Genomic DNA, 230686 nt, shown 5'->3' with positions numbered 1-230686 from the left:
GCCGACCGGGTGAGGGGCGAGCGGCCCGCGGCTCACGCCGCGGGCCGTCGTCGTGTTCACGGTGACCTCAGCCCTTGACCGCGCCACTCGTCATACCGGCGACGATCTGCCGGTTGAAGAAGATGTACATGATGAGCGGCGGGATCGTGATGAGCAGGATGTTCATGAACAGCAGGTTCCACTGGTTGAGCGTCTGACTCTGGAAGTTGTAGAGCGTCAGCTGCACGGTCGCGTTCGCATCACCCGGCAGGAAGTACAGCGGCCCGGTGAAGTCGTTGAAGACCGCGACGGCCTGCACGACGATGACCGTCACGATGACGGGCTTGAGGAGCGGCAGCACGACGGTGAAGAACAGTCGCATGGGACCGGCGCCGTCGATGATCGCGGCCTCGTCGAGTTCGCGCGGGATCGTCGAGACGAACGCGCGGAACAGCAGGATGCAGAACGAGAGGCCGAACGTCGCCTCGATGAGGATCATGCCGGGCATCGTCTTGAAGATGCCGAGCGCCTGCATGACCCAGATCGTCGGCACGACCGCGGGCGGCACGATGAGACCCGCGAGCACGAAGAAGTTGATCCACGGGTTCCACTTCGAGGAGCGCCGCTGCAGCACGTAGCCGACCATCGCCGCGAAGATCACCATGATCGCGACGCTCGTCACGGTCAGCACCGTCGAGTTGACGAATGCGCGGAGCACCATGAAGTTGCGCGTCTCGATGACCGCCTGGAAGTTCTCGACGATGGCCCACTGTGCGGGGAGCGAGAACTCGAGGAGCGACGACTCCTGCGACGTCTTCGCCGCGGTGAGGAAGATGAAGGCGAAGGGCACGAGGAAGACGAAAATCGAGGCGATGACGGCGACGATGCCGAGCGCGTACTTGCGCATGAACTTCGCGAACGTCATCGGCTGCCGCGGCAGCTTGAGGGGCTTGAGGTCGGCGTGCTCCGCCGTCGTGATGGATCGCGTGACGCTCATGACTCGACCTGCCTGCGGTTGAGGAAGTAGGAGATGGGGACGATGATCGCGGTCACCACGAGGAACAGCACGACGTTGCCGGCGGTCGAGAGACCGTAGAAGCCGGCTTGGTACTGCTTGTAGATGACCGAGGCGATGACGTCGCTCGTGAAGCCCGGCCCGCCCTTCGTCATGGCCCAGATGAGCTCGAACGAGCGCAGACCGCCGATGAGCGAGAGCAGCACGACGGTCGCGGTCGCGGGGCGCACGAGGGGAAGCGTGATGTGCCAGAAGTTCTTCCATGCACCCGCGCCGTCGACCTTCGCCGCCTCGTAGTACTCCTGCGGGATCGCCGCGATTCCGGCGATGTAGATGAGCGTCGCGATGCCGACGCCCTTCCAGACATCCACGAGGGCGACCGAGAAGAGCGCCCATGCCGGGTCGGTGAGCCACCCGGGGCCCTGGATGCCGATGGTGGCGAGCGTCTGGTTGATGAGGCCGTCGAACGGGTCCATCAGCACCTTGAAGGTGATGCCGATGCCGATCGTCGAGACGAGCACGGGGAAGAAGATGACCGAGCGCAGGTACCCGCGGGCGGCGATCTGCGAGGTGAGCAGCACGCCGAGTCCGAGGCCGAGCACGACCTTCAGGGCCGACGTGATGAAGCCGTAGATGAAGGTGTTCGTGAAGCCCTGCACGAGCATCGGCTCGGAGAAGAAGGTGACGAAGTTGTCGAAGCCGATGAACTCGATGTCGAACAGCGACCACCGGGTGAGGCTGAAGTAGAACGACGCGAACGTCGGAACGGCGAAGAGGATGACGTAGAGCACGCCCGACGGAATGAAGAACCACGTCGGATAGATGCTCTTCATGGGCTTCCGCTGGGGCGGGGGAGCCTCTGCGACTCTCGGTGTTCTCGGCGCGGTCGTCGTCGTCATCGCATCTCCATTGATGTCGGGGGAGTGAGGGGGCCGGGCCGCGCCTGGCGGCGCCGACCCCCTCCGGGGTGAGCTGGGACTAGTGGCGGCCTACCAGCCGTCGAGCCCGAGCTGCTGAGCCTGCTTCTTGACGTCGTCGTCGTAGAGAGCTGCGCCGTCGGCCGCCGAGCGGATGCCCGAGCCGACCTCCACCGTGATGTTCTCGAGGTTCGGTCCCTTGATGGGGGAGAGGAACTCGAGGGCGGGGTTGGTGTTCCCCTCATCGAAGTAGACCTGCAGGTCCTGCACGAGCGCGGGCACGTCGTCGGGCAGCGAGCAGGCCGATGTCGCGAAGGGGCCGCTGACGGACAGGACGGAGGTCTGGATCTCGCATCCTTCTGCGGAGTTGGCGAATGCGATGAACTTCTTCGACGCTTCGAGCTCGGCACCCTCGGTGGTCTTCGGAATGTACATCGCGTTCGGGAGCCACACCGTGAGCTTCGTGTCTGCCGCGTCCTGTGCGGGGAAGGCGAATACGCCGACGTCGTCGACATTGTCCGCGTAGTTCTGCGCGATGGCGGAGACGGCTCCGGTCAGGATCGGGTATTGCGCACCTTCGCCGGTGGCGACCATTCGCACGCCGTCATCGTAGAGCGCCGAGGCGAAGTTCGGATTGAACCAGCCCGCCTTGCCGGCCTCTTCCTGGTTGTCGAACGCCTGGAGGCCCGGCTCGTCGGCGTACTTACGCTCGCCGGCCGTGTACTTCTCCGCCCAGTCCGGGTCTTGCGCGAGAACGTTCCCGAAATCGCCGAGCACGAAGAGCTGACTCGTCCAGGTGTCGCCGTACGTTTGGATGATGGCGGGGATGCCTGCCGCAGAGATCGCATCATTGTTCGCTGCGAATTCCGACCATGACGTCGGCACGCTGAGGCCCAGTTGCTCGTAGATGGGCTTGTTGTACAGCACGGCCCCGGCCTGCGATGTGCCGAACGGAGCGCCGTAGAGACCGTTCTCGGTGGATACGACGGTCTTCATGTCGTCGGTGAGGTCGGCGACCCATGCCTCGTCGGACAGATTCACGAGGTACTGATCGGGGTTCAGTGCTTGCAGCAGCGAACCCGAGTTGTAGTAGAAGACATCGTCCATCTCGTCGGTCGATAGTTTCGTCTTCATGAGGTTGTCGCCCTCGGTGCCGGCGGGTTGTGTCTCCAGGTTCACCGAGATGTCGGGGTTCTCGGCTTCGAACGCTGCGATGAGCGCCTCAGCCGAGGCGATGTTCTGATCCGAGTTCTGCGTCAGGAATGAGATCGTCGTGCCACCGTCTCCGCCGTCACCCGCGCTGCACGCAGCGAGGGGAAGAACGAGGGCGGCGGCACCGACGAGGGCGAAGACGCTCTTCTTCATCGAACTCCGAGAGTTCATACCTTTACCTCCTTGTAAAGCAGCGATCCGGCGTCATTGCCAGGGCTGTGCTGTGCGCCGTATTGAAACGGTTCAACATTCGTAAGGTACGACCGGCGGCGAATGCAGTCAATCGATAAATGTAACGATCGGGTAACGCGGTCGACCGGTTCTTCCCCCTTATCCGAGGCACGCAAGAGGGGCCCGGCGCGGCGGTTGACATTCGACCTTGAATCGTTTCAGGATTAAGCCGTGCGCAATGGTGCGCCACCGAAAGGACAGGCCATGACAGCCCTCCCGAACGCGTCCGAGCCCGACTCGTCGACGCGGATCATCTCGATCCGATCGCAGTTCGCGCCGGGCCAGCTCGGAGTCCCCCTCCTCGTTCCGCGCCTCTCGTGGCAGGTCGAGTCCGACCGCCCGGATGCCCGTCAGCACGCCTACCAGCTGGCCGAGCGCAGTTGTTCGGGCGACTGGGCCGTCGCCGAACCGGTCTCGAGCGCCGACCAGACCGGCATCCGCGGTGCGAGCGCCCTCGAGCCCCGCGAACGCCGCGAGTACGCCGTGCGCATCGACGCCGGTGCCGGATGGAGTGCGTGGAGCGAGCCCGTCGCGATCGAGGCCGGAATCCGAGGCAGCGACCTCGTGGCGTCGGTCATCGACATCCCGAGCGAGATCGCCGGGCCCAACCCGATCCTCCGCCGCGAGTTCACGATCGACGGCCCCGTCGGCGAGGCCCGCTTGCGCCTCAGCGCGCTCGGACTCGTCGACGCGCGGCTCAACGGTCATCCCGTCTCCGACGCCCTGCTCACGCCGGGCTGGACGAGCTACGACGGGCGCGTGCTCGTCGATACATACGATGTCTCGGGCCTGCTCCGCAGCGGCCCGAACGTGCTCGTGCTCGAGGTCAACGACGGCTGGTACCGCGGCCGCATGGGCTTCGCGTCGCGCACCGCGATCTACGGCGACCGCATCGGCGCCCTCGCCCAGCTCGAGATCGACGGCGACGTCGCCCTCGTGACCGACGACACGTGGCGCGGCGGCTTCGGCGCCGTGCAGACGGCGAGCATCTACGACGGCACGACGATCGACCTCCGCGCCGACGACCCCGCCGTGCACGACGCCGGCTTCGACGATTCGGGCTGGCAGCCGGCATCCGTCGTCCCCGTCGATCGCGCGATCTTCGCCCCCCGCGTCGCCCCGCCCGTGCGCGTCATCGAGCGCCGCCCGATGACGGTCGACGAGCAGAGCGACCGCGTCGTGCTCGACTCGGGCCAGAACGTCTCCGGCTGGGTGCGACTCGTCGTCGACGGCTCGGCGGGCGACACCGTGACCGTGCGCCACGCCGAGGTTCTCGAGCCCTCGGGCGCGCTCCACACGGCGGCCCTCCGCTCGGCCCGCGCGACCGACGTCTACACGCTCGCCCGCGACGGCGAGACGGTGCTCGAACCGACGTTCACGTTTCACGGCTTCCGATACGCCGACGTCGTGAGCGACGCGCGCGTCGTCTCGGCCGAGGCCGTCGCGATCTCGAGCGACCTCGCGCCGCGCGGCGAGTTCCGGTCGTCGCACGAGGCGCTCGACCGCTTCCACTCGAACGTCTTGTGGTCGCAGCGCGACAACTTCGTCTCGGTGCCGACCGATTGCCCGCAGCGCGACGAGCGGCTCGGCTGGACGGGCGACGCGCAGGCGTTCGCCGCGACCGCCAACACGCTCCTCGACACCGAGTCGTTCTGGCTCTCGTGGCTCGTCGACCTCGAACTCGACCAGACCGACGAGGGCGGGGTCGCGTCGGTCGTGCCCGACATCATCCGCCCCGAGGACATGCTCATGGGCGGCACTCCGACGAACCCCATGGGTCGCGCCGGCTGGGCCGACGCGGCGACGATCGTGCCTCTCGCCGTCTACGAGTCGTACGGCTCGACCGAGGCGCTCGAGCAGCAGCTCGGCAGCATGCGTCGCTGGGTCGAGCACCTGCGGAACCGCGCGGGCGACGGCGTCGTGCTGCCGACCGAGCCCTTCCAGTACGGCGACTGGCTCGACCCGGATGCCCCGGGCGAGCGCCCCTGGGAGGCCAAGGTCTCGAGCGACTACGTCGCGAACGCGTTCTACGCGCACTCGGCACGACTGCTCGCCCGCGCCGAGCGACTCGTCGGCGACGCCGACCGGGCGTCCGACGCCGATGCGCTCGCCGATCGCGTCGCCGCCGCGACCTGGACAGCGTGGGGCGACGAGGCGATCACGACGCAGACGGGTGCCGCGCTCGCCCTCGAGTTCGACCTCGCTCCGGCTGAGCGCCGCGCCGAGATCGCCGACGCGCTCGCCGCGAACGTGCGCGCCGAGAACGGCCGCATCGCGACGGGCTTCCTCGGCACGCCGCTCGTGCTCTTCGCGCTCTCGAACTCGGGCCACCTCGCCGAGGCGTACCTCATGCTGCTGCGGCGCGACGCCCCCTCGTGGCTCTACCAGGTCGACCGTGGAGCGACGACGGTGTGGGAGCGCTGGGACGCGATCCTGCCCGACGGCTCGATCCACGGCGGAGCGATGGATGCCGGTTCGGGCGACGGCGGCGGGGGAAGCATGCTCTCGTTCAACCACTACGCCTACGGCGCGATGATCGACTGGGTCTACCGCACGGTCGCGGGCCTCGCGCCCGACGCCGACGAACCCGGCTACCGACTCGTGCACGTCGCCCCGCGCCCGGCCACCGGTCTCGAGCACGCCGCCGCATCGATCGACACGCGTCTCGGTCGCCTCGCGATCGAGTGGACCGTCGAGAACGGCTCGCTCGTCATCGATCTCACCGTGCCCTTCGGCTCGCGCGCCGCCCTCGACCTTCCGGTCTCGCCCGAGTCGACCGTGACGATCGACGGCGCGACGGATGCCGCGGGCGAGGTCGGCCACGGCATCCACCAGATCGTCGTCACGGCGCCCGTCGTCGTCGAATCCTGATCCATCCCACCGATACCGACTCCAAGGAGCCCTTCTCTCGTGAGCCATGCATCGCCCCGCGTCATCCGCATCGACACCGATGCCCCCTACGGAAGCGACGTCGTCGCCTCGCCGACCCCGGTCCTCAGCTGGATCACCGAGGTCGAGACGCCGTCCTGGCGGCAGTCGAGCGCCGAGATCGTCGTCGAGCGTGAGAGCGGCGCCGAGGAGGCCCGCATCGACGGCGACGCCTCGGTGCGCGTCGCGTGGCCGTTCGCGCCCCTCGCCCCGCGCGAAGAGGTCGCGGTGCGCGTGCGCGTCTCGGGACTCGACGGTGTCGCGGGCGACTGGAGCGAACCGCGTGCACTGCGCGGCGGCTTCCTCGCCGAGGGCGAATGGATCGCGGCATCCATCGGCCTCGCCGAACCCGCCGCGGCCGCGCAGCCCGCGTACCTCCGCACCGAGTTCGAACTCGGCGATGGCGTGCGCCGGGCGACGCTCTACGCGACGGCGCTCGGTGTCTACCAGGTCGCCCTCAACGGTGACGACGTCGACGACCAGGTCATGAAGCCGGGCTGGACGCCGTACCAGTTCCGCCAGATCCACGAGACGACCGACGTCACCGACCTGCTCGTCGGCGGACGCAACGCGCTCGGCGTGCGACTCGCGGGCGGGTGGGCGACCGAGGAGTTCGGCTTCCGCGAGAACGCCCGCACGTTCTACGCCGAGCAGCCGTCGTTCGCCGCCCAGCTCGTCGTCGAGTACGCCGACGGGTCGAGCGAGACGATCGTGACGGGCACGGACTGGCGTGCGGCGACGGGGCCGCTCGTCTCGAGCAGCCTCTACCAGGGCGAGCACTACGACGCCCGCCTCGCGATCGACGGCTTCGCGCGCGTCGGCTTCGACGACTCGGGCTGGGCCCGGGCCGCGGCCGGCGATGCGATCGTCACGCCCGAAGCGCGCACCTCCCCGTTCGTGCGCCGCATCGAGGAGCGCCCCGTGGTCGAGGTCACGACGTCGCCGAGTGGCGCGACCCTGCTCGACTTCGGCCAGAACCTCGTCGGGTGGCTGCACCTCCGCGTCTCGGGCCCCGCGGGCACCGTCATCACGCTGCGTCACGCCGAAGTGCTCGAGCACGGCGAGCTCGGCACGCGCCCGCTGCGCGCCGCCGCGGCGACCGACTCGTACACGCTCGCGGGCGGCGGCGTCGAGGAGTGGGAGCCCGAGTTCACCTTCCACGGCTTCCGCTACGCCGAGATCTCGGGCTGGCCGGGTGAGTTCGACCCCGCGGATGTCACGGCGATCGTCATCCACAGCGACATGGAGCGCACGGGATGGTTCGAGACGAGCGACCCGCTCGTCTCGCAGCTGCACGAGAACGTCGTGTGGGGCCTTCGCGGCAACTTCCTGTACCTGCCGACCGACTGCCCGCAGCGCGACGAGCGCCTCGGGTGGACGGGCGACATCCAGGTCTTCGCGCCGACCGCGAGCTTCCTCTACGACGTGCGCGGCTTCCTCGACTCGTGGCTCGACGACCTCGCGCGCGAGCAGGAGAACGCCGACGGCATCGTGCCGTTCATCGTTCCGAACGTGCTCGGCCCGGCCCGGCCCGCCGCCGCGTGGGGCGACGCCGCGACCGTCGTGCCGTGGGTGCTCACCGAACGCTTCGGCGACGTCGACACGATCGCACGCCAGTACCCGAGCATGACGAGCTGGGCCGACGCGCTGCTCGACATCGCCGGCGAGCGGCGCCTCTGGGAGGGCCGCTTCCAGTTCGGCGACTGGCTCGACCCCGACGCGCCGCCCGAGCAGCCCGCCGATGCGAAGACCGATGCCGACATCGTCGCGACCGCACACCTCTTCCTCTCGACCGACCTCGTCGCCCGCGCGGCCGAACTGCTCGGCCACGAGGACGACGCGGTGACGTACCGGGCGCTCGCCGAGGAGGTGCGCCGCGCGTTCCTCGACGAGTACGTCACACCGTCGGGCCGCATGGTCTCCGACGCGCAGACGGCCTACGCGATGGCGATCCGCTTCGGCATCGCGCCCGTGGAGCAGCACGCCGCCCTCGGTGCGCGCCTCGCCGAGCTCACGCGACGCTCGGGCTACCGCATCTCGACGGGCTTCGTCGGCACGCCGATCATCCAGGACGCCCTCACCGAGACCGGCCACGTCGACACCGCGACGCGACTGCTGACCCAGACCGAGAACCCGTCGTGGCTCTACCCCGTCACGATGGGTGCGACGACGATCTGGGAGCGCTGGGACTCGATGCTGCCCGACGGCACCATCAACCCGGGTCAGATGACGTCGTTCAACCACTACGCGCTCGGGGCCGTCGCCGACTGGCTGCACCGCGTCGTCGCCGGTCTCGCCCCCGATGAAGCGGGCTACCGCGTCATCCGCATCGCCCCGACCCCGTTGCCGGGCTTCGACCACGCCGCCGCCGAGCACCACACGCCCTACGGCACCGCGCGCGTCGGGTGGCAGCGCGAGGGCGGACGCATCCGCATCGAGGCGATCGTGCCGCCGAACACGTCGGCTCGCGTCGTGCTGCCGGGCGGCGAGGAGCTCGAGGTGGGTTCGGGCGAGCACGAGTGGACGGTGGATGACACGGTCGTGACCGCGCCGCCGGCATCCGTCAGCCTGCAGTCGAGCCTCGCCCAGATCGTCGACGACCCCGCAGCCTACCGGGCGGTGCTCGACGTGCTCGAGGCCAGGAAGCCCGAGGCCGCCGAGGCGCTGCGGCTCCGCACACCGTGGCTGCCCGATCGCGAGCTCGGCGAGACGCTCTCGAACCGCACCGGCACCGACGTGCAGGAGGCGGTCGCCGACGCCCTCGCAGCCCTCGACGCCGAGCGGGGCGTCGCCCGATGAGCGCCGAGAACCGCCGTCGCGTCATCGTCAACACGGATGCCGCGAACGAGGCCGACGACCAGTTCGCGATCGTGCACGCCCTGCTGTCGCCGACGCTCGACGTGCGCGGCCTCATCGGAGCGCACTTCGGCGAGGGGCGGAGCGCTCAGAGCCAGAAGGACTCGCGCCTCGAGATCGACAAGCTCATCGACCTGCTCGGCGGGTCGGACGTCACGGTCGCCGACGGCGCGCCGCACGCGCTGCCCGACGAGACGATGCCCGTCGACTCGCCCGGCGCCCGCCTCATCATCGAGGAGGCCCACGCGACGCCCGACGTGCCGGCGGGATCCCGCACCGAGGAGCCGCTCTACATCGCGTTCCTCGGGCCGCTCACCGACATGGCGTCGGCGCTGCTCCTCGACCCGTCGATCGCGGATCGCAGCATCGTCGTCATCTGGATCGGCGGGCCCGCCTACGGCGACCTCGTGCACGTCGGCGCCTCGCCCGAGTACAACCTCGGCAACGACATCCATGCCGCGAACGTCGTCTTCGACTCGGGTGTCACCGTGTGGCAGGTGCCCGCCTCGATCTACCGGCTCGTCAACGTGTCGTACGCCGAGCTCGAGGCTCGCGTCGGCCCGCACGGCGCACTCGGCCGCTACCTCGTCGACCAGCTCATCGCGTGGAATGCGCGCTGGCATCCGCGCCCCATCGAGAGCCGCTCGCTCGGAGACTCACCCGCGATCGGACTCATGCTCGAGCCGTTCTCGGGAGTGTTCCGGCCGCAGACGCCCGTGCGATTCACCGCCGCGGGCGACTACGAGCCGTCGTCGAAGCCGCAGCGGATCTTCGTCTGCGAGCAGGTCGACACGCGGTTCCTGCTCGAAGACATGTTCGCGAAGATCGCGCGGGCGTCATGAAGCAGACGCGCTCGTGAACCGATGCCCTACACTCTCGCTCATGCCGCTAACGAGCAGGGGGTGCTGGGCATGGCGATGAGTGTGCGCGATGTCGCGTCGGCGGCCGGCGTTTCCGTGGGAACCGTTTCCAATGTGTTGAACAGACCCGAGAAGGTGTCGCCGACGACCGTCGCGCGAGTTCTCGCGGCGATCGAAGACCTCGGCTTCGTGCGCAACGACGCCGCGCGACAGCTGCGCGCCGGTCGCAGCCGGTCGATCGGGCTCGTCGTGCTCGACGTGCGCAACCCGTTCTTCACCGACGTCGCGCGCGGAGCCGAAGACCGCGCGGCCGAAGACAACCTCGCCGTGCTGCTCGGCAACAGCGACCAGAACTCGGTGCGCGAGCGCTCCTACCTCGATCACTTCGAGGAGCAGCGCGTGCGCGGCGTGCTCATCTCGCCGCTCGACGACGACCTCCCCGCGCTCGAACGCATCCGCTCCCGCGGCATCCCCGTCGTGCTCGTCGACCGCGAGGCCGGCGACCAGAGCTTCTCGTCGGTCTCGGTCGACGATGTCGTGGGCGGATACCTCGCCGCGAAGCACCTGCTCGACATCGGCCGGCGTCGCCTCGCGTTCGTCGGCGGGCCCGAGGCGATCCGGCAGGTGAGCGACCGGTACGAGGGTGCGGCGAAGGCCGTCGCCGAGGTGGAGGATGCCGCCCTCGAACGCATCGGCACCGACGCGCTCTCGGTGCTCGAGGGCCGCGCCGCGGGTGAGGCGATCATCGCGCGCGACCCCGCCGACCGACCGGATGCCGTGTTCGCCGCGAACGATCTGCTCGCGATGGGACTGCTGCAGGCGCTCACGATGATGCGCGACGTGCGCGTGCCGGGCGACATCGCCCTCATCGGGTACGACGACATCGACTTCGCGTCGGCGGCCGTGGTGCCGCTCTCGTCGATCCGTCAGCCCGCCGCGCTCATCGGGTACACCGCCGTGCAGTTGCTGCTCAAGGAGACCGAGGGCGAGTCGACCGAGCACGAGCACATCGTCTTCCAGCCCGAGCTCGTCATCCGAGCCTCCACCGCCGGCTGACCCCCGCCCGAGCGTACTTACACGTCTCGGCGTCACGACACGCTGGGTAAGTCCGCGATGACCAGCGTGTCGTGACGCCCAAACGAAACAGTCTCGGCGTCACGGATGTGCTCTTCGCGCGCCCTGAAGGGCACAAACGTGACGCCCAAACGAAACAGTCTCGGCGTCACGGATGTGCTGTTCGTGCGCCCTGAAGAGCACAAACGTGACGCCGAGACGGTGGGACGGGCGAGGAGATGACGGGGGCGGGCGCTTGTGGGGGCGGCGAGCGCGCGGGTAGGCTTTGCAATGAGATTCATAGCAGAATGGATATGCAATGTCGCATCGGGGAGACCAGGCACCCGCACACGTGACCCTTCCCGAAACCCGCATCCTCTTCGGCGCCGCGTACTACCCCGAATACGTCGGGTTCGATCGTCTCGAGCGTGACCTCGACCTCATGCGCGCGGCATCCGTCACCGTCATCCGCATGGGGGAGTCCGTCTGGTCGACGTGGGAGCCGCGCGACGGCGAGTTCGACCTCGAGTGGATCGGGCCCGCGCTCGATGCGGCCCACGCGCGCGGCATCCGCGTCATCCTCGGTACGCCGACCTACGCCATCCCGCCGTGGATGCAGCGCGCCCACCCCGAGTTCGCGGCCGAGCGGGCCGACGGTTCGCGCATCCCGTGGGGCGGGCGCCAAGAGATCGACCTCACGAATGACGAGTTCTTCGGGTACTGCGAGCGCGTCATCCGGGCGATCCTCGGGCGCTGGGCCGAGCACCCCGCGATCATCGGTTTCCAGGTCGACAACGAGCCGGGCCTGCACCTGCTGCACAACGACGCCGTCTTCGCCCGGTTCGTGCAGAGCCTGCGCGACGAGTTCGGCGACGTCGACGCGCTCAACGAGGCCTGGGGTCTCACGTACTGGTCGCATCGCCTCACCGATTTCGACGAGCTGTGGCGCCCCGCGGGCAACACGATCCCGCAGTACGACCTCGCGTGGCGTCGCTTCCAGGGCGCCGAGGTCGCGCGCTTCATCGGCCGTCAGGCCGCGATCGTACGCGAGTACGCGACGGGCGGCCGTTTCGTCACGACGTGCCTCGCCCTGACGCGCGTCGCGATGGACGAGGTGCGCGTCGCGAACGAGCTCGACGTCGCCTCGGTCAACCTCTACTACGGCACGCAGGACCACCTCGATGCGCGCCTCGACCTCGCGCCCGTCGCGACGTGGGTGACGACCGGGGTGTGGGGGCTCCTGCTCTCGGCCGATCGTTCGTACGCGGCATCCGGCGGGCGGCGCTTCCTCGTCGCCGAGACGAACGCGCAGTCGATCGGCGGCAGCGACCTCAACCTTCCGCCGTACCCCGGCCAGCTGCGTCAGGTCGCCCTCGCGCTCGTCGCGCGCGGCGCCGCGATGATCGAGTACTGGCACTGGAACACCCTCACGACCGGCACCGAGATGAACTGGGGCGGCGTGCTGCCGCACTCGGGCGAGCCGGGTCGCATCTATGACGAGGTCGCCGCCCTCGGCTCCGATCTCGACGCGCTCGGCCCGCTCACGGCGGGCTTCCGGCCCGATGCGGATGTCGGCTTCGTCGTCTCCGGCGACAGCCGATGGTTCATGGAGTTCGAGCCGCCCGTGCCCTCGCGAGTGCCCGGGCCGCGCGCCGACGCGTACGACCAGATCATCGCTCCCTTCTATCGCGGGCTCCTCGAAGCGGGCGCGCAAGTGCGCCTCGTGCACGACACCGATCTAGCCGGTTACACGCCCGATGCGCTCGTCGCCGCCTTCCCCGTGCTCGTCGCGGCAGGCCTCGGGGTCGCCGACGACGCGACGCTCGCGCTCCTCCGCGCCTACGCTGACGCGGGCGGGCACCTCGTGCTCGGCCCCCGCACGGCGACGGGCGACGAGCTCGGTCGCGCCCGTTCGGGTCGGCTGCCCGAACAGCTGACGGATGCCGCGGGCGTCGGTTACAGCGAGTGGTCGAACCTCGCCGGGCCGGTCGAGGTCACGGGTTCCGCGGCACTCGCCGTGTCGACGGGTGCGGCCGCGACGCTGTGGGCCGACGGGCTGGTTCCGGCTGATGACGACGAGGCGGCGGTTCTCGCCGGCTACCGTCATCCGTTCTTCGGGTCGTTCGCGGCGGTGACGACGCGCGCTTTCGGCGCCGGTCGGGTGAGCGTCGTCGGCACCGTGCCCGACCGGGTGTTCGCGCGCGATCTCGCGGAGGCGTTCGTGCCCGATCGCGTCGCCGCGGTCTGGCGCGTCGAGACTCCGGTCATGGTGACGTCGGGACGGAACGCGAGCGGCGCACGTCTGTGGTTCGTGCACAACTGGTCGGGCGAGGCGGTGCGCGTGATCGTGCCCGTCGACGTCGTCGACCTGCTCGGCGCACCGACGCCTGCGCACACCGAGATCACGATCGACGCGTGGGGCGCCCACGTCTACATCCAGCAGGACCCCCACGAGGAGGAACGATGACGACACCTATCGACCCGCGCACGCTCGGCGCGACCGGCATCGAGGTCAGCCCGCTCACACTCGGTACCTCGGGCCTCGGCCAGGGCACCGAGCCCGGAAGCGCCGAGGAGGCCGCGGCCGTCGAGCTCGCGACAGCGATGCTGAGCGGTCCGTACGCGGTCGTCGACACATCGAACATGTACTCCGAGGGTCGCAGCGAAGCGGTGCTCGGGCTCGCCCGGCGTGCGGTCGCCGACCCGCGCCCGATCGTCACGAAGACCGACCGTGACCCCGCGACGGGCGTCTTCGACCGTGACCGCGTGTGGCGTTCGTTCGAGGAGAGCACCGCACGTCTCGGCGTCGACCGCATCGGTCTGCTGCACCTGCACGACCCGTACACGATCACGTTCGAGGAGGCGATGGCCCCGGGTGGTGCCGTCGCCGGCATGCTCGAACTCAAGGAGCAGGGTCTCGTCGACGCGATCGGCATCGCGGCCGGTCGTGTGAGCGTCGTCTCGCGCTACGTCGCCTCGGGGCTCTTCGACGCCGTGCTCACCCACAACCGGTTCACGATCGTCGACCAGAGCGCACGGGCGCTGCTCGACGACGCGCGTGAGCGCGGCATGGGCACCTTCAACGCCGCGCCGTTCGGCGGCAGTCTGCTCGCACGCGGTTCGGCCTCGGGCGGAACCTACGCCTACACACCGTCGACCCCCGCGCTCATCGCGTGGGTCGAACGCGTCGAGGCATTGTGCGCGCGCCACGGCATCGACCTGCCGACCGCCGCACTGCACTTCTCGCTGCGCTCGCCGCTCATCGACTCGACCGTCGTCGGCATCTCGTCGACCGCGCGCATCGCCCAGCTCGAGGAACGCCGGGTCGCCGTCGTGCCCGAGACGTTCTGGAGCGACCTCGAGAACCTCGGCCCCGCGCCCTCCACCGTCGTCGACTGACAGGGAACACCGTGACGAACTACTGGGAATCCACCGCGCCCGGCGCCGGACGCCGCGCTCCGCGCGCCGACGCGCTCTCGAACGCACGCCGCCTCGACCTCGGCGGTACGTGGCGGTTCCGGCTCGCCCCGACCGCGGCGGGAGCGGGCGACGGCGCCGAGATCTCCTCGCCCGGTTTCGACGACTCCGCGTGGGACGCGCTGCGCGTTCCCGCGCACTGGGTGCTCGAAGACGTCACGCCGCTCGCGGGTGGCCCGGCCCGGTCGCTCCGCGGCAGCGACGAAGGCCCGCTCTACACGAACACCGCGCTGCCGATCCCGATCGATCCCCCGCGCGTGCCGACCGAGAACCCGACGGGCGACCACCGACTCGTCTTCGACGTGCCCGCCGACTTCGGCCCCGCGGTACTGCGTTTCCAGGGCGTCGACTCGGCCGCGAAGGTGTGGCTCAACGGCCGCGAGCTCGGTTACGCGACGGGCAGCCGCCTGCCGTTCGAGTTCGATGCCCCCGTCGTCGCCGGTGAGAACGTGCTGCTCGTGCGCGTGCACCGCTGGTCGAGCGGCACCTACGTCGAAGACCAGGACATGTGGTGGCTGCCCGGCATCTTCCGCGACGTCGAGCTGCTCGAGCGCCCGGCGGGCTCGATCGACGACCACCACGTCGTCGCCGACTACGACCACGTCACCGGCGAGGGCACTCTCACCGTGACCGCCGACGTCGCCGCGACCGTGCGTGTTCCCGAGCTCGGCATCGAGATGCCCGCGGGGTCGACGGCCGTCATCCCGGTCGAACCGTGGTCGGCCGAGCAGCCGCGTCTCTACCGGGGAACGCTCGAATCGGCGGGCGAGATCGTCGAGCTGTCGATCGGCTTCCGTACGGTCGCGATCGTCGACGGCGTGCTCACCGTCAACGGGCGGAAGGTGTTCTTCCGCGGCGTCAACCGGCACGAGCACGACCCCGACACGGGCCGCACTCTCAGCCGCGAGACGATGATCCGCGACATCCGCATGATGAAGCAGGCGAACGTCAACGCGGTGCGCACCAGTCACTACCCGCCGCACCCCGAGTTCCTGCGCCTCTGCGACGAGTACGGCCTGTGGGTCGTCGAAGAAGGCGACCTCGAGACGCACGGCTTCATCTACGCCGGGTGGGAGGGCAACCCGCCCGCGACGCCCGAGTGGAGCGACGCCCTGCTCGACCGCACGCGGCGCATGGTCGAACGCGACAAGAACCGGCCGAGCGTCGTCGTCTGGTCGCTCGCCAACGAGAGCTGGACGGGCGACGCGTTCGGCGAGCTCGAACGGTGGATCCGCGACCGCGACCCGTCGCGACCCATCCACTACGAGCGCGACCCGAGCTACAAGAACTCCGACTTCGCGTCGCTCATGTACCCGACGCAAGAATTGCTCGAGCAGATCGGGCAGCGCGACGATCCGCGCCCCGAGGGCGTGACGGATGACGAGGACGCACGTCGCCGCACCCTGCCGTTCCTCCTCTGCGAGTACGCGCACGCGATGGGCAATGGCCCGGGATCGCTCGCCGACTACCAGCGCATCCTCGAGCGCTACGACCGCTTCTGCGGTGCGTTCGTGTGGGAGTGGATCGACCACGGCTTCCGCGCGCACACCGACGACGGGCGCGAGTTCTTCATGCACGGCGGGGATGTCGCATACCGACCCAACGGCGGCCGCTATTGCCTCGACGGGCTCGTGTTCTCTGACCGCTCGCCCTCGCCCGGACTCGCTGAGTTGAAGAAGGCGCTGGAGCCCGTCTCGATCGTCGTGGGCGACGACATCGAGATCACGAACAAGCAGCACGTCGCGGGGCTTGAGGCCTTCGCGTTCGACTGGGTCGCCGAGGTGTCGGGGGAGGAAGTCGCGCGCGGTGTGCTCGACGTTCCTGCGGTCGCTGCGGGCGAGTCGGTGCGGGTCGCGGTGCCGGCGGTGTCGGTGCCGGCGGTTTCGGTGCCGGCGGTTTCCGGCGGAGTCGCCGGTTCAGCCGGCCTCGCCGTATCCGCCGGCGAGGTGTGGCTCACCGTCGTCGCGCGCCTCGCGGCCGAGACGTCGTGGGCGGATGCCGGCCACGAGGTCACGTTCGGGCAGGGCGTCATCGCGGGGTCGCGCGTCGCAGCGTCAGTGGCGCCGCGCATCGGCGCCGCGCGCTCGGGCGACCGCATCACACTCGGTGCCGCGGAGTTCGACGCCGAATCGGGTCGGCTCGTGAGCCTCGGCGGTGTCGCCGTCGACGGGCCCGAGGTCGACCTCTACCGGGCGCCGACCGAGAACGACCGCGGCCAGGGCTCGAACAACAACGTCGCCGCCGTCTGGCAGGCCGTCGGTCTCGAGCGCATGCAGCACCGCACCGACTCGGTCGAGTTCGGCGATTTCGGCGTGCGAGTGACCGGGCGATCGGCGCCCGCAACGCACCCGCACGGTGTGCGGTACACGTTCGACTGGAGCGCCTCGGCCGACGAGGTCTCGCTCACGACGACGGTCGAGTTCGTCGGACCGTGGACCGAGACGCCGTACATGCAGCGCGACATCCTGCCGCCGCGCATGGGCCTGCGCCTCGCCCTGCCGGGCGCGTACCGCGAGGTCGACTGGCTCGGCTTCGGGCCCGAGGAGTCGTACGTCGACTCGCGGGATGCCGCGCGCTTCGGCCGCTTCGCCGCGTCGATCGACGGCCTGCAGACGCCGTATCCGGTGCCGCAGGAGAACGGCAACCACGTCGGCACGCGCACACTCGCGCTCGCGGGCGACGGGCTGCCGACGCTCACGGTCGACGGCGACGAGTTCGACTTCACGGTGCGTCGGTGGACGTCGCAGGACCTCGAACGCGCGCGACGCCCCATCGACCTCCGCGACTCCGGACGCGTGTGGCTCAACCTCGACGCGCGTCAGCAGGGCCTCGGCTCGGCCTCGTGCGGCCCGGCCCTGCCCGACCGCTACCGCGTGCCCCGCGAGACCACGAGCTGGACGCTGCGCTTCCGAGTCTGACCCGCGTCTGACCCGCCTCTGCGGATGACGCGCGCCCGCGTCATCCGCCCCGCTCGCACGCGCTCGATGCCTCGCGTCCGGCGACGGATAAGGAGATCTCGGGCGGCACGCCGCTCGGCGACCCCCGACACGCCGGGGCGTGGCCGAGATCTCCTTATCCGCTGACGGTGGCAGGGGTGGGTGGGGCGTGAGGTGTGCACGGATGCTGCAGATCGGCCCGACACGCCGCGCGCGGGGCCTCGACACGCGAACGGATGACGGTTTCGCAGCATCCGTGTACGCGGCGTGATGGAAGATGAGGGTGGGCGTGCACGCGGGGTGAAGATGAATGAGGGCGTTCCGCGACGGATAAGGAGATCTCGGGCGGCACGCCGCTCGGCGGCCCCCAACACGCCGGGGCCTGGCCGAGATCTCCTTATCCGCTGACGGCGGCAGGGTTGGGTGGGGCGTGGGGTGTGCACGGATGCTGCAGATCGGCCCGACACGCCGCGCGTGGCGTCGCGACACGCGAGGGGATGACGATTTCGCAGCATCCGTGAGCGGAGCGTGCAGGCAGGCAGGCAGGGGGGATGACGGCCCGGGCGTCAGCCGAGAGCGTGGACGGTCTCGAAGAGGTCGACGGGGCCGACCTGTCCGCCCTTCAACACGATCTCGAGGCCGTCGATCGCGGGGTCGTCCGACGAGAGGGCGCACATCACGACGTTGCCGAATGGATTGGCGACGAGGCGCAGCGATTCCGCGCCGATCGCACGAACGAGGCGGCTCGACGTGTCTCCGCCGCACACGATGACGCGAGAGCTGAGCCCGTCGTGGGCGACTGCCGACACGATCTCGGTGAGCGACGCGGCGATCTCCTCGACGAGGGTGGCCCGATCGACGGCGACCGCATCGGCCGTCGAGACGACGACGCTGCGTCCCGCGGCGAGAGCCTCGCGCACGGCGGGCAGGATGACGGCGGCCGGCGACTCGGAACCCGGGACCGCGGCACCAGGAGCGCCCACACTCGAACCGAGCGGCAGCGACAGCACCTCCCAGCCCAACCCGCGCACGTGATCGATCTGCCGCGCGGTCTGGGGTGAACGACTGCCCGAGACGACGAGCACGGGGCCGCCGCCGGGGCGCACCTCGAGGGCGACCTCTCCGGCCCGACCTCCGAGCGCGCGGGCGAAGCCGGTGCTGAAGCCGCCGGAGCCGATCGCGAAGACGGGGCCCGATCCCGACAGTTCGAGCGACGCGCGAGCGACGAGCTCGAGATGAGCGTCGTCGAGGGCGTCGAGCACGACGGCCGCGGCCGAACGCTCGGTCATCGCGTGGGCCACGCCCGCGGCATCCGTGTACTCGGTGAGGTGCACCGCACCGACGGGCTGCGCGGTCTGCGCCGACAGGTGCCGCGCGAGGTCCGACTCGGTCATGGGCGTCGACGGGTGGTTCGCCATCGTCGGCTGGCGGTCGAGGCGGTGCACGGTGCCGCCCTCGGCGGCGAAGTGGTGGCCGAAGGCCGTGAAGCGTCCGAAGTCGGGTTGCGCGAACGCGACGGGCACGGTGGCGCGCGCGAACACGTCTCCGGCGATGTCGATGACGCGCCCCAGGCTGCCGACGGTCGGCGACGAGTCGGCCGTCGAGCACGCCTTGTACTGCACGACGGCGGGCCCGAGATCGCGCAGCGCCTCGAGCACGGGCCGTACCTCGGCGTCGAGGTCGTCGGGCGCGAGCGAGCGCGCGATTCCCGCGACCCCCACGGCGTCGACACCGGATGCCGCGTCGGCGAGCACCTCGGCAGGCGGAAGCGTCACGAACAGGCGACTGCTCCAGCCCGCGCGGGCGAATTGCAGCAGCACGTCGACGCTTCCCGTGAAGTCGTCGCCGTAGAACCCGACCCTGAGGTCGGGGACGTAAACGTCAGACACGCGCCGGTCCGAAGGTCTCGATCGCGCGGCGGAGCGCCGGTGAGCGGTCTTCGGCCGTCGCGAGCGAGTCGCCGGCCGCAGCCGATTCCCACGCGTCGCGCATGCTGCGAACTCCCGCGGCCGACCCGTCGGGGTGACCGTGGATGCCGCCGCCGGCGAGCACGAGCACGTCGGTCGTGTGGATCTCGTTGTACGTCGCGTGCGCGAGCCCCGCCCACTGGCCCGACGACAGCACGGGCACGGTCGTGCCGAGCCCGAGCAGCGGTTCACGCACGGCGGCGATCGAGTCGAGCACCTCGGCGTCGCTCTCGTAGAACTTGTTCGAGATGCCGTTGGTGTGGAGGTGGTCGACGCCCGACAGGCGGGCGAGCTTCTGCCACGCGCGGAACGTGAAGCCGACCTGCGACGAGCGACTGATCGCTCCGAACATCGCGCGGTGGCCGTGGATCGGCACGGTCGAGTGGCGGCGGAGGAACTCGACACCCGCGAGGCCGACCATGTTGATGCACGCCATGACGCACGTGCCTCCCGCACCGACGACGAGGTCGTGGTTGGCCTCGAGGCGGCCGATGTCGTCGGTGATGTTGAAAGCGTACATCGGCTTCCGGCCGGTCTTGTCGGCGTAGCGCTCGATGACGGGCATGACCGCGCGCACGCGTTCGGCGAGGGGCGCTCCGGGGCCGTTGGCCTGCAGCTCGTCATCCTTGATGAAGTCGATGCCGGCCTCGACGAGCTCGCCGACGAGCTCCGCGAGCTCTGCGGGCGAGAGTCCGATGCTCGGCTTGACGATCGTGCCGACCATGGCGCCCGTGGGCCGCGACATGAGGCGACGCGTGCCCTCGACGCCGAACGCGGGGCCGGGGTAGCGCTCGGCGAACTCGTACGGAAGGTCGAGGTCGACGAGCTTGACCGCCGCGAACTCCTTGAGTTCGAAGAGGTTGCCGGCGACGGCCGCGAGCAGGTTCGGCAGCGACGGCCCGAAGTTCGCGAGCGGGAAGCGCAGCATGATGCGCGCGCGCTTCAACAGCGCGGGGTCGCCGAGCGCACCGGGCAGCGGCGAGAGGCCCGACGGCGCGAGTTCCTCGATGCTCACGATGCGCGCCGCCGACCGCTCGCGCAGCTCGTCGGACTCGCGCGCGACGCGCACGAACGTGCCCGTCGACTGCTCGCCCGCGAGCACCTCGGCGGCGGCGTGGATGTCGAGTTGGCTCTCGACGATGTACGTCGCTGTGACGTAGGAGGGAGTCGTCATGTTCGTCACCAGACCACGGGAAGCCACACGGACATCTCCGAGGCTCCACGGTTGCCCCACGCGAAGTAGGGGATGAGTCGGATGGGGGTCGTCTGCACGGCAGCGTCGTCGATGTCGGAGTAGAGGTCGTCACCGGCATCCGGCAGCACGACCGCCTCGGCGTCGATCGCGACGAGGCGGCGGCCGCCCTGTTCGATGTCGACGGGCGAGAAGGCGGTGCCGCGGCGGAGCGCGATGTTCTCGAGGGCCGCACCCGGGGCGTCGTGGCTCTCGAGGGCGTAGACGAGGGGTCCGCGCTGCAGGGCGACCTGGTTCGTCACCTCTTCGGCGAGACGGTTCGCACGGAGCATCCGTACCGGCATCGGCAGGGTGAGGTTGAGGCGGTCGCCCGCGCTCCACTCCCGCTCGACCGACGTGTACGTGCCGGGCTCCGAGACCTCGACGGGCTCGCCGTTGACCGTGATGGTCGCGCCCGAGCTCCAGCCCGGGATGCGCAGACGGATCGCCGCGACGCCCGTCGCTTCGAGGACCTCGAACGCGATCGTCTCGTCCCACGGGTAGTCGGTCGTCTCGCGCACCCGGAGCGTTCGGCCTGCGCCGAGATCGACGGATGCCTCGGCGCTGCCGTACTGGTGCACCCAGAGCGTTCCCTCGGTGACGGCCATCGCGCGCTCGTGGAACTGCGCGAGCGTGCGCGCGACGTTCGGCGGGCAGCAGAAGACCGAGAGGTACTCGGTGCGGAGGCGCTCGTCGGAGGGCGGCGGAGCGGGCACGGGATCGAGGGCTGTCTCGCCCGGCATACGCAGGGGGTAGGGGAGGTCGCGCACCTGACGGAGCGGGTTCGTGTAGAAGTACGCGTCGCCGTCGAGGTCGATGCCCGACAGGAAGCTGTTGAACGCGATGCGCTCGATGACGTCGGCGTACTTCGCGTCGCCCGTGAGCGCGAGCATGCGCTCGCTCCAGAGGATCATGCCGATGTTCGCGCACGTCTCGTTGTGGGCGGTCGTGTTGGGCAGCTGGTACGCACGGCCGTAGGCCTGGTGCACGCGGCTGAGCTCGCCCTGCCAGGGGTATCCGTCGGGGGAGGCTCCGTCGTAGAGGGCGCCGCAGCCGCCCGTGAGGTAGAGCTTCGTGTCGACGACGTCGTCCCACAGGCCGCCGAGCACGGCACCGAGTTCGGCGTCGCCCGTCTCGGCGACGAGGTCGGCGAGGCCCGCGTAGAGGTAGTTGGCGCGCACGGCGTGGCCCGCGGCGACGCGCTGCTCGCGCACGGGGATGCGGTCCTGGTTGTCGTCTCCGCCGTCGAACTCGTCGCGCACCCGCAGGAACGCCTCCGAGAGACGCAGGTACGATTCGTTGCCGGTCGCGCGGTAGAGGTCGACGACGCCCATGTAGTGCGAGGGGCAGATGGCGCTCGCCGCGAGCTGCACGGGGTGGTCGTCGGCGAGGCCCTGCAGGAAGCCTGCGGCGCGCTCGGCGACGTCGAGCAGGTCGGTGCGGCCGGTCACGCGGAAGTGGCGCACACCGGCCGTGATGAGGTGGCCGAGGTTGTACGTCTCGAAGTTGAAGCGGTCCTGCAGCGGGTTCGCGGGGACGCCGTTGCGCGCGTCGATGAGCACGGCGGTGTGGAGGTAGCCGTCCTCGCGCTGGATGGAGGCGAGGAGCGCGATGATCTCGTCGATGCGGGCCTCGAGGGCCGCATCGGGCTGCGTCGCGAGCAGACTGATCGCGGCCTCGAGCCACTTGTACAGGTCGCCGTCGAGGAACGGCGGGCCTGCGTGCGTGCCCTCCTCCTCGCCTGCGGCGATGCGGAAGTTCCGCCATCCCGGGCTCACGGCGGGGTCGGCGAGCGACGCCCAGATGCTCGGAACGGTCGTCGCGCGGGTGCGCTCGAGGGTGTCGCCCCAGAAGCCTCCCGCCCAGCGCACCTCGGTGGCGCCGAGCGGCGCGAGACTCGCGTGCGGCCTCGCAGTCGTCGTGGTGGTCATCGATCGGGACTCCTTCCGGGAGTGGCGGTTCACCGGCCGCGCTGGGCCGGGAGTCGGGGGATCGCATCGAGACCGGGGCGCAGGTCGTCGGCGATGTGAATCTTGAAGGGAGGAGCGGATTCGATCGCGAGATCGGCGATGGGAGCGCTGAGGTGGCGGCCGAGTCGAGCGGCGAGAGCGGCCGCGTCGGCGACGGCTCCCGCGGTCACGACGACGTCGACGACCGCGGCCCAGAGCTCGGGGTCGTCGAGCACGTCGGCGATCGTCGCGGGCTCCGCGGGGGCGGAGGGGTCCGCGCTCACCCAGTCGTGCCGACCGTGGCCGACGTCGAAGCGACGGCCGTCGGGCAGGATGACGGTCGCGGCCGAGCCGACGGGAATCTCCGCGTGCACGCGCACACGCCCATCCTGCTCGCGGGCCCAGCCCGTGGCGATGAGGCCGCGCGGCCCGTCGAGGCGTGCCTCGGCGTGATCGAGGTGCGACGTGGGGCGGGGCTCGACGAGAACGCGCTCGTAACCGGCGTCCTCGATCGCGAGACCGGCGACGACGCGGTGCAGCCAGTCGGCGATCGCGCCGAAGGCGTAGTGGTTGAACGACGTCATCTGACCCGGGTTGATGGTGCCGTCGGGCAGCATCGAGTCCCAGCGCTCCCAGATCGTTGTCGCCCCCATGGTGACCGAGTAGAGCCACGACGGGTTCTCGGTCTGCAGCAGCAGGCGGTAGGCGACGTCGATGTGACCGGCGAGGGTGAGGGCGTCGGTGACGAGCGGTGTGCCGACGAATCCGGTCGAGACGCGGAAGTCGCGGGCCCGCACGAGGTCGGCGAGGCGGTCGCCGAGTGCGGCGCGCAGACCGTCATCCGTCGCGATGTCCCAGACGAGGGCGAGCGAATACGCGGCGACGGTGTCGGAGACCATGCGGCCCGAGGCCGTCACATACTCCGAGAGGAATGCGAGTCGGGTTCGCTCGGCGAGTTCGGCATATCGGGTGGCGGCATCGGTCTCGCCGATGAGCGCGGCCGACTGCGCGAGCACGTCGGCGGAGCGGAAGAAGCACGCGGTGGCGACGAGATCGGCGTCGGTCTTCGCGGCGAACGGATCGTTCGGCGGGGCGTCGGGGTCGAGCCAGTCGCCGAACTGGAAGCCGCCCGTCCAGAGTCCGGCCGGCGTCGTGTCGGCGGCGACGCGATCGACCCAGCCGCGCATGCTCGCGAACGCGCGGCGCAGCACCTCGGTGTCGCCGCTCGCCCGGTAGAGCGCCCACGGCACGAGCACGGCGGCATCGCCCCACGCGGCGGTCGGCGGCGACGGGTTCTTCAGTATGTCGGGCACGACCCACGGGACGGTGCCGTCATCGGCCTGCTCGGCGGCGAGGTCGTCGAGCCATCCCGAGAGGAACCCCGTGCTGTCGAAGAGGAAGGCCGCGGTCGGCGAGAAGACCTGCAGGTCGCCCGTCCAGCCGAGACGTTCGTCGCGCTGCGGGCAATCGGTGGGAACACCGACGAAGTTGCCGCGCATGCCCCACACCACGTTCTCGTGCAGCCGGTCGAGCAGCGGGTCTGACGATGAGAACCACCCGGTGCGGCGGAGCGCGGTGTGGATGACGACGGCACGGATGTCGGCGGCGGTGAGATCGGTGAGGCCCGTGATCTCGGCGTAGCGGAACCCGTGGAAGGTGAACTCGGGCTCGAGCACGTGCCGGCCGCCGTCGTCGGGAAGGACGAAACGATCGGTCGCGCGCGCCGTGCGGAGCGGCCGCACGCCGAGTTCGCCGTGCTCGATGACCTCGGCGTGCCGCAGCTCGATCTCTTCGCCGTGGGCCTCGGCGACCGTCAGACGGAGGCGACCCACGAGGTTCTGGCCGAAGTCGAGACGCGTGACGCCGGGGCGCGGATACGAGATCGAGACGGGGGCGAGCATCTCGGTGGCGCGGATGCCCGGCCCCTGCTGCGCGACGAGCGTGTCGAGGTCGAACGAGCTCGCGGCGACCGGGGCGCTCGGCTCGGCGACGTCGATCGTGAGATCCGTCGTCTGCCCGTCGAAGAGGTCGTCGGCGAGGATGGCGCTCGGCGCGCTCCGCCAGTCGTCGCCCGTCGCGATGATGTGGGTGCCCGTCGAGGTCTGCACCTCGAGCTGGGCGAGAAGCGAGCGGTCGTTCCCGTAGACGGCGCGGCGGCCCTCGTAGCCGACGCGACCGCGCCACCAGCCGTTGCCGAGCGTCGCGTCGATCGTGTTTCGGCCCGGGTGCACGAGATCGGTGACGTCGATGGTCTGGTAGGCGAGACGTTCCTCGTAGGCGGTCCAGCCGGGGGCGAGTTCGTCCTGATCGACGGGTGCGCCGTTGACGCGGGCCCGGTAGAGACCGTGCGCCGTGATGTAGAGGCGAGCGGCGAGCACCTCGCCGTCGACGTGGAACGTCGTGCCGAGGCGCGGTGCGCGCTCGTCGTCGGTCGCCGCGGCGATGCCCGTCGCGACCCAGTCCTCGGTGTTCAGGAGGCCGGCCTCGACGACCGCGGGCTCGCTCCACTCGCTCCACACGCCGCCGCCGCCGCTGACCGCGACGCGCAGCACGGCACGGTCGCGAGACGCGAGCGGAGTGGCCGGCCAGGGCACGAGCACCGATTCGGTCGAATCGATCGTGTACTCGTGACGCTCGCCCGCGGCATCCGTCAGTTCGATCCGATACGCGTGCTGCACCCACCCGGCCGGGGCTGCGGGAACGATCCACGACAGACGCGGGGCGGCCGTGCCGATGCCGACGGCGGGCGAGCCGAGGTGCTCGAAGCCCACGCGGTCCGGTGCGGCCGGTGCATTCATGCGCGTTCTCTCCTCGCTGCGTCTTCGTCGTCGGAACGAGTCCTCATGCTAAGCGGTCGGTGAGTAATCTCGCAACCTTGAATGAAGATTCAGTCATCGGGTGTCGCACCGAGCTCGATCTCTCAATCAGCGTCGCATTCTTGACCCGTTTTCGGGGTGCAGATGCGCGGAATTCCGGGCCAGAACGTCACGAGTGAATATAATTTCACTACTGACTGTTGACACACGAGCCCAGGATGCCTACTGTCACTCCAGTAGGTTCACCACCAAACGGTAGTCGTCAAGGAGGACGCCATGAATTCACGCCGAAGCCGCCGCACGTTGCTGGCCACCGGGATCGCCATCCTGAGTATCGGCTCGCTCGCTGCATGCGCCGGAGGCTCCGACGGAGGATCGGGTGGTGGCGAGGGTAAGGACCCCAAGGCGTTCACCGTTCTGCTTCCGAACGAGAACCCGACGCTCAAGGCTCAGCTCGACGCACTGGCCGAGAACCAGTGTGCCGCTGAGAACGAAGCCCTTCCCCTCGAGCACCAGTCGGTCGCGCAGGCCGACGTCGTGCAGAAGATGACCCTTCTCGCCAGCCAGGGTGCGCTCCCCGTGCACTTCGTCGCCGGCACCGCCCAGGTCCGCCCCGACGGCGACCTCGGCGCGAGCGGCCTCATCGTCGACTACAACGAGGTGCTCGAGCCCGCCGCTCTCGACAACATCCTCCCGGCCGCGAAGTCGACCGTCGAGAACGTCTACGGCGGCATGGTCTCGCTGCCCTACCAGTACAACGTCGAGGGCATCTGGTACAACAAGCAGATCTTTGCCGACAACGGCATCGAGGAGCCCCAGACCTGGGACGAGCTGATGGATGCCAGTGCCAAGCTGCAGGCCGCGGGCATCACCCCGATGGCTCAGCCCGGCGCCGCCGGCTGGCCCCTCACGCGCATCATGGGCATGTACATCCAGCGCAACGTCGGACCCGAGGCCATGCAGGCCATTCGCGACGGCGACGCGAAGCTCACCGACCCCGAGTACCTCGCCGGTGCGCAGGCGCTCGCCGACATGGCCTCGGCCGGATACTTCGGTGAGGGCTTCACGACCATGGAGCCGGATGCCTCGACGAACGCGTTCCTCACGGGAACGTCGGCCATGAAGTACGACGGCAGCTGGCTGCTCTCGAACATCAACGACGAGGGCCAGAACACGATCGGCACCGAGAACGTCGGCTTCATGCCGTTCCCCGCGGTGTCGGGCGGCAAGGGCTCGATCGACCAGTGGGCGGCCAACGCCGGAACCGCGACGGCCACCTCGGCCGAGCAGTTCGGCCCGCTCGTCTCCGACTGGCTCACCTGCATCTCCGAGAACTACGGCCAGCAGGCACTGCAGGACGCGGGTGTCATCTCGGGCTTCAAGGTCAACGGTGAGGTCACCGACGTGCCCGAGACGACCGCTCTCGTTCAGGACACGATCGCCAACATCGACGAGACAGTCCTCTGGTTCGAGGCGCTCTTCGACCCGAAGAGCAACTCGCTCGCGTCGACGAACGTTTCGCTCCTCGTCACCGGACAGATGAGCCCGGAGGATTACATGAAGGACCTCCAGGCCAGCATCGACGCCAACAAGTAGTGAACCCTCGCGGCCCGGTCTCCTGACGGAGGCCGGGCCGCGCCACGACGGAGAGAACCGACATGAAGTCAGTCTTCGGTGATCGCAAGACGATCATCATCCTCCTGGGGCCAGCGCTCCTCCTCTACGTACTCCTGAAGATCGTCCCCGTCGCGTGGTCGCTCGGGCTCTCGTTCTTCGAGGGCAACTCGCTGCGCGGCTTCGAGTTCGTCGGCGTCGACAACTTCGTGAAGTTCTTCAACGATGGAGCCGCCCTCCAGTCGGTCGGCGTGAGCGTCGTCTTCGCCGTCCTCGCGACGGCCGGCCAGGTCACCATCGGCTACCTGCTCGCACTCCTCTATGTCTTCGTGCTGCGTCGCGGCTCCGCATTCGTCCGCACCGCGGTGTTCTTCCCCATGGTGCTGCCGACGGTCGCCGTCGCACTCCTCTTCAAGAGCTTCGTCTCGGTCGGCGCCAATCAGGGCCCCGTCAACGACCTCATCAACTTCTTCGGATTCGACAGCGTCGAGTTCCTCGCCTCGGGCGCGGGCACCATGGCCGTCGCGCTCGTCATGACGTGGTGGGGCTCGATGGGCTTCTACGCCGTCCTGCTCTTCACCGGTCTCCTCGACATTCCCGAGGAGGTCATCGAGTCGGCCCGCCTCGACGGTGCCAACGGCCTCAAGCTCGTGCGCCACATCGTCATCCCGCTCTCGCTGCCGATCCTGCTCTCGTCGCTCATCTTCAGCTTCAACTCGACGCTCAAGGTGTTCGACAGCCTGCTCGCCCTGAACGGTGGCGGCCCCGGAACGCAGACCGCTCCGCTCACGCTGTACATGTACCGCACGGCGTTCGAGTACGCCGAGTACGGCTACGGTTCGACCATCGCCGTCATCCTCACGGTGCTGTGCCTCGTGTTCACTCTCGCGATCTTCCGATCGTCTCGAACGAAGGTGGAGGACTGACATGACCGCCCTCACGATCTCTCCGACCGCGACAGAGACGCCTCAGCCGCCGCGCCGCAACCGTCAGCCGATGGGCCGCCGCGTGATGCGCGCCGTCCGCCGTCTGCCCGTGTGGATCCTCGTCGCGCTCCTGCTCATCGTCGTGCTCTACCCGCAGCTGTGGATGGTGCTCGGCTCCTTCAAGACGCAGGCCGAGTTCCTCTCGAACCCGACGTGGGCGCTGCCCGAGGCGCTCAACTTCGACAACTACATCCAGGCGTTCACCCGCGGCAACGTCGCCGTGAACTACTGGAACAGCCTGCTCGTGACGATTCCGTCGGTCGCGGCGATCGTGCTGCTCGGCGTCGCCGCAGGTTACGCGCTCGAGGTCATGATCTGGAAGGGCCGCCACGGCGTGCTCCTCTTCATCCTCGCGGGCATCATGGTGCCCGGTCAGATGATCCTCGTGCCGCTCTTCACGGTCTACTTCCGCGCGAACCTCACCGACACCCTGTGGCCGCTCATCATCACGTACGTCGTCATGGGCATCCCCCTCACGACGTTCCTCATGGCCGCGTACTTCCGTGCGGTGCCGCGCGAGATGTTCGAGGCCGCGACGGTCGACGGCTCGGGACCGCTGCGCTCCTTCTTCATCATCGGCCTGCCCATGATGAAGAACGCGATCCTGACGGTCGGCCTCGTGCAGTTCTTCAGCGTCTGGAACGACCTGCTCATCGCCCTCACGTTTACGACACGGTCGGAGCTTGCGACGATCCAGGTCGGACTGCTGAGCTTGAGCGACGAGTATGGATCGACGCAGTACGGGCCGCTCTTCGCGGCGATCAGCATCAACATCATCGTGCTGCTCATCGTGTTCGTCTTCCTCAACAAGAAGATCATGGCCGGACTCGCCGCCGGCTCCGTGAAAGGCTAGGTGCCCCCATGACCGGCAGCCCCCGCGTCGCCCTCCTCCACACCGGAGCCGTCGTCATCGCCCCCGTGGGCGAGCTCGTCAAGCGCGACCTCCCGGATGTCACGGCGATCAACTACCTCGACGACCGCATCGTCGCCGACCTCTCCGACGCCGAGCGCGCCGAGTCGGTGCCCGAGCGCATCCTCGACCTCGCCCGGGCTGCGAAGGAGGCGGGTGCCTCGGCCCTCATGCTCACGTGCTCGTCGATCTCTGAGCTCGCGGCCCCCACGGCCGAGGCTGTCGGAATCCCCGTGCTGCGCATCGACGAGGCCATGGCCGACGAGGCCGTCGCGACGGGCCAGCGCATCACCGTGCTCGCGACCCTGCCGACGACGCTCCGACCGACGACGGGTCTCATCCGTGAGCGCGCCGCGCTCGCGGGTCGCTCGCCGGAGATCGAGGGCGTCGTCATCGAGGGTGCGTTCGCGGCCGTCGCCGGGGGAGACCGCCCCGAGCACGACCGTCTCGTCGCCGCCGCGATCGCCGAGGCCGCCGAGCGATCGGATGTCGTCGTGCTCGCTCAGGCCTCGATGGCGAGCGCTGCGACCGGTGACGCCGGCGTGCCCGTGCTCTCGAGCCTCGCCTCGGGCGTCGCCCGCCTGCGCGACCTCGTCGCCGCGCTGTAAGGCGCGCTCCGCGTCATCCGTTCGCGTCGGCGCGCGCCTCTGCGCCTGCGCCCTGCACGCGCCCGTCCGCGCCACTTCACGCGCCTGCCTATGCCTCCCTCCGGGCTTTGCGCCACCTCGGCATGGTTTGCGCCACATGAGCTGGCGCAAACGCGCACCAACTGGCGCAATCGCTGGTCGCGGCGCGCGTGTGAGCCAGCGCCGACGGATGACGCGAGCGCGCGTCAGACGAGCTGGCTCGTCCATGCCCTGACGACGGCGGCGAGAAGCGCGCGATCGTCAGGAGACAGCGCAGCCTCTCGATAGGTCAGGACGAGGCGGTTGTGTCCGGCCCACCGAGCGCCGGCGGGCAGCGCATCGACGACGATCGCAGGGTGCTCGGGCTTCGCCTTCGCGCCCGTGTGCAGCACGACCTGGATCGCGTCATCACGGCGCAGCTGCAGCGTCGCGAAGTCGTCGGTGAGCGCGTAGTTGGGTGAGTTCCACTTGACGCTCTCGGTGACGCCCGGAACCCCGCGCAGCACGGTGACGATGCTCGTGAGCGACTCCTCGAGCGGGTGAGCCCGTTCGGTGAGGAGTACGTCGACGGACGTCATCCCTCGAGCAGTGCCTCGGCCGTGCGCAGGTCGGTGACGAGCACGTTGACCCAGCCGCCCGTGACGGCGGCGCGCACGGTGCGGTGCTTCGAGGCTCCGCCCGCGACGCCGATGCGGCGGGGGATCGCGAGGAACTCGTCGACGGGGATCGAGATCGTGCGACTGTCGAGGTCGGCGGCGACGGAAGTGCCCGTGGCGTCGAAATAGTGGTGGCAGACGTTGCCGACGGCGCCGTCGGCGATGAGGCGCTCGCGGTCGGCGGCCGAGAATGCGTTGCCCGATCCGGCGAGGGCGTCCGACGGTTCGATCGTGCCGATGCCGACGAGCGCCATCGTGAGCTCCTGCCAGCGCCGCGTGACCTCGGTCATCGACGAGTCGCGGAGGAGCCCGTCACGCACCTGGCGGTCGGCGACGATGCCGGGCGCCTGCACGTAGACGGGTTCGGCGCCGAGCAGGCGTGCGAGGTCGCCGAGCAGGCGCTGTGCCTGGTTCTGCACCTCTTGCGCGCCGATGCCGCCGAGGAGCTGCACGACTTCGGTCGCGCCGCGCACCGAGAGGGGGCGGAGACGCTCGACCATCGCGAGGAGGGTCTGGCTCCACGACGAGATGCCGATGCGGTCGCTGCCCGAGAGCGAGGCCTCGACGTAGCTCGCGGCGCCCGCGCCGAGGGCCGACATCGTCTCTCGGTCATCCGCGTCGGTGTCGATGTCGACGACGACGGCTTCCATGAGGCCGAAGCGCTGCTCGAGCGCCTCTTCGAGGTCGGCGTAGACGCCGGGGGCGACGGTGACGGTCGTGCGCACGATTCCGAGAGCTGCGGCCCGCTTGAGCAACCGCGAGACCTTGGCCTGCGAGATGTTCAGGGCGACGGCGATCTCGGCCTGCCGGATGCCGCGTTCGTGGTACATGCGGGCGACTTTCGTCAGCAGCCGGACGTGTCCGTCGACGGGCGGGGCGAATCGTCCGTTGGGCACGAAGTTCTCCGATCGTTCAGGTACAGCGCTGGCCGAACGTTACCGCACGGCAGCGGGGCAAGAGGCGACATTGCTCGTCTTGACACCGGTTGAAGGCTACGCAAGAGTATGTACATTCGTCAATGCAAAAATATGCACGACGCGATGACGACGTCGTGAGCAAGGAATCATCGTGGATGCCGCCCCACTCGCCACCCGGTGCGCCCGATGAGCGTCGCGACCGCCTCGCGCGCGGGCGTCGCCCCGTCGGACACGGCGTTCGGCGACCGCCTCCGCACCGCGCTCGGCCCGCGAACGGATGACGCGGTGAGCGTCGACGCCTTCGACCGTATCGTCGCAGCCGTCGACGCCTCGCACTTCCTCTATACGCCGAACGCCGTCGTCACCGCCGCCTCGACCGAGGACGTCGTGTCGGTCTTCCGCCTCGCGCATGCCGAGGGGCGCCACGTCACCCTGCGCTCGGGAGGCACGAGCCTCTCAGGACAGGCCTCGGCCGACGACATCCTTCTCGACACCCGACGCGGATTCCGCGACATCGAACCGAACGCCGACGGCAGCGTCGTGCGCGTCGGGCCCGGCGCGACCGTTCGTGCTGTGAACGCCCGCCTCGCCCGGTACGGACGGAAGCTCGGCCCCGACCCCGCGAGCGAGAGCGCCGCGACGATCGGCGGCGTCATCGCCAACAACTCGAGCGGCATGGCGTGCGGCACGGTGCACAACAGCTATCAGACGCTCCGCTCGCTCACCGCGGTGCTGCCGAGCGGCACGGTCATCGATACGGGTCGCGCCGACGCCGATGAGCGCCTCGCCGTCGCCGAGCCCGAGCTCTACGCGGGGCTCCTCCTGCTGCGGCAGCGCATCCTCAGCGATCCGGCGCACGTCGCCGAGATCCGTCGCCAGTACCGCGGCAAGAACACCATGGGATACGGCCTCAACTCGTTCCTCGACTTCGAGACGCCCGTCGAGGTGCTCGCGCACCTGCTCGTCGGCAGTGAGGGCTCGCTCGGTTTCGTCGCCGGCGCCGAGTTCGACACCATCGTCGTCGCCCGGCGCGCGGCGACGGCGCTCGTGATCTTCCCCGATCTCGCCTCGGCCACCGGCATCCTGCCCCTGCTCGTCGAGACGGGAGCCGCGACCATCGAGCTGATGGATGCCGGTTCGCTGCGTGTCGTGCAGGCCGACCCCACGGCGGCGGGCGTCGTCGACGACCTCGTGATCGAGGATCACGCCGCGCTGCTCGTCGAGTACCAGAGCACGGATGACGAGGGGCTCGCCGCCCTCGTCGCGGCCGCGCAGGCCGCGCTCGCCGCGGCCGGTGCTCCCGCTTTCGAACCCACGACCGATGCCCGGGAGCGCGCGAAGCTGTGGCACGTGCGGAAGGGCCTCTACGCGGCGATCGCCGGCGCACGCCCCTCGGGCACGACGGCGCTGCTCGAAGACATCGCGGTGCCGGTCGAGAGTCTCGCCGAGGCGTGCGTCGCCCTGCAGCAGCTCTTCGACCGTCACGGATACGCCGACGCCGTGATCTTCGGGCACGCGAAGGACGGCAACATCCACTTCCTCCTCACGGAGGACTTCACGAGCCCCGGCGGCGTCGAGCGGCAGCGCGTCTTCACCGAAGACCTCGTCGACCTCGTGCTCTCGCGCGGCGGAACCCTCAAGGCCGAACACGGCACGGGCCGCATCATGGCGCCGTTCGTCGAGCGCCAGTTCGGTGCAGAACTCTACGGAGTGATGCGCGAGGTCAAGCGGTTGTGCGATCCCCGCGGCATCCTGAACCCGGGGGTGCTCATCGGCGACGACCCCGAGGCGCACCTCACGCACCTGAAGCTCACGCCCGCCGTCGAGTCGGAGGTCGACCGCTGCGTCGACTGCGGATACTGCGAACCGGTGTGCCCGAGCCGCGACGTGACGCTCACTCCGCGGCAACGCATCGCCGTGCGGCGCGCGCGGGCGGCCGCGCAGGCATCGGGTGATGCGCGGCTCGACGCCCACCTCGCGCGCGCCGAGGAGTACGCCTCGGTCGAGACGTGCGCCGTCGACGGCATGTGCCAGACGGCGTGCCCCGTGCTCATCAACACCGGCGACCTCGTGCGGCGACTGCGCGAGAACGAGCAGCCTGCGCTCGTGAAGGCCGGCGGAGCGATCGCGGCGAAGCAGTGGAAGACCGTGAGCCGGGGAGCGGCGACGGCGCTCACGATCGCGAAGGCTGCTCCGGCTCCGCTCGTGACGGCGGCGACGGATGTCGGTCGCGCGCTCCTCGGAAGCGACATCGTTCCCCGGTACGGCCGCGACCTTCCGCGTGGTGGGCCGAAGCGCGCGGTGCGGGGTGGCGTTGGCGCGGCTTCGGATCTCGAGTCGACCGACGACACGATCGTGCTCTTCGCGGCGTGCGTCGGATCGATGTTCGGCGCCGCGGGCGACGGCATCGGCGCGGCCGAGGCGTTCCGGCGTCTGTGCGAACGGGCCGGAGTGTCGATCGTGACGCCCGAGAACGCCGACGGGCTCTGCTGCGGAACGCCCTGGAAGTCGAAGGGCCTCGCGGGCGGCTACGCGACGATGGTCGAGCGCGTCGCCGCGAGTCTCGTCGCCGCGTCCGACCGCGGGCGGCTCACGATCGTCACCGACAACTCGTCGTGCACCGAGGGACTCGTGCTCGCGATCCGTCAGGCCAACCGCACGGGCGCCGACCCCGTCGACCTCCGCATCGAGGACTCGGTCGACTTCGCCGCGCGGCGCCTGCTGCCGGGCATCCAGGTCACCGACCGTCTGGGCTCGCTCGCGCTGCACCCCACGTGCGCGAGCACTCGCCTCGGCTCGAACGACAACCTGCGCGCGCTCGCCGACGCCGTCGCCGAGACCGTCGACGTGCCCGACGCGTGGGGATGCTGCGGGTTCGCGGGCGACCGCGGCATGCTGCACCCCGAGCTCACGGCGTCGGCGACGGCGCCCGAGGCGGCGGAACTCGCGGGCGGCGGGCACGATGCGCACGCGTCCTGCAATCGCACGTGCGAGATCGGCATGACGCGCGCCACGGGCTCCGAGTATCGACACGTGCTCGAGCTCCTCGAAGAACGCACTCGCTGAGACATCCCTCTTCCCCTCTTCCCCCCCCCCCCCCCGTCTCGGCGTCACGAACGTGCTCTTCGACCCTCCCGAACAGCACAACCGTGACGCCCAGACCTCGGGGTTTCGGCGTCACGACACGCTGGCCAAACGCGCGACAACCAGCGTGTCGTGACGCCGAGACGGAGAAGCAGAGGGTCAGCGGACGGCCACGGGGGCGTCGGAGATCGTGATGTGCACGCGCTCGCCGAACTCGAGGCGCTCCGACGCGGCGTGCTGCACGCGCACGAGCTCGCCGGCATCCGTCGTCACGAGGGTGCGGCGCACGCTCCCGAGGAACGTCGACTCCTGCACGAGCGCGGGGGTGCCGGATGACGCGAGCCGCACGTTCTCCGGCCGCACGAACACCTCGGCCGGCCCGTCGGCGTGCTCCCCGATGACGGCGACACGTGCGCCGAAGACATCCACGAACCCGCCCGACACGACCGCCGAGACGACGCTCGAGAGCCCGACGAACGCGGCGACGTTGGCGGTCGCCGGGCGCAGGTAGAGCTCCTCGGGCGTGCCGATCTGGTCGATGCGACCGGCATCCATCACGGCGATCCGGTCGGAGACGGCGAGGGCCTCCTCCTGGTCGTGCGTGACGAACACCGTCGTGATGCCGAGGCGCAGCTGCAGCCGGCGGATCTCGTCTCGCAGCTGAACGCGCACCTTCGCGTCGAGTGCCGAGAGCGGTTCGTCGAGCAGGAGCACGCGCGGCTCGGTGACGAGCGCGCGGGCGAGCGCGACGCGCTGCTGCTGCCCGCCCGAGAGCTCGTGCGGGTACCGCTCGGCGAGGTGATCGAGGCCGACGAGGGCGAGGGCGTCGTGCGCCCGGCTCGCCGCGAGGCGCTTGTCGGCGCCGCGTCGCCGCAGCCCGAACGCCGTGTTCGCCGCGACGCTCAGGTGCGGGAACAGCGAGTACGACTGGAACACCATGCCGAGGTCGCGCCGGTTGGTCGGAACGCGCGAGACGTCATCCCCGCCAATGCGGACGATGCCGCCGTTCGCGACCTCGAGGCCCGACAGCACCCGCAGCGCGGTCGTCTTGCCGCAACCCGACGGCCCGAGCAGCGAGACGAACTCGCCCGGTTCGATGTGCAGGTCGAGGCCGTGCAGCACGCGGTTCGAGCCGTAGTCCTTGACGACGTCCTCGAACGAGACGGCCGTGCCCGTGCCGCGCGCGGCGAGCAGGGAGTTGTCGGCGGTGGCAATGGTCATGAGCGGCCTTTCGAGGTGCGACGTGCAGCGCCCGCTCGCCCGATCACGACGAGCAGGACGAACGCGAAGGCGAGGGCGAGGAGCGAGAGGATGACGGAGGCGTACGGGTCCTGCTTGCCGACGACCACGAGAGCCGTCTGCAGGTTCTGCCTGTTGAGGAGCGACGCGATCGTGAACTCGCCGAGGACGACGGCGACCGAGATGAGGGATGCCGCGAGCAGGCCGGGTCGCAGGTTCGGCGCCAGCACGCGCCCGAGGATCGTCGGCCAGCCGGCGCCGAGCGTGCGGGCCGCTTCGGCGAGCGTCTTCATGTCGGTCGCATCGATCGACGCCTGGATCGCACGGTAGGCGAACGGCAGCACGGTGATGCCGTAGGCGAACGCGAGGGTCCAGATGCCCGTGCCGAACGTGCGGCCGATGACGAGGTAGATCGGCGCGAGCCCGACGACGAGCACGATCGCGGGGATCGAGATCGGCAGCAGCACGAGGAACTCGAAGATGCGGCGGAGCCCGGGGAAGCGCAGGCTGATGAGCACCATCGTCGGCGCGAGCAGGAACAGCACGATCGCGACGCTCACGAGGGCGAGCACGAGCGAGTTGCCGAGGCCCACCCAGATGGGTCGATACTTCGACTCGTTCGCCGGATCGAACAGGGCGAGCCAGTTGACGAGTGAGTGGCCGCCCGAGCCATCCCTCGTCGTGTACTCGATCATCGAGACGATCGGAACGAGGAAGAGGCCGATGAGCACGACCGCGACGACCCAGCGGGTCGCGCGGCTCGGGCCGATGCCGCGCGCGCTCATCGACGCCACCGCGCAGCCCGGCGCTCGACGAGGGCGTAGAGGCCCATCGTGATGGCCATGACGACGACCATGCCGAGGGCGAGCGCGCCGGCGAGGTTCTCGCGGCCGAGCATCGTCTCGCTCGTGAGCGCCGTGCGGATCTGCAGGGGCACGATCTGCGAGCCCTGGCTCGCGAGCGCCGCGGCCGTCGCGTACGACGAGAAGGCGTTGGCGAAGAGCAGCAGGAGGCTCGCGAGGAACGACGGGGCGAGCACGGGCATGCCGATGTGCAGCCAGAAGCCCGCGCGGGTGCCGCCGAGCGAGAGGTTCGCCTCGGCCCACTGCGGCTTGAGGGCGCTCATCGCCGGCAGGAAGGTGATGATCATGAGCGGCACCTGGAAATAGATGTAGGGCAGCACGAGACCGGGGAGTCCGTAGATCCAGGCGCCGTCGGCGAAGATGTCGATGCCGAACGTGTCGCGCAGCCACAGCGTCACGAGACCCTGCAGGCCGATCGTCGCGATGAACGCGAACGCGAGCATGACGCCGCCGAACTGGGCGAGCACGCCGCTCGCAGCCTCGACGAGACCGCGCGAGCGGCTGCCCTCGCCGAGACCGAGCATGGCGTAGCAGGCGAGAGCGCCGAGGATCGCGCCGATGACGGCCGTGAGGGCCGAGAGACCGATCGAGTTCGCGAACGTCGACACGATGACGGGGTCGCCGAGGGCGAGCACGTTGTCGAGCGTGAAGCCGTCGTCGCTCGCGAAGCCGCTGCCGACCGCGAAGATCGTCGGCAGCGCGAGGAAGAGGGCGAGGTAGAGGGCGAACGGCACGAGGCCGATCGCGGCGGGCACCCCGGCGTGGCCCGAGCGCCGGGACGAACGCGCGGTGGCGTCCGTCCCGGCATCCGTCGCCCCGGGCGGGGATTCGATCGGGGCGAGGATCGTCATGACTAGTTGACCGCTGCGGCCCAGTTCGCGCCGAGGAGCGTACCGGCATCCGTCGACTGAGCCTCGGTCGGGACGACCGTCTCGTCAGGGGCCTCGGGGAGAGCGTCGGCGAGCGCCTGGTCGATGGTTCCGGCGTCGATCATGGCCTCCATGCGCACGGGGCGGGCGCCGCCCTTGAGCCACAGGTTCTGCACGTCGTCGCTGTAGAGGAACTCCTGCCAGAGGCGCGCGGCCGCGGGGTGCGGGGCGTCCTTGTTGATGGCCTGGTTGTAGTAACCGGCGTAGCCGGTTCCATCGAGGATCACGACCTCCCACGCGGGGTTCGACGCGGTGTGGGCGGCGTTCAGGTAGTCCCAGTCGAAGACGACGGGGGTCTCGCCGCTCGTGACGGTCGCGGTGGTGACGTCGACCTTCAGCATGTTGCCGGCCTGGTTGAGCTTCTGGAAGAAGTCGATTCCGGGCTGGAAGTCGTCGAGGTCGCCGCCCGACTGCACGGTCGCGAGACCGACGGCGGCGAACGCCGCGCCCGCCTGCGTCGGGTCGCCGTTGATCGCAACGGCGCCCTTATAGTCGGCCCCGAGGAGGTCGTCGAGGGCGGTCGGGGCGTCGTACTTCGACGAGTCGTAGCCGATCGACATGTATCCGCCGTAGTCGCCGACGAAGAGGCCGTTCGACTCCTTGAGGGCGTCGGGGATGTCATCCCACGTCTCGACCTTGTAGGGAGCGAAGTAGTCGGTCGACTGCAGGGCGACGGTGAGGCCGAGGTCGAAGACGTCGGGGGCGGTGTCGAGGCCCGCGTTGGTCTTCGCGGCCTGAATCTCCTCGGCGCTCGACACGTCGGGCGACTGCTCGGTGATCGAGATCTCGGGGTAGCGCTCGGCGAACAGGTCGAGGATCTCGCCGTAGTTCGCCCAGTCGCGGGGGAGGGCGATGACGTTCAGTGCGCCTTCGGCCTTGGCCGCGGCCTCGAGGTCGGCGAACGTGCCGAAGTCGGCGATGCTCGTCGCGGTGGCGGCGTCGGTCGCGGGTGCGTCGCCGGCTTCGGCTTCGGTTCCGGCGCACGAGCTCAGAACGAGCGACGCGGCTGCGGCGAGTGCGAGCGCTGCGGATGCGCGCTTCACGATCGCGGTGCGGGGCATGGGGGGTCCTCTCTCGACGGCGCACGGCGGAGCGGATCGGTGACCCGCGCTGAGACCGCCCGTGGCCGGAGTCGACCGTAGGCGCGGGCCGTGAATCATCGGGCGCGCGTCGGTAAACACCGGGCGAACGCCGGGCGTCCGTGAGCCCCGCCTGCGTCATCCGCCCGCCCCGCGCGCCTCCCGCGCCCCCGGGGCCTTCCGTCTCGGCGTCACGAATGTGCTGCTCGGGCGCTCCGAACAGCACATCCGTGACGCCGAGACAGGTGGTTTCGGCGTCACGACACGCTGGCTATGCGCGCGATAACCAGCGTGTCGTGACGCCGAGACGAGAAGACCGTGACGACGAGACGAGACGAGAAGTAGGGAGAGACGCAGCGTCAGGGGCGGACGGGCGCGGGGTTCTCCGAGACGACGGCGATGGCGGATGTCGTGGAGGGCACGGGCGTCGACCGGATGACGGGCATGCTCGCCGTGAGCGTGTCGTTCGCGAGCACGCCGTCGTACGTGACGGCGAGCCGCCAGCGGTACTCGGGGTGACGCGCGACGCGGAGGCCGCGCGAGACGACGAGCCACGTGAGTCCGATCGCGAACGCGACGACCGAGGCGACGGCCGCGACTCCGAGCGCCCAGCGCGGGCCGGCCTCGTTCGCGACCCAGCCGACGATGGGCGCACCGATCGGGGCGCCGCCCATGAGGATCGCCATGTAGAGGGCCATGACGCGGCCGCGCACGGCGGGCTCGGTCGTCGTCTGCACGTATCCGTTGGCGGTGGTGAGCATCGTCACGGCGCCGAATCCGATGAAGATCGTCGACACGGCGAAGAGCCAGTAGGTCGGCATGAGCGCTGCGACGAGGGCAGCGAGCCCGAAGAACCCGGCCGCCGCGATGATGACGCGCATGCGCGCCCGTTCGCGCCGCGCCGCGAGCAGCGCTCCCGTGAGCGAGCCGATCGCGAGGATCGACGACAGTAAGCCGTACTCACCCGCGCCGCGGCCGAACTCGACCGCCATCGTCGACGAGAAGATCGGGAAGTTCATGCCGAACGCGCCGATGAGGAACACGATCACGAACACGACGACGAGGTCGGGGCGCCGGGCGACGTAGCGCACGCCGGCGACGAGCTGCCCGCGGGAGCGCGGGGCCCGCGGCATCCGTTGCAGCTGCGAGGTGCGCAGCATCAGCAGCGCGCCGATGACGGCGAGGAACGTCACGGCGTTGATGAGGAACACCCAGCCCGAACCGACGAGCACGATGAGGAATCCGGCGAACGCGGGGCCGATGAGGCGGGCGGCGTTGAAGGATGCCGAGTTGAGCGCGACGGCGTTCGACATGTTGCTCTCGGCGACGAGGTCGGAGACGAAGGTCTGACGTGCGGGGGCGTCGATCGCGTTGACGATTCCGAGGCCGAGCGCGAAGGCGTAGAGGTGCCAGAGCTCGGCGTGCCCGAGCACGAGCAGGAGCCCGAGGCCGACGGCGAGCACCATGAGGAGCGACTGCGTGACCATGAGGATCTTGCGGCGGTCGAAGCGGTCGGCGATGAGGCCCGTGATGGGTACGAGCAGCAGCTGCGGGCCGAACTGCAGGGCGACGGTGAAGCCCACGGCGACGGCGTCGTTCTCGGTGAGCTCGGTGAGCACGACCCAGTTCTGGGTGGTCGCCTGCATCCATGCGCCGATGTTCGACACGAGCGCGCCGATGAACCAGACGCGATAGTTGTAGCCCGCGAGCGAGCGGAACATGGCACTCATCGGGTGGCGATCACCGCCATGATCTCGGCGGCGCGCGCGAGCACGTCGCGCTCGTCGGCGCTCAGCGTCTCGAGTTCGGCCGAGAGCCAGGCATCCCGCTTCTTGACGGTGTCGCCGACGACGGCGGTGCCCGACTCGGTGATGGCGACCGAGATCTTGCGCTTGTCGACGGGATCGGTCTCGCGCGTGACGTAACCGGTCTCTTCGAGGCAGTTGACGGTGCGGTTCATCGACGGAGCCGAGACCTTCTCGCGCTCGGCGAGGGCGGTGAGGGTGTGAGGGCCGTGCACGTGCAGCGCGGCGAGCGCGCCGAACTGGGGGTCGCTCATCGTGTCGTCGCTCTTCTGCGCGCGCAGCCGCCGGGCCAGCCGGAAGGTCGCCATGCGCAAGGCCGAACTCTGCTCGCCGATCGTCTCGCTCATTTTGCTTAGCCTAGCAAATTAGCAACGCTAACTAAATGTCCGGCCCGGGCGGCTTGTGATTCGTTGATGTCGTCTTCGCGGCGCCAGAACGACATCAACCAGTCACAAATGGTTCGGTGAGGCCCCCGACGCGGGAGCGACGTACCCCCGAAACGTCGCCGCAACGTGCCCCGGACTAGGCTCACGTCATGGCAACGCTCTTCGACGGCTATGCGGCCGCTCGCACCACGCGCCGCACCACCACGCAGCCCTGGGACGAGATGTTCCCGGTGATCGCAGCGGCTCCGAGCGATGCGCCGCCCGCGGCATCCGTTCGCGGCGCCTACCGCGACATCCATCGCGCCCTCGCCCGGATGACGCAAGAGGAGCTGCGCGGACGCACCGACGCCCTCGCGAGCTCGTACCTCGCCCAGGGCGTGACGTTCGACTTCGCCGGCGAGGAGCGCCCCTTCCCGCTCGACGCGGTTCCGCGCGTCATCGAAGCGGATGACTGGCTGAACGTCGAAGCCGGCGTGAAGCAGCGCGTGAAGACGCTCGAACTCTTCCTCGCCGACGTCTACGGACCCCAGAACGCCGTGCGCGACGGCGTCATCCCCGCCGCCCTCATCTCGTCGTCGAGCCACTATCACCGCCAGGCGGCGGGCATCACGAGCGCGAACGGCGTGCGCATCCAGGTGTCGGGCATCGACCTCATCCGCGACGAGCGCGGAGCGTGGCGGGTGCTCGAAGACAACGTGCGCGTGCCGAGCGGGGTGAGCTACGTCGTCTCGAACCGCCGGGTCATGGCGCAGACGCTGCCCGAACTCTTCGTCTCGATGCGGGTGCGCCCCGTCGGCGACTACCCGCACAAGCTGCTGCGGGCCCTGCGCTCGAGCGCCCCCGAGGGCATCGACGACCCCACCGTCGTCGTGCTCACGCCCGGCGTGCACAACTCGGCCTACTTCGAGCACACGCTGCTCGCGCGCCTCATGGGCGTCGAGCTCGTCGAGGGTCGCGACCTGTTCTGCTCGGGCGGTCGCGTCTTCATGCGCACGACCGCCGGCCCGACCCGCGTCGACGTCATCTACCGCCGCGTCGACGACGAGTTCCTCGACCCGCAGCACTTCCGCCCCGACTCGGTGCTCGGCGCCCCCGGCCTCATGCTCGCCGCCCGCCTCGGACACGTCACGATCGCCAACGCCGTCGGCAACGGCGTCGCCGACGACAAGCTCGTCTACACGTACCTGCCCGACCTCATGCGCTACTACCTCGGCGAAGAGCCGATCCTGCCGAACGTCGACACCTGGCGACTCGAGGAGCCCGAGGCGCTCGCCGAAGTGCTCGACCGCCTCGACGAACTCGTCGTGAAGCCTGTCGACGGCTCGGGCGGCAAGGGACTCGTCGTCGGCCCCGACGCCTCGCGCGAGGAACTCGACGTGCTCCGTCGCCGCCTGCAGCACGACCCGCGCGGGTGGATCGCGCAGCCCGTCGTGCAGCTCTCGACCATCCCGACCCTCGTGGATGACGGCATGCGGCCGCGTCACGCCGACCTGCGCCCCTTCGCGGTGAACGACGGCGACGACGTCTGGGTGCTCCCCGGAGGGCTCACGCGCGTCGCGCTGCCCGAGGGCCAGCTCGTCGTCAACTCGAGCCAGGGCGGCGGATCGAAGGACACGTGGGTGCTCGGCACGACGACGGCGGTGACCGCGGCCCGCGACGTGAGCGGTCTCGTCGCCGATCAGGCCGCGGCCTCGGGCGAGGTGCCTGTGACGACGTCGGCGAACGCCATCATCTACGACACGAACTCGCTGCCCGCGTCATCCCCCCACGATCTCGATGCCGACGCCCGACAGCAGCAGCAAGAGCAGCAGCAGCAACAGACCCGCAGCACCGAGCTCGAAGGGGGCAGCGCATGCTGAGCCGCATCGCCGAATCGCTCTTCTGGATCGGCCGGTACGTCGAGCGGAGCGACGGCACCGCCCGCATCCTCGACGTGCACCTCCAGCTGCTGCTCGAAGACCCCTGGATCGACGAGGACTCGGCCTGCCGCTCGCTGCTCTCGGTCATGGGCTCCGAACTCAACGACGACGTGCAACTCACCCGCAGCGACGTCATCGACCTGCTCGCCGTCGACCGGCACCACGCGGCATCCATCGCCTACTCGATCGTGTCGGCACGTGAGAACGCCCGCCGAGCGCGCGAGATCATCTCGACCGAGCTGTGGGAGTGCCTGAACGCGACGAACGCCCGCATGCCGCGCCGCGTCGCCGCCGACAAGACCCACGAGTTCTTCCGCTGGGTGCGCGAGCGCTCGGCCCTCGCCGTGGGCGTCGTCGAGTCGGCGACGAGCCGCGACGAGGTCTGGCACTTCTTCTCGCTCGGCCGCGCGATCGAACGCGCCGACATGACCGCACGACTGCTCGCGACGCGCTCCCTCACCGAGGCGAGCGGTGCGAGCTGGACGACGATCCTCCGCAGCTGCGGCGCGTACGAGGCGTACCTCCGCACGTACCGCGGCCTGCCGTCGACGCAGAACGCCGCCGAGTTCCTCATCCTCGACCGACTGTTCCCGCGATCGATCCTCTACGCGGTCATGCGCGCCGAGGAGTGCCTGCGCGAGATCGATCCCCGCTCGGGGCGCGTCGGCGTCGGCGATCAGGCGCAGCGCCTGCTCGGGCAGATCCGCTCGGAGCTCGAGTTCCGGCCCATCGCCGAGCTCATCGACGACCTGCCCGCGCACATGGAGAGCGTGCAGGCGGTGACGAGCGCGGCGAGCAATGCGATCCGTCAGCGCTACTTCCCGACGAGCGCCGTGCCCGTGTGGATCGGAGAGAACTCGTGAGCCGCCTGCGCATCGTGCACCGCACGGGATTCAGCTACGCCGAACCGGCGACCGCGTCGTACAACGAGGCGCGCATGTCGCCGTACAGCCAGGACGAGCAGTTCGTGCTGTCGTCGAGCCTCGAGATCCACCCGACCGCGACGCAGCACTCGTACCTCGACTACTGGGGCACGCGCGTGTCGACGTTCGAGGTGCTCACCCCGCACCGCGAGCTCTCGGTCACGGCGACGAGCGTCGTCGAGGTGCGGCCCATTCCCCGTTCCATCGGCGACATCGAGTGGGACACCCTCGACGTCGTGCGCGAGAGCGCCACGATCTTCGTCGAGCAGGCCCGTCAGACGCGAGCCACCGACCCCGATGAAGACGTCGTGGCGCTCGCCCGCGACATCCGCTCACGCGGCGGCAGCGTCGCGGAGGTCGCCCTCGAGGTGTGCCGCACGATCGGCGAGGCGATGCAGTACGTGCCCGGATCGACGGGCGTGCACACGACGAGTCGCGAGGCGTGGGCCGAGAAGCGCGGCGTCTGCCAGGACATCGCGCACGTGTCGATCGGGGCGCTCCGTGCCATCGGAATCCCGGCGCGCTACGTCTCGGGCTACCTGCACCCGCGACCGTCGGCGGCGATCGGTGAGACCGTCACCGGCGAATCGCACGCGTGGGTGGAGTGGTTCTCGGGCGACTGGCGCGGTTACGACCCCACGAACCAGCAGGAGATCGGCGAGAACCACGTGCTCGTCGCCCGCGGCCGCGACTACTCCGACGTCTCACCGCTCCGCGGCGTGTACGCGGGCCAGAGCGGCTCGACCCTCTTCGTCACCGTCGAGATCACCCGCGAGGCCTGACGCTCTCACCTCCCCACTCTCTTTCCCTGTTCGCAATTCAGGTGCGCACAGGCGTGTCGCGCGTCGCGACTGCGCAGAGTGGGGCGCGACACGGTTGCCGACCTGAATTGCGCACGGCAGGAGCGGCGGGAAGCGGGAGGGACGCCGAGGGTAGAGGATGTCGGCATGCCGGTTTTCATCGATGACCACGGGGTCCGCATCCACTACATCGTTCGTGAGGCCGAGAACCCGCGCGCGATCGTGCAGCTCGTGCACGGTGTGGGCGAACACGTCGGCCGCTACGGCGCCCTGATCGATGCGCTCGTCGCCGACGGTTTCTCGGTGTGGGCCGACGACCACCGCGGTCACGGGCAGACGGGCTTCGAGCAGCACGGCGGCGACCTCACCAAGATGGGGCGGCCCGGGCCGGGCGGAATGCGCGCGGCGATCGACGCCGTCGACAGGTTCACGACCGTCATCCGCGACGAGAACCCCGACCTGCCGATCGTGCTCGTCGGGCACTCGTGGGGTTCGTTCATCGCGCAGATCCTGCTCAACCGTCATCCGCTCGCCTACTCGGCCGTCGTGCTGTCGGGCACCGCGTACCGGATGCCGGGCTCGCTCGACTCGGGCGACCTCAATCGCAAGTACAAGACGCTCGGAACGACGGGCGCGGAGTGGCTCTCGCGCGACCCGGCGGTCGCCGAGGCGTTCGTCGCCGACCCGTACACGACCCTCACGCCGCTCGCGAAGCTCTTCGGCATCGGGGGAGCGCTCGCCCTGCTCGGACGCCCCGCGCGCGACCTGCCCGACGTGCCCGTGCTCATCATGGTCGGCGACGACGACACGGTCGGCGGCGAGGCGTCGGCGCTCAAGCTCGTGCGCTCCTTCGAGTCGCGCTCGCACCTCACCGACGTCACGCTCATCGTCTACGCGGATGCCCGCCACGAGATCTTCAACGAGACGAACCAGGCCGAGGTGCGCGCCGATCTGCTCGCGTGGCTCGACGCGCGGGTGCCGTCGCGCGGCTGAGCCGTGCGTGCGCGGGGCCGCGCGCTGCCGCCTCCTCGCTCCCGCGCCCTCGTTCCCGCCCCCCCCCGGCCCCACGCGATGCGTCCGTAGGCTTTTCGGTCGAAAGTAGGCGCGAGCGGCCGGATTTTCCCTACACTCCGCTCGATCCCCTACCAACGGCGGCGGATGACGGGCGCGGGGCGGGCGGATGACGGGCGCGGGGCGGGCGGATGACGGGCGCGGGGCGGGCGGATGACGGGTGCGCGCGACATCCGCCCCACCCCGGGTGCGGCCGCCGTAGGCTGGATGCATGCACGGTGAATACAAGGTCCCGGGCGGCAAGCTCGTCGTCGTCGATGTCGACGTGGTCGACGGAGTGATCGCGAACGCGCGTGTCGCGGGCGACTTCTTCCTCGAACCCGACGAGGCGCTCGACGCGATCAACGGCGCGATCAACGGGCTGCCCGCGGCGACCGACGCGAAGACGATCTCGAAGGCCGTGACCGAGGCCCTTCCCGCCGGAACGGTGCTGCTCGGCTTCTCGGCCGACGCCGTCGCCGTGACCGTGCGCCGCGCGCTCACCGAGGCCCGCGGGTGGGATGACTTCGAGTGGGAGGTCATCCACGAGCCCGCCGAATCGCCCCTCATGCACCTCGCACTCGACGAGGTTCTCGCGACGCGTGTCGGCGAGGGCGCGCGGAAGCCCACGCTGCGCTTCTGGGAGTGGGCCGACTCGGCCGTCATCATCGGCAGCTTCCAGTCGATCAAGAACGAGGTCGACCCCGAGGGCGCCGCGAAGCACGGCTTCCAGGTCGTGCGCCGCATCTCGGGCGGCGGCGCGATGATGGTCGCGAAGGGCAGCGCCGTCACCTACTCGCTCTACGTTCCCGCCGAGCTCGTGCAGGGCCTGAGCTTCGCCGACTCGTACGCGTTCCTCGACGACTGGGTGCTGCAGGGCCTCCGCGCTCTTGGCATCGACGCGACGTACCAGCCGCTCAACGACATCGCGAGCCCGCAGGGCAAGATCGGCGGCGCCGCGCAGAAGCGCCTCGGCTCGGGCGGCGTGCTGCACCACGTCACGATGGCCTACGACATGGACAACCAGACGATGCTCGAGGTGCTGCGCATCGGCCGCGAGAAGCTCTCCGACAAGGGCATCGCGAGCGCGGCCAAGCGCGTCGACCCGCTGCGCTCGCAGACGGGCCTCAGCCGAGAGGCCATCATCGACAGCCTCGCCGCGACCTTCACCAAGCTCCACAACGCCACACCCGGCCGCGTCACCGACGAGGAGCGTGCCGCCGCCGAAGAGCTCATCGCGACGAAGTTCTCGACCCCCGAGTGGACGAACCGCGTTCCCTGACGCCGGCCCGGCCCCGGCCCCGTCGCCGAGTGTCGCCGTTTGTGTCGAGTCTCGCCACTAGACCGGCGACACTCGACACAAACGGCGACACTCGACGCAACGACGGCCGCGATGCGTTCGTATGACGCCGTCGGCCGACCCGTCTCGCCGCCCCGGTAGAATCTGCCGGGTGGACTGGTGGATCTGGCTCGGCATCGCCGCGATCGTCGTCGTGGCGATCGCGCTCGCGGTGAACCGCGGCTGGGTCGACTTCTCCGACAAGACCCGCCGAGGCGGAGGAGGCGGCGGCGCGCTCCTCATCGGCGATGAGGTCTTCGCGCCGCGCAAGCACGAGGCGCAGGTCGAGCTCGACCGGCAGACCCTGCTGCCCGCCCCGGCACCGCTCCCGGGCGACGGCGACAAAGGCATCGCCTTCGCCGACACGACGGATGTCTCGGACGACGCTCTTCCCGAGCCCGTCGCCGACCCCGTGAAGGTGCCGTCGATGCGACGTGTTCCCGTCGCCGCGCCTCGTGAGTCCGGTTCGACCCCGGCGGCCGCCCGCTTCGACGGACGCATCCGTCTCGATCTCGAGTGAGCGCGCCCGGCCGCGTCATCCATGCCGACAACCTGTCGGTGCTGCCGACCCTCGCCGACGGTTCGTTCACCATCGTCTACCTCGACCCACCGTTCAACACGGGCCGCCAGCAGGTGCGTGCGTCGAGCAAGAGCGTGCGCTCCGAGACGGGGCCGATCACCGGTTTCAAGGGGCAGCGCTACGAGCGCATCCGCGGTGATCTGCTGCGCTACGACGACCGCTTCGACGACTACTGGGGCTTCCTCGAGCCGCGACTCGTCGAGGCGTGGCGCCTGCTCGCCGACGACGGCACCCTGTACCTGCACCTCGACTACCGTGAGGCGCACTACGCGAAGGTGCTGCTCGACGCGCTCTTCGGACGGGAGTCGTTCCTCAACGAGATCATCTGGGCGTACGACTACGGAGCCCGCACGAAGAAGCGGTGGCCGACGAAGCACGACACGATCCTCGTGTACGTGAAGAACCCGACCGGCTACCACTTCGACTCGACGGCCGTCGACCGCGAGCCGTACATGGCGCCCGGACTCGTCACGCCCGAGAAGGCCGAACTCGGCAAACTGCCGACGGATGTCTGGTGGCACACGATCGTGTCGCCGACAGGCCGCGAGAAGACGGGGTACCCGACGCAGAAGCCCGAGGGGATCCTCCGGCGCATCATCCAGGCGTCGAGTCGCGAAGGTGATTGGGTGCTCGACTTCTTCGCGGGCTCCGGCACGACGGGTGCGGTCGCCGCGGCGCTCGGCCGCCGGTTCGTGCTCGTCGACCAGAACCCCGAGGCGATCGCGGTCATGAAGGCGCGGTTCGACGGCATCCCGGGCATCGAGTTCGAGGTTCCGGGTGTCGAGGTCGCGTCGCCCGCGTCATCCGTCGCCGCCCCCTCCATCGCCGAAAGGTCGATCGCTCGGGGTGTTTCGCGCGAAGACCCCGTCGAATCGACCGTTCGCGCTCTCTGACAGACTCGAATCATGCGATTCCGGATCTTCACCGAACCCCAGCAGGGCGCGAGCTACGACGATCAGGTCGTCGTCGCGCAGACGGCCGAACGCCTCGGCTTCGACGCGTTCTTCCGCTCCGACCACTTCCTCTCGATGGGCGAGGGCGACGGGCTGCCCGGCCCGACCGACTCGTGGGTCACGCTCGGCGCGATCGCGCGTGAGACGTCGACGATCCGCCTCGGCACGCTCGTGAGCTCGGCGACGTTCCGTCACCCGGGCCTGCTCGCGATCCAGGTCGCGCAGGTCGATGCGATGTCGGGCGGCCGTGCCGAACTCGGACTCGGCACGGGCTGGTTCGCCGAGGAGCACGCGGCGTACGGCATCCCGTTCCCCGAGAAGCGCTTCGGCATCCTCGAGGAGCAGCTCGAGGTCATCACCGGCCTCTGGTCGACGCCTGTCGGCGAGCGGTACTCGTTCGCGGGCGAGCACTACACGCTCGTCGACTCGCCGGCCCTGCCGAAGCCCGTGCAGTCGCCCGTGCCCGTCGTCGTCGGCGGTGGCGGACCGAAGCGCACGCCGCGCGTCGCCGCACGCTTCGCGAGCGAGTTCAACATCGGCTTCACGCTCGACCCGAAGCCCGCCTTCGATCGCGTGCGCGCCGCGTGCGACGAGATCGGTCGCGACCCCGAGTCGCTCCACTATTCGTCGGCCCTCACGACCGCGGTCGGGGCGGATGACGCGGAGTACGCCCGCCGCGTGCGAGCGATCGGCCGCGAGCCCGAGACGTTCCGCGAGAACTCGCTCGGCGGAACCCCGCAGCAGGTCATCGACACGATCGGGCGTCTCGCCGACGACGGTGTCGACACTCTGTACGTGCAGATCATGGACCTGCACGACCTCGACCACCTCGAGCTCATCGCCGCCGAGGTGCTCCCCGCCTTCGCGTAGCCCCCGCGCGCGTCATCCCGCCCCACCCCACCCCCACCCCACGGTCTCGGCGTCACGAATGTGCTGTTCGCGCGCGCCGAACAGCACCAACGTGACGCCGAGACTCCAGGGTTTCGGCGTCACGACACGCTGGCCACACCGGGTTGAGCCAGCGTGTCGTGACGCCGAGACGAGGGGGGTGAGGGGGTCAGAGCCACTTGCGGCGCTTGAAGACCGCGTAGAGGCCGACGCCCATGAGCACCATCGCGCCGATCGCGAGGGGGTAGCCGAACTCCCATGAGAGCTCGGGCATGTTCTCGAAGTTCATGCCGTAGATCGTGCCGACGAGCGTCGGGGCGAAGAGGATGGCCGCCCAGCTCGAGATCTTCTTGACCTCTTCGTTCTGGGCGAGCGCCGTCTCGGTCTGGCGCTGCGTCACGAGGGTCGAGTGCACGGTGAGCGCGTTCTCGAGGAGGGCGCGGAACGAGTCGACGCGCTCGCCGACTCGGATCGCGTGGTCGAGCACGTCGCGGAGAGACCGCCGCAGCTCGAGGTCGACGTCGTACTTCTCGAACCCGCTCTGCAGCGCCTCGAGCATCGTGCGCAGCGGATGCACCGCGCGCTGCAGGTTGATGACCTCGCGCGAGAGCTCGTAGATGCGGCGCGAGAGGTCGTCGCCCGCGTCGCCGAAGAGCTGGTCCTCGATCTCGTCGATGTCGTTCTCGATGCCCGCCGCGACGGGTGCGTACTCGTCGACGACCTCGTCGAGGATGGCGTAGAAGATCGCCTCCGGACCCTTCGCGAGCAGCTCGGGCGAGTCTTCGAGGCGGCGGCGCACTCGGGCCAGATCGGGCGACTCGGCGTGCCGGATGGTCACGACGAAGTCGGTGCCGATGAAGACGTGCACTTCGCCGAACTCGACGGTCTCGTCGGCGTCGAGGTAGCGGGCGGGGCGCAGCACGGCGAAGAGCGTGTCGCCGTAACGTTCGAGCTTCGAGCGCTGGTGTCCGGTGAGGGCGTCTTCGACAGCGAGCGGATGCAGGTCGAATTCGTCGGCGACGGCATGGATCTCGTCGGGCGACGGACGGTAGAGGCCGATCCAGGCGATTCCGCCGCAGGCCTGCATGACCTCGAAGGTCTCGTCGAGGCTCGTCGGGTCCTGGATGCGGGTGCCGGCGACGTACACGCCGATGTCGATGACGGGCATGGTTCACGCTCCTCGTTCGCGGCCGCGGCGTTCCGGGGCCGATCGATGCTACTCCGTCATCCGCTCGCCTCACCCACCCCACGTCTCGGCGTCACGAATGTGCTGCTCGCGCGCACCGAACAGCACAAACGTGACGCCGAGACGGAAGGGTTTCGGCGTCACGACACGCTGGCTAAACCTGTTTTAGCCAGCGTGTCGTGACGCCCAGACAGAAGAGAAGAGAGGGGGCCCGCGCGTGCGCACGGACCCCCTCGGGTGGAGCGGATGACTAGTTCGAACGCTGCAGCATCACGAAGCCGACCGGGTGACGGTCGCGAGCCGAGACGTAGACACGTCCCTTCTCGGAGTCGACCGAGACGCCGTAGACCTTGTTGCCGTTCGCGTGCGCCGAGAGACGCGTCACGAGCGAGAGGTCGGCGGTGTTCAGCACCGTCACGCCGCTCGCGTTGAACACCGTCGACGCGTGACCGATGTAGACGCGACCGGCGACGGGGTCGACCGCCACCGAGCGCATGTCGGGTGCCACGGCGGCGAGCGTGCGCACGAGTTCGAACGTCGTTCCGTCGTAGACCCGGAGGCCCTCGGTGCCCGCGCCGTTCTCGTTCGACACGTAGACGAGGTTCGCGACCGCGTCGTAGGCGATGCCGTGCGACGACCAGTTCTCGCCCGGCGTCTCGACGGTCGTGATGCGCTCACCCGTGACGGCATCCATCACGTCGAATCCGGTGCCGCGCACGGCTCCGAAGACGCGGTTGCCCGCGACATCGACATCCATGCCGCGCACGTTCGCCGGGAAGGCGAACGGGCCACGCACGAGCGACGAGTCGTCGAGGTTCAGCACGAACCACGACGCACCGTAGGCGACGTAGAGCTCGCGCTTCTCGGCATCGAGGGCGACATCGCGGAGCCCCTCGTCTGCCGCGTTCGGCACGGGCATGTCGATGACGCGCACGATCGTGTCGGTCGCCGGGTCCATCTCCCAGACGCGCGCGGGGCGCATCTCGTTGGCGACGAACACGTGGCCGGTCGCCGGGTCGACGACCGATCCGACGGGGCGGGCGTCGAGCTCTTCGACCGCGAGGGCCGAGGGGATGACGCTGAGGGGCGTCGCCGTGTAGTCGAGACCCATCGGAGGAGTGCCCGGGTCGGTCGGGTCCGTCGGGTCGGTCGGGTCCGTCGGGTCGGTCGGGTCCGTCGGGTCGGTCGGGTCCGTGGGGTCCGTGGGCTCCGTGGGGTCCGTCGGATCCGTCGGATCGACCGGCACGCCGGCGCCGACACGCGTCGACATCGTGACCGCAGCCGGGGCCTGGCCGTCGCCCGGAACATCCTGACGGAAGTTGCGGTTGGCGGCGAAGACGCGCTGGTTCTTCTCGTCGACGGTGATGCCGTAGAGGTTCTGTCCGTACTTCGGGTCGGGGAAGTCGCCCTTCATCTCACCGGTCGCGGCGTCGTGGACCGAGAAGCCCGCCGTCGCGACGCCCGTGTAGCCGACGTAGACGAGACCGTGGGTCGAGTCGAAGTCGAGCTGACGCGGGTTCGCTCGGGTCGGGATGGCCCACAGGCGTGAGAAACCGCTCGCTGCCGAGAACACCTCGACGTTCGTGACATCCGGAACATCGTTGAAGTGCGCGACTCCGACTCGGCCGTTGACCTCATCGGCGGCGACGTAGTACGCGCCGGCCGTGTTGTTGACGACACCGATCGACTCGCCCGTGACGGCGTCGAGCACCTCGACTCCTCGCGAGGGAACCGCGCCGTAGACGTACCCGAGCTTCGGGTCGACGTCGATCGAGCGGTTCGACTCGATGAAGGGGAACGGTCCGCGCACGATCTGGCCGAACGTGGCGTCCGCGATCGAGACGACGACCCAGTTGCGGTTCTGCTGGCCCACGTAGAGCAGCTCGCCGGCCTCGTCGATGCCGATGTCGCGGATGTTCTCCGGCAGGCTCGTCTCGCGCAGCACCGTGTCGGTGTCGGGGTCGATCTCGAAGATCTTCCGGCCGTTCTGGTCGCCGAGGTAGAGCAGGCCGCTCGTGTTGTCGAACGCGACGCCGGCGGGAAGCGCGGCGTTGCCCGGGTTGACCGAGTCGAGGTCGCCCGACGGGGTGTAGTCGAACGTCTCGGCACCCGGCTCGAGCACACGCTGCGACACGGTGACGGCCGAGGCCGCCTGACCGTCGCCCGGCACATCCTGACGGAAGTTGCGGTTCGCGCCGAAGACGCGCTGCTTCTCCTCGTCGACCGTGATGCCGTAGAGGTTCTGGCCGTACTTCGGGTCGGCGAAGTCGCCGAGCTCCTCACCGGTGCGCGAATCGTGCACCGAGAAGCCCGCCGTCTGGACGCCCGTGTAGCCGACGTAGACGAGACCGTTGGCGCCGTCGAAGTCGAGCTGACGCGGGTTCGCGCGGGTCGTGATCGCCCACGTCTGCGCGAAGCCGTTGTCGACGTCGAACGCCTGCACGTTGGTCTTGTCGGCGATGTCGTGGAAGTACGTCGTCGCGACGAGGCCGTTCTCGGGGTCGGCGGCGACGTAGTACGCGTCGGCCGTTCCGTTGATGACGCCGATCGATTCGCCGGTCTCGGCGTTCAGCACCTCGACACCGCGCGAGGGGACCGCGCCGTAGACGAAGCCGCGCTCGGGGTCGACGTCGATCGAGCGGTTCGACTCGATGAAGGGGAAGGGCCCCCGCACGATCTCACCGAACGACTCGTCGGCGATCGAGACGACCACCCAGTTGCGGTTCTGCTGGCCGACGTAGAGCAGCTCGCGCTCGTCGTCGATACCGAGGTCGCGGATGTTCTCGGGCAGGCTCATCTCGCGGAGCACGGTGTCGGTGTCGGGGTCGATCTCGAAGATCTTCCGGCCGTTCTGGTCGCCGAGGTAGAGCAGGTCGCGCGACTCCGAGAACGTCACGCCGGCGGGCAGCGCGGCGTTCGACGGGTTGACCGAGTCGAGTTCCTTGACGTGCTCGTAGGCGACGCTGCCGATCGGGTCGACGGGCGGCTCGGGCTCCTCCGGGCCGCCGGGCTCGCAGCCGAGGCAGGGGGACGGGGTGCCGGGGTCGATCTCCTGCGGCGCCTGGTCGTCGGTGACGGCCTTGCCCGCGTCGTTCTTGGTGATCGTGAATCCGTCGACGTAGACGCCGTCGGCACTGCGGGCTTCGAAGCGCAGCGTGTCGCCCGAGAGGTCGATGACCTGGTACATCTGCGTGCTCGTCACGAGGCGGCGCAGGTGCGCGTCGTTCTCGTTCCAGTGACGCGGGCCCGGCTGGTAGAACTTCGTGCCGACGCTCGAGCCCACGTAGACGGGGCCGTCGTAGTTGAGTTCGGGGTTCCACCATTCGGGGTTACCCGCCTCCGCGGCATCCGTGTTTCCTCGACCGTAGGCGTGGTCGTGACCCTGGAGAACGAGGTCGACGCCGTACTTCTCGAACACCGGCAGCCACGCGAGACGGATGCCGAGGTTGTTGCGGCCTTCGTCGAGCGAGAACACGGGGTGGTGGAAGAAGACGACCGTCCACTTCTGCGGGTTGTCGGCGAGCTGCTTCTCGAGCCACGCCGTCTGGACGCCGAGGGATGCCGGGTCGGACAGGTTGCTGTTGAGCGAGATGAAGCGCACGCCCTGGTAGTCGGTCGAGTACACCGTGCCCGCGAGGGCCGCGGCGATCTCGGCGGTCGCCGTCTGCCCGGCGACCGTCGACGGGTCGCCCGCGACGGGTCCGTTCGCCGGGAAGTCGAACTGGGTGCGCCAGTAGTCCGACAGGCCTGACTCGTACTCGTGGTTGCCGGGCGTCGCGAGGATGTTCTTCGTGCCGAGCACGTAGTCGCTCGCCGCGAACGCCTCGCCCCACTGCGCGTGCGAGTTGGCGTCGTCGATGAAGTCGCCGCCCTGCACGACGAGGTCGGCGTTCGGGCGGTCGTTGAACGCGGCGCGCATGACGCGCGAGCTGTCGGAGAGGATACCGTTCTGCACGTCACCGAGGTAGATGAACGAGAAGTCGCTCGCCCCGGCGGTCGCCGTCGTGAAGTGCTGCCACTCGCTGAAGTTCGTGCCGTCGCCGACGCGGTACTGGTAGGTCGTGTCGGCGGTGAGGCCGTCGAGCAGCACGGTGTGGAAGCGGGCGCCGTAGCCGAGGTCGGTCGAGACCGTGTCGGAGCTCTCGGCCGCGACGACCGTCGCAGCCGTGTACGGCGTCGCCGTCACGGTGCGGAACTGCGCCTGCGGGCTCGTGACCGACGCCGACGTCTGCCAGGTGATCTTCTGGCTCGTCGCGGGGGTGGATGTCGGTGTGAGCGCGATCCGTTCGGGGATGCGCGTCGGCGTCCACTGCTCTTCCGCCGAGGTCCCGGCAGCGAAGGCTGCGGGGGCTCCGGCGAGGGGGAGCAGCAGGCCGGCCGAGAGTGCCGCGACGGCACCCAGGGCGAGCGTTCGACCGGAGCGCCGGCCGAAGAACGTGCGGGTCATGGTGGGGGAGTCCTTCGTTCGAGAGGAGGAACGGTCGGTTCGGTGGATGCTCACGCGGATCCCTCCGCGCGATTCTGTGCGTCACCTTGCTCGGCGCGGTGGCGACGACGGGCGACGAGGAGGAGTCCGGCTCCCGCGGCGAGCACGAGCGAACCGCCCGTGATCCACGGCATCACGTCGGCACCAGTGGAGCTCAGTGCGCCGCCGTTCGTCGGGCTGAGGCCACCGGCGACCGGCGGGGTCGTCGGGTCGGTCGGCGCGGTCGTCGGCTCGGTGGGTGCGCCGGTCGGCTCCGTGGGCTGCCCGGTGGGCGGCGTCGCGGGGTCGGTGGGCTCGGGCGTGGGCTCTGTCGTCGGCGGCGTGGTCGGGCCGGGGGTCGGCTCGGTCGTCGGCGGGGTGGTGGGAGGCGTCGTCGGGGGCGTCGTCGGCGGGGTGGTCGGCGGCGTCGTGGGCGGCGTGGTCGGCGGAGTGGTCGGCTCGACCGGCTCGGCACCCGGCACGGTCGGGTCGGGCAGCGTCGGAGCGGCGACGCCCGAGCGTGCGGAACCCGGTCCCGACGAGCGCGGCTCGTCGGTGTCGGTCACGAGCTTCGTCGATGCGGCACGCGTCTCGGCGGGCGTCTTCGTGATCGTGAAGGCGTCCTGCAGGTCGCCCGCGACCGTCCACGACTCGACGTGCATCTCGTTGCCGACGACGTCGACGAGCTGGTAGAGCTGCGTATCACCGATCACCGAGCGCAGGTTCGCGCCGTTCTTCACCCAGTTGTTCGACTCGGGCGGGTCGACGACGTACATCTTCGGACCGCTCACCGAGACGAGGTAGACGGGGCCCGTCTGGCTCGTCGCGGCATCCGCTCCCTCGGGGAGGTTCTGCTCGTTGGCGAACAGGTTGCCGCGCCCGTAGGCGTGGTCATGGCCGTTCAGTACGAGGTCGACGTTGTACTGCTCGAGGAGGGGAAGCCACGCGTTACGCACGTGTGCGTTGTCGCGGCCCGACGTCACGGCGAAGACGGGGTGGTGGAACGTCACGACGGTCCACTGGTGCGGGTTCGACGCGAGCGTCTCTTCGAGCCACGCGGTCTGCTCGTCCATGAGGGCGCCGCTCGCTCGCATCGTGTTGAGCGAGATGAAGCGCACGCCCTGGTAATCGACGTAGTAGGTCGACTCGGTGAGCTCGGCGACGGCGGCGTCGCTCACGGGTCCGTTGTTCGGGAAGTCGAACTGGGCCGGCCAGTACTTCGAGAGACCGGGGCCCGGGTAGTACTCGTGGTTGCCGATCGTCGCGAGCTGGTTGATGCTCGTCTGCGAGTATCCGCCGGCGTAGTTCCACTCGCCCCATTCGGCGTCGGAGTTGTCGGTGTCGATGAGGTCGCCGAGGTGCACGACGAGGTCGGCGAAGGGCCGGGCCTCGGTCGCCGCACGGAACGCACGCGAGGCGTACGACTTGACGTCGTTCTGGGCGTCGCCCTGGATGATGAACGAGAAGTCGCTCGCACCCTCGGTCGCCGTCGCGAACTCGCTCCACGCGCCCCACGTCTCGCCGTCGCCGACGCGGTAGAGGTAACGCGAGTCGGGTGTCAGACCCGAGAGCGTCGTGGAGTGGTACTTGATCGGGTAGCCCAGATCGGTCGTGAACTCGTCGGTCGTCGCCGCGGCGATCGTCACGACATCCGTCGGCGTCGTGGGGCCGACCGAGGCGAGCTGCACCTGCGGAGCCGTCACCGCGGCCGACGTCCGCCAGCTGATCGCCTGCGTCGTCGCCGGGTCGCCCGACGGCGTGAGCGTGACGCGGTCGGGCATCGCGGTCGGCACGTGCACGAGCGCGGGGCTCACGGGCGGGGGTGCGAGGCCGCCGCCGTTGGCGACCGCGGCGATCGACCCGCCGAGGGCGAGGGTGCCCGCGACGACGAGCACGCCGCCCGCCCCCACGAGTCCCGCGGTCGATCGGCCCAGGCGAGAGCGCGTCGCGCCCCCGTCGGCCTCAGGACGTCGTCTGAACCAGCTCATCGATCACGTACTCCTCGTGTGTTTCCGGGCAGCACGAGACATCGCCGGGGTCGACGAGGGATGCTGCACGGATTCGGTGGGTGGTCGCGGCGCAGCAGGCGGCGCATCGAAGCGCTCGGCCCGCGGGCGACCTCTGTCAGTGAATCAGGCCGATGTGCGCGGATCGGCCGAGTTCGCCGAGAGTTCGCCCGCGCGCGTCATCCCTTCGCCGCCCGTTCACCACGCACCCTGACCCGCCCTCGGGGGCCTCCCGCCCCCGCCCCGGGCGTGTCTCGCCCCCTACTCGCGCGCGCCCCGGCGTCTCGGCGTCACGTTTGCGCTCTTCACCCCGCTCGAACAGCACAAACGTGACGCCGAAACCCTGGGTCTCGGCGTCACGACACGCTGGCTATGCGCGCGAATTCCAGCGTGTCGTGACGCCGAGACGGGAAGAGTGGGCGCGCGCGAGAGGCGGAGCGAGGCGGGCGGATGACGCGGGCGGGCGCAGCGCGCTCAGGCGGAGGCGCGCACGACGAGGTTCGTCGGCAGGAACGTCACCGATTCGACCGGGCGCCCCTCGATGAGGTCGACGAGCACGCGCGCCATGGTCGCACCCATCTCGATCGACGGCTGGTGCACCGTCGTGAGCGGCGGCGTCGCCGAGGCCGCATAGTTGTCGTCGTCGAAGCCCACGACGGCGACGTCACCGGGAATCGAGAGCCCCGCGGCGCGGATCGACGAGTACGCGCCGATCGCCATCTGGTCGTTCGCGACGAAGACGCCGTCGACGCCCTCGCCGCGTTCGAGCAGGCGTCGCATCGCCGAGGCGCCCGACGCGGGCGTGAAGTCGCCGACCTCGATGAGCGAGTCGTCGAGCCCGTGGCGTTCGAGCGCTCGGCGCCACCCCGCGAGCCGGTCGACGCCGGGCGGCATGTCCTGCGGGCCCGCGATCGTCGCGATGCGGCGCCGGCCGCGCTCGATGAGGTGCTCGACGGCGATCTCGGCGGCGTGCACGTTGTCGACGTCGACGAAGTGGTTCTCGGGGGCGTTGCCCTCGATCGGCCGGCCACCGAAGACGACGGGCAGCGAGTCGGTGAGCGACGCGTACGAGTGGTCGCCGGTGTGGTGCGAGACGACGAGCGCGCCGTCGACGTTGCCGCCGAGCAGGTAGCGCCGCGTCTTGCCGGGCTGCAGCTCCGACTCGATGAGCATCGTCAGGGTGTAGTCGGTCTCGCCGAGCGAGAGGGCGACGCCCTGCACGACCGACGCGAAGAACGGGTCGGCGAAGACGCGCGCGGCTGACTCGGGAACGACGAGGGCGACCGACTGGGTGCGGCGGCTCGCGAGCGATCGGGCCGCGCGGTTCGGCACGTACCCCATCGCCTCGATGGCCTCTTGCACGGCGTGCGCGACATCGGGGGTGACCTTCGGCGATCCGTTGACGACGCGCGAGACGGTCGCGCGCGACACCCCGGCGCGAGCCGCGACCATCTCGAGAGTGGGCACACCCGTCGGGGACTTCCGCACTGCGTCATCCCCTCTCGTCTGCCTACTTACATTAGCCCTGCGCCGCCCCTATGCCTCGACCTGCGAGAGCGTTGCGCGCGCGTCATCCGCGATCGCCTGTCGATCGGCTTCCTTCGACTGGCGGATGACGTCGGCGTACGCGAGCGCACTGGCCTTCGGGGTGCGCACGAAGGTGTCGTAGTCGACGTGCACGATACCGAATCGCTTCGCGTACCCCCAGGCCCACTCGAAGTTGTCGAGCAGCGACCAGACGAAGTACCCGCGCACATCGGCTCCCCCCTCGATCGCGCGAGCGACCGCACCGATGTGCGCGAGGATGTAGTCCCGTCGCTCCGGGTCGTCGACGGCCCCGTCGACTACGACGTCGCCGTCGTAGGCCGCGCCGTTCTCGGTGATGTAGAGCGGCGGGAGGTTCGGGTACTCGCGGCCGAGGCGCACGAGGAGCGTCTCGAGCCCGTCGGGGTTGACCTCCCAGTCCATCGCCGTGCGCGGCAGGCCGCGCGACGGGAACGAGACGTACTCGCTGCCCGGGAACGGCGAGCGGCCCGGCTTCGCGGTCGGCTTGAGCGAGGGGCGAGCGGATGCCGGTTGCGGATGACCCGACACATTGTCGTCGTGGTAGTGGTTGACGCCGAGGAAGTCGATCGGAGCGGAGATCGTCTCGAGGTCGCCCGGCTCGATGAGCTCGGCCAGACCGAAGTCGCGCACGTCGTCGAGCACATCGGCCGGGTACGACCCGAGCAGCAGCGGCTCGAGGAACATGCGGTTCCACAGGCCGTCGATGCGGCGCGCGGCCTCGAGGTCGACGGGGTCGGTCGGGTCGTTGGGCACGGCGTTCGTGAGGTTGAGCGTGATGCCGAGCTCGATCGGGCGGCTCGACGCGGCCGCGAGCTCACGGAGCCGGGTCGTCGCGAGACCGTGCGCGAGGTGCTGGTGGTGCACCGCGGCGAGGGCCGCTCGGGGGTCGGTGAGACCCGGGGCGTGCTCGCCGCCGGCGTAGCCGATGAGAGAGGAGCAGAGCGGTTCGTTGAACGTCGTCCAGTGCGAGACGCGGTCGCCGAGAGCCTCGTACGTCGCCTCGGCGTACTCGACGAAGCGGTGCGCGGTGTCGCGGTTCGTCCAGCCGCCCTTCTCCTGCAGGGCCTGCGGGAGGTCCCAGTGATAGAGCGTCAGCCACGGCAGGATGCCGGCGTCGAGCAGTTCGTCGACGAGTCGCGAGTAGAAGTCGAGACCCTTCGCGTTGACCGTGCGGCCGCCGGGAACGACGCGAGCCCAGCTCGTCGAGAAGCGGTACGAGTCGAGTCCGAGGCTCTTCATGAGCGCGACGTCCTCGGGCATGCGGTGGTAGTGGTCGACCGCGCGGTCGGGGGTGTCGCCTGCGGCTACGCTCCCGGGAACGCGCGCATAGGCATCCCAGATCGAGTCCTCCTTGCCGCCCTCGTGGGCCGCGCCTTCGATCTGAGCGGCCGCGGTGGCCGATCCCCAGAGGAATCCGGGGGGAAAAGTGTTCACCATCAGCCTTTCACTGCTCCTGCCATGATTCCCGAGATGAGCTGCTTGCCGGCGATGACGAACAGCACGAGCAGGGGAAGTGTCGCCAAGACCGCACCGGTGAGGACCACCGGGTAGTCGATGTAGTACCCCGACTGCAGCTGGCTGAGCGCCGTCTGCAGGGTCGGGTTGGTCGGGCCGAGCACGATGAGCGGCCACAGGTAGTCGGTCCACGCCATCATGAACGTGAAGAGGCCGAGGATCGCCATCGCGGGGCGGGCCGCGGGCAAGCCCACCGTGAGGAAGGTGCGGAACTGGTTCGCGCCGTCCATGCGCGCCGCCTCGATGAGCTCGTCGGGGATGACGTCGACGAGGTACTGGCGCATGAAGAAGACACCGAAGGCCGTGACGAGGGTCGGCACGATGACGGCGCCGAGGGTGCCCGTCCAGCCGAGTTCGCGCATGACCATGAAGAGCGGGATGATGCCGAGCTGCGTGGGGATCGCCATCGTCGCGATGACGAAGACCATGAGGCCGTCGCGACCCTTGAAGCGCAGCTTCGCGAAGGCGTAGCCGGCGAGGGTCGCGAACGTCACGACCGAGACCGTGATGACGCTCGAGACGATGAGCGAGTTCGCGAGGGCGAGCCAGAACGGGATGGCGTCGAGCACCTTCGCGGCGTTCGCGAAGAAGTTGCCGCCCGGGAGGAGGGGCAGCGTCTCGCCGCGTGTCGCGTTCGTGCCGCTGCCGACGACGACCGACCACCACAGCGGGTAGGCGCTGCCGATGACGAAGGCGGTGAGGAGGCCGTAGGTGAGGAAGCCTGGGCGGCTGCCGATGCCGGCGACGCCCATGGCGCCGCGGCGGCGCGGGGACTTCCGCTCCTCGGGGAGCACGTCGATGCGCTCGGCGGGAATCGGTTCGGGGGTCAGGGTGCTCATCGGTTCTCTCCTCGGGCACGGCGCCGGGCACGGTTGCTGGGTCTGCCCTCACCCGTCGCGATGCGCCGGGAGATGAGGAAGTTGACGAGGCCGAAGACCACGATGAGGAGGAAGAGGAGCCACGCGACGGCGGCCGCCTCACCGAAGTCGCGGCGGAAGAAGGCGAGCTCCCACATGAAGAGCACCGTCGTCTGGAACTGGCGGTCGCTGCCGCCGATGCCGCCCGCGGTCGACACGTCGAAGAGACGCGGCTCGGCGAAGATCTGCAGGCCGCCGATCGTCGACGTGATGATGACGAAGATGAGGGTCGGGCGGATCGACGGGATCGTGATCGAGAAGAAGCGGCGCACGGCGTTGGCGCCGTCGATGGCGGCCGACTCGTAGAGGTCGCGCGGCACCGACTGCATGGCGGCGAGCAGGATGAGGGCGTTGTATCCCGTCCAGCGGAAGTTCACCATCGTCGCGATGGCGACGTGGCTGAGGAACGTGTCGTGCTTCCACGCCTGGTCGGGGATGCCGATGAGGTTGAGCAGGTTGTTCGCGAGACCATCGGCCTCGTTGAAGATGCTCGAGAAGATGAGGGCGACGGCGACGGGGGTCACGACGAACGGCAGCAGAACGCTCATGCGCCAGAAGGTCTTGGCCCGCAGGCCCTGGTCGAGCAGGTACGCGATCACGATCGCGACGATGAGCTGGGGGATGGCCGACAGCAGGAAGATCGAGATCGTGTTGCCGATCGAGTTCCAGAACATGCTGTCGCCGAGGATCTTCGTGAAGTTCTCGATGCCGACGAAGTCGCCCTGGCCCTTGAGGAGGTCCCAGTCGTGCATCGACACGACGAGCGTGTACACGAGGGGGAAGAGGCCGATGAGGCCGAAGAGCAGGAAGAAGGGGGAGATGTAGAAGTACGGCGATGCCTTCACATCGAAGCGCGAGAGCCGCTGCCGGAAGTTCAGGCGAGAGGATGCCGCGGGGCGCGGCTTCTGCGCGGAGCCGTCGGTCGGCGCGTCGCGCTTCGGCGACGGCTGGAGTGTGGAGGTCATGGCGTTCCCTACGTGGGGGTGTGTTCAGGGGTGTCGACCGGCCGAGGAGCGCGGGGCTCCTCGGCCGGCCGACGGGTGATGCAGGGTGACTACTGCTTGACGAGCGAGTTCAGAAGCGAGATCGCTTCGTCCCAGGCCTGCTGCGTGGTGGCTTCGCCGCGGTCGAGCTTCTGGAGGGGCGGTCCGAAGACGTTCTCCTGGATGACCGAGTCGTCGGCGCCCTTGTACTGAGCCTTGATGCCGACGGCACGCTCGGCGAGGATGGCGCCGGTCGGAGCGTCGTTGAAGAACTCGTTCGGCGTGGCCTCGGCGGCGAGGGTCTCCTGCGCGTTGAGGGTGCTCGGGAAGTTACCGGCCGCAGCGGACTGCTTGACCTGCTGCTCGGGCTGCGTCAGCCAGTCGGCGAGCTTCGCCGCTGCTTCCTTGTGCTGCGACGTCTCGGGGATCGAGAGGAACGCTCCACCCCAGTTGGTCGGTCCGCCGGGGAAGACATCTGCGAAGTCCCAACCGTTGTCAGCGTCGCCGCCGCCGGCTTCGATCTGGCCCTTGGCCACACCGAGCATCCAGCCCGGGCAGACGAGCGTCGCGAAGGTGCCGTCGAGGAACGACTTTCCACCGTTCCAGTCCCAGGCCGTCTGAGCAGCCGAGAGGCCGTCGCCCACGGCCGAGCCGAGCAGCTCGAAGCGACCCTGCAGTTCGGTGTTGCCCTCGACGTTCAGCTCGCCGTCCGAGGTGTAGTACCCCTCGGGGAGCTGGTTGACCATAGCGTTCCAGACGAACCCGGAGTGGTCCATCCAGGCCTTGCCGGTGGCTGCCTGGTACTGGCGTCCGACATCGAAGTAGTTCTCCCAGTCGCCGTCGAGGAGGGTGGCGACCTCGTCGCGGTCGGTCGGCAGACCGGCAGCGGCGAACGCGTCGGCGTTGTAGCAGATGCCCGAGGGGCCGATGTCGGTGCCGTAGCCGATGACACGGCCCTCGGGGTCGGTGGCCTGGTCGTACTTCCATTCGACCCAGTCGCCCTTGCGATCGGCGATGCCGTACTCGGTGAGGTCGACGAACTGGTCGGAGACGTCCATGATGGCGCCGAGCCATCCTTCTTCGATGGCGACGATGTCGGAGAGACCCGAGCCGGCGGCGATCTTCGTGAACGCGTCGGTGCGGGCGTTTCCGCCGGTGTCGATGTTGGTCGCCTTGATGGTGACGCCCGGGTTGAGTTCCTCGTACTCCTTGTAGAGGTCGTCGTATCCGAACGTGCCGAAGGTGGTGACGGTCAGTGTCACGTCTTCCCCGGCCTCACCGGATGCGTCGTCGCCGCCTCCGGTCGAACAGCCCGATGCGAGTAGTGCGATGGATGCGGCGCCAGCGATCGCGGCGGCAACCGAGGTACGGCGTGAGAGTCTCACGGTCACTCCTTTGTGTGTACGAATGGGATTGCAGGGTTGCGTGAGAGCGCTCTCTTCACGGTGCGTGAGAGCGCTCTCACGATTCGCCACGATGCTAAGCACCCGACCTACGCCCTGTCAAGAGAGCGCTCTCACGATCTCGATTCGTTACCGTTCCGTGACACGTCGCCCCCGTCATCCCGGGCCGCGCGCCCCGCCCGCTCGCGTTCGTGAGACGCGCCTGGCCGTGTTCGTGAGGCTTAACCGCCCGTGTTCGTGGCAACCGCCCGCTGCGTCATCCCTCGCGTCATCCCTCGCCCACCCACCCCGGTCGAGAGGTCAATCTCTCGGGGTGCGGCGTGCCTCGCACCCCGAGAAATCGCCCACTCGGTGAGGGGGGGGCGGAAGCCCGCGGCATCCATCGCCACAGGCGCACGCCTCGAAAGGTCGATCTGTCGGGGTGTGGCGTGCCTTGCACCCCGAGAAATCGCCCATTCGGTGAGGGGGGCGGAAGCCCGCGGCATCCATCGCGACAGGGGCGGCCTCGAAAGGTCGATCTCTCGGGGTGCGGCGCGCCCCGCACCCCGTCGAATCGCCCACTCGACCCGGGCGAGGTGACCGCGGCATCGACGACGCGAGCGGATGACGGTGAGGGGCGGCGCTCAGGATGACGCGGGTAGGCTCGAACGGTGGCAGAAACTCGGGGTCGTCAGCGCGCTTCGCGCCGTGTGCGTCGCAATCGCACCATCGCCGTCGCATCCGTCCTCGTGATCGGCGGTCTCGTCGCGGGAGCACTCGCCCTCGGTGGCGGCGTCCTCGCCGGCACGCCGAAGGAGACACCGGCCGCGGCCCCGGAGACGCAGACCCCGACTCCTGACCCGACGCGCCCCGCCCCCGGAACGGCCGTCGACCCGGCCGCCGTCGACACCTTCGACCGCAACGCGCACTCGCTTGACGATCCGGCGAGCATCTGGGTCGTCGTGAACCGGGCGCGCAGCATGCCGTCCGACTACGTTCCGCCCGACCTCGTCGACGTGCCGATCGCGCACACCAACGTGCCCGTGCTCCGTCAGGAGGCGAGCGACGCCGTCGTCGCGATGGCGAACGCCGCACGCGATGAGGCCGGTCTCGAGCTCGCCTCGAACAGCGCGTATCGGAGCTACGACACGCAGGTCGGCCTCTACGGCGACGGCAGCGACCCGACGACCGCTCCTCCCGGCGCGAGCGAGCACCAGACGGGCTTCGCCATCGACATCGGAGCGGCCTCGGGCGAGTGCTCGCTCAACACGTGCATGGCAGATACCGCTGAGGGCATATGGCTGCGCGACAACGCGTGGCGCTTCGGATTCCTGCTGCGTTACCCCGCCGAAAAGGTCGACATCACGGGGTACCCGTTCGAGCCGTGGCACTTCCGTTACGTCGGCGTCGACCTCTCGACCGAGATGCACGACACCGGTTTCACGACGCTGGAAGAGTTCTTCGGGCTTCCCGCAGCACCGATGTAGCGGGTCGCAACGCCCCCTGAGGCGCCACGCAAAAACCGAGCGCTGACATGGTTTTCCCAGGCTTCGCCCGGGAAGCATACATGCGCATGTGATTGCGTAACGGGTCTTGTCCGACGACCTGAAATCCTCCCCGCGTGCGCAGACCTTCTCATCGACAGCCTTCCCGCCCCTTCGCAAAGACGCGCACCAACCCTCCCTCCGGCCGACGCCGTCGCGTCGCCGAACCGCTCAGCACCCGCCGCCGCTTCTCGGTGCACGCGGCTGCCGCGTCGACGTCGGTGCTCGCAATGGCGGCCGTCGTCGTCTTCGCCGGACTCGTCGCCCCCACCGGCCAGCCGGTCGAAGCCACGGCCGAGGCCGCGACGACGGATGACTCGACGATCGATGCCTCGGGCGTGACCGCCCCGTTCGAAGAGGCGAAGCCCGACGAGCCCCGCATCACGAGCGATCTCTCGGTCGCCGAGGCTCCCGTCACAGGTGGCACGGTCATCACCGTCGAGGGCACCGAACTGACATCCGTCGCCTCCGTGAGCATCGGCGGCCTCACTGCTCCGATCGTCGCCGCCACCGACGAGACGCTGAGCTTCGAGACGCCCGCCGTCTCGGCGGAATCCGTCGGGTCGCTCGCCGTGCAGTTCCTCGACGCATCGGGCGAGCCCGTGGTCGTCGGCCCCGCGACGAGCACCGCCTCGGTCGCCTCGGTCGGCGTCGCGCTCGACAATCCGGCGCCGCTCGCTCCGACGTCGAGCCCTGCGCCGCTCTCCCTATCGCTCACGCTGACCTACGTGCCCGACCCGCGGGTCGTCAGCCAGATGGACTACGTCATGGCGCACTGGAGCGACTACAACACGGCCGAGTTCACCGTCATCTCGGGCAACGACTGCATGAACTTCACGAGCCAGTCGCTGCTCGCCCGCGGCTGGGTCATGGACGCCGGCTGGTTCTACGACGCCTCGACGGGCGCGTACTCGCCGTCATGGGTGAGCTCGACGGCCTTCCGCGACTACCTCGCGACGCGCCCCGACCTCGGCGTCGAACTCGACGACTCGCAGCGCGACCTCGTCAAGGTCGGCGACATCGCCCAGTTCGACTGGGATTCCTCGGGCGACCGCGACCACACGGCGATCGTCAGCCGCGTCGAGCGCACCGAGTCGGGCACGCGCATCTGGGTCGCCGGTCACACGAAGGACTCGGACTACTGGGATGTCGACGAGGCCCTCACCACGGGCGGCGGCACCGTCCACTACTGGAGCCTCAACTAACCCCCGCGCCGGAGTACCGGTCGCGTACGTGAGTGCACTTCCTTCAGCACTCACGTGCGCGAGCGGCACTCCGGCGTTGACGACTCTCAGCCGCCGAGCGCGGCGTCGACGATCGCCTTCGCCTCGGCCTGAACCTCGCGGAGGTGGTCGGGGCCGCGGAACGACTCGGCATAGATCTTGTAGACGTCTTCGGTGCCGCTCGGGCGGGCGGCGAACCACGCGTCGGCCGTCTGCACCTTGACGCCGCCGAGGGCCGCGCCGTTGCCGGGCGCCTTCGAGAGCTTCGCGGTGATCGGTTCGCCCGCGAGTTCGGTCGCCGCGATCGCGTCGCCGTCGAGCTTGCCGAGGGCGGCCTTCTGCTCACGCGTGGCCGGGGCGTCGACGCGCTCGTACGCGGGGTCGCCGAACTCGGCGACGAGCTCGGCGTAGAGCTCCGACGGGGTCTTGCCGGTGACGGCGCGGATCTCGGCCGCGAGGAGGCACAGCAGGATGCCGTCCTTGTCGGTCGTCCACACTCCACCGTCGAAGCGCAGGAACGATGCGCCGGCGCTCTCTTCGCCGCCGAAGGCGACCGTGCCGTCGAGAAGGCCGGGCACGAACCACTTGAACCCCACGGGAACCTCGACGAGCTCGCGCCCGAGCGACGCCGCGACGCGGTCGATCATCGACGACGAGACGAGCGTCTTGCCGACGGCGGCGTCCGTGCGCCACTGGGGGCGGTGCGTGTAGAGGTACTGGATCGCGACGGCGAGGTAGTGGTTCGGGTTCATGAGCCCGGCGTCGGGGGTGACGATGCCGTGGCGGTCGGCGTCGGCGTCGTTGCCCGTGACGATGTCGTACTCGTGGCGGTGCTCGAGCACCGACGCCATGGCCGAGGGGCTCGACGGGTCCATGCGGATCTTCTCGTCCCAGTCGAGCGTCATGAAGCGCCAGGTCGGGTCGACGAGCGGGTTCACGACCGTCAGGTCGAGACCGTAGTGGTCGCGGATCGCGCCCCAGTACCCGACCGATGCGCCGCCGAGCGGGTCGGCTCCGATGCGGATGCCGCTCGTCTTGATGGCGTCGATGTCGATGATGTTCTCGAGGTCGCGCACGTACATGCCGCGATAGTCATACGTCTCGACGGCGCTCGCCTCGCGCACCTTCACGTCGATGAGTCCGCCCTCGATGAGCTCGTTCGCGCGCGCGGCGATCCAGCTCGTCGCATCGGTGTCGGCGGGGCCGCCGTGCGGCGGGTTGTACTTGAAGCCGCCGTCGGCGGGCGGGTTGTGCGACGGGGTGATGACGATGCCGTCGGCCTCGCCCTCGGCGCGGCGCTCGGGGTCGTTGTTCCACGTGAGGATCGCGTGCGAGAGGGCCGGCGTCGGCACGTAGTCGCCGAACTCGTCGACCAGCACGCGCACGTCGTTCGCGACGAGCACCTCGAGCGCGGTCGTGAGCGCGGGAGCCGAGAGCGCGTGGGTGTCGGCGCCGATGAAGAGCGGGCCGGTGATGCCCTGCGCGGTGCGGTACTCGACGATGGCCTGCGTGATCGCGAGGATGTGGTCTTCGTTGAACGCCGTCTTCAGCGACGAGCCGCGGTGACCCGACGTGCCGAAGGCCACGCGCTGACCGACGACCGAGGGGTCGGGCTTCAGCTCGTGATAGGCGTGGAGGAGGGCCTCGACGTCGATGAGATCGGATTCCTGGGCCGGTGTTCCCGCGCGTTCGCTCATGTGCCCAGTCTGACAGTCGTCGGGTGCCGACGGATAGGCTGAGCGCATGCAGACGGAGCCCGCCGCCGACCAGAACCGCGCGTATTCCTACCTCGGTCCGGCCGGAACGTTCACGGAGGCGGCCCTCAAGCAGGTCGCCGCCGCCGTCGGCCAGGAATGGCGGAGCGTCAACAACGTCGGCGAGGCCCTCGCGGATGTCACGAGCGGGCGTTCGACGGCAGCCATGATCGCCATCGAGAACTCGGTCGAGGGCGGTGTCTCGGCGACGCAGGACGCCCTCGCCACGGTCCCCGGCCTCCGCATCATCGGCGAGTACCTCGTCTCGGTGAACTTCGTGCTCGTCGCACGCCCGGGCACGACGCTCGCCGACGTCACGACGATCAACGCGCACCCCGTCGCGTACGCGCAGTGCCACACGTGGCTCGGCGAGAACCTCCCCGCGCACGCGCACCTCCCCGCGTCGAGCAACGTGCAGGCCGCGTCATCCCTTCTCGACGGCAGCATCGCCGACGCCGCCATCGCCCCGCCCGGCATCGTCGACCACTACGACGTCGAGGTGCTTGCGCGCGACATCGGCGACAACCGCAACGCCGTCACCCGCTTCGTGCTCGTGAGCAGCTCGCGTGTGCTCCCCGAACCGACGGGCGCCGACAAGACGAGCCTCATCATCGAGCTGCCGAGTGACGAGCCGGGTGCGCTCCTCGCGATGCTCGAGCAGTTCTCGACGCGCGGCGTGAACCTCAGCCTCATCGAGTCGCGCCCCATCGGCGACGCTCTCGGCCGCTACCGCTTCGTCGTCGACATCGACGGGCACATCCGCGACGAGCGGGTGGCCGACGCGCTGCTCGGCCTGCGGCGTTTCAGCCCCAACGTCATCTTCCTCGGCTCCTACCCGCGCGCCGATCTGCAGGCGGTCGAGTACCACGCGAAGTACGACGACGGCATCTTCATCGAGGCGCGCGACTGGCTGAGGGGTCTGCTCTCGGCGGAGCCCGAGGCATGATCGTCGACCCGCGCTTCGACCCCCGCTTCCAGCGCGGCGGCGAGAAGGCGGCGAAGGATGACGCTCGCGGGCCGATCGCCCGCGACCAGCGCGACGAGGCGCAAGCGAGCCCGGTGGGCCAGGAGCCCGGCACGGATGCACGCACGACGGCTCCTTCAGGCGACGACATCTGGAGCCGACCGCGCCGCGAGCGACTGAGACCGACGGAGCAGCGGCCCACGGAGCAGCGGCCGACGGCGCCGAGGCCGACCGAGCCGCGGCCCGAGGTGCTCGCCGTCCCGGGCGCCGTCGAGACGCGCGACGACGCCGGGCTCGAGTCGCTCTTCGGAGCAGCCGAATCGACCGAACCGCCTGCTGCACCGACCTCGCCCGAGTCCGAGCAGCGCGACGACCGCTGGCTGTGGGGCGCGATCGTCGGGTGCGTCGTTCTCATCGGCATCCTCATCGCCGCGTACTGGAGCTTCGTCCTCGACTCCACGACCGCCATGATGGGGTCGATGCTCCCCGAGCAGCAGATGCTGAACCAGCTCGTCACGAGCTTCGCACCCGCTGCCGTCCAGGCGCTCCTCATCGCCCTCGTCGCCCTGCTCGTGCTCGCGGCGTTGAGTCGCCCCCGGCGGGCCCGATGACGCGGCGCATCGTCATCCGGGTCGTGCTCGTCGTGCTCGCAGCGGCGGGTGCTGGGCTGATGTGGTGGTGCATCGACGACGTCTGGGGCCCGAGCGACCTCGGTATGGGCACGACGAGCATCAACTACTTCGGTCCGTCCGACCCCGACAGCGTCACGGTGGAGGCGCTCGCGCTCCGTTCCTCGCTCTTCGGCATGATCCTGCCCGGTGCCGCGACGCTCACCGCGGCGGCCCTCGTCGGCCTCGGTCTCTCGATCGTCATCCCGCGCTGGCGCGGAGAATCCCTTCCCGTTCGCTGAGCGGAACCGATTACGCTCGGGATACCTCACCCGCTCGACGGAACGGAGTACCGGATCGACGGCGACCCGGGCACCCGACATGAACGCACCTGCACCCTCCGACGGAGTCGATCCGCGCTTCGATCCGCGATTCCAGCGCGGGGGCAGCGGAGCCCCGCCGCCTCCGTCGCCCCACGTCTCCCTGCAGCGGCTCGACCGCACGGTGACGGATGACGCGAGCGAGCCGGTCACGCCGCCCGAGTCATCCCGGCGAGACGACCCGCCCACCCCCGAGACGCCTGCGCCTGAGGTGACCGCGCCCGAGGCATCCTCGCCGGGCGCCACCCGCCCCGACGTCCGCTGGCTCATCGGGGCCGCGCTCGCGTGCGCCCTCGCCATCGTCGGCGGCGCGTGGTGGATGTGGGAGCTCGTGAACTCCCGCACGCGCTACGTCGATTCGCCCGAGTCGTACGCCTGGCACGAGCTCGCCTCGCGCGTGTCATCCGCCTTCGTCGAAGCGGGGATCGTCGGCCTCATCGGGGTCGTCGTCGCGTGGGCGATCGTCGAGCGGAGGGTGCGCGCATGACCCGCCGCGACATCCCCCTCGTCGTGCTCGGCGCGCTCGTCGTGATCGGGGGTATCGGCCTGTGGTGGTCGGTCGGCGCGCTCGGCGACTCATCGCAAGCGGTCGCCGACGGCGACGGAGGTGAATCGCAGGCCGCGCGCTTCAACCGCTACCTCTGGCTGTACCAGGTCGCGACCCCGTCATTTGCGACGCTCGGTGCGCTCGCCCTCGTCGGCCTCGTGCTCGCCGTCGCGATCCCGGAGTGGTTGCGGGGGCGCGTGGCGACAGATCGTGACCCTCGATGACGAGAATCGACCGATCGACAGGGCATGACGACGTGGCGCCGTCGGCACCCGGCATCCGTTCGCCCCGGGTCGAGGGCGTCGCCTCCGAGCCGACGTGGCTGCGGGACTACTCCGCCGGGAGCGGCGGAGTCGACGGGGCCTCGGCGAGCCACTCGACGAGCCGCGTCACGAGCTCTCGCGTGAACGGCGCCTCGTACGCACCGACGTCGTGACCGAGCGCGTCGTATGCCGACCGCCGGCCGCCGCGGTCGACGATCCAACACACCGGGTGGACGGTGTCGTCGTGATCGTGCACGAGGAGCACCTCCGCGTCGTCCGCCACGCGCAGCCACGAGTAGGCCTCGTCGACGGTCTCGAGAGTGCCGAGGCCGGTTACGATCGGCGACGTCGACACCGAACGAAGGCCGAGCGGTCCCTGCGCGGGGTGCATCGACTCGCCGCGAACCCATCGCCCGCCCAGCCGCTGCTCCCACAGCTCGCCCGCCGGCAGCAGGGTCGCCGCGACGTGCAGGGCGAGGAGGGGCGTCGTGGTCGACGCGAGGATGGCGGCGAGGCGCTCGTCGTGCGGATGGGGTGCGGGGCCGCCGCCCGCGTTGACGAGGAGCACGTCGGCTTCGGGAAGGGCCGCGTTCAGGTCGTCGAGCGAGTCGACGACCGTGACGACGTGGCCGGCGTCGCGCAGGACGGCGGCCACGACAGCGCTCGTCTCGGCGAACGGATGCCACGGGTCGACGTAATCACCGCCGCCCGAGAAGACCAGGACCCGGCTCACGCGGGTGGAGCCGTCGACGCACGCAGGATGAGTCGCGGCTCGACCTGGATCTGCAGCGGCGGCTCGGCGCTCGGCTCGCGGATGAGGTCGATGAGCAACTGCGTCGCCAACGCGCCGACGCGGCGACGATCGGGAGCGACGGCCGAGATGGGAGGGTCGGCGTGAGCGGACACGTCGTCGTCGTACGCGATGATCGAGAGCCGTTCGGGCACGGTCAGTCCGCGCAGCCGCGCACTCTGCAGCAGGCCGAAGAGCGAGTTCTCGTCGCCGTGGCAGAACAGCGCCGTCGCGCCGACACGTTCGACGGCGTCGAGCACGACGTCGGCGCTTCCGCGATCCCAGGTGGGGCCCGCGCCGAGCTCGTCGGCGCCGAGGATGACGCTCTCGGTGTCGAACCCGAGACGGTCGATCGCGTCGCGCCAGCCGCGGCGGACGAACTCCGAGCTCTGCGACGTTCCGCGACTGACCATGACGAGGCGACGGTGGCCGAGCTCGTGGAGATGACGCAGTGCACCGAAGGCCCCGCGTTCGTGCGCCGAACGAACCGACGAGACGGTGCCGAAGCCTCCGCCGGGGCTCTCCCGCTCGACGAAGACGACGGGAACGCGGAGCCGTTCGATCGCCTCGAGGAGCCCGGGGACGACTTCGCGCTCCGAGACCGTCGGCACCCACAGAAGGCCATCGACGCCCGCCGCGACGAGCTCGTCGACGAGGCGGTACTCCTCATCGAGGTCGTACTCCGAGATGACGAGCTTCATCGAGCCGCCGTGGGCGAGGACGTCGTCGATGCCCTCGACGACGTAGCGGTAGTAGTACGAGGTCGGCATGACGACGCCGATCGTTCCCGCGAACTGATCGCGCGCACCGACGGTCGGCAGCGCGTGGTCGCCGCGCAGTACGGCTCCGCCGCGCACCTTGTCGAGGATCTGCTCGGAGACGAGGGCGTCGAGGTCTCGGCGGATCGTGACGTGCGAGACGCCGAGGTCGCCGACGAGGGTGGCGATGCGCACGGCGCCGTCTTGCTGAGCGCGGTCGAGAATCCGTGCACGACGCTCTGCTGCCAGCATGACGTCCCCTTCCTGCGACGGACTTCGGCCCCCGCCGAGCGGCGGTGCTCTCCTGATCTTATTGTCACCGAGCGATCAATCGCGAACACCTCGTGTTTCAGTCCTGTGCTAAACGATCGTTTTTGTGCCGATGCGGGCTGGCGGGGTCGGCGTCGACGACCTCTACCCGAACGGAGGGCGACGATGGGCCGACCACGGGGCTCAGGCGATGATGCCGAGCGATGCGCCATCGACGCGGTGGAGCGGTGGGCGGCCTGCGGCGAGGCGCTCGATCTCGTCGAGCGCCGAGTCGGCCAATCGGTACGTCTCGGTGTGCATCGCTCCCGCGATGTGCGGACTGAGCACGATGCCGGGCGTCGTGAAGAGCGGCGAGTCGGCCGGGAGGGGCTCGGGGTCGGTGACGTCGAGCACGGCACGCAGCGTTCCCGCCCGGCACCGCTCGATGAGCGCGCTCGTGTCGATGAGGCTGCCGCGCGCGGTGTTCACGATGACGGCGTCGCGCTTCAGCAGGTCCAGCCGGCGGGCGTCGATGAGGTTGCGTGTCTCGGGCAGTTCGGGAGCGTGGACCGAGACGATGTCGCTCGCGATCATGAGGTCGTCGAGCTCGACGAGGCGCGCACCGACGGCCGCCGCGCTCGCCGCGTCGACGTACGGGTCGGCGACGAGCACCTCGAGGTCGAAGGGTCGGAGCAGTTCGGCGACACGGCGACCGACGCGCGAGAGCCCGACGATGCCGACCGTGCCCCCGAAGTTCACGGCCGGCGGGATCGAGTTGCGCCACGATCCGCCGACCTCGCGGTGGCGCCGGTAGCCCTCGACGTACTGTGCGGTGCGTTTGCCTTCGAGGAGGATCGTCGCGAGTGTGAACTCGGCGACGGGGATGGCATTGGCGTCGGCCGCGCTCGTCACGATGATGTCGTGGTCCCAGAACGCCGCGGCGAGGTGGTTCTTGACCGAACCGCCCGTGTGCACGACGGCGCGCAGGCGCGGAGCCGCGGCGAGCACCGAGGCGTCGAGTGCGGGAGTTCCCCAGCCGGTGACGAGCACGTCTGCCTCGGCGAGGCGGAGCCGGGCCTCCGCGCTCTCGAGGTCGTCGAAGCGCAGGGATGCCGTCGGAGCGATGAGTCGAGCGAGTCGTTCTCGCCGTGCCGGGTCGAAGAGGTCGTCGAAGACCCACTCGGGCATCAGCAGCAGGGCGGACATCCGGGCATCGGTGACGCGGTCAGCGGCGACGTGTACAACCATGCGACAGATCTGACCACGAATCAGCCAAACGCACAAGATAGAAACCGAAAGTTAAAGAATTGATCGAAAATGCTTGCAATGTTCTGAACGCCTCCGCATACTGGGCGAGACGCACGAGGAGGTGCGACCGAGATTCGGTTCAGCCCTCCTCCGTCGTCATCGACGACCGCAGTCCGCGGTCGCGTTCGAACGGAGGAATCATGCACCAGCGCACCCGGCGTGCCCTCGCGGGACTCGTCATGGGCACCCTGATCGCAGGCACCGCAGCCTGCAGTGCGAGCGGCGGTGACGCCGAGGGGACCGGCGAGGCCGAGAACGTCACGATCACGATCATGGGCAAGCCCGCAGCAACCAACACCGCAGCCGTCGAACTCTTCGAGCGCCAGGTCGCGGCGTTCGAGGAGGCCAACCCCACCATCACGATCGAGGCGTCGGATGTGCCGTGGGATGCGAAGACCTTCGCGACCCGCCTCGCGGGAGGGAGCGCACCGACGCTGCTCCGTGTCCCGCTCACCGAGCCTCCCGCACTCATCGAACGCGGACAGGTCGCCGACATCACGGATGTCGCGAGCGAACTCGACAGCTTCGACGACCTGAACCCGCGCGTCATGCAGTTCCTCGAGCGGGACGGCGCCGTTTACGGCATCCCCGAGAAGAGCTACGCGTTCGGTCTCGTCTACAACCGCACCCTCTTCGAAGAGGCCGGCCTCGACCCCGACGCCCCGCCGCAGACGTGGGACGAGGTGCGTGAGTACGCCAAGCAGATCAGCGACGCCACCGGCAAGACCGGCTTCGGTGAGATCACCACCAACAACAGCGGTGGCTGGCACCTCACGGGCTACGACTACACCTTCGGCGGCCGCATCATCGAGCAGGAGTCGGACGGCACGTGGGTCGCGGCCTTCAACGACGATGCGTCGCGCGACGTCCTCGAACTGTGGAAGGCCATGCGCTGGGAGGACGACTCGCTCGGCGACAACGTGCTCGGCAAGCAGGAGGACCTCGTCGCCGAGTTCACCGCCGGCAACGTCGGCATGTGGGTGTCGGCTCCGCCGGACGTCTACCCGAACTACGTCGCTGCAGGCGGTGACCCCGCCGCCTTCGGCGCCGGACCGATGCCGCAGGGCGGAGCCGACGCGACGCTCGCCGGCGCAACCGTGCTCATGGTGAGCGCCCAGGCGACCGAGGCCGAGAAGGCCGCCGCCGTGAAGTGGATCGACTGGCGCGCGCTGCGCCCGAACTACGACCTCGAGGTCGCCGCGGAGACGGCCAAGGCCTCGGCGGCCGACGGGCTTCCCGTCGGAGTGCCCGTCGCGCCGATCTTCAGCGACGAGGCATACGCCGCCTACCGCGCGGCGATCGAGGAGTACGTCAACGTTCCGGTCGAGAACTTCGCTCCGTACGTCGAGTCGCTCACGGCGTTCGAGTACGTTCCCGAGCCGGAGGTCGCCTCGCAGGAGATCTACGCGGCGCTCGATCCGCTCGTGCAGGCGATCCTCACCGACCCGAACGCCGACATCGACGCGCTCCTCGACGACGCCGAGAGTCGGGTCAACACGATCCTCGCGCAGAACGCGTCATGACGATCGCCCCAGAACGCCTGCGCGGTTCGGCCCCCGAGGGTCGGGCCGCGCAGGCGGCGTCGCCGACACCGCGGCGTCGCCGGAACCACCGCGGACGGAACGCGGCCCTCGTCGGTTTCCTCTTCCTCCTGCCGTCGCTCCTCGTCTTCGGGTACTTCGCGTGGTGGCCGATCGCGCAGAGCATCGTGCTCGCCTTCCAGCAGACGAACCTCGTCGACCCCGCCGAGTGGGTCGGGCTCCGGAACTTCGAGATCCTGTTCGCCGATCCGCTGCTGGGGCGCGCAGCGCTCAACACCCTGTGGTTCACCGTGCTCTCGCTCGCGATCGGCCTCCCCGTGCCGCTCCTCTGCGCCGTCCTCATGTCGGAGCTGCGACGGGGCGGCACCCTCGCCCGCGTCCTCGCCTACCTGCCGGTCGTCGTGCCGCCCGTCGTGGCCGTGCTGCTCTGGAAGGTGTTCTTCAACCCGGGGGAGTCGGGCGTCGTCAACTCCCTTCTCGCCCTCGTCGGCCTCGGCCCGTTCCCGTGGCTGCAGTCGCCCGAGCTCGCGATGCCGAGCCTCGTGATCGTCGCGACGTGGTCGGGCGCCGGCACGGCGATCCTCATCTACCTCGCGGCACTCACCGGCGTGAGCACCGAGCTCTACGAAGCGGCCGAGCTCGACGGCGCCTCCGTCTGGCAGCGTGTGCTGCACATCACGCTTCCGCAGATGCGCGGCATCATCCTCGTGCTGCTCCTGCTGCAGATCATCGGAGCGATCCAGGTCTTCACCGAGCCGTACGTCATGACCGACGGCGGCCCCGCGAACGCGACGGTCACGATCCTCCTGATGATCTACCGCTACGCCTTCCTCTTCGGCAACTACGGCGTCGCCACCGCGCTGAGCGTGCTGCTCGCTCTCGTCCTCGTTCTCGTCTCCGCGCTGTATCTGCGGCTCACCCGATCCTGGAGTTCCCGATGACCGGCCCCGCCCTGCGCCCCGCCGCCGCGCGGCGCACTCCCGCCCCGCGTGAGCGCACGATCCTCTCGCCCTTCGACTGGCGCCGGCCCCGCATCTTCGTGGGATGGCGCGCGATGCACGTCGCCCTCTTCGTCGGACTCGTCGGATTCGGTGCGATCCCCATCGTCTGGATGGTGCGCGCGGCGATCTCGAGCACGACCGATCTCGTGCAGCGCCCACTCAGCCTCATCCCCGAGCCCGCCCGCTGGGAGAACATCCCGACGGCATGGAACCTCCTCGACATCGGCCACTACCTCGTGAACACCGTCGTGCTCGTGGGCGGATCGTGGATCGTGCAGCTCGTCGTGTCGGTGACGGCGGGGTTCGCCCTCGCCGTCATCCGTCCCTGGTACGGCCGATACGTCTACGGCGCCTTCCTCGTGACGCTCTTCGTGCCGGGCACGGTCACGCTCATCGCGCTGTACCTCACCGTGCTCGATATGCCGCTCCTCGGCATCAGCCTCGTCGACACCCCGTGGGCGGTGTGGCTGCCCGCCGGGGCGAGCGCCTTTACGATCCTGCTCGTCAAGCAGTTCTTCGAGGAGATACCGCGCGACCTGTTCGAGGCGGCGCAGCTCGACGGGGCCGGCTGGTTCTCGATCTTCTGGCGCATCGTGCTGCCGATGTCGAAGCCGATCCTCGCCGTGGTCTCGCTCTTGTCGATCATGGCGGCGTGGAAGGAATTCCTCTGGCCGCTCATCGTGCTCACCGACCCGACGACGCAGCCCCTCGCGGTCGCGCTCCCACGCCTCGCGCAGGCGACCGATCCCGCGTACCTCATCGCGGGAATGCTCATCGCGAGCATCCCGCCGATCCTCATCTTCCTCATCTTCCAGCGCTCGATCGTCAGCGGCATCGGCTTCACCGGCCTCAAGGGCTGAGCCGATCCGCTCGATGCACCCTCACCACAAGGAACACACGTGCCCGCACACCCTCCCGCCGACCTCGTCTGGCGCGACCTCAACGGCAACGGCCGACTCGACCCCTACGAAGACCCGCGACTGACAGCCGCCGAGCGGACGGCCGATCTGCTGGGCCGCCTGAGCCTCGACGAGAAGGTCGGTCTGCTCTTCCACACCGTCATCGAGGCGGGGCCCGGTGGCACCCTCCTCGAGACGCCGGGTGCGCTCAGCAAATCGCCGACGAGCACCGTCGTGCTCGGCAAACGGATGAATCACTTCAACGTTCATGCCCTCGGATCGCCGCGCGAGGCAGCGCGCTGGGCGAACGCTCTGCAACGTCTCGCCGCCGAGACGCCGCACGGCATCCCCGTGACGATCAGCACCGACCCGCGTCACGCGTTCGTCGAGAACGCCGGCACGTCGTTCACGGCGGGGTCGTTCTCGCAGTGGCCCGAGCCGCTCGGACTCGCCGCGCTCGACGACGAGACGATCGCCGAGTTCGCTGAGATCGCGCGCCGGGAGTACGTCGCCGTCGGCATCCGTGCCGCTCTGCACCCGCAGGTCGACCTCGCGACCGAGCCGCGGTGGGGCCGACAGCTGCACACCTTCGGTGCCGACCCCGGGCGCACATCGCGCGCACTCGCGGCGTACATCGGCGGTTTCCAGCAGGACGACCTCGGGCCGGGCTCCGTCGCGTGCGTCACCAAGCACTTCCCAGGCGGCGGCCCGCAGCAGGACGGCGAGGACGCGCATTTCCCGTACGGGCGCGAGCAGGTCTACCCGGGCGGGGCGTTCGACGCGCACCTCGAGCCGTTCCGCGTCGCGATCGCGAGCGGCACCGCGGGCATGATGCCGTACTACGGCATGCCCGTCGGGCTCGAGCGTCACGGCCGGCCGATCGAAGCCGTCGGCTTCGGATACAACCGTCAGATCGTCACCGAACTGCTCCGCGAGGAGCTCGGGTTCGACGGCATCGTCGTCACCGACTGGGAACTCGTCAACGACAACGTCGCACAGGGTCAGGTGCTGCCCGCGAAGGCATGGGGCGTCGAACACCTCTCGCCCGCCGACCGCCTCCTGACGATCCTCGACGCCGGATGCGACCAGCTCGGCGGCGAGGAGTGCGTCGAGCTCCTCATCGACCTCGTGCAGACGGGTCGGGTCTCCGAAGCGCGCATCGACGAGTCGGCGCGGCGCCTGCTCGACCTGAAGTTCCGGCTCGGTCTGTTCGACGACCCTTTCGTCGATGAGGACGCGGCCGAGGCGATCGTCGGAAGCGACGCGCACCGCGCGGCGGGGTTCCGCGCCCAGGCCGAGTCGATCGTCGTGCTGACCGACGACGCAGGCACGCTGCCGCTCGCGCCCGAGCCGGCTCGTCGCGTCTACGTCGAGGGGCTCTCCGCGGCCGCTGCCGCGCGTCTCGGCGTCGTCGTCGACACCCCAGAGCAGGCGGATGTCGCCGTCATCCGCCTCGCCGCCCCCTACGACCCTCGCGACGATCTGCTGTTCGAGTCGCTCTTCCACCAGGGGTCGCTCGAGTTCCGGCCGGGGCTCATCGCCCGTCTTGCGCGCATCGCCGAGCACGTGCCGGTCGTCGTCGACGTCATGCTCGAGCGCCCCGCGATCCTCACGCCCCTCGTCCCGCTCGCCGCCGTCGTCACGGGGTCGTTCGGGTCGAGCGACGAGGCGTACGTCGCAGCGATCAGCGGGGCGGTTCCGCCGCGCGGACGACTGCCGTTCGAGATTCCCCGCTCGATGGACGCCGTGCGCGCGTCGCGTGAGGACGTGCCGCACGACACCGTCGACCCGTTGTTCCCGTACCCCACGATCGGAGGGGCGACGCCGTGACCTCCCTGCACCGCACCCGCGATCGACTCGCGCGCTTCGTCGGCGAGAGCCTCGACGGCGCCGTCCGCGCGCGCACCGCTCCGCTCCGCATCGAGGCGTGGGAGGTGCCGGGCGAACCCGTGCCCTTCGCCTCGGCCATCACCCGTCCCTTCTCGCCGTTCGCGGTCGGCACGGAGTGGGGTCGGCCGTGGAGCACCCTCTGGCTGCATGTGCGCGGACGCGTTCCCGCGGACTGGGTGCGGACTGAGCGCCATCGCGCCGAGATCGTCGTCGACCTCGGGTTCGACGGTCTCGCTCCGGGATTCCAGGCCGAGGCCCTCGCCTTCCGACCCGACGGCACGATCATCAAGGCCATTTCGCCGCGGAACGCCTACCTCCCGGTCGAGGATGACGAGATCGACGTCTATCTCGAGCTCGCCGCGAACCCCGGCATCCACCCCGAATCGCACTGGGTGACGACGCCGCTCGGCGACCGGGCGACGGCGGGCGAGGCGCCGCTGTATCGCCTGCGCGAACTGCAGCTCGCCCTCGTCGACCGCGAGGTGTGGGCGCTCCAGCAGGACGTCGCCGTGCTCGCGGGCCTCGCCGACGAACTGCCCGCCGATCATCCGCGAACGGCCCAGCTCGCAGCGGCCCTCGACCGCATGCTCGACGCGGTCGACCCCGACGACGTCGCGGGTTCGGCGCTCACAGCGCGACGCTTGCTCGCGCCCGCGCTCGCCGCACCCGCCGCAGCGAGCGCGCACACCGTCATCGCGACGGGTCACGCGCACATCGACTCGGCGTGGCTCTGGCCCGTGCGCGAGACGGTGCGCAAGTGTGCGCGCACCTTCTCGAACGTCGTCGCCCTCATGGACGAGCACCCCGACTTCCGCTTCGCGTGCTCGTCGGCGCAGCAGCTCGCGTGGGTGAAGGAGAGCTACCCCGACCTGTTCGAGCGCATCCGCGAGAAGGTCGCATCGGGCCAGTTCGTACTCGTCGGCGGGCAGTGGGTCGAACCCGACACCAACATGCCGAGCGGTGAGGCTACGGCGCGGCAGCTCGTACTCGGCAAACGGTTCTTCCTCGAGCAGTTCGGGGTCGAGACGCGCGAGGTCTGGCTGCCTGACACGTTCGGCTACACGGCATCCCTCCCTCAGGTCATCCGGCTCTCGGGATCGGACTGGTTCATGACGCAGAAGATCTCGTGGAACCAGACGAACGCCATGCCGCACCATTCGTTCTGGTGGGAGGGCATCGACGGCACGCGGGTGTTCACGCACTTTCCGCCCATCGAGACGTACAACGCCGAGCTCTCGCCGGCCGAGCTCGCGCACGCACAGCGCACCTACCGTGACCACGACACGGGCACGGTGTCGCTCGCTCCCTTCGGCTGGGGCGACGGCGGCGGCGGACCGACGCGTGAGATGGTGGCCGCCGCGCATCGTCAGGCCGACCTCGACGGCTCGCCACGCATCGAGCTCGGCACACCCGCCGACTTCGCCCGCCGCGCGCGCGACGAGAACCCGGAACTGCCCGTGTGGTCGGGCGAGATGTACCTCGAACTGCACCGCGGCACACTCACGAGCCAGTTGCGCACGAAGCAGGGCAATCGTCGCAGCGAGCAGCTGCTGCACGAGGCCGAACTGTGGGCGGCGACGGCGGCGATCCGGGTGGGCACGCCGTATCCGGCCGACGCGCTCGAGCGAGTCTGGCAGCGGGTGTTGCTGCTGCAGTTCCACGACATCCTGCCGGGCAGCTCGATCGCGTGGGTGCATCGCGAGGCCGAGGAGGACCATGCGCGCCTCGCGCGGGAGCTCGAGGCGATCGTGCAGACGGCGCTCGCCGCACTGAGCGGCGAGGGTGACCTCGACCTCGTCGCGAACGCCGCCCCGCTCGCGCTCGCCGGCGTCGACGCGCTCGCCGTCGGGGTCGCGTCGCGCGATGCCGCTGCGGCGACGATCACCGAGACGGCCGACGGATGGCGGTTGCGGAACGGTGTGCTCGACGTGGGCGTCGACACCGCCGGCCTCATCGTCTCGCTGCGCGACGCGTCCGGTCGAGATGCTATCGCGCCGGGGGAGTCGGCCGGACTCCTGCGCCTCCACCGTGACCTCCCCGACAAGTGGGATGCCTGGGACATCGATCGGCACTACCGGGCCAACGGACTCGACCTGCGCGAAGCCGAGAGCATCGAGGCCGCGGTCGCCGACGGCGTCGCCACCGTGCGCGTTCATCGACGATTCGGCGCCTCGACCGTCATCCAGTCGCTCGCACTCCGCCCCGGTGCCGCGGCCGTCGACCTCACCGTCGAGGTCGACTGGCGCGAACGCCACCGCCTGCTCAAGCTGACGTTCCCGCTCGACGTGCACGCCGAGCGGTCGACGTCCGAGATCCAGTTCGGGCACGTCCATCGGCCGACGCACGTCAACACCTCGTGGGACGAGGCGCGCTTCGAGTTCACGGCTCAGCGCTGGATCCACGTCGGCGAGGAGGGGTACGGCGTCGCCGTCGCGAACGACTCGACGTACGGGCACTCGGTCACGCGCGAGACGCGCGCCGACGGCGGCACGACGACATGGCTCGGTCTCTCGGTGCTGCGGGCTCCGACCTTTCCCGACCCCGAGTCGGACCAGGGCGAGCACACGCTGCGATTCTCGATCCGCCCCGCGAGCACCCTCACGGATGCCGCCGAGGAGGGTCATCGGCTGAACGGCACCGTTCGATCCTGGCGCGGAGCGCGCGAGGTGGCGCCGATCATCCGGGTCTCCGACCCCGCCGTGCGCGTCGAGACGGTCAAGCTCGCCGAGGATCGCAGCGGTGATCTCGTCGTGCGGCTCTACGAGTCGAGCGGCGGGCGGCGACGGGTCGCCATCGAGGTCGATGCGGATGTCGCGGAGGCCACGATCGTCGACCTGCTCGAGCGACCCGTCGGAGAGGCGGCCGTGCCGGGCGACGCGAGCCGCGTCGAGCTCGAGCTGCGCGCCTTCGAGATCGTCACGCTGCGCTACCGGAGGTCGTGACGACAGGGGCAGGTGTCGATCCGAGCCCGAACTCCTACAATAGGTCCGACCTTTCGACCCAGGGAGCACCGATGACCCGCTCGACCGTTCCGCCCTTCGACCGTGCCTCGCTGGGTGCCCTGGGCCTCGGCGCAGCCCCTCTCGGCAACCTCTACCGCGCGATCGACGATGACTCGGCGCGCGCGGTCGTCGACGGCATGTGGGACGGGGGCGTGCGCTACTTCGACACCGCGCCGCACTACGGGCTCGGCCTCTCGGAGCGGCGCCTCGGCGCGGCCCTCGCCGAGCGGCCCCGCGACGAGTACGTGATCTCGACGAAGATCGGTCGCGTGCTCGAGCCGGTCGCGAACCCCGACGGCGCGCTCGACGACGGCTTCGTCGTGCCCGCCGATCGCGTCCGACGCTGGGACTTCTCCGCCGACGGTGTGCGCCGCAGCCTCGACGAGTCGCTCGAACGGCTCGGCCTCGACCGTGTCGACATCGTCTACGTGCACGACCCCGACGACCACCTCGAGCAGGCGATCGCCGAAGCCCTGCCGGCGCTCGTCGCCCTGCGCGACGAGGGAATCGTCGGAGCGATCGGCGTCGGAGCGAACTCCGCCGACGTCATCGCGCGCTTCATCGAGACGGGCGACCTCGACCTCGCGATGGTCGCCGGCCGTTACACGCTCCTCGAGCAGCCGGCCCTCGCCGACGTCTTCCCCGCGGCCGAGCGCCACGGTACGGGGGTCGTCGCCGTCGGCGTCTACAACTCCGGGCTTCTCGCGACGTCGACGCCGAGCGCCGACGCGCACTACAACTACGGGCCCGTGCCCGCCGACGTGCTCGCTCGCGCGCGTGAACTCGCCGCCGTCTGCGCCGCCCACGACGTCGAACTGCCCCATGCCGCGGTGCAGTTCGCGCTGCGTCATCCGCTCGTCGTCAACGCGACGGTCGGCGTCGGGAAGCCGCATCACGTCGCGTCGACGATCCGCTACGCGACCGCGGCCGTGCCGGACGCCCTGTGGGTCGACCTCGCCGATCGTGGACTCATCCCCGCGGGCCACTGATCCGACCTCTCGGGAAGCGTGAGTGCACGGATGCCTGGATTGACAGTCATCCGACCTCTCGCCTAGCCTCGCACTGACTCGATTAGTCGGATGAATCACGCTCGAAGGATGCGCCCATGACCACCATCACCTCCGTCGACGTCGTCGACGTCCGGTTCCCCACGTCGCTCACCGCCGACGGCTCCGACGCGATGAACAAGGACGGCGACTACTCCGCCGCCTACGTCATCCTGCGCACCGACGACCCCGAGCTCTCGGGGTACGGCTTCACCTTCACGATCGGTCGCGGCAACGACATCTGCGTGCTCGCCGCCGAACAGCGCGCGCTGCCGCTCATCGGCCGCGACGTCGCCGAGATCACGGGCGACCTCGGCGCGATCTACCGCGAACTCAAGAGCGACTCGCAACTGCGCTGGCTCGGCCCCGAGAAGGGCGTCGAACACCTCGCGATGGCCGCCGTCATGAACGCCGTGTGGGACATGGCCGCGCGCCGCGCGGGCAAGCCGCTGTGGCGCCTGCTCGCCGACATGACGCCCGAGCAGCTCGTCGACGTCGCCGACCTGCAGTACCTGACCGACGCCATCACGCGCGAGGAGGCGATCGGCATCCTCGCCGAGCTCGCGCCGACGCGTGCCGAGCGCATCGCCGAACTCGAGCAGACCGGCTACCCCTGCTACACGACGAGCGCGGGCTGGCTCGGTTACTCCGACGACAAGCTGCGCCGCCTCGCGCAGGAAGCCGTCGACGAGGGCTACCGCCACATCAAGCTCAAGGTCGGCGCGAACCTCGAGGAAGACATCCGACGTTGTCGCATCGCGCGCGAGGTCATCGGCCCCGACGCGAACCTCATGATCGACGCCAACCAGGTGTGGGACGTGCCCGAGGCGATCGAGTGGGTCACCGCCCTCGCCGAGTTCCGTCCGATGTGGATCGAGGAGCCGACGAGCCCCGACGACGTGCTCGGTCACGCCGCGATCCGGAAGGCCGTCGCGCCCATCGGCGTCGCGACAGGCGAGCACGGCATGAACCGCGTGCTCTTCAAGCAGATGTTCCAGGCCGGAGCCATCGACTTCTGCCAGCTCGACTCGGCACGCCTCGCGAGCATCAACGAGATCCTCTCGGTGTACCTCATGGCGAAGAAGTTCGGCGTGCCCGTGTGCCCGCACGCCGGCGGCGTGGGCCTCTGCGAACTCGTGCAGCACCTGTCGATCTTCGACTACGTCGCCGTGTCGGGGTCGCTCGAGAACCGCGTCACCGAGTTCGTCGACCACCTGCACGAGCACTTCGTCGACCCCTGCATCGTCGAGAACGGCGCCTACCGCGTGCCGAGCCTTCCCGGCTACTCTGCCGAGATGCACGAGTCGTCGCTCGCCGAGTTCGCGTTCCCCGAGGGTTCGTACTGGGCGGGCGCGCGGGTCTGACCGTGACTCTCATCGACGCCCACGTGCACGTGTGGGATCGGGCGGTGCTCCGCTACCCGTGGCTCGACGACGAACCCGAACTCGGCGTGCCGCGGCTGCCGGTCGACCTCGCCGCGGGAGCCACGCGGGCGACGGGCTTCGTCTTCGTGCAGGCCGACTGCGTGCCCGAGCAGGGGCTCGCCGAGGCGCGCTGGGTCGCGGGTCTCGACTGGCCGGCTCTCCGCGGCATCGTCGCGTTCGCGGCGCTCGAGCGGGGGGCGGATGTCGCGGGCGACCTCGACGCGCTCGCCGACGTTCCCGGTGTCGTGGGCGTCAGGCGGCTCCTGCAGGGCGAGCCGGTCGCCGCGTTCGATTCCGCCGAGTGGGATGCCGGTCTGCGCCTCGTCTCTCAGCGCGACCTCGTCTTCGACGCGTGCGTGCGGAACCCGCAGCTCGATGCCCTCGTGCGGCTCGCTCGCCGTCATCCCGACCTCTCGATCGTGCTCGACCACGCCGGAAAGCCGCCTCTCGCCGACGGAGCGCAGAGCGACGCCGGCCGGCGCTGGCGCGCGAACCTCGACGCGCTCGCCGTACTGCCGAACGTGAGCGTCAAGCTCTCGGGGCTGCCCGCCGAAGCGCCGCAGGCGTTCGAGGCGCACGAGTACAGCCCGTGGATCGACGCGGTGCTCACGGCATTCGGGCCGAGCCGCACGATGTTCGGCAGCGACTGGCCGGTCTCGGCGGTCGGGGCCGCAGGGCTCACGAGCGACGAGTGGGCCGCCGTCGCGCTCGACCCGCTCTCGCCGGGGGAGCGTGACGACATCGCGTTCCGCACCGCTCAGCGCGTATACCGACTCTCCGACGCGGCCCGCAACCCGACGCCGTAAACCGCCCGGTCGGTGCAGACTGGTCGAGAACGTGAGGAGAACGCCATGGCTCATGCCGTCGTCTACACCGAGTTCGGAGGGCCCGAGGTCCTCCAGCTCATCGAGTTCCCCGACCCCGTCGCGGGCAAGCGCGAGGTCGTCGTCGCCGTGCGCGCCGCGAGCGTCAACCCCATCGACTGGAAGCTGCGCTCCGCGATCCGCCCGTCGCCGCCCATCGAGGAGCCGCGCCGCGTCGGCTCCGACGCCGCCGGAGTCGTCGAATCGATCGGCAAGCGCGTCGAGGGCGTCTCGGTCGGCGATCACGTCATCATCACCGGTGCGAACGGCGCTTACGCGACTCACGTCGTGACGACGCCCGACAAGCTCACCCCGAAGCCGGCCGGCCTCGGCTGGGAACAGGCAGCCGCGATCGGCGTCGCGTGGGGCACCGCGTACCAGGCGCTCAAGTCGCTCGGCGTCGGCGAGGGCGACACGCTCCTGCTCCACGGCGGTGCCGGTGGCGTCGGCCAGGCCGCCATCCAGTTCGCGAAGCTCTGGGGAGCGAAGACGATCGCGACCGCGAGCGAGGCGAACCACGAGCGTCTTCGTGAACTCGGCGCCGTGCCCGTCGTCTACGGCGACGGGCTCACCGAGCGCGTCCGTGAGGCGGCGCCGCAGGGCGTGACCGTCGCTCTCGATGCCGCCGGCACCGACGAGGCGATCGAGTCGTCGCTCGAGCTCGTCGAGGACCGCAACCGCATCGGCACGATCGTGCAGGGTGCGCGCGCCGCCGACTGGGGCATTCGTGCGTGGTCGGGCGGAAGCCCCGAGCCGCTCACCGACGAAGAGCAGGCGTGGCGACACGAGGCTGTCGGAGTCACCGCCGAACTCGCCGCCGAGGGTCGCGTCGACATCGAGATCGCCGCGCGCTTCCTGCTCGATCAGGCCGCCGACGCGCAGTCACTCAGCCAGAACGGCCACGTCCGCGGAAAGATCGTCCTCGACATCTGAGCTCGCGCTTTCTGACCCCTACTCTCTCCGCATCTTCCGACCCACTCGCGCCTGCACCTCCCCGGCGGAGTGCCGGTATCGCGCGCGAGTGCCGTTCGCGTGGCACTCTCGCGCGCGAGCGGCACTCCTGCGAGGGGGGGAGGGGTGGGGGATGTCGCGCGCTCGCGTCATCCTTCCGGCGTTCGCACTTTGCTCATGCGTGCGCCCGCGTCATCCCCGCGGAGTCTTCGTCCCGGCGGAGTGCCGCTGTCGCGTGTGAGTGCCGTTCGCGTAGCACTCCCGCGCACGAACGGCACTCCTGCGGGTGGGGGAGGTGTGGGGGATGTCGCGCGCCCGCGTCATCCGCCCGGCGTTCGCACCTTATTCATGCGCGCGCCCGCGTCATCCCCGCGGAGTCTTCGTCCCGGCGGAGTGCCGCTGGCGCGCGTGAGTGCCGTTCGCGTGGCACTCTCGCGCGCGAGCGGTACTCCTGCGAGGGGAAAGAGGGGTGCGAGGAGGAAAGAGGGTGCGGGGTGCGAGGTGCGCGAGGAGAGGGGATGACGCACGCCCGCGTCATCCGTCGCCGGCGGACCTACGGGGAGGGGACGCGCACGACGAGACCGCCGGGGTCGACCTCGAAGACGGCGGTGGTGATCGCGCCGAAGTCGTCTCCGTCGATCTCGAACTGCTGCGGCTTGTCGATCTCGACGCTCACGCGGCGTCCGCGGAGGTAGATGACCTCGTTGCGCTTCTTGCCGCCCGTGAGTTCGACCCAGCGGCGACCGATCTCGCTCTTGCTCAGTTGGTTCTGCACGGCGACCCGTCGGAAGACGCGCAGCCAGCCGAAGGCTCCGCGGGGCTGCAGGATCGCGATGTCGAGGCGTTCGTCGTCGATCGACGCGTCGGGGATCAGCTCGATGTTGCCGGGCAGCAGGCCGAGGTTCGCGACGAGCACCGTCGATACGCGTGCCCGGCGTGACTGCTCGCTGTCGACGCGGTAGAAGACGCGGAACGGCTTCGATGCGGGAAGTACGCGCAGGCCGGCATCCACGTAGGCGAGCCAGCCGACGCGCTTCTTGAGGTCGGAATTCGTGTTGGAGATCATGTCGGCGTCGAAGCCGACTCCCGCCATGACGAGCGAGACGTGCTGCTCGGTCGCGCCGCCCTCGCGCGTGACCGCGACGGTGATGACGTCGATCGAGCGTTCGGAGTCGCTGAACGCGATGCGCAGCGCCGCCGTCTGGTCGTTGACGGGGATGCCGAGATTTCGCGCGAGCAGGTTGCCGGTTCCCTGGGGAACGAGTCCGAGAGGCATCCCGCTGTCGCGAAGTCCGGCGGCGACCGAGCGCACGGTGCCGTCGCCGCCCGCGGCGATGACGAGGTCGACTCCCGAGGTGAGGGCGTCGCGCGCCATCCCCTTGCCGGGGTCGTCGGCGGCGGTCTCGATCCAGACCGACTCAGCCCACCCGGCGCTCTTCTCGACGGCGGCGACCGCGGTGCGGAGCTCGGCGATGCCCTGCTTCGTCGGGTTGAAGATGATGGCGGCGCGCTTCCGGGCCGCGCCCGAAGCCGGTTCCCCCGGTGCCTCTGCTGCGCTCACGCTCTCACCGTAGTGGCTTTAAGTAGACTGACCGGGTGATCGATCCCGTACTCCTCCGCGATGATCCTGAGCGCGTCAAGCGTTCCCAAGAAGCGAGAGGGGAATCGACGGCTCTCGTCGACGAGGCTCTCGCCGCAGATGCAGCCAAGCGTCACGCGCTCGCGACGTTCGAGTCGCTGCGCGCCGAGCAGAACCTCTTCGGTAAGCGGGTCGCCCAAGCGGCGCCCGACGAGAAGAAGGCGCTCGTCGCCGAGGTGCAGCAGCTCGCCGCACGCGTGAAGGAGGCGAACCAGGCCGCCAACGAGGCCGGCGTCGCCTTCGACGAGATCGTGCGACGCATCGGCAACATCGTCGTTGACGGTGTTCCCGCGGGTGGCGAAGACGACTTCGTGACGCTCAAGGAGGTCGGCGGCATGCCGACGTTCGACTTCGAGCCGCGCGACCACCTCGAGATCGGCGAGCTCCTCGGAGCCATCGACATGGCGCGCGGCGCCAAGGTCTCGGGTGCCCGCTTCCACTACCTCGTCGGCATCGGCGCGCGCCTCGAGCTCGCGATCATGAACATGGGCCTCGACCGGGCGATCGCCGCCGGGTTCACCCCGCTCATCCCGCCGACGCTCGTGAAGCCCGAGATCATGCAGGGCACGGGCTTCCTCGGCGCGCACGCCGACGAGGTCTACTACCTGCCCGCCGATGAGCTCTACCTCACGGGCACGAGCGAGGTCGCGCTCGCCGGGTACCACTCCGACGAGATCCTCGACCTCTCGAAGGGCCCGCTGCGCTACGCCGGCTGGTCGACGTGCTACCGGCGAGAGGCCGGCAGCCACGGCAAGGACACCCGCGGAATCATCCGCGTGCACCAGTTCAACAAGCTCGAGATGTTCTCGATCGTCGCGGCCGACGAGGCCGAGGCCGAGCACGCCCGCCTGCTCGGCTGGCAGGAGGGCATGCTGCAAGACCTGGGTCTCAGCTACCGCGTCATCGACACGGCGGCCGGCGACCTCGGCTCGAGCGCCGCGCGCAAGTTCGACGTCGAGGCGTGGGTGCCGACGCAGGGCGCGTACCGCGAGCTCACGTCGACCTCGAACTGCACGACCTACCAGGCCCGTCGCCTCGAGATCCGTCACCGCGGTGAGGGCGGCAAGACCGCTCCCGTCGCGACCCTCAACGGAACCCTCGCGACGACGCGGTGGCTCGTCGCGATCCTCGAGACGCACCAGCAGGCCGACGGCTCGGTCGTCGTGCCCGAGGCGCTGCGCCCGTACCTCGGCGGCCTCGAGGTGCTCGAACCCCTGGGGCGCGAGGCGAACGGATGACGACGGCGGAGCGCCGCGCTGACAGGAAGCTCGTCGCTCTCGACATCGATGGAACCGTCATCCACGAAGACGAGACCCTGAGTCTCGCCGTCATCGATGCCGTGCAGCGCGTGCGCGACCTCGGCCACGAGGTGACGCTCGCGACGGGTCGCTCGTGGGAGACGACCCACCCCATCCTCGAGAAGCTCGAGATCGAGCCCCGCTACGTGGTGTGCGCCAACGGCGCCATGACCATGCGGCGCGCCGAGCCGGGCGAGGCCGACGATCACGGGTACGTGCGCGAGTACATCGAGACGTTCGACCCCGAGCCCGTGCTCGCCCGCATCCGCTCGTTCCTGCCCGAGGGCCGCTTCATGGTCGAGGACGCCTTCGGCTACCGCCTCTACACCGAGGGCATGCAGGACTGGAACCTGACGAACGCCCACCAGGTCGAGTTCGCCGAACTCTTCGGCGTCGAAGCGACACGTGTCGTCGTCGTCTCGCCCGACCACGAACTCGACGACTTCCTCGCGCTCGTCGACGAGATGGGCCTCCACCAGGTGAGCTACGCGATCGGGTGGACGGCGTGGCTCGACATCGCGCCCGAGGGCGTCAACAAGGCGACGGCCCTCGAGCGTGTGCGTTCGTGGCTCGGCATCGAGCTCGACCGCGTCGTCGCCGTCGGCGACGGCCGCAACGACATCGAGATGTTCACGTGGGCGCGCGCCGCCGGACGCCCCGTCGCCATGGGGCAGGCTCCCGCCGAGGTGAAGGATGCCGCGGGCGAGGCGACGGGAGATGTCGAGCACGACGGTCTCGTCACGGTGCTCGACTCGATCGACTGAGGCCTCACGCCTTCTTCTCCGCCCTCATCAGGTGCTCTCTCAGGGTGGTCTGTCAGTCTGGAATGACGCCTATCGGTAGAATCTTCCGGTGCGCGCACTCTTTCGTGCGTGCAAGGAGGGCTGTCCGAGCGGCCGATGGAGCTGGTCTTGAAAACCAGTGGGCAGAAATGTCTCGTGGGTTCGAATCCCACGCCCTCCGCACTGATTGACGTAGACCGAGAGGAATCGAGTGGCAGGCGACCTGCGTCACACCTCACGTCGAGCGGCGAAATCGCCCTCCATGGCGCGGCACGGCCGACTCGAGAAGTCGTCGCCCTGGCGCACCATCGCGAAGGTCGCCACGGCCGTCGTCGGTGTCATCGCTGTGAGCGGCGTCTCGATCGCGGCGTACGCGGTCTGGGACCTCTCGCAGACGATCAAGCCGTCGGTCACGCTCGGCAACGAGTCGGTGCTCGAGGGTCTGCCCGATGTCGGTGCGATCGATGGCGGAGTGAACCTCCTCGTCATCGGCAGCGACAGCCGCGAAGGCCAGGGCGACGGCTACGGCGAAGACGAAGAGGGCACTCTCAACGACGTGACGATGCTGCTGCACATCGCCGAGGACCACTCGCACGCGGCCGTCGTGAGCTTCCCCCGTGACATGTACGTCGACGTGCCCGAGTGCACCGACCCGCAGACGGGCGAGGAACTCTCGGCCTACAACGGCAAGATCAACTCGACCCTCGGTCGCGGCGGCATGGCGTGCGTCGTGAAGACCGTCGAAGACCTCACCGGCCTCACGATCCCGTTCGCGGGCGTGGTGCAGTTCAACGGTGTCGCGAACCTCGCGACGGCCGTCGGCGGCGTCGAGGTCTGTGTCGCCGAGCGCATCGAGGACGACCACACCGACACCTACCTCGACCCCGGAACGCATTCGCTCACGGGTCTGCAGGCCCTGCAGTTCCTGCGCACGCGTCACGGCGTCGGCGACGGCAGCGACCTCGGTCGCATCTCGAACCAGCAGGTCTACATGTCGTCGCTCGCGCGCACGCTGCAGAGCGACGGCACTCTCACCGACCCCGTCAAGCTCTTCGGCATCGCGAAGGTCGCGCTCGCGAACATGACGTTCTCCGACAGCCTCGGCAGCGTCGTGAACCTCGTCTCGATCGCGAAGGCCCTGAAAGACACCGACCTGAGCCAGATCGCGTTCGTGCAGTACCCGACCGCGTACTCGGGCGACGGCGTCGTTCCGGTCGAGTCGGCCCAGATCATCAACCTCGCGCTGCAAGAGGACCGCCCGGTCGTCTTCGACGCCGAGGCGCAGAACAACGTCTCGTTCGGAACCGTGCCCGACGCGAACCAGCCCGTTACCGAGGCCCCCGTCGAGCCCGAGGCTCCGGTCGACCCCGAGGCTCCCGTCGAGACCGAGGCCCCCGTCGACCCCGCTGCTCCGACCGTCGAGGCGCTGCCCTCCGACGTCTACGGCATGACCGCCGCCGAGTCGCGCTGCTCGTCGGGCCGCACGTTCGCCGACCAGTAGGTCGGTGGGCGGATGACGCGAGCTCGCGTCATCCCCGAATCGTGACTTCGGCGCGTGTGCGGTTATGATGACTGAGGCGATCGCGAGATTGCTTGGAGACGTCGCATAGTCCGGCCGAGTGCACCACCCTGCTAAGGTGGAGTCCCCGTAAGGGGACCAGGGGTTCAAATCCCCTCGTCTCCGCACTGAAACCCCCGCCCGAAGGCGGGGGTTTTCTCGTTCTGCGAAGCACTCATCCGCCGATCGCCCGAGGATGGTGCTCGGGTGAATTCGAGGGTGATCAATGCCTCGTGAGGCCCGTCTGCCACGAGAAATTGCCTCGGTTCTCGATATCGTTGCGCCGTCGACGGTGGCCGCTTCACCCGATTGCTCAGTTCAGACGCGTGCGGGCAAGCGGATGCTCGCGAGAGGAACCCCTATGCGGAATGTCTGGCGGGTCTTCACCCGAGACCTCAAGCGGCTCAGCACGGTGCCGCTCGCGTGGGTCATCATCGGCGGTGCGCTCATCACTCCGTCGCTCTACGCCTGGCTCAACATCGTGGCGTTCTGGAACCCGTTCGACAACACGAAGAACCTGCCGATCGCCGTCGTCAATCTCGACGAGGGCGCGTACTCGTCGCTGACCGGCGACCTCAACGTCGGTGATCAGCTCGTCGCCCAACTGAAGGACAACGACGACCTCGGCTGGCAGTTCCTGTCAGAGTCCGAGGCGATGGAGTCGCTGAAGAGCGGTAACAGCTACGCCGCATTCGTCGTACCCGCCTCGTTCAGCAGTGACCTCCTCAGCATTACCACGGGCGACTTCACGCAGCCGAAGCTCGAGTACTACGTCAACGAGAAGTTGAACGGTGTCGCGCCCGAGATCACCGACACCGGCGCGACGACGGTCCAGACGCAGATGATCGACGCCTTCACCGAGCAGGTCGCCTCCTCGGCGGTCGACGCGATCCGTCAGGGAAGCGAGACGGTCGAGGACGATCTGGCGCGCAGCCAGGCGCGCACGATCGGCCAGCTCGATCTCGCCGCCGAACGGGTCGCCGAGACACGGTCGTACCTCCTGACGCTGCAGACCGACATCGACTCGACGCGAGGCGGGCTGGCCTCGGCGCAGAACACCCTGCTCGACATGGAGACGGCGTTCGGCGATCTGAGCGTGGTGCTCGCCGAGGCGAGCGCCCTCGCCGATCGGGCACAGACGCAACTTCTCGACCTGACCGCCGCCGCGATGAGCGCGTCGGTCGACAGTGCGTCGCGCCTGTCGTCGGCGAGTGCCGCAGCGCAGACGGCGATCGGCAGCGTCGCGCAGGGGCTCGACCTGGCGAAGTCCCGCATCCAGACGCAGATCGCGTCGATCGACGACAGCACGGCCTCGATCGCGGGAGTGCGTTTGTTCCTCGAAGACCCGAACCTTCCCCTCGACCCCGCCGTGCGCGATTCCCTGCTCGCCGACCTCGACGTGGTCTCTGCACAACTCGATGGAGCCGTCGCCGCGCTCGACCTCGCCGATCAGGGTCTAAGTGACGGCGGGGCCGCACTCCAGGGTGCCGCCGACCGGGTGAACGCCGCGTTCCAGGAGGCCGCGAACGCCGTTCAGACGATGAATTCCGCCCTGACGACGCACGTGCCCGCGATGCAGCGCTCGATGGCCGAGCTGAACGCTGTGACGCGGTCGCTATCGGCCACCCTCGACACCCAGCGGGCGATCCTCACCGAGAGCCGGCAGCTCATCGGCGGGCTCGACGACCAGCTCGAGGCGACGTCGGCGGCACTCATCGTGCTGGACGGCGACCTCGGCGCGCTCCAGGGTGACATGGGCACCGCCATCACCGACCTGCGCGCATTGAGCGGCGCCGCGGCGTGGCAGCAACTCACCGAACTGACCTCACTCGACGCCGATCAGATCGCTCAGTTCATGTCGATGCCCGTGGTGGTGAAGCAGATCACCCTGTTCCCGACGAACTCCTACGGGTCTCTCATGGGGTCGCTGTTCATCAACCTCTCTCTGTGGATCGGCGCCTTCGTCTTGGTCGTCATCCTGAAGCTCGAGGTTGATAGGGAAGGAATTCCGAAGCTCACCGAACGGCAGGCCTACATGGGGCGCTGGCTGTTGTTCGCGACGATCGCGGTCATGCAGGCCATCGTCCTGAGCATCGGCAACCTCATCATCGGCGTGCAACACGTCAACGCCTTCGCGTTCGTCGTCACCCCGGTGTTGATCGGGCTCGCGTATCTCAGCATCATCTACGCGCTCTCTGTCACGTTCGGATACATCGGAAAGGGGCTCTGCGTCATCCTCGTCATCATGCAGATCCCGGGAGCATCGGGCATCTACCCGATCGAGCTGATGCCGCCGTTCTTCCAGACTCTCTACCCGTTCTTCCCGTTCACGTACGGCATCGATGCGATGCGCGAGGTCATCAGTGGCTTCGCCGGGTTCGCCTATTGGCGCTATCTCGGCGTGCTGCTGCTCTTCACCGGCCTCGCGTTCTTCCTCGGGCTCGTGCTGCGTAACGGCGTCTCGAATCTCACGAGGCTCTTCACCCAGCAGGTCGGCGCCACCGAGCTGTTCACCAATGAGGAAGTGACGCCGCCCGGTCGCGGATACCGCCTCAACCACCTGCTCGCCGCGCTGGCAAACCGGGCCAGCTACCAAGAGCGACTCTCGAGGCGGGTCCTCCCGTTCGCGCGCTCGTACCGCAAGGTGCGCGCGGCGATCATCGTCATCGGGGTGATCGGGATCGGCCTGCTGTTCACCCTCTCGGCGCTCGTGCCCGACATCAAGACCGCGCTCGTCGGCTGGTGGGTGCTCTGGTTGCTCATCGTGTTCGGAGCGCTCATCGCGCTCGAGTACATGCGGTACAGCCTGCGGTTGTCGACGGAGGTCGGCAACATGCCCGAGGCTGAGCTCCGGCGCGAACTGGCCGAGACGGAGGCGCAGCGATGAACGGCATCTGGCAGCTCTTCCGCGAAGACCTCCGCCGCGCCACACGGAACGTGATGTCGGTCATCGTCCTGTGCGGTCTCGTCATCATCCCGTCGGTCTTCACATGGTTCAACGTGATCGCCAGTTGGGAGCCCTTCGACAACACCAAGAACCTGAAGGTCGCCGTCGCGAGCATCGACGAGGGGTACACGAGCACGCTCGTCCCGCTGCACATCAACGTCGGCAGTATGGTCGAGTCGAATCTGCGGGCGAACGACCAGATGGACTGGATCATCACGTCGAAAGCGGATGCTGTCGCCGGCACCGAGTCGGGCGAGTACTACGCCGCGATGGTGCTGCCCGCCGACTTCAGCGAACGTATGCTCACGTTCTACGCAGCGGGCTCCCCGCAGACGCAGATCGATTACTACACCAACGACAAGTCGAACCCCCTCGCACCGCTCATCACGAGCGAGGGTGCCGACGACCTGTCGGCGAAGATCAACGCCGAATTCACCCAAGAGCTCGACACCGTCGCGCTCGCCATCCTGTCGTCGCTCGCCTCCTCTCTCGACGACCCGCAGTCGCAAGCGACGTTCCAGGCACTCGAGACGCAGATCGGGGCGATCAGCACGCAGCTGAGATCGGCGTCGGGCACCGCCGGCATCTTCTCGTCGCTCGTCGCGTCGTCGGTTCCCCTGGCCCAAGGCTCGCTCAACCTCCTCGGAGCTGTGGAGTCGGAGTTCACCTCGGCGACGGGCGCCATTCGGCAGGGCGTCGACGCCTCGGCTGGGGCGCGCCGCGCCATCAGCGATGCGACGGCGGCGCTCTCGAGCGCGTTCACGGCGACCGACGACCGCCTCGCGCGCGTGCAGGCCGACGTCGACACCCTGTTCGACCGGATGGGCGCAGAGACTGATTCCGCCGCCGCGGGGATCGACACGATCGCGGCGGATGTGGGAGCGCTGGCGGCCGAGGCCACACAGTTCCGTGACGCCTTCGCCGCGATCGAGCCCGACATCCCGGCCGAGTCGCAGCCTGAGTTCCGCGCGCTGCTCCGAGACCTCGACGTCACCGTCACCCGCATCGAGGGTGTCCAGTCGCGCTTGACGCAGGCCGCGATCGATGTTCGCGAGGGCAATGTGGCGGCGCAGTCGAGCCGCGCGGCACTCGATGGCGACGTCGAGCAGGCGCGGTCATCGCTCGCGCGCGCCGCGAACGTCTATACGGCCGACGTCTTGCCGCTCCTCGATGCGCTCGGCGCGACCCTCGCCGAGCTCGGCACCTCGTTCGGTTCGCTCTCGGGTGACCTCTCCTTCGTCGACGGTGTCGCGCAGGGCTCTGTCTCGATGCTCGAGCGGGCCGCCGTCGACACGGGTGCTCTCGCTGGGGTTCTCGCGACGTCGGCCGACGCGTTCGAAGTCGTCCATGACGACCTCGCGGCCGCCTTGGCGTCGGGTGACGTCGAGAAGCTCGCCCAGGTGATCGGGTCCGACCCAGCGACACTCGCCGCCGCCCTTGCGCAACCGATCGGTCTCGACCGTATCGCGGTCTACCCCGTCGTCAGCTTCGGAGCCGGTATGGCCCCGTTGTACACGGTGCTCTCGCTCTGGGTCGGTGCGCTGCTCCTCTCGGTGACGCTGCGTGTCGAGCCGCCGACCCGGGCGTACGACGGCGGCCCCGAGCTCACCCTGAACCAACAGTTCCTCGGCCGGTACGGTATCTTCGCGCTCATCGGCTTCCTGCAGAGCACCCTGGTGTTCCTCGGCAACATCCTGATCGTCGGGCTCGATCCGGTTCATCCGTTCTTGTTCATGCTCGTCGGCTGGTCGACCTCACTGGTGTTCACCTTCGTGATCTACACCCTCGTGGTGTCGTTCAGTGACGCGGGGAAGGCGCTCGCCGTCTTCCTGCTCGTCATTCAGGTGGCGGGCGCCGGCGGCGCATACCCGCTCGAACTGCTGCCGCAGTGGTTCCAGAACGCCAGCCCATTCCTGCCCGCGACCCATGCCATCGATGCGATTCGCGCCGCGCTGGCGGGCATATACCGGGCCGACTACTGGATCGCGCTCGGCTGGCTGTGGTTCTTGGTGCTTCCCGCGCTGCTGCTCGGGCTCGCGCTGCGCAAGCCCCTCATCGGTCTGAACAAGACGATGGAAGGCATGCTGCAGTCGACCAAGCTGATGTGACAGCGAACGGCGGGTATCCGATGGATCGGATACCCGCCGTCAGCGCTGCCGCGACTGCTACTTCTTCTTCGAGCCCACGAGCGACTGCACGGCCGTCGCGATGGCCTGGAACTCGTCCTTCTTCTTCGCGACGAACTCGAGCGCCTCGACGCCGGTCGCGAGCAGGTCGTCGATGGTCTCCCCGGCATCGGCGAACTTGTGGCTGACGTTGCCGGCCAGTCCGCCCTCGAGAGCGAGACGGCTGACGAGGTCGAGCTTCAGCACCTTCGAATCGTGGTTGAAGCTCATCTCGTCGAGGTCGACCCAGACGATTCCGGGGCGCGTGGTCGACTCGAAGACATAGCGCTTGTTGGTGAGGTCGAGCACGACCTGCCAGATCGTCTGCGAGGCGTCGGGCTTACCGGGCTCGGGCGTACGGAACGGCTGCGCCGCGTTGCGGATGATGCTGAACATCGCCGCGATCGCGTCGACCTGGGTCTTCGGCTGCACCTGGTGCTCGACGTAGAACGACGCGCGCGCGAAGCGGTCGCTGGCCAGGGTCGAGCCGGGCAGCGGCTTGTCGCCGCCGAGACCCTCGACCGTCTTGACGAGTTCGAGCTGCTTGTCGAACGTCGGGGAGTTCGTCATGACCTTGTAGTCGCGGCCGTGATAGACCTTCGGCTTGCCCTCGGTGTACTCGATGATCGCCGAGTCGCCCGAGGCATCGTTGATGGCCAGATGCAGTGTCGGCACCAGGTGCCCCGTCGGGTCGAAGAGCTGAGCGATCTCGACCTGGGTTTCGTTCGTCCATGCGACGGCCTCGTCGACCGTGCTGAAGTTGTCGAGGTAGTACTGCAGCCAGACGGCTTGGCTGAGCTGCGTGTCGGAGGGCGCCGGCTTGCCGTAGTCGGACTCGGCGAGCCAGAGGATGTGGCCGGCGAAGCCTGCCTCGTTGATGCCGTCGGTGGCGATCAGATCGAATGCCGTCGCGACGATGCTGCCGTAGGTCGACGTCCAGGTGAGGTTGCCGTCGACGCCGTCCGAGCGCTTCATGCCCCGCGGGTACTTCCACAGGTTCGTCAGGAGATCCATGTGGAAGTCCATATTGCGGCCGACGATGACCGATCCGTTGGCGTCAGGCCATACAACGCGTGTGCACATAGACGTCACGCATCCTTTCTTGGTTGTCGTGACGACGTCACCGAGGGTGCAGTCGATACAGATCGCAGGGCGCGCTTGGTGTCACGGGGACGATATGAATCACATTATGAAGCGCGGCGCAGGGCGTTCGAAAGGCGGCGAGGGGTGAACTGCGGATGACGGCGAGGGTGATTCTCGCGCGTGGTCAGCCCGCGCGGAATGGCGCGATGACGACGTCGATTCCGGCTGTACGGAACCGTTCGAGCTGTTCTTCGGTCGCTGACGAGTCAGTGACGAGGGTGTACGTCGCCAGCAACACATCGAGGGGCGCCGCGGACGCAGGGGAGCGCTTCGCGCGTTGACATATTCCCATCACGGGAATATAACTGGAGAAATGGCCTCCACGCTCACGCCCCCGTCGTTCTGGATCCTGACCGCGCTCGCGGGGCAGCGCCGGCACGGCTACGAGATCCTGCAAGAGACGGCGCAGTCGTCCGACGGGCGCGTGACGCTCAAGGTCACGACGCTCTACGCGGCGCTCGAGCGGCTCGAGCGCGAGGGGCTCATCGAGGCGGATGGCGACGAGATCGTCAACGGGCGGGCGCGCCGGTACTTCCGGTTGACGGATGACGGTTCGGCAGCTCTCGCCGCCGAGATCGCCGCGCTCGAAGAGCAGACCACGGTCGCGCGGGCACGCCTCTCGGCTGCGGGTCACGTCTTCGCCTCGCGTGCGGCGGTGTGGGCATGACGCGTGACGTCGAGGCGCGGTTCCGCGCCGTGCTGCGGTGGTACCCGCGCGCCTGGCGCGAGCAGAACGGTGAAGTGCTCGTCGCGACGATGCTCGACGCGGCCGAGGCCGAGGGGCGCACGGCGCCGAGCGCGAGCGACCATGGGAACGCCGCTCTTCACGGAACGGCTGCACGCATCGACCGTCGGCTCGCACTCGGGGCATCGATCGCGGCTCTCGTGCTCTCGGTCGTCGCGGGTGTGCTCTTCGTGTTCTTCGTGCCGGCGCCGGCGGGCCTCGACGGCGTGCTTCCCGCTCTGACGACGGCCGTGATTCCCGTGCTCGTCGCAGTCGGAGTCATCGCCCTGCTGCGTGAGCGAGGCACGTTCTCCGACGCGGGTGCCCTTCTCGCCATCGCGATCTCGGCGCTCGCGCTCATCGTCGGGGCGCTCTCCACACTCTCGTGGTCGCAGGGCTTCGATGCGGCCGATGCGGGAGTGCAACCGACCGCCTTCGCCGCCGCATGGATGCCGCTCGCCGCGACCGGTCTCGTGCTCGGAGGCGCCGCGGTTGCCGTGGTCGTCGACGCGCTGCTGCGTCGATCGGCACTCGCTCGGCCGGTGCGTCTGCTCATCGCGATCGTGTCGGGCGCGTGTGCCGCTCCGCTCATCGGCATCAGCCTGCTCACGCCCTATGCGGCGGCGCTCGCCGCCCTGGGGGTGCTCGTCGCCGCGAGTGTGCCGCGGCGGGAACCGGGCGCTCCCGTCGCTTCGCGCATCCCCGTGGCGCCCGGCCCGACGGCGGCGCCGCGCACCGTCATCCGCTCGCTGGCGATCGTCTCCGCCCTGATCGGTCTGAGCGGCATCGTTTACGCGTTCTCGGGTTCCACCTGGTCTCCGTGGGCGTCCGACGGCACCGTCGCCATGGCGCAGGGAATGATCCTGCTGTTCGTGTCGGGTGTGCCCCTGCTCGCGGCCATCGGGTTGCTCATGGTCGCCCGCGGCCGTGTGCGTGCGATCCACGTCTGGGGCCCGGTCGCGATGGCGACGGCCTCGCTCGCATTCATGATCGTCGCCTACACGCGGTCGCCGGTGTGGGCGGACATGATGCTCGCCCTGGTGATCTCGTCGGCGTTCGGCGGGGCGGCCATCGCATGGTGGATGATCCTGCGCGTGCACACGGCCGCCGTCCTTCTCGGCGGGCTCTCGGGACTCCTCTACGCCACGTTCTTCGGCATGCTCGTCGCGCCGATGCTCGCCTTCACGGTTCCCGTGCTCGCGATCCTCGTCGCGGTGCTCGGCGGGCGCCGACCTCGCGTGGTGCGCGAGATGCCGGTGCCCGTGACGGTGTGACCCGCGCGCCTCAGACGTCGAGGCGCCGGTCGCGCCAGTAGAACTCGCGGTCGTGCTCACCGATCTCGCGTACGACGCGGCAGGGGATGCCCACGGCGACGACGCCCGCGGGGATGTCTCGCGTGACGACGCTCCCGGCGCCGATGACCGAGTCGTCGCCGATGGTCACGCCCGGCATGATCTGCACGCCGCTGCCGACCCAGACGTTGCGTCCGATGTGCACGGGCAGGTTGAACTGGAGGCCGCGGGCGCGCAGCTCGGGCAGGATCGGGTGACCGGCCGTCGTGATGACGACGTTCGGCCCGAACATGACGTTGTCGCCGATGTGGATGTCGCCGTCGTCGACGAGGGTGAGGTTCGAGTTGGCGTACACGTTGCTGCCGACGTAGACGTGGCGCCCGCCCCAGTTCGCGTGCAGCGGGGGCTCGACGTAGCAGCCGTCGCCGATCTCCGCGAACATCTGGCGGAGGAGTTCGGCGCGCTCGGCCTGCTGCGACGGACGGCTCGCGTTGAAGTCGTAGAGCAGCTCGAGGGCTTCGGCCTGTTCGGCCATGATCCCGGCGTCGGACGGGTCGTAGACCTTGCCCGCGAGCATCCGTTCGTGATTGTCCATGCCTGAGCTCCTCGCGTCGGGTCCTGATGTGTACGGTTGTACATATCCAGTGTACGATCGTACACATGGTAACGGACTACTTCGCCGACGACCCTCGAACGAATCGCGAGCGCATGCTCGCGGGCGAGCTCTACATCGCCGACGATCCTGAGAGTGCGCGCGTCGCCCAGCGCGCCCTGCGGCTCACCGACGCTTACAATCGCGCGGTGATCGAGGGGGATGACACGGCGCGCACGCTTCTCGATGAGCTGCTCGGCTCTCTCAGCGCCGATGCATTCGTCAAGCCGCCGCTGTTCGTCGACTACGGCGAGAACATCCACATCGGCGCGCGCACGTTCGTGAACTACAACCTGACGGCGCTCGACGTCGCACGCATCGACATCGGCGAGGACTGCCAGATCGGTCCGAACGTGCAGCTCCTCACTCCTACGCATCCCGTCGAGCCAGGGCCGCGCCGCGACAAGCTCGAAGCGGCCCAGCCGATCTCGATCGGAAACAACGTCTGGCTCGGCGGCGGTGTCATCGTGTGCCCGGGCGTGAGCATCGGCGACGACAGCGTGATCGGTGCGGGCTCGATCGTCACCCGCGACATCCCTGCCGGCGTCGTCGCCGTGGGCAATCCCGCGCGAGTCGTCCGGCACATCCGATGACCGCCGAGGGGTCCACATCGGCGCGCCGAGCCGACCCGCATCGCCGAGACCGGATCGTCGACGCGTGCCTCGACGTCATCGCCGAGGTGGGCGTCGACGGCGCGTCGCACCGCCGTATCGCTGCGTCCGCCGACGTACCCCTGGGGTCGATGACCTATCACTTCGAGGGTATGAGTGAGCTGCTGCACGAGGCATTCAGTCGATTCGCCGACTCGATCGCAGACCGCACCGACCGGCGCATCGAAGCGGCGACGACGGCCGATGAGGCGCGTGACGCCGTGGTCGAGCTGATCACACGAGACATCTTCGCCAACCCGCGCGAGCTCGTGCTGACGCACGAGCTCTACACCCTCGCTGCGCGCGAGCCCGCGTATCGCGACATCACGCATGCGTGGATGCGGCGCAGCCGGACGACGCTCGAGGCCTGGTTCGATCCCGCGACGGCGAGGATGCTCGACGCGCTCATCGAGGGGCTCATCATCCATCGAGCGCTCGACAGCGAGGAGCCCGACGACGCGCTCGTGGGCGAGGCGGTGCGACGCATTCTCGGGTAGTCGGCCCTCGAGTTGGCTGATGCCGGCGACGAAGAGGCGCGTGCCCACTCCCCAGAACGCCCACCACGTACCGAACACGACGATCGGGTCGCCGCCGAAAGCGAGCAACTGCACGGTGCCCGATACGAGGGCGAGCACGATCATCTGAGCCACCACGAGAAGGGAGCGCACACAGGCAATGTCGCGCAACATCTCGGCAACCTCACGAGACGATCGCATGCCGGCACGCGCGCCGCGCGTCAAGGAGCAGCTGATCGCCCAGCGCTCGCGTAATCTGAACGCGATCGTTAGCGGAGCTGCGAACGACGAGAGACTCCGAAAGGGAGTGCGTATGCCGCTTTTCGAATTGGAGTCGTCGGCGCGCGGCCGGAGGCGTGTGTTCGCGCGGGCGCAGCTGCCCTTCTTCATCGGCAACGTCTTCGTCGCCCTCGTGGTCGCTCTCGCCGCGCCCGATTCGTTCGTCGACCCGTTCGTGCTCCTCGGCTTCGCCGTGATCACGGTCGCCACCGCTGCCGCGTGGTTCGTGCCGTGGGAACGGTTCGCGCCCGACTGGCTCATCCTCGTCGCGGTGGCCGACATCGTCGGCGTCGCGCTCATGCGCACGGAACTCCTCGCTGTGCTGCCGTCGGCGAGCATGCTCGCCATCTTCCCCATCCTGTGGCTCGCGTACGGGTTCCGGCGCTGGGCGATCGCCGTGGCCATCGCCGGTGCGCTCTTCATCACGTCGCTCGCCTTCGTGAGCCGGGGCAGCTGGCCGTCGTCGCTTCTCGACTGGGCGAACGTCATCACCTTGCCCGTCATCATCGTCGGCGTTGCGATCGTCGTGAACATCGCCGCCGCTCAGCTGCGCCGCAATCGTCAGCGTCTGATGGATTCGCTCGACGACCGATCGCGAGCACTGCGACAGTCCCAGGACGATGCTCTACTTCAGCGCGCGATCTTCGAGACCGTCAACGCAGGAGTCGCCTTCTACGGCGCAGACAATCGACCCGTGGTCGCGAACAAGCTGGCGCACGACCTGGTCGGTCTCGTGGGCTTCGAGCTCGACCGGCCTCCGTACGCGGGTGACGACGTACTGATGGCCGATCGCGAGACGCCCATTCCGCATGATGAGCAGATCATCCCCCGTTCGCTCCGCGGCGAGGAGATCCGCGATCACGTCGAATGGCTCGGTCCGGTCGATCGCCAGATCGCGATCATGGCGTCGTCGCGCCGAGTGCACCGCGACGACGGCGAACTGCTCGGCACGGTCATCGTGGCCTACGACATCACCGAGCTGGCCGATGCCATCGCGATTCGCGAGGAGTTCCTCTCGACCGTCTCCCACGAGCTGCGGACACCCCTCACCGGCATGGCGGGGTACCTCGAACTGCTCGAGGACTCGATCGACCCCGCCGATGCGGTGAGTGCAGCCCATCTCGGCGTGGTGAGCCGCGCGACCGATCGTCTCGTGGAGCGCGTCGACGAACTTCGAGCCGCGACGACCTCGACAGCTCCTCTCGACCTCTCACCCACGAGTATCGACAGCGTGCTCGATGAGGCCGTCGAGCGGTCGACCCGGGCCGCTGATGAACGCGAGCAGATCCTCGAGGTCGACCACGAGGGCGAGTCGGGTGTGCTCGTGCTCGCCGACGCCCCCAAGCTCGTGCGAGCCATCGATGAGGTCATCGACAACGCGATCAAGTTCAGCCCCCGCGGTTCGATGATCCGCGTCTCGCTCTCGGTGTCGGGGGCGGAGGTCTCGATCACGATCGCCGACGAGGGCCCGGGCATCTCCCGCGGCGAGATGACGCAGGTCTTCGATCGCTTCTATCGCACGGAGTACGCCCGGTCGCATGCGATCCAGGGCTTCGGTCTGGGGCTCGCGCTCGCCAAGGACGTCGTCTCGGCGCACGGGGGCAGGATCGCCATCGAGAGCGAGGAGCGAGTGGGCACGCGAGTGAGGGTGAGCCTGCGTTCTTATCAGTAGTAAGTTCGGGCCGATTCGTAGTATGTTGCGAGTAGCAACAATATGGTCGCCGCGGATGACGCGGGCGCACCGCACTCGATGAGGAGAACGATGAGCACCGCACCCATCTCGTGGATCGTCACGACGACCGACGCGGCCTGGCAGCAGCACGAGCCCGCCACGACGAGCCCGATCACGGGCATGCCCGACGTCTTCGTCGGCGTCGACGACCCGCGCCAGAGCATCGAGGGCTTCGGCGCCTCGTTCAACGAGCTCGGCTGGACGGCGCTCGAACTGCTCGACGACGACGCTCGCGAGGGCGTGCTGCGGAGCTTCTTCGAACCGGATGCCGGCCTCGACCTCACCCTCTGCCGCATGCCGCTCGGCGCCAACGACTTCTCGCGCGACTGGTACTCGTACGACGAGGTCGACGGCGACCTCGCGCTCGAGCACTTCTCGATCGACAACGACCGCGCGACGCTCATCCCGTTCATCCGTGCCGCGAAGCGGTACCAGCCGGAGCTCCGCCTGTGGGCCTCGCCGTGGAGCCCGCCGTCGTGGATGAAGACGAACGGCCACTACGCCGGGGCGCAGCCGCGCCTCGACCAGTCGGTCAAGAACGGGCTGCGCGACGATCAGGTCGGCCACGAGGGCACCGACATGTTCCGTCTCGACGACGACCACCTCGCGGCCTACGCCGCGTATTTCGGCCGCTTCATCGACGCCTACGCCGCCGAGGGCATCGAGATCGGCATGGTCATGCCGCAGAACGAGTTCAACTCGGCGCAGGTCTTCCCGAGCTGCACGTGGACCCCCGAGGGGCTCGCACGGTTCATCGGTCACCTCGCGCCGGAGATGGGGCGCCGCGACGTCGACGTCTTCCTCGGCACGCTCGAACGCCCGAACCCCGACCTCGTGCAGTTCGTCGTGAACGACCCCGTCGCCGGACCGGCCCTCTCGGGCGTCGGCGCGCAGTGGGCGGGTAAGGGCGCGCTCGCCGTCATCCACCACGACAACCCGGCCCTGCGGATCTACCAGACCGAGCAGGAGTGCGGCGACGGTCTGAACGACTGGCGGTACGCGCGTTACGCGTGGACGATCATGAAGCAGTTCTTCTCGAACGGCGCCTCGGCGTACATGTACTGGAACATGGCGCTGCTCGAGGGCGGCGTGAGCCGATGGGGCTGGGCGCAGAACTCGCTCGTCGTCGTCGACCCCGAGACGCGCACCGTGCGCTACACGCACGAGTACCACCTGCTGCGTCACGTCTCGGGCGCGGTCGCGGTGGGCGCGCGGGTGCTGCCGACCGTGAGCTACACGGGCTTCGAGAACCAGCTCGCGTTCGTGAACCCCGACGGCTCGATCGTGCTCGTCGCGCACAACGACCTCGGCCACGAGCAGTCCGTCTCATACCTGCTCGGCGACCGGTTCTTCGAGGCTGTGCTGCCGGCGGATTCGTTCAGCACGTTCGTGATCCCCGCGGTCTGACGCTCCTACACGCGCGCCCGCGTCGCCTCTTCGAGCGCCTCGAGCACATGTCGGTAGGGGCGGCCCGTCGCCTCGGTCATGCCGAGTTCGCACGTGCGGTTCGCCGAGAGGTGCAGGTCGTACTGCTCCGACACGACCTCGGTGGCCTCGCGCGCCGTCGCCGACGCCGTGAGCTCGGGGTGCAGCAGGCCACGATCGCCCGCGTAGGCGCAGCAGCCCCACTCATCGGGGATGTGCACCGACTCGGCGACCGCGGCGGCGATGTCGTCGATCGCCCCGTTGACGCCGAGCGCGGTCGTCGAGCACGTGCGGTGGACGACGGCGGATGACGCCCGCGACGTGACCTCGAGACGATCGAGCATGCGGTCGCGCACGAACTCGGTCGCGTCGACGAAGCGCAGCTCGGGGGCGAGGCCCGCGGCCGATGCGGCGATCGACTGCATCGTCTCGAGGCCTTCGGTGCACGAGGCGGCGTCGCAGACGATCGGCAGTCGCCCGCCGTCGCTCGCGGCGAGCAGGGCCGGAAGCACGCGATCGGTCATCGACCGGTAGCCGTCGAGGAAGCCCTTCGACTTCCACGGGGTTCCGCAGCAGAGCGAGCCGTGACCCTCGGGCACGACGAGCGAGACGCCCGCGCGCTCGGCGAGGCGGAGGAACGCGGCGGTCGCCCCGATTCCGCCCTCCTCGGGGCCGAACATCGTGCCGATGCACGCCGCGAAGAAGACCGCATCGGCCGTCGCCGGGTCGCCGCCCGGCTTCGGACGGGCATGGCCGCCGCCCGGCAGCACGTCGGTGTAGGCCGGCACGACGTCGGCGCCGAGCACGGCGCGACCCACGGTGGTCGCGGCGCGCACGAGGGGAGTGGGAACGGCCTTCGCGATGTCGAGGGCGACCGCACCGACGCGCGTCACGGGAGACCACGCCTTCGCGGCCGCGCCCCAGCCCGCGTTCAGCACGGGGTTGCGGTTCTCGGCGCGCAGCCGCCGCACGAGGTCGCCCGTGTTGATGTCGACGGGGCACGCGATCGCGCACATGCCGTCGACGGCGCACGTCTGCACGCCGTCGTAGTCGTAGTCGTCGCGCAGTTCGGCGGCGAGGGCACGTTCGCCCGCGGCATCCGCCATCGCCATGTCACGACGCAGGCCGATGCGCTGTCGCGGCGTCAGCGTGAGGTCCTTGCTCGGGCACGTTGGCTCGCAGTAGCCGCACTCGACGCAGCGGTCGACCTCGGCCTCGACGGTGGGCACGAGCTTGAGGTCGCTGAGGTAGGCGCGATCGTCGTCGGTGAGCACGACGCCGGGGTTCAGGATGCCGGTCGGATCGCACAGCCGCTTGACGGCCCGCATGATGTCGTACAGTTCGTCGCCGTACTGCCGACGCACGAACGAGGCCATGATGCGACCCGTGCCGTGCTCGGCTTTGAGCGACCCGCCGAGCCCCAGCACGAGGTCGACGAGGTCGGCGGTGAAGCGCTCGTAGCGCGCGAGGAGCGCCGGGTCCTCGAAGCGCTCGTTGAGCAGGAAGTGCACGTTGCCGTCCTTGGCGTGCCCGAAGATGACGGAGCCCTCGTAGCCGTGCTCGGCGAACAGCTCGATGAGGCGCTCGCACGCGGGCAGCAGCCGGTCGACGGGCACGACGATGTCTTCGAGCAGGGCGGTCGTGCCTGACGGGCGGGCTCCCGCGACGGCGGTGTAGAGCCCCTTCCGCACGTGCCAGAGCGCGGCGCGGCGATCGGCATCGGATGTCAGTTCGGGCGCACTCGCGAGCGGGAGCGCCGCGAACAGATCGTGCGTCGCCGCGATGCGCTCGGCGAGGGCGTCGGCGCTCGCCGCGTGGAACTCGACGAGGAGCGCGGCGTGGTCGGCGATCGTGATGTCGCGGATCTCGGTCGGCGCATCGGCGGCCGCTTGGGCGACTCGCAGCGACGCGGCATCCATGAGCTCGATCGTCGCGAGGCCGGCGTCGACGAGGGCCGGCAGCGCGCCCGTCGCGTCGGAGAGCGTCGGGAAGACGAGGAGTCCCGTCGCGACCGCGGGCAGCACCTCGACCGTGTCGAACGTCGCCTCGGCGACGAACGCGAGCGTGCCCTCGCTGCCGACGACGAGGTGGGTCAGGATGTCGAGGGGCTCGCTGAAGTCGAGCAGGGCGTTGATGCCGTAGCCCATCGTGTTCTTCATCGAGAACTGGCGCCGCACGACGTCGACCTGCGTCGGGTCGGCGAGGAGGCGCTCGCGGAGGGCGAGGAGCCCGTCGTGCAGGTCGGGCTCTGCCGCGGCAAATCGCTCGCGAGCATCGGGCTGAGCGGTGTCGATCACGGTTCCGCTCGGCAGCACGAGCACCATCGAGCGGATCGTGCGGTACGTGTTCTGCTCGATGCCGCACGCCATGCCGCTCGAGTTGTTCGCGACGACGCCGCCGATCGTGCACGCGATCTCGCTCGCCGGGTCGGGCCCGAGCTTCCGTCCGTGCCGACCGAGTCGCGCGTTGACCTGGCGCACCGTCGCGCCCGGCTGCACGCGCACCGTGCGCCCCTCGGGGCCGATGTCGATGCGGCGGAACGCGGAGCGGGTGTCGACGAGCACGCCGTCGGTGACGCCCTGGCCCGAGAGGCTCGTGCCGCCCGACCGGAACGTGATCGGCAGCCCCGCCTGCTGGGCGGCGGCGAAGACGCGTGCGACGCCCGCCGCGTCCTGCGGGGTGACGACGGCGCGCGGCACGAGCCGGTAGTGCGACGCATCGTGCGAGAGCGCGAACCGGTCGAGGGCGCGTGTCGAGACGCGCGTGGCCTCGCCGAGGATCGCGGCGTCGAGCACGGGCAGGGTGGCGGCCTCAGGCATGGTCTCCTCGGGGGCTGTCGGGTGAGCCGGTCGACGCGGGCGAGCCGGTCGACGCGGGCGAGCGGCGGATGACGGCGAAGAGCGCTCCGAGCACGGCGCAGCCGACACCCGCGAGGGCGAAGACGAGGGGAGCGCTCGGTGCCCCGCTCACGAACAGCGCACCGAGGGGGATGACGGCCCCGCCGACGGCACCGGCCGCGACGAGCACCCCGATGAGGCGCGACGCGTCGGCCGGGTCGGCGCGGTCGAGGGCCGACCCGATGAGCAGCGAGTACAGGGGAGCGATCGCGACGACGGCGACCATCGCGCCGGCGAGGGCCGCGAGCGGGGCATCGGTGCGGAGCAGCGCGGCGGCGACGAGGGCCAGGGCGGCGAGAGCAGCGAGAACCGCACCGAGCACCGTCGCGGTGACTCCGCGCGCGAGAGCGAGCCAGCCGAGCAACCGGCCGACCGTCATGAGAGACCAGAACACGGTCGTGCCGAGGGCCGCCGTGCTCGCGTCGAGCTCGAGGGCCTCGGCGGGGATCACGGCCGACCAGCCGGAGAAGATCGTCTCGACGCCCACCGTGACGACGAGGGCGACGCCGACGATCACGATCGTCGAGCGGTGACGCGGGGCCGGGCCGGACACGCGGCGACCGTCATCCGTCACGGGTGCGACCCGGGGCAGACCGATCGCGAGCAGCACCGCGGTGATCGCGTGCGCCGCACCGACGACGCCGAGGGCGACGGCGGGCGAGGCCGCGACGGCGAACGGCAGGGTCGCGGCGACGATGGCGACCGCAGCGGTGAGCGCGGCGAGCGGAGTCGTCGCCGACCCCGTCGCCTGCTGCTTCGCGGCGAGACTGCCCGCAGCCTCCGAGAGTCCGAAGCCGACGCCCGCGACGACGGCGAAGAGGATGACGAGGCCGGCGCTTCCCGCGAGCAGCACGCCCACGACGCCGACGGCCTGGGCGGCGCTGCCGAGCGCGAGCACGCGCGCCGTCGCGAACCGGGTGAGGAGCACGCGCGACGAGAGCACGCCGACGAGGAGCCCCGCGAAGAGCCCCGACGGCGCGATGGCGAGATCGGCGTCGAGCGCCGCGGCGAGGGCGGGAAGCGCTGAGGGGATGCTCGCGGCCGTCGCTCCGAGCCCCGCGAACGCCGCGAGCAGGAGCACCCCGGCGCGCCGGCTGCCCACCGCGGTGCCGGTCGTCATCGATCCTCGACGGCGGGTTTCAACCGGTAGGTCTCGCGGTAGTAGTCGCCGAGTTCGAGGTGCGATGCGGCGTCGTCGTCGATGACGAGCGTGACGTTCGGGTGCAGCTGCAGGGCGGAGGCCGGCCAACGGGCCGATACGGGGCCCTCGGCGGCCTGACGGATCGCCTCGGCCTTCGCCTCGCCGCGCGCGACGAGCACGAGGTGCTGCGCGTCGAGGATCGTTCCGATGCCCTGCGTGAGGCAGTGGGTCGGCACGTCGGCGACGTCGTCGAAGAAGCGCGCGTTCGCCTCGCGGGTCGCTCGCGTGAGGGTCTTGACCCGGGTGCGCGAGGCGAGGGATGACGACGGCTCGTTGAAGCCGATGTGCCCGTTCGCGCCGATGCCGAGGATCTGCACGTCGATGCCGCCCGCGTGACGGATCGCGGCCTCGTACTCGGCGCACGCGAGCTCGAGGTCGTCGGCCCGGCCGTCGGGGACGCGCACGAACGCGGGGTTCATGCCGAGCCGCTCGACGACCTCGCGGCGGATGACGGCGGCATAGCTCTCGGGGTGATCGGCGGGGATGCCCACGTACTCGTCGAGGGCGAACGCGCGCGTGCGCGAGAGGTCGAGGTCGCCCGCGGCGATCATCCGCTCGAGCGCCGCGTAGACGCCGAGGGGCGACGATCCCGTCGCGACGCCGAGCACGCCGGGGGAGGCGGCGCGCAGGTCGTCGGCGACGAGGCGAGCGGCCACGGCGTCGACGTCGTGGCTCGGAAGGATGATGAGCTCCATGTCGTCCTCTCGGGGTCAGACGGCGAGACCGGCGCCGGGGATCGCGGCGAGCAGCTCGCGCGTGTACTCGTCGCGGGGAGCATCGAAGATCTCGGCCGGGGTGCCGCTCTCGACGATGCGACCGGCGCGCATGACGTGCACGACGTGGGAGATCATCTTGACGACCGCGAGGTCGTGGCTGATGAAGAGGTAGCTGAGGCCGAGCTCGCGCTGCAGCTCGGCGAGCAGGTCGAGGATCTGCGCCTGCACGAGCACGTCGAGCGCCGAGACCGCTTCGTCGAGCACGACGAGATCGGGCGAGAGCGCGAGGGCACGGGCGATCGCGACGCGCTGACGCTGACCGCCCGAGAGCTCGTGCGGCAGACGGTCGGCGAGTTCCGCGGGCAGGGCGACGCGATCGAGCAGATCGAACATGCGGCGTCGGCGGTCGTCACGGCTGCCGACGCGGTGCACGCGCAGCGGCTCGACGATCGACTCCTCGACGGTGTAGCGCGGGTCGAGCGAGGCGAACGGGTTCTGGAACACCGGCTGCACGGTGCGACGGAAGGCGAGGAGCTCCCGGCCCTTCAGCGTCGCGACGTCCTTGCCCTGCATGACGACGCGCCCCTCGGACGGCGTCTCGAGGCCGAGCATGAGCTTGGCGGTCGTCGACTTGCCCGAGCCCGACTCGCCGACGACGGCGACGGTGCGGCCGCGGGGGATCGAGAACGACACGTCGCGCGCGGCCCAGAAATCGTCGCCGCCGCGCATGCGGTACTTCTTGCCGAGCCCCTCGAGGCGTGCGAGTTCCGCCGGCCCCTCGCCGGTGCCGGGCTCGATGCGCTCGGTGATCGTCGCCGTCGTGAGGCTCGGGGCCGCGGCGAGCAACTGCTTCGTGTACTCGTGCTGCGGCGCCGAGAGCAACTGCTGGGCGGGGCCCTGCTCGACGATGTCGCCGCGGAACATCACGACGACGCGGTCGGCGCGCTCGGCGGCGAGGGCGAGATCGTGGGTGATGAGCACGACGGCCGTGCCGAGTTCGGCTGTGAGCGTGTCGAGCTGATCGAGGATGCGGCGCTGCACCGTGACGTCGAGGGCACTCGTCGGTTCGTCGGCGATGAGCAGGGCGGGGCGGCACGCGAGACCCATCGCGATGAGGGCGCGCTGGCGCATTCCGCCCGAGAACTCGTGCGGGTACTGCTCGAAGCGACGCTCGGGCTCGGGGATGCCGACGAGTTCGAGCAGCTCGATGACCTGCTTGTGCGCGTCGGCTCCGCGCGCACGGCCGTGCACCTCGAGCGCCTCCTGGATCTGACGTCCGACGCGGTGCACGGGGTTGAGGTTCGACATCGGGTCCTGCGGCACGAAGCCGATGACCGACCCGCGCAGCTCGATCATCTGACGCTCGGTCGCGCGCACGAGATCGCGGCCGTCGAACTCGATCTCGCCGCCCGAGATGCGCCCGTTGGCGGCGAGCAGTCGGTTGATGCTCGACGCGATCGTCGACTTGCCCGATCCCGACTCGCCCACGATCGCGACGGTCTCGCCCGCCGCGACGTCGAACGACACGCCTTTCACCGCTTCGACGGGGCCGGAGCCCGTGTCGAACGTGACGCGGAGCTCGCGAACGCTGAGGAGAGGGGTGCTGGTCATGGGGTCATCTCCGAAGGGTCGACGGCCGCGCGGGTCGCGGCAGAGAGAAGGAGTTCGGTCGGTGCGAGTCGGTCGCGCGTCGGCGCCGATCGCCCGTGCAGTCGATTGGCGGCGAGGGCGAGAGCAAGAGGTTCGTACACTTCGTCCGCGGGAGCGAACGCGAGGGCGGTGCCCGTGAATCCGGGGTGCCCCCACAGGGTGCGCGTGGGGTGGATGACGCCCGCGGGGTAGTACCGGAAGCCGAGCGCCTGAGCCGGGTCGGCCGAGACGGCGAGGAACCGGTCGCGCGTCGCGCGGCTCCAGAGCCCGTGCTCGCCGGGATCGGCGGCGAGGGCGCGGCCGAGCGTGAGCATGTCGTCGACGGTCGCGAACCAGCCCGCGTGGCCGGCGGGTCCGCCGACGGCGTGGAACGCGTTGCCGTCGTTCACGGCGCCGCGCAGCGTCTCCGTGCGCCACGTGAATCCCTCGACGCCGAAGGGCACGGGGTAGGGCACCCCGTCCTCGACCATCGAGCGTTCGATCGCGTCGCCGTCGGCGCTCGCCGCAGCGTGGGCGGCCTCCGTCGTCGGGCCGGGTGTGACGCCCGTGAGCCCGAGCGGCCCCAGCACCTCGCGGCGCACGACGTCGGCGAAGGGGGCTCCGCCGGCCCGGGCGACAAGGGCGCCGAGCACGAGGAATCCGAGGTCGGAGTACACGCGAGCCGTATCGGCGGCGGCCTCGGATGCGCGCGCGAGCACGGCACCGATCGGGTCATCGGCCGCGGCCGGATCGAGGTAGAGCGGCCACCACGGCGCGAGTCCGCCGCGGTGCTCGAGGAGCTGACGCACCGTGCGGTCGGCGATCGGGCCGTCGCCGAGCAGCTCGCCGACTGTGGAGTCGAGCGAGATCGCCCCGGCGTCGACGAGGCGGAGGAGGGCGGTCGTCGTCAGGAGCTTGCTGACCGATGCGAGGTCGTGAACGGTCGCCCGCGTCATCCGCTCGCCCGTCGCGAGGTCGGCGCTGCCGACCGCCGCGGCTCCGATGGATTCGCCGATCGAGAGCGCGACGACCGCTCCGGGCGGCGGGTGCGGCGCGTCGATCGTCGTGAGCGCCGTCGCCGCGGCCGTCGCGCGTGCGTCGAGGTTCGTCATGCGGCGCTCCCGTCCGCGAGGGGTGCGGCGAGGCCGCGGATGCCGAGCCCGGCGCCCGTCGAGAGCACGATCGAGCCGCCGTCGTACCGGATGCCGCCGTCGACGGGGGAGGCGGCGACCCACGCTCCCGCGTCGAGGTCGTGCACGGCGTCCGCATCGAGTGCGGCTGCGACCGCGGCCGAGGTGCCGACGCCGACGGTCGACTCGAGCATGCTGCCGACGATGATGCCCATGCCCGCGGCGCGTGCCGCGCGAGCCAGGTCGAGTGCGGCCACGGGCCCGCCGCACTTGGCCAGTTTGATGTTCACGGCGTCGGCCGCGCGCCGCTCGACGATGTCGTGCAGATCACTCGTCGTCCACACCGATTCGTCGGCGAGGATCGGCGTCGAGACGGCGGACGTGACGAAGGCGAGGGCGGCGAGATCGCGTGCCGGGGTCGGCTGCTCGACGAACTCGAGGTCGACGCCGGCCTCCTCCCACGCGCGGATGACGCGGATCGCGTCGCTCGCCGTCCAGCCCTGGTTGGCGTCGACGCGCAGTCGCACGTCGGACCCGATCTCGCGGCGGACGGCGATGACCGCGTCGCGATCGGCATCGGCGTCGAGGCCGACCTTGATCTTGAGGGCGGGGAACGCGGCGCCCGCACGGGCGTCGGCGAGCAGCGACTCGACAGGGCCCGCGGCGAGTGTCAGGTCGGTCGAGATGCGAGTGGTTTCGGGTGCCGCACCGAGGAACCGGGCGAGCGTCGCTCCCGAGAGGCGAGCGGCGAGATCGACGACGGCCGATTCGACGGCCGAGCGTGCTGCCGCGTTGCCGACGACGGCGTCGATGATGCGTTCCGACGCGGCATCCGTGTCGAGCGGGTCGAGACCGAGCACGGCGTCGCCGAGCGGGCCGCGCACGACGGCGTCGACGCTCGCCGCGCTCTCGCCCGTCACGCGCCAGCTGGTCGGCGCCTCACCCCACCCCGTGACGCCGTCGGAATCGGTGACGGAGACGAGCACCGTGTCGAGCGTCGTCGCCCGCCGCCGAGCCGTCACGAACGGCCGCACGAGCGGGAGGCTCGTCCGGTGCACGGAGATCTCGGCGATGCGCGTCATCGGTCAGTCGACCACCCGGAGAGCCGTCGGCGCCGTGACGGGCGCCGGGAACGCGAGCGGGCGTGCGCCGGGCGTGATCGAGCCGAGCAGGCGCGAGCCGCGGGCACCCGTGGCCGTGGGGATCGAGGAGGGCACGCCGTGCACCGTCATCCAGCCGATGACGGCCATGAGCACGGCCTCTTTGTCGTCGCCGGGCAGGCCGAGGGCGTCGGTCGGGGCGAGGATCGCGCCGGTGAGTTCGGCGATGCCGCCGAGCAGCACGGGGTTGTGCGCCCCGCCGCCCGAGACGAAGATCTCGGTCACGCCGTCGGCCACGAGGGCATCGGCGACGGTGACGATCGTGAGTCGCGCGAGCGTCGCGAGGAGGTCGTTCGTCGCGATGTCCTCCCGGCCGCTGCGGCGCAGGGCGTCGTTCACGTAGTCGAGGTGGAAGAGCTCCTTGCCCGTGCTCTTCGGCGGAGCGACCCGGTAGTACGGCTCCTCGAGCAGCACGGCGAGCAGGGCCTCGTCGACCGTGCCGGCTGCGGCCAGGGCTCCGCCGTCGTCGTACCCCGCGGGGTGGGCCGACCGGTCGACGATCACGGCGTCGAGCAGGGCGTTCGCGGGACCGATGTCCCACGCGCGCACCGACTCGGGGTCGACGACGGTCGCGTTCGAGATGCCGCCGAGGTTGAGAGCGGCGGGGCGGCCGGGCCGCCCGGCGAGCAGCAGCGCGTCGATCGTCGACGCGAGCGGAGCACCGTGGCCGCCCGCGGCGATGTCGCGCGAGCGCACGTCGGAGACGACGGCGACGCCCGTGCGCTCGGCGATCCACGCGGGCTGTCCGAGCTGCAGCGTGCCGAGGGCGTGGTCGCCCTCGACCCAGTGGAACACCGTCTGGCCGTGCGAGACGATGAGGTCGACGGCTCCCGCCGCGTCGCACGCGGCCGCCGCGGCCTCGGCGAACGCCTGACCGATGAGGGTGTCGAGCGCGCAGACCTCGGCGAGGTCGACGGATGCCGGGGGCAGCGCCGCGATGATGCGGGAGCGGAGGCCCGGCTCGTAGGCGACCGCGTCGCGGTGGCGCAGTGCGAGTTCGAGAGTGCCGTCTCGCTCGACCAGGTCGACCACGGCGACGTCGATGCCGTCGTGCGAGGTGCCCGAGATCATGCCGAGGATTCTCATCGATTCGCCTCCAGAGCGATTCGGAGGCGGCCGCCCGCCTCGAGGAGTGCCGAATCGGCGCGGTCGGCGTCCATGCCGCGCGCGATCTTCAGCACCGCGCGCTTGACGATGTACCCCGACTCCTCGAGAGCCTCGCGCGCCGTGTCGACGTCGACACCGGTGATGCGGGCGACGATACCCGTCGCGCGCAGCTTGAGCTTGGCGTTCGAGGCCGTGACGTCGACCATGAGGTTTCCGTACGTCTTGCCGAGCTGGATCATGAGGATCGTCGAGAACATGTTGAGCACGAGCTTCTGAGCCGTGCCGGCCTTCAGCCGCGTCGACCCGCTCACGAGCTCGGGGCCGACGAGCACCTCGATGCCGTGCTCCGCCTCGGCGCTCAGCGCGGTGTCGGAGTTGCACGAGAGCCCGACGGTGAGGGCGCCGCGTTCGCGGGCACGGCGCACGGCCGCGACGACGAAGGGTGTGCGGCCGCTCGACGCGATGCCCACGACGGTGTCGAGGGGGCCGATCTGCGTCTCATCCATCGATGCGGCGCCGGCCTCCGCGTCATCCTCTGCGCCTTCGACCGCACCCGCGATCGCCTCGGGCCCGCCCGCGATGACCGCGAAGACGAGCTCGGGCGGCGTCGAGAACGTCGGCGGGCACTCGGAGGCGTCGAGCACGCCGATGCGCCCCGGCGTTCCCGCGCCGACGTAGACGAGCCGGCCGCCCTGCTGCATGCGTGCGGTCGCCGCTTCGAGCGCGGGCACGATCTGCGGCAAGGCCGAGCGCACCGCCGTCGGCACGACGTGGTCGTTGTCGTTCATGAGAGCGGCGAGCTCGGAGATCGACATGAGGTCGATCGCATCGAATCGCGGATCGACCGCTTCGGTCGTGAGGCCTTCGAGGCCGGTGCCTGTCGTCGTCATCGGCGTCCCCTTCTGGACGGGTCGAGCGCATCGCGCAAGCCGTCGCCGAGGAGGTTCAGGCCGATCACGAGCAGGATGAGGATGGTGCCGGGCGCGAACAGGGTCCACGGCGCGACGGTCACGAGGGTGCGGGCATCGAAGATCATCGAGCCGAGGGATGCCGCGGGCGGCGGTGTTCCGAGGCCGAGAAAGCTCAGCGACGCTTCGGTGAGCACGGCCCACGAGAGCGAGAGCGTGACCTGCACGATGATGATGCCGGTGATGTTCGGCAGGATGTGCCGCGCCATGATCGAACCCGCGCGCATGCCGGTCGCCTTCGCCGCGTTCACGTAGTCGATCTCGCGCAGCGAGAGCACGGGGCCGCGCGTCACACGCACGAAGATCGGCGTGTAAACGACGGCGATCGCGACGGCGATCGTGAACCAGTTGCGGGTGAAGACCGACGCGAGGGTCAGTGCGAGCAGCAGCGGCGGGAACGCGAACAGCACGTTGCTGAGTCCGCCGATGACACTGTCGGAGACGCCGCGCAGGTAGCCCGACGTGATGCCGCCGATCGTGCCGACGACCGCGGCGAACGTCACAGCGACGACGGCGACGAGCGCGGAGTTGCCGACGCCCGAGGCCGTGCGCGAGAAGATGTCGCGGCCGAACTGGTCGGTGCCGAACCAGTGCTCCATGCTCGGCGGCTGCAGTCGCGCCGCGGCGTTCTGCGCGGCCGGATCGTAGGGCAGCCAGCCGAGGAGCGAGAGGATCGCGAGTACCGCGAGGAGGCCGGTGATGATGAGCCCGGCGAGGCCGCTCGGGCTGCGGAGGAGGCCGCTCAGCGAGCGGTTCCGTCCCGCGCGGGGAAGTCGTCGTTCGGCGCCGTTCGGCGCGATGGTCTCGGTCATGATGCGCGCACCCGGGGGTCGATGACCCGATACAGCAGGTCGGTGAGGAGGTTGACGATGACGAAGAGGAGGGCGATCACGAGCACCGTGCTCTGCACGACCGCGAACTCCTTCTGGTTGATGCCGAGCAGCACCTGGCGGCCGATGCCGGGCAGCGAGAAGATCTGCTCGACGACCACGGCGCCGCCGAGGAGATAACCGAACTGCAGACCCGTCATGGTGACGATCGGCACGAGGGCGTTGCGCAGCACGTGATGGATCTGCAGGCGACGCGGGGGAACACCCTTCGCGCGAGCGGTGCGCACGAAGTCGAGCGAACGCACCTCGAGCACGGCCGTGCGGGTCGTCCGCATGATCGGCGCGGCGATGCCGAAGCCGAGCACGAGGGCCGGCATGAGCATCTGCTGGAGGTTCAGGAGCGGATCGTCGAAGAGCCGGGCGTAGCCGAGGCCGTTCGGGTTGAAGCCGAAGCTCGTCGCGGTGATGGCGAGGAGCGTCGTCGCAAGGAGGAAGGCGGGGATGCCGAGACCGGCGAGGCCGACGGCCTGGCCGAAGAAGTCACGGAAGCCGTTGGGGCGCGAGGCCGAGAGCATGCCGAGCGGCACGCCGATGATGAACGCGAGCACGATCGAGAGGAGCGCGAGCTCGAGGGTGACGGGCAGCGCCGCCGCCGTCATCTCGAGCACGCTCTGCTGCGCTCGCGCCGAGAAGCCGAGGTTTCCCGTGAGCAGGCTGCCGAGCCACGTGAAGAACTGCACGATGAGCGGCTGGTCGAGGCCGTAGTACGCCTCGAGGCTTGCGCGCTGCTCGGGGGAGAGCGCGGCGGCCTCGGTGCCGAACGCCGCCGTGATCTGGTCGCCGGGAATGGCGCGCAGCATGATGAAGACGGCGATGGCGACTCCGACGAGAGTCAGTATCGCGCCGCCGATCCGCCGCACGAGCGGATTCGCGAGCAGTTTTCGCATGGGTTCTCCAGGAGGGGGCGGTGGTGCGGGAGCGGACTCCCGCACCACCCGTGTCGAATCGCGGTCAGCCGGTGATGGTGGTGTCGCGCAGGTACTGCAGCGAACCGTTCGGCAGCGGCGTGAAGCCCTGCACGCTCGGCGCGGTCGCCGTGTAGTTGTAGCCCGTGAAGAGCCACACCCAGACGGCGTTGTCCTCGAGTTCCTTCGAGACATCCGCGTAGATCTGCTTGCGCTCGTCGAGGTCGTTGCTCGCCTTGCCCGCCGCGAAGAGGGCGTCGAGCGTGTCGGAGCTGTACCCGGCGACGGCGTTCAGATTGCCGGTGCTCGTGAAGTAGCGGCCGTACATGGCGTCGGGGTCGGGCTGTCCGCCGTTGAGGGCGAAGGCCGCGCCGAAGTCGCCGGCGACCCAGCGGTCGACGTAGGCGCCCGACTCGAGCACCTCGAGGTTCAGCGTGATGCCGATCTCGGCAAGCTGGGCCTGCACGTTCTCGGCCTCGGCGACGGCGGTCGAGTAGCCGTCCTGCATGACGATCGCGTCGATCGTGATGCCGTCGGCGTAGCCCGCGTCGGCGAGGTGCTTCTCGGCGGTCTCGATGTCGGCCTCGGGGCACGGGCGGGCGTCGGGGTCGGAGAGGAATGCGGGCGACGTGATCGGGCCGGTCACTTCGCCCTCGCCGAGAGCGGCGGTGTCGAGCACCTGCTGGCGGTCGATCGCGCACTGGATCGCGAGGCGCAGGTCGAGGTTGTCGAACGGGGCCTTCCGCGAGTTGAACTGCAGCGCGTGGTAGTTGAGCTGCGGGGTCTTCGCGACCTCCGCCGAGGCGCCGATCGTGTCGGCGACGAGGGCGTCGTCGAAGACGGCCATCTGCACGTTGCCCGACTGGAGAGCCGAGACGATCGCCGCCTCGTCGGGGATGACGCGGAACTCGATGCCGCCGAGGCCCGGGGTGTCGCCCCAGTAGTCGGTGTTCCGTACGAGCGAGATCGACTCGTTCGGCTTCCGCTCGTCGAGCATGTACGGGCCGGTGCCGTTGGGAGCCGTCTCGAGGGTCGCTGCGGTGTCGTCGGAGTCGAGGATCGCCATGGTGACGGGCGCGAGCTTCGACACGAGAGCGGCGTCGGGAGCCGAGAGGGTCAGCACGACGGTGCTCGCGTCGGGGGCCTCGATCGTGCTCACCGAGGCGAGGTTCGTGGCCGAGACGGCTGCCGTGTCGGGGTTCTTGATCGCGGTGAGCGAGGCGACGACGTCGGCCGAGTCGAAGGCGGCGCCGTTCGAGTAGGTGACGCCCTCGCGGAGCGTGAAGGTCACGGTGAGGCCGTCTTCCGATGTCTCCCACGACTCGGCGAGACCGGGCACGACCTCGAGGTTCTCGTCGAACTCGGTGAGCGTGCCGTAGATGTTCTGGAGCACGTTCGTCGCCTGGAACTGCGTCGTCGTCCACGGGTAGAGCGTGTTGGCGTCGGTCGTGACGCCGATCACGAGGGTGCCGTCGGCGTTCGGAGTGCCGCTCGGCGTGGCCGTCGACGTGCCGGTGCACCCGCTCACGAGGAGAGCGGTCGCGGTGGCGACTCCGAGGGCCGCGAGTCCGGCCTGCACGCGTCGTTTGCGTTGAGTCATGTTCATACCTTCCTTGGCGATGATGACCCTCTGCCGGGCCGGGGCTTGCGACTACCTTAGGTTATTTATTTCCCCGTTAAGGTTTCAAGTATGTAACTTCTATACCTCGCGGGTTCGAGGAAACATGTGTGGCCTAGGCTGCGAAGCACGTGAGGAGAGGAAGACCATGGCGTCGGACACGCGCAACGAACGCGATTCCCGGACGGTTCTCGTCGGCATCCGCTCGGCTCTACCGGGCCTGCGGCCCGCGGAACGGCGCATCGCGGAACTCATCCTCGACGACCCCGCCGGATTCGCCGCGCGGTCGATGGCCGAGATCTGCGACGCGGCGGGAACGTCGACGACGACCCTCGTGCGCTTCTACCAGCGCATCGGGTACACGCGCTTCCAGGATCTCCGCCTCGACCTCACGCGCGAATCGCTGCGTGAACGTCTCGAGAACGCCGACTTCCCCGACGAGGTGCGCGACATCGACCGCGACGACGACCTCGACGCCGTCATCGCGAAGGTCGCGCGCTCCGAGACGCTCTCGATCTCCGACACCGCCCAGGCTCTCGACACCGACGCGCTCCGCCGTGCCGTCGACCTCGTCGCGGGCTCGACACGCACCGACACCTTCGGAGTCGGCGCCGGCTCGATCGTCGCGCTCGACCTGCAGCGGAAGCTCAGCCGCATCGGCCGCGTCGCGCTCACGTGGCCCGACAGTCACGCGGCCTGGACAGCGGCCGCCGTCTTCACGCCCGGCACCGTCGCCATCGCGATCTCGCACTCGGGCGAGACGGCCGACACCGTCGAGTTCCTGCGCCTCGCGCAGGCCTCCGGCGCGAAGACGATCGCCATCACGAACCACGGCAGCTCGGCGCTCGTGCGGCACGCGGACGTCGTGCTGTTGACCGCGGCGCGCGAGACGCAGTTCCGCTCGGGCGCGCTCGGCAGTCGCATCGCGCAGCTCATGGTCGCCGACTGCCTCTTCATCGGTGTCGCCCAGTCGAACTACGACGCCGCCGTCGACGCCCTCAAGTCGACCTTCGACGCCGTGCAGCGCACCCGCACCGGGTGAGGCGTTACACGAGACCGAGCCGGCGGGCCTCGAGGATCGCGGCCGACGCTCTGTTGACGTCGAGCTTGCGATAGAGCGTGCGCTGATGCGACTTCACCGTATCCACGGACAGGTAGAGGCGTTCCGCGATCTCCGATCGACCGAGTCCCTCGGCGACGAGGGTGAGCACGTCGAGTTCCCTCGGCGTCAGGCGCGGCGTCGCGGACTCGAGTCGGTTCACCGGGTCGTCTGCGGTCGCGAGGCCGCTCGTTGTCATGAGGTCGGGGGCGAGCACGGTGAGCAGTGAATCGCTCACCGAGTCGCGGCGGCCTCGTCGGGCTGCCGCGGCGTCGGCGGCCGAGGGGACATCGCCCCGCGCGGAGTGCGCGACCGCGAGCACGGTCAGGCGCAGGTCCTCGGCTTCATCGAGCCCCCGGGTCTGCGACGCGAGCGAGCGCGCCGTGCGTATCGACTTGGCCGGCGTCGAGCTCGGGTGCAGTGCGTTCAGAAGCCTGACGAGCCAGAACCGCTGATCGATGCCGTCGAGTTCGGCGCGAACGAGGCCGGGCGTACCCGAGAGCAGGGCGTCGGTCGCCAGGATCATCCCGACGATGCTCCCCGCGTAGCCCGTACCCGGCGAGGTCGTGAGCCCCGTCGCGGCGAGCTGCTTCACGCGGGTTCGTCCCTCGACACGGTTGCCCATGCGAAGGGCGAGTCGATAGATGCCGTCGAGGTAGAACGGCCACATCTCACCCATCATCGACATCGGCAGCGTCGCGATGTCGTCGAAGGCCGAACGCGTGTCACCCTCCGGGGCGAGCAGGGCGAGCACCAGTCTCTCGTCCGCGTCGAGGTGCTCCTCGACCCAGCTGCGCGTGCGACTCTCGCGGGAAGCGTGCTCGAGGTGACGCCGCGCTGTGGCGTCGTCCCCGTACAGAGCGTGGATCATCGCGCTTCGCAGATGCGCGTCACGGCGGAAGAAACCCAAGGGGCCGGGTATCGGCCCGCTCGACGCCTTCTCGAAGAGGGTGAGCGCTTCGACGAATCGGCCGGCGAGCATCCCGCTGATCGCCGACTGGAGGAGGACGAACGCCCGCTGGCCTCGAGTGGGGTCGATGAGGCGCGGAACCGCCTCGGTCACGAGTCGGAGCCCGCGCATCATCTGGAACGCCGTGACCGGGTCGCCGGCGAGTCGCGCCTTGCCCGCCCTCACGAACGAGAAACCCTCCTTCGTGGGAACGTCGATTCCCGTCGACGGCGCCGAGGTGACATCGCTCGAATCGCCGAGTGCGGTGAAGCCGCGCATCATCAGGGCGATGATCGGGCTGAGGCGCACCGTGCTGCCCTGCAGTGAGCGCAGCATGATGTGGAACTCGTCCGACGGCATCCCGAACCACGTCTCGAGCGGGTAGTCGCTGATGAGGAGTGCGAGCTTGTCGAGCCGATCACGGCTCAGGGCATCCCGCGCCAGGGCGACAACGTCGACGCCTTCTTCCACAGCCGTGCACCATCCTCTACGCGACCGCCATCGCGCCGGGCGCTGCGATGGAGGTCCGCACCTCCTATCTTGGCCTGTCCTGCGAGCGCCCTGCTTGCTCAGGCCGGCTCAGACGACGAGGAACGCGCGTCGGCTCTGCCCGCGCGTGAAGCCCCAGCGCACGTAGGCGTCGAGGAGCTCCTCGCTCGCGGCGACCGTCGCGACGACCGACCCGGGCGGCAGGGAACGGATGACTCGGCGAGCGATCATCAGCGCCGAGAGGCGTGTGCCCGGAAGCTGTGCGAGGCCCGCGACCTGCCACAGCGGCCCTGTCCGCGGTGTCTCCGACCCGACGGGGAACGTGAACGCACTCGTCCGGCCGGTGAGCGTCACGATGCCGATGGCGAAGAACACCGAGACGACGGCGAAGACGCCGAGGAAGCCGAACACCGTGATCGACGACGCGGCGATGGCGAGCACGATGATGACGGCGTAGAGCGGGATCATGATCGCGAACGTCAGCGCGAAGTCGAGCACGAGGCGCCAGCGCGCGACGATGACCATGCCGGTGCGATCGTCGCTCAGATGGACCGTGCGCCGCAGGGCGTACGGCAGGAGCGTGAGCAGGGCGGTCGGCCAGGCGAGCACGGCGAGGGTGCGATTCTTCGCGAATGCCCGTGACATGACCCACGCCGCCCACGGAATATCGGTGAACTTCGCGCGCGTCATCCGTTTCAGGCTAACAAGCGGTTATTAATACAGCATTCCGTGTACTGTTGCGAGCATGACCGGAACGGCGACCCTCACCCACACGGCGGCTCTCGCGCGGTTGGGTTCTGCGCTCTCCGATGAGACGCGGGCGAGCATCCTCCTCGCGCTGCGCGACGCGCCCGCCACTCCGTCCGATCTCGCCGAGGCGCTCGGCGTCTCACGGCAGGTCATGTCGAACCAGCTCACGTGTCTGCGCGGGTGCGGCCTCGTCGAGGGCGTGAAGGACGGGCGCAACACCTGGTACCGCCTCGCCGACGCGGAGCTTGCCGACGCACTCGGCGATCTGCTGCGGCTCGTGCTCGTCGTCGACCCCGACTGCTGCTCGGGCGACGGATGCACGTGCGCATGAGCGTGGTCACGCCCGAGCGGCGGTCGGTGCTGCAGCGGCGCATCCGCTGGATCGTCGCGGCGACGATCGCCTACAACGTCGTCGAGGCGATCATCGCGCTCGCCGCGGGAACCGTGGCCTCGTCGGCCGCGCTCATCGGGTTCGGGCTCGACTCGATCGTCGAAGTGCTCTCGGCCGCTGCCGTCGCCTGGCAGTTCGCCGGTCGCGACCCGCAGCGGCGCGAGCGGGTCGCGCTGCGCGTCATCGCATTCTCGTTCTTCGGCCTCGCGGCGTTCGTGACGTTCGACGCCGTGCGTTCGCTGCTTGGCGTCTCACCGGCCGAGCACTCGGCCGTGGGCATCGTGCTCGCGGCGGTCAGTGTCGTCATCATGCCGGCGTTCTCGCTGTTCGAGCGCCGCACGGGTCAGGAGCTCGGCTCGGCCTCGGCCGTCGCCGACTCGAAGCAGACCCTCATCTGCTCGTACCTGTCCGCCGCCGTGCTGCTCGGACTCGTACTCAACAGCACGCTCGGCTGGGCGTGGGCCGACTCGGTCGCGGCGCTCGTGATCGCCGCCTTCGCCGTGCGCGAGGGCATCGAGGCGTGGCGAGGGGATGCCTGCAAGAAACCTCTCTCGTCGCTCACGACCGAGAACGCCGACACCTGCGCCTGCTGCTGAGGGCGGCAATAGCCTGGAGCGGTGACTGATTCCTCTACTCCTGAACACGGCATCCTCCGAGTGCACCGTATTCTCCGACCGGGCTTCGGCACGGAGACGGCGGTCTACGGAACCCTGCTCGTCAGCGGCCTCATCGCCGTGTCGTCCCTGCACGGCGAGAAGTCGGCCCGCGTTCTCATCACGATGGCCGTAACGGTCATCGTGTTCTGGGGCGCGCACGTCTTCGCGGGCACCGTTGCTCGACTCGGTGACCCCCAATCGGACATCCGGCAGATGCACATCGGACTCGCGCTGCGCGAGTCGCTCACGCACTCGCTCGGCATGTTGGGCTCCGCTGCGATTCCCGCGCTCGTGCTTCTCGCCGGTACCACCCGGATCATCCCGGACGATTCCGCCAACGAGGTTGCGCTCTGGTCGGGCGTCGTGATCCTCGCGATCCTCGGATACATCGCATTCCTGCGCCGAGGAAGCCCGATGATCGTGCGAATCGCCGGAGCGCTCGTCACTGCGTCGTTCGGCTTCGTCTTCGTCGTGCTCAAGGCGTGGGTGCACTGACCATCGGGGTGCTCGGCGGTGCGCGTCAGGCGGCGGAGGCGCATCGCCCGCCCGCGTCATCCCCCCTCGTGCCCTGCCCACTCCACGTCCCACGGATCTGTGTTGCCAGTAGTGGCGAGTTGCGCGGGCTTCACACTGGCCATGAGTGGCAACATGCGGAGATCGGACGGCCGGCCGGCCGGGAGGCGGAGCGGCCGCCGGGCGCAGAGTGGGTAGCGAACGTCGGTGGTCGCGACGATGATGTCGGCATGACTCGACCGCGCCCCATTCGCTACGACGGCGACACGTGGCTCGTCATGCGCAACGACCCCGTGCTGCCGAAGGCCATCATCCGTCGATTCCGCCAGAAGACCGGCGGTGACCTCTTCCACGTCGTGCGCTGGGCGCTCGATCCGGCCGAGCAGGTCATCATGGCGACCGCCACGAGCCTCGAGCGCGCCGACGAACTCGTTCTCTACGACCGCGTCGTGATGGGCCCGATGGGCGGCATCAACGGCCAGGGCGCGCAGCCCGGTTCGCCGCAGGGCGGTCAGCCGATACCGAGCAAGCGCCCCGCGACCGCACCGAAGAGCGCACGGGCACCGGGGGAGTCGTAGGCCGCCGCGTCGTGACCGAGCCCGACGTAGCCGACGTTCGCGGTGCCGAACCGGTGCACCCAGGCGAGCGGATGCGTCTCGCCCTCGTGCTCGTGCGTCGCGATGACATCTACGCCGGGCTGCAGTTCGAGCGCCGTGTAGCGCTCGTCAACGGTCTCGAACGACTCGCCGCCCGCCACGTCGATCGTGCACGTCGATTGCGGCGGGTGGAATGTCGTGCCGCGCACCCAGTGGCCGCCGAGCACGGTCGGCCAGACCGCCCACTGCGGGAACGCCGTCGCCGCCGAGTGCACGCCGAGCACGGCGCCTCCGCGTTCGAGGTGCGCAGCGAGACCCACGCGCGCGGCGAGAGTCGGCGCATCGTCATCCGAGTTGCCGATGTTCACGACGACGAGGTCGGCGGACTCGGTGTTGAGCCGCACGAAGGCCGCGTCGACGTCGTCGACGACGCTCACCTCGCCGAAGCCGGCGAGGGTCTCGGCGAGGCGCGCCGACGTCTCGGCGAACGGATGCCACGGGTCGGCGTACCGCCCGGAGCCAGAGATCACGACGAGGGAAGTCACGCCGCCAACCTACCGGAGCGATTCGCTAGGCTGGCAAACGATGTCCTGACGACGGAGGGGGAGGCCGCGTGGCTGAAGGTCGAAAGCCGAAACCGCCGACGCTGACCGACGTGGCGAAGCTCGCCGGGGTATCGATCCCCACGGCATCCCGCGCCCTCAACGGCGGGGTGCGCGGCTCGAACAGCGGCAGCGAAGAACTGCGTGAGCGCGTGCGCGACGCCGCCCGTCAGCTCGGCTACTCGGTGAGCCCCGCGGCGCAGGCCGTGAAGGGCGGCCGTGCCCGCACGCTCGCGCTCGTCGTGAGCGACATCGACGACTTCGGCTCGGCGACGATGATCGCCGGCGTCATGCACGCCGCTGAGAGCCGTGGCATCTCGGTCGCCGTCCGCGCGACCGGTGACGACGCCGAGCGCGAGCAGGGCCTTCTGCGGGCCCTCCGCGGTGAGCGGCACCGCGGCGTGATCTTCGCGACGAGCCGCACGACGGATGCCGCGCGCGAGCGTGCCATGGATGAGAGCCTTCGCGATCTGCATGACCAGGGCGCTCGGGTGGTCGTCATCGGCGATTCCGACCTGCCCTACCCGCGCGTCGTCGTCGACAACGAAGACGCCGCGTTCGCCCTCGCCCGAGGCCTCGTCGCGGCGGGTCACCGGTCGTTCTCGGTCGTCGCCGGACCCGACGATCAGATCACCTCGCGCGATCGCGTCGCCGGGTTCCTCCGCGGGCTCGCGGCCGACGGTATCGCCGCCGACTCGGTGCGCGTCGTGCACGCCGACTTCTCGCGCGACGGCGGGTACGAATCCGTCGCGCGCCTCGGCGAGACGCCCGAAGCGGTCGACGTCATCGCCGCGATGAGTGACGCGATGGCCGTCGGCGTCATCGCGGGCCTCCGTGATCGCGGGGTCGCCGCCGACGCGATGCCCGAGGTGAGCGGTTTCGACCACGTGCCGATGCTCGGCGATGTGCTGCCGTTCTTCTCGACCGTCGAGGTTCCCCTCGAGAAGTTCGGCGAGGCCGCGCTCTCGCTCATCTTCGATGCGGCAGCACCCGCCGCGACCGACGATCCGCCCGCCGTGCGCCTCCGCGCCCGCCCGATCGTGCGCGGCGTCGCCCTCGACCTCGACCTCGACTGATTCGCATCGTCGTGTCGGCACAGAGGCCGGTCACGACACAGACAGGGTATGGACCCCCGCCGCACGCTCATCGCCCTCGCGGTGTGCCTCGCACTCGCGGGGTGCTCCGGCCCGAGCGAACCGACCACGACCTCGTCGGAGTCGGCCGCGCCGGCGGCCGATGCGGCCGAGCGACTCTTCAGGCTGCACGTCGACCACGACCCGATCGCGTCGACGACCCAGCTCGCCGCACTCAGTGACATCGTCGTGCGGGGGACCGTCGCCGGCATCACCGACGGCGCCGTCGACGGCGGCCCGGATGACGCGTCCTTCGTCATCCCCATTTCCGTCGTCGAGATCGCGGTCGCCGAGACGATCAAGGGTGCGAGCTCGGGCACCGTCTACTTCGCGGACTTCGTCGGCCCCGAGATAATGCGCGATGCGCTGCCGATCGGCACGGATGTCGCCCTGTACGGGTACCTCTTCCTGGAGGAGACGCCCGACGGCGTCATCGCCCGCGCACATGCGAGCGCGGGGCGACCGCCCGGTGAACCGCTCTACCGCGAGGCTCACCCCCAGGGTTTCGTCATCGAGCTCGACGGCACCCTCGTGTGGCCGTTCACGAGCGTGACCGCGCGCGGCACTCTCGCCGACGCGCTGCCCGGCGGCCCGCTGACCGGCTCAGAGCGCTGACGGACGCCGCTCGGCCGCGGCCTGCGTGGCCCGATCATTTCCGCGCTTGACGATTGCCGGTCGCTGTGTTTGGATAACGTTATCCGGACGGAGGTCCGGACGCCGCGCAAGCGGGAGCACGCAGCGTCGCGACGGATGTCGGTGGCGCGAGACAAAGGGGTTCAGCATTACTGACACGGCTCTTCGCAGCGCGACCGACTCGGTGTCCGAGATCGGTCTCGACCTGCGCATCACCGATGCCGCCCCCGTCGCGATCACAGGGATCGACGGCAACGCATTCGTCGGAACCGGTGCCGCCCCGCTCATCGAGATCTTCGTCGCCGCCGAGCAGCGTGCACGCACGAGTCAGGGCTACTTCCGCTCCGCCGTCGGCGAGCGCCTGCGGTACGTCGAGCACTCCGTCGACGACGGTTCGATCCGCCTCGTCCAGCGCGACGACGTCTCGGGCCTCGAAGCCACGACCACCCTGATCCGCCCCGAGGCAACCCGCGCCGTCCGCGTCGAGACGACGATCACCAATACCGGTTCGACTTCCGTGGTCGTGACGGCCGTGTCATCCCTCGGCCTCGCGTTCGGCGAATCGGAGCACGATCTCGACGACGTGCTGCTCCTCTCGGGCGAGAGCGAGTGGCTCGGCGAAGGCCGATGGAGCGAGACCCCGCTCCGCGACGAACTGCCCTTCCTCGACCTGCCGGCGCACGCGCAGGACGGCCGCGGCCGCCTCGCCCGCACGAGCCACGGCGCCTGGTCGACGGGCGAGGTGCTGCCGACGGGTGTCGTCAGCCGCCCCGACGGCACCGCGCTCGCGTGGCAGATCGAGACGAGCGGACCGTGGCACTGGGAGATCACGCAGTCGCTGCGGAGCGGCGTGCTCACCCTCCTCGGCCCGACCGATCTCGAGCACCAGTTCGCCCACCGCCTCGAGGCCGGTGCCTCGTTCGACGCCGTACCGGTCGCGTTCGCCGCGTCGACCGAGGGTCGCGACGGCGCGCTCGGCGAACTGACCCGCTACCGGCGCACGCAGCGCCTCCGCCGCCCGGTGGATGCCGCATTGCCCGTCGTCTACAACGACTTCATGAATACGCTCATGGGGCAGCCGAGCACCGAGAAGCTCCTCCCGCTCATCGACGCCGCCGCCGACGCGGGGGCCGAGTACTTCTGCATCGATGCCGGCTGGTTCGCCGACCCGACGATCGGTGACTGGTGGACGACGGTCGGCGAGTGGCGCGAGGCGCCCGGCCGTTTCAGCTCGGGGCTCGCGGCCGTCATCGACCACATCCACGCGCGCGGCATGCGGAGCGGCCTGTGGCTCGAGCCCGAGGTCGTCGGTCACGACAGCCCCGTCGCCCGAACGCTGCCCGACGACGCGTTCTTCCACCGGTTCGGCGAGCGCGTGCGCGAAGACCGTCGCTACCACCTCGACTTCCGCCACCCGGCCGCCCGCGCCCACCTCGATGCGACGGTCGATCACCTCGTGGCCGACTTCGGCATCGGCTACTTGAAGCTCGACTACAACATCAATCCGGGCGCGGGAACCGACGTCGCCGCCGAGACGGCGGGAGACGGCCTGCTCGGCCACACCCGCGCGTTCCGCGACTGGCTCGTCGACGTGCAGCGTCGGCACCCCGAGCTCCTCATCGAGAACTGCAGCTCGGGCGCGATGCGCATGGACGGCTCGCTGCTCTCGGTGACGCACCTGCAGTCGACGAGCGACCAACAGAACTACCGCCTCTACCCGCCGATCGCGGCCTCGGCGCCGGCGTCGATCGCGCCCGAGCAGTGCGGCAACTGGGCGTACCCGTCGGTCGACATGACCGATGAGGAGACGGCGTTCTCGCTCGTCTCGGGCATCGTCGGGCGTCTCTACCTCGCGGGCTTCCTCCCGCAGCTGCGCGCCGCCCAGTCGGCGCTCGTCGACGAGGCGGTCACGGTGCACAAGGCGTGGCGCGAGCGCATCGCCGAGTCGATGCCGTTCTGGCCCCTCGGCCTGCCGGCGTGGACCGACGACGTCATCGCCCTCGGCCTGCGGAGCGGCGACGACACCCTCCTCGCGGTGTGGTCGCGCGGCGAGCTCGCCGACGAGCTCAGCATCCCGCTCGACGCGAGCGGGGTCGAGCAGCTCTACCCCGCGACGCCGACGGATGACTGGAGCATCGGCATCACGGCCGACCGGCTCATCGGCACGACGGCGCCGGGGGCGACGGCGCGCGTGTTCCGCGTCATCCCCGCCGCGGCGACCGCCGCCGCACCCGCCGCCGAAGCGACGGCGACCCCACCCACCGACTTCCCCACGGAAACCCCTGTCCACTCCGGGCTCTCGCCCCGTGTGGCACCCTGAAATCACCAAGAAGGAGCAAGAAATGAGTGCAACGAAGCGCTGGCTCGCGGGCAGCGTCGCCGCAATCGCCGCGGTCGGTCTCGCCGGCTGCTCGGCGGGCGACGGAGGTGGCGGAACGGCCGACGAGCCGACCGTCGTCGAGTTCTGGGGCTGGAACCAGGGGCAGGACCTCATGGTCGACGCCTTCAACGAGGCGAACGAGACCGTCCAGCTCACCTACACGCAGTTCCCTTCGCAGGCCGACCTGCTCACGGGCCTCTCGAACGCCGTCACAGCCGGCACCGACGTGCCGTGCCTCGTGCAGGCGCCCGGCAGCCCCGTGAGTCTGCTCTCGAAGGGACTCATCCAGCCGATCACCGAGCAGTTCGCCGGCAACGAGGACGCCTTCATCGAGACCGCCGTGACGAGCCAGTCGGCGAACGACGAGATCCTCGGCGTTCCGTTCAGCGGCGGCCCGGGCTTCGCCATGATCAACAAGGCCGTCTACGACGCCAACGGGCTCGAGGCGCCCACGACGTGGGACGAGCTCATCGAGACGGGCAAGACCCTGAAGGACCAGGGCGTCTCCGTGCTGAACTTCGCGGGAGAAGACCCGAGCACGCTCGTGAGCTTCTCGAACCAGGCCGGTGCGACGTGGTTCGAGATCGACGGCGACTCATGGGTCGTCGACATCGATAGCCCCGAGACGCAGAAGGCCGCCGATGTGCTGCAGCAGTTCATCGACAACGACCTCATCACGCACGAGACCTTCGCCGACATCCCCGCGATGTCGCAGACGTACGACGCCGGCAAGATGGTGACGATCCCGCTCACGACGTGGAACCTCGCCGCCTGGCAGGAGCGCCTGTCGACCTCGCTCGGCTCGTGGCAGACCATCGACCTGCCGCAGTTCGCCGACGCCGACGAGTTCGTCGTGCCCGGCTCCTTCGGCGGGTACAGCGTTCCCGAGGGCTGCGAGTCGGTCGACGCGGCCGTCGACGCCGCCGTCTTCCTCGCGACCGACCCGACCACGGTCGGTATCGCCGCGAGCCCGTCCGAGGGTGCGGGTAACTACCCCGCGATCCCGGATGCCGGCGAGTACGTCGACGGGCTGCTGCCCCCGACGCTCCTCGGCGACACCGTCGGTGAGACCCCCGCGGTCATCGAGCGCGCGGCGAACGCGGCTCGCGTGCAGTGGATCGACAGCCCCTCGGCGACGTACTTCGACGAGCTCGTCTCGCAGTGGGCGAAGGCCGTCAACAAGGAGATCACGCTCCGCGAAGCCGTGACGCACATGCAGGACTACGTGGTCTCCGACCTCGAAGCCCAGGGAATCGACGTCACGGAACGCTGAGTTTCGCGACACGAGTGAAGGATCGATCATGTCCACCGAGACACTGACGGCCCCGACGACGGGGCGGGCGGCTGAGCCCGCTCGCCCCGCCCGGCGGCCACGTCGACAGCCGAGCTGGCGACGACTGCAGGCACTGAAGGGTGCGGCCTTCACTCTTCCGTTCTTCGCGGGCTTCGCGCTCGTGACGATCATCCCGCTCCTCATCGCGCTCGTGCAGAGCGTGTTCCAGGAGCGGCGCACGGGCCTCGGGCTCGGCAAGGGCGAGATCGTCTTCGCCGGTTTCGACAACTACCTCCAGGGCCTCACGTCCGAGGTCTTCTGGATGGGCATGCTGCGCGTCGGCCTCTTCGGCGCCGTCGTCATCCCCCTCGGACTCGTCGTCTCGCTCAGCATGGCGCTGCTGCTCGACGCCGTCACGGGCAAGAAGGCGAAGTTCTTCCGCGTCGGATTCCTCGTGCCGTACATGGTGCCGGGCATCGTCGCGACGCTCATCTGGATCTACCTCTACAGCCCGAAGGTCGGCCCGCTCACGCCGTTCTTCGAGCAGTTCGGGCTCGACCTCAACTTCTTCGCGCCCGGATCGGTGTGGCCCTCGATGGGAAACATCATGGTGTGGGGCGGTATCGGCTTCAACATGCTGCTCATGTACGGCTCGCTCCGCGCCATCCCGGGCGAGATCTTCGACGCGGCCCGCGTCGACGGTGCGTCGGAGTGGCGCATCGCGTGGGCCATCAAGGTGCCGCACCTCCGCGGCATCATCGTGCTCACGACGATGCTCTCGATCATCGGGTCGCTGCAGATCTTCAACGAGCCGCAGCTGTTCCGTTCGGTCTCGCCGCAGACGGTCTCGGCCGACTGGGTTCCCGTGCAGATGATCTACAACCAGGCCTTCGTCGCGAACGACCCGTACTACGCGGCGGCTCTGTCCGTCATCCTCGCGGTCGTCGTCGGAATCGCCTCCGCCATCTTCTACAAGTTCACGAACAGGCCGGTGTCATGACAACCACAGGGATGCCCGTCGGCGAGGCGGTGCCCGCACCCGTCGTCGACGAGATCATGGGGCGCGAGTCGCGCGCCGAGCGCCGTCGCCAGCGCCGCCTCGAGGAGGATGCGCCCGTCGGCTACAAGAAGTCGAAGTGGTCGCAGATCCTCGTGCTCGTCGCCCTCGGCGCGATCGCGTTCTACTCGATCGCGCCGGTGTGGTGGCTCATCGTCTCGGCGACGAAGAGCGGCTCCGACCTCTACAACTCGAACGGCCTGTGGTTCTCGGAGTTCACGCTGTGGGACAACCTCGTGCAGCTCGCGACCTACAAGGACGGCATCTTCTTCCGCTGGCTCGGCAACTCGATCTTCTACGCGGGCACGACGGCGATCGTGACGACGTTCATCTCGATCGCGGCGGGCTACGGGCTCTCGAAGTTCGTCTTCCGCGGCCAGCGCCTCGGCATGGCGATCGTCATCGGCTCGTTCCTCGTGCCGGGCGCCCTGCTGACCGTGCCGCTCTACGTGCTGTTCGCGAACCTCGGCATCCTCAACACCCCGTGGGCCGTGCTGCTGCCCGGCTTCATCAGCGCCTTCAACGTGTATCTCGCGAAGGTCTACGTCGACGGAGCCGTGCCCGACGAACTGCTCGAGGCGTCGCGACTCGACGGCGCGGGCGAGCTCCGCATCTTCTTCTCGATCGTCATGCGCCTCATGGTGACGGGCGGGGCGACGATCTTCCTGCTCTCGTTCGTCGGCAGCTGGAACGGCTTCTTCCTGCCCCTCACGATGCTGCGCGGTCAGGACCAGTGGACCGTGAGCCTCGGTCTCTACTCGTGGCTGCAGACGCGCGCCGACCAGACCGTCGACCTCACGTCGCTCACCATCACGGGTGCGCTGCTCTCGACGATCCCGCTCGTGATCTTCATGGTCTCGATGTCGCGCTACTGGCGGACGGGCGTCACCCTGGGTGCCGTGAAATGACGGGCGTCATCCGCCCGGGCGAGGTCATCGTCGACGAGGCCGGCGCGATCGCCCAACTGCACGGCATCGGTGTGCAGCGGGTCGGCGACCGTTTCTACGCGTGGGGCGAGAACAAGGCGGCGGGCTCGACCTTCACGGCGGTCAGCTGCTACTCGTCGACCGACCTCGCGACGTGGCGGTTCGAGGGCGAGGCGCTCACCGCTGGGGAGGGCGACCTCGCCGCCGATCGCATCGTCGAGCGGCCGAAGGTGCTCGAGCACCCCGACGGACACTTCGTGATGTTCCTGCACATCGATTCGGCCGACTACGCCGACGCGCGTGTGGGCTTCGCGGTCGCCGATGCGCCCGCCGGGCCGTACCGCTACCTCGGCAGCGAACGCCCGCTCGGCAACCTCAGCCGCGACATCGGCGTCTACCAGGAGGACGGCGTCGGCTACCTCCTCTCGGAGGACCGCGTCAACGGCCTGCACCTCTACCGGCTCGCGCCCGACTACCTCTCGGTCGAGGCGATCGTCGCGACGACCCTGAAGGATGACGGTTCGCACGGCTACGAGTCGCCGACCCTCATCCGCGAGGGCGGCCTCTACTATCTGTTCGGCTCCGACCTCACCGGCTGGGCGATGAACGACAACATGGTCTCGACGGCGACGGATCTTGCCGGGCCGTGGTCGCCGTGGGCGGGCATCGCGCCCGCCGGGTCGGCGACCTTCGAGTCGCAGATGAGCGTCGTCGTGCCCGTCGACGGCGGCCACGTCTACATCGGCGACCGCTGGACCCCCGACGACCTCCGCACCTCGCCCGCCGTCTGGCTGCCGATCGAGATCGGCGACGGGGTCGCGACGCTGCGCTGGCGTGATGAGTGGACGATCGCCGATCTGCGGGGCGCGGCCGCGCCAGGGGATGACGCATGATGCGCGCCGCTCTCGCGATGGATGCTCATCTGCCCGAGCGCTTCTTCACACCGAACGCCCGGGCCGCGCTCGCCACGCAGCTCGAACTCGCCGGTGACGCTGCGCCGACGGTCGCCGCGGCTCTGCGTTCCGACCTCGAGGTGCTCATCACCGGCTGGGGGGTGCAGGCCCTCACCCGCGACGACCTCGATGCGATGCCGAAGCTCCGCGCGATCATCCACGCGGGCGGCGGCATCGGCTGGATCGACGGCGCGGCGTGGGAGCGCGGCATCCTCGTCGCGTCGGCCGCCGACGCCAACGCGATCCCCGTCGCCGAGTACACGTTCGCGATGATCCTCCTCGCCGCGAAGGACGTGCCGTGGGTGTCGCGCCGCTACGTGCAGGAGCAGAGTGACATCGATCGCGAGGCCGACTACCCGTCGATCGGCGCCTACGGCACGAGCGTCGGCATCGTCGGCGCGTCGCGCGTCGGCAGCCGCGTGCTCGCCTCGCTCGCGACGACGGCGTTCGAGACGAGCCTGTTCGACCCGTACTGCTCCGCCGAGCGCGCGGCCGAACTCGGTGCGCGGAAAGTCGACGACCTCGTCGAGGTCGCGTCCGCGAGCCGCATCCTCTCGGTGCATGCGCCGGCGACGGATGCCACGCAGGGCCTCATCTCGCGGGAGGTGCTCGCCGCGCTGCCCGACGGCGCGACGCTCATCAACACCGCGCGCGGGGCGCTCGTCGACCAGGATGCCCTCGTCGACGAGCTGCGCTCGGGGCGGCTGCGCGCGATCCTCGACGTCACGACTCCCGAGGTGCTGCACTCCGGTCATCCGCTCTACGAGCTGCCGAACGTCGTGATCACGCCGCACCTCTCGGGCTCGGCCGGCAACGAGCTGTTCCGCCTCGGTGACGCCGTCGCCGAGAACGTCGCCCGTCTCGCGGCGGGTCAGTCGCTCGTCGGCGCCGTGAGCGCTGCCGATCGCGCGCGTCAGGTGTGAGGCGCCGCCCGCGCCCTCAGTCGTGCGGGGTCTCGGTGAACTCGACGTCGCCGATGTCGGCCGTCCACGCGCCGTCGACCGTGTCGATCGCCGTCACGCCGATCATCGGCCCCGTGAAGCGCAGGCGCCCGCGGTAGTCGTCGGTGAAGCGGGCGAGGTCGATGGCGTCGCCGATCGGGGTGACGTGCCCGGCGTCCGCGGCGCACGCGAACCGCACGCCGTCCTCGTCGACGGTCGCGCGCAGTGTGACGTCTCCCGGCGGCAGCGCGACCGAGGCGAGGTCGACGGGTCGCTCGCCGTCATCCCGTGAGCGCAGCACGACGTGCCGCGCGCCCGACTCGTCGATCGTCACGAGCAGGGCGGCGTAGGTGCTCGTGTCGTACCAGACGACGAGGCCCGCGGCGTGCGCGATGTCGGTCGGGGCGGCGTCGAGCGTGACCGCGAGGGTCGTCGGCAGCTCGCGCACGCGCCGCGCGATAAGGCTCTGCTCGAAGCGCGAGTGCAGCGAGTCGCCGCCGCGGAGGCGCAGCCAGCCCGGCCGTGCGCCGAGGTCGGCCCACGAGCGATCGGCGGGCCGGCGCAGCGTGCTCCAGGGCCAGGCCGGGGTGCTGCCGCCGCCCCATCCCTCGGGCTCGGCCGCGCGCCCGTGGGGAGCGGGAAGGGAACCGGGAACGGTGAACCGTTCGGCGGGAAGCGTCGTGCCCGACGCGAGTCGCGGCCAGCCGTCATCCGTCAGCTCGACGTTCTCGGCGAACGTCTCGCGACCGAGCACTCCGTGGCGGTCGTCGCCCCGGCGCAGCACGCGACTACCGAGGTGCACGAGCACGCGCTCGCCGTCGTCGAGCGTGACGATCTCGCCGTGACCGGCCTTCTGCGCCCAGTGTTCGGGCGCCTCACGCGTGGTCAGGTAGCTGCCGATCGGGTCGCGTTCGTAGGGGCCGTCGATCGAGTGCGAGCGGAACATCGTGATGCCGTGCTCCCACCCCGTGCCTCCCTCGGCGACCGAGAGCCAGTACCAGCCGTCGCGGAACTCGAGGCCGGGGCCCTCGATGAGGGTGCCGGTCGAGAGGATGACGCGGGGAGTGTCACGGGGCGCGAGCGTCGCCGCGTCGAGCTCCTGCAGGGTGATGCCGCCGAACGAGGGGCGCTCGGGGGCGGCATCCCATTTCATGTTCAGGAGCCAGACGCGACCATCCTCGTGGAAGAGGGCGGGGTCGAACCCGGTCGAGGGCACGCGCGTCGGGCGTTCCCACGTCGCGCCGTCGTCGCTCGAACGCGAGATCGCCGTACGGATGTCCTTCTCGCCGCCGTCGTTCGTGTACACCGTGCTGAAGACGAGCCACACGCGATCGCCGTCGGTGCTGAGCGAGGGCGCCCAGATGCCGCACGAGTCGGCGACGCCGCGCAGGTCGACGAACTCGGCGGGGAAGGAGCCGGCGGGTTCCCACTCGACGAGGTTGTCGGAGCGGTGCAGCGGGATCGCCGGCATCCACTCGAACGAGCTGTTCGCGAGCAGGAAGCCGTCGCCGATCCGCACGACGGAGGCATCGGGCATGAACCCGCGGCGGACCGGATTCTGAACGTCGCGGGTCATGCGTCGAGCCTAGCGCCGGGGGATGGAAAACGCTATCCAGTCGGTCGCGCGCCGTTCACGATGACCGCGACCTGAACGCGACTGTTCGCGTCGAGCTTCGCCATGACGCGGCCGACGTGCGACTTGACCGTCGCGATCGTCAGGTAGAGGTCCGCGGCGATCTCGGCGTTCGACAGCCCGCGGGCCACGGCATCGGCGACCTCGCGTTCGCGAGCGGTGAGCGAGTCGAGGGCGCGCCGCTCGTCGTCGGACCGCGGGCGAGTCGAGTGCGCGGCGAGGCGGATGACGCGTTCGAGCACCGCGGGGGCGAGCGTCGGCGTGCCCGCGGCTGCCGCGCGCACCGCGGCGACGAGGTCGGTCGGGGCACTGTCCTTCAGGAGGTACCCGCGGGCTCCGGCCTGCAGGGCCCGCACCACGTCGTCGTCCGCGTCGAACGTCGTGAGCACGAGCACGGCGAGGTTCGGGCGGGCGGCGATCTCCCGCGCGGTCGCCGCGATGCCGTCGCAGCGCGGCATGCGGATGTCCATGAGCACGACGTCGGGTCGGCCGCGGGCGATGACGGCCTCGGCGTCCAGCCCGTCGACGGCTTCGCCGACCACCCGGATGCCGGGATCCGCGCCGAGCAGGAGCACGAGGCCCTTGCGGACGAGGGCGTCGTCGTCGACGATGACGACGCGGATCGGGGAGTCGTTCGCCTCGGTCATGATGTCGGCCACGGCAGTGTCACGGTGACGGTGTGCGCTCCGGCGTGCGTCTCGACCGATGCCGTCCCTCCGAGTGAACGCGCTCGTTCGTCGATCCCCACGAGACCGAAGCCGCCGCCCGATTCGTCGACCGTCGACCCGCCGGGGGCGAGGGTGTTCCGCACCACGATCGTCAGGGACTCGCCCGCCGTGCCGATGATGTCGACCGTGACGGGCTGGCCCGGCGCGTGCTTCCTCGCGTTCGTGAGGCACTCCTGCACGATCCGATAGGCGTGGCGGCCGACCGTCGCGGGGATCTCGAGCGTCTCGGCGGTGATGGTCAGGGTCGCGAGAGGCTCGGCGTGCACGAGGGAGGCGACGTCGTCGAGCGAGGGCTGCGGTGCGTTCGCCGGCGGATCGAAGGAGTCGCCGGGTGAACGCAGTACGCCGAGCACCTCGCGGAGGTCGCCGAGCGCGAGCCGCGTGGTGTCGTGCACGATGGCCACGGTGTCGGCGCGGTCGGCGGCATCGAGGTCGGTGCGATAGCGCAGCACGCCCGAGTGCATCGCGATGAGCGAGAGTCGGTGGCCGAGCACGTCGTGCATCTCGCGGGCGATGAGGGTGCGTTCGTGCTCGCGAGCGTGGGCGATACGCAGGTTCTGCTCCTCGACCACGAGGTTCGCGCGTTCCCGGAGCGAGGCGACGAGCTCGCGTCGATTGCCGATCGAGACGCCGATGGCGACTCCCGCGAAGACGAGCACCGCGCCGACGAGCAGCGCGAGCAGGGCGTCGCCCGGGCTCGACGGGCTGAGCATGAAGTGCAGGCCGAAGATCTCGACGAGGGTGAGGCTCGTGAGCCACGCCGCGACCGTCATCCCGATCTCGAACCAGCGGCGCCGCGTCGAGATCGAGACGAGCACGAGGAAGGCGGCGGGAGCGGCGAAGGCCGAGAACCCACCGGCGAGGCCGAGGATCACGGCGATCGGAAGCGGTGCGAGGCGCCGGAAAGGCAGGAGTGCGAGCGCCACGAGGCCCATCGCGACGTCGGCGACGAGGGTGCCGCCGAGACGTAGGTCGCTGTCATCCGCCCCCGCATCGATGCTCAGGCCGAAGCTCACGACGAGCAGCAGCGCGCCGAGGAGGAGAGAGGCGAGCAGGCGCCAGACCTCGCCCCACACGCGTTGTCCCACTCGGCGCGGAGGGTGAGCCGCGCCCGGCGGACGCGGCGGCGTCGGCGTCGCGCCGGTGTCACGGGTGTCGAGGAGTGCGCTCATGGTCTCAGCGTAAGGAGCAGCGGTGACCCTCCGCGTCAGCCGAAGGTCGAACATGTCGCCGCTCGGCTGCCTCGCCGCCGTGCCGTGTCAACCCTGGGATGCCGTCGGTGCGCGGTCGTAGACTCGGGGCCTGCACGGTGATCGTGCAGACCAGATACGCGCGGGCCGCGAGGCGCTGCGGGGCGGGAGTCCATCATGTGGCGCAATTCAGACAAGCGCACCGACGAAGCGATCGACAGGCGCCCCGAGCCGAAGCGCGTGGTCGTCTCGGGCGTCCAGCCGTTCCAGTTCGGACTCGTCGGCGCCCTCGGCGTCATGGTCGCCCTCCTCATCGGCAGTGTGCTCGGGCAGCTCTCGACCGTGCTCGTCTACATCGGCCTCGCGCTGTTCCTCTCGCTCGGGCTCGACCCGATCGTGTCGCTCATCGAGCGGAAGCTCCCGCGACCGGCCGCCATCGCGATCGTCGTCGGCGGCGTCATCCTCGCGTTTGCGGGCATCGTGCTCGCGATCGTCCCCGTGCTCGTCGAACAGGCCACGAACCTCATCACCGACCTGCCCGACATGGTCAAGGACGCGCAGGCGAGCCAGTGGTACCACGACCTCGAGGCGCAGTACGGCTCGACGATCCAGGACGCCTTCGGCAGTGTGCTGAGCTTCGTGCAAGACCCGGGCAACCTCGCGACGATCGGCGGCGGAGTCGTCGCGGTCGGCGCGGGAGTCGCCGGCGGGCTCACCGGTGTCACGATCGTGCTCATCCTGACGCTGTACTTCATGGCGTCGCTCAAGAACATCAAGCGCATGGCCGCCCGCTTTGTGCCCGCGTACCGTCGCCCGCGCTTCACCGAGCTCACCGACGACGTGTCGGGCGCCGTCGGCCGTTATGTGATCGGGCAGGTGGGTCTCGCGCTCATCAACGGCATCCTGAGCCTCATCTTCCTCTCGATCATCGGGGCGCCGCTCCCCGCCCTGCTCGCGCTCATCGCGTTCATTGGCTCGCTCATCCCGATGGTCGGAACCCTCATCGGCGCAATCATCAACACCCTCATCTGTCTGTTCGCGTCGCCGCTGACCGCTCTCGTCGCCGGTATCTACTACCTCGTGTACATGCAGGTCGAGGCGTACATCCTGAGCCCGCGCATCATGAACAAGGCCGTGGCCGTGCCGGGCGCGATCGTCGTCATCGCAGCCGTCGGCGGCGGAACGATCGGCGGAGTGCTCGGCGCCCTCGTCGCCATCCCGGTCGCCGCGTCGGCGATCATCATCATCCAGAAGGTCGTCTTCCCCGCGCAGGACCGCAAGGCCGTCCCGCCCGTGGGTGTGCACACCGGCGAGTAGGCGGCGGGCGTCGTCTCGAACGGATGACGCGGGTGTGCGGATGGCGCAGGTCTGCGGATGACGCGGGTCTGCGGATGACGCAGAAGAGCCGGACTCCCCGCGGGGTGTCCGGCTCTTCGCTCTGCGCGGTGTTATTGCTGCTGCTGGTGCTCGCGGTGGTGCTGGTCAGCTCTTCGCGCGCGCCGGGGTGCGGTTCTCGGCGCTGACCATCCAGGCGTACTGCTCGAGCTGTTCGATGACGGCGTGCAGGATGTCGGCGCTCGTCGGGTCCTCCTCGTCGACGGCGTCGTGCACGTCGCGGATCGTGCCGACCGTCGCTTCGAGGCGATCGGTGATGAGGTCGACGGTCTCGCTCGTGTCGATCTCGCCCTGCGGGTACTCCGACAGGGTCGTCGTCTCTGCGACGGTGTCGCTGCGCCCGTCGGGCACCGCGTGCAGGGCGCGCATGCGCTCGGCGACGGTGTCGCTGAACTCGCGCGTCGAGTCGATGATGTCGTCGAGCTGACGGTGCGTGTCGCGGAAGTTCGTGCCCACGACGTTCCAGTGCGCCTGCTTGCCCTGCATCTGCAGCTCGAGGAGGTCGACGAGCACCTTCTGGAGGTTGTCGGCGAGGCTCTTCGAGGCCGTGAAGCCGCGTTCGGCGTTCTGGCGCCGGGTCTCTTTCGCGCCCGTTCCGCCGCGGGCGTTCCTCTTCGTCGTCTCAGCCATGCTCACACCTTTCGTCGGTGGTTGTTCGGGGTTCGGATATCAGCGACGTTACGCTCGCGTGCGGCTTCGCCCTAGTGGGTTGTGCGCGGCGGGGGAGTGTGCTGGGTGATGGGTGTGCGCCTGCATCTGCGTGCTCTCTCGGGTGCATCTCTCATGAATTATCTTCGATATCCACATGTGGATAACTCGCTCAGTGTCGTACCTCTCTTCTACAATATGAGTATGGCCATCACCGCTCCCGCTGCCGCTCTCTGCGGCATTGACGAGGCGCTCACCGCGCTCGTCGCGGAGTGGGACGGTGCGCTCGTCGGGGTCGTGCGCGGTGCTGTCTCGGGTTCGGGCGCGGGCGCGGGCGCGGGTGCTGGTGCGGTGTCGATGGATGTGCGGTCGATGAGCGACGCCGGGCTGGTGCGGGTCAACGACGCGATCGCGTCAGCACGGCGCACCCTGGCGACGGTGCATGCACGGATCGCAGCCGAGCTCGCCGAACGCTCCACGACAGTGGGCGAGGAGAACATCGCGAAGACGCAGGGGTTCGCCTCGGTCGAACGGTTGATCGCGCACTCCACCGGCGACGGGTTCTCCGCCGCGAGTCGCCTCGTCTCCGTGGGGCGCGCGACCGCCCCCCGTGCCTCGTTCACCGGCGAAGTGTTGCCCGCCCGCTACCCGCACATCGCGGCCGCGCTCGACGCGGGCACGATCAGCATCGACGCGGCCGCCGCGATCACCAGCTTCCTCGACAGCGTCCGGGTGAAGGCCACCCCGAACGATCTCGACGACGCCGAACGATTCCTCATCGACCGCGCCCCGCACGTCGGCGTCGACGGCCTCACCCGCCTCACGAAACGACTCACCGCGCACCTCGACCCCGACGGAGTGAAACCCCGCGAAGACGAACTCCGCGCCGGCCGCAACCTCCACATCTGGGAAGACCACCGCGGCTATATCCGCATGAAAGGCGCCCTCGACCCCGCCACCGGCGCCCCGATCAAGATCGCCATCGACGCCCTCGTCACCGCCGAACTCCACCGCACCCGCGGCACCTGGACACCCACACCCGACCACACCACGCCCGACAGCACCACGCCCGACAGCACCACGCGCGGCACCGCCCGCCCCACACCCGACCCCGCGACTGCCGAGACCCGGTCGATCCCGCAACTCAACGCCGACGCCCTCGCCGACATCGCCCGCCTCGCCCTCGGCTCGGCCGACTCCCCGCCCGCACTCCGCACCACCACCGTCGTCGCCCGTATCCACCTCGACGACCTCCTCGAACGCGCCAGCGCCTCAGACTCCGGCGACGGTGCACACGCCGCCGCCGCCGCCGCCGCCTCCGGCACTGCCTCGACCTCCGGCACTGCCTCGAACTCCGGCACTGCCTCGAACTCCGGCACTGCCTCGAACTCGGGCACTGCCTCGAACTCGGGCACTGCCTCGAACTCGGGCACTGCCTCGAACTCGGGCACTGCCTCGAACTCGGGCACTGCCTCGAACTCGGGCACTGCCTCGAACTCGGGCACTGCCTCGAACTCCGCCTCTGGCTCCGCCTCTGGCTCTGGCTTCCGGTCCGGGTTTGAACGCACCAGCACGCCCACCGGGTGGGGCACGATCGACGGCATCGACCACCCCGTCAGCGCCGCCACGATCCGTCAACTCGCCGCGGCCGCGGGCGTCATCCCGATGATCCTCGGCGGCCCCAGCGAAGTCCTCGACCTCGGACGCACCACCCGACTCTTCACCACCGCACAAAAACTCGCCCTCACCGAACGCGACGGCGGCTGCGCCTTCCCCGGATGCACCCGACCACCCGGCTACACCCAAACACACCACATCCACTGGTGGAAACGCGACACCGGCCCCACCGACCTCACCAACGGCATCCTCCTCTGCGCCTTCCACCACCACCGCATCCACGACGACGGCTGGACCATCACCATCCACAACAACCACACCTGGTTCACCCCACCCCCACACATCGACCCCACCCAAACACCACGCCCCGGCAACACCAACCCCACACTCAACCCACCCACGCCCACGCCCGCACCCGCGCCTGCACCTAAACCCGCGCCCGCACCCGCACTCGCACTCGCACCCGCACCCGCGCCTGCACCCCCGCACGCGCCTGAACCCGCGCGCACACCCGAACCCGCGCCACCCCTCACGCCACCCCGCCCGTCCCGGCACGAATCACCACCACGACCAGTCGACGACACCCCGACACGCCCCCGGCACGGCACCGCTACGCGTCCACCGCAGGACACCCCGACGCGCACCCACAACGACACCGCAACGCACCCCTCGCAGCCACCGCACGACCCCGCGTCGCGCAACGGAAACGGCACGTCCGCCCGCCCACTCCGACCACCGCGTGACGCGCCACCGCCGCGGCCCGACTACGCGTCCGTCGGCTGATCGGGGCGACGAGGTGAGCGGCGCGGATGGCTGACACGGGGCTGGCGGCGCGGAAGTCAAGGCCCTCGTCCGATCCGACGCACGCGCCTAGCCTCAGGCTTATGACATCGATGACTCGACCTGTGAGTCTGGGTGCGACTCCGCGAGCGCTTCCCGCGCTCCCCACCGACCTTCCCCGCACCGAAATCGCCGACCTCCTGTCGTGGGCCGTCGACTACTCCCACCAAGCTGAACTCGACACCCACGCCGCACGCTGGGAGGCCCTCGCCACGGTCGCCGCGGCCGACGTCACCGCCGCCCGCGTGCTCGAACCGCACCTCGACGCGCTCGAGATCCTCCGGCAGGCGGGTGCACTCGCCGGCAACGACCCCAGCACCCACGCCCCCGCACTCGAAGCCCTCGAAGCGGTCGACGCCGACGAGACATCCTCCTGGGGGGTCTTCGCGGCCGAAGGCCCCGGACTCCGCGTCGTCGCATCCGACTCGGAAGAGGGCTGGACACTCTCCGGAGAGAAGCCCTGGTGCTCCCTCGCCCGTCGCCTGTCGCACGCTCTCGTCACGGCCCACACGTCCGACACCACACGCCGTCTCTTCGCGGTCAACCTCCGCGGCCCCGGAATCGCGGCGCATCACGGCCCGTGGGTCTCCCGCGGACTCACCGACGTCGTGAGCGCCCCCGTCACGTTCACGGCCGCCGCCGCGATCCCCATCGGCGACGACAGCTGGTACCTCGACCGCCCGGGCTTCGCGTGGGGCGGCATCGGCGTCGCCGCGTGCTGGTGGGGCGGAGCGATCGGCATCGCGCGCACCCTCGCCGACTCCTTCGACACCCGGGAACCCGACCAACTGGCTCTCGCCCACCTGGGCGCGATCGACGCCGCGCTCGACGGTGCGCGCACCTCGCTCGTCGCCGCAGCTCGCATCGCCGACGGTGAGGAGAGCACCGACATCCCGCCGTCGATCATCGCCCGCCGGGTGCGTGCGGTGACGGTGGATGCCGTCGAGCGAACGCTCCGCGGAGTCCGGCACGCCCTCGGCCCGGCGCCCCTCACGACCGATCGAGACTACGCGCGACGCGTCGCCGACCTCGAGATCTATGTGCGGCAGCACCACGCCGAACGTGATGACGCCGCACTCGGCCGGGCCGTCCACGAGCACGGCGTCGCTCCATGGTGAGCTTCGACCATCGAGACCCCGGCACCCGGGAAGACGAGTGGCGCCCGCTCCTGACATCCGTCGCCGTACTCGATGACGACCGGTTCGACGCGCTCGACCGTGTCGTCGTCGTCGCCGCCCACCCCGACGACGAGACGCTCGGGGTCGCCGGTCTCGTCGCGAAGCTCCACCGCGAGGGCGTGCACGTCGAAATCGTCGTCGCGACCGACGGCGAGCGGTCGCACCCCGAATCGCCGACGCGTTCGCCGCGCACCCTCGCCCTCGAGCGCCGCGTCGAGCTGCTCCGTGCGATCGACCGGGTCGCTCCCGGCGCCTCGGTCGAGTTCCTCGGCATCGCCGATGGTGGGCTGAGTGACGGGGCCGACGTGCTCCACCGCGCGCTGTCGACGCGACTCGACGGAGCGCGCCGCACGCTCGTGCTCGCACCGTGGCGGGGTGACGGTCACCGCGATCACCGCATCGCCGGTGAGGTCGCTGCCGCCGTCGCCGCCGAGCGCAGCGTGCTCTTCGCCGAGTACCCGATCTGGCTGTGGCACTGGGGGAGCGCCGCCGACGTGCCGTGGGCCGAGCTCCGCGCGATCCCCATCGCCGAGGCCGACCGCGAGGCGAAGGCCCGCGCGCTCGACGAGCACACGAGTCAGACCGCCCCGCTCTCTCCCGCCGCGGGCGACGAGGTCATGCTCCACGCGGGCATGCTCGAGCACTTCCGGCGTGACCACGAGTACATCGTCGTCGCCGAACGCGCGGCTCCCGCGAGCCTCGACCCCGAGTTCTTCGACCGGTTCTACGCGGGCAAGTCCGACCCGTGGGGCTTCGAGTCGCGCTGGTACGAGGAGCGCAAGCGCTCCATCACCCTCGCCGGCCTGCCGCGACGCACCTTCCGGTCGGCGCTCGAGATCGGCTGCTCCACGGGGGTGCTCACCGCGTCGCTCGCCGAACGCTGCGATCACCTGCTCGCCGTGGATGCCGCGTCGGCACCTCTCCGCGCAGCCGCTCGACGCTTCATCGGTCGAACCGATGTCGTTCTCGAGCAGCGCTCCCTCCCGGGCGACTGGCCCGAGGGGGAGTTCGACCTCATCGTGATCTCCGAGGTCGGCTACTACTGGGGCGACGACGATCTCGACCTCGCCATCGACCGGTCGATCGGCAGCCTCACCGACGACGGCATCCTCGTCGCCTGCCACTGGCGCCACCCCGTCGACGACTACCCGCGCTCGGGCGACGACGTGCACGCCCGCCTGCGCGATCGCGGCGATCTCGCGCTCCTCGCCGAACACCGCGAAGAGGACTTCCTGCTCGGCGTCTACTCGCACCCGGGTGCGCGCTCCGTCGCCCGCGAGACCGGGGTGATCCCGTGATCGTCGGCCGACAGCGCATCGCGACTCTCGCCATCGTCATCCCCGTCCACGACGAGGAGCAGCTGCTCGCGCGCTGCCTCACGGCGATGGATGACAGTGTGCGCCTTCTCGCCGCCCGACGCCCCGACATCGAGGTGCGCGTCGTCGTGGTGCTCGACGCGTGCTCCGACGGCTCGGCAGAGATCGCCGCGCGGTTCCCCGTGGCGGTCGAGACCATCGACGTCGCCCTCGTCGGGGCAGCTCGTGCTCACGGCGTCGGCATCGCACTCGCGGGCGCCGACCCCGCGACGACGTGGATCGCGAACACCGACGCCGATTCGGCCGTGCCCCTCGGCTGGGCGACGGTGCACGTCGACCTCGCCGAGCGCGGCGCCGACCTCGTGCTCGGCACGGTGCGTCCCGACTTCGCCGATCTCTCCGACGCTCAGATCGCCGACTGGATCGCCACCCATGAGCCGGGCGTTGCCTACGGGAACACCCACGGTGCGAACCTCGGCATGCGCGCCGATCGGTACCTCGCCGCGGGCGGGTTCGAGTCTGTCGCGGCGCACGAAGACGTCATCCTCGTCGATCACCTCCGCGAGGCCGGCGCGCGTACGGTCGCGACGGCGGACTGCGAGGTGCTCACGTCCGGGCGTGCGGAAGGCCGCGCACCCGAGGGGTACGCGGCCTTCCTCGCGGCGAACTACGGCTAGTAGGCGACGCCGAACTGCTCGCCGTGGTGCGTGGGGGTCTCGATCTCGTCGACGATCGCCGTCGCGAAGTCGACGCCCGAGACGGCCGATTCGCCGTTCGCGTCGAAGAGGGCGACCTCGCCGCCCGTGCGGTAGGTGCCGAGCTTCTCGCCCGGAGCGTACGAGCCGTAGTTGGCCGCGGGGCTCACGAAGAACCAGTCGAGGCCGTCGGGGGCGTCGGCGAGCAGCGTCTCGAGCACGCCCGTCATGACGCGAGCCTCGTGCGCGAACTGCGGCGGAAGGTCGTCACCCTCGGCGAAGCGCGGTGCGCCCTCGGCGGGGCGCAGGCCGCTGAAGCCGCCGACGACGCCGAGGCGTGCGCCCGATGCGGCCGCGAGTTCCGCGATGCGCGCGTAGATGCCCGCGAGCTCGTCCGCGAGTTCGCCGCGCGGGGCGAGGGCGAGGATGACGGTGTCGGCGCCCGCCACGGCACGCTGACGGTTCTCGTCGTCCTGCAGCGAGCCCGTCTCGTAGGTGACGCCGTCGATGGGCGCTTCGGGGGCGTTTCGGCTCCACGAGGTGACGTCGTGACCGCGCTGGGCGGCTTCTGCGACGATGTTCCCTCCGGTGTATCCGGTTCCTCCGATGACGACGACAGTGCTCATGGTGTTCCTCCCGATTCGACTGGTCCGATCTCGGACTGATCCGAGGTAACTGTAGGCACCGATGTCGCGAGCCGGGAAGTACGCACTTTTCGGTAAGTCCGTCACAATTCGGGTGTTCCGCACTCTGGCATTCTCCCGAAACATCCGCGAGAATACTGCGAGAGAGCGCTCTCAGCTGTTTGTCAGACACTCGCGTCATGATCGAGCGTCCTCCCCGTCTCTTTCTCTGGGTGCGAAGATCGCGCCCTGAATGCCGAGGAGCTCCATGTCCCGCACCCGTACGGACGCCGACATCCCACTGCAGTCCCGCACCGACGTCACAGCCACAGCCGCCCACGCCTCGGCCGCCCGGCTCGACATCACCGTGCGCCGGGCGCCCGCCATGCGGGCCACGCTGACGACCGGCATCCTCGTCGGAGCACTCTCGCTCGGCCTCTTCGCCCCGTCGCCGGCGTTCGCCGATGCGGACGGGGCGGGCGTCGGAAGCGCGCATCCTCGTGTCACGACCGCGCCCGCTGTCGTCCCCGCCGAACGGCACCGTGCCGACGGTCAGGGCACGCTCGTCATCCCGCCCGCCGACCGCCCCGCGCGCGTGCGTGTCGTGCCGACGCTCACGACCATCGCCGATGTGACGCCGTTCCTCGCCCCCGCTGGCATCCTCGCGCTCCTCTTCGCGGCCGGCGCGGTCATCGTCACCCGGGTGCCCGCCGGCGTCCCCACCTCAGCCCTCGGCTCGGTGGGCATGGGGCGCGGCACCGACGGCGGAGCGTGAACCGAGCCGGGGCACGACGAGCCACAGCACCGCGACGACCGCGAGTCCGACGCCCATCGCGGTGAAGCCCGCCGCGCGACCCGCGGTGAAGTCGAAGATGAGGCTCGTCACGCCCACCGCGAGGAACGCGACGACGACGAGGTCGGCGACGAGTAACCGGCTGCCGATGCGCACGATGTACTCCTTCCGCTGCCGCGCGAAGTAGGTGCGGTGGAGGCTCACGGGCGCGAGTCCGAGCGCCGTCGCGATGCCGGCGAGTGCGACGAGCACGAGGTAGAGCCCGAGCTGATACGCGTCGACCTCCTCGAACCGTGGCTGGAACGCGACGGCGAGCAGGAAGCCGACGATGATCTGCGTGCCGGTCTGAGCGACGCGCAGCTCCTGGAGGATCTCGTTCCAGTTGCGATCCGCCCGCTCGTTCGGGGTCTCGTCGCGCCCGTCGGCGGGCAGGGCGTCGGCGTCGGCGTGAGTCGGCATACCGCGATGGTAGTGATCGGCGCCGACCGCGCAACCCCCTTGATTTCGGGCCGACAGAGAGTTGAATGACAGGATGACGCGCCGAGACCGACCCCGCTCCACCCCCGCCCGCACGATCGGGCGTCTCTTCCTCGCGAGCGCACTCGTGTTCGCCGGGGTGAGCCATCTGTTCTGGGCGCGCGAGGAGTTCCGCGCGCAGGTGCCCGAGTGGGTGCCGATGGACCCGGATGGCGTCGTCGTCGCCTCGGGCGCCGTCGAGGTCGGCCTCGGAGCCGCGCTCGTCGTGCTGCCCAAGGAACGTCGTCGCATCGGTGCGATCGTCGCCGCGTTCTTCGTCGCCGTGTTCCCCGGCAACATCGCACAGTACGCCGACCGCCGTGATGCGTTCGGCCTCACGACCGACCGAGCCCGGCTCATCCGTCTCTTCTTCCAGCCCGCGCTCGTCGCGCTCGCGCTCTGGTCGACCCGCGAGCCTCGCGCGTAGGCCGCGCCCGCGTCATCCGTCAAGCCCCTGTCGTGCACGGGCGAGGCTTGACACCGTAGAAGCATGACCGACATGCAGCAGGACCCCCGTTCGAAGCACGACGACGGCGACTTCCCCGCGCAGGAGCAGTCGCAGCCGGGCCTCACCGGCGACATGACGCCGACGCCCAACCACGGCGAGTCGAGCTATCACGGCCACGGACGCCTCGTCGGGCGACGCGCGCTCATCACGGGCGGCGACTCCGGCATCGGCCGCGCCGTGGCGATCGCCTTCGCGCGCGAAGGCGCCGACGTCGCGATCTCCTACCTTCCCGAGGAGCAGGCCGACGCCCAGATGACGGCGGGCTTCGTGACGGATGCCGGTCGGAAGGCCGTGCTCCTTCCCGGTGACATCCAGGACGAGCAGTGGAACGAGCACCTCGTCGCCGAGACGATCGCGCAGCTCGGCGGGATCGACATCCTCGTGCCGAACGCGGCGTACCAGAAGGATCGTGACGGTGTCGAGACGATGACGACCGCCGAGTTCGATCGCGTCTTCCGCACCAACCTGTACTCGCCGTTCTGGCTCACGCGTGCGGCCGTGCCGCACCTCGCTCCGGGGTCGTCGATCATCGTGTCGGCGTCGATCCAGGGCTTCCAGCCGTCGCCCGCGCTGCTCGATTACGCGATGACGAAGGCCGCGCTCGTCGCTTTCACGAAGGCGCTCGCCGAGGAGCTCGGACCGAAGGGAATCCGCGTGAACGCCGTCGCGCCGGGGCCGATCTGGACGCCGCTCATCCCCGCGACCGGATGGGACGAGAAGGTGCAGAAGTTCGGGCAGGGCACCCCGCTCGGTCGTTCGGGTCAGCCCGCCGAACTCGGAGGCGCGTACGTGTACCTCGCGTCGGAGGATGCCTCGTACACGTCGGGCGCTGTGCTTCCGGTGACAGGTGGCAAAGGGCTGTAGAGGAGCGTTCGCCCCGACTCGCCGCGTGATGTGTCGTCCGTGCTCGATAGGGTCGAGCCGTGGAGCATCCCCCGGTCGTCGATCCCCGTCATCCGCTCATCGAGCGCGTGCGCGCGATCTGCTCCGCACTGCCGGAGTGCACCGAGGTCGGGGCGTGGGGGAGGCCCACGTTCCGCACGGGCGCGAAGGGCAAGATCTTCGTGCACGTCTCGTCGTCGATGGACGACCCGTTCTCGGTCGTCTTCACGACCGACCCCGACGAGCACCAGGCGCTCGCGCAGGACCCGCGTTTCTACGCACCGCCCTACTACGACAAGAACCACTGGCTCGGTATCGGGCTCGACGGCGTCGACTGGGACGAGCTCGCCGAACTCATCGAGACCTCGTATCGACAGGTCGCGCTCAAGCGCCAGATCCGTGCCCTCGACGAGCTGCGACCCGACCACGCGCGCTGAGCATCGCTCGAATTGGCAAGAGGCCCGAGTCTGGGTTAGAGTATCCGGGTTGCCCGCGTTCACTCGCAGGCAGTGAATTGCGCCCGTAGCTCAACGGATAGAGCATCTGACTACGGATCAGAAGGTTGGGGGTTCGAATCCCTCCGGGCGCACAGTGCTCACGCACTGATTACTGGTTGAGACAGTAAGAAAACGGCTCGCGACAGCGGGCCGTTTTTGTTTGCCCTCACGCACGTTCACGCACGAAGAACGGCGACGGCCACGCACCGAGCGCGAGCACCGCGACGACAGTCTGCGCGAAGCCCGCGGCGAAGAAGATGCCGTGCAGCGGCGCCCACTCGAGCATGATCGCGATCTCGACGAAGATCCACACCATGAGCACGAGACCGGCCGCCGCGTGCAGTCCCCACGCGAGGCGCAGCCGCCGGAACTGCGCGACGAGCGCGAGCGCCTGCGAACCGCCGACGACGACGCCGAGGATGACGCCCGGCACGACGTACGACGAGAAGACGCTGCCCTCGATCCACTCGGGCGGCAGGCCCATGCCGCCGCCGACCGTGAGCCCGGCCATGCCGACGAGGGCGCCGACGAGGGTGAACCCGGCGAGACCGGCGAGGATGACGCGCACGAGGCGCCGCGGACGCGAAGGGGCGGACATGCCCCGATGCTAGCGGCGCCCCGCGCGGCTCAGCACGCCTCGAGCTTCACCCACGGGCCCCATGCCGCGGCGTCCGGCGTCTGGTTGCGGGTCCCGGTCAGAAACGGCGTGCGTAGGGTGGACTGATGACGGAAGCGAATCGCACGGATTCCCGCCGCGTAGTCACAGTCGTCGCGACAGGGGTGATCGCCGCGGCCCTGGCGGTCGCGTTCGCGACGTTCTGGATCACGCAACTGCTGACCCTCGAGGGCAGCGACCGCTTCCTCATGCTCAACACGCTCGTCGCCTTCGTCGTGCTCGTGTGGATCTGGGTGGCGCTCGCGATCGTGTCGCTCGTCGTCGCGCGTCGGGTAGCGGGCCGTCCGCGTGCCATCCTCACGCCGGCCCTCGTCGCCCTCGGCGTCACGGCGCTCTGCATCGTGCTGTTCGTCGTGACGCTCTTCATCTGAGCCCGACGTCCCCTAGGCGTCGACGCTCAGCCTGCTCGGCACTCGCGACCCCGCCCGCCACACCGCGACGACCGCCCAGCCGAGGAGCACCGCCTCGAGCAGGGCTCGCAGCGTGAGGATGCCGACGACGAGCGGATCGGCGGCGAGCAGCCACGCATACGTGTACGGGTAGATCACCTGCGTCAGCACGGCGATCACGAGGGCGAGGATCGCCGGGAGCTCGAACCGACGCCGGTCGAGGCAGATGCCGAGGATGACGGGAACGGCGATCCACGAGACGAACTGGGGCGACCCGACCTTGTTGACGAGGATGAGCGCGACGACGAGCGCGAGCGCGAGCGGCGGCACGAGTCGTACGAACGTCGCGCCGCGGAGCGCGGCCCGCACACCGAGGGCGGCGATCACCGCGACGACGAGCGCGAGGAGCGGGGTGGCGACGGCGATCGCGGTTCCGACGCCCGGCCCCGTGACCTGGAAGGTCAGGATGTCGTGGTCGTAGTACGCGCTCGAACCCGTGTCGCCCGCGGCGATCCGCCAGAGCGTCGGCACCGCGAAGATCGACTCGACCTGGATGCCCCGCCCGGTCTGCTGCGTGATGAAGCCGAAGACGTTCCAGCCCGAGCCCGCGAAGAGGCTCACGACGATGAACGCGGCGCTCGTGATCGCGGCGGCGACGACGATACGCACTCGCCCGCGGCCGCCGATGACGAGGGTCGCGACGAGGGCGGCGGGCCAGACCTTGACCCACGCGGCGATCGTGAGGAGCACTCCCGCGAGGTGCGGTCGGCGTGCCGCCCACAGCAGACCCGCGATCGCGAGCGGCACCGTGATCGCGTCGATCCGACCGAGCGACACGGGGCCGAGCGCGAGCAGGAAGACGAGCCAGAAAGATGCCGCGATGGTGCGCGGTCGCGAGAGCGCACGGCGCCCGAGCAGCACGGCGAAGGCGCCGGCGTTCAGCAGTACGGCGATGCCGAGCCAGACGTACACGTAGAGATCGGTCCCGAGCAGGCCGGCGATGCCGATCGGTACGGCCGCGCCGATCGGGTAGACCCACGCGACGTCGATGCCCATGCGCAGCGTGCCGGCGGCGGCCTCTTCGGCCCACAATACGTACACGCCCTCGACGTCGCCGAGCTGCCAACCCGGTCCGTAGATGCCGACGACCGCGAGGATCGCGTGCGCGAGCACGAACCCGCTCCACAGCACGGTGCGTGCTCTCATCCGCGCGTAGCCCCTCCGCTCGACGATCCCCTTACGTTACGGGGTCGACGGGCCGAGAGAGGTCACCCGACACGCAGGAGTGTGCGCTGCCAGCCGCTCGAACCGTCGGGGGCGATCGGGGCGCGTTCCTCGATCTGCAGGTTGCCCTGCTTGTCGGTCGCGCGCACGGCGACGTAGTGGGTTCCCGCGGTGGCCTCCCAGTCGACGAACCACTGCACCCACGTGTCTTCGTTCACGGGCATCGAGAGCGTCGCAGGCTGCCATCCGCCCTCGTCGATGTTCACTTCGACCTTCTCGATGCCGATCGTCTGTGCCCACGCGACGCCCGCGATCTTCGTCGGACCCGCGGCGATCTGCTTGTCGACGCGGGGGGTGTCGATGCGCGACGACATCTTGATCGGAGCCTCCGCGGAGTATCCGCGGGGCGTCCAGTACGCTTCGTCCTTCTGGAACGTCGTGACGGTGATCTGCGTGAGCCACTTGGTCGCCGAGACGTAGCCGTAGAGGCCGGGCACGACCATGCGCACGGGGAATCCGTGCTCGAGGGGGAGGGGCTGGCCGTTCATCGCGACGGCGAGGATGGCGTCGACGCCGTCATCGGTCACGACCGACAGGGGAGTGCTCGCGGTGTAGCCGTCGATGCTGCGGGAGAGCGCCATGTCGGCGCCGTTCTTCGGGCCGGCGAGCGCGAGCACGTCGCGCAGCGGGACGCCGAGCCACTTCGCCGTGCCGACGAGTCCGCCGCCGACCTCGTTCGAGACGCACGTGAGGGTGATCGAGTACTCGTCGAGACCCATGTCGAGCAGGTCCTGGAAACTCAGCTCGACCTTCGTGTCGACCATCCCGTCGATCACGAGCCGCCACGTCGCGGGGTCGATCGACGGCACCGTGAGTGCGGTGTCGACGCGGTAGAAATCGGAGTTCTTCGTGTACAGCGGCGTGAGGCCGGGGATGTCGAGTTCGGCGCCCTCCGGCACGGTGACCGTCGAACGCGGAGCGGGGATCGTGAGTGCGTCACGGATGCTCGCGATCGACGACGTCGCCGCGGTGATCGCGCGTGAGCCCGCGCCGATGATGGCGGCTCCGGCGGCGACGACGCCCGACATGATGAGGAATCCGCGGCGGTCGACGTTCTTGAGGGGCGCACCCTCGGTCGGCTGTGCGGACGGTGCGGCGGGCGCGCCCGGTGCCGTGACCGAGACGGATGCCGGTCGCTCGATGTTCGCCCACACGCCGTCGCGCCACCGGCGCAGGCGACCGATGAGCAGACGCAGCGCGATGATGCCGACGATCGTTCCGACGATGCTCGGAACCGACGCGAGGGGCGACGCTCCGGCGCGAGTGACGACGGCGACGACCGCGAGGGCTCCCGCGACGCCGAAGAGGATGGCGCCGATCGGCGGGCGCACGAGTTCGATGACGCCGATCACGGCGGCGGCCACGACGACCGCGAGGCCGACCGAGCCGAGCAGCACGATCTTGTCGGCCTCGCCGAACAGCTCGATCGCGAGTTCCTTCGCCCACCGCGGCACGATGTCGATGACGAACGATCCCGCGGCGATGACGGGGCTCCCGTCGCGCGGGGCGACGAAGAGAGCGACGAGTTCGACGGCGGCGAGGAACGCCCCCGCTCCGACGATGCCGGTCAGGGCGCCGAAGGCCCAGAACCGTTTGCGCGGCTTCCGCGCCGCGACCATCTCCGCGCTCTTCGTCTTCATGTCGGTTCTCCCTCGGCCTGCTGTGGGCACAAGAGTGATTCGTCACCGACGATCAGTCGGATTGCCCCGGTATTCCGCATCTTCCGCCGGAGGCTGCTCTCCGCTACTCTCGGCTCTCGAGGGACGACCGCTCCCTGTTTCCAACGTCGGGGAGAAGTCGTACGTGGAGTCGTCATCGTGGGGAATCGCGCCTCGGCGCGCCGTTCGTTCATCGTTCGTCGGGGCCGTCGCCCTCGGCGCCGTCCTCTTCCTCGCGGGGCCGGTCTCACCGGCCGCCGCCGAGCTCGAACCGGATGACCGCGCGAGCCTGTCGGGAGTGGTCGAGCGTCTCGCCGGCACCCTCGAAGACCCGTCGACCGATGAGTTCGCCGCCTCCGAGGGACTGCCCGCCGACGGCATCCTGAGCCTCCAGGTCGACGACGCGGGCCGACTCGCCGTCTCGATCACGACCGACGGCGCCGATGTCGTCGCCGTCTCCGAGGCGGTCGCCGCCCTCGGTCTCGTCGTCGCCGTCGACCCTGAGCACGCGACCCTCACCGCCTTCGTCGCGCCGTCGGAGCTCGACGCCCTCTCCCGACTGGCGGGTGTGACGTCGGTCTCGCACGCACCGCAGGCCGGTTCGGGCTCGTTCGCCGCGGCGGCCGCCGACGACATTCTGCCGATCCCGACGGGCACGTGCCGATCGATCCCCGCCGACGCGGCGATCCCGCTCAACGTCGTGAAGGCCCGCTCCGACTTCGGCGTCGACGGCGGAGGCGTCACCGTCGGCATCATCTCGAACTCGTTCGCCCTCAAGGGCGGCCCCGAGGCGGGCAAGGCCGCGTGGGATGCAGATGTGCGGAACGGCCTGCTGCCCGGGCCGGGCAACCCGTGCGGCTACCTCGAGCCCGTCATCGTGCACGACCTCCCGACGACCGTGGCCGGTCAGGACGACGAGGGTCGCGGCATGGCGCAGCTCGTGCACGCGATGGCTCCCGGAGCGAAGCTCGCCTTCGCCACGGGCATCACCGACGAGACCGCCATGCGCGCGGCGATCGATCAGCTCATTGCCGATGGTGCCGACATCATCGTCGACGACGTGCTCTTCCCGACCGAGCCGTACTTCCAGGAGTCGCTCCTCACGCAGAAGATCGACCGTCTCGTCGACGCCGGTCTCGTCTATCTCACCGCCGCGGGCAACTTCAACCAGGTCGCCGAGGTCGACGGCGAGGTGCGCCCCATCGGCTCGTGGATGTCGGCGGAGTACCGGCCCATCGACTGCCCCGACGGCATCGCCGCCGCGAGCGGACTCGAGGGCGCCGTCGACTGCATGGACTTCGACCCGAGCGAGGCCGAGGCGTACTCGAATGCCTTCACGGTCATCGGCGTGCCGGACGGCGACGACCTGCAGGTCGAGGTCCTCGCGCAGTGGGCCCTGCCGTACGGCACGGAGTTCGGCGACTTCTCGCTCGTCGTCACCGACCCGGCGGGCACTCCCGTCGAGGTGAGCGAGCTGCAGCTCGGCTTCCCCGGCCTCGGGGTCGTCATCTCGGGGGCCTCGACGGAGCCCACGGCCTACGACTTCTTCATCGTGCGAGCGAAGGACCGCACCGACGCCCGGCCCGCCGTGCGCATCTCGTCGGTCGAGAACGGCCTGCCCGCCGTCTTCCACTCGCTCGAGTACGACACGACCCAGGGCGACGACGTCGTCGGCCCGACGGTCAACGGCCACAACGGCGCGCGCAAGGCGATCACGGTCGCCGCAGCGCCCTTCACCGAACCGACCGGCCTCGAGTACTTCAGCTCGCTCGGCCCGGTCTACACGGGTCTGCCGCCGATCGGCAGCGAGACGGTGCTGCCGTTCGCCGAGCTCGAGACCTACTCGAAGCCCGACATCCTCTCGCTCGACGGCGAGCGCAACTCGGTGCTGTCCGCGCCCCCTGGAAGCTCCGGCGGCGTGTACCAGTTCTTCGGTACGTCGGCCGCATCGCCCACCGCGGCGGGCGTCGTCGCGCTCGGACTCCAGGCGCACCCCGGCCTGACGCCCGACGAGGTCAAGGCTGCGCTCTTCGGCTCGGCGATCCCGCGCGGTGCGACCTACGTCGGGCACTCCGCTGAGAACACGACCGGTGCGGGTCTCATCGACGCGTACGGGTACCTCTCGCGCGTCGCCGAGCTCCCGGTTCCGCCCGAGCCGAACCCCGCGGCTCCCGCACAGTTGCCGTCGACGGGCATCGACCCGACGACTCCCGCGCTCGTCGGTCTCTTCGCGTTCCTCGCCGGTGCCGTGCTGCTGCGTCGACGGGTGATTCTCGGCCGCTGAGTGGTACCTCCCACTTCGGGGGCAATTCCTTTCCCCGGGCAAAAACCTGGGCTATGGTCGGCTTGGATCTTCGCTCCGGTGATCACCCGGAGCGGTCCGCGCTGGGCGACCGGCGAGGCTCCCCCCTCGCTTCGTCGGTTGCCCATCATCCTCTCGATCGGGCCGAGGAATCGCGGCCTCAGGCGATTCCGCGCGCCGCGAGCGCATCGGCGAGATCGTCGGCGTGCTGGGCCGACAGCACGAGCAGGGGCACGGCCGTCGTGCGCGCCGCCGGACGGATGCCGCGTGCGCGGTGAGCGTCGCCGACCCTCCGCGCGAAGTCGGCGATGAGGGGCACCGTGCCGAGGGCGATCGTGAGCATGAGCGCGAGGACGTCGGGGTCGATGAGACGTCGGAGAGGCCTCGCTGCGCGCACGATCGCGTCGAGCAGGTCGATCGTCGCGGTCGTCTCGGTGACGACCCCGGCGAGAAGGATGACGGCGAGCACGCGACCGGTGTTGGTGAGTGCGTCGACGGGCGGAAGGAAGAACAGCTGCGGGGCGAGCGTCAGCACGATCACCCAGCGATAGCCGACGAGCACCCGCCCGAGGTGACGCAGCCCGCGCCCGGCCGCCGCGAACGCGATGCAGACGCTGATACCCGCTGCGGCGAGCGTGCCGGGCTCGCGCGCGCCGAGAGTGACGACGAGCGCGACGATGGCGAAGCCGACGAGTTTCGTCGCGGCCGGCATCCGGTGCAGGACGCTCGACCCCGGTCGGTAGAGGGCGATCATCGGTGCTCCTCGTCGTAGCGCGCGACGACGTCGGCCGCCGGGCCGCGCGCGACGAGGCGGCCGCTCTCGAACCGGAGGGCGATGTCGCACTCGGCGGCGAGCCGGAGGTCGTGGGTGACGACGACGACCTGCTGGGGGAGGGCGCGGATGAGCTCGCGGATGCGACGCGCATTCACCGCGTCGAGCGAGGCGGTGGGCTCGTCGGCGACGATGAGTGCGGGCTCGGAGACGGTCACCGTCGCGAAGGCCAGCAGTTGCTTCTGGCCGCCCGAGAGGGAGCGCGTCGAGGCGTCGGCGAGACCCGCGAGACCGGTGCGCTCGAGCGCGTCATCCACGCGCTTCGCCGTCTCCGACGCCGTGAGGCGCAGTCGGCGGAGTGACAGGGCGACGTCCTCGCGCACCGTCGGCATGACGATCTGGGCGTCTGCGTTCGCGAAGACGAACCCGACGCGCTCCCGGACGAGGCGGCTCTGGCGCACGGGGTCGAGTCCGTGCACGCGCACCTCGCCCCGTGCCGGTCGCGTGAGCCCGTTGAGCAGCCGCGCGAAGCTCGACTTGCCCGACCCGTTCGACCCGATGACGGCGACGCGATGCTCGTCGAGGCTGAGCGTCGTCGTCTCGAGCGCCGTCCTGCCCTCGTAGTCGATGCTGACGTGGTCGAGCTCGATGGTGCGCGGCCGCACACCGGTCACCGGCGACGGCTCGCGCGCCACGGACCGAATGCTCGGGGGTAGGCGCGCCAGAGTCCTTGGGTGACGGCCGCAGCGACGACGACCTTGATGACGTCGCCCGGCAGGAAGGCCACGCTGCCGAGCGCGGCGGCCTCGAGGGGAGCGCCGGTCACAAGGGACTGGAAGGGGATGCCGACGGCGTAGATGACGAGGATGCCGCCGACGAAGCATCCGAGCAGGGTCGTGCCCCATCGCGGGCGATCCGCGCTCGAGCGCACGATGAGGCCGATGACGATGGCGCCGAGGATCCAGCCGATGAGATAGCCGACGGTCGGTCCGAAGAAGACGCCGAGTCCCCCTCGTCCGCCCGAGAGCAGAGGGAGCCCGGCTGCGACGAGCACCTGGAGCAAAACGACGGACGCCGCGCCCGCCCACGGCCCGAGCACCGCGCCCGCGAGCATGACGCCGAGGGTCTGCGCGGTGATCGGCACGGCTCCGCCGAAGACGGGGATGGCGCCGGGAAGGCCTAGCACGGCGATGAGTGCGGTGAAGACGGCGACGCGGGCGATGACGCGGCCGTCGATCGTGCGTGCGGGGGCTGTCGTGGTCACGAAGAGGTCCTTTCGGATCGGTGGCGATCACCGTAACCTGAACGGCGTTCACCTGAACAGCGTTCATGATACCGATACGATGGGCTCATGACGACACGACACAGTCGCGATGACGTCGTCGCGACGGCGCTCGACCTCCTCGACGAGCACGGACTTGCCGACCTCACGATGCGTCGCCTCGCGGCCGCGCTCGACGTGCAGGCGAGCGCGCTCTACTGGCACGTGCCGAACAAGCAGTCGCTGCTCGCGCTCGTCGCCGACCGCATCCTCGAGCGGGCGCGACCCGTCGAGCACGACCTCGACTGGCCGGAACGGGTGCGCGCCGAGTCCGGGGCTCTCCGTGATGCCCTCCTCGCCTACCGCGACGGGGCCGAGGTCGTCTCGAGCACGATCGCGCTCGGCCTCGGAGCGTCGGCGGCCTGGGTCCGACTGCTCGAGGCGACCGCGACGAGCGACGCGACCGTCGACGAACGCGAGCTCGCTGCATCGGTGCTGCTCGAGTTCATCGTGGGTCACGTCTTCCGCGAGCAGCAGCAGTCGCACGCCGACGCTCTCGGTGCGGCGGCACCCGATCGCGCGCTCGACCGAGACCCCGACGGAGGCCGTGTCTTCAGTTTCGGCGTCGACCTCATCGTCGACGGCTTCCGCGCGCGCGTCGGCGCTCGCGCCTGATCAGATCGCGCTGATCGTCCACTCTGCCGACGACTGTGCGCCCGGCTCGATGACGATCAGGTCGGTGCCCGAATTGAAGGCGTCGGGCGGGCACGTCATCGGCTCGACGGCGAGTCCGAGACGATCGAACTCGGGATCGGGCTGGTCGGCCGTGTGGATCTGCACCCAGGGCAGTTCACTGCCCCACGTCATCGACACACCCGTACCGGCATCCGTCACGACGCGCACCGTGGCGACGCCGTCGGCGTCCCGCGAGAGCCCCGTGAAGGCGTGGTCGATGAAGGTCGACTCGATCACGCGCGGGGCGCGGAAGTCGAAGACGCCGTCGCCCGAGACGGCGACGTCGGCGAGGCCGGTGGGCAGCAGGCGGTCATCCGTCACCTCGAGCACCTCGGCGGCGGGCAGCTCGAGGCTCCAGTCGCTCACCCGTCCGGGGCCGGCGACCAGGTAGGGGTGCGGCCCCGTGCCGTACGGAGCGGGGCGCGACCCCGTGTTCGTCGCGGTCACGCGCTGGTGGAGACCCGAGTCGTCGAGCCAGAAGTCGACGTCGATGAGCAGGCGGAACGGGAACCCGCTCCGGGCCTCGATCGTCGCCGACAACCGAACGGATGACGCGGTCTGCTGCGACACCGCGAAGTCGAGCCAGGCGCCGAAGCCGTGCAGCGCATTGCCGCGGCCGGGCTCCGACAGGTCGACCTGGAACTCCTCGCCGTCGAACGTGTAGCGGCCGTCGGCGATGCGGTTCGGCCACGGCACGAGCGTCGCTCCACGGAACGCGGGGCGCACCTCGTCGGCGTCGAAGGGTACGACGAGATCGCGACCCTCGAAGCGCAGGGAGCGGAGGCTCGCGCCGATGCTCGCGAGGGAAGCGGTGTACCCGCCGTGTTCGAGGTCGACGGTCTGGCCGCTCAGGGGAATGCTCATCCGACCATCTTCCCCTGTCGAAGCCGATGACCCTGGGATTGGCGGTACCCGACGAGCGTCGGAAATGAGACGATAGTCCAGAAGTATGCGCCTCCTTTTCTCCTCCTCGTCGAATGATCGAAGATGTCTCTCCCTCTGTCGGGCGGCATCGGTGTCACACGTGACCCCGTCAATCCCGCCCTCACGCACGGCTCGGTGTTCCGTCGCGCCGTGACATTGGCGGTCGCACTCGGCTTCGGCATCTCTCTCATCGGCCTCTCGCAGACGGTCATCGACGGCCCGTTCGCGCTTCTCGTCGCCGTCATCGGCTCGATCGTCGTGGCCGTCACCGGCACGGCGATCTCGTTCAGCCGCTCCTCCCTCGACTGGCTCGTGCACCGCGGCCTGCCCCAGCTCATCGTGAGCCCCCGGTCGCTCGCCTTCTTCAACGGATTGCTGTGGGCCGTGCTCGCGGCCGCCATCGTCTTCGGAGCCCGCGGCGCGTTCGTCGACGTGCCCGTGCCCGCCGTCATGCTCGCCCTCGTCGCCGGGGTCGCGCTCGGCGTGGGAACGATGCACCTGCACCGCGTCGCCCACGAACACGACGCCTACCGCACATTCAACCTCGTCGCGATGCTCCTCGCCTGCGGCTCGCTCGCCTCGATCGCCTTCACGAGCGACACGGCCTGGTACGCCGACGGCTTCAGTCAGCTCGGCACGGCGGGCGGATGGTCGGCCATCCCGTTCAACGCCGCCGTGACCGGCGCGGGCGTCGGCGTCATCCTCCTCAGCGGATCGTTCACGCGCATCCTCCGTACGGCGACGTTCCGCGCGCGCCGCGGAGGAGTCGCCACGCTCCGCGTCCTCATCGCCCTCATCGGCGTCTCTCTCATGGGTGTGGGAGCCTTCCCGGTCGACGCCGTCCCGATCGCGCACAACCTCTCGGCGTGCTCGGCCGCTCTCGCCTTCGCCGCAGCGGCCGTCATGATCCGCTTCCTCGTTCCCGGCCTTCCGCGCAGCATGGTCGCCCTGTCGGGAGCGTTCCTCGCGGCCGAGGTCGTCGCCGGCGTGCTCTACCAGGGCATGGGGATCCTGAGTCTCACGATCTTCGAGGTCGTCGCCTTCACGCTCGTCTTCGCGTGGCTCATCGCTCTCGTCGCCACGACGGCCGGTGTCGCGTCGCCCGTGATCGTTCCCGTCTCCGAACTCATCGCACCCGAGCGCCTCGAGTGGGCGCGACGTCCCGCCGCACGCATCGCGAGCGGCGACAGCGTGTGCGTTCCCGAGCGTCGCGTCGGCGTTCACACCGTCATCCGCCCGCCCAACCGCGTGCACATGCGGGTGCGCGCGTCGGCGGCACCCCCGCTCACGCTCGCGGCGTAGGGTCGGCGCATGAGCGAATCGACCGTCACCCTCAATCCGTCCGCTGCGCAGTACGAGATCCATGTCGACGGGGTCCTCGCCGGCATCGCCCGCATCCGCGAGAGCGACGACGAGGTCGTCTTCACGCACACCGAGGTGTTCGATGAGTTCGGCGGGCAGGGGCTCGCCCACGTGCTCGCGGCCGAGGCCCTCGCCGACGTCGCCCGGCGCGGCAAGACCGTCGTGCCGATCTGCCCGTTCATCGCGTCGTACCTCACGAAGCACCCCGAGGCGGCTCCCTCCGTGCGCTGGCCGAACGCCGCAGGCTGAGTCCCTCCTTCAGGGCACTTCACGGCGCGGTGTATCCCGTGTAGCCTGACGAGGCCGGGGAATCACCCGCCCCGACGCTTACCCGAAATCGTCGATCCTGCCGAATCCCCCCTCGGCGGTCGACGCCGTTGCCAACCCGAAAGGCAGAACGGCATGGAGCCCGAACTCCAGTCCTTCAGCGAACCCCTGCGGCGCCTCAGTGGCCGCGGGGTTACTCGTGTTCTTCCTCCCGCCGGAGCGGCCACGGTTTCCATACTCACCGGGCAATGTTCGGGTCGCTCGGTAGAGAGGGCTCCTGCGGGAGTACCGCGGCGGAGCGGGAGGTAGGGCTCTCGCTCCGCCGTCCCTCCACGGGACGGCGGGGTTCGCCGCGCGCCTCTACTCCGGGTCGACGGCGAGCCGCAGCTTGTCGCACAGCGCCGTGAGCGTCTCGAGCTCGTCGGTGTCGAGCGCCGCCATCTGACGGTTGATGCCGCCCATGTGCGCGACGGCGACGGCGCGGTAGACCTCGAAGCCGTGCGGCGTCATGCTGACGATCGTGCCGCGCCCGTCGGCGGGGTCGTCGCTCTTCTCGAGCAGACCGCGCGAGACGAGGCGGTCGACCATGCGGCTGACGCTCGGCTGCGTGAGCAGTACATGGCGGTTGAGGTCCTTGAGGCGGAGCCGGCGACCGGGCTCACGCGAGATGTTGAAGAGCACGTCGTACTCGTTGAGCGACATCGTGTCGGAGGGGAACTCGCTTCCGAGGGCTCGCATGACCGTGACCTGCGCCCGGAAGAGCGCTTCCCATGCCGCGACACTCAGTGCTCGATCAGTCACCGTCGTTCTCCTCTTCCCCCGTGTTCGACCAGAATACGGAAGATCGACGCGTCTTCTGAGCGGGGGCGAGGTGTGTGCGAGGGGCGCCCGTGCGTTAAACGGTCGAAGGCCGGTCGTAGAGGCTGACGACCGGCCTTCGCCCTTGCACCAAGAGTGTCCTGCAATCACATTCCGTACCAACCGCCACAGCAAACAGTTGGTACATAAGGAATATATAACGAAGAGATAACGAGCGCTAGTTACCAATCCGTTATTTTTCTGACGAGTTTCTGAGAGCGTGCATCACCCCCGTTCTCGGGGCAGGAGAAACCCCAGGATGACGCGGAAAAACCCTGTATTCACGCGGAAGTCGAGTAGTATTCATTTGAATTACTCAAAATAACTCGTAGGGTGGGATCATGCAGGCAGAACTCGAAGCGCAGCTGCGCGGCACCGGACTGCGGGTCACCGCGGGCCGTATCGCCGTGCTCGATGCGCTCGACACCCTGCCGCACACGGACGCCGAGAGGCTGTTCCGAATCGTGTCTCACTCGGTGCCGACGACGTCGGTGCAATCGATGCACAACATCCTCAGCGACTTGACGGCGGCCGGACTCGTCCGCCGCATCGAGCCCGCGGGGTCGGCGGCTCTCTACGAGCGCCGCATCGGCGACAACCACCACCACGTGGTGTGCTCCCGGTGCGGGGCCGTCGCCGATGTCGACTGTGCCGTCGGCGAGGCGCCCTGCCTCACGCCGTCGACGACGAGCGGGTTCGCGATTCAGACGGCCGAGGTCACTTTCTGGGGCATCTGCCCGGATTGCCAGACCGTCTCGGTGTGACCCATCGGGCCGCGACCCCCGTCACGGACCGATCCACGCCGAAGGAGCACGATGACCACGCCTCACACGAACACCCCTCCCACGACGACCCCTGCGACGACGACGCAGTCCGGTGCGCCCGTCGCGAGCGACGAGCACTCCCTCACGGTCGGCGCCGACGGCGCCACCGCGCTTCACGACCGCTACCTCGTCGAGAAGCTCGCGCAGTTCAACCGCGAGCGCATCCCCGAGCGCGTCGTGCACGCCAAGGGCGGCGGCGCATTCGGAACGTTCCGCGCCACCGCGGACGTCTCCGCGTACACGCGTGCGGCCGTCTTCCAGCCCGGTGCCGAGACCGAGACGCTGCTGCGCTTCTCGAGCGTCGCCGGTGAGCAGGGCTCGCCCGACACATGGCGCGACCCGCGCGGCTTCGCGCTCAAGTTCTACACGACCGAGGGCAACTACGACCTCGTCGGCAACAACACGCCCGTCTTCTTCATCCGCGACGGCATCAAGTTCCCCGACTTCATCCACTCGCAGAAGCGCCTCCCGGGCTCCGGCCTCCGCGACGCCGACATGCAGTGGGACTTCTGGACCCTCTCGCCCGAGTCGGCCCACCAGGTGACGTGGCTCATGGGCGACCGCGGCCTGCCGAAGTCGTGGCGCCACATGCAGGGCTACGGATCGCACACCTACCAGTGGATCAACGCCGAGGGCGAGCGTTTCTGGGTCAAGTACCACTTCGCGTCCCGCCAGGGCGTCGAGCGACTGGATGCCGCGGACGCCGAGCGCATCGCGGGCTCCGACGCCGACATGCACCGCCGCGACCTGCACGACGCGATCGAGCGCGGCGACTTCCCGACCTGGGACGTCTCGGTGCAGATCATGCCGTACGCCGAGGCGAAGGACTACCGCTTCAACCCGTTCGACCTCACCAAGGTGTGGCCGAAGGCCGACTACCCGCGTATCCCGCTCGGTGTGCTGACCCTCGACAAGAACCCCGAGAACTTCTTCGCGCAGATCGAACAGGCGACGTTCTCGCCGTCGAACACGGTTCCCGGCATCGACCTGAGCCCCGACAAGATGCTCATGGCCCGCGTCTTCTCGTACCCCGACGCGCACCGCTACCGCGTCGGCACGAACCACGCCGACCTGCCCGTGAACGCCCCGCACGCCGCACCTCGCAACGACTACACGCGTGACGGTTCGGCCCGGTACTCGTTCCCGCCGGCATCCGCCCCGAACTACGCGCCCAACTCGTTCGGCGGCCCCGCGGCCGACCCGGCCGCGGCGGGAGCCGGATCGTGGCAGAACGACGGCGAGCTCGTGCGCGTCGCGGCGACGCTGCACGCCGAGGACGACGACTTCGGTCAGGCCGGAACGCTCTACCGCGACGTCTACGACGAGGGCGAGAAGGCGCGCTTCACCGACACCCTCGTCGGCCAGGGCGAGTCGATCACGATCGACGAGATCCGCGAGCGGTTCTTCATCTACTGGACGAACGTCGACGCCGGCCTCGGCGCCACGCTCCGTGCGCGGGTGAACGCCGCGAGCTGAGTCTCGTGAGCTGAACGGCCCGGTGCCGGTGTGCATGCGCACCGCCGCCGGGCCGTTTCTGTGTGCCTCGAAACTTTCTGTGCGAGCCGTGCAAGACTCGCGACGGGTGCGACATAGACAGGGTGTGAGGATCGTGAGCACCGCAGCAGACACCGACGTGACCGAAGGGGTGGCGATGCCCGAGCCCGCCGACGCGACCGAGCCCGAGAACGCGACTGCCGCGCCGGCCACCGCGGAGGAGGTCGCGTGGTTCACCGCCGCGGTCCGTGAGCACTCGACCGCGCTCGTGCGCTACTTCGCCCGTCGCGGCCCGCGTCAGGACGCCGACGACCTCGCCGCCGAGGTCTTCGCGACGGCCTGGCGTCGACGTGCCGACGTGCCGCGTGAGGCCGTGCTCCCGTGGCTCTATCGCACGGCCGGCTTCACGCTCGCCAACCATCGCCGAAAGACCGTCGACCTCCCCGTCGACGAGGTGCCCGAGAAGGGCGCCGTGCGCGTCTCGGACGATCCCGAACTGAGCGCCCTCTTCGACGCCGAGCTGCGCGGTGCACTCGAGAGCGTGGGGGAGCGCGACCGCCAGATCCTGCTCCTGCACGCGTGGGAGGGCCTCGACGGGGAGGGCCTCGCCCACGTGCTCGGCATCTCCCGATCCGGCGCGGATGCGGCACTCTCGCGTGCACGCAAGCGCCTCCGCGAGGCGTGGGGCGAGCGCCTGTCGTTCTGACGGATGACGCCCTGAGCGTCTCGCTCGGTGCAAGTTTCCCGCCGGCCCGCACACATACAGAACAGAACAGCACTCTGCTCCGTGAGAGAAGATCACGGCGAGCAGCCCGAGAACAGCAAGGGTGATCGACATGAACGATGACAACGACCTCGACCCGGTAGCGCGTCTCCGCGCCGCCGACCCCGCCGCCGACGTGGAGCCGCGCGCCGGCTTCGCCGACGACGTCATCGCGCAGGCCACGGCCGAAGCAGCGGATGACACGGCTGGCGTCGCGGCTGCGGGCGCGACCGTCACGGACCTCGGTGCCGAACGCGCACGCCGTCGCCCGCGCTGGCTGCCGATCGCCGCCGTCGCCGCATCGATCGCGATCGTCGGTGGACTCGGCTACGGCGTCGGCGCCTCGACCGGTGGCACGACCGACCTCGCCGGTGGCGCGGGTGACCGCTCCGGAGCTGCTTCCGCGCCCATCACACTGCAGCCCGCAACGGGGGGCGGACCCGAGTCGGGGGCCGCGTCGCAGCTGTATGACAGTCGCCTCGCCATGCCCCAGGCGGCGGTTGGCTACCCCGACGTTCTCCTGCCGTGGGGTTCCGGCAGAACGGCGTTCACCGGCTCGGGCTTCTCTGACTCCGATGGTAAGGCGCTCGCCTTCGCATACGATTCGCGATCTGTGTCGAACGTCGAGACCATCGCCGCACTTGCAGCAGCATTCGGGGTCGAGGGTACGCCTGAGTTGATCGACGGCTCCTGGATCGTCGGACCTGTGGACGGTTCGGCCCCCCAGCTGTCGGTGAGCCTCTTCGACGGAACGGTGAGCTTTGGGTACTCCGATCTGGCCATCAACCCCGGTAAGTGCGGCGACGAAGCCGGCGTTGGTGTGCCGTGCGAGCCCGTCGGGCCGATTCCCGATGAGGACGCCGCGATCGATGCGCTTCGAAAAGTGATTGCCGATACCGGGCGCGACGCGTCGACTTTCGAGTTCACGTCGGAGACCTACGAGGGCGCTGTAACGCGCAGCGCGCAGGCGTGGCCCGTCGTCAATGGTCAACGACTCGCGCAGCCGTGGAACCTCGAACTGAGTGACGCCGGCATCGTCGGCGTCTCCGGATCACTTGCCCCCCTCGTCGAACTCGGAGACCTGCCCATCATCAGCGAGCAGGCAGCATTCGAGCGGCTCTCCGACCCGCGCTTCTCGGCGATCATGACGCCGTCCGCGGAGTCTCTCCGTGAGCAGTCCGCCGGTATGCAGACGATCGAGTGGGTTCCTCCGACCGAGGCCCCGGCGACGCCGACCTCGGACGTGAACATTTCATGGCCCGTGACGTCGGTTGATCTCGAGAGTGTACGTCTCGGCCTCACGACTCAGTGGCAGCCCGACGGCAGCGTCATCGTCATTCCTGCCTACGAGTTCACCGATGGCGCGGGCAGCACGTGGTCGATCATCGCTGTGGCCGACTCGAGGATCGACTTCTCGCCACTTCCCCGTGCCTGATACTGAGCTTTTCACGGCCTGAGAACAGAAAGGGTGATCGACATGAACGATGACAACGACCCCGACCCGGTAGCGCGCCTCAGCGCAGCCGACCCCGCTGCCGACGTCGAGCCGCGCAGCGGCTTCGCCAACGACGTCATCGCGCAGGCCACGGCCGAAGCGCTCGCTGGCCCGGCGGATGACATCGCGCCCGCAACTGATCTCGGCGCCGAGCGCGCTCGTCGTCGCCCGCGCTGGTTGCCGGTCGCTGCGGTCGCTGCGTCGATCGCGATCGTCGGCGGACTCGGCTACGGCATCGGCGCCTCGACGGGCGGATCGACCGACCTCGCCGACGGAGCTGCGCCCCCGATCTCGCTGCAGCCCGCCACGAGCGATCGGGTGGGCCCAAGTGGCGGAGTCGAGATGGGAGCTGCAACGCCGGGTATGCGCGTCGGCGGGTTCGCAGCCCCCGAGTCGACGGGCTCCATGGCTGACCGCACGATCGGGTGGGGCTTCGGCCGCAACAGCTTCAGCGCGTCGGGCCTGTCGACCTCCGACGGTTCGGCTCTCGCCTACACCTACGACCCCCGCTCGGTCTCCAACGCCGAGACCGTCGCCGCCCTCGCCGCGGCCCTCGGCGTCGAAGGCACGCCCGAACTGAAGGACGGCTCCTGGCTCGTCGGACCCCAAGACGGATCGGCTCCCCAACTCGGTGTGAGCCTCGACGGCACCCTGAGCTTCTGGTACTCCGACCCGCGGATCAACCCGTGGCAGTGCGTCGAGGGCACGGATGTCGCCGAGCCCTGCCAGCCCGTCGGCACCCTTCCCTCGGAGGACGCCGCGATCGACGCTCTTCGCTCGATCATCACGGCGAGCGGCCGTGATGCGTCGACCTTCGAGTTCACGTCGGAGACCTTCGAGGGTGCCGTCACGCGCTCGGCGCAGGCGTTCCCCGTCGTCGACGGTCAGCGACTCGACCAGTCGTGGTACCTCGAACTGAGCGATGCCGGCATCGTCAGCACCTCCGGAACGCTCGCGCCGATCGTCGAACTCGGCGAGTACTCGATCGTGAGCGAGCAGGAGGCGTTCGAGCGTCTCTCCGACCCGCGCTTCGGTGCACAGATGACGGCCATGCCCTTCGCGCTCCGCGAGCAGCCGGTCGACGGCACGGTGACCGAGTGGGTTCCGCCGACCGAGCCGCCGGCGACGCCGACCTCGGGCGTCTCGCTCTCGTGGCCGGTGAACGACGTCGAGATCGTCAGCGCCCGTCTCGGGCTCACGAGCCAGTGGCAGCCCGACGGAAGTGTGCTCGTCGTTCCCGCCTACGAGTTCACCGATGCCGACGGCGGCACCTGGTCGGTCATCGCTGTCGCCGACTCAGCGCTCGATTTCGCGACCGAGTAGCCGCGGACCACCCCTCACGCAGAAGCCCCGCCTCACCGGAATCCGGATGGAGGCGGGGCTTCTCGCGGTGACGCAGCGTCTTAGAAGACGTCCGGGCTCGGGGTCGATGCCTGGCGGATCGAGACGTCGGCGTGACGGTCGAAGCGGTAGCCGACGCCGCGCACCGTGCGCACGATGTCTTCGTAGTGGCCGAGCTTCGAACGCAGGCGACGGATGTGCACGTCGATGGTGCGCTCGCTCGGAACCTCGTCGTCGCCCTCGCCCCACAGGCCCGAGATGAGCTCGGCGCGGTCGATCGTGCGGCCCTCGCGCAGCACGAGGTACTGCAGCAGCTCGAACTCTTTGTAGGTGAGGCCCGCCGAGTCGCCGTCGAGCAGCACACGCTTGCGGGAGATGTCGATGATGACCCCGGCGGGGTGACGGTCGATGTCGCTGTCCTCCTCGACATCGCGGTGCTTGGCGAGAGCCGCCGGGTCCTGCAGGGCGAGGCGCACGACGTCGACGTCGCGGCCGCCCGCACCCTCGGGAGCGAGGGCGACGGCGGCGTAGGTCTCGGCGCTCGGGGCGATCTCGCCCGTGAGCTGGCGGAGCGCCTCGACGATGCGGTGCAGGCTCGTGCCGGCGGCAGCGGCCTTCGCCTCGTCGATTCCGACGTAGAGAACGAAGCCGCGAGCCTCGGTTCCCTCGGGCACGGCGCGGATGCGCGGTGCCGTGGGAGCGGCGGCGACGGGGCGGGGCGTGAGCGAGAGCTCGGCGCGAGGGGCGGGACGGGTGGGGAGCTGTGCGAGCGACATGATGAATCCTTCAGGGATGACGATGCGAGTCACCGGCGGACGACGGAAGGTCCGGAAACCGGTGGAAGAGATGTGGCCGGGCTGGCCGGTACGGGCTCGACGTGGATGTCGGCCGGGAGTCATGGCTCAATGCGCGGATCGCGCACGCCTACTCGACGGAGAGGTTCGAGTTAGCTGCACATTCGACAACACGCGGCAGCTCCACCGGGCATCATCATGCCGGTTGTCCTGAAGGCCTCGGGGGCGGTCAGGGAGCGCGTGTTCTCGGTCATGGGGTTAGTAAATCCGATGCCGTGAAGGTGTGTCAATTCATGACGCCACGATGACGCACTGTGACGGCGCACCATGTGCGACCCCCCGACCCGCCCTGATCGGGTCCACCCGGGATGATCACGATTTCTGCAGAACCTGCGAAATAGGCATCCGGAAAAAAATCTTCCGCGATCGAATCGTCGAAATCGGCGATTCAAGCGAAGAATCTTCGCCCTATACCGTCTGGCGCGCTCAGACCGTGCCGTAGAGGCGGTCGCCCGCGTCGCCGAGACCCGGCACGATGAAGCCGTGCTCGTTGAGGCGCTCGTCGACCGCTCCGAGCACGATCGTCACCTCGCGTCCGTGCAGCGCCTTCTCGACGGCCTCGAGGCCCTCGGGCGTCGCGAGGATGCAGACGGCAGTGACATCCGTCGCCCCGCGGTCGAGCAGGTAGTTGATCGCCGCGATGAGCGAGCCGCCCGTGGCGAGCATGGGGTCGAGCACGAAGCACTGGCGATCGGAGAGGTCGTCGGGCAGCCGCTCGGCGTAGGTCGTCGGCTCGAGCGTCTCTTCGTTGCGTGCCATGCCGAGGAAGCCGACCTCGGCGGTCGGGACGAGCTTCACCATTCCCTCGAGCATGCCGAGGCCCGCGCGCAGGATCGGAACGATGAGCGGCTTCGGGTCGGCGATGCGCACTCCCGTGGTCACGGCGACGGGGGTGCGGATCTCGAGGGGCTCGACGCGCACGTTGCGCGTGCCCTCGTAGGCGAGGAGCGTCATGAGCTCTTCGACGAGCTGACGGAAGATCGGAGACGGAGTGTTCTCGTCGCGGAGCACCGTGAGCTTGTGGGTGACGAGCGGGTGGTCGGCTACGTGTACTCGCATAGGCTCGAGTCTACGGTTCGGCGGCCCCGTGCCGATACGAGAAGCCCGTACCGATACGAGGAGGGAGGGCGAGATGCACTCTCGGCTCGCCCTCATGGCCGAAGCTATCGACGAGGCCCGGCTGGCTCTCGAGACCGGCGACGTTCCCGTGGGTGCGATCGTGACGGATGCCGCGGGCACGGTCATCGCACAGGCCCACAACGAACGCGAGGCGCAGGACGATCCGACGGCGCATGCCGAGGTGCTCGCGATCCGCCGCGCGGCCGAGGCGACAGGCGACTGGCACCTCACCGGATGCACTCTCATCGTCACCCTCGAACCCTGCGTCATGTGCGCCGGTGCCATCCTCGCCGCGCGCGTTCCCGTCGTCGTCTTCGGTGCGTGGGACGACAAGGCCGGAGCCGCGGGCTCGGTCTTCGACCTCCTGCGCGACCGCCGGCTCAACCATCGCGCCGAGGTCATCGGCGGTGTCGCCGAAGCGGAGTGCGCCGCGCTCCTCACCGATTTCTTCGAGGCCCGCCGGCCCTAGTCCCAACGGCCGATCTGCACGTCGAGTCCGATTCGCACTCAGAGACACGAGGAGCACCGCATGACCGACTACGAAGTGACCGACATCGGCGCGCTCGACGCGTGGCGCGACCACCACGGCGGGTTCGATCCCGCGCGCGCCCGTGACGGCCGTCGCGTCGTCGACCACGAACTGACGATGGACTACATCGGGATGACGGCCAACGCGCTCGAGCCGGGCGAGGAGGCGGGCTACTGGCATGCGCACTCGCGCGTCGAAGAGCTCTACGTCTTCCTCGGCGGTCACGGCCAGATGGGCCTCGACGACGATGTCGTCGACGTGCGCGCAGGAAGTGTCGTGCGGGTCGGCACCGGGGTGTGGCGCACGTGGAGGGCGATCCCGGCGAGCTCGGACGTGCCGGGAAGCACCGAGCAACTGCGGTGGCTCTGCATCCGAGCGGGTGGCGAACGCCTCCCCGCCCTTCCGGATGACAGCCAGCGCGCTCCCGAACGCCCGATGCCGTGGAGCGACGCGCCCTCGGCCTCTTAGTCGAGACCCTTGATGACGATCGCGTCGGTCGGCGGCGCGACGATGTTGGGGTCGACGTAGACATCCGGCTCGATGTAGATGACGCGAGCGGCGGGAACAGCCGCGCGGATGCGCGACTCGATCGCGTTCGTCTCGGCGGCGACCTCGAGCAGACGGTCGTTCGCGGGCATGCCGAGCTTCGCGGCGACGAGCAGTTCATCGGGGCCGAGGTAGAGCGTCTTCATGTGGATGATGCGCTCGACCTCGGGGCCGTCCATGATCGCCTTCTCGATGAGGACGAGGTCGGAGTCGTTCGCTCCCTCGCCGACGAGGAGGCTCTTGGTCTCGATGCCGAGCACGATCGCGACGACGATGAGGAGCGTTCCGATGAAGAGCGTGCCGATGGCGTCGAAGATTCCGTCGCCTGTGATGACGGTCAGCCCGACACCGATGAAGGCGAAGACGAGACCGAGGAGGGCCGCGACGTCCTCGAGCAGCACGACCGGCAGTTCGGGCGCCTTCGCGCGACGGATGAACTGCACCCACGACTGACCCGCGCGCACCTGGTTCGATTCCTTGACCGCGGTGCGGAGCGAGAACGACTCGAGGATGATCGCGATCGTGAGAACGAGCAGCGGGAGCCACCACACGTCGAGCGGGTGGGGGTGCTGCAGCTTCTCGATGCCCTCGTAGATCGAGAAGACACCACCGACCGAGAACAGGATGATGGCGACGACGAAGGCGTAGACGTAGCGCTCGCGGCCGTAACCGAACGGGTGCTCCTTGTCGGCCTTCTTACGCGCCTTGCGCCCGCCGAGAAGGAGGAGGAGCTGATTGCCGGCGTCCGCGACGGAGTGCACGCCCTCGGCGAGCATCGACGACGAACCCGAGAAGAACCACGCGATGAACTTCGTGATCGCGATGCCCGTGTTCGCGAGGAAGGCCGCGATGATGGCTTTGTTTCCGCCGGAAGCACTCATGGGCCAATCCTAGGATGGTCGCATGTCTTCTGAGTCGGATGTCACACTTCCCTCGATCGCATTCCTCGGCACGGGCTCGATGGCCCGCGCCGTGCTCTCCGGGCTGCTCGTGCCGGGGGTCACCGTCGAGGGCGGCATCCGCACGACGAACCGCAGCGCCGAGAAGGCGACGGAGCTCGCCGACCTGCCCGGAGTCACCGCTCTCGCGACCGAGACCGACCCCGACGCGAACCTCCGCGCCGTCGCGGACGCCGGCATCGTCGTCGTCGCCGTGAAGCCCGCGATGGTGCCCGACCTGCTCCGCGAGATCGCCCCTGCACTCGCGCCGGGAACCCTCGTGCTGAGCGTCGCCGCCGGTGTGACCGTCGCGACCTTCGAGTCGCTCCTTCCCGAGAACGTCTCGGTCATCCGCACGATGCCGAACACCCCGGCCGTCGTGGGCCGTGCCGTCACCGGCATCTCGGCCGGCACGCGCTCCAGCGACGCCGATCTCGCGCTCGCGACCGCACTCTTCGAGACCGTGGGCGACGTCCTCGTCGTGCCGGAGTCGCAGCTCGACGCGCTCTCGACGATCTCGGGCTCGGGCCCCGCCTACGTCTTCTTCCTCATCGAACAGCTCGAGGCCGCCGCCGTCGCGAAGGGCTTCACGGCCGAAGAGGCGGCGACCATGGTGCGGGGTACGTTCCGCGGGGCGAGCGAACTGCTCGCGGCATCCGAGGGCGTCGACCCCGCCGAACTGCGGCGGCGCGTGACGAGCCCCAAGGGCACGACCGAGCGTGCGATCGCGGTGCTCGCCGACGCGGGCCTCGAGGAGACGTTCACCCGGGCGACCGACGCGGCGCTCGCACGCGCGAAAGAGCTCGCCGCAGGGAGCTGATCCGCGGCGAGCCCTGGTATCGCGCCTGCTTACTTGAAGGCGTCCTTAACGTTCTCGCCCGCCTTCTTGACCGAGGCCTTCGTCTGGTCGGCCTGGCCCTCGGCTTCGAGCTTCTCGTTGCCGGTGACCTTGCCCGCGGCCTCCTTGGCCTTGCCGGTGAGGTCTTCGGCTGCGTTCTTGATCTTGTCTTCCGCGCTCATGGTTCTCTCCTTCTCTCGGCGACGGCGGGGCGGGTGCTCCGCCGGTTCAACGGGGGGTGCTTTTCACGCTACGCGCCGAGTTTGTGCATAACGTGAAAGCCCCCGGTTCTTTGCCGGGTGGGTGTGCTTACATGAGTGAGACGGATGCCGCGGCGCATTCGTCACGGAATTCCTCGAGATTCTCGACGAGAGGCGAGTGCATGGTCGGCGGCCACGATGCTTCGAGCGGCGAGAGCGCGCTCGACGCGGCGCCCGACGCGGTGCTCGCGCTCCGGTCGGCCGACGGCGACTCGACGGCCTTCGGCGTGCTCGTCCGACGGCACATCTCGGTCATGCGCGCCTACGCGTGGCGACTGACCGGTTCGCAGGCCGATGCGAGCGACGCCGTCCAAGAGGCGCTCATCACGATCTGGCGGAAGCTCCCCGAACTCGAGGACCCCGACCGCGTGCGCGGGTGGATGATGCGGATCGTGAGTTCGCGCTCGTTCGACCTCATCCGCGCTCGTCGACCGCACGACGACATCACCGATGTCGACCCCGCCGATCGCGACGACTCGGGCCCCGAGCGTCGCGCCGAATCGAGCTCCGCGATGCGCGCGCTCGCCGCGGCACTCCGCCAACTGCCCGAGACGCAGCGGCAGTGCTGGGTGCTGCGCGAGGTCGGGGGAGAGAGCTACGACGAGATCGCCGAGCACCTCGGCACGACGACGGCCGCCGTGCGCGGTGCCCTCGCCCGAGCCCGAGCGACTCTCGTGACGACCATGGAGGAGTGGCGATGAACGATCTGACGCCCATCGACCCGCCCGGCCCCGATGCCGATGACGAGAACGACGCGGTCGAGCGCATCTCCGAGTACCTCGAGGCGGGCCGCGTGCCCTACGACCCGTCGATCGAGGAGGACCCCGAGGCCCGGGCGATCCTGCGCTCGCTCATCCGTCTCCGCTCGCTGTCGGGCGAGCTGATCGAAGCGGATGCCGCGTCGCTGCCCGCTCCCGACGACTCCTGGCTCAAGGGGGTGCTCGGCGCCGTGACCCGTGAGGCGCGCTCCGGCCGAGACATCCCGTTCTCGTCGACCGAACCCGGTGACCGTTTCCTCATCACCGAGGGTGCCGTGCGCGGTCTCATCCGCGATGCCGGCGACAGCGTCGAGGGCGTGCTCGTCGGGCGCTGCTCGATCGAGGGCGACGTCACCGACCCGGGCGCCGAGGTCACGATCTCGCTCACGGCGACGGTGCTCTACGGCATCTCGATCACCGATTCCGCCGAGCACGTCCGCGCCGCCGTGCACTCGGCGCTCCTTCGTCACACCGAACTCACGGTCGTCTCGATCGACGTCGAGATCACCGATGTCTTCATCGCCCGAGCCCCGAAGGCCGACACCGAGGGAGCACCGTCATGAGCGACGTCCAGCCGATCGCCGCGAGTGTCGCCCAGGGAATCCGCTCGGTTCCCGGCGTCGTCGGCATCTACTCGCCTCGACCCGCCGTGCTCGAAGCGGCACGCACCGCCGCGGCGGCCGTCGCCGGCGCCGTGCTCGGAGTGCCCGAGCCGACCACGGAGGTCGTCGTCGACATCCGCGACGACGTCGCCGTCGTGCGCGTCGACATCGCGGCGGATGCCCGTCATCGCGCGGGCGAGATCGCTCGCGCCGTCGCCGCCGACGTGCGCTCACGGTTCGCGGCCGAGGCGCCGGGCCTGCCCGTCGAGGTGACGGTGCGCATCGCCTCGCTCGACAGCTGAGCCGCGCGTAGGGGAAGCGTGAGGATCACGCACGGAGCCGTAGGGAAACCGTAAGGACTCGCGTTCGGCGACCCCGCGCGGCGTTGGATCGGAACGTGCCCGTGACCGGGCATCCGTGCCCGATCGGGCACCGGCATCCGTCTGTGGGAGTCTTCCGTGCTCGACCTCGTCTGGGTTCTCGGCATCTTCGCCGTCTTCGCCGTCGTCGGCCTCGTCGTGCGAGGGGTGGAGAAGCTGTGATCTTCTTCGAACTCCTCGCCGCGGGCCTCGGCATCGCCGCTGTGGTGTACCTCGTGTGCGCCCTCGTCCGACCCGGGCGATTCTGATGGAGGTGCTCCTCGCGATCCTGCCCGTCGCGACACTCGTCCTCGTGCTCGCCCTCCTGCACCGCCCGCTCGGCGACTACATGGCGCGCGTCTTCACCGGGGCGAAGGACGCCCGCATCGAGCGTGTCGTCTACCGGCTCATCGGGGTCGATCCGCGTGCCGAGCAGTCGTGGGGCGCGTACGCCCGCGGCGTCATCGTCTTCTCGATCGTCGGCGTGCTCGCGCTCTACCTCCTGCAGCGCACGCAGCAGCTGCTGCCCGGTGCACTCGGGCTGCCTGCCGTACCCGAAGGCCTCGCGTTCAACACCGCGATCTCGTTCGTCACGAACACCAACTGGCAGTCGTACTCGCCCGAGCTCACGATGGGCTATACGGTGCAGCTCGCGGGGCTCGCCGTGCAGAACTTCCTCTCGGCCGCTGTCGGCATCGCCGTCGCGATCGCCCTCGTGCGTGGTCTCGCGGCCCGGCGCAGCGGCACGATCGGCAACGTCTGGGTCGACGTGTTCCGCGCGACCTTCCGGCTCCTCCTTCCGCTCTCCGTCATCGCCGCCGTCGTGCTGCTCGCCGGCGGTGTCATCCAGAACCTCACGGGATTCACCGAGGTCGGCACGATCGCGGGCGGAACCCAGAACGTGCCGGGCGGCCCCGTCGCCTCGCAAGAGGCGATCAAGCTCCTCGGCACCAACGGCGGCGGCTTCTTCAACGCGAACTCCGCGCACCCGTTCGAGAACCCGACGCCGTGGACCAACCTGTTCGAGATCGTGCTCATGCTCGCGATCCCGTTCTCGCTGCCGCGCACGTTCGGCCGCATGGTCGGCGACCCGAAGCAGGGAACCGCGATCCTCGCCGTCATGGCGACGCTCTTCGCGGTGTCGATGACCCTCCTCGGCATCCTCGAGTCGGCGGGGGCGGGAACCGCGCCCGCGCTCGCCGGGGGAGCGATGGAGGGCAAGGAGACCCGCTTCGGCATCCTCGGCTCGACGCTCTTCGGTACGACCTCGACCCTCACCTCGACGGGCGCCGTCAACTCGATGCACGACTCGTACACGTCGCTCGGCGGCATGCTGCCGATGATCAACATGATGCTCGGCGAGATCGCGCCGGGCGGTGTCGGCTCCGGTCTCTACGGCATGCTCGTGCTCGCCGTCATCGCGGTCTTCATCGCGGGTCTGCTCGTCGGTCGCACGCCCGAGTACCTCGGCAAGAAGATCGGGCCGCGCGAGATGACGCTCGCGAGCCTCTTCATCCTCGTGACCCCGACGCTCGTGCTCGCCGGTACAGCGCTGAGCTTCGCGATCCCGCCGCTCCGCGAGAACGTCGAGGCGGTGTCGATCTGGAACCCGGGCCTCCACGGCCTCTCGGAGGTGCTCTACGCGTTCACGTCGGCGGCCAACAACAACGGCTCGGCCTTCGCCGGTCTCACGGCGAACACCGACTGGTTGAACGCCGCGCTCGGCGTCGCCATGGCGCTCGGCCGCTTCGTGCCGATCGTGATCGTGCTCGCGCTCGCCGGTTCGTTCGCCGCCCAGGACACCGTGCCCGCGACATCCGGAACCCTGCCGACGCACCGACCGCTCTTCGTGGGTCTCCTGCTCGGCGTCACGGTGCTCGTCACCGCACTCACCTACTTCCCCGTTCTCGCGCTGGGTCCCCTGGCTGAAGGGCTGAACTGACCATGACCACCGTCCTCTCCGGATTCGCACGGGCGCTGCCCGGCGCACTCCGCAAACTCGATCCGCGACTCATGTGGCGGAACCCCGTGATGTTCCTCGTCGAGATCGGCGCCGTGCTCACGACGGCGATCGTGATCGCCGAGCCGTTCCTCGGCGTCGCCGAGTCGGGCGGAGCGTCCGTGCCCGCGTCGTTCACGTGGGGGATCGCGGTGTGGCTCTGGCTCACCGTGCTCTTCGCGAACCTCGCCGAGTCGGTCGCCGAGGGACGCGGCAAGGCGCAGGCCGACAGCCTGCGGAAGACGCGCACCTCGACGGTCGCGCATCGGGTCGCGTCGTACGACGCGGCGACGGATGCCGGTGCCGAGCGCACTCCGTCTCTCGACGTGTCTTCGGCCGATCTCGCCCTCGGCGACGTCGTGGTCGTCTCGGCGGGCGAGCTCGTACCGGGCGACGGCGACATCGTGTGGGGCATCGCCTCGGTCGACGAGTCGGCGATCACGGGCGAGTCGGCACCCGTCGTGCGCGAGTCGGGCGGCGACCGCTCGGCGGTGACGGGCGGCACTCGCGTGCTCTCCGACCGCATCGTCGTGCGCATCACCTCGAAGCCCGGCGAGACCTTCGTCGACCGCATGATCGCCCTCGTCGAGGGTGCGAGCCGTCAGAAGACGCCCAACGAGATCGCACTCAACATCCTGCTCGCGAGCCTGTCGATCGTGTTCGTCATGGTCGCGCTCACCCTCAACCCGATCGCGTCGTACGCCGCGAGCCCCGTCTCGGTACCCGTGCTCGTCGCGCTGCTCGTGTGCCTCATCCCGACGACGATCGGCGCGCTCCTCTCGGCGATCGGCATCGCCGGCATGGATCGCCTCGTGCAGCGGAACGTGCTCGCCCTCTCGGGTCGCGCCGTCGAGGCCGCGGGCGATGTCACGACCCTCCTGCTCGACAAGACGGGGACGATCACGTACGGCAACCGACGGGCGAGCGCGTTCGTGCCGCTCACGGGCGTCGGCGAGCACGAACTCGCCCGCGCGGCGTCACTGGCCTCGCTCGCCGACCCCACTCCCGAGGGCGTCTCGATCGTCGAGCTCGCCGCAGCCGCCGGCATCCGTTTCGGGCAGTCGCCCGCGGGCGACCCCGTGCCATTCACCGCGCAGACGCGCATGAGCGGCATCGACCTCGGCGACGGCGCCCGCGTGCGGAAGGGTGCGGGATCCGCGGTCGCCGCGTGGGTCGAGGAGGCCGGACGGATGCCGTCGACGCTCGTCGCCGAACTCGACGACCGCGTCGGTGAGATCTCGCAGTCGGGAGGCACGCCGCTCGTCGTCGCGGAGCGGACCGTCGACGGCACGGCGCGCGTACTCGGCGTCGTGCACCTGAAGGATGTCGTGAAGGACGGCCTCGCCGAGCGCTTCGGCGAACTCCGTTCGATGGGAATCCGCACGGTCATGATCACGGGCGACAACCCGCTGACCGCGCGGGCCATCGCGACCGAGGCGGGCGTCGACGACTATCTCGCCGAGGCGACGCCCGAGGACAAGCTCGCCTACATCCGCTCGGAGCAGGCGGGCGGGCGACTCGTCGCGATGACGGGCGACGGCACGAACGACGCCCCGGCGCTCGCGCAGGCCGACGTCGGCGTCGCGATGAACACGGGCACGTCGGCCGCGAAGGAGGCCGGCAACATGGTCGACCTCGACTCCGACCCGACGAAGCTCATCGACATCGTCGGCATCGGCAAGCAGCTGCTCATCACGCGCGGCGCGCTCACGACGTTCTCGATCGCCAATGACATCGCCAAGTACTTCGCGATCATCCCCGCGCTCTTCGCGGGCGTGCTGCCGGGGCTCGCGGTGCTCAACATCATGCAGTTGCACTCGCCCGCCTCAGCGATCCTCTCGGCGATCATCTTCAACGCGCTCGTCATCGTCGTGCTCATCCCGCTCGCGCTCCGCGGCGTGCGGTACCGGCCGGGCTCCGCATCCGCCCTGCTCGGGCGGAACCTCCTCGTCTACGGGCTCGGCGGCGTCATCGCCCCGTTCGTCGGGATCAAACTCATCGACCTCGTCGTGAGTCTGCTGCCCGGATTCTGACCCACCCTCCGACAGAAAGAAGAGCCACCATGGCCTCCCCTCGGCAGACCCTGCGCACCACCGGCGTCGCGATTCGACTGCTCCTCATCTCGACCCTCGTCCTCGGTGTCGGCTACACAGCCGTCATCCTCGGCGTCGGCCAGCTCGCGTTCCCCGCGGCGGCGAACGGATCGACGATCACGCAGGACGGAGAAGTGGTCGGTTCGGCCCTCATCGGTCAGTCGTTCACCGACGCCGACGGAGAGCCGCTGCCCGAGTACGTCCAGTCGCGCCCCTCGGCGGCCGGGGACGGCTACGACGCGGGTGCGTCGAGCGGCTCGAACCTCGGCCCCGAGAACGCCGACCTCATCGCGCTCATCGAGGAACGGCGCGCGAACGTCGCCGAGCTCGAGGGTGTCGACCCGACGACCGTGCCCGTCGGTGCGCTCACGGCCTCGGCGTCGGGTCTCGACCCGCACATCAGCCCCGAGTACGCGCTGCTGCAGGTGCCGCGCGTCGCCCGCGAGCGCGGTCTCGACGAGGCGGAGGTGCGTGAGCTCGTCGAGTCTATGATTCAGGGACGAGACCTCGGCTACCTCGGCGAGCCGACCGTGAACGTGCTCCGCCTGAACCTCGCGCTCGACGAGCGCTCACGCTGAGAGGAACGGACAGGGAGATGCGACGCGGTCGCTTGAGGGTGCTGCTGGGGGCCGCGCCCGGCGTGGGCAAGACCTATGCGATGCTCGCCGAGGCCCGCCGCTCGCTCGCCGAGGGCCGTGACGTCGTCGTCGCCGTCGTCGAGACCCACGGCCGGGTCGCGACCGCCGCCCTCCTCGACGGACTCGAGGTCGTGCCGCGTCGTCGCGCTGCGCACCGCGGCGTCGAGCTCGACGAGATGGACCTCGACGCCGTCATCCGCCGCGCCCCCGACGTCGCCCTCGTCGACGAGCTCGCCCACACGAACGCCCCGGGCGGCGCGCACGAGAAGCGGTGGCAGGACGTCGAGGCGCTGTTGGATGCCGGTATCGACGTCGTCTCGACCGTGAACATCCAACACATCGTGTCGCTCGGCGACGTCGTGCAGCAGATCACGGGAGCACCGCAGCGCGAGACCGTTCCCGACGCCGTGCTGCGCGCCGCCGACCAGATCGAGATCGTCGACCTCGCGCCCGAGGCGCTCCGCGATCGCCTCGCGAGCGGCCAGGTGTACCCCGCCGAGCGCATCGACGCGGCGCTTTCGAACTACTTCCGGCTCGGCAACCTCACCGCCCTCCGCGAGCTCGCGCTGCTGTGGCTCGCCGACGAGGTCGACAGCGCCCTGCAGTCCTATCGCAGTGCGCACGGCATCGAGTCGAAGTGGGAGGCGCGCGAGCGCGTCGTCGTCGCCCTCACGGGCGGCGCCGAGGGCGAGACGCTGCTACGCCGAGGTGCGCGGATCGCGGCGCGGTCGGCGGGCGGCGAACTGCTCGCCGTGCACGTGTCGACGCAGGACGGGCTGCGCGCCGCCGATCCGGGTGCCCTCGCCGAGCAGCGCCGCCTCGTCGAGTCGCTCGGCGGCAGTTACCACCAGGTCGTCGGCGACGACATCCCCGACGCCCTCATCAGCTTCGCGCGCGCCGCGAACGCGACCCAGCTCGTCGTCGGTGTGAGTCGTCGCGGGCGACTGGCCGCGGCGCTCACCGGCCCGGGGATCGGGGCGACCGTCATCCGCGAGGCCGGCGAGATCGACGTGCACATCGTCACCCACGCGCGCGTCGGCGGGCGCTTCGCTCTGCCCCGGCTGCGTGCCGGAGCGCTCACCGTGCGGCGTCGGGTCCTCGGCTTCGCGCTCGCTCTTCTCGGTGGGCCGCTTCTCACGGTGCTGCTCGTCGCGTTGCGGAGCGATGAGTCGATCACGAGCGATGTGCTCGCGTACCAGCTGCTCGTCATCCTCGTCGCGCTCGTCGGCGGCATCTGGCCGGCGCTCTTCGCCGCGGTGCTCTCGGGCATCACGCTCGACTACTTCTTCGTCGACCCGGTGCACACGATCACGGTCGACGAGCCCCTGCACCTCTTCGCCCTCGGGCTCTACGTCGCCAATGCCCTGCTCGTGAGTGCGATCGTCGACCGTGCCGCTCGCCGCGCCCGCGCCGCACAACGCGCCTCGGCCGAGTCGGAGCTGCTCGCGACGATCGCGGGAAGCGTGCTGCGCGGCGAGGGAGCCCTGCAGGCGATGATCGGTCGCACGCGCGAGGCGTTCTCTCTCGCCGGTGTGCGGCTCATCGCGAGCGGCGCCGTGCTCGCGACCGATGGCGAGCCCGCGGGTGCGCTCTCGACGATCGCCGTGGGCGACCGCGCCGTGCTCGAACTGTACGGGCGCGACCCCGCGGCGTCCGAGCGACGGCTGCTCACCGTCATCGCCGCCCAGATCGATGCGACGCTCGAGCACGGCGACCTCGCCGAGACCGCGAAGGAGGTCGGCCCGCTCGCCGCGACCGATCGCGTGCGCACGGCGCTGCTCTCGGCGGTCAGTCACGACCTGCGTCGCCCGCTCGCCTCGGCGACGGCCTCGGTGTCGGCGCTGCGTTCCTCGGCGGTCGTGCTCTCCGATGCCGACCGCGCCGAGCTCCTCGAGACCGCCGACGAGAGCCTCGACATCCTCGCGCGACTCGTGACCGACTTGCTCGACGTGAGCCGCGTGCAGGCCGGCGTGCTCGGCGTCGCGATCTCTCCGGTCGACGTCGACGACGTCATCCTCGCCGCTCTCGACGAACTCGGGATCGGCCCGGCCGACGTCGACCTCGATCTCGACCGTGAGTTGCCGCTCGTCGCCGCCGATGCCGTGCTCCTGCAGCGCGTGCTCGTCAACCTGCTGACGAATGCGGCGCGCTACGACCCGCCGGAGACGCGTGTGCGCCTCTCGACGAGCACGTTCGCCGACACCGTGCAGGTGCGCGTCACCGACCACGGCCCCGGCGTCGCGCCCGAGCGTCGCGACGAGATCTTCGTGCCGTTCCAGCGCCTCGGCGACACCGACAACCAGACCGGCCTCGGCCTTGGGCTCGCCCTCTCGAAGGGGTTCACCGAGGGAATGGGCGGCGTGCTCGACGGAGAGGACACCCCCGGCGGCGGGCTCACGATGGTCGTGACGCTGCCGGTCGCGGGTACCGTGTCGACGGGTTCGACGGGTTCGACCGAGAGGGATGACGCATGAAGATCCTCATCGCCGATGACGACACCCAGATGCTGCGGGCGCTCCGCGTGACCCTCGGCGCACGGGGATACGGCGTCGTCGTCGCGCACGATGGCCGCGCGGCCGTAAACCTCGCCGTCGAGGAGCGCCCCGACCTGTACCTGCTCGACCTCGGCATGCCCCACCTCGACGGCATCGAGGTCATCCACGCGCTCCGCGGGTGGACGAGCGCGCCCATCCTCGTCGTCTCGGGACGCACGGGATCATTCGACACCGTCGACGCGCTCGACGCGGGAGCCGACGACTACGTCACGAAGCCCTTCTCGATCGATGAGCTCCTCGCGCGCATCCGTGCGCTCGCCCGGCGCGTCGCTCCGCCCGAGTCCGACCCCGTCGTGACGTTCGCCGACGTCACGATCGACCTCGTCGCGAAGAGCGTCTCGCGCGGTGCGGGCGCCGGTGTGCACCAGGTGCGGCTCACGCCCACCGAGTGGCGCATCCTTGAGCTCCTCGTGCGGAACGAGGGGCGCCTCGTCACGCGGCAGACGCTGCTCACCGACATCTGGGGCCCGGCGCACGTGGCCGACAGCGGGTACGTACGCCTCTACATCGCGCAGCTCCGCAAGAAGCTCGAGCCCGACCCCGCGCACCCGCAGCACTTCCTCACCGAGGCCGGCATGGGCTACCGCTTCGTGCGCCCCTGACGCTGCGCGCCCCCGCGCCATCCCTCGCCCCTCACACCCCACCCCACGCACCTCCTCTCACCCGCAAGGAGTACCGTTCGCGCGCCGGAGTGCCGCGCGAGGCGCACTCCTACGCACGAGCTGCACTCCGCCGGGCGTGTGCGCCACGCGCGTCAGTTTCGGTACGAGTGACGAAGCGGATGACGGTGTGCCGTGTCATCCGCCATCCTGACCCCCACCCACTCGCGGGAGTGCCGTTCGCGCGCCGGAGTGCCGCGCGATACGCACTCCCACGCACGAGCGGCACTCCGCCGGGCGGGTGCGCCGCGCGGGGTGATTTCGACACGAGTGACGAACACGAATGGCGAAGCGGATGACGGTGCGCCGTGTCATCCGCCCCCCTGGCCCGCACCCACCCGCAGGAGTGCCGTTCGCGCACTGGAGTGCCGCGCGAGGCGCACTCCTACGCACGAGCTGCACTCCGCCGGGCGCGTGCGCTCCGCGGCCCGGGTGCGCCGCGCGCGGGCGACGCGCCCCTACTCGAGCGACGCGAAGCGCTCGATGTCGCCTTCCTTGCCGGTCACGATGATGAGGTCGTGGTTCGACACGACCGTCTTCTCGGTGGCGTAGGTGAAGTCCTTGCCGGGGCTCTTCACGCCGACGACGGTCACGTTGTACTTCGTGCGCACGCCCGACTCGGTGAGGTTCTTGCCGCGGATCGGCTTCGGCGGGTACATCTTCACGAGGGCGAAGTCGTCGTCGAACTCGATGAAGTCAATCATGCGCCCCGAGACGAGGTGCGCGACGCGCTCGCCGGCCTCGGCCTCGGGGTAGATGACGTGGTTCGCGCCGATGCGCTCGAGGATCTTGCCGTGCGACTGCGAGATGGCCTTCGCCCAGATCTGCGGGATCTTCAGGTCGACGAGGTTTGCGACGATGAGCACGCTCGCCTCGACCGACGAACCGACGGCGCACACGGCGATCGAGAAGTCCTGGGCACCGATCTGACGCAGCGCATCGATCGACTTCGCGTCGGCCTGCACGGCGTGCGTCACGCGCTCGGCCCACTTCTGCACGAGGGCGCCGCTCTCGTCGACGGCGAGCACCTCGCGGCCGAGACGATCGAGCTGGCCGGCGGTCGCCGCCCCGAACCGGCCGAGGCCGATGACGAGTACGGGCGCGTCGTGCTTGATGCGATCAACCAACGATGGGCCTCTCTTCCGGTCGCCGGAAGAGCTGCCTCTTCTGGCTCGCCGCGAGCGCTGCGGCGAGTGTCACTGTACCAACGCGCCCCATGAACATCGTCGCCGCCATGATGTAGACGCCGCTCGGCGGGAGGTCGGCCGTGAGTCCCGTCGTGAGACCGCACGTCGCGAATGCCGAGATGACGTCGAAGAGCACGTAGTCGAACGGCTCCTTCGTGATCTGCAGGATCGCGATCGAGGCGACCGCGACGATCGTGGCGCCCCACAGCACGACGCTGACGGCGAGGCGAAGGATGTCGCGGGGGATGCGACGCCCGAAGGCCTCCATCGCGGGCGCACCGCGCGCCTCGGCGAACGCCGCGAGGAAGAGCACAGCGAGCGTCGTGACCTTGATTCCACCGGCCGTCGAGGCCGAGCCGCCGCCGATGAACATGAGCATGCCGCTCACGAGCAGGCTCGAGCCGTTGAGGTCGGCCATGTCGATCGTCGCGAATCCGCCCGATCGCGTCATCGCCGACATGAAGAACGACTCGAAGATCGTGGGCCCGGCCTCGAGCTGTCCGTAGGTGCGTGGATTGTTGTACTCGAGCAGCAGGAACGCCGCGGCGCCGGCGACGAAGAGGATGACGGTCGTGACGAGTGTGAGCTTGACGTGCACCGACCACTTGCGCGGCTTCCGCCACGAGCGCGCGAGGGTGTAGATCACGGGGAAGCCGAGGCTGCCGAGGAAGACGCCCACCATGAGCAGCGAGAGGAACCAGAAGTCGTTCGCGAACTGCGCCGTGCCCTCGATGTTGGGACTGAAGCCCGTGTTCGTGAACGCCATCGCCGAGTAGTAGAAGCTGTGCCAGAGCGACGACCACCAGTCGAAGCCCGCGGCGAGCATGCTCGGGATCATGAGCACGGCGATGACGATCTCGATGATGAGGGCGCTCGCGGCGACGGTCACGAGCAGGCTGCCGACCTCGCCGAGGCGGACGGCCTGGCCTTCGTTGACCGGTCCGGCGTGGATGCGACCGGGGTTCGAGTCGCTCGCGGCGATGAGGCGGGCGCGGAGGCCGAGCTTCCGTGACACCGCGAGACCGAGGATCGACGCGATCGTGAGCACGCCGATGCCGCCGATGTTCACGCCGATGTAGACGAGCACGTTGCCGAACGCCGACCAGTGCGTCGCCATGTCGACGGTCGCGAGACCTGTCACGCAGATGACCGAGACGGCGGTGAAGAGGGCGTCGTGCAGCGGCGTCACGGAGCGGTCGGCCGTCGCGATCGGCAGGGAGAAGAGCAGCGTGAAGAGCAGGATGAGCCCGGCGAAGATGACGATCGCGAAGCGCGGGGGAGAGGTGCGAACGAAGGCGTCGAGACCGTCGCGGATCATGCCGAGGGCAGAGCGTGGTGCCGACGAGGAGTACCCCCGTGAGTCCGCCCGCATCCGAGCCCCCTTCCGACGCGTACCGGTTCAGCGCCCTGTCATGGTACTCCTCGCGCGGAATGACTAGCCTTGACCCTATGGCGGACATCTTCGACGTTGTGGCGGACACGACCAGACGTGACATCCTCGGCGTTCTCCTCGACCGTCACCAGGCGGCGACGGAGGGCGTCGGCGAGATCAGCGTGTCCGATATCGTCGCCACCCTGGGCCTCAGCCAGCCGACGGTGTCGAAGCATCTCAAGGTGCTGCGCGAGGCCGGGCTCGTGGGTGTGCGCGAAGAGGGTCAGCACCGCTACTACCACCTGGTGCAGCAGCCGCTCGAGGTCATCGAGGACTGGCTCATCCCGTTCCTCTCCGTCGACATCGCGGCCGATGCGGCAGCGCTCGTCGAGGCGGGCCTCGGTGCCGAGCAGCGCGCCTTCGCCGAGTCGATCGGCAAGACCTTCGCCGACACGGCGTACAAGGTCACGAGCGTCGTGAAGTCCGTCGGCCCGAAGAAGTAGCGGGGTTCAACCCGTCGCGCGGCAGGCGGTCGCGGAATCGGCTAGACTACCCCGAGGCATTTAGCCTCCGGCTCGCGATTCGCGCGACCATTCGACTTCACTGTGAGGTATACGTGGGTTCCGTCATCAAGAAGCGGCGCAAGCGCATGGCGAAGAAGAAGCACCGCAAGCTTCTTCGCAAGACGCGCCACCAGCGTCGCAACAAGAAGTAGACACTACTTCTGCAGTGAGCGTCCGGCCTCGGTCGGGCGCTCTTTTGCATGCCCGGGCGCGCACCTTCACCTCTGCGCCTGCACCCGCCGAGTGTCGCCGTTTGCGTCGAGAGTCGCCGGTAGAGGGGGCTGACTCGACGCAAACGGCGACACTCGACTAACCGCGCGCTGCCTAGGCTGGGGGGATGACCGCTCTCACCCTCATCGGCAAGCCCGGATGCCACCTGTGCGACGACGCACGGGAGGTCGTGAACCGCGTGCTCGTCGACTTCCCCGACGTGAGCGTCGACGAGGTGTCGATCCTCGACGACGACGTGCTCTTCGAGCGGCACGTCGAAGAGATCCCGGTCGTCCTCATCGACGGAGCCGTCCACACCTTCTGGCGCGTCGACGAGAACCGTCTGCGCGCGGCTCTGACGACCGCCTCGTGATCGCGACCCATTAACGAACGAGAGGCGAATGGATGCCGGCATCCATTCGCCTCTCGTCGAGAGCGGGTGACTACGCGGTGTGCGCGAGTGCCTTCGCCTTCAGCAGGTTGTACTCGTCCTGCGTGATCGTGCCGGAGTCGAGGAGGCCCTTGGCCTTCGCGATCTCGTCGGACGGGCTCGCGCTCGTGCCGGCGGCGTGGCGGATGTAGGCGGCCTGAGCCTCCTGCAGGTGCTGCGTGTCCTTCGCCTGGCGCTCGGCCATGCCGCGGCCGCGCGCGATGAGGTACACGAGCGCCGTGATGAACGGCATGAAGACCAGGAAGATGATCCAGACGGCCTTCCACCAACCGTTGAGCTTCGTGTCGCGGAAGAGGTCGCCGATGATCGCGAAGAGTGCGAAGAGGTAGGCGATGAAGACGAACGCCCACAGGAACCAGCCGATGATGTCCCAGAAGTTTGCCCAGAAGCCCATGATGAACCTTTCGATGATGAGGAGGTGCGCGGGAAACGGAACCGCCGCCCCCGTCCACCGCTGAACCTACCGCTGATCGCGCTCTCCGGTCTAGGTTGGGGGCAGCGACGCGCGCCTGCGCCCGCGAAAGGGGGGTCCCGTGTCGACTGCTCTGGATTCGTGGCGGCCGGGGGCCGCGCGATCGGCCATCGAGTCGTTCGTCGCCGCGGTGACGACGGGCCCGAATGCGGTTCCCGTCGCCGAGCGCGTCGCCGTCTTCGACAACGACGGCACGCTCTGGACCGAGAAGCCGATGCCGACCCAGCTGCACTTCATCGTCGAGCAGTGGGCGCGGATGGCTCGTGATGACGCCAGCCTCGCGGGGCAGCAGCCCTACAAGGCCGCGCTCACCGGTGATCTCTCGTGGCTCGGCCACGCCGTCGAGAAGCACTACGCGGGTGACGACTCCGATCTCCACCTCATGATCGGCGCGATCGTCGCCTCGACGGCCAACGAGTCGGTCGAGGACTACCAGGAGGCCGTCGAGCGTTTCTACGCCGAGGCGCACCACCCGACCCTCGGCCGCCCGTACAGCGAGGCCGTCTACCGTCCGATGGTCGAGCTCCTCCGCTACCTCGAGGAGCATGGCTTCTCGTGCTATATCGTCTCGGGCGGCGATCGCGACTTCATGCGGCCCATGACGGTCGGCAACTACGGCATCCCCTCCGAGCGCGTCATCGGATCGGCACTCGGCCTCGCCTACGACGCCGACACCAACGAGATCCGCTACGGCACGTCGTTCGACTTCATGGATGACGGTCCGATCAAGCCCGTGCGCATCTGGAGCCGCATCGGCCGGCGTCCCCTCCTCGCGGTCGGCAACTCGAACGGCGACCTCCCGATGCTCGCCTACGTGAAGAAGCACCCCGTGAGCCTCAGCCTCCTCGTGCACCACGACGACGACTCCGGGCGGGGCGATGCTCCCTACGACTCGGGCGCCGAGACGGCGCTCGCCGAAGCAGACGAGCGCGGCCTCGTCGTCGTGAGCGTCAAGCACGACTGGGCGAACGTCTTCCCCGAGGGCGCAGGGTTGAATCAGTAGTGCTCGCGGCCGATCTCGCTCACGTCGATCGGTTCGGTCGCGAGCAACGACGACTCCCAACGCGAACCGGTCGACGAGTCGAGCAGTGTCGTGATGTCGATCGGCACCGACAGGGTCGGGGCGGTGACGATTCCTGCGGGGTCCACGATGTTCATGTTGAGCCTCTCGATCGACGCGGCATGACGATGCCGTCATCAGGGTTGTTGCCACGAGAGGCCGAAATGTGACACCCCAGTTCGGGTGTCATCCGTGTGGATCGAGCTCGGGCCGCGTCGGATCGCGGCGCGAGATCAGGGCAGCAGGCGCGTCGGGCCGCGGAAGAGGTAGGTCACCTCGCGGATCGACGACTCGTGCAGCAGCAGCATGAGCACGCGCGCGAGGCCCATGCCGAAGCCGCCGTGCGGGGGCACGCCGTATCGGAAGAAGTCGAGGTAGAAGCCGAGCTCCTCCGGGTCCATGCCCTTCTCGCGAGCCTGCTCCTCGAGCACCTCGACGCGGTGCTCGCGCTGGGCGCCCGTCGAGATCTCGACGCCGTTGAAAAGGAGGTCGTACGAGTTCGTGAGGCCCGCATCGGCGTCATGACGCTTGTGGTAGAACGGGCGGATGCTCGACGCGTAGTCGGTGAGGAACACGAACTCGTGGCCGAACTCCTCGGCGACGTAGGCGGCGATCTGGCGCTCGCCCTCGGGGTCCATGTCGGCGTCGGCGCGGGGCACGACGTAGCCGCGGCTCGCGACGATCTCCTTCGCCTCGGCGAGGGGGATGCGCGGGAACGGGGTCGTCGGCACGGTGACCTCGACGCCGAAGTGCTCGCGGATCTCGTCGCCGTGCTTCTCCTTGACGGCGGTGAACCCGGCGACGAGGAGCTCCTCGTGCAGCTTCATGACATCTTCGTGCGAGTCGACCCAGCTGATCTCGGTGTCGACCGAGGTGAACTCGGTCGCGTGGCGCGACGTGAACGAGGGGTCGGCGCGGAATGCGGGGCCGACCTCGAAGACCTTGCCGAAGCCCGCAGGCTGGGCCATCTGCTTGAAGAACTGGGGGCTCTGGGCGAGGTACGCCTTGCCCTCGAAGTAGTCGACCTCGAAGAGTTCGGCGCGCGACTCGGAGGCGCTCGCCATGAGCTTCGGCGTCTGGATCTCGATGAAGTCGTTGTCGACCCAGTAGGAGCGGAGCGCGTGCAGGAAGGTCGTCTGGATGCGGAAGACGAGGCTCTGCTTCGGCTGGCGGAGGTCGAGGAAGCGCCAGTCCATGCGCTTGTCGGGGCTCGAGTCGGCCGCGATGGGGGTCTCGGGGTTCGCGGCGGCGACGACGTCGAGGCCGGCGATCTTGATCTCGATGCCGCCGAGCTTCACGCGCTCGTCGTGCTTGAGTTCGCCCGTCACAGTGATGAACGAGCCGTGCGCGAGCGCCGAGATGGCCTCGGTCGTCTCGAGACGTGCGGCGTCGCCCTCGGCGGACTCCTCGCCGAGTTCGCGGAGGGCCGGGTTCACGAGCTGAACGGCGCCCGATTCATCGCGGAGGATGACGAACTGCACCTTCTTCTGATCACGCACGGTCTCGACCCAGCCGGAGACGCTGACGGGGCCGTCGGGAAGGGCGGCGAGGTTCTTGACGAGTACGCGAGAGGTCACGGGAGAACATCCTACCGGCGCATCCTCGGCGAACTCGGAGGGAGGGCCTCCGTAGACTGGAGATCGTGTCGGCCCAGCTCCACCTCGTGCGCCACGGCGAGGTCTTCAATCCTCAGCGCGTGCTCTACGGCCGCCTGCCTGGATTCGGCCTCTCCGACCTCGGCCGCGAGATGGCCGCCGCCGCCGCGGACGATCTCGTCGCGCGCGGACGCACCGTCGCCGCCCTCTACTCGTCGCCCCTCGAGCGCACGCGGCAGTCGGCCGAGCCGATCTCTCGGGCGTTCGACCTCGAGCCCGTCATCGACGAGCGCCTCATTGAACCGACCAACCGCTTCGAGGGGTCGCGCCTCCGCGGTGCGGGCGGCGCGCTCCGCAACCCCGCCAACTGGCCCCTGCTCGTGAACCCGTGGCGCCCCAGCTGGGGCGAGCCCTTCACCTCGATCGCTCGCCGCATGATCGCTGCGATGACGGATGCCGCGAGCGCTTCCGACTCGGACGGCGATCTCGTCTTCGTGAGCCACCAGCTCCCGATCTGGATGGCGCACCGCTCGATCGTCGGAGCCCGTCTCGCCCACGATCCGCGCCAGCGCCGGTGTGCGCTCTCGAGCATCACGAGCTTCGAACTGCAGAACGGCCGCCTCCACGAAGTGGGCTACGCCGACCCCGCCGCGCGTCTCGGCGCCCAGGCGACCGATCTGGGAGCCGTGTGATGACCTCCGTCCGCCTGCGTACCGCCGCCGTGCTCGCCGCGGCCGCCCTCCTCCTCGTCGGGTGCACGAGCGATCCCCTCGCCGACGACTACCGCTCGGGCAGCGGCAAGGGCTACATCTCGGGCGACGGTTCGCTCACCGAGGTCGCGGCCGACGACCGGGGCGAACCCGTCGAGTTCGAGGGCACCGCGATCGACGGCTCGGCGATCAGCTCGGCCGACTACGCGGGCGAGGTGCTCGTCGTGAACTTCTGGTACGCCGAGTGCGCCCCGTGCCGCGCCGAGGCGGGCGATCTGCAGCAGCTCAACGAGACTTTCGAGGGCGAAGAGGCCCACCTGCTCGGCGTCAACGTCCGTAACCAGGCCGCGACAGCCGCGTCGTTCGAGAAGCAGTACGGCGTGACCTACCCCTCCGTGCTCGACATCAACGACGGCACCGTGCAGCTCGCGTTCGCCGGCGAGGTGCCGCCGAACGCCGTGCCGACGACGATCGTGCTCGACCGCGAGGGCCGCATCGCCGCGCGCATCCTCGGTCAGCTGCGCGATCCGAAGATCGTCGAGACGATCGTGGGCGACCTGCTCGTCGAGGCCGAGTGACGTGGGCGTCGGTGAAGTCCTCTACAGCGGTCAACTCCTCTTCGCCCTCCCTCTCGCGCTCCTCGCGGGACTCCTGTCCTTCCTCTCACCCTGCGTCCTCCCGCTCGTGCCGGGTTACCTCGGCTACGTCGGAGGGTTCGCCGAGGCATCCGACGACCCCGCGATCGAACGACGCAACCGTCGCCGCCTCCTTCTCGGCGTCTCCCTCTTCATCGCCGGCTTCACCGCGGTCTTCCTCGTCTACGCGACCCTCGCCGGGGGAGCGGGCTCGTGGCTCTCGGCCTACCAGGGTCCGATCACGCGCGTGCTCGGCGTCGTGCTCATCATCATGGGCTTCGTCTTCATCGGGCAGTTCACGTTCATGCAGCGCTCCTTCAAGCCGGCGTGGCGCCCCGCGACCGGGCTCGGCGGTGCACCCCTCCTCGGCATCGTGTTCGGCATCGGCTGGACCCCGTGCATCGGTCCCGCCCTCACGGCCGTGCTCTCGCTCAGCCTCAACTCGCAGTCGGTGTGGCGCGGCGCGCTCCTCGGCCTCGTGTACTGCATCGGTCTCGGCATCCCGTTCCTGCTCGTCGCCCTCGGCTTCGGCTGGGTCACGGGATCGCTCGCGTGGCTGCGCCGTCACATCCGCGTCATCAACATCATCGGCGGCGCGCTCCTCGTCGCAATCGGAGTCATCATGGTGAGTGGACTGTGGACGGCATGGATGAGCGAACTCCAGGGGGTGATGATCGGTTTTGGCACGATCCTCTGATCACGACCCGCTGCGGCCGTCCGACCACGTCGACGGCACGCCCGATGCACGGCCGTCCGAATCCTCCATCACGCAGCCGAAGCTCGGCTTCGTCGGCACCCTCCGATTCATCTGGCGCCAGCTCACGAGCATGCGCACGGCGCTCTTCCTGCTGCTGCTGCTCGCGATCGCGGCCGTGCCCGGCTCGCTCGTGCCGCAGCGCTCGAGCGACCCCAACGGCGTCGTGCAGTACTTCGACAACAACCCCGATCTCGCGCCGTTCCTCGACAGCATCCAGATGTTCGACGTCTACTCGTCGGTCTGGTTCTCGAGCATCTACCTTCTGCTCTTCGTGTCGCTCATCGGCTGCGTCATCCCGCGAACCAAGCACCACTACGACGCCCTGCGCGCGCGGCCTCCAAAGACGCCCGCCCGCCTCGGGCGGCTCGCCGGGTACACCGAACGTGTGGTGTCGGCGGATGACGCGAGGGGCGTCACCGCCGACGATGCCGTCGCCTCGGCGACGACGGCGCTCCGCGGGCTCGGCTACCGCGTCGAGCCGTACCCCGTCGTGCGCGGCGCCTCGGTCTCGGCCGAGCGCGGCTACCTGCGTGAGACCGGCAACCTCGTCTTCCACATCGCCCTCCTCGGCATCCTCGTGACCGTCGGCATCGGCGGCGGCTTCGGCTTCGCCGGGCAGCGCGTCGTCGTCGAGGGCCAGTCGTTCGTCAACACGCTCTCGGCCTACGACTCGTTCAACCCGGGCCGCTTCTTCCAGGACTCCGAGCTCGACCCGTACCGCCTCGAACTTGAGAAGCTCGACGTCGAGTACGAGCTCATGAACGCCGACGCCTACGGCCAGCCGATCGACTTCACGGCGAACGTCGTCATCGAGGCCCAGGGCGAAGACGCCGAGCAGGGCCGCGTCAAGGTCAACGACCCGCTCCGCGCCCACGGCACCGACATCTTCCTCCTCGGCAACGGCTACGCGCCGACCGTGACCGTCCGGAACCCCGAGGGAGAGGTCGTCTATTCCGACTCGATCCCGTTCCTGCCGCAGGACGCGAACCTCTACTCCATCGGCATCATCAAGGTTCCGGACGGCCTCGCCGAGCAGGTGGGCATGGTCGGCCTCTTCTACCCGACGCAAGCCGAGGGCACGTCGGGCGCGTACTTCTCGTCGTTCCCCGACCTGCTCTACCCGATGCTCACGATCAACGTCTACCAGGGCGATCTCGGCATCGACGGCGGTGAGCCGAAGTCGGTCTACACGCTTGACACCGACAGCCTCGAGCAGTTGAGCGGCCGCGGAACCGGCGTCGACTCGATCGAGCTGCAGCCGGGCGAGACCGCCGACCTGCCGAACGGACTCGGCACGATCACCTTCGAGGACGCCCGCGGCGACGCGGCCGTCGACAGCGACTACGAGGGCAGCGTCTCGCGCTTCGCCTCTCTCGACATCCACCATGACCCGACTCAGGGCTGGGTGCTCGCCTTCGCGATCCTCTGCATCGGCGGGCTCGCGACGTCGCTCTTCGTCCCGCGACGCCGGCTCTGGGTGAAGGCCTTCGACGAGGCCGACGGATCGCTCCGCCTCGAGTACGCGGGCCTCGCCCGCGGCGACGACCCGACACTCGTCGACGCCGTCACTTCGCTCGCGGACAAGCACTCCGCGAGCCTCGAGCGTAAGGTTGATCTGTGACATTCGATCTCGGCGGATTCTCGATCCTCAGCGTGTACTCGGCGATGGCGCTCTATGCGCTCGCCTTCATCGCCTACTCGATCGACCTCGCCAAGCGCTCCGCCGTCGGCGGTGCGGCGGGAGCCGTGCCGGCCGAGGCCGAACAGCGTGCCGCCGCTCGTGCGATCGCGGGCCGTGGCGCCGCTGTCGTGACCGAGGCCGAGGCGCCGACATCCATCTCGAACCGCCCGTACACGACCTCGGCCGCACTCCGCGTCGGCGTCGCGCTGACGGTCCTCGCGTGGGCGCTGCACCTGACGGCGACGATCCTCCGCGGTCTCGCCGCCGGTCGTGTGCCGTGGGCCAACATGTACGAGTTCGCCCTCACCGGAACGCTCGTCATCACGACCGTCTACCTCGTCGTGATCACCGTCTCGAAGAAGACCGACCTGCGCTTCCTCGGAACGTTCATCTCGGGTCTCGTACTCGTCTTCCTCGGCGTCGCGACGACGAACTTCTACGTCAGCGTCATCCCCCTCCCGCCGGCGCTGCAGTCGGTGTGGCTCATCATCCACGTCTTCGTCGCGACCGCGGGCACAGGCTTCTTCGCCCTCGGCTTCGCGCTCTCGATCGTGCAGCTGCTGCAGTTCCGCCGCGAGAGCCTCATCGCGCAGGCGAAGGCCACGAAGCTGCGCTTCCTCGCGACGCTGCCGACCTCGGAGCAGCTCGAGAGCCTCGCCTACCGCGTCAACATCGTCGGCTTCATCCTCTGGACCTTCACGCTCATGGCCGGCGCCATCTGGGCCGAGCGCGCGTGGGGCCGCTACTGGGGCTGGGACACCAAAGAGGTGTGGACCTTCGTCATCTGGGTCGTCTACGCCGGCTACATCCACGCTCGTGCGACGCGCGGGTGGCGCGGTTCGCGTTCCGCCTGGCTCGCGATCATCGGCTTCTCGGCCGTGCTCTTCAACTTCACGGTCGTCAACCTCTTCTTCAAGGGCCTGCACGCCTACTCGGGTCTCTAGGATTCGCCTCACCCTTCACCCCTCACACCTCGCAGTTTGTGACTGCGTGATGCCGTTATAGCGCGCGCATACCGACATCCCGAGGTCACAAACCGCGGACGTGCCGGGGTGCCGGGGCGGCCGGGCGCGCGGGAGACGCGAGAAGGGCCGGGGATCGCTCCCCGGCCCTTCCGTCTACCCGCCTCCTACTTGAGGTACGGGCTGCCGTTGCCGACCTTGCCCGGTGCCGGGTTACCCGGCAGCGAGAGCACGTAGGCGCGCATGTTGCCCTTGCCGTTCGCGCTGATCGAGAGCGATCCGTTCGTGACGGTCTTCACATCTCCGGTCACCGCGTCGGTGTACGTGCCGTTCGGGATGCCGCTGAAGGATGCAGACCCCGAGATGGTGACGAGCACGAAGCTGTCGACCGACCCCTCCGTGAAGCGCTTCTTGAACGCCATACCGCCCGAGACGCCCTCCGTCGAGTACTGACCCTTCTGGAGGGCCGGTACCGCGCGACGGATCTGGTTGAGCGTCTGGAGGTGCTTGACGAGAGGCTTCTCGAAGGTCGCCGCGACGGCACCCGTCGCCGACTGGACCTTGCCGAAGTCGCTCGCGACGACGGTGCCCTGGATCTGGTCGCCGAAGTACGCACGACCGGTCGTCGCCAGCGGGCACGAGGCGCCGCAGTCGATCTTCACGCCCTTCTGGAACTCGATCTCCGAGCCGTAGAAGAGCGTCGGGATGCCGCGGAAGGTCCACATGAGGCTCATGTTCTCCGCCCACGCGTCCGTGCCGCCGGCGAACCGCTCCGACGACTTGTTGGGGCCGTAGTCGTGGCTGTCGACGTAGACGGTGTTGAACGTCGCATCGTTCGTGATGTCGTCCGAGTCCATACCCGCTCCGAAGGCGTTGCCCGCCTCGGAGAAGTTCATGTGCATGCGCATGTCGATGATGTTCATGCCCGAGAACTTCGAGTGGTCGGGTGCGTGATAGGTGTTGCCGCGCAGGCGGGCATTGTCGCTCGTCGGCTGGTTGGCGGTACCCATCGTGTTGTTCTCGTACGTGTAGGCCTCGGCCGCGGCGACGACGTCGTCGAGGCTGTACTCCTTGCGTTCCTTCCACGTGTAGAACGGTGCCGAGTGGGCGACCGAACCGCGGTTCCACTTGTCGTGCACGAACTGGGCGACCTCGCCGAAGACGTAGAAGTCCTTGCCCTTCTCGCCGTGGGTGGCGACAGCGTGCTCCTGGATCGCGGGAAGGAACACACGGTTCCAGGTCACGCGGGGGATGTGCACGGCCGTGTCGATGCGGAAGCCGTCGACGCCCATGTCGATGTAACGGTTGTAGGCGTCGATGAGGTACTTCTGGACATCCTTGCTCTCGGTGTTGAAGTCCGCGAGGTCGTCGTGGATCCAGCAGTTGATGGCGGTGATGTCCTCCCAGCCCTTGTTGTAGCACTGGTGGTAGTACTTCGCGGGCCACAGGCCGAGCTCTTCGACCTCGCGCTTGCCGTTCGGCCACTGGCAGTTGTAGAGCTTGTAGCCCTCGGGCGAGAATCCGCCCGTCGGGGTTCCGAAGTTCTTGCAGTCCTGGCCTGCCGGCTGCGTGCTCGACCAGACGTCGCCGTTGTAGGCGCGGCCGAGCTCGTTCTCTTCGAGCGGGTTGTACTGCTTGCCGGCGACCTTCTCCGAGTACATCCAGTCCCACTGCGCGTCGCGCGTGCCGTAGACCGTCGGAGTGAACAGGCCCTTCGCGCCCCAGCGCGACGAGTGGTTGTAGACGACATCCTGGTAGATCTTGATGCCCTTGGAGTGGGCGGCATCGATGAGCTCCTGGTACGTCGCTCCCTGCGACTCGAGGCGGGGGTCGACCCGGAAGAAGTCCCAGCCGTGGTAGCCGTGGAAGTCGTAGTCGCTGCGGTTGAGCACGACCGGAGTGATCCAGACCGCCGAGAACCCGAGGCCCTTGATGTAGTCAAGCTTGTCGATGACTCCCTTGAAGTCGCCTCGGAAAGCGGGGTCGTTGTTCGCGGCGTTGCCCGACGTGATGTGCTGGCTGCCGCCCCGGTTGTTGGAGGAGTCGCCGTCGTTCCAGCGCGCCGTCATGATGAAGTAGATCGAGTCTTCACGCGGGTCGCCGCCGAGCGGTGAGCCCGTCGTCGTGACCGGTTCTTCTTCCTTCGGGAGCGTCGTCGTCGACACGGGGCTCGTGTAGGCGGAAGTTCCGCCGGTGCCCGTCGCCGAGACCTTGATCGCGTAGGCGGTGCTCGCCGTGAGGCCCGAGATCGTCGCCGAGGCGGTGGTCGACTCGAGCGTCTTGGTCGTGCTGCCGGTCGTGTACGAGACGGTGTACTTCGTCGCGTTCGCGCTGGCCTTCCACGTCACGGCGATGCTCGTGATGTCGGGCACGGCCTTCAGCTCGGTCGGAACGGCCGGAGCGGTCGGGGTCGTCGTGCCGCCGCCGGTCGTGGCGTTCACGCGAGGACCGTATGCGGACTGAGCGGATGCTGTCTCGGCGCGCACCTTGAGGCCATAGAGAGTGTTCGCTGCCAACCCGGTCAGGGTCACTGACGTCTTCGTGGAACTGATGGTCTTCGTGCCCGTGGGTGCGGCGTAGGTCAACGTGTACTTCGTCGCACCGGCCGAGGCGTTCCAGCTCGCGGCGATCGTCGTTCCGGTGACGGTCGCCTTCAGGCCCGTCGGCACGGGCGGAGCCGTCGTACTGCCGGTCGATGATGTCGTGGCGTTGATACGCGGGGAGTAGCCGGACGACTTGCCCGCGTCGTTCGAAGCGCGCACCTTGAGGCCATAGAGGGTGCTCGCGGTGAGGCCCGAGATCGTGGCACTGGTCGAGGACGTCGTGACGGTCTTGGTTCCGGTGGGGCCGGCGTAGACGAGCGTGTACTTCGTCGCGCCTTCGGCCTTCGACCACGTCGCGGTGATCGACGAGCTCGTAACGGTGGCTTTCAGGCCTGTCGGCACCGCAGGAGCGGGGGTGGGGCAGGGGTCGACGGTGCTGATCTGTCCGCCCTTGACGGCCTGGATGCCGGCGGCGAGCGAGTAGTCGCGGCTGCCGTTGTTGTCCCACGTGCCGGAGCCGTTGTTGAAAGCTGCCTTCCACGTGGTGGCGGTGCCGAGATCGATCTCTCCCTTGACCCAGCCGGTGCAGGCTGCGGTGAGTTCCTTACCGGGCACGGTCGTCCAGGCGCCCGAACCGACTTGATAGTGCACGTTGTACTTCGACCAGTTCTTCTCGGTCGAGTAGAAGATCGTGGAGGTGTTCGACGTAGCGGCCTCGGCTTCGACAGCGGGCGACAGTGCGACGGCGAGTGACGAGACGAGAAGGGCGGCGCCCAGTCCCGCCACGAATCGGGTGAATCTCGACCGGCCGGCGGTGCCGGTCGTCGGATCGGGATCAGCAGAGCTCATCGCCCATGCTCCTTTGCATTCGAGTGAGTGGTGGTGGGTGAGGGGTGGTGGGCAGAAGCCCACCACCCCTCGGATCATGCGGTGGATGTGTTACTTGCCGACGCGTGCGAACTTCGCCGTGAAGCCGTCCCAGTCCTCCTTCTCGGCCGACGTCGACTCGTCAGCCGAGTACGGCTTCGTCGCGTTGTCGAGCGTCGCCGGGTCGTACGGGAGCGAACCGATGGCCGACTGTCCGAACGTCGTGATGAGCATGACGCCGAGACCGTTGGCCTCGAGCTGCGCCTTCGTCGTTCCGAGCTTCGCGAGCGGGATCTTGATCTCGTAGATCGTGTCCTGCTTCGTCGAGTGCCCGGCCTTCAGGAGGTCGGTGAACTTGCTCGCGTCCGTGAGGTCGGCGGGCGTGTAGCCCTCGTAGCCGTTCTTCTTGATGCCCATGAGGGTGGTCGGGAAGAAGCCGTCGCCGTAGGCGAAGCTGATTCCCGAGGCCTTGAACGCGGCGACGTTCGCCGGCTCGTAGTCGAAGGCATCGTTGGCGTTGAGCGAGAACAGCGCGGGCTGGCCCACGCCGGGCTTGCTCGAGAAGAGGGCGAGGTGATCGACCTCCTTGTTGTCGAACTTGTAGCGCATGCCCCAGATGCCCTTCTCCTCTCCGTCTTCGAGTCCGTCGCCACCGCGGCTGTTGACGTCGAAGGCGAGAGCCTGGGGGATGTCGCCGTTGGCCGGCTTTCCGTTGTCGCTGATCGGGTAGCCCTGTGCGGGGTCGACCACATCGGTGACGTTGGTGAACTGCCACATGAGGTAGAGGTTCTCCGCGTCCCACGCGCCGTACAGCGAGTAGGGGTCGTAGACCGGTCCTTCGTGGCTGCCGCGGAAGATGCGCGGGTCGTCGTTGGCGACGCCCTGAGCGATCAGCATGTCGGCCGTCCAGTCCGACGGGTTGCCGTCGACGGTGATCGTCTTCGACTTGCCGACCTGACCGTTGGGGTTGGTCTTGTACAGAGCCACCGAGTGGTCGGTTCCGACCGCGGTGCCGGGCCCGGGAGGGGTGGTCGGCTGCGGGGTCGGGGTCGGCGTGGTCGTCGGCTGCGGCGTGGTGCCCGCCGTGGTGGCGTTCACACGTGCGCTGTCGGCCGAGGAGCCGGCGCTGTTGGTGGCGCGGACCTTGAGACCGTAGAGCGTGTTGGCGGTCAGGCCGGTGAGGTTCGCACTCGTGGTGGTCACATCGACGGTCTTCGTGCCGTTGGGGGCTGCGTAGGTGAGCGTGTACTTCGTGGCTCCGGGTGACGCGTTCCACGTCGCGGCGATGGTGGTGCCGGTGACGGTGGCCTTCAGTCCGGTCGGGACGGCGGGCGTGGTGGTGGTGCCACCGTTGGTGCCCGTCGTCGCGTTGACGCGAACCGAGTAGGGCGAAGATGCACCCTGGGCGTTCGCAGCGCGGACCTTGAGACCGTAGAGGGTGCTCGGCGCAAGCCCCGTGAGGTTCGCGCTGTTCGTGGTGACGTCGAGCGTCTTGGTGCCGGTGGGGGCAGCGTAGACGAGGACGTACTTCGAGGCGCCGGTGGTCTTGTTCCATGTCACGGCGATGGAGGTGCCGGTGACGGTGGCCTTCAGGCCTGTGGGTGCTTCGAGGGTGGCGGATGCCGTGGTGGTCGCGTTGACACGGGCCGAGTAGTCCGAGGACTTTCCGGCGTCGTTCGCGGCGCGCACCTTGAGGCCGTACAGGGTCTTGGCGGTCAGGCCGGTGATCGTCGCACTCGTCGAGGACGTCGTGACGGTCTTGGTTCCGGTGGGGCCGGCGTAGACGAGCGTGTACTTCGTCGCGCCGGTCGAGGCGGTCCAGCTGGCCGTGATCGTGGTGTCGGTCACGGTCGCCTTGAGTCCGGTCGGAACACTGGGCGTGACGGGCTCGGGAGCGGGGCAGGGGTCAACGGTGCTGATCTGTCCGCCCTTGACGGCCTGGACGCCGGCGGCGAGCGAGTAGTCGCGGCTGCCGTTGTTGTCCCACGTGCCGGAGCCGTTGTTGAAGGCTGCCTTCCACGTGGTGGCGGTGCCGAGATCGATCTCTCCCTTGACCCAGCCGGTGCAGGCTGCGGTGAGTTCCTTACCGGGGACGGTCGTCCAGGCGCCCGAACCGACCTGGTAGTGGGCGTAGTACTTCGTCCAGTTCTTCTCGGTCGAGTAGTAGATCGTCGACGAGCCGCCCACGGGAGCGGCTCCCGTCTTCGCCGTCGCCTTGCTCGACGCCCCCGACCGGTTCGTGCCGTCGAACGCCTTGACCGTGTACGAGTACTCGGTGTTGGCGGCGAGGCCGGTGTCGGTGAACGACGTGCCCGTTCCGGTGGACTCGAACTGCTTCACGGTCGTGCCGTTGGTGCGCTCGATCGTGTAGCCGGCGATCTTCTTGTCGTCGGTCGATGCGGTCCACGAGACCGTGATCGACGTTCCGTTGGCCGTGGCCTTCACGTTCGTCGGCACGGTGGGTGCCTGCGTGTCGACGGGGTCGGGGTCGACGATGACGCCGCCCTTCTTGGCGTCGACGTGGATCGCGAGCGACTTCTTGCCGCCCACGGTCGCCGTGAACTTGCCGCCGGAGACGACGACGGTGGCGCCGCTCCAGGTCGAACCGCTCTTCGTGGCCTCGGACACGTTGTAGTACTCGCCGTCGGGCAGGCTCGTCGTGAACGTGCGGTTCACTTCTCCGCTGCCGTTGTTGATGACGACGTATCCCTTGGCGCCGCGGCCGAACGCGATCGCGTTGCCGCCGTTGTCCCACTTGTTGGTGATCTCGGTGCCGTAGGTCGTGTTGCGGAAGCCGACCATGTTCTTGATGTTGTTCTGAGCGTGCTTGAAGGTCCAGTTGCCCTGGCCCTGCACGGGGTCGATGACCTTGCCGGAGCCGTCGGTGATCGGTCCCTTGTCCTTCTCGGTCTCATTCGACGGGTGCCCGAAGGTGTAGCCCGAGTGGATCGAGGGCGAGCCGTAGTTCCAGGCCAGCGTGAAGATCTGGGCGAGGTCGTACGAGGCGCCGTCGCGGTACGACAGGGTCTCGAGGTTGCGCTCGGTGTCGTGGTTGTCGACGAAGACGGCGGCATCCTTGTTCTGGAGGAAGCCCTGCCAGGTCGAGCCGATGCCGGGGCCGGCGATCAGCCAGTTGATGCTCGAACCGCCGAAGGCCTCCTTGAGCTTCCGCGCGTAGGCGAACTCGTGGATGTCACCGATGCCGATGTACTCCTCGGGCTGGATGGGCTCGTTCGCGCGGATGACCTCCTGCACGACGTAGAGCGATTCCTTGTTCTTGACGCGGTTCCAGATGCCCCACATGTCCTCTTTGGAGATGTGCTTGACGGCGTCGAAGCGGAAGCCGGCGGCGCCGAGGTCGACGAGCTTGTTGAGGTAGCCCGCGATCTTCTCCTGCACCGAGGCGGAGCCCGTGTTGAGGTCGGAGAGGTTCACGAGGTTGCACTCCTGCACCTCCTGGCGGTTCTGGTAGCTCGCGATGTCGCGGCGGCACGAGTGGAAGTCGCTCGACGAATAGAGGCCCGGGTAGTTGTAGTGCTGGAAGGACGAGCCGGCCCAACCGGTGCCGCCGTCGGTCTTGCCCGACATGTGGTTGATGACGGCGTCGACGATGACCTTGACGCCCGCGGCGTTGCAGGTGTCGATCATCTGCTTGAACTGGGCCTCGGTGCCCATGCGCGACTCGAGCTTGTACGAGACGGGCTGGTAGTAGGTCCACCACTGCTGGCCGAGGACGTGCTCCTGCGGGGGCGAGGTCTGCACGTAGCCGTAGCCGGCCGGGCCGAGGGTGTTCGTGCACTCGCGGGCGATCGCGTTCCACGTGTAGGAGAAGAGCACGGCGATCGTGTCCTTCGGGCCCGGCGCGGCCGCTTCGGCCTTGGGCGCCGGCGCGATGAAGACCGCGAGCGACGAGACGAGGAGGGCCGCGCCCACCGCCGCCAAGAATCGGGTGAGCTTCGAACGGCCGACGTCGTCGGTCGTCGAAGCGGGATCAGCAGAGCTCATCGCCCATGCTCCTTTGCATTCGAGGGTTGTTGTGCACGACCCGAACCGCCGGAACAGAAACGCGAGGCGGCAATGACTCGTGCTTCCCTGACCGTAAAGCATGCATCCCGTACCTTGCAAGCGCTTCCAGAATATACGAGCGTCTAGGATTCGGCGTCGACAACGGAGAGGTAACGGTTGACTGGAAACGCTTGCATGCATCCCGTCGTCGCTGATACCGTGCTTCAGTTCGGCCCGTCTCGGCCGTGCATCACCCCCGACACACGGCCGTGCCGACGAGGAGTCACCCATGACGCGGATCCCCCGCCGCTTGATCGCATTCGGGACGGGAGCCGTCGTGCTCGCGTCCGGGCTCGCGTTCTCCGCCCTACCTGCGACCGCAGCCGACGAGCGGGTCTTCACCCTCGTCGGCGATCTGCAGACCGAGATCGGCTGTGCAGCCGACTGGGCACCCGAGTGCCTCGAGTCTGAGCTCGCACCGACCGACGTCGCCGGCGTGTACTCGGCCGACGTCACGCTCCCGGCGGGCTCGTTCAACTACAAGGTCGCGGTCAACCGCACGTGGGACGAGGCGTACGGCCTCGCGGGCGAGAACGTCCCGCTTACTCTCGCGGGCGAGAGCACGGTGCGCGTCACCTTCGACGACACGACCAAGCGCATCGGCCTCCAGCCGCTCGACCTCCGCGGCGAGTACACGGCCGAGGACGACGCGCTCATCGAGGCCCCGGTCCGTCAGGCCGGCGCCGACCAGAACTTCTACTTCGTCATGACCGACCGCTTCGACAACGGCGACCCGTCGAACGACGAGGCCGGCATCGAGGGCGGCCGCCTGCAGAGCGGGTACGACCCGACCGACAAGGGCTTCTACAACGGTGGCGACATCGCGGGCCTCCGCAACCGACTCGACTACATCCAGGGCCTCGGCACGACGGCGATCTGGCTGACCCCGAGCTTCAAGAACCGCCCCGTCCAGGGCGAGGGCGAGAACGCGTCGGCGGGCTACCACGGCTACTGGGTCACCGACTTCACGCAGATCGACCCGCACCTCGGCACCAACGAGGAGCTCTCGGCCCTCATCGACGAGGCGCACGCCAAGGGCATCAAGGTCTACTTCGACATCATCACGAACCACACGGCCGACGTCATCGCGAACGAGCAGGGCCAGTACTCGTACATCGAGAAGAAGGACGCCCCCTACAAGGACGCCGACGGCAACGAGTTCGACCCCGCCGACTACGCGGGAACCGACACCTTCCCGGCGCTCGACCCGGCGACGAGCTTCCCCTACACCCCGAAGGTGCAGGAGGCGGATGTCGACCTCAAGGTTCCGGCCTGGCTCAACGACACCACGCTGTACCACAACCGCGGCGATTCGATCTGGTCGGGTGAGTCCGAGACCTACGGCGACTTCAGCGGTCTCGACGACCTCATGACCGAGCACCCGACGGTCGTCGACGGATTCGTCGACGTCTTCCAGGACTGGGTCGACTTCGGCATCGACGGCTTCCGCATCGACACCGTCAAGCACGTGAACTTCGAGTTCTGGGAGAAGTGGACCACCGAGGTCCTCGACTACGCCCACGCTCAGGGCAAGGACGACTTCTTCATGTTCGGCGAGGTCTACAGTGCCGACCAGAAGATCCTCTCGCCGTACGTGCGGAAGACCGACATGAACTCGGTGCTCGACTTCGCCTTCCAGGACGGCGCCGTCGGCTACGCGACCGGCAACTCGGCCCGCGGCCTCCAGTCGCTCTTCGCGGGCGACGACTACTTCACGACGCCCGAGAGCTCGTCGACCGCGCTGCCGACCTTCCTCGGCAACCACGACATGGGCCGCGTCGGCTACTTCGCGAACAACACGGCGAACCCGCTCGAGCGCGACGAGCTCGCCCACGAACTGCTCTACCTCACGCGCGGACAGCCGGTCATCTACTACGGCGACGAGCAGGGCTTCGCGGGTGTCGGCGACGGAAAGGACAAGAACTCCCGTCAGACGCTCTTCGGCACGCAGGTCACCGAGTACGCCGAGCAGAAGCTCGTCACGGGCGAGGTCATCGGCACCGAGGACCGCTTCGACACCGATGCGCCGCTCTACACGCACATCGCCGAGCTCGCCGCACTGCGCGCAGCGCACCCCGCGCTCGCGCAGGGCGCCCAGATCCAGCGCTACGCCGAAGACGGCGCGGGCGTCTACGCCTTCTCGCGTGTCGACCGCGATGAGAAGGTCGAATACCTCGTCGCCCTCAACAACTCGACCGACGAGAAGACGATCGACCTCACGACGCTCACGGCGGACGCCTCCTACGCCCCTCTCTACGGCAGCGACACCGGCATCTCGAGTGACGCCTCGGCCGCGGCATCCGTCACCGTGCCGGCTCTCGGAGCGGTCGTCTACCGCGCCGACGGCACCGTGACCGCCCCGGAGGCGGCCGCGCCGATCACGCTCACGGCCCCGGTCGCGGGCGCGAAGCTCGAGGACGCGTCGCCCGTCTCGGCCGACATCGACGAGAATGTGTGGACCGAGACGAGCTTCTCGTACCGCGTCGTCGGTGACGACGAGTGGCAGCCCCTCGGCACCGCCGAGTCGGGCCAGCCGCGCGTCTTCCACGACGCCGCCTCCCTCCCGAAGGGCGCGCTCGTGGAGTACCGCGCCGTGACGACGGATGCCGCGGGCAACCACAGCGCCGCATCGACGTACGGCTCGGTCGGCTTCGCCGTGACCACGACCGAGATCGAGGAGCCCGAGACCGAGATCACGATGGTCTCCGTGCCCGGAAACCACAACGTCGCGATGGGCTGCGCCGCCGACTGGCTGCCCGCCTGCGAGGCCGCGAAGCTCACGAAGAACGAGGACGGCATCTACGTCGGCACGTTCGACATCCCCGCCGGTTCGTACGAGTACAAGGTCGCCATCAACGGCACCTGGGACCTCGCCTACGGCGCGAACGGCGACTCGACGGGCGGTGCGAAGAACATCACGTACACCCACACGGGCGGCCCCATCACCTTCTACTGGGACCCGGTGACGAAGCTCGCGCAGAACACGGCGCAGGCTCCGATCGTGACCCTCGCGGGCAGCTTCCAGAAGCAGCTCGGGTGCAGCGCCGACTGGAAGCCCTCGTGCTTCGGCACGTCGATGCACGACACCGACGGTGACGGCGTCTATGAGTTCGCCACCGAGAAGCTCGCGGCCGGCAACTACGAGGTCAAGGTCACCCACGGTCTCAGCTGGGACGAGAACTACGGCCAGAACGGCGTGCGCGGAGGCGACAACATCGCCTTCTCGGCGAGCGAGGGCAAGCAGGTCGTCTTCCGCTACACCCTCGCGACGCACGTGCTCGAGATCGAGGTCTCCGACCCGCCGCTCGCCGGCACGGGAACCCTGCAGGCCCAGTGGATCGACGAGTCGACCCTCGCGTGGCCGACGACGCTCCTCGGCGACGCCGCGGCGACGGATGCCTCGTGGCAGCTGTTCCACTCGGCCGACGCGGGTCTCGCCGTGAGCGACGGCGCCGTCACGGGTGGTGAGTCGATCGACCTCGCCTACGACGCGGCCGGGTTCACGCCCGAGCAGCTCGCGACGTTCCCCGCGCTCTCGACCGGCTACGTCGTGCTGCGACCCACCGGCCTCGACCGTGAAGCCGTCGCCGACCTCGTCACCGAGCAGCTGCACGTCGCTCAGACGACGGGCGACGCCCTGACCGCCTTCACGGGAGTTCAGCTGCCGGGCGTGCTCGACAGCCTCTACGCGGGTGCCCTCGCCGACCGCACGCTCGGAATCGACTGGGCGTCGGGAAGCCCGAGCTTCACGCTCTGGGCCCCCACGGCGCAGACCGCGTCGCTCCTCACCTGGCCGGCCGACGGCTCGGGCGAGCCGACCCGCGTCGACGCCGAATGGGATGCCGCAGCGGGAACGTGGACCGCGTCCCCCGACGCGATCGTCGAGAACGCCCAGTACCTCTGGGAGGTCGACGTCTACGCCCACTCGACGGGGAAGATCGAGACCAACGCGGTGACCGATCCGTACTCGATCGCCCTCACCACCAACTCGACGCGCTCGATCGCGGTCGACCTCGACTCGGCCGCCTGGGCGCCCGAGCTGTGGGAGAACACGGTCGCACCCGTCGTCGAGAAGCAGGTCGACCGCTCGATCTACGAGCTGCACGTGCGCGACTTCTCGATCGGCGACGAGACCGTCCCCGCCGAGGAACGCGGCACGTACCGGGCGTTCACGCGCGACAGCGCGGGCACCGCTCAGCTCCGTGAACTCGCGGCCGCGGGCATCAACACGGTGCACTTGCTGCCGACGTTCGACCTCGCGACCATCGAGGAGGACCGCTCGGCGCAGAAGACGCCCGATTGCGACCTCGCCTCGTTCGGTCCGGCTTCGGAGGAGCAGCAGGCCTGCGTCGCCGCGGTCGCCGATGAGGACGGCTACAACTGGGGCTACGACCCGTACCACTTCCAGACGCCCGAGGGCTCGTACGCCGTCGACCCCGAGGGTGGGGCACGAGTCGAGGAGTTCCGCGAGATGGTCGGCGCGCTCCACGCGACGGGCCTGCAGGTCGTGCTCGACCAGGTCTACAACCACACGACGTCGTCCGGTCAGGCCGAGACGTCCGTGCTCGACAAGGTCGTGCCCGGGTACTACCAGCGCCTGAACGCGATCGGCACCGTCGAGACCTCGACGTGCTGCCAGAACGTCGCGACCGAGCACAAGGCCGCCGAGAAGCTCATGGTCGACTCGGTCGTGCTGTGGGCTCGCGAGTACAAGGTCGACGGCTTCCGTTTCGACCTGATGGGTCACCACTCGAAGGCGAACATGCTCGCGGTGCGCGCGGCCCTCGACGAGCTCACGCTCGAGAAGGACGGTGTCGACGGAGAGTCGATCTTCCTCTACGGCGAGGGCTGGAACTTCGGTGAGGTCGCCGACGGCGCCCTCTTCGAGCAGGCCTCGCAGGGCAACCTCGGCGGAACGTCGATCGGTACCTTCAGCGACCGTCTCCGCGACGCGGTGCACGGTGGCAGCCCGGTGGCCGGTGAGACGAAGTTCCAGCAGGGCTTCGGAACCGGTCTCGCGACCGATCCGAACGGTGCGCCGATCAATGGCACGCCCGAGCAGGCGCTCGCCGACCTGCGTCACCAGACCGACCTCGTGAAGCTCGGGCTCGCCGGCAACCTCGCCGAGTACCAGCTCCCGACGTCGGACGGCGCGGTCACCCCCGGTGCGGAGATCGACTACCGCGGTGCGGCGGCCGGTTACGCGACGCACCCCGACGAGATCATCACCTACGTCGACGCGCACGACAACGAGACGCTCTTCGATCACGGAGTGCTCAAGCTGCCGGCCGACACGACCATGGCCGACCGGGTCCGCATGAACACGCTGTCGCTCGCGACCGCGACGCTCTCGCAGACGCCGTCGTTCTGGCACGCCGGAACCGAGCTGCTGCGCTCGAAGTCGCTCGATCGCAACAGCTACAACTCGGGCGACTGGTTCAACCGCATCGACTGGACGGGACAGGAGTCGACGTTCGGCTCGGGTCTGCCGCCGAAGGCCGACAACGGCGACCACTGGGCTGCGATGAAGCCGCTGCTCGAGAACGCCGCGAACAAGCCGCAGGCGGCCGACATCGCGGCGGCGGAAGCCGGTGCGCTCGACCTGCTGCGCCTGCGCTCGTCGATCGACCTGCTGCGCCTGGGCTCGGCCGAGCTCATCGAGCAGAAGGTGTCGTTCCCGAACAGCGGACCCGACGCGACTCCCGGCGTCATCGTCATGAGCATCGACGACCTCGTCGGTGACGACGTCGATCCCGCTCTCGACGGTGCGCTCGTGGTGTTCAACGCCTCGACCGAGGAGACCACGCAGACGGTGTCGGCGCTCGCCGGCCGCGACTTCGCGCTCTCCGACGTCCAGGCGAAGGGTGCCGACGCCGTCGTGAAGTCGAGCGCCTGGGCGACCGAGACCGGTGCCGTCACCGTTCCGGCACGCACCGTCGCGGTCTTCGTCGAGACGCAGACGACCGAGCCCGGCGAACCCGGCGAGCCCGGAGAGCCCGGTGAGCCCGGTGAACCTGGAGAGCCCGGAGAGCCCGGTGAGCCCGGCGTCGGCGACGCACGCGTCACGCTCAGCGCGGGAACGGTCCGCCCCGGCGACTCGCTCACCGTGTCGGGAACCGGCTTCGGTGCGAACGAGCTCGTCCAGGTCTGGCTCGAGTCGACCCCGCGTCTGCTCGTGGCTCAGGCGGCCGACGCGAACGGAGCGCTCACGGTCACCGTGACGATCCCGAACGACACGGCGTCGGGCGACCACCACATCCGGCTCACGGGTCTCGACAGTGAGCGCTCGGCGAGTGCCGCACTGGTGGTGCTCGGCCCGCTCGGTGTGACCGGTGTGCAGCTCGGTCTCGCGATCTGGCTCGCACTCGCCCTGCTCGGAGCGGGTGCGGTGCTCGCCGCCCCGCGCCTGCGACGCCGTCGGGTCATGGCCGAGTAGGCCGCACGACCGGCGAACGACGACGCGCGCCGTGCTCGGGATCCCCCATCCTGAGCACGGCGCGCGTCTCTCGTTCGGGCGCCGACTCGGTCAGTGAACGGGTCGCTCGGTGCCGTCGAGGTGCGCGTCGGGGTCGGGGTCGGCGTGTTCTGGCGTCGACATGAGACCGCGGCGCAGGAGTGCAGCCTCGACGACGAGGAGCACGATGACGATCGCGGCACCGAGCACGAAGAGGCCGAGGGCGCCGGGCCACCCGGTCGACGGCGGCATCAACGCGCTGTCGTCGCCCTGCCACGGCCAGACGAGTCGTAACGAGCCCGCGAGAAGGCCGGTCATGATCACGAGCGAGATCCGGCGCGCGTTCGCGAGCAGCCACTGCAGCACGGGCACGAAGAGGCCGAGGCCTGCGATGGCGCCGAGCGCGAAAACGCCGAGGTAGGCGAGGTCGCGGTCGTTGACCGCAGCGAGGGTGGGTGCGTAGAGGCCGAGCGCGAGCAGGAGGTACGAGCCCGAGACGCCGGGGAGCACGAGGGCGCACACGGCGACGGCGGCGGCTGCTCCCACGAGCAGCAGATGCGGTTCGGCCGACGGCGTGAGAGCGGGCAGGCCTGAGGCGTAGAAGCTCAGCGCGGCTGCCGCGGCGGCGATGACGACGTCGACGGGGCGCCACTTCTGACCCGTCATCCGGATGGGCACGATGAGCGACGCCGCGATGAGGCCCGCGAAGAGCGCGCGGGTCTCGATCGGGTGGTTCTCGACGAGTGGTGCGATGACGCGAGCGCCCGCGATGACGGCGATCACCATCCCGAAACCGACGGGCAGGACGACCGACCACCGCACCGCCCGGACGTGTTCGCCGGCTCGCCCGAGTCCGCGGCCGCGCAGGCCGTCGCCGACGAGGCGCGCGGCCGCTCGGGCGAGGTGGCCGGCTCCGTCGATGAGGGTCTCGTAGACGCCGACGATGAGGGCGATCGTGCCGCCGCTGACACCGGGGATGACCTCGACGACGCCGATCAGCATGCCTCGGATGGCGTCGACGAGCACACGCATCACGCGTCGGATCGGAGAGGGGGTGGTGGGGGACAGGGGCGGGGTCGCAGCACTCATACCGACTTCGAGCGTAACCAGTCGACCGCCGACCGGCACCATCGAGCGGGTTGCTACTCCCCGGCCGACGCCTCCGTGAGAGCGGCGTGTGTGCGCGTCAGACGATCGAGCCACCACTCGCGTCGCTCGGGCGGAGCGGCCCATCGCTCGAGGAGGTCCGCGTCGACGTCGACGCGCTCGACACGGATACGGCCGTCCTCCACCGCGAGCGGTCTCGACGCGACATCCGCTCGGAGGAGCGAGGCCGTACCGAGTCCGCAATCGAAGTCGAGAGCGGGCAGCGCACCGGCGAGGAATGCGCCCATCGAGAGGCCGACGCTTGTGTCGAGAGCGCTCGACACGACGGCGGGCAGGCCCGCCTCGGCGACGATCGCGAGGGCGTTCCGGATGCCGCCGAGCGGCTGGGCCTTGATGACGAGCAGGTCGGCGGCTCCGGCCCGCGCCACGGCGAGGGGGTCGTCGACCCGGCGCACGCTCTCGTCGGCGGCGATCGGGATGTCCATGTAGTGCGTGCGCTCGCGGATCTCGGCGAGTTCGGCGATGCTCGCGCACGGCTGTTCGACGTACTCGAGGTCGAACGGAGCGAGGGCGTGGATCGCGTGCTCGGCCTCGTCGACGTTCCAGCCGCCGTTGGCGTCGATGCGGATGCGCCCGTCGGCACCCATCGCCTCGCGCACGGCGCGCACGCGCGCGACGTCGTCGGCGAGCGTCTCGTCGGAGGCGGCGACCTTGATCTTCGCCGTCCGCGCGCCGGGGAACCGCGCGAGCAGATCGGCGACCCGATCGGGATCGATCGTCGGAACGGTCGCGTTCACGGCGATCGAGTCGCGGTGGAGGGCAGGGGTCTGCCGCCAGCCGAAGTCGATCGCCGCCGCCAGCCACGCCGCGGCTTCCTCGTCGTCGTACTCGACGAACGGTGAGAACTCGGTCCAGCCCTCCGGTCCGCGCAGGAGCAGAGCCTCGCGCACCTCGATGCCACGGAACCGGGTGAGCAGGGGGAGGGCCACGACGTGAGCCGTGCGACGCAACTCTGCGATATCGACGATCATCGGCCCAGTCTGTCAGTCGGCGCCTCGCCTAGGCTGGAGGTATGTCCGCCGACGTTTCCGACCTCTTCGATCCGAACGAGTGGACCGAGGTCCTCGAGCTCGGTGAGCTCACCGACATCACCTACCACCGTTCGCTCGACGGGCGTATCGTGCGCATCGCGTTCGACCGGCCCGAGGTGCGGAATGCCTTCCGGCCGCACACCGTCGACGAGCTCTATCGCGCGCTCGACGACGCCCGCACCGACCCGAAGGTCGGCGTCATCCTCCTCACGGGCAACGGCCCGAGCGCACGCGACGGCGGCTGGGCGTTCTGCTCGGGCGGCGACCAGCGCATCCGGGGGCGCGACGGCTACCGCTACGCGGAGGGCGAGACGGCGACGACGATCGACCGCGCGCGCTCGGGTCGACTGCACATCCTCGAGGTCCAGCGCCTCATCCGCTTCATGCCGAAGGTCGTCATCGCCGTCATCCCCGGCTGGGCCGCCGGCGGCGGGCACTCGCTGCACGTCGTGTGCGATCTCAGCATCGCCAGTCGCGAGCACGGTCGGTTCAAGCAGACGGATGCCGATGTCGGAAGTTTCGACGCCGGCTACGGCAGCGCCTACTTCGCCCGACAGATCGGCCAGAAGTTCGCGCGCGAGGTCTTCTTCCTCGCCGAGGAGTACTCGGCCGACCGCGCCTACGAGATGGGCGCCGTCAACCGAGTCGTGCCGCACGCCGAGCTTGAGCGTGATGCGATCGCGATGGCGCGCACCATCCTGACGAAGTCTCCGACGGCCATCCGCATGCTCAAGTTCGCCTTCAACGCCGTCGACGACGGCATGGTCGGTCAGCAGGTCTTCGCGGGCGAGGCGACGCGTCTCGCCTACGGCACCGACGAGGCTGTCGAGGGGCGCGACTCCTTCCTCGAGAAGCGCGACCCCGACTGGGGTCCGTACCCGTGGCACTACTGAGCACGGGGCGCCGGCCCGTCACGGCGGTCGACGCGTCCGACATCCCCCTCGTGCTGTCGCGGCTGCGCGAGGCGCTCTTCGACGACGGCGACACGATCTTCCCGGCGACCGCGGAGCGACTGCCCCACGCGCCTCTCGATGCGCCGGCGACCGTCGCGCTCGTCATCGAGACGAGCGGTTCGACGGCTTCGCCGAAGCGGGTGGCGCTCTCGGCCGACGCGCTCATCGCGAGCGCCGATGCGACGCACGACGCCCTCGGCGGGCCCGGCCGCTGGCTCCTCACCCTTCCCGCGCACTACATCGCCGGGGCCCAGGTGCTCGTGCGTTCGCTCGTCGCCGGTACCGAACCTCTCGTACTCGAGGGCAATCGCTTCGATGCGGCATCCTTCGCCGAGGCCGCCTCGCGGCTCGATGCGCGCACCCCGCGCTACACATCCCTCGTGCCCGTGCAGCTCGCGCGCATCGTCGAGGCGGCCGAGCGCGATGCGTTCGTCGCCGCCGCTCTCACCTCGTTCGACGCCGTCCTCGTCGGCGGACAGGCGCTCGCCGCGAGCCTCGCCGCACGAGCCGAGGCGCTCGGCGCCCGCATCGTGCGCACCTACGGATCGAGCGAGACCTCGGGCGGCTGCGTCTACGACGGGCGCCCTCTCGGCGGTGTCGACGCGCGCATCGTCGACGGTCGCATCGAACTCGCGGGACCCATGCTCGCGGAGGAATATCTCGACGACGACGCGCGAACGGCCGAGACGTTCCGCGTCGAGAGCGGCCGGCGTTGGTACCGCACGGGCGACATCGGCGAGCTGCGCGACGGTCTGCTGAGGGTGACCGGCCGTGCCGACGACGTCATCATCTCGGGTGGGGTGAAAGTGTCGCTCGGCGAGGTCGAGAATCTCGTACGCACCGTCGACGGCTTCGTTGACGCGGTCGTAGCGGCCGTGGATCATCACGACTGGGGGCAGTCTCCGGCCGTCGTCGCCCGCCGTTCCGAGATCACCGAAGCGCCTGGCGCCCTCGGTGAGCTCGCGGCCCGCATCGGCGACATCGCGGGCCCCGCCGGGCGCCCGTCGAGACTCTTCCTCGTCGACACGATGCCGCTCCTCGCGTCGGGAAAACCCGATCGTCGGGCCATCGAGGCTCTCGTCTCGTCCTAACATGGCGGAGTGTCGACTCCGAAACGCTCAGGTCATCCCGCTCGTCGTGGTGCGTCATCCGTGCGCCCCGCTCCGCGGAAGGCGACCGCTCGCGACTGGGTCTCCGGCGCACGTCTCCGCACGCTTCCGCTCGCCGTCGCGCCCGTGCTCGTCGGCACGGGGGCCGGTGTCGCCACGGCGGGCGCATCGGGGTGGAGCCCCGTGCTCGCGCTCCTCTGCCTCGTCGTCGCGCTCTGCCTGCAGATCGGCGTCAACTACTCGAACGACTACTCCGACGGCATCCGCGGCACCGACGAGCACCGCGTCGGCCCTGCCCGCCTGACGGGTTCCGGCGTCGCGAGCCCGAAGCGCGTGCTCGCCGTCGCGCTGGCCTTCTTCGCCCTCGCGGCCATCGCTGGTCTCGTCATCACGGTCATCACGCAGGCGTGGTGGCTCATCGCCGTCGGCGCCGTCGCGATCGTCGCCGCATGGTTCTACACGGGCGGAAAGCGCCCCTACGGGTACTTCGGGCTCGGCGAGCTCTTCGTCTTCGTCTTCTTCGGTCTCGTCGCGACGTGCGGGTCGGCCTTCGTGCAGTCGGGCACGATCGGCGACGAGGCGTGGATGTCGGGTATCGGCGTCGGGCTCATCGCGTGCGCCGTCCTTATGGCCAACAACCTGCGCGATGTCGAGCAAGACCGCATCGCGGGCAAGCGTACGCTCGCCGTGCTCGTCGGACCGACCGCCGGGCGCGTGCTCTTCTGCGTCTTCCTGCTGCTGCCGTTCGTGCTCGTCCCGATCGTGGCGCTCATCTATCCGCTCGCATCGTTCACGGCGTTCGCGCTGCTCGCGGCGCTGCCGGCGTGCATCATCGTCGTCACGGCGCGTCAGCCGCGCGAGCTCATCCTCGCGCTGCAGCTCGCGAGCATCACGGCGCTCCTGTACGGCGCCGGCCTCGGGGCGGCGTTCGCCTTCTAGGAGCCGCTCGGCCGCTGCTCGTCGGTCTTCGCCTGCTGTTCGGCGTCGATCGCCGCATCCTCGGCGTCGTCGTCGACGTGCGGGACCGTCTGCGAGCGGTGACGCGCGTCGTAGAGCTCCTGCGACATCGCCTCACGGGGGCGGCGGAGGAAGATGAACGACGTGCTGAAGCCGAAGAGCGCGGCGACGAGGGCGGAGACCCACGGCTCGACCCCGGCGATCAGCAGGATGGCCAGGGGTGCAGCGAAGAGCACGATGCGGAGCGCCGTGTAGTAGACCCAGACCGGCACCGATTTCATGACTCCAGTGTAAGCAGGGTCCTGCTCCGCTCCCGGCCGCTCTCAGCCGACGCGGAGCGGAGCGAACTACACTGGGGTCATGCCGCGCTTGGCCATCATTCTCATCGTCGCCGCTGTGATCTTCACGGTGTACGCGGTGGTCGACTGCGCCTTCTTCGATCGGGGCCGCATCCGCGCCCTCCCGCAGTGGGTCTGGATCCTGCTGATCCTCCTGCTGCCGATCCTCGGTGCGGCCCTCTGGTTCGCCATCGGCCGCGGCCGCAAGCCGAAGCAGGGCGCACGACCCACTCGCTCGCTCGCCCCCGACGACGACCTCGAGTTCCTCGGTCGCCTCGGCCGCGACGCGGCTCAGGAAGAACGCATCAAGAAGCTCGAAGAAGAGCTCGCCGACCTCGACGACGATCGTGAGCGTGGCGACGGGCAGACACCCCCCACGCGCCCGAACGGCTGAGCCGTGGCCACGGCCTCCCCGGCGACCGACGTCTCGGTCGCGATTCTCGGCGCGTTCATCGACGCCGGCGTCACCGACATCATCGTGTGCCCGGGCTCGCGCTCGCAGGCTCTCGCCCTCGCCGCCGCGGCGTACGAGGCGCGCGGTTCGGTGCGGCTGCACGTTCGCCTCGACGAGCGCGGCGCGGGGTTCCTCGCGCTCGGTCTCGCCGTCGAATCGGGTCGACCGGCACTCGTCATCACGACATCGGGCACCGCCGTGGCGAACCTCCACCCGGCCGTGCTCGAGGCGTATCACTCGGGTGTGCCGCTCATCGCGCTGACGGCCGATCGTCCGGCCGAACTGCGCGGCATCCGCGCCAACCAGACGACGATCCAACCCGGCATCTTCGCGCGGGCGCTCCGACTCGAGCGCGACGTCGCCGCTCCGAGCGGCGAGCCGAGCGAGACGGATGCCGCGGGCGAGCTCGCTCGCGAGGCCTACCGTGCCGCAGTGGGCGCCGACGAGTCCGGCGTCGCCGTCGCCGATCCCGGCGCGGGGCCCGTTCACCTGAACCTCCAGTTCCGCGAGCCGCTGAGCGCACCGCTCGATGAACTTCCTGCGGTGACCCCGCCCGCGTCATCCGCCCCGCTGCCCGCCGACCTGCCCGTCGCGACCCTCGCACACGGCCCGCGCACCGTCGTCATCGCCGGCGCGGGTGCCGGCCCCGCCGCCGAGGAGTTCGCGCGAATTGCGGGCTGGCCGCTCCTCGCCGAGGTCACGAGCGGCGCGCACTTCGGCCCGAACCTCGTCGTCGCCTACCGCGCCCTGCTCGCCGAGGACGACTTCGGTGCCCGCATCCAGAGGGCCATCGTCTTCGGTCACCCGACGCTCAGTCGCGAGGTGCCCGCGCTCGTGCAGCGCGATGACGTCGAGACGATCGTCGTCGCGCCGAGCGGCTTCGAATGGTACGACCCGGGTCACGCGGTCGACCGCTTCGAGCGCGCGGTCGAGACCTCGCCGCACGAGCCCTCGCGCGACGAGCGTGCGTGGCTCGGCCGCTGGGTGCACGCGAGCCGCGCGCTGCTCGACGACGAGCTGACCGGCGCCGAGCGACGGAGCGGTGTCGTCGACGGCGGGCACGTCGGCGACTTCGCGAAGCAGCGCGACTACGTGCGGGCGGAGTTCGCCGCGGTGCGTGCACCCGTGACCCGACGCCTCCTCGCGGAGAGGGTCTGGGCGACGACGTGGCCGCACGACCGCCTCGTCTTCGGAGCGTCGCGTCTCATCCGTGACGCCGACCGCGTCGTGCCGGGCAAGCGCATCACGGTGCACGCCAACCGCGGACTCGCCGGCATCGACGGCACCATCGCGACCGCCCTCGGCATAGCCCTCGCGAGCCAGGCCGGCGACGGCGCGGGGGTCACGCGTGCCGTCATCGGCGACCTGACCTTCCTGCACGACGTGGGCTCGCTCCTGCTCGGTGCCGGAGAACGCCGGCCGCGGTTGCAGCTCATCGTCGGCAACGACGGGGGCGGCACGATCTTCGATTCGCTCGAGGTGCACCAGACGGCGCCGGCCGACCACTTCGATCGCGTGCAGTTCACGCCGCAGGCCGTCGACCTCGCCGGGCTCGCGGCGGCCTACGGCTGGGCGTTCTCGCGCGCGACGACGAAGGGCGAACTCGATCAGGCGCTCACGGCGCACATCGACGGCCCGACGATCCTCGAGGTGCCGCTGCCGCGCTGAGCGTCGGCTATCTCGCGTCATTCAGTGTCATCATCGTGTAAGCGATTGCATACCGTGAACCTGCTACGTACGATGATCGAGTCGGAGGGGGTCTCCGGCAAAAGAATTGGGGGAAAAGATGAAGAGGAAGAACTCTGCCCGTGCGGCGGCGATTGCGACAGTGACGGCAGCGCTCCTTCTGGGCGGCTCGGGAGCGGCCCACGCGGTGACCGAGTACCCGGAAGGCGGCGTGTGGACCTACGGAGTGTACGAGCCCGGGTCGACGCCTTACGCATACTCGACGTACAAGCACTCGTACAAAACGCACGGTTCGAGTGTCCGGACAACGAGCGGCATACTGTACCGCTCGCCAGATAAAGCTCCCGGGCAGACTGCCCATGTCGAAGAGGCGACGGGCTACTTGAACAACAAGTTCTTCTATCGGGTGAACGGGTGAGCTGGCGGCGCGGGCGTCGAATCGTCGGGCTGGCGTTCGCGACGACAGCGACTGCCGCCCTTGTGGCATGTTCGGCTCCCGCGCCCGCACCCGATGGTCTCGGTGGAACTCCGATGTCGAGTGTCGAGGCGCCGAAGTTCTCGGGACCGTTCGCTGCGGAGTATGGCGATGCCTGGGAGAAGTCGGGAACCGAGTTCGTCCACGGGGTGCTCGTCGACGAGCAGATCTCCGATCAGGAGTGGGCGGAGGTCGCCCAGCGCATGACGGATTGCTTCGAGCGCAACGCCACGGCATTCGGCGGATATGAGAGTGACGGTGGGTATTCGATAGATCCGGACGATAGTTCGATGTCGGACGACGATCTCAATGCGCTCGCGGACGGTTGTGAGATCGAGTCGGGGCATCGGTGGATCGGGATACTGCGCGGACTCCAACGTATGAACCCCGAGAACCGCGACATCTTCACGATCATGGCGGAGTGCCTCGTTCGTGAGGGCGCAGTCGCGTCGGGTTACACTGCCGAAGACTATAGGCGGGATTTCGAGGCGGACACTTTCCCTTTCCTCGAGGCGGAGACGGGGCGCGCCATCTACCTCGCGTGCAATGACGATCCACTCGCGCTCGGGTTGAAATGACACGTGTGCGGCTATCACGGGCAGCGCTCCTCGGGGTCGGCGTCGTCGTTTCCGCAGCGCTCGGTGCAGCGAGTGCCGCACTGTGGCTCGCCCCCGATCAACCACCATCTCTTCGTTCGACGACCGAGATCGACTCTGTTCCGGTTATCGAGCAGAAGTACGACGACGAGCGATCGGTCGAGCTTGTGATCGGCGCGAGTGAATCTGTCGAACTGACGACCGCCATGTCGGGACGGGTCACGTCGGCGAGGTGTACGGTCGGCTCCGAGCTTCGGTCGGGGGAATCGACGTTCTCTATCGACGGAGTTCCGCTCGTCAACCTCGCGACGCGGCTGCCGCTGTGGCGCGATCTCCGCGTCGGCGATCGCGGTGACGATGTTCAGGCCGTGCAAGACGAACTCGTGAGGCTGGGAGCGCCTATCGTCGCCGATGGGCTTCTCGGGGAGGCATCCGTTCGCGCACTCGCGCAGCTTGCCGACAGTCCGTCGAATCTGAGCGACGGGGTGATACGGGCGAGCCAGATCGTCTGGCTGCCGGCCGCGACAGCCGTCGTTGCCTCCTGCGATTTGTCCGTCGGGTCGATGACCGAGATCGGGGGGCTACTCGGCTCGCTGGTCGGCCCGGCAGCGAGCGTGCGGGTCGCCGCGCTTCCGACAGACCTTCTCGACGGAGACCGTCTGCTGATGGTCGATGGAGTCGCCGCACCAATTAGTGAATCCGGCAGCGTCGATGATCCGATCGCGCTTGCAGCGCTCGCTCTCACCCCGAGTATTCGTGCTGCGATCGTCTCGGGCGACGAGGCGATGCCCATGTCGGGGAGCCTCGTACTAGCCTCCCCGGCAGATATCGCCGTCGTGCCGCCGAGCTCCGTCTACGACATCGAAGGAGCAGCGGGGTGCGTCCTTTCGGAGGGCGCGGCGACCGCCGTCGAGATCGTCGGTTCTCAACTCGGTCAGACCTTCGTGAGCTTCGTGACGTCTGAAGTCCCTCGTTCCGTCGATCCGCAGCCCGGCTCCGAGGCGCCCCCGTGCCGGTAGAACTCACAGCACTCGGCCATCGGTTCGGTAGTGAGCCCTGGCTGTTTCGCGCGATGGATTTCACCTTTCGGGAGGGCGCCGTGTACGCACTCACAGGCCCATCGGGGTCGGGGAAGAGTACCCTCCTCGGCATCCTGGCGGGTTGGATAGCACCTACCGAAGGGTCTGTCGTCACTCGACGTGATCGATCCGCGACATGGGTGTTTCAGAACCCGCATGGTGTTCCGGGTCGCTCGGCCCTCGATCACGTCGCGCTTCCACGCCTTGCGCGCGGAGCAGCGCCCGATGTCGCTGATGAGGAAGCGCGGCACCTCCTCGACCGCTTCGCGCTCGGGCACGTCGCGAGTCGTGAGTTCCGTGCTCTGTCCGGTGGCGAAGCTCAGCGATTGATGCTCGCTCGAGCGATAGCCTCCGATCCCGAAATTCTGTTGATCGACGAACCGACGGCCCAACTCGACCCGACGACGGGGGATACGGTGAATGCCGTCATCGGAGAACTGTCGCGGGATGACACTGTCGTGATCGTCGCCACCCACGACACCCGAACCCGCGACGCGTGCTCCGCTGTGCTCGATCTCGGTCGGTTCTCTCCCCAGGTGGAAGAATGATGCGCTTTCGAGCGGTCCTTCGCGAAGTCTGGCGTGATGTCGTCTCCGGGACAGCGCGCACAGCCTTCCTCGCATCCGTGATGTCGCTACTCGGTCTGTCTCTCATCGTCGCGGATGTCAGCGTGGTGCGTGCATTAGTCGACGAAGGCGAGCGGTTTCGCGATGCTCGCGGAAGCGTGCTCACGATCGCTGCCGAGGGCCGTATCGACGGGCAGGCGTGCGACAGTCTGGTCGAGATCGACGGGGTAGCGCACGCTGGGGCGCTGCGGGAGGGAGATTCATTCGCCGCAGCGTCCCTGCCCGGAACTCCGTTCGATGTCTACGAGGTCTCGGGCGGGCTGCGCGCAATCCTGCTCAGCAGCCCGGTTGAGCCATCGGGGCTCGTCATCGCCCGCGACATTGCAGATACGCTCGGACTGGTCCAGGGAGGACGACTCGCGACGACCGCCGGCGAGGCGCCGATCGCCGGGATCTTCGAATCCCCTCCCGATGGGCGGCGGAGCGGCTTCGGCTGGGCTCTGCTCGAGACCGTCGACTCATCGAAACCGTTCGACGAATGTTGGATCGACGTCTGGCCCACCGATGCTCGACTTGCTGCGCTCCTTCCTCTTGCGATGGCGCCGGGAAGCGACCTCGCCGACGAGCCGCCGCAGTTGTCGCAGCTGAACGCATCACTCGGTCGGGAGTTCGCGGGTGCCGCGAGGTTCGAATCGCGTCTCACGGCACTTGCTCCCGTCGTCGCCCTCGTCGCCGGCGCTGTCGTCGCGACTCTTGCCGTACGACGCCGCCGGATCGAGCTTGCTTCACACCTGCATGCCGGAGTCACCCGACGGGACATGACCCTGGTCATGGGAATCGAGGCCGCCGTGTGGGGTGTTGCGGCTACCCTGCTGACCGCCTCGGCCGGTGTGATCGCAGCACACACGATGAGTTCCGACGACCGCGCGGCGATCGTCGTGCTGTCCGCGCGCATCGCCGTCGCCCTCTTCGGCGGCGTCATCGGAGGAACCCTCGCCGCATCAGCCACGATCCGAGAGAGACACCTGTTCGCGTACTTCAAGGATCGAACCTGAGGTATTGCACGGAGCCCCCACCCGGCAGGATGGGCGGATGACGAAGCACGAGGGATTCTGGACGACCGACCCCGCCGACATCCTGAAGGTGGGCCCCGGCTTCCGACTGACCGACGTCGACCCCGACGCGCACCCGGGTTACGACGGCGACAAGAAGAGCGCCGTGCGTGCGCTCGCCGAGGGCGCCGACATCCTCGCCGAGCTCCAGGAGCTTCTCACCGCGAACGCGACCCTCGGCGACCCGCGCCGGGTGCTCCTCGTGCTGCAGGCGATGGACACGGCGGGCAAGGGCGGCATCGTCAAGCACGTCGTCGGGTCGGTCGACCCGCAGGGCGTGCACCTCGCGGCCTTCAAGAAGCCGACGCCCGAGGAGCTCGAGCACGACTTCCTCTGGCGCATCCACCGGCAGGTGCCCGGCGCGGGGAAGATCGGCGTCTTCGATCGCTCGCACTACGAGGACGTGCTCATCGGCCGGGTGCGTTCGCTCGCGCCCGCCGACGAGATCGAACGCCGCTACGGAGCGATCGTCGACTTCGAGCGCGAACTCGTCGGAAGCGACACGACGATCGTCAAGGTCATGCTGCACATCAGTCCCGACGAGCAGAGGGCTCGCCTCGCGGACCGCCTCGACCGCCCCGAGAAGCACTGGAAGTTCAACCCCGGCGACATCGACGAACGCGTGCACTGGCCCGCCTACATGGAGGCGTACCAGGCGGCCTTCGAGCGCACGTCGACGCCCGAGGCGCCGTGGTTCGTCGTGCCCGCGAACCACAAGTGGTACGCCCGGCTCGCTGTGCAGCACCTCCTCATCGACGCGCTGCACGCGATGAAGCTCGAGTGGCCGCCCGCCGACTACGACGTCGAGGCGGAGAAACGGCGCCTCGCCGCGACCTGAGCGGGTCTACCCGAACGCGTCGACGATGGGGCGGAACTTCATGACCGTCTCGGCGAGTTCGGCTGCCGGGTCGGAGTCGTGCACGATGCCGCATCCGGCCCATGCCGTGATCTCGCCCTCGGGCGAGACGTGCGCGCAGCGCAGGGCGATCGCCCACTCGCCGTCGCCGTCGGCGCCGATCCAGCCCACCGGGGCGGCGTAGCGCCCGCGGTCGAAGCCTTCGAGCTCGGCGAGCACGCGCACCGCCGCTTCCCGCGGAGTGCCCGCGACGGCGGCCGTCGGGTGGATGGCGGCGACGAGGTCGAGAGCGCCCGAACCGTCGTCGACCGTGCCCTCGAGATCGGTCGCGAGGTGCCAGAGGTTCGGCAGTTTGACGGTGAACGGCTCGGCGCTCGCCTCGAGCGTCGACGTGTGCGGTTCGAGGGCATCGACGGCGCTGCGCACGGCGAGGGCGTGCTCCTCGGCATCCTTCTCGGAATGGGTGAGCGCCTCGGCGTTGCCGCGGTCGGCCGCCGCGTCGACCCCGCGCGACGCCGTTCCCGCGAGGACGCGGGCGCTCACGGCGCCGTCGGCGACGCGCACGAGGGTCTCGGGGCTCGACCCGACGAGCCCGTCGACCGCGAAGGTCCACGTGTCGGGATACCCGCGCGAGAGATGATCGAGCACGCGGCGGATGTCGGCGTCGGGCGAGACATGCCCGCGGATCTGACGGGCGAGCACGACCTTCGACAGCTCGCCGGCGTCGATGCGGGCGACGGCCTGGGCGACGGCATCCTGGTAGGCGGCGGGCGGAAGTTCGCCCGGCACGAGCCGCACGCGGAACTCGTCGCCGAACGCGCGCTGCGCGACCTCGACGGATGCCGCGGGCTCGCCCTCGGCGTGCACGAGGGTGACCCACGACCGGTTGCCGCGGTGCCCGACGACGACGCGCGGCACGATGAGCACACTCGTCTCCGCCGAGTCATCGGCGAAGGCGAAGGTGCCGAAGGCGATGAGCCCCGTGCCGGGAACGCCGACCTGATCGACGATGCTCGCCTCGCCGACGAGTTCACGCCACGCGCTCGCGGCGTCGCTCACCCGGTTCGGTCCGGAGAACTCGAGGCGCAGCACCTCTCCGATCCCCGCCATGCCGTCGCCCGAGCGCGACCACAGGAGCGGCGCGGAGGGGTCGAGGAGCGGAAGAAGAGGGCCCGAGTCGGCAATCTCGCTCGTCTCGACGCGGAGTCGCGTGCGTGCGAGCGGATGCGCGAAGGTCGGGGCCGTTTCGGTACCCGGATTCGTCACCACAGCAGCCTACGCCCGCGCGGCTGGGCGGCGGCTGCGGGGCGGGGCGACGCTCAGGCTCGGCCGGTAGGCTGGCGGGGTGAGAGCAGATCTCGGCAAAGAGCCGAACCAGGTCGCCGCGATGTTCGACGAAGTCGCGCCCGGCTACGACCGCACGAACGCCGTCCTGTCGATGGGCAATGCTGCGTTGTGGCGAATCGCCACGACGCGCGCCGTCGACCCGCGTCCCGGCCAGCGCATCCTCGATGTCGCCGCCGGGACGGGTACGTCGAGCGCGAGCCTCGCGAAGTCGGGAGCGGCCGTCGTGGCCGCCGACTTCTCGCCCGGGATGATCGAGGTCGGCCGGCGTCGCCAGGCTCACGTGCCGAACCTCACCTTCACCGAGGCGGATGCCACCGACCTGCCGTTCGGCGACGACGAGTTCGACGCCGTGACGATCTCGTTCGGCCTCCGCAACGTCGTGCGCCCCGAGGCGGCTCTCGCCGAGTTCTTCCGCGTGACGAAGCCCGGCGGTCGCGTCGTGGTCTGCGAGTTCTCGACGCCCGCGACGGCGATCGTGCGCACGGGATACGACGTCTACCAGCGCTTCGCGATGCCCGCTCTCGTCAAGCTCTCGAGCTCGAACGACACCGCATACGACTACCTCAACGAGTCGATCCGCGAGTGGCCGGCCCAGCCGGAGCTCGCACGATGGATTCGCTCGGCCGGCTTCGAACGTGTCGCGTACCGCAACCTCACGGGCGGCATCGTCGCCCTCCACCGAGGATTCGTGCCGGCGGCTTAGCCGTCCCACGGTCGATAGGCTAAGAGAGTGAATCCGAGCGTTCCCCTCGCCCGCCGCGGCTCCTCGCTGGCGGCCAATCTGGGTTTGAGCGAGCGCGTTTTCGCGTCGTCGTCCGACCGATCGATGGCCAGGGCGATCGATGCCGGCCTCGAAGCGGTCGAGGCCGCACTCGAACACGAGGTCAGTTTCGCCGACGGCATCGCCGACGTCTCGACGCGTTACCTGCTCGACGCGGGCGGCAAGCGCGTCAGGCCGATGCTCACCCTGCTGACCGCTCAGCTCGGCAACGGTGCGACCGACGACGTCGTGACCGCGGCGACGGCGATCGAGATCACCCACCTCGCCTCGCTCTACCACGACGACGTCATGGATGAGGCCGAGAAGCGCCGCGGCGTCCCGAGCGCGCAGACCGTGTGGGGCAACTCCGTCGCGATCCTCACGGGCGACCTCCTGTTCGCCCGCGCGAGCCAGCTCATGGCGCGTCTCGGCGAGCGGGCGATCAGGCTGCAGGCCGACACCTTCGAGCGACTCGTGCTCGGTCAGCTGCACGAGACCGTGGGCGCCCAGCCGGATGACGATCCGGTCGCTCACTACATCCAGGTGCTCTCCGACAAGACCGGCTCGTTGATCGCCTCGGCGGCGCAGTCGGGCATCGTCTTCTCCGGAGCCGACCCCGCGCTCGAGCAGCCGGCCGTCGAGTTCGGCGAGCGCATCGGCGTCGCCTTCCAGCTCGTCGACGACGTCATCGACCTCTCGCCGCAGACCGAGAAGACCGGCAAGCTCCCGGGCACCGACCTGCGCGCCGGCGTCGTCACGCTCCCCATCTTGAAGCTCCGCGAACTCGCGACCTCCGACCCGGCATCCGCCGATCTCCTCGAGCGCATCGAGCGCGACGTCATCGCGGGAGCGCCGCCCGTCGGCACCTTCGACACCAACACGGGCGAGGTGCGCGTGCCGCCGAGCCGCAGCGCCGTCGACGCGCTCGTCGCCGAGCTGCGCGAGCACGAGGCGACCCGTCAGACGATCGCCGAAGCCCACCGCTGGGCACGCGACGCCGTCGCCGCGCTCGCACCGCTGCCCGACGGCAGCGTCAAGAAGGCGCTCACGCGCTTCGCCGACACCATCGTGGAGAGATCGAGTTGACTCGCAACAAGCTGCGCCTGGCCATCGTGGGGGCGGGGCCCGCGGGCATCTACGCCGCCGACATCCTCTTGAAGGCCGAGCGGAACTTCGACGTTTCGATCGACCTCTTCGACCACCTTCCCGCGCCCTACGGCCTCGTGCGGTACGGCGTTGCTCCCGATCACCCGCGCATCAAGGGCATCATCACGGCGCTCCGCGAGGTGCTCGACCGCGGTGACATCCGCATCTTCGGCAACGTGCACTTCGGCGAGGACATCACCCTCGACGACCTGAAGAAGCACTACAACGCCGTCATCTTCGCGACGGGTGCCGTGCGCGACGCCTCGCTCCCCATCCCCGGCATCGAACTCGAGGGATCGTACGGCGCCGCCGACTTCGTGAGCTGGTTCGACGGCCACCCCGACTTCCCGCGCACGTGGCCGCTCGAGGCCGAGTCGGTCGCCGTCATCGGCAACGGCAACGTCGCGCTCGACGTCTCGCGCATCCTCGCGAAGCACGCCGACGACCTCCTCACGACCGAGATCCCGGCGAATGTCTACGAAGGCCTTCAGGCCTCGCCCGTCACCGACGTGCACGTCTTCGGCCGTCGCGGCCCGACCTCGGTGAAGTTCACCCCGCTCGAGCTGCGCGAGCTCGGCGAGCTGCGCGACGTCGACATGATCGTCTACGACGAGGACTTCGACTACGACGACGCGGCTCGTGCTGCGGTGTCGGGCAACAAGCAGGTCTTCGTCATCGACAAGGTCCTGAACCAGTGGCGTCAGCGCGAGACCGGCAACGCGTCGCGCCGACTCCACCTGCACTTCTTCGCGAAGCCCCTCGAGATCGTCGACGACGGCACCGGCCGGGTCGGAGCCATCCGCTACGAGCGCACCGCCCCCGACGGCGAGGGCGGAGTGGTCGGAACCGGCGAGATCCGGGAGATCCCCATCCAGGCGATCTACCGCGCCGTCGGCTACTTCGGCTCACCGCTCGCGGGCGTGCCGTTCGATGACTCCTACGGCGTCATCCCGAACCACGAGGGCCAGGTGCTGACGCACGACGCCGAGACGGGCGAGGCGCGTCAGCTCTACGGCGTCTACGCGACCGGATGGATCAAGCGCGGCCCCGTCGGCCTCATCGGACACACGAAGTCCGATGCGATGGAGACCGTCAAGCACCTCATCAATGACCTCGGCAACTGGTGGTCGCCCGAGTCGCCGTCGGAGGAATCCGTCGTCGAACTGCTCGAGTCGCGCGGTATCGCGTACACGGATCTCGACGGCTGGCACCGCCTCGACGAGCACGAGAAGGCACTCGGCGAGCCCGAGGGGCGCGCGCGCATCAAGGTCGTTCCTCGCGACGAGATGGTCGAGATCTCGCGCGGCGAGTAGTCGCGCGGGGCGATCGCCGGAGTTATCCACAGTCGCCCCACCCCGTTCCCTGCTGAGGTCGCGCGGGTTACGCTCGCCGGGTGAACTCGATCCCGACGATTCGCGCCGTGGTGCGTGCGCCCGGCGCTGCTGCCCGCATCACGCTCCGCGTCGTCGTGGTCATGTGCGGCCTCGCGGCGCTCATCGGTCTCGTCGCCCGCCTCGGAAATGACCGGGCGCTTCCGGTCGTCGTGCTGCTCGCGGTCGTCGCGGTGCCCCTCGCCATCGTCGATCTCGAAGAGCACCGCCTGCCGAATCACCTCGTGCTCCCCACGACGCTCGTGGCCGCCACCCTGCTCACGGCGGCGGCCGTCGCGACGGAGGCGTTCGACGTGCTCGTGCGCGCCCTGCTCGGCGGGGCCGTGATGTTCGGCCTCTACCTCGTGGGTGCTCTCGCGTCGCCCCGATCGGTCGGCATGGGCGACGTCAAGCTCGCCGCACTGCTGGGTCTCGTGCTCGGCTGGTTCGGCTGGTCGGCGTGGGTCGCGGGTCTCACGCTCGCGATCGTCATCGGTGGCGTCGTCGCCGTCCTCGCAGTGCTGCTGCGGCGAGCGACGCTCTCGAGCGCCCTCCCGTTCGGCCCGTCGATGCTCGCGGGTGCGCTCGCCGCCGTCATCCTCATCGCTTGAGCGTGCCGAGCCTCGGCCCCTAGGCTGAGTGCATGTGGGGGGATGTGGGGCAGGACTGGCAGCCCGACGTGCTCGGAGATCGCTTCGAGCAGCTCACGTTGCCGCTCGGGATCGACGGCGAGGGAGACGTCGTCGCGACGCTCGTGCGGCACAAGGGGCGCCCGCGGCTGACACCCGGTCTCGGTGTCGACGTGCTGTACGTGCACGGGTGGAGTGACTACTTCTTCAACCGTGAGCTCGCCGATTTCTGGACGAGACGCGGCGCGCGCTTCTTCGCCCTCGACCTCCGTAAGTACGGGCGGAGCATCCGCCCCGGTCAGACACCGGGGTTCATCACGAGCCTCGACGACTACGACGCCGATATCGAGGCCGCGCTCGATGCGATGGGCCACGGGCTCCCGGGCAGTGGCGCCGACTGTTCGCGCGGCCGGCCCCTCGTGCTGCTCGGACACTCGACGGGCGGTCTGACGCTCAGCCTCTGGGCGTCGCGGCACCCCGGTCGCGCGGCCGCCCTCATCCTCAACAGTCCGTGGCTCGAGTTCCAGGCGACAGGGCTCGCGCGCGGCGCGATCACGCCACTCGTCGGCCTGCATGCCCGCGTCGATCCGAAGGCCGAGTTGCCGAGCGTCGACGCCGGTTTCTACGCGCGTTCGGTCGACAAGGCGCAGTCGGGGTACTGGGAGTACAACCAGGAATGGCGCCCGCTCCGCGCCTTTCCGACGCACCCCGCGTGGCTCGCCGCCGTGCTCGCCGGTCACGCGAAGGTGCAGGCCGGTCTCTCGATCGATGTGCCCGTCCTCACGCTCATCTCCGCGCGCTCGACGTTCGCGACGCGCTGGAGCGACGACATGCTCTCGAGCGACATCGTGCTCGTCGTCGACGACATCGCGCGCCGTGCTCTGAAGCTCGGCCCGACGGTCACGATCGACCGCATCGACGGAGCGATCCATGACGTCTTCCTCTCGGCGCCCGAGCCCCGCGCCCGTGCCTACGCCGCCGTCGCGTCCTGGCTCGCGGGCTACGCCCCCCGCTGACATCCGCCCGCGCGCCCGCCACCCCGCACCCTTCCCCTCCTCCCACACTCCTGCCCCCCTCGGAGTGCCGTTCGCGCGGCAGAGTGCCACGCGAACGGAACTCCGGCGCGCGCAGCCACCTCTCCTGCACCGAAGAGGGGTGGCGCGATTCCCTCACCGCTCACACGAGTGCCGGTGCTCACGAGGCGTGCGTCGCGAACACTGTGCTCATGACCCCCGGCCTCCCGATCTCTCCGCACGGCTTCATCCTCAGTTCCGACGTGACTCGCCTCGGTCTGTCGTCGCGATTGCGCTCGGCGATCGCCCGCGGCGACGTGCGCTCCGTGCGGCGCGGCGTCTACGAGCCCGTCGAGACACTGACGGATGGCGGTTCGCCGGCCGCGCGAGACGCGCGACGCTACCGCAGCCTCGTGATCTCGGCGGCGCTCACGCTCGATGCGCCCGTCTTCACGAGCCACTCCGCTCTGGCGCTCCTCGGCGTGCCGATCCTCGGTCGGTGGCCGGACGAGGTGTTCGTCCTCTCGCGCGACGCCCACGGGCACCGCCGGCGCGGCATCGTGAAGATCGCTCGGGTCGCGCCGGTGACCGAGCGCGTCCTCACGGGGACCCCGGGATTCCCGGGGCTCACCCTGACCTCGATCGAGTACTCGCTCATCCAACTCGCGAGACGCGCGAGCCTCGCCGCCGCGCTCGTCGCGATGGATGCCGCGGTCACCGAATCGCGTGATGCGGGCGCACCGGCGCTGACCTCGATCGATCGCCTGATGAGCGAGCATCGCAGACTCCTGCCGTACCCGCGCAGTCGACGTGTCGAAGCGGTGCTGAGCCGCGTGCGCGTGGGCGCCGAATCACCTCTCGAGACGCTCAGCCGGCTCGTGATCGAGCAGTGCGGCTTCGCCGAGCCGACCCTGCAGCATCGCCTCGAGCTCTCCGGCAGCGACGCCTTCCTCGACTTCCACTGGCGCGAAGCGGATGTCGGTGGCGAAGCCGACGGGCACGCGAAGTACCGGTCGGGAGCAGGCGGCGCGGCACCCGTCGAACGGGTCGTCGCCGAGAAACGACGGGAGGACGAGGTGCGCGAGCGTGTGCGTGCGCTCGCGCGGTGGGACTGGGCGGATGCCTGGAACATCACCCCGCTCCGGCGGAAGCTCGAACGCGCGGGAGTGCCGCTCGTGCGTCATCCGGTCACCCTCTTCGACCCGCGGAACCTGTGATTCGCCCCGCGATTGCCTCACCGGAGTGCCGCTGGCGTGCCGGAGTGCCGCGCGAGTGGCACTCCTCCGCGCGATCGGCACTCCCGGCTGCGCACCGACGGAGGGGAAGTCAGTGAGGGGAAAAGGGAGAAGAAGGAGAGAAGAGATAGGGGAGGGTGCGTGCGTCAGCGCGCGAAGGGGCCCGTGAGCGCCGCCCACTGCAGCAGCATGATCGTCTTCGCGTCGATGATGTCGACGCCGATACGCGCGAGGGCGTCGTCGATATCGACGATGAGCACCTCGATCTCTTCACCCTCGTCCTCGAGGCCGCCGCCGACACTCGCGCGGACGTCGGCGTCGAACGGGGCCGCGTAGAAGTGCAGCATCTCGGTGACGGAGCCGGGGCTCATGTACACGTCGAAGACGTGCTCGACCTCGCCGATCGCGTAGCCGGTCTCTTCTTCGGCCTCACGTCGAATCGCGGCGAGCGGCTCGTCGTCGTCGAGCAGTCCTGCGGGGGTCTCGATGAGATTGCCGTCCGGATGCCCGTTGACGTACGCCGGATAGCGGAACTGGCGCGTGAGCAGCACGGTGCGCGCCGACCGGTCGTAGAGCAGCACGCACGCGCCGTTGCCGCGGTCGTACGTCTCGCGCTCCTGCTCGGTCCACGTTCCGTCGGCGCGCTGGTAGTCGAGCTGCGTGACGCGCGTGACGTACCAGTTCGAGGTGAGCAGACGTACGTCGCGCACGCGCACGCGCGGGTTGCCGGTGAGGTCGAGACCCACCCGATCGAGGCCCGTGCGGCCGCGCCGGTCGGGCACGTCAGCCCCGGGCAGACCAGCACCGGGCAGACCGGCACCGGGCAGACCAGCGCCCGAAACCTCAGCGCTCGGAACGCCCGCCCGCGTCATCCGCTCGCCGTTCAGCGGAAGTTGATGAACTGCAGGTCGAGATCGAGGTCGGAGCCGCGCAGCAGCGCGATCGTCGCCTGGAGGTCGTCGCGGTTCTTCGACGAGACCCGCAGTTCGTCGCCCTGCACCTGGCTCTTCACCGTCTTCGGCGCCTGCTCGCGGATGATCTTGCCGATCTTCTTCGCGTTCTCCTGATCGATGCCCTGCTTGAGCTCGATCTCGATGCGGTACTCCTTGCCCGAGGGGTAGGGGTCGCCGTCGTCGAGGCTCTTGAGCGAGATGCCGCGCTTCACGAACTTCGACTGCACGACGTCGAGGACGGCCTTGACGCGCTCCTCGGTCGAAGCCTTCAGCAGGATCTTCTCGCCGCTCCACTCGGCCGAAGCCCCGACATTCTTGAAGTCGTAGCGCTGCTCGAGCTCTTTGCGCGCCTGGTTGACCGCGTTGTCGGCCTCCATCTTGTCGATCTTGCTGACCACGTCGAACGTTGAATCTGCCATGACGATCAGCTTAACGCGTCAGCTCGGCGGACTGGCCGTGCTCGAGCGCACGATGAGCTCGTAGGGGAGGAGCTGGTTGGCCGCGGCCTGCGGCGTCGAGCTGGGCTCGAGCTGGTCCATGAGCACGGCGACGGCCTCCTCGCCCTGTGCGCGGGGGAACTGCGACACCGTCGAGAGTCCGAAGAAGTCGGAGAGGTCGTGACCGTCGATTCCGATGATCGACACGTCGCGAGGAACGACGAGACCGAGGTCGCGTGCGGCGAGGATCGAGCCGATCGCCATCTCGTCGGACGCGGCGAAGATCGCGGTGGGCCGCTCGTGCGGCACGCCGAGAAGCTGCTTCGCCGCGTGGTACCCGCCGCGGATCGTGAAGTCGGCGGGGGCGAAGAGGTGGGGGTCGGGCGTGATCCCGGCCGCGACGAGCGCGGTCTCGTAACCCAGACGACGGTTCGTCGGCAGGTGGAAGTCGAGGTCGAACTCGAGATCGCCGCCGATGTGGGCGATGCGACGGTGCCCGAGCCCGAGGAGGTGTTCGGTGGCGAGTCGCGCGATGGCGGCGTCATCCACCATCAGGGTCTGAACGCCGGGGATCGGACCGCCGACGCCCACGAGCGGCTTGCCGATCGCGTGCAGGCGGGTCACTTCCGACTCGGTGAGCTCGAGCGAGATGGCGATGACGGCATCGACGCGCTGGCGCAGCAGGAAGTGCTCGAAGACGCTGCGGCGCTCGTCGCCGACTCCGGCGAGGTTGTAGAGGGTGAGGTCGTAGCCGTGGCGGAGCAGCGACTGCTGAGCGCCCTCGATGACCGAGGAGAAGAACCAGCGGTTGAGGAAGGGGACCACGACGCCGATGTTGCGCATGCGCCCCGAGGCGAGGCTCGATGCGTTCGACGAGACGACGTAACCGAGGGCGGATGCCGCTTCGACGACCTTCTCTTTCGTCGTGGGGGAGACGTGACCGCGGCCGCTCAGTGCTCGTGACACCGTCGCCGTCGACACGCCCGCGAGCTTTGCGACTTCTTCGATTCCTGCCATAGCTCCCTCGGTTTCCTCGAAAGCCTATCGAGGACTGGGTTTCCGGTTTGTTATTACCCCTGCCGATTCTGTCGGACGACGGCGTCCGCGTCATCAGCCGCGCACGACCAATCGTGAGATCGGACCCGATTTCTCGCGCGGCAGGTTCGTGAGTATTCTTGTGAGGCCCCCGGTTGTGTGCAGAACTCGGTCGGGTGCAACCTGGCGAGTTACCCAAGCGGCCAAAGGGATCTGACTGTAAATC

General features: G+C 69.4%; 194 protein-coding genes and 4 tRNA genes (1 of these 198 running past the window's edge). 122 read left to right on the top strand and 76 right to left on the bottom strand.

Annotation, left to right across the window (positions count from 1 at the left end; translation table 11 throughout):
- Positions 1-67: 67 nt before the first annotated feature.
- The 3 genes from BJ972_RS10380 to BJ972_RS10370 form a co-directional block, all read right to left on the bottom strand.
- Positions 68-886, bottom strand: coding sequence for a carbohydrate ABC transporter permease (locus tag BJ972_RS10380; protein ID WP_241830716.1), 819 nt, complete (start codon positions 884-886; stop codon positions 68-70).
- Positions 887-972: 86 nt separating this feature from the next.
- The gene (locus tag BJ972_RS10375; protein WP_206736464.1) at positions 973-1827 is read right to left on the bottom strand and encodes a carbohydrate ABC transporter permease; all 855 of its coding nucleotides are present in this window, start codon (positions 1825-1827) and stop codon (positions 973-975) included.
- A 156-nt stretch (positions 1828-1983) separates the two neighbouring features.
- Positions 1984-3294 (bottom strand): ABC transporter substrate-binding protein, encoded by a 1311-nt coding sequence (locus BJ972_RS10370; RefSeq protein WP_129172516.1) that lies wholly within the window; start codon positions 3292-3294, stop codon positions 1984-1986.
- A gap of 264 nt (positions 3295-3558) precedes the next feature.
- Here BJ972_RS10370 and BJ972_RS10365 point away from each other — a divergent pair, with 264 nt between their 5' ends.
- From BJ972_RS10365 to BJ972_RS10335, 7 genes are all read left to right on the top strand, one after another.
- A complete protein-coding gene (locus BJ972_RS10365) occupies positions 3559-6225 on the top strand; it encodes a family 78 glycoside hydrolase catalytic domain (RefSeq protein WP_129172517.1) in 2667 nt (888 codons plus the stop codon).
- 39 nt (positions 6226-6264) lie between these two features.
- Entirely contained in the window at positions 6265-9081 is a 2817-nt protein-coding gene (locus BJ972_RS10360; protein ID WP_206736465.1) for a family 78 glycoside hydrolase catalytic domain, read from the top strand.
- Positions 9078-9980: a nucleoside hydrolase gene (locus BJ972_RS10355; RefSeq protein ID WP_129172518.1), complete on the top strand. Its 903-nt coding sequence runs from the start codon at positions 9078-9080 to the stop codon at positions 9978-9980. Before BJ972_RS10360 ends, BJ972_RS10355 begins: the two co-directional genes overlap by 4 nt.
- 69 nt (positions 9981-10049) lie before the next feature.
- Positions 10050-11054: a LacI family DNA-binding transcriptional regulator gene (locus BJ972_RS10350; RefSeq protein WP_129172665.1), complete on the top strand. Its 1005-nt coding sequence runs from the start codon at positions 10050-10052 to the stop codon at positions 11052-11054.
- Between the two features lie 349 nt (positions 11055-11403).
- Positions 11404-13518 (top strand): beta-galactosidase, encoded by a 2115-nt coding sequence (locus BJ972_RS10345; protein ID WP_206736466.1) that lies wholly within the window; start codon positions 11404-11406, stop codon positions 13516-13518.
- Complete coding sequence (locus tag BJ972_RS10340) at positions 13515-14450, top strand: aldo/keto reductase (protein ID WP_129172520.1); 936 nt, start codon at positions 13515-13517, stop codon at positions 14448-14450. Before BJ972_RS10345 ends, BJ972_RS10340 begins: the two co-directional genes overlap by 4 nt.
- A gap of 11 nt (positions 14451-14461) precedes the next feature.
- A complete protein-coding gene (locus tag BJ972_RS10335) occupies positions 14462-17446 on the top strand; it encodes a glycoside hydrolase family 2 TIM barrel-domain containing protein (protein ID WP_129172521.1) in 2985 nt (994 codons plus the stop codon).
- Positions 17447-18030: 584 nt separating this feature from the next.
- Here BJ972_RS10335 and BJ972_RS10330 read toward each other — a convergent pair.
- Genes BJ972_RS10330 through BJ972_RS10315 form a run of 4 tightly spaced genes read right to left on the bottom strand, consistent with a single transcriptional unit; the run spans position 18031 to position 25409 of the window.
- Positions 18031-19353 carry a four-carbon acid sugar kinase family protein gene (locus BJ972_RS10330; protein WP_129172522.1) on the bottom strand — a complete coding sequence of 441 codons (1323 nt, stop codon included), beginning with the start codon at positions 19351-19353 and terminating at the stop codon, positions 18031-18033.
- On the bottom strand, positions 19346-20605 hold the full coding sequence (locus BJ972_RS10325) for a ribulose-bisphosphate carboxylase large subunit family protein (RefSeq protein WP_129172523.1): 1260 nt from the start codon (positions 20603-20605) through the stop codon (positions 19346-19348). Before BJ972_RS10325 ends, BJ972_RS10330 begins: the two co-directional genes overlap by 8 nt.
- A 5-nt stretch (positions 20606-20610) precedes the next feature.
- Positions 20611-22593 (bottom strand): glycoside hydrolase family 127 protein, encoded by a 1983-nt coding sequence (locus BJ972_RS10320; RefSeq protein ID WP_129172524.1) that lies wholly within the window; start codon positions 22591-22593, stop codon positions 20611-20613.
- Positions 22594-22622: 29 nt separating this feature from the next.
- Complete coding sequence (locus tag BJ972_RS10315; protein ID WP_129172525.1) at positions 22623-25409, bottom strand: alpha-L-rhamnosidase; 2787 nt, start codon at positions 25407-25409, stop codon at positions 22623-22625.
- Between the two features lie 294 nt (positions 25410-25703).
- Here BJ972_RS10315 and BJ972_RS10310 point away from each other — a divergent pair, with 294 nt between their 5' ends.
- From BJ972_RS10310 to BJ972_RS10295, 4 genes are all read left to right on the top strand, one after another.
- Complete coding sequence (locus tag BJ972_RS10310; protein ID WP_129172526.1) at positions 25704-27023, top strand: ABC transporter substrate-binding protein; 1320 nt, start codon at positions 25704-25706, stop codon at positions 27021-27023.
- Positions 27024-27085: 62 nt separating this feature from the next.
- A complete protein-coding gene (locus BJ972_RS10305) occupies positions 27086-27967 on the top strand; it encodes a carbohydrate ABC transporter permease (protein WP_129172527.1) in 882 nt (293 codons plus the stop codon).
- A gap of 1 nt (position 27968) precedes the next feature.
- Positions 27969-28880 carry a carbohydrate ABC transporter permease gene (locus BJ972_RS10300; RefSeq protein ID WP_129172528.1) on the top strand — a complete coding sequence of 304 codons (912 nt, stop codon included), beginning with the start codon at positions 27969-27971 and terminating at the stop codon, positions 28878-28880.
- Positions 28881-28888: 8 nt separating this feature from the next.
- The gene (locus BJ972_RS10295) at positions 28889-29545 is read left to right on the top strand and encodes an aspartate/glutamate racemase family protein (RefSeq protein WP_129172529.1); all 657 of its coding nucleotides are present in this window, start codon (positions 28889-28891) and stop codon (positions 29543-29545) included.
- 224 nt (positions 29546-29769) lie between these two features.
- Here the strand turns inward: BJ972_RS10295 and BJ972_RS10290 are convergent, their stop codons facing one another.
- The gene (locus tag BJ972_RS10290) at positions 29770-30141 is read right to left on the bottom strand and encodes a DUF1801 domain-containing protein (protein WP_129172530.1); all 372 of its coding nucleotides are present in this window, start codon (positions 30139-30141) and stop codon (positions 29770-29772) included.
- Complete coding sequence (locus BJ972_RS10285; RefSeq protein WP_241830703.1) at positions 30138-31115, bottom strand: sugar-binding transcriptional regulator; 978 nt, start codon at positions 31113-31115, stop codon at positions 30138-30140. Before BJ972_RS10285 ends, BJ972_RS10290 begins: the two co-directional genes overlap by 4 nt.
- Positions 31116-31322: 207 nt before the next feature.
- Between BJ972_RS10285 and BJ972_RS10280 the strand changes: the two genes are divergently transcribed.
- Positions 31323-34202 (top strand): FAD-binding and (Fe-S)-binding domain-containing protein, encoded by a 2880-nt coding sequence (locus BJ972_RS10280; protein ID WP_129172531.1) that lies wholly within the window; start codon positions 31323-31325, stop codon positions 34200-34202.
- A gap of 177 nt (positions 34203-34379) precedes the next feature.
- Here BJ972_RS10280 and BJ972_RS10275 read toward each other — a convergent pair whose 3' ends face one another.
- From BJ972_RS10275 to BJ972_RS10250, 6 genes are all read right to left on the bottom strand, one after another.
- On the bottom strand, positions 34380-35441 hold the full coding sequence (locus BJ972_RS10275) for an ABC transporter ATP-binding protein (protein WP_129172532.1): 1062 nt from the start codon (positions 35439-35441) through the stop codon (positions 34380-34382).
- Positions 35438-36244 (bottom strand): ABC transporter permease, encoded by an 807-nt coding sequence (locus BJ972_RS10270; protein WP_129172533.1) that lies wholly within the window; start codon positions 36242-36244, stop codon positions 35438-35440. The genes BJ972_RS10275 and BJ972_RS10270 overlap by 4 nt, the downstream gene beginning before the upstream one ends.
- Positions 36241-37173, bottom strand: coding sequence for an ABC transporter permease (locus tag BJ972_RS10265; protein ID WP_129172534.1), 933 nt, complete (start codon positions 37171-37173; stop codon positions 36241-36243). Before BJ972_RS10265 ends, BJ972_RS10270 begins: the two co-directional genes overlap by 4 nt.
- 2 nt (positions 37174-37175) lie before the next feature.
- Positions 37176-38312 (bottom strand): ABC transporter substrate-binding protein, encoded by a 1137-nt coding sequence (locus tag BJ972_RS10260; protein ID WP_129172535.1) that lies wholly within the window; start codon positions 38310-38312, stop codon positions 37176-37178.
- A gap of 377 nt (positions 38313-38689) precedes the next feature.
- On the bottom strand, positions 38690-40060 hold the full coding sequence (locus tag BJ972_RS10255; RefSeq protein ID WP_373366820.1) for an MFS transporter: 1371 nt from the start codon (positions 40058-40060) through the stop codon (positions 38690-38692).
- Entirely contained in the window at positions 40057-40482 is a 426-nt protein-coding gene (locus tag BJ972_RS10250) for a MarR family winged helix-turn-helix transcriptional regulator (protein WP_129172537.1), read from the bottom strand. The genes BJ972_RS10255 and BJ972_RS10250 overlap by 4 nt, the downstream gene beginning before the upstream one ends.
- Positions 40483-40670: 188 nt before the next feature.
- Between BJ972_RS10250 and BJ972_RS10245 the strand changes: the two genes are divergently transcribed.
- From BJ972_RS10245 to BJ972_RS10210, 8 genes are all read left to right on the top strand, one after another.
- Entirely contained in the window at positions 40671-42380 is a 1710-nt protein-coding gene (locus BJ972_RS10245) for a circularly permuted type 2 ATP-grasp protein (RefSeq protein ID WP_129172538.1), read from the top strand.
- Positions 42374-43303 carry an alpha-E domain-containing protein gene (locus BJ972_RS10240; protein ID WP_129172539.1) on the top strand — a complete coding sequence of 310 codons (930 nt, stop codon included), beginning with the start codon at positions 42374-42376 and terminating at the stop codon, positions 43301-43303. The genes BJ972_RS10245 and BJ972_RS10240 overlap by 7 nt, the downstream gene beginning before the upstream one ends.
- Entirely contained in the window at positions 43300-44145 is an 846-nt protein-coding gene (locus BJ972_RS10235) for a transglutaminase family protein (protein ID WP_129172540.1), read from the top strand. The genes BJ972_RS10240 and BJ972_RS10235 overlap by 4 nt, the downstream gene beginning before the upstream one ends.
- Before the next feature lie 165 nt (positions 44146-44310).
- The gene (locus BJ972_RS10230) at positions 44311-45156 is read left to right on the top strand and encodes an alpha/beta fold hydrolase (protein ID WP_129172541.1); all 846 of its coding nucleotides are present in this window, start codon (positions 44311-44313) and stop codon (positions 45154-45156) included.
- Positions 45157-45445: 289 nt separating this feature from the next.
- On the top strand, positions 45446-46495 hold the full coding sequence (gene lplAB / locus BJ972_RS10225) for a lipoate-protein ligase LplAB (RefSeq protein ID WP_129172542.1): 1050 nt from the start codon (positions 45446-45448) through the stop codon (positions 46493-46495).
- A 169-nt stretch (positions 46496-46664) separates the two neighbouring features.
- Positions 46665-47072 (top strand): hypothetical protein, encoded by a 408-nt coding sequence (locus BJ972_RS10220; protein ID WP_129172543.1) that lies wholly within the window; start codon positions 46665-46667, stop codon positions 47070-47072.
- A complete protein-coding gene (locus tag BJ972_RS10215) occupies positions 47069-48025 on the top strand; it encodes a DNA-methyltransferase (RefSeq protein WP_129172544.1) in 957 nt (318 codons plus the stop codon). Before BJ972_RS10220 ends, BJ972_RS10215 begins: the two co-directional genes overlap by 4 nt.
- Before the next feature lie 12 nt (positions 48026-48037).
- Entirely contained in the window at positions 48038-48955 is a 918-nt protein-coding gene (locus tag BJ972_RS10210; protein WP_129172545.1) for a TIGR03560 family F420-dependent LLM class oxidoreductase, read from the top strand.
- A 187-nt stretch (positions 48956-49142) separates the two neighbouring features.
- Here BJ972_RS10210 and corA read toward each other — a convergent pair whose 3' ends face one another.
- The 8 genes from corA to BJ972_RS10170 all read right to left on the bottom strand — a co-directional run bounded on the left by corA (position 49143) and on the right by BJ972_RS10170 (position 63002).
- Positions 49143-50141: a magnesium/cobalt transporter CorA gene (gene corA, locus BJ972_RS10205; RefSeq protein WP_129172546.1), complete on the bottom strand. Its 999-nt coding sequence runs from the start codon at positions 50139-50141 to the stop codon at positions 49143-49145.
- Positions 50142-50409: 268 nt separating this feature from the next.
- Positions 50410-54606, bottom strand: a complete 4197-nt coding sequence (locus BJ972_RS17580; RefSeq protein WP_129172547.1) for a fibronectin type III domain-containing protein — start codon at positions 54604-54606, stop codon at positions 50410-50412.
- 50 nt (positions 54607-54656) lie between these two features.
- Entirely contained in the window at positions 54657-56612 is a 1956-nt protein-coding gene (locus BJ972_RS10195; RefSeq protein WP_129172548.1) for a purple acid phosphatase family protein, read from the bottom strand.
- 492 nt (positions 56613-57104) lie between these two features.
- On the bottom strand, positions 57105-58082 hold the full coding sequence (locus BJ972_RS10190; protein WP_129172667.1) for a LacI family DNA-binding transcriptional regulator: 978 nt from the start codon (positions 58080-58082) through the stop codon (positions 57105-57107).
- Between the two features lie 84 nt (positions 58083-58166).
- Entirely contained in the window at positions 58167-59633 is a 1467-nt protein-coding gene (locus tag BJ972_RS10185; protein ID WP_129172549.1) for a GH1 family beta-glucosidase, read from the bottom strand.
- A complete protein-coding gene (locus BJ972_RS10180) occupies positions 59633-60463 on the bottom strand; it encodes a carbohydrate ABC transporter permease (RefSeq protein WP_129172668.1) in 831 nt (276 codons plus the stop codon). Before BJ972_RS10180 ends, BJ972_RS10185 begins: the two co-directional genes overlap by 1 nt.
- An 83-nt stretch (positions 60464-60546) precedes the next feature.
- Complete coding sequence (locus BJ972_RS10175; RefSeq protein WP_129172550.1) at positions 60547-61593, bottom strand: carbohydrate ABC transporter permease; 1047 nt, start codon at positions 61591-61593, stop codon at positions 60547-60549.
- Between the two features lie 89 nt (positions 61594-61682).
- The gene (locus BJ972_RS10170; protein WP_373366819.1) at positions 61683-63002 is read right to left on the bottom strand and encodes an ABC transporter substrate-binding protein; all 1320 of its coding nucleotides are present in this window, start codon (positions 63000-63002) and stop codon (positions 61683-61685) included.
- 662 nt (positions 63003-63664) lie between these two features.
- Between BJ972_RS10170 and BJ972_RS17690 the strand changes: the two genes are divergently transcribed.
- Positions 63665-64480: a M15 family metallopeptidase gene (locus BJ972_RS17690; protein WP_241830704.1), complete on the top strand. Its 816-nt coding sequence runs from the start codon at positions 63665-63667 to the stop codon at positions 64478-64480.
- A 134-nt stretch (positions 64481-64614) separates the two neighbouring features.
- The gene (locus BJ972_RS10160) at positions 64615-65742 is read left to right on the top strand and encodes an amidase domain-containing protein (RefSeq protein WP_129172552.1); all 1128 of its coding nucleotides are present in this window, start codon (positions 64615-64617) and stop codon (positions 65740-65742) included.
- A gap of 86 nt (positions 65743-65828) precedes the next feature.
- Here BJ972_RS10160 and pgm read toward each other — a convergent pair whose 3' ends face one another.
- Positions 65829-67457 carry a phosphoglucomutase (alpha-D-glucose-1,6-bisphosphate-dependent) gene (gene pgm, locus BJ972_RS10155; RefSeq protein ID WP_129172553.1) on the bottom strand — a complete coding sequence of 543 codons (1629 nt, stop codon included), beginning with the start codon at positions 67455-67457 and terminating at the stop codon, positions 65829-65831.
- Positions 67458-67503: 46 nt separating this feature from the next.
- Here pgm and pheA point away from each other — a divergent pair, with 46 nt between their 5' ends.
- The 5 genes from pheA (at position 67504) to BJ972_RS10130 (ending at position 70237) form a co-directional block, all read left to right on the top strand.
- Positions 67504-68460 (top strand): prephenate dehydratase, encoded by a 957-nt coding sequence (gene pheA / locus BJ972_RS10150; RefSeq protein WP_129172554.1) that lies wholly within the window; start codon positions 67504-67506, stop codon positions 68458-68460.
- Positions 68457-69089: a hypothetical protein gene (locus tag BJ972_RS10145; protein ID WP_129172555.1), complete on the top strand. Its 633-nt coding sequence runs from the start codon at positions 68457-68459 to the stop codon at positions 69087-69089. The genes pheA and BJ972_RS10145 overlap by 4 nt, the downstream gene beginning before the upstream one ends.
- Positions 69086-69388 (top strand): hypothetical protein, encoded by a 303-nt coding sequence (locus BJ972_RS10140; RefSeq protein ID WP_129172556.1) that lies wholly within the window; start codon positions 69086-69088, stop codon positions 69386-69388. Before BJ972_RS10145 ends, BJ972_RS10140 begins: the two co-directional genes overlap by 4 nt.
- Positions 69389-69467: 79 nt before the next feature.
- Positions 69468-69953, top strand: coding sequence for a hypothetical protein (locus BJ972_RS10135; RefSeq protein WP_129172557.1), 486 nt, complete (start codon positions 69468-69470; stop codon positions 69951-69953).
- Positions 69950-70237: a hypothetical protein gene (locus tag BJ972_RS10130; protein ID WP_129172558.1), complete on the top strand. Its 288-nt coding sequence runs from the start codon at positions 69950-69952 to the stop codon at positions 70235-70237. The genes BJ972_RS10135 and BJ972_RS10130 overlap by 4 nt, the downstream gene beginning before the upstream one ends.
- A gap of 106 nt (positions 70238-70343) precedes the next feature.
- Here the strand turns inward: BJ972_RS10130 and BJ972_RS10125 are convergent, their stop codons facing one another.
- The 3 genes from BJ972_RS10125 to BJ972_RS10115 all read right to left on the bottom strand — a co-directional run bounded on the left by BJ972_RS10125 (position 70344) and on the right by BJ972_RS10115 (position 73321).
- Positions 70344-71009: a ThuA domain-containing protein gene (locus BJ972_RS10125; protein ID WP_129172559.1), complete on the bottom strand. Its 666-nt coding sequence runs from the start codon at positions 71007-71009 to the stop codon at positions 70344-70346.
- Complete coding sequence (locus tag BJ972_RS10120) at positions 71006-72076, bottom strand: substrate-binding domain-containing protein (protein WP_129172560.1); 1071 nt, start codon at positions 72074-72076, stop codon at positions 71006-71008. Before BJ972_RS10120 ends, BJ972_RS10125 begins: the two co-directional genes overlap by 4 nt.
- A 201-nt stretch (positions 72077-72277) precedes the next feature.
- Complete coding sequence (locus BJ972_RS10115) at positions 72278-73321, bottom strand: hydroxyacid dehydrogenase (RefSeq protein ID WP_129172561.1); 1044 nt, start codon at positions 73319-73321, stop codon at positions 72278-72280.
- Positions 73322-73521: 200 nt separating this feature from the next.
- Between BJ972_RS10115 and BJ972_RS10110 the strand changes: the two genes are divergently transcribed.
- The 9 genes from BJ972_RS10110 (at position 73522) to BJ972_RS10070 (ending at position 85980) form a co-directional block, all read left to right on the top strand.
- Positions 73522-74904: an ABC transporter substrate-binding protein gene (locus BJ972_RS10110; RefSeq protein WP_129172562.1), complete on the top strand. Its 1383-nt coding sequence runs from the start codon at positions 73522-73524 to the stop codon at positions 74902-74904.
- Positions 74901-75863 carry a carbohydrate ABC transporter permease gene (locus BJ972_RS10105; protein ID WP_129172563.1) on the top strand — a complete coding sequence of 321 codons (963 nt, stop codon included), beginning with the start codon at positions 74901-74903 and terminating at the stop codon, positions 75861-75863. Before BJ972_RS10110 ends, BJ972_RS10105 begins: the two co-directional genes overlap by 4 nt.
- Positions 75860-76783, top strand: a complete 924-nt coding sequence (locus tag BJ972_RS10100) for a carbohydrate ABC transporter permease (protein ID WP_129172564.1) — start codon at positions 75860-75862, stop codon at positions 76781-76783. The genes BJ972_RS10105 and BJ972_RS10100 overlap by 4 nt, the downstream gene beginning before the upstream one ends.
- Before the next feature lie 39 nt (positions 76784-76822).
- Entirely contained in the window at positions 76823-78652 is a 1830-nt protein-coding gene (locus BJ972_RS10095; RefSeq protein ID WP_129172565.1) for a glycoside hydrolase family 3 protein, read from the top strand.
- Positions 78649-81654, top strand: coding sequence for an alpha-mannosidase (locus BJ972_RS10090; protein WP_241830705.1), 3006 nt, complete (start codon positions 78649-78651; stop codon positions 81652-81654). Before BJ972_RS10095 ends, BJ972_RS10090 begins: the two co-directional genes overlap by 4 nt.
- Positions 81655-81725: 71 nt before the next feature.
- A complete protein-coding gene (locus BJ972_RS10085) occupies positions 81726-82703 on the top strand; it encodes an aldo/keto reductase (RefSeq protein ID WP_129172566.1) in 978 nt (325 codons plus the stop codon).
- Between the two features lie 116 nt (positions 82704-82819).
- Positions 82820-84124 (top strand): L-fuconate dehydratase, encoded by a 1305-nt coding sequence (locus BJ972_RS10080; protein ID WP_129172567.1) that lies wholly within the window; start codon positions 82820-82822, stop codon positions 84122-84124.
- A gap of 2 nt (positions 84125-84126) precedes the next feature.
- Positions 84127-84990 (top strand): amidohydrolase family protein, encoded by an 864-nt coding sequence (locus BJ972_RS10075; RefSeq protein WP_129172568.1) that lies wholly within the window; start codon positions 84127-84129, stop codon positions 84988-84990.
- A 45-nt stretch (positions 84991-85035) separates the two neighbouring features.
- Positions 85036-85980 (top strand): NADP-dependent oxidoreductase, encoded by a 945-nt coding sequence (locus tag BJ972_RS10070; RefSeq protein ID WP_129172569.1) that lies wholly within the window; start codon positions 85036-85038, stop codon positions 85978-85980.
- Positions 85981-86551: 571 nt separating this feature from the next.
- Here the strand turns inward: BJ972_RS10070 and BJ972_RS17685 are convergent.
- On the bottom strand, positions 86552-87559 hold the full coding sequence (locus BJ972_RS17685) for a diacylglycerol/lipid kinase family protein (RefSeq protein WP_129172570.1): 1008 nt from the start codon (positions 87557-87559) through the stop codon (positions 86552-86554).
- Positions 87560-87594: 35 nt separating this feature from the next.
- On the opposite strand from BJ972_RS17685, the gene serS reads away from it, so the two are divergent.
- The 7 genes from serS (at position 87595) to BJ972_RS10030 (ending at position 96330) form a co-directional block, all read left to right on the top strand.
- A complete protein-coding gene (serS, locus tag BJ972_RS10060; protein ID WP_129172571.1) occupies positions 87595-88875 on the top strand; it encodes a serine--tRNA ligase in 1281 nt (426 codons plus the stop codon).
- Positions 88872-89699, top strand: coding sequence for an HAD hydrolase family protein (locus tag BJ972_RS10055; protein ID WP_129172572.1), 828 nt, complete (start codon positions 88872-88874; stop codon positions 89697-89699). The genes serS and BJ972_RS10055 overlap by 4 nt, the downstream gene beginning before the upstream one ends.
- Positions 89700-89813: 114 nt before the next feature.
- Positions 89814-89898: transfer RNA gene (locus tag BJ972_RS10050), tRNA-Ser, on the top strand.
- Positions 89899-89979: 81 nt separating this feature from the next.
- On the top strand, positions 89980-91218 hold the full coding sequence (locus tag BJ972_RS10045; protein ID WP_129172573.1) for an LCP family protein: 1239 nt from the start codon (positions 89980-89982) through the stop codon (positions 91216-91218).
- Positions 91219-91312: 94 nt separating this feature from the next.
- Positions 91313-91401, top strand: a tRNA-Ser gene (locus BJ972_RS10040).
- A gap of 235 nt (positions 91402-91636) precedes the next feature.
- Positions 91637-94162 carry a YhgE/Pip domain-containing protein gene (locus tag BJ972_RS10035; protein WP_164989869.1) on the top strand — a complete coding sequence of 842 codons (2526 nt, stop codon included), beginning with the start codon at positions 91637-91639 and terminating at the stop codon, positions 94160-94162.
- Positions 94159-96330: a YhgE/Pip domain-containing protein gene (locus BJ972_RS10030; RefSeq protein ID WP_129172575.1), complete on the top strand. Its 2172-nt coding sequence runs from the start codon at positions 94159-94161 to the stop codon at positions 96328-96330. The genes BJ972_RS10035 and BJ972_RS10030 overlap by 4 nt, the downstream gene beginning before the upstream one ends.
- 57 nt (positions 96331-96387) lie before the next feature.
- Here BJ972_RS10030 and BJ972_RS10025 read toward each other — a convergent pair whose 3' ends face one another.
- Positions 96388-97470 (bottom strand): linear amide C-N hydrolase, encoded by a 1083-nt coding sequence (locus BJ972_RS10025; RefSeq protein WP_129172576.1) that lies wholly within the window; start codon positions 97468-97470, stop codon positions 96388-96390.
- 373 nt (positions 97471-97843) lie between these two features.
- Here BJ972_RS10025 and BJ972_RS10020 point away from each other — a divergent pair, with 373 nt between their 5' ends.
- On the top strand, positions 97844-98197 hold the full coding sequence (locus tag BJ972_RS10020; protein ID WP_129172577.1) for a PadR family transcriptional regulator: 354 nt from the start codon (positions 97844-97846) through the stop codon (positions 98195-98197).
- A complete protein-coding gene (locus BJ972_RS10015; RefSeq protein ID WP_129172578.1) occupies positions 98194-99528 on the top strand; it encodes a hypothetical protein in 1335 nt (444 codons plus the stop codon). Before BJ972_RS10020 ends, BJ972_RS10015 begins: the two co-directional genes overlap by 4 nt.
- Before the next feature lie 10 nt (positions 99529-99538).
- Here the strand turns inward: BJ972_RS10015 and BJ972_RS10010 are convergent, their stop codons facing one another.
- The gene (locus tag BJ972_RS10010) at positions 99539-100141 is read right to left on the bottom strand and encodes a sugar O-acetyltransferase (RefSeq protein WP_206736467.1); all 603 of its coding nucleotides are present in this window, start codon (positions 100139-100141) and stop codon (positions 99539-99541) included.
- A 65-nt stretch (positions 100142-100206) separates the two neighbouring features.
- Between BJ972_RS10010 and BJ972_RS10005 the strand changes: the two genes are divergently transcribed.
- The 4 genes from BJ972_RS10005 (at position 100207) to BJ972_RS09990 (ending at position 104781) form a co-directional block, all read left to right on the top strand.
- Positions 100207-100791 carry a sugar O-acetyltransferase gene (locus BJ972_RS10005; RefSeq protein WP_129172579.1) on the top strand — a complete coding sequence of 195 codons (585 nt, stop codon included), beginning with the start codon at positions 100207-100209 and terminating at the stop codon, positions 100789-100791.
- A complete protein-coding gene (locus tag BJ972_RS10000; protein WP_129172580.1) occupies positions 100788-101345 on the top strand; it encodes a TetR/AcrR family transcriptional regulator in 558 nt (185 codons plus the stop codon). The genes BJ972_RS10005 and BJ972_RS10000 overlap by 4 nt, the downstream gene beginning before the upstream one ends.
- 331 nt (positions 101346-101676) lie before the next feature.
- Positions 101677-103314 carry a sensor histidine kinase gene (locus BJ972_RS09995; protein ID WP_129172581.1) on the top strand — a complete coding sequence of 546 codons (1638 nt, stop codon included), beginning with the start codon at positions 101677-101679 and terminating at the stop codon, positions 103312-103314.
- A gap of 90 nt (positions 103315-103404) precedes the next feature.
- Entirely contained in the window at positions 103405-104781 is a 1377-nt protein-coding gene (locus tag BJ972_RS09990; RefSeq protein WP_129172582.1) for a glycoside hydrolase family 30 protein, read from the top strand.
- A 5-nt stretch (positions 104782-104786) separates the two neighbouring features.
- Here BJ972_RS09990 and BJ972_RS09985 read toward each other — a convergent pair whose 3' ends face one another.
- The 11 genes from BJ972_RS09985 to BJ972_RS09935 form a co-directional block, all read right to left on the bottom strand.
- Positions 104787-107618 carry an FAD-binding and (Fe-S)-binding domain-containing protein gene (locus BJ972_RS09985; protein WP_129172583.1) on the bottom strand — a complete coding sequence of 944 codons (2832 nt, stop codon included), beginning with the start codon at positions 107616-107618 and terminating at the stop codon, positions 104787-104789.
- Positions 107611-108816, bottom strand: a complete 1206-nt coding sequence (locus BJ972_RS09980) for a hypothetical protein (protein ID WP_129172584.1) — start codon at positions 108814-108816, stop codon at positions 107611-107613. Before BJ972_RS09980 ends, BJ972_RS09985 begins: the two co-directional genes overlap by 8 nt.
- Complete coding sequence (nagB, locus tag BJ972_RS09975) at positions 108813-109592, bottom strand: glucosamine-6-phosphate deaminase (RefSeq protein ID WP_129172585.1); 780 nt, start codon at positions 109590-109592, stop codon at positions 108813-108815. Before nagB ends, BJ972_RS09980 begins: the two co-directional genes overlap by 4 nt.
- Positions 109593-109607: 15 nt before the next feature.
- Entirely contained in the window at positions 109608-111224 is a 1617-nt protein-coding gene (locus tag BJ972_RS09970) for an ABC transporter ATP-binding protein (RefSeq protein ID WP_129172586.1), read from the bottom strand.
- Positions 111221-112354 carry a serine hydrolase domain-containing protein gene (locus BJ972_RS09965; RefSeq protein WP_129172587.1) on the bottom strand — a complete coding sequence of 378 codons (1134 nt, stop codon included), beginning with the start codon at positions 112352-112354 and terminating at the stop codon, positions 111221-111223. Before BJ972_RS09965 ends, BJ972_RS09970 begins: the two co-directional genes overlap by 4 nt.
- Positions 112351-113454: a mandelate racemase/muconate lactonizing enzyme family protein gene (locus BJ972_RS09960; RefSeq protein WP_129172588.1), complete on the bottom strand. Its 1104-nt coding sequence runs from the start codon at positions 113452-113454 to the stop codon at positions 112351-112353. The genes BJ972_RS09965 and BJ972_RS09960 overlap by 4 nt, the downstream gene beginning before the upstream one ends.
- A 3-nt stretch (positions 113455-113457) precedes the next feature.
- Entirely contained in the window at positions 113458-114603 is a 1146-nt protein-coding gene (locus BJ972_RS09955; RefSeq protein ID WP_257022737.1) for an anhydro-N-acetylmuramic acid kinase, read from the bottom strand.
- Positions 114604-114614: 11 nt separating this feature from the next.
- Complete coding sequence (gene murQ / locus BJ972_RS09950) at positions 114615-115529, bottom strand: N-acetylmuramic acid 6-phosphate etherase (protein ID WP_129172590.1); 915 nt, start codon at positions 115527-115529, stop codon at positions 114615-114617.
- A complete protein-coding gene (locus BJ972_RS09945) occupies positions 115526-116419 on the bottom strand; it encodes an ABC transporter permease (protein ID WP_129172591.1) in 894 nt (297 codons plus the stop codon). Before BJ972_RS09945 ends, murQ begins: the two co-directional genes overlap by 4 nt.
- Positions 116416-117384 (bottom strand): ABC transporter permease, encoded by a 969-nt coding sequence (locus BJ972_RS09940; protein ID WP_129172592.1) that lies wholly within the window; start codon positions 117382-117384, stop codon positions 116416-116418. Before BJ972_RS09940 ends, BJ972_RS09945 begins: the two co-directional genes overlap by 4 nt.
- Positions 117385-117448: 64 nt before the next feature.
- Positions 117449-119002 carry an ABC transporter substrate-binding protein gene (locus BJ972_RS09935; RefSeq protein ID WP_129172593.1) on the bottom strand — a complete coding sequence of 518 codons (1554 nt, stop codon included), beginning with the start codon at positions 119000-119002 and terminating at the stop codon, positions 117449-117451.
- A gap of 166 nt (positions 119003-119168) precedes the next feature.
- Between BJ972_RS09935 and BJ972_RS09930 the strand changes: the two genes are divergently transcribed.
- Entirely contained in the window at positions 119169-120062 is an 894-nt protein-coding gene (locus BJ972_RS09930; RefSeq protein WP_129172594.1) for a MurR/RpiR family transcriptional regulator, read from the top strand.
- Positions 120063-120066: 4 nt separating this feature from the next.
- On the opposite strand, the gene BJ972_RS17680 is transcribed toward BJ972_RS09930, so the two are convergent.
- Positions 120067-121539 carry a LuxR C-terminal-related transcriptional regulator gene (locus BJ972_RS17680; RefSeq protein WP_129172595.1) on the bottom strand — a complete coding sequence of 491 codons (1473 nt, stop codon included), beginning with the start codon at positions 121537-121539 and terminating at the stop codon, positions 120067-120069.
- Positions 121540-121647: 108 nt separating this feature from the next.
- Positions 121648-122247, bottom strand: a complete 600-nt coding sequence (locus BJ972_RS09920; protein WP_129172596.1) for a hypothetical protein — start codon at positions 122245-122247, stop codon at positions 121648-121650.
- Between the two features lie 55 nt (positions 122248-122302).
- Here BJ972_RS09920 and BJ972_RS09915 point away from each other — a divergent pair, with 55 nt between their 5' ends.
- The 4 genes from BJ972_RS09915 to BJ972_RS09900 all read left to right on the top strand — a co-directional run bounded on the left by BJ972_RS09915 (position 122303) and on the right by BJ972_RS09900 (position 124445).
- Entirely contained in the window at positions 122303-122638 is a 336-nt protein-coding gene (locus tag BJ972_RS09915; protein WP_129172597.1) for an ArsR/SmtB family transcription factor, read from the top strand.
- Positions 122635-123294, top strand: coding sequence for a cation diffusion facilitator family transporter (locus BJ972_RS09910; protein WP_241830706.1), 660 nt, complete (start codon positions 122635-122637; stop codon positions 123292-123294). The genes BJ972_RS09915 and BJ972_RS09910 overlap by 4 nt, the downstream gene beginning before the upstream one ends.
- A 21-nt stretch (positions 123295-123315) precedes the next feature.
- Positions 123316-123849 (top strand): hypothetical protein, encoded by a 534-nt coding sequence (locus BJ972_RS09905; protein WP_129172599.1) that lies wholly within the window; start codon positions 123316-123318, stop codon positions 123847-123849.
- 248 nt (positions 123850-124097) lie between these two features.
- A complete protein-coding gene (locus BJ972_RS09900) occupies positions 124098-124445 on the top strand; it encodes a hypothetical protein (RefSeq protein WP_129172600.1) in 348 nt (115 codons plus the stop codon).
- Here BJ972_RS09900 and BJ972_RS09895 read toward each other — a convergent pair.
- Positions 124379-125008, bottom strand: a complete 630-nt coding sequence (locus tag BJ972_RS09895; protein ID WP_129172601.1) for a ThuA domain-containing protein — start codon at positions 125006-125008, stop codon at positions 124379-124381. The genes BJ972_RS09900 and BJ972_RS09895 overlap by 67 nt on opposite strands.
- 68 nt (positions 125009-125076) lie before the next feature.
- Between BJ972_RS09895 and BJ972_RS09890 the strand changes: the two genes are divergently transcribed.
- From BJ972_RS09890 to BJ972_RS09855, 8 genes are all read left to right on the top strand, one after another.
- On the top strand, positions 125077-126141 hold the full coding sequence (locus tag BJ972_RS09890; protein ID WP_129172602.1) for a LacI family DNA-binding transcriptional regulator: 1065 nt from the start codon (positions 125077-125079) through the stop codon (positions 126139-126141).
- 48 nt (positions 126142-126189) lie between these two features.
- A complete protein-coding gene (locus BJ972_RS09885; protein WP_129172603.1) occupies positions 126190-126813 on the top strand; it encodes a hypothetical protein in 624 nt (207 codons plus the stop codon).
- Between the two features lie 202 nt (positions 126814-127015).
- On the top strand, positions 127016-129151 hold the full coding sequence (locus BJ972_RS09880; protein ID WP_241830707.1) for an alpha-galactosidase: 2136 nt from the start codon (positions 127016-127018) through the stop codon (positions 129149-129151).
- 22 nt (positions 129152-129173) lie between these two features.
- The gene (locus tag BJ972_RS09875) at positions 129174-130484 is read left to right on the top strand and encodes an ABC transporter substrate-binding protein (protein WP_164989870.1); all 1311 of its coding nucleotides are present in this window, start codon (positions 129174-129176) and stop codon (positions 130482-130484) included.
- A gap of 28 nt (positions 130485-130512) precedes the next feature.
- Entirely contained in the window at positions 130513-131484 is a 972-nt protein-coding gene (locus tag BJ972_RS09870; RefSeq protein ID WP_129172605.1) for a carbohydrate ABC transporter permease, read from the top strand.
- Positions 131481-132449 (top strand): carbohydrate ABC transporter permease, encoded by a 969-nt coding sequence (locus tag BJ972_RS09865; RefSeq protein ID WP_206736468.1) that lies wholly within the window; start codon positions 131481-131483, stop codon positions 132447-132449. Before BJ972_RS09870 ends, BJ972_RS09865 begins: the two co-directional genes overlap by 4 nt.
- Positions 132446-133360: a family 43 glycosylhydrolase gene (locus tag BJ972_RS09860; RefSeq protein ID WP_129172606.1), complete on the top strand. Its 915-nt coding sequence runs from the start codon at positions 132446-132448 to the stop codon at positions 133358-133360. Before BJ972_RS09865 ends, BJ972_RS09860 begins: the two co-directional genes overlap by 4 nt.
- Entirely contained in the window at positions 133360-134343 is a 984-nt protein-coding gene (locus tag BJ972_RS09855; protein ID WP_129172674.1) for a hydroxyacid dehydrogenase, read from the top strand. Before BJ972_RS09860 ends, BJ972_RS09855 begins: the two co-directional genes overlap by 1 nt.
- Before the next feature lie 16 nt (positions 134344-134359).
- Here the strand turns inward: BJ972_RS09855 and BJ972_RS09850 are convergent, their stop codons facing one another.
- The 3 genes from BJ972_RS09850 to BJ972_RS09840 are packed head-to-tail and all read right to left on the bottom strand — an operon-like array spanning position 134360 to position 137894.
- Entirely contained in the window at positions 134360-135937 is a 1578-nt protein-coding gene (locus BJ972_RS09850; protein WP_129172607.1) for a glycoside hydrolase family 43 protein, read from the bottom strand.
- Between the two features lie 32 nt (positions 135938-135969).
- Positions 135970-136653 carry a response regulator gene (locus BJ972_RS09845; protein ID WP_373366818.1) on the bottom strand — a complete coding sequence of 228 codons (684 nt, stop codon included), beginning with the start codon at positions 136651-136653 and terminating at the stop codon, positions 135970-135972.
- Positions 136638-137894 (bottom strand): sensor histidine kinase, encoded by a 1257-nt coding sequence (locus BJ972_RS09840; RefSeq protein WP_164989871.1) that lies wholly within the window; start codon positions 137892-137894, stop codon positions 136638-136640. Before BJ972_RS09840 ends, BJ972_RS09845 begins: the two co-directional genes overlap by 16 nt.
- Before the next feature lie 195 nt (positions 137895-138089).
- Between BJ972_RS09840 and BJ972_RS09835 the strand changes: the two genes are divergently transcribed.
- Positions 138090-139229, top strand: coding sequence for an AI-2E family transporter (locus tag BJ972_RS09835; protein WP_129172609.1), 1140 nt, complete (start codon positions 138090-138092; stop codon positions 139227-139229).
- A 165-nt stretch (positions 139230-139394) separates the two neighbouring features.
- On the opposite strand, the gene BJ972_RS09830 is transcribed toward BJ972_RS09835, so the two are convergent.
- Positions 139395-139937: a Dps family protein gene (locus tag BJ972_RS09830; protein WP_129172610.1), complete on the bottom strand. Its 543-nt coding sequence runs from the start codon at positions 139935-139937 to the stop codon at positions 139395-139397.
- Between the two features lie 222 nt (positions 139938-140159).
- Between BJ972_RS09830 and BJ972_RS09825 the strand changes: the two genes are divergently transcribed.
- From BJ972_RS09825 to BJ972_RS09810, 4 genes are all read left to right on the top strand, one after another.
- Positions 140160-142355 carry an HNH endonuclease signature motif containing protein gene (locus BJ972_RS09825; RefSeq protein WP_179419942.1) on the top strand — a complete coding sequence of 732 codons (2196 nt, stop codon included), beginning with the start codon at positions 140160-140162 and terminating at the stop codon, positions 142353-142355.
- A gap of 101 nt (positions 142356-142456) precedes the next feature.
- Positions 142457-143530, top strand: coding sequence for an acyl-CoA dehydrogenase family protein (locus BJ972_RS09820; RefSeq protein ID WP_129173411.1), 1074 nt, complete (start codon positions 142457-142459; stop codon positions 143528-143530).
- The gene (locus tag BJ972_RS09815) at positions 143524-144888 is read left to right on the top strand and encodes a bifunctional PIG-L family deacetylase/class I SAM-dependent methyltransferase (RefSeq protein ID WP_129173412.1); all 1365 of its coding nucleotides are present in this window, start codon (positions 143524-143526) and stop codon (positions 144886-144888) included. The genes BJ972_RS09820 and BJ972_RS09815 overlap by 7 nt, the downstream gene beginning before the upstream one ends.
- The gene (locus BJ972_RS09810) at positions 144885-145583 is read left to right on the top strand and encodes a glycosyltransferase family 2 protein (protein WP_241830749.1); all 699 of its coding nucleotides are present in this window, start codon (positions 144885-144887) and stop codon (positions 145581-145583) included. Before BJ972_RS09815 ends, BJ972_RS09810 begins: the two co-directional genes overlap by 4 nt.
- Here BJ972_RS09810 and BJ972_RS09805 read toward each other — a convergent pair.
- On the bottom strand, positions 145580-146227 hold the full coding sequence (locus BJ972_RS09805; RefSeq protein ID WP_129173413.1) for an NAD(P)-dependent oxidoreductase: 648 nt from the start codon (positions 146225-146227) through the stop codon (positions 145580-145582). The genes BJ972_RS09810 and BJ972_RS09805 overlap by 4 nt on opposite strands.
- A gap of 265 nt (positions 146228-146492) precedes the next feature.
- On the opposite strand from BJ972_RS09805, the gene BJ972_RS09800 reads away from it, so the two are divergent.
- A complete protein-coding gene (locus tag BJ972_RS09800) occupies positions 146493-146999 on the top strand; it encodes a hypothetical protein (RefSeq protein WP_129173415.1) in 507 nt (168 codons plus the stop codon).
- On the opposite strand, the gene BJ972_RS09795 is transcribed toward BJ972_RS09800, so the two are convergent.
- Entirely contained in the window at positions 146949-147476 is a 528-nt protein-coding gene (locus BJ972_RS09795; protein WP_129173417.1) for a DUF6328 family protein, read from the bottom strand. The two genes, BJ972_RS09800 and BJ972_RS09795, sit on opposite strands and share 51 nt — an antisense overlap.
- Before the next feature lie 73 nt (positions 147477-147549).
- Between BJ972_RS09795 and BJ972_RS09790 the strand changes: the two genes are divergently transcribed.
- From BJ972_RS09790 to BJ972_RS09775, 4 genes are all read left to right on the top strand, one after another.
- Positions 147550-147960: a DoxX family protein gene (locus tag BJ972_RS09790; RefSeq protein ID WP_129173419.1), complete on the top strand. Its 411-nt coding sequence runs from the start codon at positions 147550-147552 to the stop codon at positions 147958-147960.
- A 63-nt stretch (positions 147961-148023) separates the two neighbouring features.
- Complete coding sequence (locus BJ972_RS09785; protein ID WP_129173421.1) at positions 148024-148905, top strand: SDR family oxidoreductase; 882 nt, start codon at positions 148024-148026, stop codon at positions 148903-148905.
- A 59-nt stretch (positions 148906-148964) separates the two neighbouring features.
- The gene (locus BJ972_RS09780) at positions 148965-149360 is read left to right on the top strand and encodes an MmcQ/YjbR family DNA-binding protein (RefSeq protein WP_129173423.1); all 396 of its coding nucleotides are present in this window, start codon (positions 148965-148967) and stop codon (positions 149358-149360) included.
- A 79-nt stretch (positions 149361-149439) separates the two neighbouring features.
- Positions 149440-149512 (top strand) — tRNA-Arg (locus tag BJ972_RS09775).
- 74 nt (positions 149513-149586) lie between these two features.
- On the opposite strand, the gene BJ972_RS09770 is transcribed toward BJ972_RS09775, so the two are convergent.
- Complete coding sequence (locus BJ972_RS09770) at positions 149587-150018, bottom strand: hypothetical protein (protein ID WP_206736491.1); 432 nt, start codon at positions 150016-150018, stop codon at positions 149587-149589.
- A gap of 125 nt (positions 150019-150143) precedes the next feature.
- Between BJ972_RS09770 and BJ972_RS09765 the strand changes: the two genes are divergently transcribed.
- On the top strand, positions 150144-150467 hold the full coding sequence (locus tag BJ972_RS09765; protein WP_129173425.1) for a hypothetical protein: 324 nt from the start codon (positions 150144-150146) through the stop codon (positions 150465-150467).
- A gap of 12 nt (positions 150468-150479) precedes the next feature.
- Here BJ972_RS09765 and BJ972_RS09760 read toward each other — a convergent pair whose 3' ends face one another.
- Both BJ972_RS09760 and BJ972_RS09755 read right to left on the bottom strand, forming a co-directional pair.
- Positions 150480-151691, bottom strand: coding sequence for a glycosyltransferase 87 family protein (locus tag BJ972_RS09760; protein WP_129173427.1), 1212 nt, complete (start codon positions 151689-151691; stop codon positions 150480-150482).
- 62 nt (positions 151692-151753) lie between these two features.
- Entirely contained in the window at positions 151754-153409 is a 1656-nt protein-coding gene (locus BJ972_RS09755) for a molybdopterin-dependent oxidoreductase (protein ID WP_129173429.1), read from the bottom strand.
- Positions 153410-153572: 163 nt separating this feature from the next.
- Between BJ972_RS09755 and BJ972_RS17575 the strand changes: the two genes are divergently transcribed.
- The gene (locus BJ972_RS17575) at positions 153573-155711 is read left to right on the top strand and encodes a S8 family serine peptidase (RefSeq protein WP_129173431.1); all 2139 of its coding nucleotides are present in this window, start codon (positions 153573-153575) and stop codon (positions 155709-155711) included.
- 178 nt (positions 155712-155889) lie between these two features.
- Here the strand turns inward: BJ972_RS17575 and BJ972_RS09745 are convergent, their stop codons facing one another.
- From BJ972_RS09745 to BJ972_RS17265, 3 genes are read right to left on the bottom strand one after another with little or no spacing between them, the layout of a single operon-like run.
- Positions 155890-156483, bottom strand: coding sequence for an energy-coupling factor transporter transmembrane component T family protein (locus tag BJ972_RS09745; protein ID WP_129173433.1), 594 nt, complete (start codon positions 156481-156483; stop codon positions 155890-155892).
- Entirely contained in the window at positions 156480-157196 is a 717-nt protein-coding gene (locus tag BJ972_RS09740; protein ID WP_241830750.1) for an energy-coupling factor ABC transporter ATP-binding protein, read from the bottom strand. Before BJ972_RS09740 ends, BJ972_RS09745 begins: the two co-directional genes overlap by 4 nt.
- A complete protein-coding gene (locus tag BJ972_RS17265; RefSeq protein ID WP_129173437.1) occupies positions 157172-157765 on the bottom strand; it encodes a biotin transporter BioY in 594 nt (197 codons plus the stop codon). The genes BJ972_RS09740 and BJ972_RS17265 overlap by 25 nt, the downstream gene beginning before the upstream one ends.
- Positions 157766-157852: 87 nt before the next feature.
- Here BJ972_RS17265 and BJ972_RS09735 point away from each other — a divergent pair, with 87 nt between their 5' ends.
- Complete coding sequence (locus BJ972_RS09735; protein ID WP_129173439.1) at positions 157853-158437, top strand: TetR family transcriptional regulator; 585 nt, start codon at positions 157853-157855, stop codon at positions 158435-158437.
- Here the strand turns inward: BJ972_RS09735 and BJ972_RS09730 are convergent, their stop codons facing one another.
- The gene (locus BJ972_RS09730; protein WP_129173441.1) at positions 158438-159361 is read right to left on the bottom strand and encodes an aldose 1-epimerase family protein; all 924 of its coding nucleotides are present in this window, start codon (positions 159359-159361) and stop codon (positions 158438-158440) included.
- A 123-nt stretch (positions 159362-159484) separates the two neighbouring features.
- Between BJ972_RS09730 and BJ972_RS09725 the strand changes: the two genes are divergently transcribed.
- Positions 159485-160723: a hypothetical protein gene (locus BJ972_RS09725; protein WP_129173443.1), complete on the top strand. Its 1239-nt coding sequence runs from the start codon at positions 159485-159487 to the stop codon at positions 160721-160723.
- A gap of 9 nt (positions 160724-160732) precedes the next feature.
- Positions 160733-161032 (top strand): GNAT family N-acetyltransferase, encoded by a 300-nt coding sequence (locus BJ972_RS09720; RefSeq protein ID WP_129173445.1) that lies wholly within the window; start codon positions 160733-160735, stop codon positions 161030-161032.
- A gap of 378 nt (positions 161033-161410) precedes the next feature.
- On the opposite strand, the gene BJ972_RS09715 is transcribed toward BJ972_RS09720, so the two are convergent.
- Complete coding sequence (locus BJ972_RS09715; protein ID WP_241830751.1) at positions 161411-161851, bottom strand: MarR family winged helix-turn-helix transcriptional regulator; 441 nt, start codon at positions 161849-161851, stop codon at positions 161411-161413.
- 398 nt (positions 161852-162249) lie between these two features.
- On the opposite strand from BJ972_RS09715, the gene BJ972_RS09710 reads away from it, so the two are divergent.
- The 5 genes from BJ972_RS09710 (at position 162250) to BJ972_RS09690 (ending at position 167807) form a co-directional block, all read left to right on the top strand.
- Positions 162250-162672, top strand: a complete 423-nt coding sequence (locus tag BJ972_RS09710) for a Fur family transcriptional regulator (RefSeq protein ID WP_129173446.1) — start codon at positions 162250-162252, stop codon at positions 162670-162672.
- Positions 162673-162723: 51 nt separating this feature from the next.
- Positions 162724-164208, top strand: a complete 1485-nt coding sequence (locus BJ972_RS09705) for a catalase (RefSeq protein WP_129173448.1) — start codon at positions 162724-162726, stop codon at positions 164206-164208.
- Positions 164209-164341: 133 nt separating this feature from the next.
- The gene (locus tag BJ972_RS09700; protein ID WP_241830752.1) at positions 164342-164932 is read left to right on the top strand and encodes an RNA polymerase sigma factor; all 591 of its coding nucleotides are present in this window, start codon (positions 164342-164344) and stop codon (positions 164930-164932) included.
- A 130-nt stretch (positions 164933-165062) separates the two neighbouring features.
- Complete coding sequence (locus tag BJ972_RS09695) at positions 165063-166424, top strand: hypothetical protein (protein ID WP_129173450.1); 1362 nt, start codon at positions 165063-165065, stop codon at positions 166422-166424.
- Between the two features lie 42 nt (positions 166425-166466).
- On the top strand, positions 166467-167807 hold the full coding sequence (locus BJ972_RS09690; protein ID WP_129173451.1) for a hypothetical protein: 1341 nt from the start codon (positions 166467-166469) through the stop codon (positions 167805-167807).
- An 80-nt stretch (positions 167808-167887) separates the two neighbouring features.
- Here the strand turns inward: BJ972_RS09690 and BJ972_RS09685 are convergent, their stop codons facing one another.
- A complete protein-coding gene (locus tag BJ972_RS09685; protein ID WP_129173453.1) occupies positions 167888-168601 on the bottom strand; it encodes a winged helix-turn-helix domain-containing protein in 714 nt (237 codons plus the stop codon).
- A gap of 504 nt (positions 168602-169105) precedes the next feature.
- Complete coding sequence (gene upp / locus BJ972_RS09680) at positions 169106-169738, bottom strand: uracil phosphoribosyltransferase (protein WP_129173455.1); 633 nt, start codon at positions 169736-169738, stop codon at positions 169106-169108.
- Positions 169739-169832: 94 nt separating this feature from the next.
- Here upp and tadA point away from each other — a divergent pair, with 94 nt between their 5' ends.
- Both tadA and BJ972_RS09670 read left to right on the top strand, forming a co-directional pair.
- A complete protein-coding gene (gene tadA / locus BJ972_RS09675) occupies positions 169833-170267 on the top strand; it encodes a tRNA adenosine(34) deaminase TadA (protein WP_129173457.1) in 435 nt (144 codons plus the stop codon).
- A 60-nt stretch (positions 170268-170327) separates the two neighbouring features.
- Positions 170328-170795 (top strand): cupin domain-containing protein, encoded by a 468-nt coding sequence (locus BJ972_RS09670; protein WP_129173459.1) that lies wholly within the window; start codon positions 170328-170330, stop codon positions 170793-170795.
- On the opposite strand, the gene BJ972_RS09665 is transcribed toward BJ972_RS09670, so the two are convergent.
- Entirely contained in the window at positions 170792-171754 is a 963-nt protein-coding gene (locus BJ972_RS09665) for a cation diffusion facilitator family transporter (protein WP_129173461.1), read from the bottom strand. The two genes, BJ972_RS09670 and BJ972_RS09665, sit on opposite strands and share 4 nt — an antisense overlap.
- Positions 171755-171776: 22 nt before the next feature.
- Between BJ972_RS09665 and proC the strand changes: the two genes are divergently transcribed.
- A complete protein-coding gene (gene proC, locus BJ972_RS09660) occupies positions 171777-172631 on the top strand; it encodes a pyrroline-5-carboxylate reductase (RefSeq protein WP_129173463.1) in 855 nt (284 codons plus the stop codon).
- 29 nt (positions 172632-172660) lie between these two features.
- Here proC and BJ972_RS09655 read toward each other — a convergent pair whose 3' ends face one another.
- Positions 172661-172831, bottom strand: a complete 171-nt coding sequence (locus tag BJ972_RS09655; RefSeq protein WP_129173465.1) for a CsbD family protein — start codon at positions 172829-172831, stop codon at positions 172661-172663.
- 200 nt (positions 172832-173031) lie between these two features.
- Here BJ972_RS09655 and BJ972_RS09650 point away from each other — a divergent pair, with 200 nt between their 5' ends.
- From BJ972_RS09650 to BJ972_RS09610, 9 genes are all read left to right on the top strand, one after another.
- A complete protein-coding gene (locus BJ972_RS09650; RefSeq protein WP_129173466.1) occupies positions 173032-173610 on the top strand; it encodes an RNA polymerase sigma factor in 579 nt (192 codons plus the stop codon).
- Positions 173607-174230 (top strand): Asp23/Gls24 family envelope stress response protein, encoded by a 624-nt coding sequence (locus tag BJ972_RS09645; RefSeq protein WP_129173468.1) that lies wholly within the window; start codon positions 173607-173609, stop codon positions 174228-174230. The genes BJ972_RS09650 and BJ972_RS09645 overlap by 4 nt, the downstream gene beginning before the upstream one ends.
- Positions 174227-174571 carry a hypothetical protein gene (locus BJ972_RS09640; protein WP_129173470.1) on the top strand — a complete coding sequence of 115 codons (345 nt, stop codon included), beginning with the start codon at positions 174227-174229 and terminating at the stop codon, positions 174569-174571. The genes BJ972_RS09645 and BJ972_RS09640 overlap by 4 nt, the downstream gene beginning before the upstream one ends.
- Positions 174572-174807: 236 nt before the next feature.
- Complete coding sequence (locus tag BJ972_RS09635; protein ID WP_129173472.1) at positions 174808-174897, top strand: potassium-transporting ATPase subunit F; 90 nt, start codon at positions 174808-174810, stop codon at positions 174895-174897.
- Positions 174897-176570, top strand: a complete 1674-nt coding sequence (gene kdpA / locus BJ972_RS09630) for a potassium-transporting ATPase subunit KdpA (protein WP_129173474.1) — start codon at positions 174897-174899, stop codon at positions 176568-176570. The genes BJ972_RS09635 and kdpA overlap by 1 nt, the downstream gene beginning before the upstream one ends.
- Positions 176571-176572: 2 nt before the next feature.
- Positions 176573-178660, top strand: a complete 2088-nt coding sequence (kdpB, locus tag BJ972_RS09625) for a potassium-transporting ATPase subunit KdpB (protein WP_129173476.1) — start codon at positions 176573-176575, stop codon at positions 178658-178660.
- A 29-nt stretch (positions 178661-178689) separates the two neighbouring features.
- Positions 178690-179298, top strand: a complete 609-nt coding sequence (gene kdpC, locus BJ972_RS09620; RefSeq protein ID WP_129173478.1) for a potassium-transporting ATPase subunit KdpC — start codon at positions 178690-178692, stop codon at positions 179296-179298.
- 17 nt (positions 179299-179315) lie between these two features.
- Positions 179316-181832, top strand: a complete 2517-nt coding sequence (locus BJ972_RS09615; RefSeq protein ID WP_129173480.1) for a DUF4118 domain-containing protein — start codon at positions 179316-179318, stop codon at positions 181830-181832.
- Positions 181829-182515: a response regulator gene (locus tag BJ972_RS09610; protein WP_129173482.1), complete on the top strand. Its 687-nt coding sequence runs from the start codon at positions 181829-181831 to the stop codon at positions 182513-182515. The genes BJ972_RS09615 and BJ972_RS09610 overlap by 4 nt, the downstream gene beginning before the upstream one ends.
- Positions 182516-183030: 515 nt before the next feature.
- On the opposite strand, the gene BJ972_RS09605 is transcribed toward BJ972_RS09610, so the two are convergent.
- A complete protein-coding gene (locus BJ972_RS09605) occupies positions 183031-183699 on the bottom strand; it encodes a potassium channel family protein (RefSeq protein WP_129173484.1) in 669 nt (222 codons plus the stop codon).
- Positions 183692-185077: a TrkH family potassium uptake protein gene (locus BJ972_RS09600; protein WP_241830753.1), complete on the bottom strand. Its 1386-nt coding sequence runs from the start codon at positions 185075-185077 to the stop codon at positions 183692-183694. The genes BJ972_RS09605 and BJ972_RS09600 overlap by 8 nt, the downstream gene beginning before the upstream one ends.
- A 131-nt stretch (positions 185078-185208) precedes the next feature.
- Between BJ972_RS09600 and BJ972_RS09595 the strand changes: the two genes are divergently transcribed.
- The 3 genes from BJ972_RS09595 to BJ972_RS09585 all read left to right on the top strand — a co-directional run bounded on the left by BJ972_RS09595 (position 185209) and on the right by BJ972_RS09585 (position 186277).
- Positions 185209-185634 carry an ArsR/SmtB family transcription factor gene (locus BJ972_RS09595; RefSeq protein WP_129173488.1) on the top strand — a complete coding sequence of 142 codons (426 nt, stop codon included), beginning with the start codon at positions 185209-185211 and terminating at the stop codon, positions 185632-185634.
- 113 nt (positions 185635-185747) lie between these two features.
- Positions 185748-185846 carry a 30S ribosomal protein bS22 gene (locus tag BJ972_RS09590; protein ID WP_003792170.1) on the top strand — a complete coding sequence of 33 codons (99 nt, stop codon included), beginning with the start codon at positions 185748-185750 and terminating at the stop codon, positions 185844-185846.
- 185 nt (positions 185847-186031) lie between these two features.
- Positions 186032-186277, top strand: coding sequence for a glutaredoxin family protein (locus tag BJ972_RS09585; protein ID WP_129173490.1), 246 nt, complete (start codon positions 186032-186034; stop codon positions 186275-186277).
- A 70-nt stretch (positions 186278-186347) separates the two neighbouring features.
- Here BJ972_RS09585 and BJ972_RS09580 read toward each other — a convergent pair whose 3' ends face one another.
- The gene (locus tag BJ972_RS09580; RefSeq protein ID WP_129173492.1) at positions 186348-186749 is read right to left on the bottom strand and encodes an SHOCT domain-containing protein; all 402 of its coding nucleotides are present in this window, start codon (positions 186747-186749) and stop codon (positions 186348-186350) included.
- A gap of 139 nt (positions 186750-186888) precedes the next feature.
- Between BJ972_RS09580 and BJ972_RS09575 the strand changes: the two genes are divergently transcribed.
- Positions 186889-187830, top strand: coding sequence for an HAD family hydrolase (locus BJ972_RS09575; RefSeq protein ID WP_129173494.1), 942 nt, complete (start codon positions 186889-186891; stop codon positions 187828-187830).
- Here BJ972_RS09575 and BJ972_RS09570 read toward each other — a convergent pair.
- Complete coding sequence (locus tag BJ972_RS09570) at positions 187824-187985, bottom strand: hypothetical protein (RefSeq protein ID WP_164989889.1); 162 nt, start codon at positions 187983-187985, stop codon at positions 187824-187826. The genes BJ972_RS09575 and BJ972_RS09570 overlap by 7 nt on opposite strands.
- Before the next feature lie 135 nt (positions 187986-188120).
- Entirely contained in the window at positions 188121-189464 is a 1344-nt protein-coding gene (gene aspS / locus BJ972_RS09565; RefSeq protein WP_129173496.1) for an aspartate--tRNA(Asn) ligase, read from the bottom strand.
- Positions 189465-189526: 62 nt separating this feature from the next.
- Here aspS and BJ972_RS09560 point away from each other — a divergent pair, with 62 nt between their 5' ends.
- Genes BJ972_RS09560 through ccsB form a run of 5 tightly spaced genes read left to right on the top strand, consistent with a single transcriptional unit; the run spans position 189527 to position 194209 of the window.
- Positions 189527-190174, top strand: a complete 648-nt coding sequence (locus BJ972_RS09560) for a histidine phosphatase family protein (protein WP_129173498.1) — start codon at positions 189527-189529, stop codon at positions 190172-190174.
- Positions 190174-190770: a TlpA family protein disulfide reductase gene (locus BJ972_RS09555; RefSeq protein WP_129173500.1), complete on the top strand. Its 597-nt coding sequence runs from the start codon at positions 190174-190176 to the stop codon at positions 190768-190770. The genes BJ972_RS09560 and BJ972_RS09555 overlap by 1 nt, the downstream gene beginning before the upstream one ends.
- Before the next feature lies 1 nt (position 190771).
- Positions 190772-191524 (top strand): cytochrome c biogenesis CcdA family protein, encoded by a 753-nt coding sequence (locus tag BJ972_RS09550; RefSeq protein ID WP_129173502.1) that lies wholly within the window; start codon positions 190772-190774, stop codon positions 191522-191524.
- Positions 191508-193205, top strand: coding sequence for a cytochrome c biogenesis protein ResB (gene resB / locus BJ972_RS09545; RefSeq protein ID WP_241830754.1), 1698 nt, complete (start codon positions 191508-191510; stop codon positions 193203-193205). Before BJ972_RS09550 ends, resB begins: the two co-directional genes overlap by 17 nt.
- Positions 193202-194209 (top strand): c-type cytochrome biogenesis protein CcsB, encoded by a 1008-nt coding sequence (gene ccsB / locus BJ972_RS09540; RefSeq protein WP_373366817.1) that lies wholly within the window; start codon positions 193202-193204, stop codon positions 194207-194209. The genes resB and ccsB overlap by 4 nt, the downstream gene beginning before the upstream one ends.
- Before the next feature lie 185 nt (positions 194210-194394).
- Here the strand turns inward: ccsB and BJ972_RS09535 are convergent, their stop codons facing one another.
- Positions 194395-197619, bottom strand: coding sequence for an alpha-amylase family glycosyl hydrolase (locus BJ972_RS09535; protein ID WP_129173504.1), 3225 nt, complete (start codon positions 197617-197619; stop codon positions 194395-194397).
- A gap of 90 nt (positions 197620-197709) precedes the next feature.
- Positions 197710-201642 (bottom strand): fibronectin type III domain-containing protein, encoded by a 3933-nt coding sequence (locus BJ972_RS09530; RefSeq protein WP_129173506.1) that lies wholly within the window; start codon positions 201640-201642, stop codon positions 197710-197712.
- 289 nt (positions 201643-201931) lie between these two features.
- On the opposite strand from BJ972_RS09530, the gene pulA reads away from it, so the two are divergent.
- Complete coding sequence (gene pulA / locus BJ972_RS09525; RefSeq protein WP_129173508.1) at positions 201932-208138, top strand: pullulanase-type alpha-1,6-glucosidase; 6207 nt, start codon at positions 201932-201934, stop codon at positions 208136-208138.
- A 90-nt stretch (positions 208139-208228) separates the two neighbouring features.
- Here pulA and BJ972_RS09520 read toward each other — a convergent pair whose 3' ends face one another.
- Both BJ972_RS09520 and BJ972_RS09515 read right to left on the bottom strand, forming a co-directional pair.
- Positions 208229-209188, bottom strand: coding sequence for a DUF368 domain-containing protein (locus BJ972_RS09520; protein WP_241830770.1), 960 nt, complete (start codon positions 209186-209188; stop codon positions 208229-208231).
- Positions 209189-209298: 110 nt separating this feature from the next.
- Positions 209299-210294 carry an o-succinylbenzoate synthase gene (locus BJ972_RS09515; RefSeq protein WP_129173512.1) on the bottom strand — a complete coding sequence of 332 codons (996 nt, stop codon included), beginning with the start codon at positions 210292-210294 and terminating at the stop codon, positions 209299-209301.
- Between the two features lie 41 nt (positions 210295-210335).
- Between BJ972_RS09515 and BJ972_RS09510 the strand changes: the two genes are divergently transcribed.
- The 3 genes from BJ972_RS09510 to BJ972_RS09500 are packed head-to-tail and all read left to right on the top strand — an operon-like array spanning position 210336 to position 213355.
- Positions 210336-211247: a 1,4-dihydroxy-2-naphthoyl-CoA synthase gene (locus BJ972_RS09510; RefSeq protein ID WP_129173514.1), complete on the top strand. Its 912-nt coding sequence runs from the start codon at positions 210336-210338 to the stop codon at positions 211245-211247.
- Positions 211244-212398 carry an AMP-binding protein gene (locus tag BJ972_RS09505; protein WP_129174043.1) on the top strand — a complete coding sequence of 385 codons (1155 nt, stop codon included), beginning with the start codon at positions 211244-211246 and terminating at the stop codon, positions 212396-212398. The genes BJ972_RS09510 and BJ972_RS09505 overlap by 4 nt, the downstream gene beginning before the upstream one ends.
- A gap of 9 nt (positions 212399-212407) precedes the next feature.
- Positions 212408-213355: a 1,4-dihydroxy-2-naphthoate polyprenyltransferase gene (locus BJ972_RS09500; RefSeq protein ID WP_129173516.1), complete on the top strand. Its 948-nt coding sequence runs from the start codon at positions 212408-212410 to the stop codon at positions 213353-213355.
- Here the strand turns inward: BJ972_RS09500 and BJ972_RS09495 are convergent.
- Positions 213352-213654, bottom strand: a complete 303-nt coding sequence (locus BJ972_RS09495) for a DUF4229 domain-containing protein (RefSeq protein ID WP_129173518.1) — start codon at positions 213652-213654, stop codon at positions 213352-213354. The genes BJ972_RS09500 and BJ972_RS09495 overlap by 4 nt on opposite strands.
- Positions 213655-213733: 79 nt before the next feature.
- Here BJ972_RS09495 and BJ972_RS17260 point away from each other — a divergent pair, with 79 nt between their 5' ends.
- From BJ972_RS17260 to BJ972_RS09455, 8 genes are all read left to right on the top strand, one after another.
- Positions 213734-214105 carry a PLDc N-terminal domain-containing protein gene (locus BJ972_RS17260; protein WP_129173520.1) on the top strand — a complete coding sequence of 124 codons (372 nt, stop codon included), beginning with the start codon at positions 213734-213736 and terminating at the stop codon, positions 214103-214105.
- A gap of 3 nt (positions 214106-214108) precedes the next feature.
- Entirely contained in the window at positions 214109-215833 is a 1725-nt protein-coding gene (menD, locus tag BJ972_RS09485; RefSeq protein WP_129173522.1) for a 2-succinyl-5-enolpyruvyl-6-hydroxy-3-cyclohexene-1-carboxylic-acid synthase, read from the top strand.
- 118 nt (positions 215834-215951) lie between these two features.
- Entirely contained in the window at positions 215952-216269 is a 318-nt protein-coding gene (locus BJ972_RS09480; protein ID WP_129173524.1) for a lactococcin 972 family bacteriocin, read from the top strand.
- A gap of 113 nt (positions 216270-216382) precedes the next feature.
- Entirely contained in the window at positions 216383-216904 is a 522-nt protein-coding gene (locus BJ972_RS09475) for a hypothetical protein (RefSeq protein WP_129173526.1), read from the top strand.
- Between the two features lie 5 nt (positions 216905-216909).
- On the top strand, positions 216910-217941 hold the full coding sequence (locus BJ972_RS09470; protein ID WP_129173528.1) for a peptidoglycan-binding domain-containing protein: 1032 nt from the start codon (positions 216910-216912) through the stop codon (positions 217939-217941).
- A 53-nt stretch (positions 217942-217994) separates the two neighbouring features.
- A complete protein-coding gene (locus tag BJ972_RS09465; RefSeq protein ID WP_206736494.1) occupies positions 217995-218549 on the top strand; it encodes an ATP-binding cassette domain-containing protein in 555 nt (184 codons plus the stop codon).
- Positions 218550-218629: 80 nt separating this feature from the next.
- Positions 218630-219622, top strand: coding sequence for a hypothetical protein (locus BJ972_RS09460; protein ID WP_129173532.1), 993 nt, complete (start codon positions 218630-218632; stop codon positions 219620-219622).
- A gap of 37 nt (positions 219623-219659) precedes the next feature.
- A complete protein-coding gene (locus BJ972_RS09455; RefSeq protein WP_129173534.1) occupies positions 219660-220517 on the top strand; it encodes a polyphosphate kinase 2 family protein in 858 nt (285 codons plus the stop codon).
- A gap of 6 nt (positions 220518-220523) precedes the next feature.
- Here BJ972_RS09455 and BJ972_RS09450 read toward each other — a convergent pair whose 3' ends face one another.
- Positions 220524-221801: an isochorismate synthase gene (locus BJ972_RS09450; protein ID WP_179419941.1), complete on the bottom strand. Its 1278-nt coding sequence runs from the start codon at positions 221799-221801 to the stop codon at positions 220524-220526.
- Between the two features lie 121 nt (positions 221802-221922).
- Between BJ972_RS09450 and BJ972_RS09445 the strand changes: the two genes are divergently transcribed.
- From BJ972_RS09445 to BJ972_RS09420, 6 genes are all read left to right on the top strand, one after another.
- On the top strand, positions 221923-222585 hold the full coding sequence (locus BJ972_RS09445) for a class I SAM-dependent methyltransferase (RefSeq protein WP_129174047.1): 663 nt from the start codon (positions 221923-221925) through the stop codon (positions 222583-222585).
- A 27-nt stretch (positions 222586-222612) separates the two neighbouring features.
- Positions 222613-223728, top strand: a complete 1116-nt coding sequence (locus tag BJ972_RS09440) for a polyprenyl synthetase family protein (RefSeq protein WP_129173536.1) — start codon at positions 222613-222615, stop codon at positions 223726-223728.
- On the top strand, positions 223725-225101 hold the full coding sequence (locus BJ972_RS09435) for an FAD-dependent oxidoreductase (protein ID WP_129173538.1): 1377 nt from the start codon (positions 223725-223727) through the stop codon (positions 225099-225101). Before BJ972_RS09440 ends, BJ972_RS09435 begins: the two co-directional genes overlap by 4 nt.
- Positions 225102-225181: 80 nt before the next feature.
- Positions 225182-225769: a prepilin peptidase gene (locus tag BJ972_RS09430; protein WP_129173540.1), complete on the top strand. Its 588-nt coding sequence runs from the start codon at positions 225182-225184 to the stop codon at positions 225767-225769.
- A gap of 32 nt (positions 225770-225801) precedes the next feature.
- Positions 225802-226803, top strand: a complete 1002-nt coding sequence (locus BJ972_RS09425) for an alpha/beta hydrolase (protein WP_129173542.1) — start codon at positions 225802-225804, stop codon at positions 226801-226803.
- A gap of 209 nt (positions 226804-227012) precedes the next feature.
- Positions 227013-228017, top strand: a complete 1005-nt coding sequence (locus BJ972_RS09420; protein WP_129173544.1) for a hypothetical protein — start codon at positions 227013-227015, stop codon at positions 228015-228017.
- Positions 228018-228181: 164 nt separating this feature from the next.
- Here the strand turns inward: BJ972_RS09420 and BJ972_RS09415 are convergent, their stop codons facing one another.
- Genes BJ972_RS09415 through BJ972_RS09405 form a run of 3 tightly spaced genes read right to left on the bottom strand, consistent with a single transcriptional unit; the run spans position 228182 to position 230442 of the window.
- Positions 228182-228907, bottom strand: a complete 726-nt coding sequence (locus BJ972_RS09415; RefSeq protein ID WP_129173546.1) for an NUDIX domain-containing protein — start codon at positions 228905-228907, stop codon at positions 228182-228184.
- 11 nt (positions 228908-228918) lie between these two features.
- Positions 228919-229407, bottom strand: a complete 489-nt coding sequence (locus BJ972_RS09410) for a YajQ family cyclic di-GMP-binding protein (protein ID WP_129173548.1) — start codon at positions 229405-229407, stop codon at positions 228919-228921.
- Positions 229408-229425: 18 nt separating this feature from the next.
- Positions 229426-230442, bottom strand: a complete 1017-nt coding sequence (locus BJ972_RS09405; protein ID WP_129173550.1) for a LacI family DNA-binding transcriptional regulator — start codon at positions 230440-230442, stop codon at positions 229426-229428.
- Between the two features lie 203 nt (positions 230443-230645).
- Between BJ972_RS09405 and BJ972_RS09400 the strand changes: the two genes are divergently transcribed.
- Positions 230646-230686: transfer RNA gene (locus BJ972_RS09400), tRNA-Tyr, on the top strand; it runs 44 nt beyond the window's last position.

It is taken from the genome of Agromyces atrinae, assembly GCF_013407835.1.
Lineage (GTDB): Bacteria > Actinomycetota > Actinomycetes > Actinomycetales > Microbacteriaceae > Agromyces > Agromyces atrinae.
Note: the sequence above shows the minus strand (reverse complement) of the source record. Positions and strands in the feature narration are given on the sequence as shown.

What these genes read in the sequence shown, in the direction of transcription:
- BJ972_RS10380 (WP_241830716.1), bottom strand. Translation starts at nt 886, where the DNA reads ATGCGCAAGTACGCGCTCGGCATCGTCGCCGTCATCGCCTCGATTTTC.
- BJ972_RS10375 (WP_206736464.1), bottom strand. Translation starts at nt 1,827, where the DNA reads ATGAAGAGCATCTATCCGACGTGGTTCTTCATTCCGTCGGGCGTGCTC.
- BJ972_RS10370 (WP_129172516.1), bottom strand. Translation starts at nt 3,294, where the DNA reads ATGAACTCTCGGAGTTCGATGAAGAAGAGCGTCTTCGCCCTCGTCGGT.
- BJ972_RS10365 (WP_129172517.1), top strand. Translation starts at nt 3,559, where the DNA reads ATGACAGCCCTCCCGAACGCGTCCGAGCCCGACTCGTCGACGCGGATC.
- BJ972_RS10355 (WP_129172518.1), top strand. Translation starts at nt 9,078, where the DNA reads ATGAGCGCCGAGAACCGCCGTCGCGTCATCGTCAACACGGATGCCGCG.
- BJ972_RS10350 (WP_129172665.1), top strand. Translation starts at nt 10,050, where the DNA reads ATGGCGATGAGTGTGCGCGATGTCGCGTCGGCGGCCGGCGTTTCCGTG.
- BJ972_RS10340 (WP_129172520.1), top strand. Translation starts at nt 13,515, where the DNA reads ATGACGACACCTATCGACCCGCGCACGCTCGGCGCGACCGGCATCGAG.
- BJ972_RS10325 (WP_129172523.1), bottom strand. Translation starts at nt 20,605, where the DNA reads ATGACGACTCCCTCCTACGTCACAGCGACGTACATCGTCGAGAGCCAA.
- BJ972_RS10320 (WP_129172524.1), bottom strand. Translation starts at nt 22,593, where the DNA reads ATGACCACCACGACGACTGCGAGGCCGCACGCGAGTCTCGCGCCGCTC.
- BJ972_RS10315 (WP_129172525.1), bottom strand. Translation starts at nt 25,409, where the DNA reads ATGAATGCACCGGCCGCACCGGACCGCGTGGGCTTCGAGCACCTCGGC.
- BJ972_RS10310 (WP_129172526.1), top strand. Translation starts at nt 25,704, where the DNA reads ATGAATTCACGCCGAAGCCGCCGCACGTTGCTGGCCACCGGGATCGCC.
- BJ972_RS10305 (WP_129172527.1), top strand. Translation starts at nt 27,086, where the DNA reads ATGAAGTCAGTCTTCGGTGATCGCAAGACGATCATCATCCTCCTGGGG.
- BJ972_RS10300 (WP_129172528.1), top strand. Translation starts at nt 27,969, where the DNA reads ATGACCGCCCTCACGATCTCTCCGACCGCGACAGAGACGCCTCAGCCG.
- BJ972_RS10295 (WP_129172529.1), top strand. Translation starts at nt 28,889, where the DNA reads ATGACCGGCAGCCCCCGCGTCGCCCTCCTCCACACCGGAGCCGTCGTC.
- BJ972_RS10290 (WP_129172530.1), bottom strand. Translation starts at nt 30,141, where the DNA reads ATGACGTCCGTCGACGTACTCCTCACCGAACGGGCTCACCCGCTCGAG.
- BJ972_RS10280 (WP_129172531.1), top strand. Translation starts at nt 31,323, where the DNA reads ATGAGCGTCGCGACCGCCTCGCGCGCGGGCGTCGCCCCGTCGGACACG.
- BJ972_RS10275 (WP_129172532.1), bottom strand. Translation starts at nt 35,441, where the DNA reads ATGACCATTGCCACCGCCGACAACTCCCTGCTCGCCGCGCGCGGCACG.
- BJ972_RS10270 (WP_129172533.1), bottom strand. Translation starts at nt 36,244, where the DNA reads ATGAGCGCGCGCGGCATCGGCCCGAGCCGCGCGACCCGCTGGGTCGTC.
- BJ972_RS10265 (WP_129172534.1), bottom strand. Translation starts at nt 37,173, where the DNA reads ATGACGATCCTCGCCCCGATCGAATCCCCGCCCGGGGCGACGGATGCC.
- BJ972_RS10260 (WP_129172535.1), bottom strand. Translation starts at nt 38,312, where the DNA reads ATGCCCCGCACCGCGATCGTGAAGCGCGCATCCGCAGCGCTCGCACTC.
- BJ972_RS10255 (WP_373366820.1), bottom strand. Translation starts at nt 40,060, where the DNA reads ATGAGTGCCATGTTCCGCTCGCTCGCGGGCTACAACTATCGCGTCTGG.
- BJ972_RS10250 (WP_129172537.1), bottom strand. Translation starts at nt 40,482, where the DNA reads ATGAGCGAGACGATCGGCGAGCAGAGTTCGGCCTTGCGCATGGCGACC.
- BJ972_RS10245 (WP_129172538.1), top strand. Translation starts at nt 40,671, where the DNA reads ATGGCAACGCTCTTCGACGGCTATGCGGCCGCTCGCACCACGCGCCGC.
- BJ972_RS10240 (WP_129172539.1), top strand. Translation starts at nt 42,374, where the DNA reads ATGCTGAGCCGCATCGCCGAATCGCTCTTCTGGATCGGCCGGTACGTC.
- BJ972_RS10230 (WP_129172541.1), top strand. Translation starts at nt 44,311, where the DNA reads ATGCCGGTTTTCATCGATGACCACGGGGTCCGCATCCACTACATCGTT.
- lplAB (WP_129172542.1), top strand. Translation starts at nt 45,446, where the DNA reads ATGCACGGTGAATACAAGGTCCCGGGCGGCAAGCTCGTCGTCGTCGAT.
- BJ972_RS10210 (WP_129172545.1), top strand. Translation starts at nt 48,038, where the DNA reads ATGCGATTCCGGATCTTCACCGAACCCCAGCAGGGCGCGAGCTACGAC.
- corA (WP_129172546.1), bottom strand. Translation starts at nt 50,141, where the DNA reads ATGCCCGTCATCGACATCGGCGTGTACGTCGCCGGCACCCGCATCCAG.
- BJ972_RS17580 (WP_129172547.1), bottom strand. Translation starts at nt 54,606, where the DNA reads ATGACCCGCACGTTCTTCGGCCGGCGCTCCGGTCGAACGCTCGCCCTG.
- BJ972_RS10195 (WP_129172548.1), bottom strand. Translation starts at nt 56,612, where the DNA reads ATGAGCTGGTTCAGACGACGTCCTGAGGCCGACGGGGGCGCGACGCGC.
- BJ972_RS10190 (WP_129172667.1), bottom strand. Translation starts at nt 58,082, where the DNA reads ATGGTCGCGGCTCGCGCCGGGGTGTCGCGCGCGACCGTCTCGCGCGTC.
- BJ972_RS10185 (WP_129172549.1), bottom strand. Translation starts at nt 59,633, where the DNA reads ATGGTGAACACTTTTCCCCCCGGATTCCTCTGGGGATCGGCCACCGCG.
- BJ972_RS10180 (WP_129172668.1), bottom strand. Translation starts at nt 60,463, where the DNA reads ATGGGCGTCGCCGGCATCGGCAGCCGCCCAGGCTTCCTCACCTACGGC.
- BJ972_RS10175 (WP_129172550.1), bottom strand. Translation starts at nt 61,593, where the DNA reads ATGACCTCCACACTCCAGCCGTCGCCGAAGCGCGACGCGCCGACCGAC.
- pgm (WP_129172553.1), bottom strand. Translation starts at nt 67,457, where the DNA reads ATGAGCGAACGCGCGGGAACACCGGCCCAGGAATCCGATCTCATCGAC.
- pheA (WP_129172554.1), top strand. Translation starts at nt 67,504, where the DNA reads ATGCAGACGGAGCCCGCCGCCGACCAGAACCGCGCGTATTCCTACCTC.
- BJ972_RS10145 (WP_129172555.1), top strand. Translation starts at nt 68,457, where the DNA reads ATGATCGTCGACCCGCGCTTCGACCCCCGCTTCCAGCGCGGCGGCGAG.
- BJ972_RS10140 (WP_129172556.1), top strand. Translation starts at nt 69,086, where the DNA reads ATGACGCGGCGCATCGTCATCCGGGTCGTGCTCGTCGTGCTCGCAGCG.
- BJ972_RS10135 (WP_129172557.1), top strand. Translation starts at nt 69,468, where the DNA reads ATGAACGCACCTGCACCCTCCGACGGAGTCGATCCGCGCTTCGATCCG.
- BJ972_RS10130 (WP_129172558.1), top strand. Translation starts at nt 69,950, where the DNA reads ATGACCCGCCGCGACATCCCCCTCGTCGTGCTCGGCGCGCTCGTCGTG.
- BJ972_RS10120 (WP_129172560.1), bottom strand. Translation starts at nt 72,076, where the DNA reads ATGCTGGCAGCAGAGCGTCGTGCACGGATTCTCGACCGCGCTCAGCAA.
- BJ972_RS10115 (WP_129172561.1), bottom strand. Translation starts at nt 73,321, where the DNA reads ATGGTTGTACACGTCGCCGCTGACCGCGTCACCGATGCCCGGATGTCC.
- BJ972_RS10110 (WP_129172562.1), top strand. Translation starts at nt 73,522, where the DNA reads ATGCACCAGCGCACCCGGCGTGCCCTCGCGGGACTCGTCATGGGCACC.
- BJ972_RS10105 (WP_129172563.1), top strand. Translation starts at nt 74,901, where the DNA reads ATGACGATCGCCCCAGAACGCCTGCGCGGTTCGGCCCCCGAGGGTCGG.
- BJ972_RS10100 (WP_129172564.1), top strand. Translation starts at nt 75,860, where the DNA reads ATGACCGGCCCCGCCCTGCGCCCCGCCGCCGCGCGGCGCACTCCCGCC.
- BJ972_RS10085 (WP_129172566.1), top strand. Translation starts at nt 81,726, where the DNA reads ATGACCCGCTCGACCGTTCCGCCCTTCGACCGTGCCTCGCTGGGTGCC.
- BJ972_RS10080 (WP_129172567.1), top strand. Translation starts at nt 82,820, where the DNA reads ATGACCACCATCACCTCCGTCGACGTCGTCGACGTCCGGTTCCCCACG.
- BJ972_RS10070 (WP_129172569.1), top strand. Translation starts at nt 85,036, where the DNA reads ATGGCTCATGCCGTCGTCTACACCGAGTTCGGAGGGCCCGAGGTCCTC.
- BJ972_RS10055 (WP_129172572.1), top strand. Translation starts at nt 88,872, where the DNA reads ATGACGACGGCGGAGCGCCGCGCTGACAGGAAGCTCGTCGCTCTCGAC.
- BJ972_RS10045 (WP_129172573.1), top strand. Translation starts at nt 89,980, where the DNA reads ATGGCGCGGCACGGCCGACTCGAGAAGTCGTCGCCCTGGCGCACCATC.
- BJ972_RS10035 (WP_164989869.1), top strand. Translation starts at nt 91,637, where the DNA reads ATGCGGAATGTCTGGCGGGTCTTCACCCGAGACCTCAAGCGGCTCAGC.
- BJ972_RS10030 (WP_129172575.1), top strand. Translation starts at nt 94,159, where the DNA reads ATGAACGGCATCTGGCAGCTCTTCCGCGAAGACCTCCGCCGCGCCACA.
- BJ972_RS10025 (WP_129172576.1), bottom strand. Translation starts at nt 97,470, where the DNA reads ATGTGCACACGCGTTGTATGGCCTGACGCCAACGGATCGGTCATCGTC.
- BJ972_RS10020 (WP_129172577.1), top strand. Translation starts at nt 97,844, where the DNA reads ATGGCCTCCACGCTCACGCCCCCGTCGTTCTGGATCCTGACCGCGCTC.
- BJ972_RS10015 (WP_129172578.1), top strand. Translation starts at nt 98,194, where the DNA reads ATGACGCGTGACGTCGAGGCGCGGTTCCGCGCCGTGCTGCGGTGGTAC.
- BJ972_RS10010 (WP_206736467.1), bottom strand. Translation starts at nt 100,141, where the DNA reads ATGGACAATCACGAACGGATGCTCGCGGGCAAGGTCTACGACCCGTCC.
- BJ972_RS10005 (WP_129172579.1), top strand. Translation starts at nt 100,207, where the DNA reads ATGGTAACGGACTACTTCGCCGACGACCCTCGAACGAATCGCGAGCGC.
- BJ972_RS10000 (WP_129172580.1), top strand. Translation starts at nt 100,788, where the DNA reads ATGACCGCCGAGGGGTCCACATCGGCGCGCCGAGCCGACCCGCATCGC.
- BJ972_RS09995 (WP_129172581.1), top strand. Translation starts at nt 101,677, where the DNA reads ATGCCGCTTTTCGAATTGGAGTCGTCGGCGCGCGGCCGGAGGCGTGTG.
- BJ972_RS09990 (WP_129172582.1), top strand. Translation starts at nt 103,405, where the DNA reads ATGAGCACCGCACCCATCTCGTGGATCGTCACGACGACCGACGCGGCC.
- BJ972_RS09985 (WP_129172583.1), bottom strand. Translation starts at nt 107,618, where the DNA reads ATGCCTGAGGCCGCCACCCTGCCCGTGCTCGACGCCGCGATCCTCGGC.
- BJ972_RS09980 (WP_129172584.1), bottom strand. Translation starts at nt 108,816, where the DNA reads ATGACGACCGGCACCGCGGTGGGCAGCCGGCGCGCCGGGGTGCTCCTG.
- nagB (WP_129172585.1), bottom strand. Translation starts at nt 109,592, where the DNA reads ATGGAGCTCATCATCCTTCCGAGCCACGACGTCGACGCCGTGGCCGCT.
- BJ972_RS09970 (WP_129172586.1), bottom strand. Translation starts at nt 111,224, where the DNA reads ATGACCAGCACCCCTCTCCTCAGCGTTCGCGAGCTCCGCGTCACGTTC.
- BJ972_RS09965 (WP_129172587.1), bottom strand. Translation starts at nt 112,354, where the DNA reads ATGACGAACCTCGACGCACGCGCGACGGCCGCGGCGACGGCGCTCACG.
- BJ972_RS09960 (WP_129172588.1), bottom strand. Translation starts at nt 113,454, where the DNA reads ATGACGCGCATCGCCGAGATCTCCGTGCACCGGACGAGCCTCCCGCTC.
- BJ972_RS09955 (WP_257022737.1), bottom strand. Translation starts at nt 114,603, where the DNA reads ATGATCTCGGGCACCTCGCACGACGGCATCGACGTCGCCGTGGTCGAC.
- murQ (WP_129172590.1), bottom strand. Translation starts at nt 115,529, where the DNA reads ATGACGACGACAGGCACCGGCCTCGAAGGCCTCACGACCGAAGCGGTC.
- BJ972_RS09945 (WP_129172591.1), bottom strand. Translation starts at nt 116,419, where the DNA reads ATGACCGAGACCATCGCGCCGAACGGCGCCGAACGACGACTTCCCCGC.
- BJ972_RS09940 (WP_129172592.1), bottom strand. Translation starts at nt 117,384, where the DNA reads ATGCGAAAACTGCTCGCGAATCCGCTCGTGCGGCGGATCGGCGGCGCG.
- BJ972_RS09935 (WP_129172593.1), bottom strand. Translation starts at nt 119,002, where the DNA reads ATGACTCAACGCAAACGACGCGTGCAGGCCGGACTCGCGGCCCTCGGA.
- BJ972_RS09930 (WP_129172594.1), top strand. Translation starts at nt 119,169, where the DNA reads ATGGCGTCGGACACGCGCAACGAACGCGATTCCCGGACGGTTCTCGTC.
- BJ972_RS09920 (WP_129172596.1), bottom strand. Translation starts at nt 122,247, where the DNA reads ATGACGCGCGCGAAGTTCACCGATATTCCGTGGGCGGCGTGGGTCATG.
- BJ972_RS09915 (WP_129172597.1), top strand. Translation starts at nt 122,303, where the DNA reads ATGACCGGAACGGCGACCCTCACCCACACGGCGGCTCTCGCGCGGTTG.
- BJ972_RS09910 (WP_241830706.1), top strand. Translation starts at nt 122,635, where the DNA reads ATGAGCGTGGTCACGCCCGAGCGGCGGTCGGTGCTGCAGCGGCGCATC.
- BJ972_RS09900 (WP_129172600.1), top strand. Translation starts at nt 124,098, where the DNA reads ATGACTCGACCGCGCCCCATTCGCTACGACGGCGACACGTGGCTCGTC.
- BJ972_RS09885 (WP_129172603.1), top strand. Translation starts at nt 126,190, where the DNA reads ATGGACCCCCGCCGCACGCTCATCGCCCTCGCGGTGTGCCTCGCACTC.
- BJ972_RS09875 (WP_164989870.1), top strand. Translation starts at nt 129,174, where the DNA reads ATGAGTGCAACGAAGCGCTGGCTCGCGGGCAGCGTCGCCGCAATCGCC.
- BJ972_RS09870 (WP_129172605.1), top strand. Translation starts at nt 130,513, where the DNA reads ATGTCCACCGAGACACTGACGGCCCCGACGACGGGGCGGGCGGCTGAG.
- BJ972_RS09865 (WP_206736468.1), top strand. Translation starts at nt 131,481, where the DNA reads ATGACAACCACAGGGATGCCCGTCGGCGAGGCGGTGCCCGCACCCGTC.
- BJ972_RS09860 (WP_129172606.1), top strand. Translation starts at nt 132,446, where the DNA reads ATGACGGGCGTCATCCGCCCGGGCGAGGTCATCGTCGACGAGGCCGGC.
- BJ972_RS09855 (WP_129172674.1), top strand. Translation starts at nt 133,360, where the DNA reads ATGCGCGCCGCTCTCGCGATGGATGCTCATCTGCCCGAGCGCTTCTTC.
- BJ972_RS09850 (WP_129172607.1), bottom strand. Translation starts at nt 135,937, where the DNA reads ATGACCCGCGACGTTCAGAATCCGGTCCGCCGCGGGTTCATGCCCGAT.
- BJ972_RS09840 (WP_164989871.1), bottom strand. Translation starts at nt 137,894, where the DNA reads ATGAGCGCACTCCTCGACACCCGTGACACCGGCGCGACGCCGACGCCG.
- BJ972_RS09835 (WP_129172609.1), top strand. Translation starts at nt 138,090, where the DNA reads ATGTGGCGCAATTCAGACAAGCGCACCGACGAAGCGATCGACAGGCGC.
- BJ972_RS09830 (WP_129172610.1), bottom strand. Translation starts at nt 139,937, where the DNA reads ATGGCTGAGACGACGAAGAGGAACGCCCGCGGCGGAACGGGCGCGAAA.
- BJ972_RS09825 (WP_179419942.1), top strand. Translation starts at nt 140,160, where the DNA reads ATGGCCATCACCGCTCCCGCTGCCGCTCTCTGCGGCATTGACGAGGCG.
- BJ972_RS09820 (WP_129173411.1), top strand. Translation starts at nt 142,457, where the DNA reads ATGACATCGATGACTCGACCTGTGAGTCTGGGTGCGACTCCGCGAGCG.
- BJ972_RS09815 (WP_129173412.1), top strand. Translation starts at nt 143,524, where the DNA reads ATGGTGAGCTTCGACCATCGAGACCCCGGCACCCGGGAAGACGAGTGG.
- BJ972_RS09805 (WP_129173413.1), bottom strand. Translation starts at nt 146,227, where the DNA reads ATGAGCACTGTCGTCGTCATCGGAGGAACCGGATACACCGGAGGGAAC.
- BJ972_RS09800 (WP_129173415.1), top strand. Translation starts at nt 146,493, where the DNA reads ATGTCCCGCACCCGTACGGACGCCGACATCCCACTGCAGTCCCGCACC.
- BJ972_RS09795 (WP_129173417.1), bottom strand. Translation starts at nt 147,476, where the DNA reads ATGCCGACTCACGCCGACGCCGACGCCCTGCCCGCCGACGGGCGCGAC.
- BJ972_RS09790 (WP_129173419.1), top strand. Translation starts at nt 147,550, where the DNA reads ATGACGCGCCGAGACCGACCCCGCTCCACCCCCGCCCGCACGATCGGG.
- BJ972_RS09785 (WP_129173421.1), top strand. Translation starts at nt 148,024, where the DNA reads ATGACCGACATGCAGCAGGACCCCCGTTCGAAGCACGACGACGGCGAC.
- BJ972_RS09770 (WP_206736491.1), bottom strand. Translation starts at nt 150,018, where the DNA reads ATGTCCGCCCCTTCGCGTCCGCGGCGCCTCGTGCGCGTCATCCTCGCC.
- BJ972_RS09765 (WP_129173425.1), top strand. Translation starts at nt 150,144, where the DNA reads ATGACGGAAGCGAATCGCACGGATTCCCGCCGCGTAGTCACAGTCGTC.
- BJ972_RS09760 (WP_129173427.1), bottom strand. Translation starts at nt 151,691, where the DNA reads ATGAGAGCACGCACCGTGCTGTGGAGCGGGTTCGTGCTCGCGCACGCG.
- BJ972_RS09755 (WP_129173429.1), bottom strand. Translation starts at nt 153,409, where the DNA reads ATGAAGACGAAGAGCGCGGAGATGGTCGCGGCGCGGAAGCCGCGCAAA.
- BJ972_RS09745 (WP_129173433.1), bottom strand. Translation starts at nt 156,483, where the DNA reads ATGATCGCCCTCTACCGACCGGGGTCGAGCGTCCTGCACCGGATGCCG.
- BJ972_RS09735 (WP_129173439.1), top strand. Translation starts at nt 157,853, where the DNA reads ATGACGACACGACACAGTCGCGATGACGTCGTCGCGACGGCGCTCGAC.
- BJ972_RS09730 (WP_129173441.1), bottom strand. Translation starts at nt 159,361, where the DNA reads ATGAGCATTCCCCTGAGCGGCCAGACCGTCGACCTCGAACACGGCGGG.
- BJ972_RS09725 (WP_129173443.1), top strand. Translation starts at nt 159,485, where the DNA reads ATGTCTCTCCCTCTGTCGGGCGGCATCGGTGTCACACGTGACCCCGTC.
- BJ972_RS09720 (WP_129173445.1), top strand. Translation starts at nt 160,733, where the DNA reads ATGAGCGAATCGACCGTCACCCTCAATCCGTCCGCTGCGCAGTACGAG.
- BJ972_RS09710 (WP_129173446.1), top strand. Translation starts at nt 162,250, where the DNA reads ATGCAGGCAGAACTCGAAGCGCAGCTGCGCGGCACCGGACTGCGGGTC.
- BJ972_RS09705 (WP_129173448.1), top strand. Translation starts at nt 162,724, where the DNA reads ATGACCACGCCTCACACGAACACCCCTCCCACGACGACCCCTGCGACG.
- BJ972_RS09695 (WP_129173450.1), top strand. Translation starts at nt 165,063, where the DNA reads ATGAACGATGACAACGACCTCGACCCGGTAGCGCGTCTCCGCGCCGCC.
- BJ972_RS09690 (WP_129173451.1), top strand. Translation starts at nt 166,467, where the DNA reads ATGAACGATGACAACGACCCCGACCCGGTAGCGCGCCTCAGCGCAGCC.
- BJ972_RS09685 (WP_129173453.1), bottom strand. Translation starts at nt 168,601, where the DNA reads ATGTCGCTCGCACAGCTCCCCACCCGTCCCGCCCCTCGCGCCGAGCTC.
- upp (WP_129173455.1), bottom strand. Translation starts at nt 169,738, where the DNA reads ATGCGAGTACACGTAGCCGACCACCCGCTCGTCACCCACAAGCTCACG.
- tadA (WP_129173457.1), top strand. Translation starts at nt 169,833, where the DNA reads ATGGCCGAAGCTATCGACGAGGCCCGGCTGGCTCTCGAGACCGGCGAC.
- BJ972_RS09670 (WP_129173459.1), top strand. Translation starts at nt 170,328, where the DNA reads ATGACCGACTACGAAGTGACCGACATCGGCGCGCTCGACGCGTGGCGC.
- BJ972_RS09665 (WP_129173461.1), bottom strand. Translation starts at nt 171,754, where the DNA reads ATGAGTGCTTCCGGCGGAAACAAAGCCATCATCGCGGCCTTCCTCGCG.
- proC (WP_129173463.1), top strand. Translation starts at nt 171,777, where the DNA reads ATGTCTTCTGAGTCGGATGTCACACTTCCCTCGATCGCATTCCTCGGC.
- BJ972_RS09655 (WP_129173465.1), bottom strand. Translation starts at nt 172,831, where the DNA reads ATGAGCGCGGAAGACAAGATCAAGAACGCAGCCGAAGACCTCACCGGC.
- BJ972_RS09650 (WP_129173466.1), top strand. Translation starts at nt 173,032, where the DNA reads ATGGTCGGCGGCCACGATGCTTCGAGCGGCGAGAGCGCGCTCGACGCG.
- BJ972_RS09645 (WP_129173468.1), top strand. Translation starts at nt 173,607, where the DNA reads ATGAACGATCTGACGCCCATCGACCCGCCCGGCCCCGATGCCGATGAC.
- BJ972_RS09640 (WP_129173470.1), top strand. Translation starts at nt 174,227, where the DNA reads ATGAGCGACGTCCAGCCGATCGCCGCGAGTGTCGCCCAGGGAATCCGC.
- kdpA (WP_129173474.1), top strand. Translation starts at nt 174,897, where the DNA reads ATGGAGGTGCTCCTCGCGATCCTGCCCGTCGCGACACTCGTCCTCGTG.
- kdpB (WP_129173476.1), top strand. Translation starts at nt 176,573, where the DNA reads ATGACCACCGTCCTCTCCGGATTCGCACGGGCGCTGCCCGGCGCACTC.
- kdpC (WP_129173478.1), top strand. Translation starts at nt 178,690, where the DNA reads ATGGCCTCCCCTCGGCAGACCCTGCGCACCACCGGCGTCGCGATTCGA.
- BJ972_RS09615 (WP_129173480.1), top strand. Translation starts at nt 179,316, where the DNA reads ATGCGACGCGGTCGCTTGAGGGTGCTGCTGGGGGCCGCGCCCGGCGTG.
- BJ972_RS09610 (WP_129173482.1), top strand. Translation starts at nt 181,829, where the DNA reads ATGAAGATCCTCATCGCCGATGACGACACCCAGATGCTGCGGGCGCTC.
- BJ972_RS09600 (WP_241830753.1), bottom strand. Translation starts at nt 185,077, where the DNA reads ATGATCCGCGACGGTCTCGACGCCTTCGTTCGCACCTCTCCCCCGCGC.
- BJ972_RS09595 (WP_129173488.1), top strand. Translation starts at nt 185,209, where the DNA reads ATGGCGGACATCTTCGACGTTGTGGCGGACACGACCAGACGTGACATC.
- BJ972_RS09585 (WP_129173490.1), top strand. Translation starts at nt 186,032, where the DNA reads ATGACCGCTCTCACCCTCATCGGCAAGCCCGGATGCCACCTGTGCGAC.
- BJ972_RS09580 (WP_129173492.1), bottom strand. Translation starts at nt 186,749, where the DNA reads ATGGGCTTCTGGGCAAACTTCTGGGACATCATCGGCTGGTTCCTGTGG.
- BJ972_RS09570 (WP_164989889.1), bottom strand. Translation starts at nt 187,985, where the DNA reads ATGAACATCGTGGACCCCGCAGGAATCGTCACCGCCCCGACCCTGTCG.
- BJ972_RS09555 (WP_129173500.1), top strand. Translation starts at nt 190,174, where the DNA reads ATGACCTCCGTCCGCCTGCGTACCGCCGCCGTGCTCGCCGCGGCCGCC.
- BJ972_RS09535 (WP_129173504.1), bottom strand. Translation starts at nt 197,619, where the DNA reads ATGAGCTCTGCTGATCCCGATCCGACGACCGGCACCGCCGGCCGGTCG.
- BJ972_RS09530 (WP_129173506.1), bottom strand. Translation starts at nt 201,642, where the DNA reads ATGAGCTCTGCTGATCCCGCTTCGACGACCGACGACGTCGGCCGTTCG.
- pulA (WP_129173508.1), top strand. Translation starts at nt 201,932, where the DNA reads ATGACGCGGATCCCCCGCCGCTTGATCGCATTCGGGACGGGAGCCGTC.
- BJ972_RS09520 (WP_241830770.1), bottom strand. Translation starts at nt 209,188, where the DNA reads ATGCGTGTGCTCGTCGACGCCATCCGAGGCATGCTGATCGGCGTCGTC.
- BJ972_RS09515 (WP_129173512.1), bottom strand. Translation starts at nt 210,294, where the DNA reads ATGATCGTCGATATCGCAGAGTTGCGTCGCACGGCTCACGTCGTGGCC.
- BJ972_RS09510 (WP_129173514.1), top strand. Translation starts at nt 210,336, where the DNA reads ATGTCCGCCGACGTTTCCGACCTCTTCGATCCGAACGAGTGGACCGAG.
- BJ972_RS09495 (WP_129173518.1), bottom strand. Translation starts at nt 213,654, where the DNA reads ATGAAATCGGTGCCGGTCTGGGTCTACTACACGGCGCTCCGCATCGTG.
- BJ972_RS17260 (WP_129173520.1), top strand. Translation starts at nt 213,734, where the DNA reads ATGCCGCGCTTGGCCATCATTCTCATCGTCGCCGCTGTGATCTTCACG.
- BJ972_RS09480 (WP_129173524.1), top strand. Translation starts at nt 215,952, where the DNA reads ATGAAGAGGAAGAACTCTGCCCGTGCGGCGGCGATTGCGACAGTGACG.
- BJ972_RS09475 (WP_129173526.1), top strand. Translation starts at nt 216,383, where the DNA reads ATGTCGAGTGTCGAGGCGCCGAAGTTCTCGGGACCGTTCGCTGCGGAG.
- BJ972_RS09465 (WP_206736494.1), top strand. Translation starts at nt 217,995, where the DNA reads ATGGATTTCACCTTTCGGGAGGGCGCCGTGTACGCACTCACAGGCCCA.
- BJ972_RS09460 (WP_129173532.1), top strand. Translation starts at nt 218,630, where the DNA reads ATGTCGCTACTCGGTCTGTCTCTCATCGTCGCGGATGTCAGCGTGGTG.
- BJ972_RS09455 (WP_129173534.1), top strand. Translation starts at nt 219,660, where the DNA reads ATGACGAAGCACGAGGGATTCTGGACGACCGACCCCGCCGACATCCTG.
- BJ972_RS09445 (WP_129174047.1), top strand. Translation starts at nt 221,923, where the DNA reads ATGTTCGACGAAGTCGCGCCCGGCTACGACCGCACGAACGCCGTCCTG.
- BJ972_RS09425 (WP_129173542.1), top strand. Translation starts at nt 225,802, where the DNA reads ATGTGGGGGGATGTGGGGCAGGACTGGCAGCCCGACGTGCTCGGAGAT.
- BJ972_RS09420 (WP_129173544.1), top strand. Translation starts at nt 227,013, where the DNA reads ATGACCCCCGGCCTCCCGATCTCTCCGCACGGCTTCATCCTCAGTTCC.
- BJ972_RS09415 (WP_129173546.1), bottom strand. Translation starts at nt 228,907, where the DNA reads ATGACGCGGGCGGGCGTTCCGAGCGCTGAGGTTTCGGGCGCTGGTCTG.
- BJ972_RS09410 (WP_129173548.1), bottom strand. Translation starts at nt 229,407, where the DNA reads ATGGCAGATTCAACGTTCGACGTGGTCAGCAAGATCGACAAGATGGAG.
- BJ972_RS09405 (WP_129173550.1), bottom strand. Translation starts at nt 230,442, where the DNA reads ATGGCAGGAATCGAAGAAGTCGCAAAGCTCGCGGGCGTGTCGACGGCG.